The 189,384-nt window shown below is 68.2% G+C and carries 163 protein-coding genes, 6 tRNA genes, 2 pseudogenes and 2 riboswitches (1 of these 173 running past the window's edge); of the genes and pseudogenes, 87 read left to right on the forward strand and 84 right to left on the reverse strand.

Features of this window, described 5'->3' with window-relative positions; translation table 11 throughout:
* On the forward strand, positions 1-642 hold the end of the coding sequence (locus NMI01S_RS23945) for a LuxR C-terminal-related transcriptional regulator (protein ID WP_063001051.1). 1,641 nt of this gene lie to the left of the window's left edge; the window shows 642 of its 2,283 coding nt (coding positions 1,642-2,283); its start codon lies off the left edge, out of view; it ends in the stop codon at positions 640-642.
* A gap of 268 nt (positions 643-910) precedes the next feature.
* Here the strand turns inward: NMI01S_RS23945 and hsaA are convergent, their stop codons facing one another.
* Positions 911-2,074 carry a 3-hydroxy-9,10-secoandrosta-1,3,5(10)-triene-9,17-dione monooxygenase oxygenase subunit gene (gene hsaA / locus NMI01S_RS23950; protein WP_063000626.1) on the reverse strand — a complete coding sequence of 388 codons (1,164 nt, stop codon included), beginning with the start codon at positions 2,072-2,074 and terminating at the stop codon, positions 911-913.
* Positions 2,075-2,346: 272 nt separating this feature from the next.
* Between hsaA and NMI01S_RS36040 the strand changes: the two genes are divergently transcribed.
* The 3 genes from NMI01S_RS36040 (at position 2,347) to NMI01S_RS23965 (ending at position 7,334) form a co-directional block, all read left to right on the forward strand.
* Positions 2,347-4,761: a PEP-utilizing enzyme gene (locus tag NMI01S_RS36040; RefSeq protein ID WP_157126330.1), complete on the forward strand. Its 2,415-nt coding sequence runs from the start codon at positions 2,347-2,349 to the stop codon at positions 4,759-4,761.
* Between the two features lie 91 nt (positions 4,762-4,852).
* Positions 4,853-5,785: a tyrosine-protein phosphatase gene (locus tag NMI01S_RS23960; RefSeq protein ID WP_245716991.1), complete on the forward strand. Its 933-nt coding sequence runs from the start codon at positions 4,853-4,855 to the stop codon at positions 5,783-5,785.
* Positions 5,786-5,858: 73 nt separating this feature from the next.
* Positions 5,859-7,334 carry an FAD-dependent oxidoreductase gene (locus NMI01S_RS23965; RefSeq protein WP_063000630.1) on the forward strand — a complete coding sequence of 492 codons (1,476 nt, stop codon included), beginning with the start codon at positions 5,859-5,861 and terminating at the stop codon, positions 7,332-7,334.
* 33 nt (positions 7,335-7,367) lie between these two features.
* Here the strand turns inward: NMI01S_RS23965 and NMI01S_RS23970 are convergent, their stop codons facing one another.
* On the reverse strand, positions 7,368-8,390 hold the full coding sequence (locus NMI01S_RS23970) for a GlxA family transcriptional regulator (protein ID WP_063000632.1): 1,023 nt from the start codon (positions 8,388-8,390) through the stop codon (positions 7,368-7,370).
* A 71-nt stretch (positions 8,391-8,461) separates the two neighbouring features.
* Between NMI01S_RS23970 and NMI01S_RS23975 the strand changes: the two genes are divergently transcribed.
* From NMI01S_RS23975 to NMI01S_RS23985, 3 genes are all read left to right on the forward strand, one after another.
* Positions 8,462-9,850 (forward strand): MFS transporter, encoded by a 1,389-nt coding sequence (locus NMI01S_RS23975; protein WP_157126331.1) that lies wholly within the window; start codon positions 8,462-8,464, stop codon positions 9,848-9,850.
* A gap of 60 nt (positions 9,851-9,910) precedes the next feature.
* Positions 9,911-10,894 (forward strand): GlxA family transcriptional regulator, encoded by a 984-nt coding sequence (locus NMI01S_RS23980; protein WP_063000634.1) that lies wholly within the window; start codon positions 9,911-9,913, stop codon positions 10,892-10,894.
* Between the two features lie 90 nt (positions 10,895-10,984).
* Entirely contained in the window at positions 10,985-11,590 is a 606-nt protein-coding gene (locus NMI01S_RS23985) for an isochorismatase family protein (RefSeq protein ID WP_063000636.1), read from the forward strand.
* Between the two features lie 168 nt (positions 11,591-11,758).
* On the opposite strand, the gene NMI01S_RS23990 is transcribed toward NMI01S_RS23985, so the two are convergent.
* Positions 11,759-12,208 (reverse strand): thioredoxin family protein, encoded by a 450-nt coding sequence (locus tag NMI01S_RS23990; protein ID WP_063000638.1) that lies wholly within the window; start codon positions 12,206-12,208, stop codon positions 11,759-11,761.
* Between the two features lie 128 nt (positions 12,209-12,336).
* Between NMI01S_RS23990 and NMI01S_RS23995 the strand changes: the two genes are divergently transcribed.
* A complete protein-coding gene (locus NMI01S_RS23995; protein WP_036499560.1) occupies positions 12,337-12,522 on the forward strand; it encodes a hypothetical protein in 186 nt (61 codons plus the stop codon).
* A 9-nt stretch (positions 12,523-12,531) separates the two neighbouring features.
* Here the strand turns inward: NMI01S_RS23995 and NMI01S_RS24000 are convergent, their stop codons facing one another.
* Positions 12,532-13,314 (reverse strand): tyrosine-protein phosphatase, encoded by a 783-nt coding sequence (locus NMI01S_RS24000; RefSeq protein ID WP_063000640.1) that lies wholly within the window; start codon positions 13,312-13,314, stop codon positions 12,532-12,534.
* Complete coding sequence (locus tag NMI01S_RS35395) at positions 13,304-15,433, reverse strand: pyruvate, phosphate dikinase (protein ID WP_063920831.1); 2,130 nt, start codon at positions 15,431-15,433, stop codon at positions 13,304-13,306. Before NMI01S_RS35395 ends, NMI01S_RS24000 begins: the two co-directional genes overlap by 11 nt.
* A 276-nt stretch (positions 15,434-15,709) precedes the next feature.
* Here NMI01S_RS35395 and NMI01S_RS24010 point away from each other — a divergent pair, with 276 nt between their 5' ends.
* On the forward strand, positions 15,710-17,407 hold the full coding sequence (locus tag NMI01S_RS24010; protein WP_063920847.1) for an AMP-binding protein: 1,698 nt from the start codon (positions 15,710-15,712) through the stop codon (positions 17,405-17,407).
* Positions 17,408-17,550: 143 nt separating this feature from the next.
* Here the strand turns inward: NMI01S_RS24010 and NMI01S_RS24015 are convergent, their stop codons facing one another.
* The 3 genes from NMI01S_RS24015 to kstD are packed head-to-tail and all read right to left on the reverse strand — an operon-like array spanning position 17,551 to position 20,869.
* Positions 17,551-18,372, reverse strand: a complete 822-nt coding sequence (locus NMI01S_RS24015) for an SDR family NAD(P)-dependent oxidoreductase (RefSeq protein ID WP_063000644.1) — start codon at positions 18,370-18,372, stop codon at positions 17,551-17,553.
* 17 nt (positions 18,373-18,389) lie between these two features.
* Complete coding sequence (locus tag NMI01S_RS24020) at positions 18,390-19,121, reverse strand: glucose 1-dehydrogenase (protein ID WP_063000646.1); 732 nt, start codon at positions 19,119-19,121, stop codon at positions 18,390-18,392.
* 2 nt (positions 19,122-19,123) lie between these two features.
* Positions 19,124-20,869 (reverse strand): 3-oxosteroid 1-dehydrogenase, encoded by a 1,746-nt coding sequence (gene kstD, locus NMI01S_RS24025; RefSeq protein WP_063000648.1) that lies wholly within the window; start codon positions 20,867-20,869, stop codon positions 19,124-19,126.
* A 154-nt stretch (positions 20,870-21,023) separates the two neighbouring features.
* On the opposite strand from kstD, the gene NMI01S_RS24030 reads away from it, so the two are divergent.
* The 5 genes from NMI01S_RS24030 to NMI01S_RS24050 all read left to right on the forward strand — a co-directional run bounded on the left by NMI01S_RS24030 (position 21,024) and on the right by NMI01S_RS24050 (position 25,945).
* Complete coding sequence (locus tag NMI01S_RS24030) at positions 21,024-22,151, forward strand: LLM class flavin-dependent oxidoreductase (protein ID WP_063000650.1); 1,128 nt, start codon at positions 21,024-21,026, stop codon at positions 22,149-22,151.
* Between the two features lie 135 nt (positions 22,152-22,286).
* Entirely contained in the window at positions 22,287-23,048 is a 762-nt protein-coding gene (locus NMI01S_RS24035; protein ID WP_063000652.1) for a glucose 1-dehydrogenase, read from the forward strand.
* A 157-nt stretch (positions 23,049-23,205) separates the two neighbouring features.
* The gene (gene lipP1 / locus NMI01S_RS24040; protein ID WP_063000654.1) at positions 23,206-24,159 is read left to right on the forward strand and encodes a LipP1 family hormone-sensitive lipase; all 954 of its coding nucleotides are present in this window, start codon (positions 23,206-23,208) and stop codon (positions 24,157-24,159) included.
* Positions 24,147-24,497, forward strand: coding sequence for a VOC family protein (locus NMI01S_RS24045; RefSeq protein ID WP_063000656.1), 351 nt, complete (start codon positions 24,147-24,149; stop codon positions 24,495-24,497). The genes lipP1 and NMI01S_RS24045 overlap by 13 nt, the downstream gene beginning before the upstream one ends.
* Before the next feature lie 224 nt (positions 24,498-24,721).
* Positions 24,722-25,945 carry an RtcB family protein gene (locus NMI01S_RS24050; RefSeq protein WP_063000659.1) on the forward strand — a complete coding sequence of 408 codons (1,224 nt, stop codon included), beginning with the start codon at positions 24,722-24,724 and terminating at the stop codon, positions 25,943-25,945.
* A 51-nt stretch (positions 25,946-25,996) separates the two neighbouring features.
* On the opposite strand, the gene NMI01S_RS24055 is transcribed toward NMI01S_RS24050, so the two are convergent.
* Positions 25,997-26,476, reverse strand: a complete 480-nt coding sequence (locus NMI01S_RS24055) for a hypothetical protein (protein ID WP_062962951.1) — start codon at positions 26,474-26,476, stop codon at positions 25,997-25,999.
* Between the two features lie 149 nt (positions 26,477-26,625).
* Here NMI01S_RS24055 and NMI01S_RS24060 point away from each other — a divergent pair, with 149 nt between their 5' ends.
* The 4 genes from NMI01S_RS24060 (at position 26,626) to NMI01S_RS24075 (ending at position 31,706) form a co-directional block, all read left to right on the forward strand.
* On the forward strand, positions 26,626-27,513 hold the full coding sequence (locus NMI01S_RS24060) for an alpha/beta fold hydrolase (RefSeq protein ID WP_063000661.1): 888 nt from the start codon (positions 26,626-26,628) through the stop codon (positions 27,511-27,513).
* A 114-nt stretch (positions 27,514-27,627) separates the two neighbouring features.
* A complete protein-coding gene (locus tag NMI01S_RS24065; protein WP_063000663.1) occupies positions 27,628-29,751 on the forward strand; it encodes a RecQ family ATP-dependent DNA helicase in 2,124 nt (707 codons plus the stop codon).
* 57 nt (positions 29,752-29,808) lie between these two features.
* Positions 29,809-30,780: a non-homologous end-joining DNA ligase gene (gene ligD, locus NMI01S_RS24070; RefSeq protein ID WP_063000665.1), complete on the forward strand. Its 972-nt coding sequence runs from the start codon at positions 29,809-29,811 to the stop codon at positions 30,778-30,780.
* Positions 30,777-31,706 (forward strand): D-isomer specific 2-hydroxyacid dehydrogenase family protein, encoded by a 930-nt coding sequence (locus NMI01S_RS24075; protein WP_063000667.1) that lies wholly within the window; start codon positions 30,777-30,779, stop codon positions 31,704-31,706. Before ligD ends, NMI01S_RS24075 begins: the two co-directional genes overlap by 4 nt.
* 19 nt (positions 31,707-31,725) lie before the next feature.
* Here NMI01S_RS24075 and NMI01S_RS24080 read toward each other — a convergent pair whose 3' ends face one another.
* Positions 31,726-32,187, reverse strand: a complete 462-nt coding sequence (locus NMI01S_RS24080) for a nuclear transport factor 2 family protein (protein WP_063000669.1) — start codon at positions 32,185-32,187, stop codon at positions 31,726-31,728.
* A 91-nt stretch (positions 32,188-32,278) separates the two neighbouring features.
* Between NMI01S_RS24080 and NMI01S_RS24085 the strand changes: the two genes are divergently transcribed.
* Complete coding sequence (locus NMI01S_RS24085) at positions 32,279-32,875, forward strand: TetR/AcrR family transcriptional regulator (protein WP_063000671.1); 597 nt, start codon at positions 32,279-32,281, stop codon at positions 32,873-32,875.
* A 90-nt stretch (positions 32,876-32,965) separates the two neighbouring features.
* On the opposite strand, the gene NMI01S_RS24090 is transcribed toward NMI01S_RS24085, so the two are convergent.
* Complete coding sequence (locus NMI01S_RS24090) at positions 32,966-34,240, reverse strand: alpha/beta hydrolase family protein (RefSeq protein WP_063000673.1); 1,275 nt, start codon at positions 34,238-34,240, stop codon at positions 32,966-32,968.
* Between the two features lie 81 nt (positions 34,241-34,321).
* Here NMI01S_RS24090 and NMI01S_RS24095 point away from each other — a divergent pair, with 81 nt between their 5' ends.
* Together NMI01S_RS24095 and NMI01S_RS24100 are read left to right on the forward strand one after the other, a co-directional pair.
* On the forward strand, positions 34,322-34,888 hold the full coding sequence (locus NMI01S_RS24095) for a helix-turn-helix domain-containing protein (protein ID WP_063000675.1): 567 nt from the start codon (positions 34,322-34,324) through the stop codon (positions 34,886-34,888).
* 148 nt (positions 34,889-35,036) lie between these two features.
* The gene (locus NMI01S_RS24100) at positions 35,037-36,131 is read left to right on the forward strand and encodes a methyltransferase (protein ID WP_063000677.1); all 1,095 of its coding nucleotides are present in this window, start codon (positions 35,037-35,039) and stop codon (positions 36,129-36,131) included.
* Positions 36,132-36,142: 11 nt separating this feature from the next.
* Here NMI01S_RS24100 and NMI01S_RS24105 read toward each other — a convergent pair whose 3' ends face one another.
* From NMI01S_RS24105 to NMI01S_RS24140, 8 genes are all read right to left on the reverse strand, one after another.
* Complete coding sequence (locus tag NMI01S_RS24105; RefSeq protein WP_063000678.1) at positions 36,143-36,703, reverse strand: hypothetical protein; 561 nt, start codon at positions 36,701-36,703, stop codon at positions 36,143-36,145.
* A 235-nt stretch (positions 36,704-36,938) separates the two neighbouring features.
* Positions 36,939-37,997, reverse strand: coding sequence for a UbiA prenyltransferase family protein (locus tag NMI01S_RS24110; protein WP_063920832.1), 1,059 nt, complete (start codon positions 37,995-37,997; stop codon positions 36,939-36,941).
* Complete coding sequence (locus NMI01S_RS24115) at positions 37,991-38,950, reverse strand: ScbA/BarX family gamma-butyrolactone biosynthesis protein (protein WP_063000680.1); 960 nt, start codon at positions 38,948-38,950, stop codon at positions 37,991-37,993. The genes NMI01S_RS24110 and NMI01S_RS24115 overlap by 7 nt, the downstream gene beginning before the upstream one ends.
* The gene (locus tag NMI01S_RS24120) at positions 38,947-39,849 is read right to left on the reverse strand and encodes a nucleoside-diphosphate kinase (RefSeq protein WP_063000682.1); all 903 of its coding nucleotides are present in this window, start codon (positions 39,847-39,849) and stop codon (positions 38,947-38,949) included. The genes NMI01S_RS24115 and NMI01S_RS24120 overlap by 4 nt, the downstream gene beginning before the upstream one ends.
* Complete coding sequence (locus tag NMI01S_RS24125; protein WP_063000684.1) at positions 39,846-40,940, reverse strand: SDR family oxidoreductase; 1,095 nt, start codon at positions 40,938-40,940, stop codon at positions 39,846-39,848. Before NMI01S_RS24125 ends, NMI01S_RS24120 begins: the two co-directional genes overlap by 4 nt.
* Positions 40,937-41,188, reverse strand: coding sequence for an acyl carrier protein (locus NMI01S_RS24130; RefSeq protein ID WP_039777059.1), 252 nt, complete (start codon positions 41,186-41,188; stop codon positions 40,937-40,939). The genes NMI01S_RS24125 and NMI01S_RS24130 overlap by 4 nt, the downstream gene beginning before the upstream one ends.
* Positions 41,188-44,544, reverse strand: a complete 3,357-nt coding sequence (locus NMI01S_RS24135) for an AMP-binding protein (RefSeq protein WP_063000686.1) — start codon at positions 44,542-44,544, stop codon at positions 41,188-41,190. The genes NMI01S_RS24130 and NMI01S_RS24135 overlap by 1 nt, the downstream gene beginning before the upstream one ends.
* The gene (locus NMI01S_RS24140) at positions 44,534-47,215 is read right to left on the reverse strand and encodes a phosphoenolpyruvate synthase (RefSeq protein WP_245716993.1); all 2,682 of its coding nucleotides are present in this window, start codon (positions 47,213-47,215) and stop codon (positions 44,534-44,536) included. The genes NMI01S_RS24135 and NMI01S_RS24140 overlap by 11 nt, the downstream gene beginning before the upstream one ends.
* Positions 47,216-47,486: 271 nt before the next feature.
* Here NMI01S_RS24140 and NMI01S_RS24145 point away from each other — a divergent pair, with 271 nt between their 5' ends.
* From NMI01S_RS24145 to NMI01S_RS24155, 3 genes are all read left to right on the forward strand, one after another.
* Positions 47,487-48,191, forward strand: a complete 705-nt coding sequence (locus NMI01S_RS24145; protein ID WP_063000690.1) for an ESX secretion-associated protein EspG — start codon at positions 47,487-47,489, stop codon at positions 48,189-48,191.
* Between the two features lie 368 nt (positions 48,192-48,559).
* Complete coding sequence (locus NMI01S_RS24150) at positions 48,560-48,934, forward strand: soluble NSF attachment family protein (protein WP_063000691.1); 375 nt, start codon at positions 48,560-48,562, stop codon at positions 48,932-48,934.
* Positions 48,931-50,214, forward strand: coding sequence for a superantigen-like protein SSL4 (locus NMI01S_RS24155; protein ID WP_063000693.1), 1,284 nt, complete (start codon positions 48,931-48,933; stop codon positions 50,212-50,214). The genes NMI01S_RS24150 and NMI01S_RS24155 overlap by 4 nt, the downstream gene beginning before the upstream one ends.
* 58 nt (positions 50,215-50,272) lie before the next feature.
* On the opposite strand, the gene proB is transcribed toward NMI01S_RS24155, so the two are convergent.
* The 12 genes from proB to NMI01S_RS24210 form a co-directional block, all read right to left on the reverse strand.
* On the reverse strand, positions 50,273-51,391 hold the full coding sequence (gene proB / locus NMI01S_RS24160) for a glutamate 5-kinase (RefSeq protein WP_063001058.1): 1,119 nt from the start codon (positions 51,389-51,391) through the stop codon (positions 50,273-50,275).
* A 106-nt stretch (positions 51,392-51,497) separates the two neighbouring features.
* Positions 51,498-52,958 carry a GTPase ObgE gene (obgE, locus tag NMI01S_RS24165; RefSeq protein ID WP_063000695.1) on the reverse strand — a complete coding sequence of 487 codons (1,461 nt, stop codon included), beginning with the start codon at positions 52,956-52,958 and terminating at the stop codon, positions 51,498-51,500.
* 126 nt (positions 52,959-53,084) lie between these two features.
* Complete coding sequence (gene rpmA / locus NMI01S_RS24170; protein WP_025352062.1) at positions 53,085-53,351, reverse strand: 50S ribosomal protein L27; 267 nt, start codon at positions 53,349-53,351, stop codon at positions 53,085-53,087.
* Between the two features lie 48 nt (positions 53,352-53,399).
* Entirely contained in the window at positions 53,400-53,711 is a 312-nt protein-coding gene (rplU, locus tag NMI01S_RS24175) for a 50S ribosomal protein L21 (protein ID WP_030512746.1), read from the reverse strand.
* Between the two features lie 339 nt (positions 53,712-54,050).
* A complete protein-coding gene (locus tag NMI01S_RS24180; RefSeq protein ID WP_063920833.1) occupies positions 54,051-57,464 on the reverse strand; it encodes a translation initiation factor IF-2 N-terminal domain-containing protein in 3,414 nt (1,137 codons plus the stop codon).
* 127 nt (positions 57,465-57,591) lie between these two features.
* Positions 57,592-57,789: a hypothetical protein gene (locus NMI01S_RS35025; RefSeq protein ID WP_143859875.1), complete on the reverse strand. Its 198-nt coding sequence runs from the start codon at positions 57,787-57,789 to the stop codon at positions 57,592-57,594.
* A gap of 314 nt (positions 57,790-58,103) precedes the next feature.
* The gene (ndk, locus tag NMI01S_RS24185; protein WP_039777040.1) at positions 58,104-58,505 is read right to left on the reverse strand and encodes a nucleoside-diphosphate kinase; all 402 of its coding nucleotides are present in this window, start codon (positions 58,503-58,505) and stop codon (positions 58,104-58,106) included.
* A gap of 45 nt (positions 58,506-58,550) precedes the next feature.
* Positions 58,551-58,892, reverse strand: a complete 342-nt coding sequence (locus tag NMI01S_RS24190; protein ID WP_082857361.1) for a DUF4233 domain-containing protein — start codon at positions 58,890-58,892, stop codon at positions 58,551-58,553.
* 158 nt (positions 58,893-59,050) lie between these two features.
* On the reverse strand, positions 59,051-60,475 hold the full coding sequence (gene folC, locus NMI01S_RS24195; protein WP_439956298.1) for a bifunctional tetrahydrofolate synthase/dihydrofolate synthase: 1,425 nt from the start codon (positions 60,473-60,475) through the stop codon (positions 59,051-59,053).
* A 50-nt stretch (positions 60,476-60,525) separates the two neighbouring features.
* Positions 60,526-63,228 (reverse strand): valine--tRNA ligase, encoded by a 2,703-nt coding sequence (locus tag NMI01S_RS24200; protein WP_063000699.1) that lies wholly within the window; start codon positions 63,226-63,228, stop codon positions 60,526-60,528.
* Between the two features lie 353 nt (positions 63,229-63,581).
* Positions 63,582-64,553 carry a diacylglycerol kinase family protein gene (locus tag NMI01S_RS24205; RefSeq protein ID WP_084513199.1) on the reverse strand — a complete coding sequence of 324 codons (972 nt, stop codon included), beginning with the start codon at positions 64,551-64,553 and terminating at the stop codon, positions 63,582-63,584.
* The gene (locus NMI01S_RS24210) at positions 64,550-66,127 is read right to left on the reverse strand and encodes an FAD-binding oxidoreductase (protein WP_063001064.1); all 1,578 of its coding nucleotides are present in this window, start codon (positions 66,125-66,127) and stop codon (positions 64,550-64,552) included. Before NMI01S_RS24210 ends, NMI01S_RS24205 begins: the two co-directional genes overlap by 4 nt.
* 158 nt (positions 66,128-66,285) lie before the next feature.
* On the opposite strand from NMI01S_RS24210, the gene NMI01S_RS24215 reads away from it, so the two are divergent.
* The gene (locus NMI01S_RS24215; RefSeq protein WP_063000701.1) at positions 66,286-66,891 is read left to right on the forward strand and encodes a TetR/AcrR family transcriptional regulator; all 606 of its coding nucleotides are present in this window, start codon (positions 66,286-66,288) and stop codon (positions 66,889-66,891) included.
* 26 nt (positions 66,892-66,917) lie between these two features.
* The gene (locus NMI01S_RS24220) at positions 66,918-68,498 is read left to right on the forward strand and encodes a glycerol-3-phosphate dehydrogenase/oxidase (protein WP_063000702.1); all 1,581 of its coding nucleotides are present in this window, start codon (positions 66,918-66,920) and stop codon (positions 68,496-68,498) included.
* 52 nt (positions 68,499-68,550) lie between these two features.
* On the opposite strand, the gene NMI01S_RS24225 is transcribed toward NMI01S_RS24220, so the two are convergent.
* Positions 68,551-69,393, reverse strand: coding sequence for a patatin-like phospholipase family protein (locus NMI01S_RS24225; RefSeq protein WP_063000704.1), 843 nt, complete (start codon positions 69,391-69,393; stop codon positions 68,551-68,553).
* Between the two features lie 97 nt (positions 69,394-69,490).
* Positions 69,491-70,285 (reverse strand): VOC family protein, encoded by a 795-nt coding sequence (locus NMI01S_RS24230; protein WP_063000706.1) that lies wholly within the window; start codon positions 70,283-70,285, stop codon positions 69,491-69,493.
* A gap of 154 nt (positions 70,286-70,439) precedes the next feature.
* On the opposite strand from NMI01S_RS24230, the gene NMI01S_RS24235 reads away from it, so the two are divergent.
* Positions 70,440-72,683, forward strand: coding sequence for a molybdopterin-dependent oxidoreductase (locus tag NMI01S_RS24235; RefSeq protein WP_063000708.1), 2,244 nt, complete (start codon positions 70,440-70,442; stop codon positions 72,681-72,683).
* The gene (locus NMI01S_RS24240; RefSeq protein ID WP_063000710.1) at positions 72,680-73,177 is read left to right on the forward strand and encodes a winged helix-turn-helix transcriptional regulator; all 498 of its coding nucleotides are present in this window, start codon (positions 72,680-72,682) and stop codon (positions 73,175-73,177) included. Before NMI01S_RS24235 ends, NMI01S_RS24240 begins: the two co-directional genes overlap by 4 nt.
* Before the next feature lie 20 nt (positions 73,178-73,197).
* On the opposite strand, the gene NMI01S_RS24245 is transcribed toward NMI01S_RS24240, so the two are convergent.
* Positions 73,198-73,635, reverse strand: a complete 438-nt coding sequence (locus tag NMI01S_RS24245; RefSeq protein WP_063000712.1) for a MarR family winged helix-turn-helix transcriptional regulator — start codon at positions 73,633-73,635, stop codon at positions 73,198-73,200.
* Between the two features lie 99 nt (positions 73,636-73,734).
* Here NMI01S_RS24245 and NMI01S_RS24250 point away from each other — a divergent pair, with 99 nt between their 5' ends.
* Positions 73,735-75,213 (forward strand): MFS transporter, encoded by a 1,479-nt coding sequence (locus NMI01S_RS24250; RefSeq protein ID WP_245716994.1) that lies wholly within the window; start codon positions 73,735-73,737, stop codon positions 75,211-75,213.
* Between the two features lie 110 nt (positions 75,214-75,323).
* Here the strand turns inward: NMI01S_RS24250 and NMI01S_RS24255 are convergent, their stop codons facing one another.
* The gene (locus tag NMI01S_RS24255) at positions 75,324-75,680 is read right to left on the reverse strand and encodes a hypothetical protein (protein WP_063000716.1); all 357 of its coding nucleotides are present in this window, start codon (positions 75,678-75,680) and stop codon (positions 75,324-75,326) included.
* 62 nt (positions 75,681-75,742) lie between these two features.
* On the opposite strand from NMI01S_RS24255, the gene NMI01S_RS24260 reads away from it, so the two are divergent.
* Positions 75,743-76,210: a MarR family winged helix-turn-helix transcriptional regulator gene (locus NMI01S_RS24260; RefSeq protein WP_063000718.1), complete on the forward strand. Its 468-nt coding sequence runs from the start codon at positions 75,743-75,745 to the stop codon at positions 76,208-76,210.
* 3 nt (positions 76,211-76,213) lie between these two features.
* Here NMI01S_RS24260 and NMI01S_RS24265 read toward each other — a convergent pair whose 3' ends face one another.
* Positions 76,214-76,660: a hypothetical protein gene (locus NMI01S_RS24265; RefSeq protein WP_157126332.1), complete on the reverse strand. Its 447-nt coding sequence runs from the start codon at positions 76,658-76,660 to the stop codon at positions 76,214-76,216.
* 193 nt (positions 76,661-76,853) lie between these two features.
* On the opposite strand from NMI01S_RS24265, the gene NMI01S_RS24270 reads away from it, so the two are divergent.
* The 4 genes from NMI01S_RS24270 to NMI01S_RS24285 all read left to right on the forward strand — a co-directional run bounded on the left by NMI01S_RS24270 (position 76,854) and on the right by NMI01S_RS24285 (position 81,121).
* Complete coding sequence (locus tag NMI01S_RS24270) at positions 76,854-79,157, forward strand: FdhF/YdeP family oxidoreductase (RefSeq protein WP_063000722.1); 2,304 nt, start codon at positions 76,854-76,856, stop codon at positions 79,155-79,157.
* A 45-nt stretch (positions 79,158-79,202) separates the two neighbouring features.
* Positions 79,203-80,039 (forward strand): formate dehydrogenase accessory sulfurtransferase FdhD, encoded by an 837-nt coding sequence (gene fdhD / locus NMI01S_RS24275; protein ID WP_063000724.1) that lies wholly within the window; start codon positions 79,203-79,205, stop codon positions 80,037-80,039.
* Positions 80,040-80,116: 77 nt separating this feature from the next.
* Positions 80,117-80,491, forward strand: coding sequence for a nuclear transport factor 2 family protein (locus NMI01S_RS24280; protein WP_030512726.1), 375 nt, complete (start codon positions 80,117-80,119; stop codon positions 80,489-80,491).
* A 96-nt stretch (positions 80,492-80,587) separates the two neighbouring features.
* Complete coding sequence (locus NMI01S_RS24285) at positions 80,588-81,121, forward strand: hypothetical protein (RefSeq protein ID WP_063000726.1); 534 nt, start codon at positions 80,588-80,590, stop codon at positions 81,119-81,121.
* A 197-nt stretch (positions 81,122-81,318) separates the two neighbouring features.
* Here the strand turns inward: NMI01S_RS24285 and NMI01S_RS24290 are convergent, their stop codons facing one another.
* Positions 81,319-81,777, reverse strand: coding sequence for a MarR family winged helix-turn-helix transcriptional regulator (locus NMI01S_RS24290; RefSeq protein ID WP_063000727.1), 459 nt, complete (start codon positions 81,775-81,777; stop codon positions 81,319-81,321).
* A 109-nt stretch (positions 81,778-81,886) separates the two neighbouring features.
* The gene (locus NMI01S_RS24295; protein WP_063000728.1) at positions 81,887-82,486 is read right to left on the reverse strand and encodes a TIGR03086 family metal-binding protein; all 600 of its coding nucleotides are present in this window, start codon (positions 82,484-82,486) and stop codon (positions 81,887-81,889) included.
* A gap of 163 nt (positions 82,487-82,649) precedes the next feature.
* On the opposite strand from NMI01S_RS24295, the gene NMI01S_RS24300 reads away from it, so the two are divergent.
* Positions 82,650-83,225, forward strand: coding sequence for a carboxymuconolactone decarboxylase family protein (locus tag NMI01S_RS24300; RefSeq protein ID WP_063000729.1), 576 nt, complete (start codon positions 82,650-82,652; stop codon positions 83,223-83,225).
* A 91-nt stretch (positions 83,226-83,316) separates the two neighbouring features.
* On the opposite strand, the gene clpX is transcribed toward NMI01S_RS24300, so the two are convergent.
* From clpX to NMI01S_RS24325, 5 genes are all read right to left on the reverse strand, one after another.
* Positions 83,317-84,597, reverse strand: coding sequence for an ATP-dependent Clp protease ATP-binding subunit ClpX (gene clpX / locus NMI01S_RS24305; protein ID WP_063001068.1), 1,281 nt, complete (start codon positions 84,595-84,597; stop codon positions 83,317-83,319).
* 373 nt (positions 84,598-84,970) lie between these two features.
* Complete coding sequence (locus NMI01S_RS24310) at positions 84,971-85,639, reverse strand: ATP-dependent Clp protease proteolytic subunit (RefSeq protein WP_063000730.1); 669 nt, start codon at positions 85,637-85,639, stop codon at positions 84,971-84,973.
* Positions 85,640-85,679: 40 nt separating this feature from the next.
* Positions 85,680-86,267, reverse strand: a complete 588-nt coding sequence (locus NMI01S_RS24315) for an ATP-dependent Clp protease proteolytic subunit (protein ID WP_063000731.1) — start codon at positions 86,265-86,267, stop codon at positions 85,680-85,682.
* A gap of 264 nt (positions 86,268-86,531) precedes the next feature.
* Entirely contained in the window at positions 86,532-87,911 is a 1,380-nt protein-coding gene (gene tig / locus NMI01S_RS24320) for a trigger factor (protein ID WP_063001070.1), read from the reverse strand.
* Positions 87,912-88,116: 205 nt separating this feature from the next.
* Entirely contained in the window at positions 88,117-88,698 is a 582-nt protein-coding gene (locus NMI01S_RS24325; protein WP_063000732.1) for an FKBP-type peptidyl-prolyl cis-trans isomerase, read from the reverse strand.
* Positions 88,699-89,007: 309 nt separating this feature from the next.
* Between NMI01S_RS24325 and NMI01S_RS24335 the strand changes: the two genes are divergently transcribed.
* Together NMI01S_RS24335 and NMI01S_RS24340 are read left to right on the forward strand one after the other, a co-directional pair.
* Positions 89,008-91,404 (forward strand): phosphoketolase family protein, encoded by a 2,397-nt coding sequence (locus tag NMI01S_RS24335; protein WP_084513231.1) that lies wholly within the window; start codon positions 89,008-89,010, stop codon positions 91,402-91,404.
* An 81-nt stretch (positions 91,405-91,485) separates the two neighbouring features.
* Positions 91,486-92,076 (forward strand): condensation domain-containing protein, encoded by a 591-nt coding sequence (locus tag NMI01S_RS24340; protein ID WP_063000736.1) that lies wholly within the window; start codon positions 91,486-91,488, stop codon positions 92,074-92,076.
* Positions 92,077-92,079: 3 nt separating this feature from the next.
* Here the strand turns inward: NMI01S_RS24340 and NMI01S_RS24345 are convergent, their stop codons facing one another.
* The gene (locus tag NMI01S_RS24345; protein ID WP_063000738.1) at positions 92,080-92,571 is read right to left on the reverse strand and encodes an NUDIX hydrolase; all 492 of its coding nucleotides are present in this window, start codon (positions 92,569-92,571) and stop codon (positions 92,080-92,082) included.
* A gap of 63 nt (positions 92,572-92,634) precedes the next feature.
* Positions 92,635-94,689 (reverse strand): ArnT family glycosyltransferase, encoded by a 2,055-nt coding sequence (locus NMI01S_RS24350; protein WP_084513201.1) that lies wholly within the window; start codon positions 94,687-94,689, stop codon positions 92,635-92,637.
* A 343-nt stretch (positions 94,690-95,032) separates the two neighbouring features.
* Here NMI01S_RS24350 and NMI01S_RS24355 point away from each other — a divergent pair, with 343 nt between their 5' ends.
* Positions 95,033-96,748, forward strand: a complete 1,716-nt coding sequence (locus tag NMI01S_RS24355) for a DEAD/DEAH box helicase (protein WP_084513202.1) — start codon at positions 95,033-95,035, stop codon at positions 96,746-96,748.
* Between the two features lie 211 nt (positions 96,749-96,959).
* On the opposite strand, the gene NMI01S_RS24360 is transcribed toward NMI01S_RS24355, so the two are convergent.
* The 3 genes from NMI01S_RS24360 to NMI01S_RS24370 all read right to left on the reverse strand — a co-directional run bounded on the left by NMI01S_RS24360 (position 96,960) and on the right by NMI01S_RS24370 (position 97,629).
* Entirely contained in the window at positions 96,960-97,274 is a 315-nt protein-coding gene (locus NMI01S_RS24360) for a DMT family transporter (protein WP_063001076.1), read from the reverse strand.
* Positions 97,275-97,291: 17 nt separating this feature from the next.
* Positions 97,292-97,359, reverse strand: a riboswitch (guanidine-III (ykkC-III) riboswitch).
* A 43-nt stretch (positions 97,360-97,402) separates the two neighbouring features.
* Positions 97,403-97,479 (reverse strand) — tRNA-Pro (locus tag NMI01S_RS24365).
* A 79-nt stretch (positions 97,480-97,558) separates the two neighbouring features.
* Positions 97,559-97,629, reverse strand: a tRNA-Gly gene (locus NMI01S_RS24370).
* 777 nt (positions 97,630-98,406) lie between these two features.
* On the opposite strand from NMI01S_RS24370, the gene NMI01S_RS24375 reads away from it, so the two are divergent.
* The 4 genes from NMI01S_RS24375 (at position 98,407) to NMI01S_RS24390 (ending at position 103,039) form a co-directional block, all read left to right on the forward strand.
* Positions 98,407-99,411, forward strand: coding sequence for a GGDEF domain-containing protein (locus NMI01S_RS24375; protein ID WP_063000740.1), 1,005 nt, complete (start codon positions 98,407-98,409; stop codon positions 99,409-99,411).
* 93 nt (positions 99,412-99,504) lie between these two features.
* Positions 99,505-100,362: a GA module-containing protein gene (locus tag NMI01S_RS24380; RefSeq protein WP_063001078.1), complete on the forward strand. Its 858-nt coding sequence runs from the start codon at positions 99,505-99,507 to the stop codon at positions 100,360-100,362.
* Positions 100,363-100,415: 53 nt separating this feature from the next.
* Positions 100,416-101,744, forward strand: a complete 1,329-nt coding sequence (locus NMI01S_RS24385) for a phosphatase PAP2 family protein (protein WP_084513203.1) — start codon at positions 100,416-100,418, stop codon at positions 101,742-101,744.
* The gene (locus NMI01S_RS24390) at positions 101,741-103,039 is read left to right on the forward strand and encodes a glycosyltransferase family 87 protein (RefSeq protein WP_084513204.1); all 1,299 of its coding nucleotides are present in this window, start codon (positions 101,741-101,743) and stop codon (positions 103,037-103,039) included. Before NMI01S_RS24385 ends, NMI01S_RS24390 begins: the two co-directional genes overlap by 4 nt.
* Here the strand turns inward: NMI01S_RS24390 and NMI01S_RS24395 are convergent.
* Both NMI01S_RS24395 and NMI01S_RS24400 read right to left on the reverse strand, forming a co-directional pair.
* Positions 103,027-103,842 (reverse strand): Fpg/Nei family DNA glycosylase, encoded by an 816-nt coding sequence (locus NMI01S_RS24395; RefSeq protein WP_063000744.1) that lies wholly within the window; start codon positions 103,840-103,842, stop codon positions 103,027-103,029. The two genes, NMI01S_RS24390 and NMI01S_RS24395, sit on opposite strands and share 13 nt — an antisense overlap.
* 80 nt (positions 103,843-103,922) lie before the next feature.
* A complete protein-coding gene (locus NMI01S_RS24400) occupies positions 103,923-104,393 on the reverse strand; it encodes a ribose-5-phosphate isomerase (protein WP_062962784.1) in 471 nt (156 codons plus the stop codon).
* Between the two features lie 73 nt (positions 104,394-104,466).
* Between NMI01S_RS24400 and NMI01S_RS24405 the strand changes: the two genes are divergently transcribed.
* Entirely contained in the window at positions 104,467-105,576 is a 1,110-nt protein-coding gene (locus NMI01S_RS24405) for a M48 family metallopeptidase (protein WP_084513205.1), read from the forward strand.
* A 49-nt stretch (positions 105,577-105,625) separates the two neighbouring features.
* Here the strand turns inward: NMI01S_RS24405 and NMI01S_RS24410 are convergent, their stop codons facing one another.
* The gene (locus NMI01S_RS24410; RefSeq protein ID WP_063000748.1) at positions 105,626-106,282 is read right to left on the reverse strand and encodes a mycothiol-dependent nitroreductase Rv2466c family protein; all 657 of its coding nucleotides are present in this window, start codon (positions 106,280-106,282) and stop codon (positions 105,626-105,628) included.
* Between the two features lie 157 nt (positions 106,283-106,439).
* On the opposite strand from NMI01S_RS24410, the gene NMI01S_RS24415 reads away from it, so the two are divergent.
* The 3 genes from NMI01S_RS24415 to NMI01S_RS24425 all read left to right on the forward strand — a co-directional run bounded on the left by NMI01S_RS24415 (position 106,440) and on the right by NMI01S_RS24425 (position 109,457).
* Positions 106,440-107,660: an NAD(P)/FAD-dependent oxidoreductase gene (locus NMI01S_RS24415; protein WP_063000750.1), complete on the forward strand. Its 1,221-nt coding sequence runs from the start codon at positions 106,440-106,442 to the stop codon at positions 107,658-107,660.
* Positions 107,661-107,757: 97 nt separating this feature from the next.
* Positions 107,758-108,159 carry a YciI family protein gene (locus NMI01S_RS24420; RefSeq protein WP_174554566.1) on the forward strand — a complete coding sequence of 134 codons (402 nt, stop codon included), beginning with the start codon at positions 107,758-107,760 and terminating at the stop codon, positions 108,157-108,159.
* A gap of 11 nt (positions 108,160-108,170) precedes the next feature.
* A complete protein-coding gene (locus tag NMI01S_RS24425; protein ID WP_084513207.1) occupies positions 108,171-109,457 on the forward strand; it encodes an RNA polymerase sigma factor in 1,287 nt (428 codons plus the stop codon).
* Positions 109,458-109,523: 66 nt separating this feature from the next.
* On the opposite strand, the gene NMI01S_RS24430 is transcribed toward NMI01S_RS24425, so the two are convergent.
* Positions 109,524-110,348, reverse strand: coding sequence for a phosphoribosylaminoimidazolesuccinocarboxamide synthase (locus tag NMI01S_RS24430; protein ID WP_063000752.1), 825 nt, complete (start codon positions 110,346-110,348; stop codon positions 109,524-109,526).
* Between the two features lie 222 nt (positions 110,349-110,570).
* Between NMI01S_RS24430 and pepN the strand changes: the two genes are divergently transcribed.
* From pepN to NMI01S_RS24445, 3 genes are all read left to right on the forward strand, one after another.
* Positions 110,571-113,165 (forward strand): aminopeptidase N, encoded by a 2,595-nt coding sequence (pepN, locus tag NMI01S_RS24435; RefSeq protein WP_063001086.1) that lies wholly within the window; start codon positions 110,571-110,573, stop codon positions 113,163-113,165.
* A 385-nt stretch (positions 113,166-113,550) separates the two neighbouring features.
* Positions 113,551-114,168, forward strand: a complete 618-nt coding sequence (locus tag NMI01S_RS24440; RefSeq protein ID WP_063000754.1) for a ClpP family protease — start codon at positions 113,551-113,553, stop codon at positions 114,166-114,168.
* 9 nt (positions 114,169-114,177) lie between these two features.
* Positions 114,178-114,768 carry a ClpP family protease gene (locus tag NMI01S_RS24445; protein ID WP_063000756.1) on the forward strand — a complete coding sequence of 197 codons (591 nt, stop codon included), beginning with the start codon at positions 114,178-114,180 and terminating at the stop codon, positions 114,766-114,768.
* 50 nt (positions 114,769-114,818) lie between these two features.
* Here NMI01S_RS24445 and NMI01S_RS24450 read toward each other — a convergent pair whose 3' ends face one another.
* From NMI01S_RS24450 to NMI01S_RS24470, 5 genes are all read right to left on the reverse strand, one after another.
* Positions 114,819-115,304: a helix-turn-helix domain-containing protein gene (locus tag NMI01S_RS24450; RefSeq protein ID WP_084513208.1), complete on the reverse strand. Its 486-nt coding sequence runs from the start codon at positions 115,302-115,304 to the stop codon at positions 114,819-114,821.
* Between the two features lie 160 nt (positions 115,305-115,464).
* Positions 115,465-115,935, reverse strand: a complete 471-nt coding sequence (locus NMI01S_RS24455; RefSeq protein ID WP_063000757.1) for a DUF5130 family protein — start codon at positions 115,933-115,935, stop codon at positions 115,465-115,467.
* Entirely contained in the window at positions 115,922-116,200 is a 279-nt protein-coding gene (gene ctaJ / locus NMI01S_RS24460) for an aa3-type cytochrome oxidase subunit CtaJ (protein WP_063000759.1), read from the reverse strand. Before ctaJ ends, NMI01S_RS24455 begins: the two co-directional genes overlap by 14 nt.
* A gap of 51 nt (positions 116,201-116,251) precedes the next feature.
* Positions 116,252-117,928, reverse strand: a complete 1,677-nt coding sequence (locus NMI01S_RS24465) for a glycoside hydrolase family 13 protein (protein WP_063000761.1) — start codon at positions 117,926-117,928, stop codon at positions 116,252-116,254.
* A 63-nt stretch (positions 117,929-117,991) separates the two neighbouring features.
* On the reverse strand, positions 117,992-118,396 hold the full coding sequence (locus tag NMI01S_RS24470) for a globin (RefSeq protein WP_063000763.1): 405 nt from the start codon (positions 118,394-118,396) through the stop codon (positions 117,992-117,994).
* Between the two features lie 343 nt (positions 118,397-118,739).
* On the opposite strand from NMI01S_RS24470, the gene NMI01S_RS24475 reads away from it, so the two are divergent.
* Both NMI01S_RS24475 and NMI01S_RS24480 read left to right on the forward strand, forming a co-directional pair.
* Positions 118,740-119,459 (forward strand): HNH endonuclease, encoded by a 720-nt coding sequence (locus NMI01S_RS24475; protein WP_174554567.1) that lies wholly within the window; start codon positions 118,740-118,742, stop codon positions 119,457-119,459.
* A gap of 116 nt (positions 119,460-119,575) precedes the next feature.
* Entirely contained in the window at positions 119,576-120,517 is a 942-nt protein-coding gene (locus NMI01S_RS24480; protein ID WP_063000765.1) for an NAD-dependent epimerase/dehydratase family protein, read from the forward strand.
* A 15-nt stretch (positions 120,518-120,532) separates the two neighbouring features.
* Here the strand turns inward: NMI01S_RS24480 and NMI01S_RS24485 are convergent, their stop codons facing one another.
* The 7 genes from NMI01S_RS24485 to NMI01S_RS24515 all read right to left on the reverse strand — a co-directional run bounded on the left by NMI01S_RS24485 (position 120,533) and on the right by NMI01S_RS24515 (position 132,390).
* Positions 120,533-121,186: a DUF8185 domain-containing protein gene (locus NMI01S_RS24485; RefSeq protein WP_063000767.1), complete on the reverse strand. Its 654-nt coding sequence runs from the start codon at positions 121,184-121,186 to the stop codon at positions 120,533-120,535.
* Between the two features lie 32 nt (positions 121,187-121,218).
* A complete protein-coding gene (locus NMI01S_RS24490) occupies positions 121,219-121,638 on the reverse strand; it encodes an acyl-CoA thioesterase (protein WP_039776988.1) in 420 nt (139 codons plus the stop codon).
* 198 nt (positions 121,639-121,836) lie between these two features.
* Entirely contained in the window at positions 121,837-126,738 is a 4,902-nt protein-coding gene (locus tag NMI01S_RS24495; RefSeq protein ID WP_063000769.1) for an NAD-glutamate dehydrogenase, read from the reverse strand.
* Positions 126,739-126,984: 246 nt separating this feature from the next.
* Positions 126,985-128,661, reverse strand: a complete 1,677-nt coding sequence (gene ettA, locus NMI01S_RS24500) for an energy-dependent translational throttle protein EttA (RefSeq protein WP_063000771.1) — start codon at positions 128,659-128,661, stop codon at positions 126,985-126,987.
* 75 nt (positions 128,662-128,736) lie between these two features.
* Positions 128,737-129,246 carry a single-stranded DNA-binding protein gene (locus NMI01S_RS24505; protein ID WP_084513209.1) on the reverse strand — a complete coding sequence of 170 codons (510 nt, stop codon included), beginning with the start codon at positions 129,244-129,246 and terminating at the stop codon, positions 128,737-128,739.
* A gap of 160 nt (positions 129,247-129,406) precedes the next feature.
* Positions 129,407-130,357: a threonine/serine dehydratase gene (locus NMI01S_RS24510; protein WP_036499322.1), complete on the reverse strand. Its 951-nt coding sequence runs from the start codon at positions 130,355-130,357 to the stop codon at positions 129,407-129,409.
* A complete protein-coding gene (locus tag NMI01S_RS24515) occupies positions 130,354-132,390 on the reverse strand; it encodes a bifunctional copper resistance protein CopD/cytochrome c oxidase assembly protein (RefSeq protein WP_063000773.1) in 2,037 nt (678 codons plus the stop codon). Before NMI01S_RS24515 ends, NMI01S_RS24510 begins: the two co-directional genes overlap by 4 nt.
* A 181-nt stretch (positions 132,391-132,571) precedes the next feature.
* Between NMI01S_RS24515 and NMI01S_RS24520 the strand changes: the two genes are divergently transcribed.
* From NMI01S_RS24520 to NMI01S_RS24535, 4 genes are all read left to right on the forward strand, one after another.
* A tRNA-Arg gene (locus NMI01S_RS24520) sits at positions 132,572-132,645 on the forward strand.
* A gap of 306 nt (positions 132,646-132,951) precedes the next feature.
* Complete coding sequence (locus tag NMI01S_RS24525) at positions 132,952-134,775, forward strand: glycoside hydrolase family 15 protein (RefSeq protein WP_063000775.1); 1,824 nt, start codon at positions 132,952-132,954, stop codon at positions 134,773-134,775.
* Positions 134,772-136,166, forward strand: a complete 1,395-nt coding sequence (locus NMI01S_RS24530; protein WP_063000777.1) for a glucose-6-phosphate dehydrogenase — start codon at positions 134,772-134,774, stop codon at positions 136,164-136,166. The genes NMI01S_RS24525 and NMI01S_RS24530 overlap by 4 nt, the downstream gene beginning before the upstream one ends.
* A gap of 301 nt (positions 136,167-136,467) precedes the next feature.
* Positions 136,468-136,743: a Clp protease/crotonase-like domain-containing protein gene (locus NMI01S_RS24535; RefSeq protein ID WP_281186752.1), complete on the forward strand. Its 276-nt coding sequence runs from the start codon at positions 136,468-136,470 to the stop codon at positions 136,741-136,743.
* Here NMI01S_RS24535 and NMI01S_RS24540 read toward each other — a convergent pair.
* Both NMI01S_RS24540 and NMI01S_RS24545 read right to left on the reverse strand, forming a co-directional pair.
* Positions 136,725-137,144 carry a PPOX class F420-dependent oxidoreductase gene (locus NMI01S_RS24540; RefSeq protein ID WP_063000779.1) on the reverse strand — a complete coding sequence of 140 codons (420 nt, stop codon included), beginning with the start codon at positions 137,142-137,144 and terminating at the stop codon, positions 136,725-136,727. The genes NMI01S_RS24535 and NMI01S_RS24540 overlap by 19 nt on opposite strands.
* Before the next feature lie 49 nt (positions 137,145-137,193).
* On the reverse strand, positions 137,194-137,754 hold the full coding sequence (locus NMI01S_RS24545; protein ID WP_063000781.1) for a DUF2165 domain-containing protein: 561 nt from the start codon (positions 137,752-137,754) through the stop codon (positions 137,194-137,196).
* A 239-nt stretch (positions 137,755-137,993) separates the two neighbouring features.
* Between NMI01S_RS24545 and NMI01S_RS24550 the strand changes: the two genes are divergently transcribed.
* The 6 genes from NMI01S_RS24550 to NMI01S_RS24575 all read left to right on the forward strand — a co-directional run bounded on the left by NMI01S_RS24550 (position 137,994) and on the right by NMI01S_RS24575 (position 142,924).
* The gene (locus NMI01S_RS24550; protein WP_063000783.1) at positions 137,994-139,379 is read left to right on the forward strand and encodes a dihydrolipoyl dehydrogenase family protein; all 1,386 of its coding nucleotides are present in this window, start codon (positions 137,994-137,996) and stop codon (positions 139,377-139,379) included.
* Between the two features lie 59 nt (positions 139,380-139,438).
* Positions 139,439-139,780, forward strand: a complete 342-nt coding sequence (locus tag NMI01S_RS24555) for an MmcQ/YjbR family DNA-binding protein (RefSeq protein ID WP_063000784.1) — start codon at positions 139,439-139,441, stop codon at positions 139,778-139,780.
* A gap of 37 nt (positions 139,781-139,817) precedes the next feature.
* On the forward strand, positions 139,818-140,261 hold the full coding sequence (locus tag NMI01S_RS24560; RefSeq protein WP_063000786.1) for a nuclear transport factor 2 family protein: 444 nt from the start codon (positions 139,818-139,820) through the stop codon (positions 140,259-140,261).
* Between the two features lie 111 nt (positions 140,262-140,372).
* A complete protein-coding gene (locus NMI01S_RS24565; RefSeq protein ID WP_063920834.1) occupies positions 140,373-141,587 on the forward strand; it encodes a DUF445 domain-containing protein in 1,215 nt (404 codons plus the stop codon).
* An 89-nt stretch (positions 141,588-141,676) separates the two neighbouring features.
* Positions 141,677-141,752 (forward strand) — tRNA-Gly (locus NMI01S_RS24570).
* Between the two features lie 266 nt (positions 141,753-142,018).
* Complete coding sequence (locus NMI01S_RS24575) at positions 142,019-142,924, forward strand: aromatic prenyltransferase (protein ID WP_063920851.1); 906 nt, start codon at positions 142,019-142,021, stop codon at positions 142,922-142,924.
* A 118-nt stretch (positions 142,925-143,042) separates the two neighbouring features.
* Here the strand turns inward: NMI01S_RS24575 and ectB are convergent, their stop codons facing one another.
* Positions 143,043-144,299 carry a diaminobutyrate--2-oxoglutarate transaminase gene (gene ectB / locus NMI01S_RS24580; RefSeq protein ID WP_063000790.1) on the reverse strand — a complete coding sequence of 419 codons (1,257 nt, stop codon included), beginning with the start codon at positions 144,297-144,299 and terminating at the stop codon, positions 143,043-143,045.
* Between the two features lie 289 nt (positions 144,300-144,588).
* Here ectB and NMI01S_RS24585 point away from each other — a divergent pair, with 289 nt between their 5' ends.
* From NMI01S_RS24585 to NMI01S_RS24595, 3 genes are read left to right on the forward strand one after another with little or no spacing between them, the layout of a single operon-like run.
* Entirely contained in the window at positions 144,589-145,395 is an 807-nt protein-coding gene (locus NMI01S_RS24585) for an ABC transporter permease (RefSeq protein WP_063000792.1), read from the forward strand.
* Entirely contained in the window at positions 145,388-146,209 is an 822-nt protein-coding gene (locus NMI01S_RS24590) for an ABC transporter permease (protein WP_063000795.1), read from the forward strand. The genes NMI01S_RS24585 and NMI01S_RS24590 overlap by 8 nt, the downstream gene beginning before the upstream one ends.
* The gene (locus NMI01S_RS24595; RefSeq protein WP_245716996.1) at positions 146,206-147,372 is read left to right on the forward strand and encodes an ABC transporter ATP-binding protein; all 1,167 of its coding nucleotides are present in this window, start codon (positions 146,206-146,208) and stop codon (positions 147,370-147,372) included. The genes NMI01S_RS24590 and NMI01S_RS24595 overlap by 4 nt, the downstream gene beginning before the upstream one ends.
* A gap of 157 nt (positions 147,373-147,529) precedes the next feature.
* On the opposite strand, the gene NMI01S_RS24600 is transcribed toward NMI01S_RS24595, so the two are convergent.
* Positions 147,530-147,862 carry a hypothetical protein gene (locus NMI01S_RS24600; RefSeq protein WP_063000797.1) on the reverse strand — a complete coding sequence of 111 codons (333 nt, stop codon included), beginning with the start codon at positions 147,860-147,862 and terminating at the stop codon, positions 147,530-147,532.
* A 357-nt stretch (positions 147,863-148,219) separates the two neighbouring features.
* On the opposite strand from NMI01S_RS24600, the gene NMI01S_RS24605 reads away from it, so the two are divergent.
* Positions 148,220-148,762, forward strand: coding sequence for a DUF4254 domain-containing protein (locus NMI01S_RS24605; protein ID WP_063000799.1), 543 nt, complete (start codon positions 148,220-148,222; stop codon positions 148,760-148,762).
* Positions 148,763-148,906: 144 nt separating this feature from the next.
* Here the strand turns inward: NMI01S_RS24605 and NMI01S_RS36575 are convergent.
* The 3 genes and pseudogenes from NMI01S_RS36575 to NMI01S_RS24620 all read right to left on the reverse strand — a co-directional run.
* Positions 148,907-149,089 (reverse strand): annotated as a pseudogene (locus tag NMI01S_RS36575) (hypothetical protein); the annotation flags it as partial.
* The gene (locus tag NMI01S_RS24615; protein ID WP_063000803.1) at positions 149,090-150,244 is read right to left on the reverse strand and encodes a fatty acid desaturase family protein; all 1,155 of its coding nucleotides are present in this window, start codon (positions 150,242-150,244) and stop codon (positions 149,090-149,092) included.
* Positions 150,245-150,276: 32 nt separating this feature from the next.
* Positions 150,277-151,386 (reverse strand): ferredoxin reductase, encoded by a 1,110-nt coding sequence (locus tag NMI01S_RS24620; protein ID WP_063000805.1) that lies wholly within the window; start codon positions 151,384-151,386, stop codon positions 150,277-150,279.
* Positions 151,387-151,554: 168 nt separating this feature from the next.
* Here NMI01S_RS24620 and NMI01S_RS24625 point away from each other — a divergent pair, with 168 nt between their 5' ends.
* The 6 genes from NMI01S_RS24625 to lysA all read left to right on the forward strand — a co-directional run bounded on the left by NMI01S_RS24625 (position 151,555) and on the right by lysA (position 157,924).
* Entirely contained in the window at positions 151,555-152,172 is a 618-nt protein-coding gene (locus NMI01S_RS24625; RefSeq protein WP_084513236.1) for a TetR family transcriptional regulator, read from the forward strand.
* Between the two features lie 199 nt (positions 152,173-152,371).
* Positions 152,372-152,974 (forward strand): PadR family transcriptional regulator, encoded by a 603-nt coding sequence (locus NMI01S_RS24630; protein WP_063000808.1) that lies wholly within the window; start codon positions 152,372-152,374, stop codon positions 152,972-152,974.
* Between the two features lie 4 nt (positions 152,975-152,978).
* Positions 152,979-155,030 carry an NADPH-dependent 2,4-dienoyl-CoA reductase gene (locus tag NMI01S_RS24635; protein ID WP_063000811.1) on the forward strand — a complete coding sequence of 684 codons (2,052 nt, stop codon included), beginning with the start codon at positions 152,979-152,981 and terminating at the stop codon, positions 155,028-155,030.
* Positions 155,030-155,632, forward strand: coding sequence for a VOC family protein (locus tag NMI01S_RS24640; protein ID WP_063000813.1), 603 nt, complete (start codon positions 155,030-155,032; stop codon positions 155,630-155,632). Before NMI01S_RS24635 ends, NMI01S_RS24640 begins: the two co-directional genes overlap by 1 nt.
* 11 nt (positions 155,633-155,643) lie before the next feature.
* Positions 155,644-156,435 carry a mycolate reductase gene (gene cmrA / locus NMI01S_RS24645; protein ID WP_063000815.1) on the forward strand — a complete coding sequence of 264 codons (792 nt, stop codon included), beginning with the start codon at positions 155,644-155,646 and terminating at the stop codon, positions 156,433-156,435.
* A gap of 145 nt (positions 156,436-156,580) precedes the next feature.
* On the forward strand, positions 156,581-157,924 hold the full coding sequence (gene lysA / locus NMI01S_RS24650; RefSeq protein ID WP_063000817.1) for a diaminopimelate decarboxylase: 1,344 nt from the start codon (positions 156,581-156,583) through the stop codon (positions 157,922-157,924).
* Positions 157,925-157,975: 51 nt separating this feature from the next.
* On the opposite strand, the gene NMI01S_RS24655 is transcribed toward lysA, so the two are convergent.
* Positions 157,976-159,700, reverse strand: a complete 1,725-nt coding sequence (locus NMI01S_RS24655; protein WP_084513210.1) for a helicase HerA-like domain-containing protein — start codon at positions 159,698-159,700, stop codon at positions 157,976-157,978.
* A 170-nt stretch (positions 159,701-159,870) separates the two neighbouring features.
* Here NMI01S_RS24655 and orn point away from each other — a divergent pair, with 170 nt between their 5' ends.
* Both orn and NMI01S_RS24665 read left to right on the forward strand, forming a co-directional pair.
* The gene (gene orn, locus NMI01S_RS24660) at positions 159,871-160,509 is read left to right on the forward strand and encodes an oligoribonuclease (protein ID WP_036499070.1); all 639 of its coding nucleotides are present in this window, start codon (positions 159,871-159,873) and stop codon (positions 160,507-160,509) included.
* Between the two features lie 54 nt (positions 160,510-160,563).
* A tRNA-His gene (locus NMI01S_RS24665) sits at positions 160,564-160,636 on the forward strand.
* Between the two features lie 90 nt (positions 160,637-160,726).
* Here the strand turns inward: NMI01S_RS24665 and NMI01S_RS24670 are convergent.
* Both NMI01S_RS24670 and NMI01S_RS24675 read right to left on the reverse strand, forming a co-directional pair.
* Positions 160,727-162,283 carry an alpha/beta fold hydrolase gene (locus tag NMI01S_RS24670; protein ID WP_084513237.1) on the reverse strand — a complete coding sequence of 519 codons (1,557 nt, stop codon included), beginning with the start codon at positions 162,281-162,283 and terminating at the stop codon, positions 160,727-160,729.
* Positions 162,284-162,535: 252 nt separating this feature from the next.
* Complete coding sequence (locus tag NMI01S_RS24675) at positions 162,536-163,720, reverse strand: L,D-transpeptidase (RefSeq protein WP_063000823.1); 1,185 nt, start codon at positions 163,718-163,720, stop codon at positions 162,536-162,538.
* 349 nt (positions 163,721-164,069) lie between these two features.
* Between NMI01S_RS24675 and NMI01S_RS24680 the strand changes: the two genes are divergently transcribed.
* Positions 164,070-164,142 (forward strand) — tRNA-Lys (locus NMI01S_RS24680).
* Positions 164,143-164,801: 659 nt separating this feature from the next.
* Here NMI01S_RS24680 and NMI01S_RS24685 read toward each other — a convergent pair.
* From NMI01S_RS24685 to NMI01S_RS24700, 4 genes are read right to left on the reverse strand one after another with little or no spacing between them, the layout of a single operon-like run.
* Positions 164,802-165,614, reverse strand: coding sequence for an enoyl-CoA hydratase/isomerase family protein (locus NMI01S_RS24685; RefSeq protein WP_063000825.1), 813 nt, complete (start codon positions 165,612-165,614; stop codon positions 164,802-164,804).
* Entirely contained in the window at positions 165,611-166,624 is a 1,014-nt protein-coding gene (locus NMI01S_RS24690; protein ID WP_063000827.1) for a TIGR03617 family F420-dependent LLM class oxidoreductase, read from the reverse strand. Before NMI01S_RS24690 ends, NMI01S_RS24685 begins: the two co-directional genes overlap by 4 nt.
* A complete protein-coding gene (locus tag NMI01S_RS24695; RefSeq protein WP_063000829.1) occupies positions 166,621-167,652 on the reverse strand; it encodes a phosphotransferase family protein in 1,032 nt (343 codons plus the stop codon). Before NMI01S_RS24695 ends, NMI01S_RS24690 begins: the two co-directional genes overlap by 4 nt.
* Complete coding sequence (locus NMI01S_RS24700) at positions 167,652-168,767, reverse strand: Rv3169 family protein (RefSeq protein WP_063000831.1); 1,116 nt, start codon at positions 168,765-168,767, stop codon at positions 167,652-167,654. Before NMI01S_RS24700 ends, NMI01S_RS24695 begins: the two co-directional genes overlap by 1 nt.
* A 124-nt stretch (positions 168,768-168,891) precedes the next feature.
* Between NMI01S_RS24700 and NMI01S_RS24705 the strand changes: the two genes are divergently transcribed.
* The 3 genes from NMI01S_RS24705 to NMI01S_RS24715 are packed head-to-tail and all read left to right on the forward strand — an operon-like array spanning position 168,892 to position 171,679.
* Positions 168,892-169,500 (forward strand): TetR/AcrR family transcriptional regulator, encoded by a 609-nt coding sequence (locus NMI01S_RS24705; RefSeq protein ID WP_063000833.1) that lies wholly within the window; start codon positions 168,892-168,894, stop codon positions 169,498-169,500.
* Positions 169,497-171,047 (forward strand): LVIVD repeat-containing protein, encoded by a 1,551-nt coding sequence (locus NMI01S_RS24710; protein WP_063000835.1) that lies wholly within the window; start codon positions 169,497-169,499, stop codon positions 171,045-171,047. Before NMI01S_RS24705 ends, NMI01S_RS24710 begins: the two co-directional genes overlap by 4 nt.
* On the forward strand, positions 171,044-171,679 hold the full coding sequence (locus NMI01S_RS24715; protein WP_063000838.1) for a DUF305 domain-containing protein: 636 nt from the start codon (positions 171,044-171,046) through the stop codon (positions 171,677-171,679). The genes NMI01S_RS24710 and NMI01S_RS24715 overlap by 4 nt, the downstream gene beginning before the upstream one ends.
* Positions 171,680-171,689: 10 nt before the next feature.
* Here the strand turns inward: NMI01S_RS24715 and NMI01S_RS24720 are convergent, their stop codons facing one another.
* Positions 171,690-172,934, reverse strand: coding sequence for a helix-turn-helix domain-containing protein (locus NMI01S_RS24720; protein WP_063000841.1), 1,245 nt, complete (start codon positions 172,932-172,934; stop codon positions 171,690-171,692).
* 145 nt (positions 172,935-173,079) lie between these two features.
* Here NMI01S_RS24720 and NMI01S_RS24725 point away from each other — a divergent pair, with 145 nt between their 5' ends.
* From NMI01S_RS24725 to NMI01S_RS24735, 3 genes are read left to right on the forward strand one after another with little or no spacing between them, the layout of a single operon-like run.
* Positions 173,080-174,090 (forward strand): poly(ethylene terephthalate) hydrolase family protein, encoded by a 1,011-nt coding sequence (locus tag NMI01S_RS24725; protein ID WP_063000843.1) that lies wholly within the window; start codon positions 173,080-173,082, stop codon positions 174,088-174,090.
* 22 nt (positions 174,091-174,112) lie between these two features.
* On the forward strand, positions 174,113-176,497 hold the full coding sequence (locus NMI01S_RS24730) for a beta-glucosidase (protein WP_063000845.1): 2,385 nt from the start codon (positions 174,113-174,115) through the stop codon (positions 176,495-176,497).
* A 51-nt stretch (positions 176,498-176,548) separates the two neighbouring features.
* Positions 176,549-178,150: an MFS transporter gene (locus tag NMI01S_RS24735; RefSeq protein WP_063000847.1), complete on the forward strand. Its 1,602-nt coding sequence runs from the start codon at positions 176,549-176,551 to the stop codon at positions 178,148-178,150.
* A 555-nt stretch (positions 178,151-178,705) separates the two neighbouring features.
* Here the strand turns inward: NMI01S_RS24735 and NMI01S_RS24740 are convergent.
* Positions 178,706-179,887, reverse strand: a complete 1,182-nt coding sequence (locus NMI01S_RS24740) for a PP2C family protein-serine/threonine phosphatase (RefSeq protein WP_063000856.1) — start codon at positions 179,885-179,887, stop codon at positions 178,706-178,708.
* Between the two features lie 139 nt (positions 179,888-180,026).
* Here NMI01S_RS24740 and NMI01S_RS24745 point away from each other — a divergent pair, with 139 nt between their 5' ends.
* From NMI01S_RS24745 to NMI01S_RS24760, 4 genes are all read left to right on the forward strand, one after another.
* On the forward strand, positions 180,027-180,506 hold the full coding sequence (locus NMI01S_RS24745) for a MarR family winged helix-turn-helix transcriptional regulator (protein WP_063000859.1): 480 nt from the start codon (positions 180,027-180,029) through the stop codon (positions 180,504-180,506).
* Positions 180,507-180,797: 291 nt separating this feature from the next.
* Positions 180,798-181,148, forward strand: coding sequence for an STAS domain-containing protein (locus NMI01S_RS24750; protein ID WP_157126334.1), 351 nt, complete (start codon positions 180,798-180,800; stop codon positions 181,146-181,148).
* 135 nt (positions 181,149-181,283) lie between these two features.
* Positions 181,284-181,730, forward strand: a complete 447-nt coding sequence (locus NMI01S_RS24755; RefSeq protein ID WP_063000862.1) for a response regulator — start codon at positions 181,284-181,286, stop codon at positions 181,728-181,730.
* A 218-nt stretch (positions 181,731-181,948) separates the two neighbouring features.
* Positions 181,949-182,383 carry a hypothetical protein gene (locus tag NMI01S_RS24760; RefSeq protein ID WP_063000864.1) on the forward strand — a complete coding sequence of 145 codons (435 nt, stop codon included), beginning with the start codon at positions 181,949-181,951 and terminating at the stop codon, positions 182,381-182,383.
* 741 nt (positions 182,384-183,124) lie between these two features.
* On the opposite strand, the gene NMI01S_RS24765 is transcribed toward NMI01S_RS24760, so the two are convergent.
* Entirely contained in the window at positions 183,125-183,352 is a 228-nt protein-coding gene (locus tag NMI01S_RS24765) for a hypothetical protein (protein WP_063000866.1), read from the reverse strand.
* A 95-nt stretch (positions 183,353-183,447) separates the two neighbouring features.
* Here NMI01S_RS24765 and NMI01S_RS35030 point away from each other — a divergent pair, with 95 nt between their 5' ends.
* Positions 183,448-183,597: a hypothetical protein gene (locus tag NMI01S_RS35030; protein WP_157126335.1), complete on the forward strand. Its 150-nt coding sequence runs from the start codon at positions 183,448-183,450 to the stop codon at positions 183,595-183,597.
* A 311-nt stretch (positions 183,598-183,908) separates the two neighbouring features.
* Here NMI01S_RS35030 and NMI01S_RS36580 read toward each other — a convergent pair.
* The 3 genes and pseudogenes from NMI01S_RS36580 to NMI01S_RS35035 form a co-directional block, all read right to left on the reverse strand.
* Positions 183,909-184,171, reverse strand: a pseudogene (locus NMI01S_RS36580) (IS701 family transposase); the annotation flags it as partial.
* 239 nt (positions 184,172-184,410) lie between these two features.
* Entirely contained in the window at positions 184,411-185,541 is a 1,131-nt protein-coding gene (gene nicT, locus NMI01S_RS24770; RefSeq protein WP_063000868.1) for a Nickel transporter NicT, read from the reverse strand.
* A gap of 372 nt (positions 185,542-185,913) precedes the next feature.
* Positions 185,914-186,315 carry a hypothetical protein gene (locus NMI01S_RS35035; RefSeq protein ID WP_157126336.1) on the reverse strand — a complete coding sequence of 134 codons (402 nt, stop codon included), beginning with the start codon at positions 186,313-186,315 and terminating at the stop codon, positions 185,914-185,916.
* A 10-nt stretch (positions 186,316-186,325) separates the two neighbouring features.
* A riboswitch (M-box (ykoK) riboswitch) is annotated at positions 186,326-186,497 on the forward strand.
* Between the two features lie 293 nt (positions 186,498-186,790).
* Here NMI01S_RS35035 and NMI01S_RS35400 point away from each other — a divergent pair.
* Positions 186,791-186,940, forward strand: coding sequence for a hypothetical protein (locus NMI01S_RS35400; RefSeq protein WP_167669929.1), 150 nt, complete (start codon positions 186,791-186,793; stop codon positions 186,938-186,940).
* A gap of 154 nt (positions 186,941-187,094) precedes the next feature.
* Positions 187,095-188,825: an NRAMP family divalent metal transporter gene (locus NMI01S_RS24780; RefSeq protein ID WP_063000871.1), complete on the forward strand. Its 1,731-nt coding sequence runs from the start codon at positions 187,095-187,097 to the stop codon at positions 188,823-188,825.
* The last annotated feature ends 559 nt before the right edge of the window (positions 188,826-189,384 follow it).

Below are 189,384 nucleotides of genomic sequence, written 5' to 3' on the forward strand. Positions count from 1 at the left end.
CCACACATGCTGGGTGGGCTGGCGCTGTGGACGCTCGGTATCGATCAGTGGCGGCTGGGTGATCAGGATGCCGCCGACGACTACCTCGGGCGCGCGATCGAGGAGTTCGCGCTGTTCGATCGATGTGTGTGGCTGGCTTCGGGATTCGACGGTATGGCGTGGTCGGCCGCCGCCCGCGGTGATATGGAGCGGTCGGCCCGGCTGATGGGTGCGGCCGAGACGCTGCAGCGCAGTACGGTGCGGTTGGCCCACACGATTACCAGCGCGGTGGGCGAAAAGGTGCGCGACGAGGTCCGGAACGCGCTGGGCGACAGCGGTTTCCGCGCCGCATACGACACCGGTGCCGCGATGACGCTCCCGGCGGCGATCGATTTCGCGCTGGGCCGCGGGCCCGCCCCCGAGGAACCGGCCGCCGCGCCCGCACGCGCCACGCCCGTCGACACCGCGGCGCTGTCGCTGCTCACCCGCCGGGAGAAGGATGTGGCCCGGCTGGTCGCCGCCGGGCACAGCAACAAACGCATCGCGGCCGATCTGGTGATCTCGGTGCGCACCGCCGAGACCCATGTCGAGCACATCCTGACCAAACTCGGCTTCACCTCGCGTACCCAGATCGCGGGCTGGGCGCGCGACCACGGACTGTAACGGGCAGGGGCTTCAGCAGACGCAGGATTTCGCGGCACGGGCGGGAAACGGCGATGGCCGCCGCACCCTCGTGAGGTGCGGCGGCCACTGCGGCGTCAGCGCGAAAAGATCAGCGCGCGTTCACCATCCGCTGTGCGGGACGTCGATCACGGCGCGTTCGAACGCGTCCTCGCGCTCGACCTGAACCCCGGTGCCCGCAGCGGGAGAAGATCCGCAGATCGGCGCGGGCAGCCGGCGGGCGGGCAGCAGTGCGCCGTCCGCCGGTCCCTCAGACCATCCGTTCTGTGACCTCGACGCCCATCTCACCCTGACCGTACATCGCCAGCGCGCGCTCGACGTCGTTGATCACGTGCGCGTTGCCGGCGTGGGCGTCGCGCCAGTTGCGTTCGATCACATTGGGTTTGCGGATCGAGTGGCCGCCGGAGTTCTCGAACAGCAGATCGATCGCGTAGATCGCGCGTTCGGTGCCACGCACCTGGTCGCGGCGGGTCCGCAAGCGCAGCTCGTAGGGAATCTCCTCGCCCGCTTCGGCGTAGCGCAGCTGCTCGCTGATATTGCGTTCTTGCTGCAGGATGGCGGCGTCGATCTCCGAGGCGGCACGCGCGATCCGCACCTGCGCGAACGGATCGTCGGCCACCTTCTGCCCGCCGTAGGACAGCCGGACGCGCTCGCGCTGGCGCTGCAGATGCGATTCGTAGGCGCCTTGCGCGGCGCCGATGATCGGCGCGGTGATGGTGTTGGAGAACACGCTGGCGAACGAGATCCGGTACAGCGCGGCGGTGTTCACCTCCTGGCCGGGGCCCACCAGCGCGGACTGATCGGCGGCGCTGTACGCGCGATAGGCGGGGATGAACGCCTTCTCGACGATGATGTCGTTACTTCCGGTGCCCGACAGGCCCGACACGTGCCAGACATCCTCGATCCGGTAGTCGGCGCGCGGAACCAGTACTGTCAGGTAGTCGGCTCCCCCCTTGTCGTTCGGCACCACCGCGCCGAGGAACGCCCAGTCGGCGTGGTCGCACCCGGAGGAGAAGCTCCACCGCCCACTCATCTCGAAGCCGCCGTCGACGGGGGTCAGCTTGCCGGTGGGCGCATACGACGAGGAGACCAGGGTGTCGGGATTCTCGCCCCACACATCCTGCTGAGCCCGCGGATCGAACAACGCCAGCTGCCACGGATGCGCACCCAGCACGGACGACACCCACGCCGTCGACGGGCAGACGGTCGCGATCGCGCGAATCACCTCGTAGAAGGCGACCGGTGACTCCTCCGCACCACCGAAGCGGCTCGGCTGCAACATCCGGAACACGCCCGCCTCGGTCAGCTCGCGGATCGTCTCGGCGGGCACCCGCCGCTCCTGCTCGGCCGTCACCGCCCGTTCCCCGATCGCCGGGAGCAGGTCCCGTACCCGATCGAGCACCTTGTTAGTCATTGCCGGCGTTCCTCCCTGCCTCTGCGCTGCCACGCACTGGGTCGATGCCTCGACGGTAGGGGCGGGCGGGAGTGACGGGCCCGAGCAGTCCCGATCATCGGAATACAGGGCCCGAGACCCCGCCGGAGCGAAGCGCGGGCCGCACCACAACCTCACTCAGCGAAACGGCGCGCCCGCTGACCGGGACTTCGCGCGGGCGCCCCGCAATCCACTCGTCATGGTGTGTGAACGGCGTCACGTTCGTGGGTGGCGCACGCGAGGAGGAAAAGTCGATGCGGGTCCTGATCACCGGAGTCACCACACCCACCGGTCGCGCGGTGGCGCGCATGCTGGCGGCCGCCGGGCACGACGTCGTCGGAGCCGACCGGGTTCGGCACCGGTATGTGGATCCGCGGATCGAGGTGCATATCGCCGATCCGGGCAGTGCCGGCGCCTACCGCGGCATCGTCGACGGTTGCGACGTGGTGCTGGACGTTTCGGACGGTCCGGTCGCGGCGGTGGCCGCCGCGGCGCAGGAGGCCGGCGCCCGGCTGATCGTGCTCGCCTCGCCCGACCGGGAAAACCTGGCCCGCACGGCCGTCGCGGCCGCCGGCGCGCCGGCGTTGCTGGTTCGTCCCGCCTGGGTGGCCGGCCGGCGCACCGAGGGCAGTCGCCCGGTCGTCCGGACCCTGCTGAATGCGGGCGGCTCGCAGCGGATTCCGCTCGTGCACACCGACGACGTGGAACGCTTCCTGGTGCTCGCCGCGACCTCCGACCGCACCGGCGTGGTGGATCTCGTTGCGCCCGAGCTCGTTTCCGGCTCGCAGGCGAGGGCGATGCTGCGGAAGGCCGGTCTGCGGATTCCGCCTCGCGTCCCGGGCACCGGCGGCGTTCGCCTTCGCGATCTCGACCCCGCCGCGGCACAGGGTGGCTGGGATTTCCGCTACGGCTGGACCGGCCCCGAAGTGGTCGAGGACATCGTGCGCGGTCTGATCGGCCGCCGCCCGCACGGTACCGGCTTCCGCGCCCGCCGCGGCGCGATCCCGTTGACCGACTATGTGATTCCCGCGCGCGCGAAGACGTCCGACGGGCATCCGCTGGAGGTGGCCGCCCCCGAAGGGCTGGAGGGCGAATTCGACGACCGCGTCGATCCGCGCATCCCGGTGCACACCGCCACCAATACCTCCGAGGCGCTGCCCGGCCCGATGAGCCCGCTCACCATCGACCTGCAGGCGGGGGCGATCCGGCTCGCCAACGCCGCGATGGGCCATATGATCGCCCTGGACGGCATCGCCCTGGAGCATTGGACCAGCCGCGTCACCTCGGTGCTCGGCCACCACATCTTCATCAACGCCTCGATCGGCGTCCTCGCCGCGGACAACATGCCGGGCTGGGACGAGGACAGCATCCGCCGCGACGTGTACGGCGCCATCCCGCCCGAGGTCCCGTTGCAGCCTCAGGGCCGTCCGCCGATGCCGACCGGACTGGGCAGCACGTGGGGTACGGCCAAGGCCACCGGCCGGGTGCTGGCGACGGCACTGCGCTTCGGCGCCACCACCGAAACCATCAACGCCGCCTCACATCGAGAGGCGCTGTCCCGCACCGACATCGAGAAGCTGACCGACGCGCAACTGCACGCCCGGGCACTGTTGTGGCGAGATCGGCTCAATCAGTCGTGGGCGGCGGCCTCGATCGGCGTCATGCTGGTCGGCGCCGCGACGGCCATGCACGCACGGGGCAAGGACGACCCGGACGTGCCGATCGACGTGAACCGCCTCGAATCGGCGCGACCGATGCTGGCGGTGGAACGGCTGGCCGCGGTCTGCCGCGACGAGCCCGCGGTCCACGAGGCCGCCCGGGCCGGCGATGTCGCCCTGGCCCGCAGTCGCTCGGCCCGCTTCGCGCAGGCCCTCGATGCCGAGCTGGCGGTGGTGGGCCACCGCGGCCCCGGAGAATGCGAATTCCTCAACCCGACCTTCGGCGACCGCCCCGAACTGCTGGTCACCGCCGCCGCCCGGGCCGCCGAACTCCCGGCGCCGAAGCGCGACGCGGTCCCCGAGCCGACCGCGCGCACCGCGCGGATGGCCGTCGGCGCCACGGTCTCGCGGGAACGCGTCCGCGATGCGGTGGTGCGATACACGAACTGCCTGCGCATGGCAGCCCGCGAGCTGGCAGCGCGACTGGTCGATCGGCACGAACTCAACAATGTCGACGATGCCTGGTTCCTCACGCTCGACGAATTGCTGTGGGCCCCGGCGGATCTGAAGGACCGCGTAGCCCGCCGGCGCGAGGAGCGGGTGCGGCTGCAGGCGGTGCGGATGCCGGATCTGGTGGTCGGCCGCTGGGAACCGCAGCCGATCTCGGGGGCGCTCGCCGTCGGCGAGAGCCTCACCGGGACCGGGGTCAGCGCCGGGGTCGTGGAGGGCACCGTGAAGTTGGTGCTGAGCTCCGACGACGATATCGAGCCCGGCGACATCCTGGTCGCCTCGGTCACCGACACCGGCCATACCGCGATGTTCGCCTACGCCGCCGCGGTGGTCACCGATATCGGCGGCTCGGCCTCGCATGCGGCGATCGTGGCCCGCGAGTTCGGCATTCCGTGCGTGGTGGACACCAAAACCGCCAGCACAGGACTGTCCGACGGCCAGCGGGTGCGGGTCGACGGCGCCGCCGGAACCGTCACGCTGCTGGCCGACGCCGAGGCCTGAGGCTCGCCGATTCGACGCCGCGCGAACGTATCCGCGGCTCAGACGTGGTCCGTCGTCGATCCGGCGGACCTCGAGGAAAGGAACACCACCCGTGCCGATTTCGCATGTCCTGCGGGGGTCGGTGGCCGGTCTGGCCGCCGCGCTCATCGCCGTCCTGCCCGCCGCGACCACCCCGGCATTCGCCGCACCGCCACTGGTCCATACCGCGCCGGCCACGTCGGATCAGCAACAGTCCCTGGGTATTTCCGCGCCCAACGCCCGCGATATCGGTGGCTATCCGACGCAGCACGGGGGCGGGAAGATCCGGTTCGGCCTGGTCTACCGCTCCGACGCGCTCAACCGGTTGACGCCCGCCGATCAGCAGAAGCTGGCCTCGCTGCAGATCGGCAAGGCCATCGACTTCCGGAGCCCGAACGAGATGAAGGCCGCCCCGGATCAGCTGCCGTCGTCGATTCCCTACAGCGCGCAGTCGATCTGGGATCCGAACAACGACTTCTATCTCATGGTGTCGAGCACCATCGCCGGCGGACCGCAGGTGCAGCAGGACAAGCTCGGGGACGGGAAGGCCGCGCAGATCATGCGCGACTACTACCGCTGGCTGGTCACCGACGGTGCGGCGCGGGCCCAGTTCTCCGCGGCGCTGAAGGAGATCGCGAGTTCCCCGAATGCGGTGCTCTATCACTGCACCTCGGGTAAGGACCGCACCGGCTGGATGACGGCGATCCTGATGTCGGCCCTGGATGTGCCCAAGGGACAGATCTACAAGGATTATCTGGCGTCCAACGACTATCTGGCCGCGAGCAACAAGGCGCAGATGGATGCGCTGGTGCAGCGCGGACTGGTCACCGATCCGTCGCTGTTCGCGCCGATCCTGGGCGTGCAGGCCGATTATCTGGACGCCTCCTTCGACCAGGTCCGCCAGGCGTACGGATCCTTCGATCGGTTCCTGTCGGACAGCCTGGGTGTGGACTCCGCGACGGTCGACGCCCTGAAGGCCAAGCTGCTGGACAAGCCGGGCCGCTGAGCCCACCCGCATTCGACCACCGGCACGCCGCGCTCATCGTCGGGCGCGGCGTGCCGCCGAGGAGAGGCAGACCATGTCGGTTCATTCGGTGACGCCGCGCTCGTCGACCGAGATCACCCGCTACGACCTGGATACCGATGTACTGGTCGTCGGCTACGGATGTGCCGGGGCCGCAGCGGCGTTCGAGGCCGCGTGCACGGGCGCCCGGGTGCTGGTGCTCGACCGCGCGGGCGGTCCGGGCGGCTCGTCGGCGATGTCGGGCGGTGAGATCTACCTCGGCGGCGGCACTCCGATCCAAACCGCGTGCGGATTCGACGACACCCCCGACGATATGGCCGCCTACCTGACCGCCGCCCTCGGCCCCGGCGCCGACACCGCGAAGATCACCGACTACTGCGAGCACAGCGTCGGGCATTTCCACTGGCTGGTCGACCGCGGCGTACCGTTCAAGCCGTCGCTGTGGGACGCCCCGGCCTGGGTGCCGCCCACCGACGACGGCCTGATGTGGCTCGGCGAGAACAGCTGGCCCTTCACCGAGATCGCCCGCCCCGCCCCGCGCGGACATCGGCCCACCGCCAACGACTTCGGTGGTCGGCTGCTGATGCAATGTCTCACCGCCGCGACCGAATCGGCCGGGGTGACAACCCTGTTCGACACCGCCGCCACCGCGCTGATTCTCGCCGGCGACGGCGCCGTCACCGGCGTGGTCGCCCGGCAGTACGGCCGGGAGGTGACGATTCGAGTACGGCGCGGCTGTGTCCTCACCACGGGCGGATTCGTCGACAACGACGAGATGCTCGCCGCGCACGCCCCGCTGCTGCTCGGCCATACCAAGGTCAGCGCCGGGACCGACGACGGCAGCGGCATCCGGATGGCGCAGGCGGCGGGTGCGGCGGTGCGGCACATGGCGACGGGGCAAGTGGGGATTTCCCTGATTCCCGGATTGGCCGCGCGCGGAATTCTGGTGAACGACAGCGGACAGCGCTTCGTCAACGAGGACACCTACCCGGGCCGCATCGGGCAGGCGGCGCTGTTCACGCAGGGCATGCGGGTATGGGTGGTGGTCGACGAGGAAGCGTTCGAGGCCGTGCCGGAAGAACAGCGCTGGGGTGTGCAGCCGACCCATATGGCCGAAACGGCCGACGAACTCGGCGCCGCGATGGGGCTGCCGCCGGGCGCGCTGGAAGCGACACTGCACCGCTACAACGAATTCGCCGCTGCCGGAACGGATCCCGACCGGAACAAGGCGGCGCGGTGGTTACGGCCGCTGCGCACCCCGCTGGCGGCCATCGATGTGCGGGCCGGGATTCGACCGCCCGCCGAAGCCGGCGACCGCCGCGGCACCGGTGCGTCGGTGTTCACCCTCGGCGGCCTGCACACCGACGCGCACGGCCGCGTCCTGAATATCGATGGCGCCGTCATGCCCGGACTGTTCGCCGCCGGTCGCGCGGCGGTCAATCTGCACGGGCAGGGCTATATCAGCGGGACGTCGCTCGGCGACGGAACGTTCTTCGGCCGGCGAGCGGGAATCGCTGCGGCACAGGGGTAGTCGTCAGCGACGGACCAGTGTCGCGGTATCGGTCTACGCGTGTTCCGCCGCGACGATCACCTCGTGCCGATTGCTCCGGTGCGAGCGACGGTATTCGCTCGGTGACACACCCACCTCGCGGCCGAAGTGGGTGCGCAGATTCGCCGCACTGCCCAGGCCACAGCGTTCGGCCACCACGTCGACGGCGAAGTCGGTGGTTTCCAGCAACTCTCGGGCCCGGATGATGCGCTGGGTGAGCAGCCAGCGCAGCGGTGTCGTCCCCAGTTCGGCATGGAATCGGCGGGCCAGGGTCCGCTCGCTGAGTCCGCTGTGCCGGGCCAGGTCGCCCACGGTCAGCACGGTGTCGAGCCGGGTCAGCGCCCACTGGAGGGTGGCGGCCACGCCCGGATCGGCGGCGTCGAGCGGCACCGGATTCCGCAGATACTGTGCCTGCCCGCCCGAGCGGTGCGGCGGCACCACCAGCCCGCGCGCCGCGGCATTGGCGACGTGGGAGCCGAGGTCCTTGCGGATCAGGTGGATACACAGATCCATCCCGGCCATGGTTCCCGCACTGGTGAGAATCTGCCCGTCGTCGATGTAGAGCACACTCGCGTCGACATCGAGGTGTGGATACCGTTCCAGCAGCGCCGGGACATGCTTCCAATGGGTGGTCATGCGGCGCCCGTCGAGCAGGCCGGCCGCCGCGAGAACGAAGGCGCCCGAACACAATGCGGCGATGCGCGCTCCCGCCTCGTAAGCCGCGCGCACCGCCGCCACCAGTTCGGCGGGCGGATCCTCGCGCACATTCGGGGTCGCGGGTACGACGACGGTGTCGGCGGCGATCAGATCGTCGTAGTCGTAATCGGTCAGCGTGACGAACGGATCGCGCAGCGTCGCGTGCCGGGTGCCGCGAGGGCCGCACAGCCGCAGCCGATACCAGTGCTCGGCATCGATGCCGGGCGGCGGTTCGAAGAACACCTGGTACGGGATCGCGACCTCGAACACCGGCTGGCCCGGCGCCACCGCGACCGCCACCGTTCCGGGTTGTCCGGATTCGCACACCGTGTCCGCAGTCATGTCAGAAATCTAGCGCATATTGGCTACTCTGCCACTCGATCCCGCGATCCAGCGGCTGAATAGTTGCATGCATGACAATTACGGCCAATGCTCGCGCGGATGCGCCGCTCACCGAATCGCCGCGGCGGTGGCGGATTCTGGCGGTCGCGAGCGTCGCGCAATTCCTCGCGATCCTCGACCTCTTCGCGGTCACCGTCGCCTTCCCGACCCTGCAGACCTCGTTCACCGGCGCCTCCCCGAACACGGTGTCCTGGGTGCTCAACGCCTACACGATCGTGATGGCCGCACTGCTGGTCCCCGCGGGCCGTCTCGCCGACGACACCGGCCGCCGGCGTGGATTCCTCATCGGCATCACACTTTTCGGCGTGGCGTCGATCGGCTGCGCGGTCGCGCCGACACTGATCGTGTTGATCGCCGCGCGGGTCGTGCAGGCAGCGGCGGCGGCGCTGCTGGTTCCGACCGGCCTCGGACTGGTGCTGCCCTCCTTCGACGTGCGAGAACATCCGACGGTGATGGGCATCTGGACGGCGATCGCCGCGGCGGGCGCCAGCAGCGGCCCGGTGGTCGGCGGCCTGCTGCTCGAATGGAGCTGGCGATGGATCTTCTGGCTGAACGTGCCGATCACGCTGGCGGCGCTCGCTGTGGGATCGCGGGTGTTGCCCGATATCCGGGCGCGCGTGCGGCGCCGGCTCGATCTGCTCGGCGCCGCACTGATTCTCGGCGCCACCGCGGCGCTGACCACCGTCTTCGTCCAGGGCGCGGCGTGGGGGTACGGGTCGGCGGCCACGCTGGGCACACTGGCCGGAGCGATCGCGCTCGCGGCGGCGTTCACCTACCACGTGCGGCACCACCCCGATCCGGTGGTGAGTCCGGCGGTGCTGCGGCACAGCATGTTTCGCATCGCCACCCTCGGCGTGTTCTGCTACTACCTGGCCTTCGCCGCGCTCTTGCTCTCGGGCACTCTGTACCTCACCGCGCAATGGCATTACTCCGAGCTGCGGGCCAGCCTCGGTATCGCACCGATTCCGATCAGCTGCCTGCTGGTGTCACCACTGTCCGGCCGCGTCGTCGCTCGCATCGGCGCCCGTGCCTCGGCCGCGCTGGGTGGGCTCGCCATCGCGGCGGGCGCGGGGTGGTGGATCGCGCTGAGCGGGTGCGGCGCATCGTATCCGCTGGTCTTCCTCCCGGGAGCCGTTCTCGCGGGCGTCAGTACGGCCCTGCTGCAACCGCCGCTGTTCGGCGCCTCGTCGCTGCTGCCGCCGGATCAGTTGTCCCTGGGCTCGGGCACGCTGATGATGGCGCGCCAGACCGCGTCGGCACTCGGCGTCGCCGTGCTGACCGCGATCCTCAGCCGCACCGCGGGCTACGAGCTCGCCGATTTCCGCGCCGGCTGGCTCTATATGGCAGCCATGGGATTGCTGGCGTCGGGAGCCGGGTGGGCGTTCCGTCCGCGTACATGACCGGATCCGACAGTGATCCGTCGTTGCGATCGCTACCGGGCAACCCAGAGGATGGGAGGCATGTCATCGAAGCATCGTGTGGTTATCGCGGCCTTTCCGGACGTGGATCTGCTCGACGTCACCGGGCCGGCGGAGGTGTTCGCACTAGCCAATCGGGAAAGCGGCGGTAGCGCCGACTACGAGGTGTTACTAGCCGGACCGGATCGAGGTGTGGTGCGCACCTCGGCCGGTATCCGGGTACTCACCGATCTGGCCTTCGACGACATCGACACGGGCATCGACACTCTCATCGTGCCGGGCGCGGTGGACCCGACCCCGTCCGGCCCGGTCGCGCGGGTCGACGAGGATGTGGTGCGCTGGCTGCGCGAGGTCGCGCCACGTACCGGACGGATCGCGTCGGTGTGTGTGGGTGCGCATCTGCTAGCCGCCGCCGGACTGCTGGACGGGAGGACGGCCACCACCCATTGGTCGACGGCCGGACAGCTGGCCGCGGACCATCCACGGGTCGTGGTGGATCCCGATCCGATCTTCGTGCGTTCGGGCCGGGTGTGGACCGGCGCGGGAATCAGCGCCTGCCTGGATCTCGCCATGGCACTGGTCGCCGACGACCACGGTGAGGACCTGGCGTTGTCGGTCGCCCGGCAACTCGTCGTCTATCTGCGCCGCCAGGGCGGCCAGAGTCAGTTCAGTGTGCCGCTGAGCCGTCCGGCACCGGCCCGCCGCGATATCGAACAACTACGCACCTACATCGCGGAAAATCTCGACGCCGATCTGTCCGCCGCCGCCCTGGCGAACCGAATGTGCCTGAGCGAAAGGCATTTCGCGCGCGTGTTCCGGCAGGAGATGGGGCTCACCGTGGCCGCCTACGTCGAAGCCGCCCGCGTCGAGTCGGCGCGACGGTTGCTGGAAACCAGCGACTTCCCGCTCTCGCGCGTCGCCCGGTCCGCCGGATTGGGCTCGGTGGAGACCCTGCACCGGGCGTTCCTGCGGCGGCTGGGCACCAACCCCGGCGCCTACCGCCGGCGGTTCCGCACCTCCGCCTGATCGCATCCACGACGACCGGACCGGGCGCCTGCCCGGCCCGGCGCTCACCCCTGCCCGAAACACCCTGTCCTCCTGGGAAAGAAGGTAACCATGTCCGCCGTCGCCACTCCTCTGCGCCGGGTCGTCGGCCTCGACGACGAGCTGCCCCGCCTGGCCGATGCCACCGTCGTCATGATCGATTTCCAGAACACCTACCGCGAGGGAGTGATGCGGCTTCCCGAGGCCGATGCGGCACTCGCGGCCGGTGCCCGGCTGCTGGCCGCGGCCCGCGCACTGCACCGCCCCGTCGTGCACATCGTCAACGACGGCGGCCCCGGCACCCCCTACGATGTCGGCTCCGATATCGGTGCCATCATCGCCGAGGTCGCCCCCGCGGCGGGAGAACCGGTGGTGGTCAAGAACTTTCCCGACGCCTTCCACGAGACGGACCTGCACGACATGCTGCGGCGTACGGCTGCCGGGCCGGATCTGGTCCTGGCCGGATTCATGACCCACATGTGCGTCGCGTTCACCGCGCAGGGAGCGTTCAATCGCGGCTACCATCCCACCGTCGTCGCGGAGGCCTGCGCCACCCGCTCCCTGGCCGCCCCGGATGGAACACCCTTGTCGGCGGATGCGGTGCACGCGGCAGCGCTGACCACGATCAGCGACTTGTTCGGTCGCGTCGCCCCGACCGTCGCGAGCCTGATCGACTGACATCATGGACCGAGGGCGATCGGAACGGTGAAATTCTTCCGGCCGGAGAAGGGCTGGGGCGCGATAGACGCGGCGGAACTCCCGGACGGCTGCGACGCACAGTTCTCGATACCGCGCCACCCGGGTGCGCCGCCTCGACCGGGCCGATCACCACAGGTCGGCCGGGACCTAGCCAGGGCTCAGACCCGGCCAGCCGTAGTTCGGGCGGCCGGTGGCGGCTCCCGCGCGGGCCATCGGCGGGGCGGGCGCGGTGACGGCCGCGGTCTGCACGCCGAGTTCGCGGCGCATCTCGTCCATGTCGAGCCAGCGGATCTGCTGGATGACCTCTTCCAATTGCGCGGCGGTCCGGAAGCCCGGATCGGAGTAGACGAGCAGGCCCTCGCGGAAGGCGACGAGGGTCGGCAGGCTGCTGATCCGGGCGGCGGCGGTGAGAGCCTGCTCCGCCTCGGTGTCGACGGTGGCGTGCACGATTTCCGGGTGCGCGGCCGCGGAGTCGGCGAAGATCGGGGCGAAGCGGGTGCACCAACCGCACCAGGAGGCCCAGAAGTCGACGAGCACGATCGGATGAGTCGCGATCACCCGCTCGAAGTTCTGCTGGGTCAACGGTTGGGTGGGCATGGATTCCTCCCGGCGTCGGCCATCGTCGATTCCGGATTCTCCCACGGATCGCCGGTCACAGCAGGGCTCGACGGGACGGCGGCCGCCGAGCGCTGTCGGACGGCCGCCCGGCTGGGTATCGTGGAGTCATGGGTATGGGCGACCACCCGCAACGAACACCGCTCTACGGCGTGGTGCTGCTGTTGGGCGTTCTGATCCTGGGTATCTGGGTGCACGAGCTGCCGTATGTCGGCCTGCAGGTCCTGGCCTACATTCTGCTCGTCATGATTGCCGCACCCGCCTTCGTGATGACCTTCCGCGATTATTCGCGGTGAGGGTATCCACTACCCGGTGACCAGGGCGTACCGCAACATCGTCAGCTCCTCGGCCGTCAGCCCGTGCTCGCGTAGCCAGCGGGCGGCACCGCCGTGGTCGCGGCGCAGGTCGTCGAGGAACCGCAGCATCACCGCCGCTTCGACGGCCAGAATTCCGGTACTCGTCGGCGGCAGCCCGGAATACGAGTTCAGCGCGTCGAGCCGGTTGCGTACCCGCGTCATTCGCTCGTTGGTGAGGGCGTAGTCCGCCGCGATCACCTCCGGCGCCACCCCCACCGCGTCGAGCAGTACCGCGGCCAGCACCCCGGTGCGATCCTTACCTGCCGCGCAATGGAATACGACCGCCTGCCGGTCGGCATCGGCGACCAGCCGCGCCGCGGTGACGATCTCCTCCGGGCTGCCGGCGAGCAGCTGGCCGTACAGCTGTGCCAGATCCACGCGCGTCTTGTCCGGCACCAGATCCCGTGCGGCGAGGGAGGATTGCGCCGATTTGCGGACCGGCAGATTCACCTTCTCGATGGCCGTGGCGGCCAGCAGGCCGTACCCTTCCCGTTCCACCTCGTCGGGCAGCCGCAGGTCGATCAGGGTACGCATCCCGACCGAGCCCAGCAGCAGCGCGACATCCGCCTCGGTCGCCTGCTGCAGGGTGCTCGACCGCAGCGCCACGCCGAATCGGGTCGTACCGCCGCCGCCGACCGGCAGTCCGCCCAGATCGCGGACGTTGTCGATTTCCTCGAAGTCGACCCAGCGCCGGGTCGCGTCGAATTCCTGGGCGATCGGATTACTCGGCACGGCCGGCCGCCGCTTCGTCGGCCCGGCTGAGCCCGCACAGCCCGATCAGATCTTCGTGCAGTTCGAACCACACGGTGTGATAGCTGTCCATGATCGGCCGCGCCACCCAGGCGTGGTCACCGCCGGCGATCCGCTCGACGGCCGTCTCCAGCCGCTCGCGGTACCGGGCCAGCCGCGGTGCGATCGATCCCAGCCGCTCGGCCAGGGGGCGCACCCGGGTGTGCAGTTCGGTGAGCCGGTCCAGCACTGCCGCATCGTATTCGGCGTCGCCGTGGTCGTTGGGGGTGGACGCGTCCTTCATCTGCCACGCGGTCACGATTTCCTTCAGCTCGGCGTTGACCACGCAGAAGTCCTCGTAGGCGGCGGCCATGGCGGCGGTGTCGACCTCGCCGCGCTCGGCGGACAGCAACTCGCCCAGACGATTTCGCCCTTCGGGAGTCAACCGCACACCCGCGGGGGTGTCGGCGCACAATCCGCCGGCCACCAGGTCCGCACAGCGCGCGCTCACCGCGTCCGCCTCGCCGCCCAGGCTGGCGGCCACGGCGTCACCGCGCACCCGGCCCTTCACCCCGATCAGGCGCAGCAGTTCCAGCTCGCTTACGGTTCGCGTAACCGACTGTGCCACAACGACTTCCGCATCGTCGGCGAGGGCTCCCGCGAGATCGTCGGGCGCCACTCCCGCCCATTCGGCGAGTCTGCGCACATCGTCGAGGACCGCGCCGTCCACATCTCCACCGGCGACCTCGCCCGCCCACACCACACCGGCGCCGCCGTCGACCGTGACACTGCGTCCCGCGAGCGCGTCCACGACACCCGGTCCGCATCCGACGACACACGGCCGCCCGAGTTCCCGGCTCACCAGGGCCGCATGCGAGGTGGTGCCACCCAATTCGGTGACGACGGCGCGGGCCGCGATCATGCCGGGCAGATCATCGGGACTGGTCGTCGGCCGGACCAGGACGACGTTCTCCCCCGCCGCCGCGCGCACCTCCGCCTCATCGGGATCGGTGACCACGACACCGAAAGCCAGACCCGGGCACGCGGATTCGCCCCGGGCCAGCGCTTCGCCCGCATCCGCCGCCGTGGTCGCGGGCTGCAGGACGGCGCGAATCTGGTCGGCCCCGACCCGCTGCAGCGCCTCCGCCGCCGTGATCAGGCCTTCCTCCGCCATCGCGACCGCGGCTCGCACCGCCGCCCGCGCCGAACGTTTCGCCGGACGCGACTGCAGCATCCACAACGTGCCGGATTCGACGGTGAATTCGATGTCCTGGATATCGCGTCCGTCGCGTTCGAGCAGTTCCGCGGCGGCGATCAGCCGATCGTGCACCTGGGGCTGGGTGGCGGCGAGGTCGCTCAGCGGCCGCGGCGTGGTGCGACCCGACACCACGTCCTCGCCCTGCCCGCCGACCAGCCATTCGCCGTAGGCCGGCCCGTCACCGGTATTCGGGTTGCGGCTGAACAGCACGCCCGTCCCGGACGCGTCGTCGAGGTTGCCGAACACCATCGCCTGCACGGTGACGGCGGTGCCGAGATCGTCGGAGACGCCGCGGTTGCGCCGATACGCTTTGGCGCGCACCGAATCCCACGACCGGAATACCGCGGTGATCGCCGCGCGCAGCTGTTCCCACGGGTCCGCCGGCACCACGCCGTCGGGTGACTGCAGCACCGTCTCGCGATACTGCGCCCGGAAACGCCGATGCGTATCGGCGGCATAGTCGGCGCCGGCGGTCGCCGCGGCGAGCGCCTGTTCGACGCCGTCGTTGATGCCGAGGTTGAGAACGGTGTCCATCATGCCGGGCATACTGACCGCCGCGCCCGAGCGCACGGAGACCAGCAGCGGCCGGCGGATCGAGCCGAACGTGCGGCCGGTGCCGTGCTCGAGCATGGCGACGCCGTCGCAGACCGCCTGCCAGATGTCGTCGGCGATCGCGCCGCGCTCGGTGAAATCACGCCACGCGTCGGTGGTGAGCACGAATGCCGGCGGCACCGGCAGCCCGAGCCCGCGCATGTGGTTGATACTCCAGGCCTTGCCACCGATCCGGTCCCGCGACAACGGGCAATTGCCGTCCAGTCCGACGACGGTTTCCGATCGTTGGGCCAGCTCCGCACCCGCGGTCATGTCACTCCTTCGGTCCATCCATCGAGGCATCGAACCCCCTGCCGCCCCGGTCATCCTTCGAGAGTGCCGCCCGACCGTCCTCGTCCAGTAGCGATGGTCCCGCTGAGCGGATGCGGGAACCACCGGCGCTCCCGTGATACCACTGACCGGGACTGGCGGTGTGCGAACGGCCTGCGCGGCACCAGCCTGCGGCACCATGGGCCGTGGACCGCCCGACCGGCGGCCGGCGAGGTGTGTTCGACAGTGTGTATCCGGACGGCGATGGTGTGCGAAGAGATGACGGCGGAGCCCGCGACGATTCCGGCTCTGGTTTCCGCACAGGCACGCCGGAACGGGTCGACCGTCGCGATCGTCGAGGGCCGCACCCGCCTCACCTACGCCGAACTCCACGCCGAGGCGCTACGGGTGACCCGCGCCGCGATGGCCCGCGGGCTGGCCGCCGGGGACCGGGTCGCGATCTGGGCGCCCAACAGCGCCCGCTGGATCGTGACGGCCGTCGGCCTGCTCGGCGCCGGCGCCACCCTGGTGCCGATCGGCACCCGGCTGCGCGGACGGGAGGCCGCGGCGATTCTGCGCCGCACCCGATGCCGCGGATTGTTCACGGTGCGCGGATTCCTGGGCATCGACTACCCGAGCCTGCTCGCGGACCAAGGCCCCTTGCCGGACCTCGGATTCACGGTCCTGCTCTCCGACACGCACGCAGCGGGCGACACTCCCACATCGACGTCCGGCGACGAGGCGGACCCGCCGACCGGCGCCATCGAGCCGGCCACCGGTTCGCAGCTGCGGCGGCGCGACCGGCGCGAGCCCGGTGGATGCGCTCCCCGCCAGCCCGGTCGGTGCGAGAGCGCACCGGCCGGCTGGCGAAACTTCATCGCCGGCGCCGCTCGAATCCGGTCCTCGGATGCCGAATCGCGAATGGCCGCACTACCTTCCGACGCGATCAGCGACATCCTCTTCACCTCCGGCACGACGGGCTCCCCCAAAGGGGTACTCACCACCCACCGGCAAACCCTGACCGTGCTGGACCGGTGGGCGAGCGCGGTCACCCTGCGGCACGGCGACCGCTGCCTGCTGCCGAATCCGTTCTCGCACACCTTCGGATACAAGGCGGGCGTCGTGGCTTGCCTGTCGCGGGCGGCCACCATGTTTCCGGTGCCGGTATTCGATCCGCGATCCGCGGCGGATCTCATGGCGGCCGAGCGGATCACCGTCCTCGCCGGCCCGCCGACGATTTTCCTCGATCTGCTCGCGACAGGGCGGTCGTTTCCGGCGCTGCGGCTGGCCGGCACGGGCGGGACGGCGATTCCGGCGGAGCTGATCGCCCGGATGCGTGCCGACCTCGGAGCCGATCGGGTGTTCACCGCCTACGGTCTCACCGAATCGGTCGGCGTGGTCGCGGTCTGCCCGCCCGGTACGGATATCGAGCGCACCGCGCATACCGTAGGTAAAGCATTGCCGGGCAGCGAGATTCGAATTCTGGACGCCGACGGCCGCGACGTGCCGGCCGGTACGTCCGGCCGGATCGTGGTGCGCGGCCCGAACGTGATGTGCGGATATCTCGACGACCCCGCCGCCACCGCCACCGCCGTCGACCCGGACGGCTGGCTGCGTACGGGCGATATCGGCGCCCTCGATTCCGGCGGTTGGCTGCGGGTCACCGACCGGCTCGAGGATATGTTCATCGTCGGCGGGTTCAACGTCCATCCGGCCGAGGTCGAACAGACGCTGCGCCGCTATCCGGGGATCGCCGAGGTGGCGGTCGTCGGCGTGCCCGACGAGCGTCTCGGAGAGGTCGGCGCCGCCTTCGTCGTTCCCTCCGGAACGGCGCCGTTCGACGCGGACGGCCTGCTCGCGTGGTGTCGCACCCGCTTGGCCGGATACAAGATTCCCCGCACGGTGCGGATCCTCCCCCGCTTGCCGCGTACGACCGCGGGCAAAGTGAACAAGCGCCGATTACGGTACGCGCCTTGATAAAAGGATGCCGCTGTCGGTAGCGAAGCGCGGGCCGGGACGACCTCGACCGTCGCTGCCGGCTCACGCACCTCAGCTTCCGGACCGGAACCACCGCGGCCGGGCCGGCGATTCACGCGATCACCGACCCGGCCGCGAGTGGCCTACTTGCTGACCTCGTTGCGCATCTGCGCGGTGAGGATCTTCTGATATCCGGAGCCGAAGATCCGCGGCAGCAGGTCGATCATCCGGGCGTCGTTGCCGATCAGCACCTTCGCCTTGTCCTTGCGGATGCCGTCGACGATCGCCTTGGCGGCCTGTTCCGGACTGGTCTTGGCGAGCCGGTCGAAGTTGGCGGCCAGCGCGTCGCGATCTCGGGTGGCGCCCGCGCGCGCCTTCCACGCGATCTCGGTCTGGATCATGCCGGGGTGGACGCAGCTCACCGCGACGTTGTGCCCGGCGATCTTCATCTCCTGGCGCAGCGCGTCGGTGAAACCCCGGATCGCGAACTTCGTCGCGTTGTAGGCACCCTGGGTCGGGCAGGCGGCCAGGCCGAACATGCTCGACACATTGACGATCGCGCCGTCACCGGAGGCGATCACCAGCGGCAGAAAGGCTTTCGTCCCGTGGGCCACGCCCCAGAAGTTGATGTTGACGATCCATTCGAAATCGTCCCAGCTGACCTCTTCGGTGCTGGCGGTCAGTGACACACCCGCGTTGTTGACCACGATGTTCACCCCGCCGAAATCGCCCGCCACCTGGTCGGCATGGGCGTACACCGCGTCGCGGTCGGTGACGTCGAGACGGTAGGCGCGGGCGTGGGCGCCCTTCTTCTCGCACAGTGCGGCGGTCTCGGCGACATTGTCGATATTGCGGCCGGACAGTGCCAGGCGAGCGCCGTGGCCGGCCAGCTCCAGGGCCAGCGCCCGGCCGATACCGGCGCCGGCGCCGGTGATCACGGCGGTCTTACCTGCGAAATTCTTCACCGCGGAAATCCTTTGTGTCAGTGGGAGGTGAATCCGCCGTCGGCGACGAATTCCGAACCGGTGCTGTAACCGGACTCGTCGGAGATGAGGAACAGCACCAGATTCGCCAATTCCTCGGGGGTGCCGGGACGGGCCAGCGGCTGATCGTGGAACATCGAATTCGACCGCGCCGAATCGCTGGTCATTTCGGTCATCACCACACCGGGATGCACCGAGTTGACGCGAATTCCCATGGGCCCGAACTCTTGTGCCGCGGTTTTGGTCATCCCGCGCACCGCCCATTTGGAGGCGGTGTAGCCGAGGATGTTGGAGAAACCGATGATGCCGCCGACCGAGGAGATGTTCACGATCGACCCGCCACCGGCACGTCGCATCGATGCGACCACGGCCTTCATACCCAGGAAGACACCCACCTGGTTGACGTCGATCACCTTGCGGTAGTCCGCTTCGGCGAGCGTTTCGATCGGATCCACGTGCACGATTCCGGCGTTGTTTACCAGGCCCGAGACGGGCCCGAACGCCGATTCCGCCTGCGCGACGACATCGTTCCACGCGGATTCGTCGGTCACGTCGTGAGGGACGAACAGCGCCGCGTCACCCAGCCGCGCGGCGGTCCGCTCACCTTCCTCCGCCAGCACATCGGTGATCACGACCGAGGCGCCCTCGGAAACGAGCCGCTGCGCGAACGCCGCACCCATTCCCCGGGCAGCACCGGTGACGACGACCGTTTTACCGTCGATCCTGCCCATGGTCACTCCTGTCCCGTGCGTGCGGGCGCCGTGCGGCCGTTGATCGCCCGCTTCGACACCGATGCGGCGACCGCTTCCCGCGGTTCGCGTTCGTCGGCGAGGTGGTTGGCCGCGATGTACCCGAAGACCATGGCGGGGCCGATCGTCGCTCCGGCGCCCGCGTAGTCGTTACCCATGACCGACGCCGAATTGTTGCCCGCCGCATACAGTCCCGCGATCGGCGCATTCTGTTCGTCGAGCACGCGGGCATATTCGTCGGTGCACAGCCCGCCCTTGGTGCCCAGGTCGCCGGGCACCATTTCCACCGCGTAGAACGGTCCTCTTTCCAGCGGCGCCAGACACGGATTCGGCTGCACGGTGGGATCGCCGTAATACCGGTCGTAGGCGCAATCGCCGCGTCCGTAATCCTCGTCGCGCCCGCTGCGGGCGAAGCCGTTGAAGCGCTGCACCGTGGCGGCCAGCGTCGCGGCGGGAACACCGATCTTGTTCGCCAGCTGCTCGAGCGTATCGGCCTGGGTGATGATTCCGGCGTCGAGATATTTCTGGGGAATCGGGCGCTTCGGGAAGTTGCCCAGGAACAGATATCTGTCGCGGAAGGTCTGGTCCATGATGAAGTAGGCCGGAATATGGTCGACCCCGGCGGCCTGCTGCTCGTACATGGTGTGCACGACGTTCACATACGGGGCCGATTCGTTGACGAACCGCTCCCCCGCGTGATTGACCATGATGCCGCCGGGTTGCGCGCGTTCGGCCAGGCAGAAGAACGGCGGGCCCTCGGGGTTGCGCACCGACGGTCCCCACCAGGCGTCGTCCATGAGATCCACCGCACCGCCGGCCTTCTGGCCCGCGACGATCCCTTCGCCGACGTTCTCGGTGGCACCGACCGTCCAGTCGGTGGATTGCGGCCCGGAGATGTACTGCTTGCGCATCTCCAGGTTGTGCTCGAAACCGCCGGCCGCCAGCACCACGCCGCGGCGTGCCTTGATCAGCACCGGAACGCCCTGGTGTTCGGCGCGCACACCGACCACGGCCCCGGCTTCGGTGACCAGTTCGGTCAGCGGGGTGTTCAACCACACGGGCACGCCGGCGTCGCGCAGCGACAGCCACAGTCGTGCGGCCAGGGCCTTGCCCAGGCTCAGCGGCAGCCGGCCGCGCAGCTTGTTCGCCACCGCCTGGGCCCCCACCTTCATCGCGGTGCGCTTACCGGCCCAGGTGCGGGCGATCATGTTCAGATCGTGGAAGTCGCTGACGGTGAACGCGATTCCCTTCGGCCCCGACATGGTCGGCTGGTTGATCTTGTGCAGATCACCACCGAGCAGACGGCCGTCGATCGGAGCCGGTTCGATGCTGCGGCCCTGCGCGAGCCCGCCCGGGAATTCCGGATGGTAGTCGGAGTAGCCGCGGTCGTAGACGAACTGCCAGTACTTGCTGCGCGCACCGATGTAGCGCATCATCTCCGGCCCGTGATCGAGGAAGGCGCGCTGCTTTTCCTCCGGGACACGATCGCCCACAACAGCTTTCAGATATGTCCGAGCCAGTTCCGGGCTGTCCGGCACACCCGCGGCCTGCAGCACCGGGTTGTTCGGGATCCAGATTCCGCCGCCGGAGCGCGCGGTGGATCCGCCGAAGCTGCGGCTCTTCTCGATCATCGTCACCGACAGCCCGCGATAGGCGGCGGTCAATGCCGCGGTCATACCGGCCGCGCCCGAGCCGACGACCACCACGTCGAATTCGAATTCCTGTGTCATCCGTCCTTCTTCCCCATCGTTGCATCCGACGCTATGGCCGCTCGGCCGCGGCGACACGGCACGGTCCCGGCCAGCGGGACTTACGGCTGACCAGTACGGGTCCGGGAAGGACTATTTCGATTAGGCATACACCGCTACGACAGGGAGCACGCGGATGAAGTTCTCGATGATCTTCGAGGCCCAGATGACCGATCCGACCGCCGAGCACGAGGCGCGGGTGCTGCGCGACTGTGTGGAGCAAGCCGTGCTGGCCGACGAGATGGGCTTCGATACCGTCTGGGCCGTCGAGCACCACGGTCTCAAGTGGTACGCGCATATGAGCGCCCCCGAAATCTTCCTGACCTGGGTGGCGGCCAAGACCCAGCGCATCCGGATCGGCCACGGCGTGGTGTGTATGCCCTTCAACTTCAACCACCCGGTGCGCGCGGCCGAGCGCGCGGCGATGCTGGACGTGCTCTCCGGCGGGCGGCTGAACCTGGGCGCCGGGCGCGGTGCGACACCGGTCGAGACCTCCATGTGCGGAGTGGACCCGGAACGCACCTACGCCGAGGTCGAGGAGTCGCTGCGGATGATCGGCCGGGCCTGGCAGGATCCCGAGGGCGAATTCGAATATCACGGCGAACTGCTCGACATCGACCCGCATTCGCTGCTGCCGCGGCCGGTGCAGCGTCCGCATCCCCCGCTGTTCATGGCATGCACGAAGAAGGACACCCTGAAGTTGGCCGCCGACTACGGAATCGGCGCTCTGGTACTGGGTTTCGCGGGAGTGGAGGAGATCGCGGAACTGCGCCGCACCTACGACGAGGCGATCGCGGCCCGCACCGGTGAGCGTTTCGTCTCGACGGTGACCAACGACCACTTCGCCGCCCTGTGTCCCACCATCGTGCTCGACGACCGGGAGCGGGCACAGCAGATCGGCGCGCGCGGCCAGCGGTTCTTCGCGCAATCGATCAAGCACTACTACGGCGCCGGCCCGGTGCCCGACGAGGCCGTGGATCCGACCGTGGACGAGGTGGCGCGAATCAAGGAGGCCGCCGACGAGCACGTCGCCTACCTGCACGAGGCCAAGATTCCGGTGAAGGCGGGGTCGACCTCGGTGTTCAACGCCGACCACGCCTACGGCAGCCCGGAGGACGCCATCGCCTACGTCGAGCGACTGCGCGACGCGGGCGCCGACGAGATCCTGTGCCTGATCCAGATGGGCACCGTGCCGCAGGAGGCCTGCCTCGAGACGATCCGGCACTGGGGCGAGAAGGTCATTCCGCACTTCCGGAATCAGTGATCGGACGGCACCGATCCGCCACGGCGAACAGGACGCCGGACAACCACGCGCCGGTCTCGCTCATCGAGACTGCCGCGAGCCGAGGACGCCGGATGCGGCGCAGGATCTCGGCATATTTTCAGGAGGAGAAGTCGAATGGTCGATCTCACAGGCAAAGTCGCAGTGATCACCGGCGCGGCGCGCGGACAGGGCGCGGCGGAGGCACGCCTGTTCGTCGAACGCGGTGCGCGGGTCGTTCTCACCGACGTACTCGACGCCGACGGAAAGCAGTTGGCCGACGAACTCGGCGAGGCGGCGCGCTTCGTCCGCCACGACGTCACCTCCGCCGACGACTGGAATGCCGCTGTCGCGGTGGCCCTTTCGGAATTCGGCGGGCTCGACGTGCTGGTGAACAACGCCGCGATCTATACCGCGAAACCTCTCACGGACACCACGCCGGAAGAACTGGAGAAGATTCTGCAGGTCAACCTGGTGGGCGCGTTCCGGGGCATCCGGTCGGTGGTGGGGCCGATGTCCGAGACGGGCGGGTCGATCGTGAACATCTCGTCGCAGGCCGGGCTCGAGGGCCTGATGGGACACTCCGCCTACGGCAGCTCCAAATGGGGCCTGCGCGGGCTCACCAAGACCGCGGCACTCGAATTGGGCCCCAAGGGCATTCGCGTCAACTCCGTGCACCCGGGTCCGATCGCGACCCCGATGGTCCCGTATCTGACCACCGGTCCGGGCAGCTTCCCGACCCTGCCGCTGCAGCGCACCGGTGTGCCGGAAGAGGTCGCCGAGCTGGTCGCCTTCCTCGCCTCGGACGCGTCGTCATATGTCACCGGCGCGGAGGTCACCGTCGACGGCGGACTCGCCGCGGGCAAGTTCATGCCGCCGGAGCCGCAGGACGCGCAGTGAGCAGGCGATACGCGCCAGGCCGGAGGTGCAGTGCCGGCGGGCCGGAGACCCGAGGTGGCGTGGCCGGTGGCCCGCGCGCGGGCCACCGGCCACCAGCGGGTGAGAGCTCGGCCCCGCGGGCCGCCGCACCCGGGAGTGCGGGCTCGGGCGGTGCCTCATGGCGATGACGCCGCGAACCCGGGCGGTCGTCAACGCCGCGACCGCCGCGTTTCCGAAGCTGGGAACCGACGTACTCGACGCCGCCGAGGCGAGACGGCAGCTCGCGGCGCGGACCCCGGCGGCCGTCGAGCCGATTCCGATTGCGGCCGTGCGCGATTCGACAGTCACCGGCGCCGACGGCGCCGACATTCCGGTGCGCATCTACACGCCGCGCGCCGGCGGCGAGCCGCTGCCGGTCGTCATGTTCTGCCACGGCGGCGGTTTCGTGATCTGCAGTCTCGACAGCCACGATCAGTTCTGCCGGACGCTGGCGAACGAGACCGGCGCACTGGTGGTGTCGGTGGATTATCGCCAGGCGCCGGAACATCGGTTCCCGGCCGCCGCGCAGGACGCGTACGCCGTGCTGCGCTGGATCGGCGCGGCCATAGCCCAGCACGGCGGCGACCCCGCCCGGATCGCCGTGGCCGGTGACAGTGCGGGCGGCAATCTGGCGGCGGTCACGGCGCTGATGGCCCGCGATCTGGGCGGCCCGGCGGTGGCCGCGCAGTTGCTCATGTACCCGATGCTGGATCCGGCTCGCGCGAGCGCGTCGTACCGGGACAACGCGCAGGGCTATTTCGTCACCGACGACCATCTGCGCTGGTACTGGGAGCAGTACCTCGGCGACGCCGACGGCACCGATCCGTATGCGGCGCCTCTGCTGGCAGACCCCGCCGGTCTGCCACCGGCGCATATCGCCACCGCCGAGTACGACCCGCTGCGCGACGAGGGCGAGGCCTACGGGGCGCACCTGGCCGGGGCCGGCGTCCCCGTCGAGGTGCACCGCTACGAGGGTATGTTCCACGGGTTCATGACCATGGGCGATGTGCTGCCGGAAACCGGCGTCGCGAATGAACGCGCTTTCGCGGCACTGCGCCGGGCGTTCGCTGTGCCCCAGGAGTGCGCGCGGTGACCGTCCAGCGTGCCGGGGCCGCGTTTCCGTCCGAAAATCTTTCCGCCACAGTGGAATTGCTCTCCGCACTGGTGGGCGTGCCGACCGTGCACGACGGCGACCGCTGGGCGCAGTTCGATATCGGCGGCACCCGCGTCATGCTGGCCGGGACCGATCGCGACGAGCAGACCCCCTTCCTCGCGATCAAGGTCGACAACCTCGACGAAACGCTCGACATGCTGCGCACGAAGGGCTTCGCGGTCGCCGACCCGCACACCGGCCCGCACGAGCGCCGCGCGGTGATCCGCCCTGCCGGCGAAACATCCTGGCACATAGCGGTTTACGAGCCGCTCGCCTGATCCGCGGATCGCGCGCGGGACCGGCGCGCATTCCGACTTCGGCGCACTGCCGCCGGCGCGGCCGGCCCGGCGCCGCGTCCACAGCAGGCGGCGGCCCGGATGGCACGTGGATATCCGGGCCGATGGGCGGTGAGCCACTCGCCGTCGACGGAATATCGGGGTGCGCCGGGGGCCCGTGATCCCTACCGTGAACAGGGAGAGTTGTTCACGAAAGGATCGAGATCATGTTTCCCGTCGAGCTGCGCGGCACCAAGGCGCAGACGCTCATGTGGGCCCACGAGCACGAGGTCGAGCCGGCCGCGCTGCAGCAGCTGCGCACCCTCGCCCAACTGGAATGGGTCTACGGCGTCCGCGTGATGCCCGACGTGCACCTCGGCAAGGGAGCCACGGTCGGGTCCGTCATCGCCATGAAGGACGCGGTCGCCCCGGCCGCCGTGGGCGTCGATATCGGCTGTGGAATGGAAGCGGTCCGGACCTCGCTGACCGCCTCCGATCTGCCGGACGATCTGCATTCGCTGCGCTCGCGCATCGAGGCCGCCGTGCCGGTCGGATTCAACGCGCACAAGGAGCCGGTGAAGGTCACCCGCCTGCCGATGGATGTGCACGGCCGCCGGGCGGCCGGCGCCACGGTGCGCGCCGGGTGGTCCGCGTTCTGGAGCCGGTTCGGCGATCTCGATCCGGCGGTGCGGCAGCGAGAGTCCAAGGCGCACAAGCAGATGGGCACGCTCGGCGGCGGCAACCACTTCATCGAGGTCTGCCTCGACACCGACCAGCACGTGTGGATTCTGCTGCACTCCGGAAGCCGCAATATCGGCAAGGAACTGGCGGAGCGGCATATCGCCGTGGCGCGCACCCTGCCGCAGAACCGGGACCTGCCGGATCGCGATTTGGCCGTATTTCTTTCCGGCACACCGGAAATGGACGCCTACCGTCGCGATCTCAGCTGGGCGCAGGAGTACGCGGCCCGCAACCGGGCGGTGATGCTCGACCTGGTGTGCGCAGCCGTGCGTGACGAATTCGATGCGCTGGCAGTGCGTTTCGACGAGCCGATCTCCTGCCACCACAACTACGTATCGGAGGAGATCGTCGACGGCATGCCGATGCTGGTGACCCGCAAGGGCGCGGTCCGGGCCGGCGCCGGTGACCTCGCCCTGATCCCCGGATCCATGGGCACCCGCTCGTATGTGGTGCGAGGCAAGGGAAATCCCGCGTCGTTCCAGTCGGCCTCGCACGGTGCGGGCCGGCGCATGAGCCGTAATGCGGCCAAGCGGCAGTTCACCGTCGCGGATCTGATCGCGCAGACCGACGGTGTGGAGTCCCGCAAGGACGCCGGGGTGATCGACGAGATCCCCGCGGCCTACAAGGACATCGACGCCGTCATCGCGGCCCAGAGCGATCTGGTCGAGGTGGTCGCGACACTGCGTCAGGTGCTGTGCGTGAAGGGCTGAAAGCGGATTCGTTCCGGCATGCCGGCGCTCGGCGTGCCGGAACGGCCGCATCTACTTGCGCAGGACACCCACCAGGCCCGCGCCCAGCAGCATCATGCCCGAGATCAGGGCGAAACCGTAGGTCACCCAGGAGTGCAACGCCACCTGCATCGTGGCGTCGGTGAAGGGCAGGTCGCCGATCAGGCGGAAGGTGTCGTCCGGGTACAGCAGATGCAGCACGCCGGGAAAGATCCCCCACACCAGGCTGGCCACGATCGTGCCCACCGGCGAGAACGCGGCCATCGCCGCGACGAACAACAGCAGCAGGGAGCCGCCGAAGATCTCCAGCGCCGCGGTCCAGCGGTCGGTCACCGCACCCACGATGACCCAGTACCGGATATCGGCTCCGCCCTTGGCGGCGAACGCGATTCCGATGGGCGTCACGATCAGCCCGAACAACACACCCGAGAGGGTCCGGCTGGTGACCCCGCGACTTTGGAACTGCGCGCCCGGAGGAGCCCAATCCGCAGGTGATTCGAACTTCTTGGCCATCGCCCGTTCCTCCCGCATTGCCGCGCATGCCAGTGGACCTCGCAGTCCGATCGCCCTCATTGTCCTGCCTCGCGGCCGAAAATGCCCGACGCCGGGCGGAAAACGTTCGTGGCGTGGCGGTCCCGGGTTGCCGGTGGTTAGCATCGGCTATGCCCTCGACATCAGGATCTGCCCGACCGCCCGAGATTCCCGGAGTGCGCCGCAGTTTCATCGAGGCCCGCGGCGTGCGATTCCACGTCACCGAAGCGGGGGTGCCCGACGGCCGGCCGGTGCTGTTGCTGCACGGATGGCCGCAGCACCACTACGCCTACCGGCATCTGCTCGCCGATCCTCCCGCCGGGCTGCGCCTCATCGCCCCGGACCTGCCGGGATACGGCTGGTCCGGTCCGCCGCCGCATCGCTGGGCCAAGGAGGACGTCGCCTCGGATCTGCTGGCGCTGGTCGACGAGCTGGAACTGCCGCGGCTGTTGCTCGCCGGTCACGACTGGGGCGGGTTCGTCGGATTCCTGATGGTGCTGCGGGAGCCGGAGCGGTTCGAGGGTTATCTGCCACTCAATATCGCGCACCCGTGGATCACCGCCCGGACCTTCGCCCCGCACGCCTGGCGTTTCCTGATGTATCAGCCGCTGGTGGCCACCTTCGGCGTGCCGCTGCAGCGGTACACGCCGTTCGTCGATCGCCTGTTGCGGCTCAACGCCGACGCACGGCGCACCTTCTCCCCGGAACTCGCCGGGATCTACGGCGACCGCTTCCACGATCCGGTGGTGGCCCGCGCGGCCACCGACACCTACCGCACCTTCTGGTTGCGGGAGATTCCCGCCGCCCGCCATCCGGAACGCCGCCGCGCCACGATCCCGATCCGTGCGCTGTTCGGCACCGGCGATGCGGCCATCCACCCGTCGCTGGCGGCCGCGGAGACCGCACGGGCCGACGACTATACCGTCGAATACGTGCACGGCTGCGGGCATTTCATTCCGGAGGAGCGACCGGACCTGGTGCGGGATCGGCTGCTGGCGCTGGCCGCCGAAACCGGTTAGACCGCGCCTCGACCGCTCTTCCCATCATCTGCGGGCCCGTGTCGGAACCACGTTTCCGGGCGCGGGGTGCGGCTGTAGCCGGATGGTGGCCAGGTGTCGGAGGGGTCGGGCACGATGGAGCGCGTGACTACCACCGAGCTGCGCGAATCCGCCGAATCCCTGTTGCGCGAGCTGGCCGGGCCGGGGGCGCGCCTGCGCGAGGATCAGTGGACGGCCATCGAGGCGCTGGTCGTCCAGCGGCGGCGGGCGCTGGTCGTCCAGCGCACCGGCTGGGGCAAATCGGCGGTGTACTTCATCGCCGCGCGGTTGCTGCGGTCCCAGGGGCGCGGGCCGACGGTGATCGTGTCGCCGCTGCTGGCCTTGATGCGCAACCAGGTCGCGGCCGCGCGCCGGGCGGGAGTGGTCGCGGAGACCATCAACTCCGGCAACGTCACCGAATGGGACGAGATTCACCAGCGCGTCGCCGCCGGTGCGGTCGATGTGCTGCTCGTCAGCCCGGAACGACTGAACAACCCCGATTTCCGCGATTCGGTGCTTCCCAAGCTGGCCGCCGACGCCGGCCTGGTGGTGGTGGACGAGGCGCACTGCATTTCCGACTGGGGTCACGATTTCCGTCCCGACTACCGCCGCATCCGCACTTTGATCGCCGACCTCGGCGAGGACATTCCGGTGCTGGCGACCACCGCCACCGCCAACAACCGAGTGGTCACCGATGTCGCCACCCAGATCGGCACCGACACCCTGGTGCTGCGCGGCACCCTGGACCGGGAATCACTGCATCTGTCCGTGGTGCGGATCGACGATGCCGTCCAGCGGACCACCTGGCTCAGCCGGCAACTGGGGGAACTGCCCGGTTCCGGAATCATCTACACACTCACCGTCGCGGCCGCCCACGACCTCGCCGACGTTCTCACCGACCACGGGTACCCCGTCGCGGCCTACACCGGTCGCACCGAACCCGGGGAACGCGAAACCCTCGAACAGGCACTGCTGGACAACGACGTGAAGGCGCTGGTCGCCACGTCGGCGCTCGGCATGGGCTTCGACAAACCCGACCTCGGCTTCGTGGTCCACGTCGGCGCACCCTCCTCCCCCATCGCCTACTACCAACAGGTCGGCCGCGCCGGACGCGGACTGGTGCCGGACGCCTCGTGCCCGCCCGGCGGGGCGGCCCGCGCGGAGGTCATCCTGTTGCCGGGGCCCGAGGACCGGCGGATCTGGAATTACTTTGCGTCCGTGGCCTTTCCGCGAGAGCTGGTGGTGCGGTCGGTGCTGTCCGCCCTGGACTACGAACGCCCGATGTCCACGGTGGCTCTCGAACCCCTGGTGGAACTGAGCCGGTCGCGGTTGGAGATGGTGCTGAAGGTGCTGGATGTGGACGGCGCGGTGCGGCGGGTGCGCGGCGGCTGGCTCGCCACCGGTGAACCGTGGACCTACGACACCGAACGCTACGAGCGCCTCGACCGGGCGCGAGAAGCGGAACAGCAGGCCATGCTCGAGTATCAGAGCACCACCGAGTGCCGGATGAACTTCCTGCGCCGCCAACTCGACGATCCGGGCCTCGACCCGGACGCGCCCGGCTGCGGTCGCTGCGACAACTGCACCGGCCGCCGTTTCGACACCTCGGTCGACGCCGGCGAGGTGGCCACCATCAGGGCCCGGCTGGACCGGCCCGGAATCGATCTGCTCCCTCGCAAGCAATGGCCGACCGGACTGTCGAAGTTGGGAGTTCCGTTGTCCGGCAAGATATCCGACGGCCCCGAGGTCGGCCGGGTGCTGGGCCGGCTCAGCGATCTCGGGTGGGGTCAGCGCCTGCGAACCCTGCTCGACGCGCCCGACGGCCCGGCGCCCGACCATATCGTCGACGCCTGTATCGCCGTGCTGCGGGAATGGAAGTGGACGCAACGTCCCGGGGCGGTGATGGCCCTGCAATCGGCGACGCATCCGGCACTGGCCGCCGACCTGGCCGCCCGCCTGGCCCGCATCGGCCGTCTCACCGATCTCGGAGTCCTGCACACCCGCCCCGACCGGCCACCGGTCTCGGCGGCCAACTCCGCCCACCGCGTGGCGGCTCTGTTCGACTCGTGGGAGGCCCCCGACCTCACCGGCCTCGACACTCCCGTCCTGCTGGTCGACACCCACACCGACACCGGCTGGACCCTCACCCTCGCCGCCCGGACCCTCCGCCACGCCGGCGCCCCCGCGGTCCTTCCCTTCGCCCTGGCGACTCCGACGTGAGGTACGGACGCGGCGCGTGGAGTGCTCGGCGTTCGATCACCCACTATCGTCGATCCGGTGACCAGTAAGTCGACGCCGGCCGTGGAGTTGACGGTCGGCGAGCATACGGTGCGGGTGTCGAATCCGGATCGGGTGTACTTCCCGGAGCTCGGGGCGACCAAACTCGATCTGGTGCAGTACTACCTGAGCGTCGGCGACGGAATCGTCAACGCCCTGCGCGACCGGCCGTGCATGCTGCATCGTTTCCCGAAGGGATTGCCGGGCGGGAAAGTGCATCAGAAGCGGCTCCCGGCGGGGGCGCCGGACTGGATTCCGACTGTGCGCGTGCACTTTCCGCGCTACAACCGGCACGCGGACGAACTGTGCGTACAAGAACTGGCGGACGTAATCTGGGCGGTGCAGATGTCGACGGTGGAGTTCCATCCGTGGAACTCGCGCCGATTCGACACCGAGAAGCCCGACGAATGGCGCATCGATCTGGATCCGATGCCGGATTGCCCGTGGTCGCGGGTCCAGCGTGTCGCGGAGGTCGCGCACGAGGTCCTCGACGAGCTGGGCGCGGTCGGCTGGCCCAAGACCTCCGGCGGCCACGGCCTGCACATCTACGTGCGCATCGCCCCCGAGCACGGCTTCCAGCAGGTGCGCCGCGCCGCGCTGGCCTTCGCGCAGGAGGTCGAGCGCCGCGCCCCCGACGATGTGACCACCACCTGGTGGCGTCGCGATCGCGATCCGGCACTGCTGTTCGTCGACTACAACCAGAACGCCCGCGATCACACGATCGCCGCCGCCTACTCGGTACGCGGCAATGCCGCCGCGACCGTCTCGACTCCGGTGCGGTGGAACGAGATTGCCGACATCGAACCGAATGACTTCACCATCAACACCGTCCCCGCCCGCTATGCCGAACTCGGCGATCTGCACGCGGGCATCGACGACGCGGTCTTCGACCTGGATACGCTGCTGGAATGGGCCGACCGTGACCGGGTAGAGGTGGACCTCGACGAAGACGAAGGAGTACACGACGCATGACCGGCGCAGCCCGCATCGCTCTGGCACCGCTCAGCAGTGACCTTCTGGAACAGGCGATCACCGGCGCGGGAGCGCGGCTTTCGGAGTTGAGCGACGCGCGGGCGCTGGTGTGGGACGGCGGTCCGAACGGATTCCCCGATCTGCCCGAGTCGATCGAATGGGTGCAGTTGTACTCGGCCGGGGTCGAGGAGTTCTTCGACGCCGGCATCTTCGATCGCCATCCGAATGTGGTATTCACCTCGGCGGCAGGCGCTTTCGCCAAGAGCGTTGCCGAGGCGACGATGGCGCTGCTGCTCGCGGGCGTGCGCTACCTGCCGGAGCACATCCGCGCCCACAGCTGGCGGCAGACCGAGTTCTTTCCGCACGTCGGCACCTTGCGCGGGGCGACCGTCGCGGTGGTCGGCGCGGGCGGTATCGGCCGTGAGGTCATCGCCATGCTGGAGCCGTTCGGAGCCCGGGTGATCGCCGTCAACCGCTCCGGCCGCCCGGTCGACGCCCCCAATGTGATGGAAACGATTCCCGCGGAACGGATTTCGGAGATCTGGGCTCGCACCGATCACGTGGTCGTCGCCGCGCCCGCGACCGACGGCACCCGCCACCTGATCGGCAAAGACGAACTGACTCAACTGAAACCGCATTCGTGGGTGATCAACGTCGCCCGCGGGTCGCTCATCGACACCGAAGCCCTGGTCGCCGCACTGCGGGAGGGCATCGTCGGCGGGGCGGGCCTGGACGTCACCGATCCCGAACCGCTCCCCGACGGCCATCCACTCTGGGACCTCCCGAATGTGATCATCACCCCGCACGATTCCAATCCGCCGCAGCTGCGTACGGCCGCGTTCGCCGACCACGTCGCCGCGAATGTCGCCCGCTTCGTGCGGGGACGGGAGCTCGTCGCACGGATCGATCCGGAGGCCGGCTACTGATCACCGCCCGTGCCGGTGACTACCGCAGGGGGATGTCCACCCCGTGCTCCCCGGCCGGACGCGGGCCGAATATCCGGCGTTCCGCCTCGCTGATCGGCACGTCGTTGATGCTCGCCTCCCGGCGCGCCATCAACCCTTCGTCGGTGAATTCCCACAGCTCGTTGCCATAGCTGCGCCACCATTGACCGGTACGGTCGTGCCATTCGTACTGGAATCGGACGGCCATGCGGTTTCCGCGGAATCCCCACAGGCTCTTGCGGAGCGCGTAGTCGAGTTCGCGTTCCCACTTCGCGGTCAGGAATTCGACGATCTGCGCCCGGCCGGTGATGAATTCGTCCCGGTTCCGCCAGGTCGAGTCGGGGGTGTAGGCGAGCGCGACCTGGTGCGGATCCCGGGTGTTCCACGCATCCTCGGCCGCCTGCACCTTCTGCGCGGCGGTTTCCGGGGTGAACGGCGGATAGGGCGGTCGAGCTTCGGACATCGGATTCCTGCCTCTCCGCGGAGAACGTTCGTTCTCCACCGATGCGTTACGGTAGGGAACGTACGTTCTCGATGTCAAGGGAGTCCCGGCCATGCCCGCCACGCTCAGCGCCGAACGGAATGCGTCCGACCGCGCGGCGCTGCTCGACGCCGCCGAGGAGTTGATGTACGCGCACGGCGTCCAGGCCGTCGGAATGGATCGGATCCGCGACGCGTCCGGCTTGTCGCTGAAGCGGATCTATGCCCTCTATCCGACCAAGGAAGACCTCGTCGTGGCGATGCTGCGCCGCCGCGACGAACGGTGGCGACACGCGCTGGCCCGGTACGTCGAACGAGTCGACGATCCGGTCCGGCGTGTCGAGGCGGTATTCCACTGGCTACGAGACTGGTTCGGCGAGCAAGGTTTTCGCGGCTGCGCGTGGATCAACATGCACGGCGAGCTCGGCGCCGAGTCACCGGCGGTCCGCGCGGAAGTGCGCGCACACAAGGCCGCCTTCCGCGACATGATCGCCGGCTGGGTCGCCGCCACCGGATCCGACGCCGCCGACGCGATCTACCTGCTCGCCGAGGGAGCCATCGTCACCGCCGGTATCACCGGCGAGACAGCGGTCGCCTCGACCGCCGAAGCCGCTGCCGCGCAGATACTTTCGGCTCCCGGCGGTGACCGGAGAGATCAGCTCGGATCGTAGGGAGGCAGCGGGCCGGATCGTGGCCCGATCGCGAACGCATGACAGCGCGGACCGCCTCCGGCCGACTCTCGTCCCGACCCGACGGGAGCCCTACGATCGTCCGCCGACCGCCTCGGCGTCCGGCTCCGCCTCAGTGACCGCCGTCATCCAGACCGCGATATCGGCGACGACAGCCCCATCGACATGTTGTGGCGCTGCATAGTCCGACGGCCGCGAGGTTCCGCTACCCGTGAAGAACATGTGGTCATCGGATTCGTACACGCGAATATCCACGTCGTCCCGGTCACCGAGTCCCCGGTCCCATCCGGCCAGGTCGTCGACGACGGTGACCTGATAATCGCGTCCGCCCTGGGCGATGAACATGGGCTTGCGCACCGTGATCGCGGTGGCGACCGGGTCGTATTCGCGAAGGTCCAGCCAGGTACCGGCCGCGAGCCCCAGGGGCAGCTCACCGGCCGGAGTGGATTCGGACAGATCGGCGCGTTCCACTCGTTCGGCCTGGGCGAGAAGTTCCTCGGGATCCGGCAGCATTGCTCGCGCGGACTCCGGCGCGACCGTCATCAGATACCGCGCGACGCGCACCGCCGCGCGCTGCATCGGCTGTGTATCGGCGGACAGCAGGATCAAACCGGCGATCGTCGGTTCGGCCACCGCGACGCGCGGCGCGTATCTGCCGCCCATGCTGTGGCCGAGGACGAATATCCGGCGCGGATCGACGTCGGCACGCGCCCGGAGCGCCCGGACCGCCGCGACCGCCGGCGGCACGTAATCGGCGGTCGGAGGGATTTCCGCCCAGTTCCCGCCGCGCGCCGCTTCGAGATGGCTCGGCTTGTCGAAGCGCAGCACGATCACCCCGCCGGTGGCCAGACCCCAAGCGATGTCCTTCATCGTCTTGTTCGCACCGGCCGTCCCGTCGCGATCGAAAGGCCCACCGCCGCCGAGCAATACGACCGCGGGACGCGGCGTGGCGCCACGACGCGGAACGCTCACCGTGCCCGGGACCGGACCGGCCGCGGTCGCGAGGTCGATCTCCTCCTCGTCGAACGCCGCCGCGTCGGCGTAGTGCGGCGGCTGCCACAGCGCCACATCGTGCACGATGCGCAGGCCGCCCAGTTTCCCGCGCACGACCGACAGCAGGACCGTCGCCTCCCGGTCCGGGACCGGTACCGCCACTACGCCGTCGCGGACCTCCGCCGCACCGGGCGTCGCCTCCGGCCCGATCTCGCGATGCCAAGCGGCGGTGAGGTTCTCCAGCGACAGCAGTGCGCGCAGCGATGTCCCGAAATGCTCGTAGGCCTCGCCGAATCGGCCCGCGCACAGCATGCGGACCACGGCCTCACCCAGTGCGGCGTCGTTGCGGTTCATCGGACCCTCCCTTACACCGCGCATCTCGGCGGATATCGTTCTCAACTTTGAGAAAGGTAGCAAGGATGAGAAGATTTGCCAATGGGACCGATGGAACTGCTGGCACATCCGGTGCGCCTGCGCATCGTGCACGCGATGTCCGGCGGCCATACGCTGACCACCGCGCAATTGTGCGCGCGACTTCCCGACGTCTCGAAAGCCACGATCTATCGCCACGTGGATCTACTGACCAGCGGCGGGATTCTCGAGGTGACCGAGGAGCGGCGGGTGCGCGGGGCGGTGGAGCGGCATTATCGGCTGCGCCGCGAGCGCGCCGTCATCGACACCGACGCGGTAGCCGCCGCGAGCCGTGACGATCATCGCGCCGTCTTCACCACCGCGATGACCATCCTGCTCGCGGAGTTCAACACCTATCTCGATCGCGAGAACGCCGATCCCGCAACCGACTCCGTCGGATACCGCCAGCATGCGCTGTGGCTCGACCCAGCCGAGCTGGCGGACCTCATCGCCGATATGCGTGCCGCGATCCTCCCGCACCTGAACAACGAGCCGGCCGACGGCCGGAGACACTATCTGTTGAGTCCCATACTCTTTCCGATCGGGGACATGCACGCCGAGAGCCAGGACGGAGCCGACGCCACGGAGTGAGACACCCGCGGCACGACACGGCGGGCAATCCGCCACTCTTGTCGGCAAACGACAGGGGGACCTGACCGAGCAGCGGTTCCGCACCGGCGAGGGCGGTGACGCCGTAGGCTGCGAGCGCGACCCTGTCCGCCGATCGGAGGAGTTGTGCATGGTGTTCGGGTTACCGAAACTGCCGCCGCTACCGCTGGTGCGGGCCGTCGGGACCGTTCGCTACGCGCTGGGCGAAGCCTATCGGCGGTTGGCGCCGGCGCCGCTGTCGTTGATGGAATTGCTGGCAGCGGGGTGGTTGGCGCAGGCGATTCACGCGGCGGCGGCACTGGGGATCGCCGATGAGCTGGCGCGGGGACCGCTCACCGGCGCGGAGCTGGCGCGGCGGGTGGGTGCGGACGAGGACGCGCTGCGCCGGTTGTTACGACTGCTGATCAGCCACGGCATCTTCGCGCAGCGCCGCGACGGGCGCTACGCGCTGACCCCGGCCGCCCGCGCCCTGTGCCGCGACTCCCCGGAGTCGCTGCGCGATGCGGCCCTGTTCTTCGGGTCGGCCACCCATCGAGCGCATTGGACGCATGTGGTCGATGCGGTACGCACGGGCAATCCGGTGGGACCGCAGGTGGACGGCGCTCCCTTCTTCGAATACATCCGCACCGACCGGCAATTCGGCGACCTGTTCGACCGCGCGATGACCAGCATCGGATCGCTCACCACGGAATCGCTGTTCGCCGCTTACGATTTCGGCCGCTTCTCGACAATCGTCGACGTGGGCGGCGGACGCGGCGCGATGCTCACCGAAATCCTCTCGCGCGCACCCGAAACCCGGGGCGTCCTGTTCGACCTGCCCGATGTGGTGGCCGGTGCGGCGGAGCGCTTCGCCGCCAGGGGATTCGACGGGCGGGCCGAGGTGGCGCCGGGGTCATTCTTCGAATCGGTTCCGGCGGGCGCGGAAGCGTACCTGCTCAAACATGTGATTCACGATTGGCCGGATGCGCGAGCCGAACAGATCCTGCGGACCGTGCGCGCCGCGATGACGTCGCCCGCCCGGTTGATCATCGTGGAAATCGTTCTGCCTGAGGACAATCGCCCGCATCCGGGCAAGTACACCGACCTGGAGATGCTGATCAACAGTGGCGGCCGCGAGCGCACCGCTGGTGACTACCGCGACCTGCTCGCGCGCTGCGGTTTCGCGCTGACCCGCATCACCGAGACGGTGTCACCGGAATCCGTGATCGAGGCACGGCCGGTGTAGGACCGCCCGCGCTATCGCGCACCGCGCGGACGCCGGCGCGGGCGAGCGATGCCGACGTGCTGCTCGACCAGTTCGCCCCACCAGTTGGCCAGTGAGCCGACCAGAAACCATGCGGCCCTGACTCGTTCGTCGTCGACCGTCTCGGCGTCGCGCAGCAGGACGGTGGCGCGCACCTGGGCGGCGGCGAGTCCGTCGACGGCCGCACCGAGGGAACGCGCATGGGCCGCGGCGGCAGTGCGGTCGCTGACCCAGCGGTCGATGTGGACGACGATTTCCCTTCTGCGGCAGTCGATCTCCGCCGCGCGAACCGGCGAGCGACGGCGGGCGAGATGAAGTTCGGCCAGTTGGCGAGCGGCCCGGGTGACCGGATGGTCGTCGGCCTGGTCGCCGAGATGGCCACAGCAGGCGGCGAGAAGTTCGTGCCCGCCGGGTATCTCGTGATGGAGTCCGGCGGCCGTGCCCGGGGCGCCCGTCCCCACGGCGCCCCGGTCCACCGCAGCGGCGCACCGGCCGCGCAGCCCACCCGGGCCGGTCCGCGCGGCGCGGCCGGACGGCTGCGAGGCGGCGGACATCGGATACCTCCGGAAGGGTCGTGGTTGCACCCGACGCCACGAACGAGACACCGGACCGCGAGCCCGACGCGGCAAGGGCAAACCGCGCCGGATCCGGTGTGCCGCACGATGCGAAGGGGGCAATCCTGCGGCGCCGGGTGCTACTTCCAAGCGTGCGCGCTCGCGGCGGCCCGGTCACTGCCCTTTCAGTGGCCTTCCGATGCCCCTGGGCCTGAGCCCCTGCCCGCCATGGGAACTATCGCCAGGTCACGGCCGTGGCGATGAGAATCAGATACGACACCAGTACGAATACCACAGCCGGAACGACGGGATACGCGCGGGTGGCCGAATCCGACTGGCCCGCATCGGGTGACGCCGGTCCGTCTCGCGCGGGCTCGGACGGCGGAACCGGTGGCCGCATCGGCGCCGGCGCGCGAGTCAGGAACGATCCGGCCGCGAGGACCGGAAGGAGCAACAGTCCCACCGGCGCCCACGCCAGCAACGCCCACGGCAGCGGACGGTCCCACGGCCGGCTCAGCGCGACCGCCGCACCGACCGCGAGGGCCGCGCAGCCCACGATCGCGACGACACTCCCCCGCACCCCCAGGACATTCGAGTAGTACCCCTGCCCCGGGCGTGGGTCCGCGGCTGTCTTGCGCGCGAATTCGAAGTGGAGGAAGGCGCCCGCGAAGATCAGCGCGACCCAGGCTGTCCGCCACCCGGAGTCGACCTGACCGGTGTCGATCGCCGAACGCACGAGGTACGCGATGATCCACAACTGCACCGGGTAGGTCACGGCCAGATTCAGCAGCAGGATGCCGCGCATCCGCGCCGATGCGCTCTCCAGCCCCCACAGCGCGAGGCCGTACCCCATCGCCGCGACGACGAGCACCGCCGACCACCACGACAGCAGCGACGACACCACCGTCAGCGTCACCGCGATCGCCCCGATCGCACCCCACAATTCGCCGACGCGCACTGCTCCCGTGACCAGCGGCCGGTCCGGGTTGTGCACTCGGTCGTAGTCGAGGTCCTTGATCTCGTCCACCATGCGCAGATACAGCAGCAGCACCGCGACGACGACGATTCGCACCGCCGTAGCCCATCCCGGACGCCATGCGAGGTCCGGATGTGACACTACCGCCGCGGTGCCCTCCACCGCCGCGACGAACATGATCGCGTAGAGCAGATGATGTGTTTCGTACCGCGCGCCGGTGAAGCGCGCGATGCGCCCGAGGGCCGATCCGGCGGCGCGACGGCGCCCCGGGGTCGCTGTCTGCTCGGACCGCCCGGTGGGCGCGGAACCGCTCAGCATTCCGCCTCGTCGGTGTCGTAGCGCAACCCGATGCGGGCGGCCACCGCACCGCACTGGTGGATTTCGCAATCGATCTGTCCCGGAACGGCATCCGAGGCGCGGGCCACACATTCGGCGCGGTGGTCCAGTTCCACGAACCGCTCGAAGGAACTGGAGACCCCGATCAGCCGGCTCGGCTCGGACACCGACATCGCGGTAACGGTCTGACGTGCCGCCTCGAGCAGCACACTGCCGGGCACGTGATCCACGGCGTGGTCGAACAGGATCGGATGCCCGGTGTCGATCGCCAACTCGGCGACCGCGGCCGCGCCGACGCGCCGCATCGGGCCGATCACCACATTGCGCCCGTTCGCCCGGCCCACGTCGACCGCCGCGGCCGACTGCCCGGGCGACAGCGCCGCGCCGATGTCGCCGAGGCCCAGCCCGGTGCGCAACCCGCCGCGCAGCGCCTCCCACCGCGACGGCGACACCCAGGTGAAGGATCCGTCCACGATCATCAACGGTTCACCGCCGCATTCGATGTCGAGCACCATATCCACCCCCCGCAGTACCTCCCCGCGCCGATAACGGCGTGAAATCTGCACCGACATCACCAGATCCGCGGGCGCCGGCCCGATCACCCAGCTGTCGCTCTCCGCGACCGCACCGTTGAAGGTGCGCACCACGAACCCGAAATCCTGTGGTACACCGAAGTATTCGTGCGTGAGAGCGATCGCCGCCTGCCGGGCGGCCTCCATCACCAGCATGGGATCGTAGGTGGCGTCCCACGGCGCCAGACGGTCGCCGTAGAAGGCATGCATGCGAGGTAGCTGGGCGCCGGCCACGAATTCGTCGGACCGCGCGGCATGTAGCGAGGTGACGAAGACCTCCGAAACCGCACAGCGGTGGGCGAGATGGCGGGAGATGGTGTGCACGTGGCTCGCGGTCGGGATGGTCGCGGTGTCGATCGTCATGGTCGTGCCTCCAACCAGTCGTGTGCGGATACCGGGGGCAGGGTCTGGCGCCGCCCGCCGTTGCGCATGGGCAGTACGTGGGAACCGAGGACGATGGCCGACCAGGGATCGATCGCGCGGCCGGTGGCCCAGGCGCGGCGCAGCAGCAGCGCACAGTCCTCGTCGCGGTCCGGATCGAAGTCCGCCGGAACATCACCGGCGTCGGCGAGCAGACGCGCGACGGCGGCCGAACGCCCGAAATCCCGTGCGGGAGTGCGGGAGTACAGCTCCGCGGCGCAGGCGGCGGCGTCGATCCCGCGGTCTGTCGCGGACTCGATCTCCCGCAGCACCCCCGCACGGGTGTCGGTGTCGAAATAGATCGCGAACTCGCGCAGCACGTCGGCCGGATCGTCGGGCGAATGCACCAGATTCAGCAGGTAGCTGTATCTGCCCAGCAGATACCGCAGTTCACCGGGGCGCCGCTTGCCCGGATCGGTGGGGCCCTTGGCCGCCGTGAGCCGCACCGAGGTCGGCAGTGCGGTGGGTTCGCCGGAGACGACGAGGACCAGCGCATCGGAGATCTCGGTCAGCAGATCGGCGAGCCGCCGCCGCTCCGGCGAAGCGATATTCCACGCGAAGTACCACAGCGCGCGCACCAGATGCCGGTCCACCGCACAGGTACGCGCCGCGACGACACAAAAATCGTTGTCCCGCAACCACCGCAGGGTCGGCTCGACCGCCCGGGCCACGATCGCATCCGGTTTCAGCAGCAGCAGCGAGTATCGGCGAGAGAAATCGGCCGCATCGAGTCCAGCCGCACCGAGCTCGTCGACCGTCTCCTGAACGTAGGTGTCCTCGGCATAGGCGGCCGCCTTGTCCGGCAGCGGGGTCGACGCCGCCAGCAGTTGCGCCAGAGTCATCGGCTGCCTCCCACTGTCGCGTCCGGGCCGAAGCGCGCCAGTACCTCCGACACCGACGGCAGTGGATCGCCGAGGTAACCGCTCTCCAGGCAGTGGTCCAGGAGCAGGCGCAGATACGGCTTGCCGCTCGGCGGGCAATCCCGTCCGAGCAGGGCGCGTGTCGCGGTGGTGTCGAACAGCGGGCGGCGGGCGAAGTAACTGGTGTAGAGCGCGCCGATGCGCTGGAAGTATTCGCGCTCCAGCGGTTCCAGATCCTCCACCGCGAACGAGGCCTCGGGCACGAAGGTCGCGACCTGGAAGGACGGATATTCGGCGAGGACGTCCGAGATGTCGCGCAGCGAGAGCGCATCGGCGCCGACGGCGTGAAACGTCTGCCCCGCAGCCGACTCGAAGTCGGTCGCGGCCGCAGTGATCACGTCGGCGACGAAGTCGACCGGTGCGGGCGCGATCGTGGCGTCGTAGCGGCCGGGCAGTGAGCGCAACTTGCCCTCGACGATCAGCTTCACCACGGTGTAGAGGTTCTTGTAATCGCGGATCACGCCCGTGCCGGTGGCGCCGGTGACGACGCCGGGGCGAACGACCGCCCAGCGCAGGCCCGGGGTGCAGCGCACCTGGCGTTCGGCCCGGAACTTACTGTCCTCGTAGCCGTTTCCGAAGGCCTGCCCGACATCGAGTTCCGCCTCGGCGACCACACCCGCCCGCATCCCGCACACGTAGGCGGTACTCACGTACACCAGCGGCACGTCCCAGCGCAGCGCCAGTTCGATCGCGTGCGCGGTGCCGCGCACGTTCAGTTCCTCGTAGTCGCCGGCGGTGGCGTCGAAGGCCGTGGTCGCGGCCGAGTGCACGATCATGCCGACGCGGGAACCGAGTTCGGCGGCGTCGTGCCGGGAGAGGCCGAAACCCAGCCGCCGGATGTCGCCGCGCACCGTCTCGATGGCGTCCAGCTCGGAACCGTCGTTGCGGATGATCCGCGCAGTGCTGTGCACCAACCCGACAACGGGCCGGCCCGCCGCGCCGAGGCGCGCCACCACCTCCGCACCGACCAAGCCGCCCGCGCCGGTCACCAGGACGGCGCCGTGTCCGGTCACAATCGCACCTCCTCGATCAGGGTCACCACATCCCCGATGCGGCGCACACCGGCAAGCTGTTCGGGCCGGTAACGCGGTAGTCCGAAGGCCTGTTCGAGGACCAGGGTCAGCTCCATCAAACGGAGTGAGTCGAATCCGAGATCCTCGATCAGCCGCAACCGGTCACCCGGTTCGGCGGGCGGAGCCGGGGCCATCGCGACGACGAGCCGGCGCACCCGTTCCGCCACTGGGCCGTCCACATTCGTCATCACTGTCCTCCGTCGCGCTGGTGGGGTTGCCGCCCGCCCGAGCCGAGCAGGTCGCGGGCCTCGTCGAGCGGCAGTTCGGCATCGAGATAGGCGGCCGGGCGCAGCCAGTCGTAGCTGATGTCGAGCGTGCGCCGCCATTGCTCCCGCGAATCGAACGACGCCGGAAACTGTGTGCCCCCGGCGATCTCACGCACGGCGGCCGCGAGTTCGTCCAGCACGGCCAGTTCGTCCAGGCCGCTCGCGCCCGATCCGAGGACCTCGGAGAAGCGCAGGGCCGACGCGCGGTCGACCAGCTCGCGTAGCGGTCCGGCATCCGGCACCATCGCGGCCAACGTCGGGCCGGGCGCGACATCCGGGGGCAGCGGGTGAATACCGTAGGTGGACAGCGCCATTCGCACGCACATCGCGATCACCCGATGCGCCGCGATATCGGCGACGGCACCCTGTCCCGCTTTCACCGCCCCCATCAGGTCCTCGCGGGCGTTCTCCAGCACCACGTTCGACCAGACCACCTCCATCGCGCAGGCGACGAATCGCTGGGCCGGAAGCGGTGACAGGGTCGCGATATCGCGGTCCGCGTCGCCACCGGCGAGCCCGAGCGCGGGCCTCCGCGTGGATGGAATCGGCGTGACCGGGCGTACCGGCTTGCACATGGCGAGCGCGGGACGCAGCGTCTCGCCGCCGCGCAGGGACAATCCGATGAAGCCCAGGCGGACGAACTCCGCGAGTTCGGTGCCGATCGGCGACCGGCGCAGTATGTCGGCGACCGACTTCCGGGCGACCACGCCGCGCCAGGCCGCGGCGCCGCGGTCGGAGAGTGCGAAGACGTCCCGATCGTCGCGGAGCACATGGATCCGGTCGCCGATGGGCCACGTGGTCACGCCGTCGACCCGGGCCAGCAGAATCCGATCGGGATCATCGGTGACGTCGTCGACGCCGAATCGCCGGGCCAGGGTGAGCGTCTCGCCGAGAGTGGCGGCGGCCGGGAGCGCGCGGTACGCGTCGACCTGCTCCGCGATATCGGGATCGGCCGCCACGATCCGATCGAGTTGTCGCGGAACCCATTTCGTCTCGACATAGGTCTCACCGCGCGTCGCGGCCCACGATTTGACCGCCTGGAGCAGGCCGTCGCGCGCCCACCCGCCGGCTTCCGCGTCGGCGCCCATGGCGCGCAGGGCGACCGCGAACCACAGCGCGTGGCGGCTGCGCCGCGCCCACCAGCCGGACACGGTCCCGGCGAAGCCGTCGGCGGGCAGCAGCGCCAGCAACCCGTCCAGATCCACGGCCGCGCTCGACCGCACCACCGTCGCATTCCGGAACCGCTGGCAGCGGTTCAGCACGTCCTCGTCGAGATCGCCGCCGGCACCGGTCACGCGCTCGAGTTGCGCGCGCAGTTGCGCCTCGGACCGCGTGCGGATCTCGATGCGGCGGCCGTCGGCGAACACCACGGTCGGTAGCGTCGGCATCTGGTCGTCACCGGGCGCCACGATCAGGAAGTCGATATCGGAACCCTCGTTGCCGAACCCCTCCGCCAGCGACCCCTCGAACAGGGCGGCGGAATTCGGTGGGATCGAGACCGTTTCCAGTGCCGCGGCCAGCAGCCGCTCGGCACGATCGAGCGACAGCGCCGGCGCGGTGGAGACACTCGTCGCGGTGGTGTCGGCGCCGGGGTGTTCGGTGGCGCCCGCCAATCGTCCTTCCGTGTAGAGCCGCCACATGTGGCGTCGACGTGGTTTGCCGCTCGAGGTGCGGCGGATGAAGCCGCGCGGTCCGGTGACGACGCCGACGGTGCCCGCGGGCCCCAGTTCGCCGCGCACCACGGTCCGGGTCCGGGTGATCCACTCCCCGGGCGCGGTTTCGGCGAAGAGCACGATGCCGGGTGCGGCGCCGCCGGTCAGGGAGACCGCCGCGAGCTTTCCCTTGGTGATCCCGGTTTCGCGCGCCACCCGGGACTCGATGTCCTCCATGAACACCGACCGGCCCCGCACCTTCAGGCTCGTGCCCATCCGGCCCAGCACGAAAACCTCGTCACGGTAACGGAATCCGGCGTCGCCGGTATAGAGCCGGCCGTCGGTGATGCGGGTCGCGCCACCGGCACCGTCGGTATACCCGAGTGCGACCGAATCGCCGATCACCACCATTTCGCCGAGCACTCCGTCGGGCAGTTCGCGACCGTCCTCGTCCACCACCACGACGGTGGATTCGGGAGTGGAGTAGCCGAGGCCGGTGATCCAGCCGGGGCCGCTCACCCAGCGGTCGTCGGCGAGTGCGACCTCGGCGACGATACGCACCGGCTCACCGGGGCGCAGGGTCGCGGTATCGACCCGCAGGGCCGTGAGCGGCCGATCGCGCGCCGAGGAGGTGACCATCAGCGTGGCCTCGGCCAGACCGTAGGCGAGGGTGTAGGCCCGAGCGGAGAACCCGCGCGCGCCGGTGAGTTCGGCGAAGGACCGCAGATCCTCGACTTCGACCGGTTCGGAGCCGACCGCCAGGGTCCGCCATCCCGACAGGTCCAGATCCGCGATGTCGTCCGGCGAAACACGGTGTGCGACATAGCCGAGCGCGAACGACGGCGAGGGCGAGTGCTGGGCGTGTGCCATCGCCCGCAGCCAGCGCGCGGGATCGCGCACGAACTGATCGGGCCGCATCAGATACAGGTCCCCCTGATTGGCGACGGTGGTGAGAAATGCGCCGACCAGGCCCATATCGTGGTAGAGCGGCAGCCACGAGACCATCGCCTCGCCGGGTCGCCAGTCGATCAGCCGGCTGATCATCCGGATGTTGTTGGCCAGGTTGTGCCACGACACCCGCACGCCGCGTGGCGTTCCGGTCGACCCGGAGGTGAACTGCAGCAGTGCCGTTTCCGCGGCGGGTGCGAGCGTCCGGTCGGCGGGCGATCCGGTGTCGCCGACGACGACCGGTTCGTCGGCACGCCCGGCCGCCGTCATCGCCTCACGGACCAGCGCTTCGAGTTCCACGGAGGTCACGACCACGCGGGGCGCGGCCTGGTCGAGGATCGCCGCGACATGCGCGATGTACTGGGCCATATCGGCGAACATGGGCGGGGCGATGGGCGTGAACACTCCGCCACACGCCCACACCGCGTAAAAGGCCGCGACACAGGGGAATCCGGTCGGCATGACGACGCATACCCCGGCCTCGTCACCGCCCCCCAAACCCCGTTCGCGGAGCCGGCCCGCGACCGACCAGGTCAGCTCGGCGAGTTCCGCATAGCTGCGGAACTGCCAGCCGTTCTCTTCGTCGGCGAGGTGGATTCCGGTGGCGGTGGCGGGATGCACCAGCCAGCCGCGCACCAATGCCTGGTCGTCGTCGGTGTTCCGCAGGTCACTGGGCATCGGCTGCCTCCCCTTCTTCGAGCACGGTGACGGTTCCGCTGCTGCCGTCGACCCGCAACGGCATACCGGTCCGGACGGATCTGGTGACACCCGGAATCTGCACCACCGTCGGCACACCGAGTTCGCGCGCGACGATGGCGACATGGGTGAGCGGGCTGCCCCGCTCGACGACGAGAGCCGTCGCCGAAGGCAGCACCGCCACCCACCCCGGATCGGTTCGATAGGTGACGAGCACACCTCCCGCCACGTCGCGCGGCTCGTCGACAACCACCGCCGGGCCCGTGCCGATCCCACCACCCGACGGCGTCCCGGTGAACACCGAACCCGCTGTCGCGGCCGGGGTGTCGGTGATCGGCACCCAGCCGGCCGCCGCCAGTTCGGCCGGGCCGAAACCGCCACCGTGGGTGACGAAGCGGGCCGGTGCGACCAGGCGCGCGTCGGCGGCGCGCTGCTGTTTGCGGGCGGCGACCACCGCCCGCAGACCGGCCGTCTCGCCGCCCTCGTAGCAGCTGCGCAATTGCGGCAGCGTCAGGTAGAACACGTCGGAGAATTCGTCGATGATATTGCGCCGCACCAGGTCTCGTCCCATGATTCGAAGGGTTCGCTTGACCATGCCGAAGGCGCGGGTGCGGCAGAAGCGCAGACTTTCCCGATGCCCCGCGCAGCGAGACACCTTGCGCCGCAAGCGTTCGTAGATCGCGCGGCGCCAACCGCGCAGATGGGTATCCAGATATCGTTGCGCGTCGTCGGCGGCGCGGTCCTGTTGTTCCGGCAGCGCGGCCAGCACCATGACGAACAGGCCCGACGGATCCTCCCGCAGATCCGGAGTCTCGAGCTTCAGTTCGTCGAGGCTGCGGTAGCCGTAGCGGTCGATGTACTCGTCCACCCGCGCCCGGAATTCGTCGTGACCAGCGGTGACCAGCGCGTCGTACATGCCCTCCGGGGCTGTACTCTCCATCAGCTTGCGCAGATCCGCGTTCTCCCGCACGCTCGCCGCGAGCGCCGACATGGCACGCGCCGGCTCGGCGGATTCGACGTCGGCCCCGGGCCCGGCGACGGCGTAGAGGAACCACTCCGGCGCCTTCGGCAGAAAGATCCGGGTGAGGACGTACAGCAGGCCGGTGAGGGTCAGCAGCATCGCGTCCAGAACCATCATCGGAGCCCAGCGGTGCACCAGTTCCCGATCGAGTTCGCGATAGCGGGCGTAGGCCTGCGCCCCGGTGTCGGCGCTGTCGTCGTGGGATTCGAAATCGTCGTAGACGCGGTAGAACTCGTCGAGGAACCGCCGCATCATCGCGTCGATCCCGGCGATGCGGCGCAGATAGATCGCGGTGGTACGAGCCCGGGACACCACCCGTCGCAGCGGATTGCCGAAGGTGAACGGGCGCAACGTCTTCGCGATATCATCCGGCAGTGGTTCGGCCACGCCGAGCGCGGCCTCGAGTACACGGCGGTTGAGCGCATAACCCGGCGCGATGCCGACCATTCGATACCAGTGCAGCAGGTTGTAGTAGACGCGGCCGTGAAAGTAGCCGAGCAGCACCGGAGTCCAGTTGTCGGTCTGCGCGACCTGAGGCCGGGGCACCCCCAGGGATTCGGCATATCCGCGATACACCCGGCCGTAGATATCGGCCGCGGTGGTGAAGGTGAGCGGTGAGGTGATGCCGCTGAAACTCTCGATGATGTTGGAGTTGTCCCAGATTCGCAGATCGCCGTCGGGCACCGCTTCACCGGCGCCGCGCAACGGGTCCCCCACCGCCGTGGTCACCGGTCGCGCCTGCAGCACCCAGAGCCGGCCCTCCGCGTCGAAGGCCCACTCGACGTCCTGCGGGGCGTTCGTCGCGGTCTCGATCCGGCGACCGACCTCGATCAGCCGGGTCACCTGCTCCGGAGTGAGCGCCGGGCGTGCGCGCAGCGCGGGATCGACGTCCACCGCGATACAGCCCTGGTCGCCGTCGGGACGGTAGCGAGTCGCCTTCTCACCCAGGATCGTATCGATCGTCGTGCCCGAAAGCTTGTCCACGACAATGGTATCGGCGTCCACTGCGCCGGAGACCAGCCCTTCGCCCAGACCGTAGACGGCGCTGATCAGCATTCGGTCCGTGGCGCCGGTGCTCGGGTCGCAGGTGAACAGCACACCGCTGGTTTCCGCCGCGATCAGGCGCTGCACGACGACCGCCGGCATCTCCGGGAGCGCCAGTCCGTGCGCGAAGCAGTAGTTGATCACCCGCGGTGACAACGCCGACGCCCAGCAGGCGGTCACCACCGAGGCGATCGCTTCGGCCCCCGACACGTTCAGGAACGAATCGAACTGCCCGGCAAACGAATACGTGGTGCCGTCCTCTACCGCCGCCGAGGACCGGACTGCCACCGGGGCACGGCCCAGGCGCTGCCACACCTCGTCCATCGCCGCGACGAGGGCATCCGGGGGCGTGGCGGTCATGATGCTCGCACGTAACCGGGCGCCGCGAGCCAGCGCCTCGTCGAGATCGCTCGCGCGAACGAATTCCGCTGCCGCCGAGATGATCTCGGCAGGCATGTGCTCGAACATCTCCGGCTCGACGACCAGCCAATCCGGCACCGGCAACGACGCATCGCGCAACCGACGCAGACCGGCCGCTTTCCCGCCGGCATCCGCCGCTTCGGCAAGGCCCGCTTCGGATTCGTGCACCAGGTCTCCTGTCATCGCGGACCGTGCGCCTGCCCAGCGGTCGCTCCGCAGAGTTCGTAACGGTATATATGAAATGTTTGCGTTTCGGAATACCGGTGATCGGACATCCGACAGGCCGCGGTGCGCAGGCGGTCACCGGGGCGTTGTCTCGATATACCGGCCGCCCTCGCCGGTGTTAACCGAAATCCGAACAAGATCGGCTAGCCGCCCGCCGGGAGCGCGGCTACGCTACGTTCAGGCTCGTGACGATCGGTGGAGGGTGTAATTCGGCGTGAGTTGGTCATTCACACCGGACGAGTTCGCGCACATCTGGCGCGAAACGGACCTCGATCGCCATCCCTTCCCCCTTCGCATCCTCGAAACCCCACGCACCGAGGACGAGGCGGCGACCTTGCGCAAGACCCTCGAGGCACGGCTGCCGCTCGGCGCGGACCCCGACCTTTCCGCATGTCTGCGCATCCTGGCCGCGCCGCACACCCGCGTGGTCGCGATCGGCGGCGCACACAGCCCGGGGACCGAGATCCGGGCAGTGGCCGCGGCGATCTACGACCACGCCGTGCTCGCGATCCAGGAACCGGGACGCACACCCGGATTCGGCGGGTCCATCCGATTGTCGATCGGGCATACCACCAAACTGGGCGCCCGCATCGCCGCGCTGCTGCCCGACTGCCCGGCCGGAGGTGAACCCGCCCGCTCGGCACCGACCGAGGCGGTGCGCGACGACGACTGCCCGCGGCCCGCCTCACCGCCGGCGCCGCGCATCCGCCGCCTGCTGCTGAAACCGCATACCGCCGAAGGACATATCCGCATCGAGGCCGGCCTGGACCGGCCCACACCGCCCGCGCCGCTGTACTACACGTGGATCGACGTCGCCGAGGACGGGCGCTATCTCATCAAGGCGGGCGACGAAGTCCATATCGTCCCCGCGAGCCGGCAGCAGATCGGCACTCACCTGCAAAAACGCATTCCGCGATGATCGTGACTGGCACGGATTCGGGCAACTCGGGCTGACCGGACATCCCCGGAACCAGTAAGCTGGGTCGACCTGCAGCCTCACCGGGCAGCCGCCTCCGGGCGTTCCCCGTCAGGCTGTGTGATTGCAGCCCGATGGGGAGCCCTACGTGGTAACGCTCCGCTGCCGCCTCCGGGCTTTCCCCATTAGGCTGTGCGATTTGCAGCCCAATGGGGAGCCCTACGTGGTAACGCTCCGCTGCCGCCTCCGGGCTTTCCCCATTAGGCTGTGCGATTTGCAGCCCAATGGGGAGCCCTACGTGGTAACGCTCCGCTGCCGCCTCCGGGCTTTCCCCATTAGGCTGGTCGGACCGACCGATCTCAGGGGTGCGCATGACGATCGAGACCAGCCAGGCCGATATCACCCGTTTCTTGCAGGCCGCGCGCGGGGGAACCGTCACCTTCGATCCGGCGGCCGCGCGTGGGTGCGCGGAGATCTACCAGCAGCAGGCCGACCGGCTTCGGGAACTACAGCAGCGCCTCGATTCGGTGGCGCAGCTCAGCGGATTCGGGGGCTTCTTCTCCGCACAGCAGTTGCAGGCCGGTTTCGGCCGCAAGGCGCGCGATGCGGCCGAACTACTCGACCAGTACATCGCCGCCGCCTACCGCATGAAAGAGGCTTTCCTGACCAGCGCCGGGCTCTACGAGGAGGCCGATTCCGCGCATGCGGCCGCGCTGCGGGCGACCTCGTCCGGACTGGCACGATGAGCGCCGAATTCCGTTACGGGCCGGCCGCGTCGCACACCGACCCCCAATACGTCAGCGCCATGGAACATTTCGAGTCCATGACGCACGAACAGATCCATACCGGGACCGAGAAGATCGAGGCCGGTGAGATTCTGCAGGCCTCCCTGATCTGGCTGGAGGCGGCCGCCACGCTGACCGGCTCCATGCCGGCCACCCGCTCACAGGCCGAGCGAATCATGGACCACGCCGGCTGGCAGGGCCCGGCCGCCGAGGCCGCTGCCGCCAGCGCGCACAGTTTCGCCGCCTCCGTCGACGAATTGGCCGCCGTCTTCGGCGAGGTCGGTGCGCGGCTCGGTGCGGTCGCCGGAGCAGCGGAAGCAGTCAAATTGGCGGTACCTCCCCCAGGCGATTCCGGGCCGGTGGGCGCCATCGCCCGAGTGCTGGAGGCCGCGCACGTGATCGATGCGCGCATCGCCCAGGAGGTCATGCGTCAGGAGGCGATTCTGGCGATGAACATGATCTACAAACCGGCCTACTCCGCGGCGGGCACCGCGGTCCCGGCGCTGCCCGAACCCCCGGCACAAGCCGACCCGGCCGGACCGCGGCCCAGCGCTCCCGCCCGACCGAACGGCGACCAGCCGCAATCGCTCGACAGCCCTACGGCCCCACCGTCGTCCGAGCCGGAACCCTCGACACCGGAGCAGGCTCCCGACTCGGCCACTGTGCCCGGCACACCCGCGTCGCCGCAGCCACCGCCCGCACCCGCACCCGCACCCGCACCCGCACCCGCACCCGCACCCGCACCCGCACCCGAGAGCCCGGCACCTGCGCCTCCGCAGACGCAACCCACACCCGGCGATCCGGCACCGAGTTCGTCGGCCCCGGCACCCGCCGCGCCGACGCACGATCCGGGCCCAGCGCCGACCCCCGCGCCGCCGTCCTCTTCCGCCCCCACCTCGCCGGACCCGGCGCAGCCGCCCGCACCGTCCGGACCGGGCAGTCCGGTGCCGCCGCCGGGTCCCCCGACGCCCGATCCGCATGCCGCACCGCCCATCACCCCCGCCCCCACCACACCGGCCCCGGCGCCATCCGACACCCCCGCACCACAGTCGCCCGACCCGTCGGCATCCGCTCCACCGCCGCAACCCCCCACGCCCGCACCACCTCCCGCACCGGGCGCTCCCGATCCGTCGGCGCCTCCGCTCACCGACCAGGAAGGTCAGCCGGGTATCACCGGTCCCATCCCCGACACCGATACGCCGACGACTCCCGACCAGCCCGGGGTCTCTCCGCCGGGCTGATCAGTATTCGGACACCGAGATTTCGGCGGTCCGGCGGCGCCCGGGAGCACCGAGATCCCTACACCTTCACCAGATCGTCGGCGTGAATGACGGGACGCTGCATACCTTCCGGCAGTTCGGAGGTGGAATGGCCTGCCATGGCCTGCAGTTCCGTGCTGTCGTATTCCACGACGCCCCGCGCCACCGTGCGGCCGTCGGGGGCGAGCAGGTCGACCACGTCGCCGCCGTAGAAGCGGCCCCTGACGCCGGTGATACCGGCGGCGAGGAGTGAGCGGCGCGAATGCGCGACGGCTCTGACGGCGCCGGCGTCGAGGTGGATGGCGCCGCGGCTGTCGGCGGCATGGCGAACCCAGAACTTGCGGGCCGACAACCGGACCGGACGCGCGGCGAAGGCCGTGCCCACCGAGGCGTCGCGCAGGGCCAGCGCCGCATCGGAGGCGGCTGCCAGCAGGACGGGCACGCCGGCGTCGGCGGCGAGGCGGGCGGCCGAGAGCTTCGACGCCATACCGCCGGTGCCGAGAGCGCCACCGCTACCGGCGATCACACCGTCGAGGTCGGCGCTGCTGCGCACCTCGGGAATGAATGTGGCGGCGCCCTTGCGGGGGTCGCCGTCGTAAAGACCGTCCACGTCCGACAGCAGGACCAGCGCGTCCGCACCGACCAGATGCGCCACCAGCGCGGCCAGCCGGTCGTTGTCGCCGAAGCGAATCTCCTCGGTGGCGATGGTGTCGTTCTCGTTGACCACCGCGACCGCGTGCAGGGCGCGCAACCGGTCGAGGGTGCGCTGCGCGTTGCGGTGGTGTTCGCGGCGGGCGAAGTCACCCGCCGTCAGCAGCACCTGGCCCACCACGCGGTCGAATCGGGCGAACGAGGTGCCCCAGGCGTGGGCCAAGGCCAATTGGCCGACGCTTGCCGCGGCCTGTTTCGTCGCGAGATCCCTTGGGCGGGCGGCCAATCCGAGCGGGGCGATGCCGGCGCCGATCGCACCGGACGACACCACCACCACATCCGAGCCGGCGCGCATCCGCGCCTCGATCGCGTCGGCGAGCTTGTCCAGGCGCGCGGTGTCGAGTCCGCCCTCGAGGCTGGTCAGCGCCGATGAGCCGATCTTGACCACCACGCTGCGCGCGGTCCGGATCGACTGCCGAGTAGTTACCGCTCCCTTGTCAGAATCCACCTGTGTCACAACAACACTCACTCACTTGTCACGCCACTACGGTGGCGCACGACGACAACCGGACCGAGACGCCCGCGCACACCGGAGATACCGGCGTGGCGGGCGATCACGGTTGGTCCTCGTCCTCCGAGACCAGGCCGCGGCGTACCCGGGAGGCATGTTTGCGCTCGGCGGCGGAGATGCGGTCGGTCTGGTCCAGGCGGGGGTCGGTCCCGCGCCCGGTCATCACCATATCGACACCGGCCGAAATCTGCGGCTCCCATTCGAAGCTCACATCGCCGATGGTGACCTCGGCACCGGGCACCGCTCCCTGGCGGACCAGCTCGTCCTCGACGCCGAGACGTGCGAGCCGGTCGGCGAGGTAGCCGACGGCCTCGTCGTTGTCGAACTGCGTTTGGCGCACCCACCTTTCGGGGCGCTCGCCGCGGACGATGAATCCGCCCTCGACCTCCGGATCGGGTTCGACGGTGAAGCCGGTCTCCCCGGCCACGACGGGCCGGATCACCGGACGCTTCGGCGCCGCCTTCGGATGCGCCTCGCGATATTCGCGGACCATATCGGCCAGCGCGAAGGTCAACGGGCGCAAACCTTCCCGGCTCACCGCGGAAATCGTGAACACCGGCCAGCCGCGTTCGGTGAACTCGGGCGTCACCATCTCGGCCAATTCGGCGGCGTCGGGGATATCGGCCTTGTTGAGGATGACCACGCGGGGCCGGTCGGCCAGATCGCCCAATCCGGCGTCGGCCTGCAGGGCCGGGCGGTAGGCGGCCAGTTCGGCCTCGAGCGCGTCGACATCGGAGATCGGGTCGCGGCCGGGTTCCAGTGTCGCGCAATCGACTACGTGGGCCAGCACCGCGCACCGCTCGAGATGCCGCAGGAAGTCCAGGCCCAGGCCGCGCCCGTCGCTGGCGCCGGGAATCAGGCCCGGCACATCGGCGACGGTGAAGGTGGTGTCACCGCTGGAGACCACGCCGAGGTTCGGCACCAGCGTGGTGAACGGGTAATCGGCGATCTTGGGCTTGGCCGCCGAGAGCACCGAGACGAGTGAGGACTTTCCGGCCGACGGGAAACCGACCAGGCCGACATCGGCCACGGATTTGAGTTCGAGAACGAGGTCGCGCTCCTCGCCCTCCTCACCCAGCAGGGCGAAGCCGGGGGCCTTGCGGGCGCGCGACACCAGCGCCGCGTTGCCGAGGCCGCCGCGGCCACCGCGCGCCGCCACGAACCGGGTGCCCGCGCCGATCAGATCGGCGACCACCTCACCGTCGTCGTCGATGACGACCGTGCCGTCGGGAACCTTCAGCAGTAGTTCCCCGCCCTGTTTGCCGTCGCGATTGCCACCCTCGCCGGGTTTGCCGTTACCGGCCTTGGCGTGCGGGTGGAAGTGGAAGTCCAGCAGCGTGTGCACATTCGGGTCGACTTCGAGGATCACATCCCCGCCGTTGCCGCCGTTACCACCGTCGGGTCCGCCGAGCGGCTTGTACTTCTCCCGATGCACCGAGGCACAGCCATGACCGCCCTTACCGGCGCGGACGTGCAGTACCACACGATCGATGAATTTGGACATGCCAGCTGGACCTCTGTGTTTCGGTGGACGGTGGTGGTGAGCCTCCCGGAACGGCGAACGGGCCAGGGTTTATCTGCTAAACCCTGGCCCGCTTCGAAGAGTGTGTGGAGAAGGCTCCGGCGCGGCTCAGGCCTGCGCCGGCTCCGGTACCACGATGTTGACGGTCTTGCGGCCACGCTTGGTGCCGAACTGGACCGCGCCCGCCTCGAGGGCGAACAGTGTGTCGTCACCGCCACGACCGACGTTGACGCCGGGGTGGAAGTGGGTTCCGCGCTGGCGAACCAGGATCTCACCGGCCTTGACGGCCTGGCCGCCGAAGCGCTTCACGCCGAGCCGCTGAGCATTGGAATCGCGACCGTTGCGAGAGCTGGACGCACCCTTCTTATGTGCCATGGCTGAAAACTCCTCGATTCGAAACCGGGTGGTTTCGCTAGGTCGAAATTACTTGATGCCGGTGACCTTCAGGACCGTCAGCTTCTGACGGTGGCCCTGACGCTTGTGGTAGCCGGTCTTGTTCTTGAACTTGTGGATCCGGATCTTCGGGCCCTTGGTCTGCTCGACCACTTCGGCGGACACCGAAACCTTGGCCAGCTTGTCGGCATCGGTAGTCAGCTCGGCGCCGTCAACCACCAGCACCGGCGACAGCGATACGGCCGTGCCCGGTTCACCCTCGATCTTCTCGACCTTCACCAGGTCACCGACCGCGACCTTGTACTGCTTTCCGCCGGTCTTGACGATCGCGTACGTTGCCATCGGTCGGCTGCCCTCTTTCCTCAACTAGTGCTCGGCACTCTGCTCCTACGGCCGCCTGCCGGTGGACACCGGAAACCGCCGTACGACTGGTCTGATAGTCACCGCCGCCTCGGTACTTCTTCCGCACCGGAGGGCTCGTTTCGAGCCGGATCTCATGACAGCGCAGCGTTTTCTCAACACAACACGGTGCTGTCACCGGGCAGCGACTGTCCAAGATTACAGGACTGCCACCCCCCGCACCAAACCGGGTCGCCGCCACCGCGAACGCGGTCCGCCGCGGCGCCCCGCCCGTCGTGCGGGCGGGGCCTGTGCTGCGAGTTCTCCGGTCCGGCGACCGGATCAGTTCGGCGATTCCGGCGCGCCCGCGGCTCGCCCGGCGGCCCGGCGACGGGTCCGCTGCCGCGGGGCCACCTCGGCCGGAGCCAGCTCGTCGAGCGAGAACTTCGGCGCGCTGTCCTGGTCGGCGTCGGTCAGCACGAAGACCGCGCCCCGGCTGTCGGTCGACGGAGCCGACGCGGTGCGCGCCACCCGGCGACGGCCACGACGGGCACCCGTTTCCGGAGCCTGCTCGGCGGGCTTCGTGTCGGCCGGTGCGGGAGTGACCGCGGACTCGGCCGACGCCGCCTGTGCTCCGGCCCGGGCGGCCACCGCGGGCCGCTCGGGCTCCGGGACCGGCTCGGCAGCGGGTTCGGCCGCCACCGGCTCGGTGCCGACTCGTTCGGCGACCACCTGTTCGGCGACCACCGGCTCGGCCGCTTCCACCTCGACGGACTCGGCTTCGGCGACCTCGGCCGCCGCGGCCCGTCCGCGTCCCCGGCGCGAAACCCGTGAATCCTTGGCCTGCGGCCGCGATTGCGTCTTCGCCTCGACCGGCGCACCGGCCTCGGCCGGCTCGTCGTCGGAGTGATGCGCGGCCATCGCGAGCGCGACCGGATGAGCGCGCTTGGCGGCCGCATCCTCCTCGGGATGCGCATCCGCGGTGTCCGGCGCGGCGGTGCTCGCCTGCTTGACGTCCTTGTCGCGGTCCTTGTCCTTGCGGCGGCGACGGCCTTCGCGGCGGCCGGACCCCTCCTCGGCGGGTGCGGTCTCGACCGGATAGTTGTGCACGATGATGCCGCGGCCGTGGCAGTGCTCACAGGTGGTGGAGAACGCCTCGACCAGACCGGTGCCCAGCTTCTTGCGGGTCATCTGGACCAGGCCGAGCGAGGTGACCTCCGACACCTGATGGCGGGTGCGGTCGCGCCCGAGCGCCTCGGTCAGGCGGCGCAGCACCAGATCCCGGTTGGATTCCAGCACCATATCGATGAAGTCGACGACGATCATGCCGCCGATATCGCGCAACCGCATCTGGCGCACGATCTCCTCGGCGGCCTCCAGATTGTTGCGGGTGACCGTTTCTTCCAGGTTGCTGCCACCGGATCCGGTGAATTTGCCGGTGTTGACGTCGATCACGGTCATCGCCTCGGTGCGGTCGATGACCAGGGTGCCACCGGAGGGCAGCCACACCTTGCGATCGAGCGCCTTCGCCAGCTGCTCGTCGATGCGCAGGTTTCCGAAGACGTCCACGCCGTTGTTGTCGTAGCGCTCGACCCGGGCCAGCATGTCCGGAGCGACGGTGCGGACGTAGTTCTCGACCGTCGTCCACGCCCGGTCGCCCTCGATGACCAGCTTGGAGAAGTCCTCGTTGAACAGGTCCCGGACGACCTTCACCAGCAGGTCCGGCTCTTCGTACAGGGTCTTCGGCGCGCCCGACCCGTTCTCGGCCTGCTTCTCGATGGTCTTCCAGGTGGCCTGCAGCCGCTCGACATCGCGGGCCAGCTCGGTCTCGCTCACACCCTCGGACGCGGTACGGATGATCACTCCGGCGTCCTGCGGGACGATGTCGCGCAGGATCTCCTTGAGCCGCTTGCGCTCGGTGTCGGGCAGTTTGCGGCTGATACCGGTCGAGGTCCCGCCCGGGACATAGACCAGGAAGCGACCAGCCAGGCTGATCTGCGTGGTCAGCCGAGCGCCCTTGTGCCCGACCGGATCCTTGCTGACCTGCACCAGGACGGTGTCGCCGGGTTTGAGGGCCTGCTCGATCTTGCGTTCCTTGCCGCCGAGCCCGGCGGCCTCCCAGTTCACCTCACCGGCGTAGAGCACGCCGTTGCGGCCGCGGCCGATGTCGACGAACGCCGCCTCCATGCTGGGCAGCACGTTTTGCACCTTGCCCAGGTAGACGTTGCCGACCATCGACGCCGTGCCGGTGTTGGTGACGAAGTGCTCGACCAGGATGTTGTCCTCGAGCACCGCCACCTGGGTGGTCGCACCGACATGCGAATGCTCGCCGGCCGGGAACGACTTCTCGCGCACCACCATGACCCGGTCGACCGCCTCGCGGCGGGCCAGGAATTCCGATTCGGTGAGGATCGGCGGGCGACGGCGACCGGCCTCGCGACCGTCGCGACGGCGCTGCCGCTTGGCCTCCAGCCGGGTCGACCCGCTGATGCCCTGCACCTCGTCGACCGTGCGGCGCTTGTTACGCGGTTCCCGCTCGTGCACGACCGTGTTCGGCGGATCGTCGTCGGCGGGCTCGGATTCGTTGTCCTCACCGGCCTTGCGGCGACGGCGACGACGGCGACGGCGGGTGGAACCCTCCGGCGTCGAACCCGAGTCGTCGTCGTTCTCCTCGCCGGTCTGCTCGGCGGCGGTCTCCTCGGCGGATTCGTCGGACTCGGCGTGCGCCTCGGCGTCCTCGTCGTCGGATTCGTCGTCCGACTCGTGATCGGCGTGCTGTTCGCCCCGGCCCCGGCCGCGACCGCGGCGGCCCCGGCGGCGGCGACGCGAACGACCACCGTCCTCCTGCTCGTCGCGCGACTGCTCGTCGTCCCAGTCGCCGGATTCGGTCTCGGTCTCTGCTGCCGCGACGGTCTCGGGCTCGGCGGGGGCTTTCTCCGGCGCGGGTTCGGCGGCCTTTTCGGTGGCCTTCTCACCGGCTTTCTCAGCGGCCTTTTCGGCGGCCTTTTCGGCGGCTTCGGCCTCGCGCTCGGCACGCCGGCGGCGGCGCATCTCCTCGGCGGCGGCGGCATCCGGCGGCAGGAACAGCGGCGCGGCCGCGATACTCGCCGGCTCGAAGACGACCGGCTCCTCGCGCTGCGCGGCAGGCTGCTGGAACGGGCTGGTGAACAGCGATGTGTGCGGCACCGATTCGGCCTCGGCCGATGCCGCGGGCGACTCTGCCGCTACCGGCGATTCCGATGTCACCGCGGGGTTCGCGGTGCCAGGGGTCTCGCCGACGTCCGCGGCCCGCACGGTGTCGGCGACCTCGGGTTCGGCGACCGCGGTGGATGCGCCGGACTCGCTCGGCTCGGGCTCGCCGGACGTATCCGGCGCGGTGACGGTCTGCGCGGTATCGGCCGCGGCGGTGGATGTGGTCGCCGGAGACGCACTCTCGGCGCGTGCCGGAGCAGGCGTCTCGGCCTGTCCGGTGGCGAGCTCGGTCACCGGTTGCCCGGTGCCGGCCTGTGGGGGAACGAGCGCGTCGCGCACGGATTCGGCGACGGTCCGGTCCAGGCTGGATTGGGCGCTGCGAGCTTCGGCACCCAGTTCGGTCAGATGGGCAAGGATGCGTTTGCTGGTGGTACCCAGAAGTTTCGCCAGCGCGTGCACCCGGATACGTTCGGGCAACTGCGCTGCCTCCCCTACCCCGGCCACCTCGGTAGAGGTGGAATCACCATTGCTCTGCGACGTTCCTTGCGGCTCTTGATCGGCCACGAAATCTCCTCGGGCCCCCGGGCGCGTCCCACTCGTACGAGAGTGACGCGGCCGACGCGGGGGCGCTGTCCGTTCGCCTCACGCCTGTGGCGCAAGGTCTGATGGTCTCGCCCCGCGTGCCCCGTTATCACCTGTCGTACGTCGTTCGGGCTAACTGGTCACGCGGCGCCTGGCTGTTGGCTTTCACACCTGAGCTCGAGCGCTCATCCAGCGTGCCGCCGAACAGCCGAGTCTTGGAACCGTCCGGGGCAGCGATGATCGGCGTCGAGCCGCGGTGCCATTCGGTTGCGTTCGCCACCTGCCCCGATAGGCGGGCGTCGATCACATCCGCTTCCAGTATCCCACACAGCGACCCACTGGTATGTCATCGGAGCGTGCCCGGCCCGTTTCCGGGGCCCGACCGGGGAGACTTTCCTACACCTGAGTAGGTCTTTTCCGCCGGATGCGGAGCACCCGCTGGAGTGTCGCCGCGACCAACGGGCAAATGATCACGGAGGGCCCGGGAAACCCCACCGACCACAGCGAGATCACCCACCCGGTCGTGAACCGAAACTGGGACGCAACCGAATCGCGCCCCGCACGGAGCGAGTCTTACGAGCGACCGTTCGCGGGAGCGAAGCGGAGGCCGAACGACACAGCCTAGAACCAGAGCGCGATCTCGCGCTTCGCGGATTCGGGGGAATCGGAGCCGTGCACGAGGTTGAACTGGGTTTCCAGGGCGTAGTCGCCGCGGATGCTGCCGGGGACGGCCTTCTCGACGGGGTCGGTGCCACCGGCGAGCTGGCGGAAGGCGGCGATGGCGCGCGGACCCTCGAGGATGGCCGCGACGACCGGGCCGGAGGTGATGAATTCGATCAGCGAGCCGTAGAACGGCTTGTCGGCGTGTTCGGCGTAGTGGGCGGCGGCACGTTCCTCGGAAACCTGCTCGAGCTTGAGGGCCGCGATCTTCAGGCCTTTGCGTTCGATGCGGGTGATGATCTCACCAACCAGGCCTCGGGCCACGCCGTCCGGCTTGATGAGTACCAACGTCTGCTCAGTCACGGCGACACTCTAACCGGCGCTGCCACCGGATTCCGAACCGAGCCGTCAGGACGAGCCCTGCATCCGCTGGCTGGGCAGCAGACCCTGGTCCATGCGGCGTTTGACGTCGGAGCGCAGCACCAGAATGAAAGCCCACACCGCCGCGAACACGACGCCGATGATGCCGATCGACAGATGAATGAACCCACCGGCCAGCACCAGCACCTGCAGGCCGAGATTGAACGGCACGGCCCAGGAGCGACGCTGCATTCCGGAGCCGACGAACATCAGGACGGCCAGGCCGACCAGGTAGGTCACCGACCACCAGCTGAGTCCGCCGCCGACGGCCCCGACCACCGGCAGCGCCAGCAGCACGGTGATGGCCTCGAGTACCAGCGCGCCGGCCATCACACCGCGAAAACCCTTCCACGGGTCGGTCGCGGGCGCGGGTACACCCTGCTTCGGCGCCTCGCCGCGCACATCGTCCTCGCTACCCACGTCGCCTCCTCCGCGCCCGCTCGCCGATGCCCTCGACACCAGCTTCCCACCGTCTGCGGCCCGCTGCTTCACGCGGGGTCCTTCCCGAACAGCGAGCGCGCCGTGCCCGCGGTGACCACCGAGCCGGTGACCACGATGCCCGCGCCGGATACCGGTTCGCCGGCGTCTCCCGCTTCCTCGGCGATGGCGATGGCGGTTTCGACCGCATCGGCGAGGCTGTTCGCGGTGACGACTCGCTCGTCGCCGAAGCGCTGGACGGCCAGGTCTGCGAGTTCGTCGACGCCGAGCGCCCGCGGTGAGCCGTTGGTGGTGACGACGATCTCGTCCAGCACTGGCTCCAGCGCGGCGAGGATGCCCGCCGCGTCCTTGTCGGAGAGCACCGCGACCACACCCACCAACTTGCGGAAGTCGAATTCCTCGGTGAGCGTCGCGGCGAGCGCCCGCGCACCGGCGGGGTTGTGTGCGGCGTCGATGAAGATGGTGGGCGCGCTGCGCATCCGCTCCATCCGGCCGGGGCTCACCGCCGCGGCGAATCCGGCCCGCACCGCGTCGATGTCGAGCTGCTTCTGCGAGCCGGCACCGAAGAACGCCTCCACCGCGGCCAGCGCCAGCGCCGCGTTGTGCGCCTGGTGTTCGCCGTGCAGCGGCAGGAAGATCTCGTCGTAGACCCCGCCGAGCCCCTGGATCTCGAGCACCTGACCGCCGATCGCGACCCGACGCGACAGCACCCGGAACTCGGAACCGGCACGAGCGACCGCGGCATCTGCCTCCACCGCGCGCCGCAGCAGCACCTCCATCGCCTCGGGTTCCTGCTCGGCGATGATGGCGACGGTGTCGCGCGGAATCAGCAGATCCTGCGGCGACTTCTTGATGATCCCGGCCTTCTCTCCGGCGATCGACGCCAGATCCGGGCCCAGATAGTCGGTGTGGTCCAGCCCGATCGGTGTGATCACCGCGACCTGCCCGTCGATGACGTTGGTCGCGTCCCAGGTGCCGCCCATCCCGGTCTCGACGACCGCGACATCGACCGGCGCCTCGGCGAACGCGGCGTACGCCATCGCCACGAGGACCTCGAATTTGCTCATCCGTGGTCCCGGCCCGTCGCCGAGGGCGCCGTCGGTCGAGCGCGCGTCGATCATCTCGACGTAGGGCAGCAGTTCCCGGTAGATCTCGACGTAGCGGGCCGGCGTGATCGGCGCGTTGTCGACGGCGATGCGTTCGGTCGCCAGTTGCAGATGCGGGCTGGTGAACCGGCCGGTGCGCCGGTGCAGTGCCGTGAGCAGCGCGTCGACCATCCGGGTGACCGAGGTCTTGCCGTTGGTACCGGCGATGTGGATGGCGGGATAGCTCTGCTGCGGGGAACCGAGCAGATCCATCAGGGTCGCGATCCGGGTCAGCGACGGCTCGATCTTGGTTTCGCCCCAGCGCTGGTCGAGTTCGGCCTCGACCAGCGCCATTTCGGCGAGGTCGACCGGCGAGGGACCGGTGCGCAGCCGGTCCGCACCGCCCGCGAGCGGTTCGTGGTCGAAACCTTCACCGCCGCTCACTTGTTCGCCACCGACTCCGTGATCTGCGCCAGCCGCGCCCCGATCCGGGTCACCTCGGATTCGGCGACCTCGCGGCGGGTGCGGATCTTGGCGACCACCTCGTCGGGCGCCTTGGCCAGGAAGGCCTCGTTGCCGAGTTTGGCGGTGGTGGCGGCGAGGTCCTTCTGCGCGGCCGCGAGGTCCTTCTCCAGCCGGCGGCGTTCGGCGTCGAGGTCGACCGTGCCGGAGGTGTCCAGTTCGACGGTGACGGTGGCGCCGGACAGCCGCACCTCCACCGCGGCGGTGGCGGAGAACCCGGCATCCGGTTCGGTGAGCCGGGCCAGGCTGGCGATTTCGGCGTGCAGCCCGGTGAGGTCGGCGGTATCGATGCCGATCAGTTTCGCGGCGACCTTCTGCTTGTCGGTCAGGCCCTGATCGCTGCGGAATCGGCGGATCTCGGTGACGAGCTTCTGCAGGTCCGCGATGCGCTGTGCCGCAACGGTATCGGCGGCGATCCCCGAGGACTGCGGCCACGCGGCGATCACCAGGGAGTCGTCCGCACCGGCCTCGGTGAGGGCCTGCCACAGCGTTTCGGTGACGAACGGGATGGCCGGGTGCAGCAGGCGCAGCACCGAATCCAGCACGTTGCCGAGGACGATGCGCGTGCTCGCGGCCCGCTCCTCCGATTCGGCGAACTGCACCTTCGCCAATTCGAGGTACCAGTCGCACAGTTCGTCCCAGGCGAAGTGGTACAGCGCCTCACAGGCCTTGCCGAATTCGTAACGGTCGAAGGCCCCGTCCACCTCGGCCCGCACCTCGTCGAGCCGGTCGAGGATCCAGCGGTCGGTGTCGGTGAGGGTGGCGCGGTCGGGCAGGTCGCCCGGCGCGGCACCGTTCATGAGCGCGAACTTGCTGGCGTTGAACAGCTTCGTGATGAAGTTGCGCGAGGCCTGCACGTGCGGCGGGCCCACCGACAGGTCGCTGCCCGGCTGCGCGCCCCGGGCGAGGGTGAAACGTGTTGCGTCCGCGCCGTATTCGTCGATCCACAGCAGCGGGTCCACGCCGATGCCCTTGGACTTGGAGTATTTGCGGCCGAATTCGTCGCGGATGAGGCCGTGCAGGAAGACGTCGTCGAACGGGACCTGCTGCCGCCCGGGGTCCTTACCGGCGGCGATGACCGGGTCGCCGGAGACGAACATGCCGAACATCATCATCCGGGCCACCCAGAAGAACAGGATGTCGTAGCCGGTCACCAGCACGCTGGTCGGATAGAACTTCGACAGTTCGGGGGTGTCGTCCGGCCAGCCCATGGTGGAGAAGGGCCACAGGCCGGAGGAGAACCAGGTGTCGAGGACGTCCGGGTCCTGCACCCAGCCCTCGGGCGCCTGCTCGTCGGGGCCGACGCACGCGATCTCGCCCTCGGGGCCGTACCAGATCGGAATGCGGTGACCCCACCACAGCTGCCGCGAGATGCACCAGTCGTGCATGTTGTCGACCCATTCGAACCAGCGCGGTTCCTGGCTGGCCGGGTAGATCGTCACCGCACCGTTGCGCACGGCGTCACCGGCGGCCTTGGCCAGCGATTCGACCTTCACCCACCACTGCATCGACAGCCGCGGTTCGATCGGTTCGCCGGAGCGTTCGGAGTGGCCGACGCTGTGCACGTACGGGCGCTTCTCGGCGACGATGCGCCCCTCGTCGGCCAGCCGCTCGCGGATCTTGACACGCGCCTCGAACCGGTCCATGCCATCGAATTCGGTTCCGGTGTCGGCGATCTTGCCGGTCTTGTCCATGATGGTCGGCATCGGCAGGTTGTGCCGCAGGCCGATCTCGAAGTCGTTGGGGTCGTGCGCCGGGGTGATCTTCACTGCGCCGGAACCGAATTCGGGGTCGACGTAGTCGTCGGCGACGATCGGAATCTGGCGGCCGGTGATCGGGTGGTAGACCGTGGTGCCGATCAGCGCCCGGTACCGCTCGTCCTCGGGGTGCACCGCCACCGCGGTATCGCCGAGCATGGTCTCCACGCGGGTGGTGGCCACGATGACGTGCGGTTCGTCGTCGTTCAGCGAGCCGTAGCGCAGCGAGACGAGCTCACCCTCGACGTCCTCGTATTTCACCTCGACGTCGGAGATCGCGGTCTCGAGCGAGGGCGACCAGTTCACCAGGCGCTCGGCCCGGTAGATCAGCCCGGCGTCGTAGAGGCGTTTGAAGATGGTCTGCACCGCGCGGGAGAGGCCGTCGTCCATGGTGAAGCGGTCGCGGCTCCAGTCGACGCCGTCGCCGAGGCGGCGCATCTGGCCCTGGATGGCGCCGCCGGATTCGCGCTTCCAGTCCCAGACCTTGTCGACGAACAGTTCGCGGCCGAAGTCTTCCTTGGTCTTGCCGTCGACGGCGAGTTGCTTCTCGACCACGGTCTGGGTGGCGATGCCGGCGTGGTCCATACCGGGTAGCCACAGCACCTCGTAGCCCTGCATCCGCTTGCGGCGGGTGAGCAGGTCCATCAGGGTGTGGTCGAAGGCGTGGCCCATGTGCAGGTTGCCGGTGACGTTCGGCGGCGGCAGCACGATCGAATAGGGCGGCTTGTCGCTGGCCGGGTCGGCGGTGAAGTAACCGGCCGCTACCCAGCGCTCGTACAGGTCGGCCTCTACATCGCTGGGGTTCCAGCTCTTGGGGAGGGCGTCGGCACGATTTCGCGAGTTATCAGGGGCTGCGCTGGTCACCGTGCGATTCTACGGAGTTGAGCAGGAGGACTCGACACGGCCCTGCACACGGCACCGTCACACCCCTGAGACCCGCCACTCGGGCGCCGGACGTGTGTGCCGGGTGGCGTCGCGCCGCGCAAGAAGCGGGTCGGCCGGAGAAAGATGTAGGGCGGGGTTTTCGGCGGATGAGGGACACCGAAAACCCCGCCCACGTCTTCGAGACTACCGCCCGGATCGGCGCAATACACCAATCCATATGCAATTCTCAGCTTTTGCCCGAATCCGTTGTGCAGGTGTGGGTTTGCCACTCAGCATGCTCGCAGATTCGCCACCGGGATGCGGAGGCCGCGCCCCGCCTGTGGACGGCGGGGTCACGGCACGAGGATCGCCAGCGCTGCGGGTTCGGCGCGGAAGGTCGCCGGGAGCAGTCCCGCCGGGTCGCCGTCGGCGGTCGCCGGTACCGCGGCGGTGAGGGTGATGGCGCGGGCCCGGTAGTGCCCGACCGCGGGATGGTCGATGCGCTTGCCGGCGGCCAGGGCCGGGAGCAGGCGGACCATCTCCAGCCGTGACATCGCGCCGACCACGGTCAGGTCGAGCAGGCCGTCGTCGACGATGGCGTCGGGGCAGATGAGCATGCCGCCGCCATAGGTCCGGGTGTTGCCGACCGCCACCATCACGGCCTCGGTCTCGACGACGCGATCATCGGCTGCGCCCGGCTCGCCGGACAATTCGATGCGGTAGGGCACGCCGAGCTGACCGAGCAGTTCCGGCACCGCGGCGAAGGAGTACCGCAGCGAGCCCTTCGGCCGGCGCATACGGTTGGCGCGCAGGGTTACTCGCGCGTCGAAGCCGGTGCCGGCGACGGTGGCGAATCGCATGGGACGATGGGCGACGGCGGGTTCGATTCCGGCCGCCCAGTCCTGGGCGTGCTCGGGATCGGGCGTGGATTCGATCGCGCCGAGATCGATGGTGCGCACGGAACCGCCGAGCACGATATCGGCCGCGGCCCGCGGGTCGTCGTCGGGCACTCCCAGTTCCCGGGCCAGGTCGTTACCGGTCCCGCCGGGCAGCAGCCCCAGCGGCACCCCGGTCGAGGCGAGGGCCTGCAGCGTGACGCAGACCAGTCCGTCACCGCCCGCGCAGACGACCGCGTCGGGACGCTCCGGCCCTCGCACCGAATCCCGGACCAGGCGAACGGTTTCCGCCGCGTCGGCACCGCGGATCTCGCGTACCCGTACGCCGCGCTCGGCGAAGCGGGTGGCGGCCGCGGCGGCGGCCGCGAGTCCCCGGCCGTGGCCGGAGTGCGGGTTGGTCACCAGCGCGACCGATCGGATGGCGGTCACGGAATCAGCTTGCCCGGGTTGAGGATTCCCGCCGGGTCGACGGCATCCTTGACCGCACGCAGGATGCGCGCGCCCGGCTCGCCGATCTCGGCGGTCATCCACGGCCGGTGGTCGGCGCCGACGGCATGGTGATGGGTGATGGTTCCCCCGTGTCCGGCGATGGCGTCACCGACGGCGCGTTTGGTCCGCGCCCACTGGGACAGCGCATCGTCGGCCTGCTTGGCGACGACGGTGAAGTACAGCGAGGCGCCGGTCGGGTAGGTATGCGAGATATGGCACATCACCAGCGCGGGAGTGCCCTGCGTCCCGAGCGATTCGGTGAGCGCGGTGGTGACCGCCGCTTTAAGCCGCTCGACATTCGACCAGGTGGTCGCCGTTTCGAGGGTTTCGCACAGTACGCCGATATCCAGCAGCGCATCACGCAGATACGGCGCGGCGAAGCGGCCGTGCTCCCATTCCCGCGCCGGCTGTTCACCGAGGGCGGTGCCGCCCGCGGCGGCGAGCAGGGCCGAGGCCTCGGCGCTGCGCGCGGTCACATGCGCTTCGGTGCCCTCGAACGTGGTGACGGCCAGGCAGCCGCTGACCGGTGCGCCGCCGATATCACCGGAACGGGCCAGGTTGAGTCCGGTCTCGGCTTCGTCGGACAACCGCAGCACCGTCGGCGCCGCGCCGTTCTGCACGACGGTGCGCAGCGCGGCGGCGCCGGTGGCGAAGTCCGGGAACGACCACGCCTGATACGCGGTTGTCTCCGGAATCGGGTGCACCCGCAGCGTCACCTCGGTGATGACGCCGAGCGTGCCCTCGGATCCGGCGAACAGCTCGCGCAGATCCGGGCCGGCGGCCGAGGCGGGGGCGCGGCCGAGATCGACCGTGCCCGTGGGCGTTGCGACCTTCAGGCGCATGATCATGTCGTCGAAGCGGCCGTAGCCGGCCGAGGCCTGACCCGAGGATCGGGTGGCCGCGAAGCCGCCGATGCTGGCGTATTCGAAACTCTGCGGGAAATGCCCCAGCGAAAGTCCATGGGCGGCAAGCAGTTTCTCCGCCTGCGGCCCGGTCAGTCCGGCGCCCAGCGTCGCGGTGCCGCTCACCGGGTCGATATCGGACAGTCCGTCGAGCCGCCGCAGATCCAGGGCGATCACGGTGTCGAAGCGGCCGCGCGCGGGATCCACCCCGCCCACCACGCTGGTGCCGCCACCGAAGGGCACGACCGCGATCGACTGTTCGCCACAGTAGGTGAGCACGGCCAGGACCTGGTCGTGATCGGCCGGGAAGACGACGGCGTCGGGCGCGTCCTGCGGCGCTTGGGCACGACGGCGCAGCAGGTCGGGCGTACTCTTGCCACCCGCGTGCAGCAGCCGGTCACGGTGGTCGGCCGACACCTGATCCGCGCCGACCACCGCCGACAGCCCCGCGCGATGCGCGGCCGTCAAGCCGGATTCCCGCAGCGGCACGTCGCCCTCATCACGACGGGCCACCGGTTCCCCGGACACTCCGAACACCTGCGCCACCAGCGTCCGGATCCGGTCCGAGAGCGGCGCGTGGGCCGAGGCGACGCCCCAGGCGTCCCACACCATACTCGGCCGATCGGACGACTCGCCCGGTGTCGAGTTTTCCGATTCTGCTGCGGATGTGTCCTGTCGCGTATCGACCATGCGTTACAGTCTGACATAGAGTGTCAAGCAGTAACGAATACGAATCGCAGTAACGAACACGGACCGATGGTGAGTTGTTGATGGATCCGAACGAATCCCCCGGCCCCGACGGCGAGCTGTCGGCTATCGACCTGGCGATCCTGGCGGCGGGACGTGCCTGTGTCGAGGAGTTCGGCGTACGCCGGACCACGCTCAGCGAAGTCGCCCGGCGCGCCGGCGTCAGTCGCCCCACGGTGTACCGGCGCTGGCCCGATACCCGGTCGCTGATCGCCGAGTTGCTGGTCCGGGAACTGAGCGAGATCGTGGCGACGAGTATCCCCACCCAGGGCCCGGCGCGGGCGCGCCTGGTGGAGGGCATCGTCTCGGGCGCGGCCGAGATCCGGTCGAACCCGTTGTTCGCCAAGATCTTCCGCATCGACACCGACCTGATGCTGACCTATGTGTTCGGCCGGCTCGGCCGCAATCAACGGCAATTGATCCAGGTGTTCTCCAGCGCCGTCCGCGAGGGACAGCGCGACGGTTCCATCCGCGCCGGCGATCCCGATCACCTGGCCACCATGCTGCTGCTGATCGGCCAGTCCACCGTGCAGTCGGCCGGCACGGTCAGCCATCTGCTCGATGATGCCGGACTCGACGTCGAGCTCGCTCGCGTCGTCGACCGGTACCTGCGCCCCGATACCGACTAGTCCCGAAACAGAGAGCGAGACAGCGCATGCTCGACGAGAGCACACCGACCGCGGGCCACGGGCTCGGCGATACCACGGGAGATTCGGCGCTCAACGCCGCCCGCCGCGGCCGCGAACTGCGGGCGCTCGGCGATGCGGACCGCATCGACGTTCTGGTCATCGGCGGCGGTGTCACCGGCGCGGGCGTGGCGTTGGACGCGGCGGCGCGTGGATTGCGGACCGTCCTGGTGGAGGCGCACGATCTGGCCTTCGGAACCAGCCGGTGGAGTTCGAAACTCGTCCACGGCGGATTGCGGTATCTGGCATCCGGCGGGGTCGGCATCGCCCACGAGAGCGCGGTCGAACGCGACATCCTGCTCACCACCACCGCACCACATCTGACTCGTTCGATTCCCCAGCTCGTCCCGGCGTTCTCCGGCGGATCCCTGCCGCAGCGGCTCTTGGTCCGCGCGGGTTTCCTCGCCGGAGACGCACTGCGGCGCAGCGCCGGAACCTCATCGGCGGTGTTGCCGCGATCGCGCCGGGTCGCCGCGGCCGAAGCGCTGCGACTCGCGCCGACACTGCGCCGCGCCGGGCTGCGCGGCGGGATGACGGCCTGGGACGGTCAGCTCGTCGACGACGCCCGGCTGGTGGTGACGATCGCGCGCACCGCCGCGGCGCACGGGGCGACCGTGCTCACCCGCGTCCGCGCCGAGCAGGTGAGCGGCGACGCCGCGGTGCTGCACGACGTGCTGACCGGTGAAACCCTGTCCGTACGAGCGCGTTCGGTGATCAACGCGTCCGGCGTGTGGGCCGACCGGGTCGATCCGAGTATCGAGTTGCGGCCCAGCCGCGGCACCCACCTGGTCTTCGACGCCGCGGCCTTCGGCGGCCTCACCGCCTCGCTGACCGTGCCGATTCCGGGCAGCACCAGCCGTTTCGTCTTCGCCTTCCCGGCCGCGCACGGCCGCGTGTATCTGGGGCTCACCGACGAGGACGCACCCGGCCCGGTCCCGGACGAGCCGAAGCCCACCGACTCCGAGATCGACTTCCTGCTCGACACCGTGAACACTGTGCTCCGAGAGCCGTTGCGGCGCAGCGATATCCGCGGATCCTTCGCCGGTCTGCGACCACTGTTGCGCACCGCCGACGACTCCACCGCCGACATCTCTCGCGAACACGCGGTCCTGCACTCCCCCGGCGGCCCGATCACCGTCGTCGGCGGCAAGCTGACCACCTACCGGCAGATGGCCGAGGACGCGGTCGACGCCGCCGTGGCCGCCGCCGGGCTGACCGCGGCGCCCTGTCGCACCAAGCGAATCCCGTTGGTGGGAGCGGTGTCCGGGCGGGCGCGCGACCGGATCGCGGCGCCGCCGGTGCTGGTCGAGCGTTACGGAGATCAGGCCGCACAGATTCTCGCCGCGGCGCGGCGCGATCCGCGCCTCGCCGAACCGGTCGCCCCCGGCATCGACGTGCTGCGTGCCGAATTCGCCTTCGCGGCAACCCATGAGGGCGCACTCGACGAAGACGACCTGCTGGACCGCCGGACCCGGATCGGACTGGTCGCCGGCGACCGAGCCGCCGCTCTCGCGGCCGCGCGGGAAACGCTCGCATCCAACCGAGCCTGAGTGACCTCGCCCCGTCGTGACCTCATGCCGGAACGGATGTGCGATCCGCCGCCTAGCTCCAGAGCTCGGCGATCCGCTCCGCCGCCGACTTGCCCTGCACCCGACCGGCATGCGCCGACGGCACGCGGGAGGCGGTATCGAGCGGATTCGCCCCGAAAGCGGCGATCGCGGCCTCGTCGGGGGCGATCGATTCCACCCGCGCACCCCGTTCGGTCAGTCCCGCGATCTCGCCGTCCAGCGCCGGATCGGGCAGCGGCGCGATGATGAGTACCCGCCCGAATCCGGCCGCCAGGTCGGCATTGACACTGGTCCGCACGCCACCGTCGGTATAGCGCACGCCGTCGACGGTGTGCGGCGGCCAGACCAGCGGCACCGCCGAACTGGCGGTCACCGCGTCGACCAGCGCGACCCCGGAGGCGCGATCGAAAACGCGCGGTTCACCCGTGCCGGCGTCGACGGCGGTGATCAGCAGCCGCTGCCGAGGCCATTCGTGCACCGGCAACCGCGATTCGATCACCGCGCGCCGGGCGGATTCCGGCACCGTCTCGGTCTCCAGGGCGAGGTTGCCGAGTCGCCGCCGCGCCACGGCCATATCCCCGCCGCTCTCGGTGATGATCCGGTTGATCGTCTCCCACACGCCGTCGAGCGGGTTGCCCTCCGGCACGATCTCGGCGCTCTGCATCGCGGGGTCGATCTGGCGGCGGAACAGCTCCTCCGCGGTCAGCCCGCTGGTCAGTTGTGCCGCCACATTGGCGCCCGCCGACGTGCCGATGTACAGATCGGCGGCGGTGAGATCGATTCCCGCGTCGGCCAATCCGGCGATCACGCCGTTCGCCCAGGCGATTCCCGCCACCCCACCGCCGCCGATCACCAGCGCCCGTTCGTCCGCCATCATCGCTCCCACATTTCGCTCCGCGTTCCCGACCGCTCGGGACAACCTCGACGGTAGCGATGACCATTCCCCAGCGCGATTACCGGCGGGGTAATGAATGTCAGGACGCGTTACCGCCGATGCTGAACGCCACACCGCTCGGATCGCGCAACGCCGCCAACCGGCCGTACGGCGAGTTCTGGGGCTCGACTTCGACCGACCCACCCAGGCTCACCGCCTGCTTCACCGTCGCATCGACGTCTTCGGCGCCGATGTAGATCCGCCACCAGCCGGGCGATCCCGGGGGCAGGTGCGCCGCCGAATCCATCACGCCACCGAGCATCGGCGTGGCGGAATGGATGGACGTGTACCGAAATTCGGGTGAATCACCGATCGTGAAGGGATCGCGCCAGCCGAACACCTCGCGGTAGAACTTCAACGCCTCCGCATAGGCCGGCGTATGCAGTTCGAACCACGACGGGTACCCGACGTGCCCGCTCCAATTTCCGCCGCCGGCGACGCCGAAGGAACCGAAGCCGCGATGGACGCCGGGCTGCCACGCACCGACAGCCGCACCGGACGGATCGGCGAGGACGGCCATGCTGCCGAGCTCACCGACGGCCATCGGCTCCACCACGACCCGGCCGCCGTGGTCGGCGGCGGAGGCGGCGGTGGCGTGGACGTCGACACTGGTCAAGTACACGGTCCATTGATCGGGTGCGCCGTCCGAGCCGTCGTTGCGCATCCCGCCGGCGACGGCATTGCCGTCCTTGCGGAAGGTGATGTAACCGCCGTACTGCTCATCGCTTTCGGCGGTCCAGCCGAACAACTCGCCGTAGAAATCGACGGCTCGATCGGTGTCGGCGGTGAACAGTTCGATCCAGCACGGGTCTCCGGGTTCGAAGGTGTAGGACATGCTCGCTCCTCTGGATGGGGATTGCGTTCTCTCACCGGTACGACGGCGCCGAACGGACAAACTCATCGGCCCCTGCCCAAGCCTGGCACGAGGCGGGGACCATCGGCCCGATTTGCTAGTAGCGTTTGTGAACTAACTCCCCTACGCTGCCGTTATGACCGAATGGCATCCGACGGCATGCATCCTGTGCGAGTGCAACTGCGGCATCCAGGTGCTGCTGGGCGCCGACGGCCGCAGCTTCGACAAGATTCGCGGCGACAAGCTGCACCCCTCCTCGGCCGGCTATACCTGCAACAAGGCCCTGCAGCTGGACCGGTACCAGAACGGGCGCACCGGTCGCCTGACCGCGCCGCTGCGCCGCAACCCCGACGGCTCGTTCACCGAAATCGATTGGGATACCGCCATTTCGGAGATCTCCGCGCGCATGCGCGAGATCGGCGCCGCATACGGCGGCGAATCGATCTTCTACTACGGTGGCGGCGGCCAGGGCAATCATCTCGGCGGCGCCTACGCTCCGGCCACCATGGCCGCCTACGGCATGCGCTATCGATCCAGTGCGCTGGCCCAGGAGAAGACCGGCGATTTCTGGGTCGGCGCGCGAATGACCGGCCATCCGGTCCGCTCGGATGTCGAACATGCCGAGGTGGCGTTGTTCATCGGCAAGAACCCGTATCAATCCCACGGCTTCCCGCGCGCCCGCTCGGTGTTGAAGGAGATCGCGCGCGATCCGCGGCGGTCGATCATCGTGCTCGATCCGGTCCGCACCGAAACCGCCGAACTGGCGGACTTCCATCTGCAACTGCGGCCCGGGACCGATGTCTATCTACTGGCCGCGATGGCGGCGATCCTGATCCGCGACGACCTGGTCGACCACGACTGGCTGGCCGCGCACACCGAAGGTTTCGACGAGGTGGCGGCGGTACTGCGCGCGGTGCCGATCGAGGAGTACTGCACCCTGGCCGATGTCGAGATCGACCTGGTCACCGCCGCGACACGCCGCCTGGCAGCGGCGGATTCGGTGGCCGCGCTCGAGGACCTCGGCGTGCAGATGAACCGCCACTCGACCCTGGTCAGCTACGTCGAGAAACTGCTCTGGCTGCTCACCGGAAACCTCGGCAAATCCGGTACGCAGTACGCCTTCTCCGGAATGGCGGCGATCGGGCACGATCGTGGCCATCCCGCCGACTCCGGTCCGCGCAGCCCGGTCGTGGGCGCGCGCATCATCAGCGGGCTGGTGCCGTGCAATGTGATCACCGAGGAGATCCTGACCGACCATCCCGCCCGCTATCGGGCGATGATCATCGAGAGCGCCAATCCCGTTCATTCACTGGCGGATTCGGCTCGGATGCGGGCCGCGCTGGCGGCGCTGGAGCTGGTGGTCGTCATCGACGTGGCGATGACCGAAACCGCCCGCGCGGCCGACTACGTGCTGCCGGCGCCGACTCAGTTCGAGAAGTACGAGGCGACCTTCTTCAATTTCGAATTCCCCCGCAACGTCTTCCATCTGCGGCATCCGGTACTCCCGGCTCCTGCGGGTGTACTCGCCGAACCCGAGATCCACGCCCGGCTGGTCGAGGCGGCCGGCGTCCTGACCGAGGACGATTACCGGCCGCTGCGCGCGGCACTCGATCAGGGCCGCGAGGCCTTCGCCATGGCGTTTCTCGCCGTCCTAGCCGATCCCGCGAAGGCGAAGCTGGCTCCGATCCTGCTCTACCGCACGCTCGGCCCGACGCTGCCCGACGGCGCCGCTGCCGCCGCGGTGCTGTGGGGCGCCGCGTACACCTGCGCCCGGAAGAACCCGTCCGGCGTCGAGCGGGCCGGCTACGGCACCGGTCTCGCGGCCGGCGAGCGGCTGTTCGAGGCGATCCTGACCGGCGAGCACGGCGTGGTGATCACCGACGACGAGGTCGACGAGACCTGGAACCGGCTGCGCGGCGGCATCGTCCGCCTCGCCGTCCCGGAACTGCTGTCGGCGCTGGCCACACTCCCGCAACCGCACGAGGACCGCGACTGGCCGTTCGTCCTGGCCGCCGGGGAACGGCGCTCCTTCACCGCCAACACCATCATGCGCGATCCGGCCTGGCGCAAACGCGATCCCGGCGGCGCGCTGCGCATCAGCACCGCCGATGCTCTGCGGCTGGGCCTGTCCTCCGGAGATCGGGTGCGCCTGTCCACCCGCACCGGCAGTGCGCAGGTGACCGTCGAGCCGACCGATCGCATGCGCAGCGGACATCTGTCGCTACCCAACGGCCTGGGCCTGTCCGTCGTCGAGGCGGACGAGGTCCTCACCAGCGGGGCGGCGCCCAATGAGCTGACCGCCTTCGACGAACGTGACGAGTGGGTCGGCACCCCGTGGCACAAGTACGTCCCCGCCCGGATCGATACGGTGGGTACATGAAGCGCACCACCTTCGCCACCTGGCCCTGTTCGGTCGCCCGCACGGTCGATCTGATCGGTGATTGGTGGACGCCGCTGGTGTTGCGCGAAGCCTTCTACGGCACAACGCGTTTCGATGATTTCGAACGCACGCTGGGCCTGAGCCGCAACGTCCTCACCCAGCGCCTCACCCGGCTGGTCGACGAGGGGATGCTGGAGAAGGTCCCCTACCGGGACCGCCCGGTCCGCTACGAGTACCGGCTCACCGACAAGGGACGCGATTTCTTTCCGGTACTCACGGCCATGATGCGCTGGGGTGACCGCTGGCTCGCCCCGGAGGCCGGACCGCCGGTGGTCGTCCATCACGACACGTGCGGGAACGACACGCACGCCGAAGTGGTGTGCGCACAATGCGGAGAACCGCTGCGGCACGCCGACGTCTCGGCGCGGCTGGGGCCGGGCTTTCCGCCGCAGCACCGCGAAAGCGCTTTGCGCAGCGGACGATTCGCCTCCTGAAAGACAGCGCCGCCGCGGCGCTACTCCGCGTTCTCGAGTTTCGGGACCAGCCGTTCCAGTAACTCCCGCAGCACCTCTTCGTCCTCCGGCGCCAATTCGGCCAGCGCCTTGTACGCGCGGACCTGTGAGCCGCGGATCTGCGCGGCCAGCTCACGGCCGGCATCGGTGGACACGAGGTATTTGACGCGCCGGTCGGCGGGATTCACCGTGCGCCGGACCAGGCCGCGCGCTTCCATGCGATCGGCGACACCGGTCAGATTCGACGGATCGCACGCCATCCGGTCGGCCAGGACCCGCATGGGCAGCTCGGCGGGCGGTTCGTTGAGCGCCAGCAGCAGTTTGGCCTGGGTCAGGGTGAGCCCGTGCCCCTCGGCCGCGGTCAGGAAATCCTGCAGGTAGGCCGAGACGAAGCGCGCGATCAGCAATGCCAGCGGGCTCTGCGCTGTGTCCGGTGACATAGCTGCGATGCTACCGAAACGATTGACAACGGCTATCGTCGACTCCTTAAATACTTGAGGTCTTCAAACATATAGGTCTTCAATTTTCTGGAGGTGGCTGTGGAGCGCAGAGGTTCGCTGCTGACCGGCATATTGGCCTTCGCGGCGATGATCGTGACGGTCATGCAGACCCAGGCCGTGCCGATTCTGGGCCTGATCGCGACGAAGCTGCAGGTCTCGACCACATCGGTCAGCTGGGTGACCACTGCGACGCTGCTGTCGGCCGCGGTCTTCACACCGCTGCTGGGCCGCATCGGCGACCTCTACGGCAAGAAGCCGACCCTGCTGGGCGTCCTCGCGGTGGCCACGGCCGGTTCCATCGTCTCGGCGCTGGCGAATTCGCTGGGCGTGCTACTGGTCGGCCGGGTGCTGCAGGGGGTGGCGACCGCGATCTTCCCGCTGGCCCTGGCCGTGCTGCGGGAGGAGATTCCGGCGCGCCGGCTGCATCACGCGATGGCGATCGTCAGCGGCACACTCGGCTTCGGCGGCGGCCTCGGCCTGGTGTCGACCGGACTGCTGACCAAGGGGGCCGACCCGGACTATCACATCGTGTTCTGGTTCACCGCGGTGCTGTCGGTGGCGGCACTGGCCGCGGCGGCGGTGGCGGTGCCGGCCACGGGTAAGCGGCATCCGGGCAGCGTCGATCTGCCCGGCGCGCTCACGCTCGGCGGCTTCCTGGTCCTGCTGCTACTGCCCATTTCCCAAGGGCACGAATGGGGTTGGACCTCCGCGACCACGATCGCCTGCTTCGCCGGCGCGGTCGCGATGGCGGTGGCCTGGGTGGTGACCGAGCGGCGGGTGCGCACTCCGCTGGTCGATCTGCGGATGTTCACCCACCGGCCGGTGCTGTTCACCAATCTGTCCGGCATGTTCATCGGATTCGCGATGTTCATGCAGTTCATGGGCGTGTCGTATCTGGCCCAGATGCCCTCGCGGGTAGCCGGTTACGGATTCGGCGCCTCGATTCTGCGCGCCTCGGTCGAGTACCTGCTGCCCGCGACGCTGTCGTCGATGGTGGCCGCGCCCGCGGGCGGAATTCTGGTCGGCCGGCTGGGCGGGCGTCGTGTGCTGGCACTGTCGGGAGCGATCGGCGCGGCCGGATTCGGCTGGCTGGCACTGGCACACGATGCGACCGGCTCGGTGATCGCGGCGAGCGTGGTGATCGGCGTCGCGATCAGCTTCGCCTACGCGGCGATGCCGGCACTGATCGCGGCGAGCGTCCCCCATCACCAGAGCGGAATCGCCAACGGCATCAATTCGATCTCCCGCACCGTCGGCAGCTCGCTCGCCAGCGCCATCATCACCACTTTGCTGACCGCGAAACTGCTGCCTCATCTGCCGTTGCCGCAGGAGAGTCAGTTCACCGTCGCGTTCTGGGTCGGCGCCGCGGCGTGTGCGGCGACCGTGCTGGCGGCACTGCTCGGCTTGCGACCGGAAGGCCGCGACGCCGGAACCGACGGCGCCGAGCTCGGCGCGGCCGAAACGGGAAGTGGCACAGAATCGTTCGCGCGGCCGGAGCTTCCGAGCAGGGTCGGCTGAGATCGCCGGGCGGATCCGACCCGACCGGCCGAGCATTGCGCCCGAGGGCAGCGCGCGCTCCCCCGCGTGCACGGCACTCGGATCCGCCCGCCGGCATGGCCGCTCACCCCTCACCGCGCGAACAGCCATGCCGCCGTGCCCAGGTGCACCGCCGCCAACCCGACGCAGGTGATCGCCATCGGCGTATTCCGTTGGCGCACACCGATTATCGCATCGCCGATCTGAGCCAGTCCCGCGACGACCAGCACGGGCAGCGCGGCCGCTTCGTTCCCCGCGACCAGGACGGCCACGGTCACCACACTCAGCGGCAGGGCGCGCGCGGCATAGGCACCGAGAAAGAACGTCGCCGCGGAGGTGAGGGCTTCCCCCTCCGCCAGGGCCAGACGCGGTCGCGCCAGGCCGATCAGGCACGACACACCGGAGATCACGGCCACCACCGAATTGGCGACCACGGGCAGCATCAGCATAATCATTCCCCTTGCAAATCATTCACGACCTGAATCGTTCAGGCAAAGATATACTCGGGGGCGTGACGCACGTCAAGACCGCGGTTCCCGCGACGATCGCCTTCCGCCTCGGCACCCTGGGCGCGATCGTGACCGATCGTTTCGCCGCGGCGATCGAGGAGTTGGATCTCAAGCCGAAACATGTCGGCGTGCTGGTCGCACTCGATCACGGCGTCGCCGCCTCCCAGCAGGATCTGGCGGCCCGGCTGGGCGTCGCTCCCAGCCTGGTCGTGGCATTGGCCGATCATCTCGAACGACTGGGGGCACTGCGCCGCGACCGGGATCCGGACGACCGCCGGCGTCAGATCCTAACCCTCACCGACCACGGGCACGAACTGCTCGCCGCGACCGAGGAGCGGGCGCGTCGGCTCGACCGCGAATTCACCGGCTCCTTGACGGCTGCACAGCGCACCGCCCTGCAGTCGGCACTGGCCGTCCTCGCCGCCGACACGGGGCTACCGGGCGAGGGAGAAGTTCACCCGCCGCGGTGAGTCCTAACCGCCGGTGACCAGGCAGGCATACCCCAGGTGGATGCCGGTGCCGACCGGAAGATCGAGGGTCGCCGCGGGCATCTGCGCGGGCTGCCCGGCTTGCACCGCACTGAGCGTGTGCCGCCCCGGGACCGCCGGAACCCAGGTGATGAGCGCATATGCACCGCCGGGCGGCGCCACGCCGATCGGAGCTCCGTTGTCGTAGAAGGTGACCGGCGCGACCGGATCGGTGACGTTCGCCTGCAGGGTGTAACTGCATCCGCTGCCGTAATTGGTGGCGATACCGAAGTTCATGTCGGGGGTGGCGCCGAGTCTGGTCGCCGCGGCATTCGCCGCCTGCGGGATCGCGAGCGCGAACACCGCGGCGGCGCCGAGGATGCCGCCCGCCACTACCGTGCCGGCCCGACGGCGCACCCGCCGCCGGGGCGGCCCGCTGATCGTCTCGTGCATGATGCCGTCCTCGTCGTAGGCGCCGCAGCGCGAACCGAGACCGTCTGTCGTGCGCGAACATCCCCGACGGCGCCGCACGGTCTGTCGGCACGATACCTCGTAGGCTCGGCGTCGCGGCCCGGTTCGCGGTCTCGATGTCGCGCGATCGGCGGGCCGGAGGCGGCGCCCGCGCACACAGGAGGACGATGGTGCTATGCACCGCACACCGCCGACTCGCGATATCGACGAAGCCCAGCTGGCGGTGACCCCGCCGAAGGAGCAGGCCGCCGGCGTCACGGCCGTCGCGGTCGCCCTCGACCGGGCCGTCGAGGAGATGGGCATCGTTCGCACGGCCCGCACCCTCACCCGGGTCAATCAGCGCCACGGTTTCGACTGCCCCGGCTGCGCGTGGCCCGAACCGACGGGCCACCGCCGCCCGGCCGAATTCTGCGAGAACGGGGCCAAGGCCGTCGCCGAAGAGGCGACGCTGCGCACGGTCACGCCGGAATTCTTCGCCACCCACTCGGTGGACGACCTCGCCGGCAAGACCGGGTACTGGCTGGGACAGCAGGGACGCCTGACCCATCCGATGGTGTTGCGGCCCGGCGACACCCACTACTCCCCCATCGCGTGGGAGAACGCCTACCGGCTGATCGCGGACACCCTGCGCGCGCTGCCTTCTCCGGACGAGGCCGTGTTCTACACCTCCGGGCGCACCGCCAACGAGACGGCCTTTCTCTATCAGTTGCTGGTGCGCAGCTTCGGCACGAACAATCTGCCCGACTGTTCGAATATGTGCCACGAATCCTCCGGTGCGGCGCTCACCCGGTCGATCGGTATCGGCAAGGGGTCGGTGTCGATCGACGATTTCGCCGCGGCCGATCTGATCATCGTGGCCGGGCAGAACCCCGGAACCAACCATCCGCGCATGCTCTCGGCGCTGAGCACCGCGAAAGCGCACGGCGCGACGGTGATCGCGGTGAATCCGCTGCCGGAGACCGGACTGATCGGCTTCCGGGATCCGCAGACGGTGAAGGGTCTCACCACCGGCGTCACCATCGCCGACGACTTCCTGCAGATTCGCCTCGGCGGGGATATGGCCTTGTTCCAGGGCCTGGCGAAACTGCTGTTCGACGCCGAGGATCTCGCCCCCGGCACCGTGGTGGACCGGATCTTCGTCGACGCGCACACCGCGGGATTCGCCGAATACGAAAAGCATATGCGCGCAGTGGATCTCGACGAGGTCGTCGAGGCGACGGGCCTGACCCGCCAGCAGCTCGACCGTACCGCCGAGCTGCTGGCCCGTTCGAAGTCCACCATCATCTGCTGGGCCATGGGCCTGACGCAGCAGCGCCACGGCGTCGCCACCATCGAGGAGGCGACGAATCTGCTGTTGTTGCGCGGCATGATCGGCAAGCCGGGTGCGGGCGTATGCCCGGTGCGCGGACATTCCAATGTGCAGGGCGACCGGACGATGGGCATCTGGGAGAAGATGCCCGACAGTTTTCTCGACGCGTTGGATTCCGAATTCGGCATTACCGCACCGCGCGAACACGGCTGGGACACGGTCGATTCCATTCGCGCCATGCGCGACGGGCGTGCCACGGTGTTCGTCGGCATGGGCGGCAACTTCGTCTCGGCGACCCCGGATACCGAGGTCACCGAGGCCGCTCTGCGCGCCTGCGAACTGACCGTGCAGATTTCGACCAAACTCAACCGCAGCCACGTCGTGCACGGCCGGACCGCGCTGATTCTGCCCACCCTCGGCCGCACCGACCTCGATCTGCAGGACGGGACGAAACAGCAGGTGTCGGTGGAGGATTCGATGTCGATGGTGCATCTGTCCACCGGACGCCTGCAGCCGGTGAGCGATGATCTGCGCAGCGAGGTCGCGATCGTCTGCGAGCTGGCACTCGCGTTGTTCGGCCCCGGGCATCCCGTGCCGTGGGAGCGGTTCCGCCGCGACTACGACCACATCCGCGACGCCATCGCCCGGGTGGTGCCCGGCTGCGCCGACTACAACCGGAAGGTGCGCAGTCGCAACGGTTTCCAACTGCCGCATCCACCCCGCGACAACCGGGAGTTCCGCACCGCCTCCGGGAAGGCCAACTTCGCGGTCAACGACCTGCACTGGCCGCGGATCCCGCAGGGGCGGCTGTTGCTGCAGACACTGCGCAGCCACGACCAGTACAACACGACGATCTACGGCCTCGACGACCGTTATCGGGGCATCCACAACGGGCGACGCGTGGTACTGGTGCATCCGGACGATATCGCCGAATTCGGTTACACCGACGGCGATCTCGTGGATCTGATCTCCGAATTCAGCGACGGCGTCGAGCGCCGGGTCACCGGTTTCCGGATCGTCGGCTACGCGACGCCACGCGGCAACGCCGCGGCCTACTACCCCGAAACCAACCCTCTGGTCCCGCTCGACCACGTCGCCGAGCGCTCCAACACCCCGGTCTCCAAGGCGGTCGTGATCCGGCTGGAACCGCACCGCCACACCACCGCCTGACCGCCCCGCCGTGCGGCGGCACCGATCAGAACTGCGAGGAAGCTTGTGAGCAGAGTAACCGCGCGCAGACCCACCCGGCGCATCACGCCCGCGGGCATCGTCTCCCGGCCCGATACCCTCGCCGTGGAGGAGCCGCTGGAACTGCGCGTCGACGGGACGGCGCTGACCGTCACCATGCGCACCCCCGGCAACGACATCGACCTGCTGCACGGATTCCTGTTCAGCGAGAACATCATCGAGTCGGCGGACGACATCGTGTCGGCGAGGTACTGTGCGGGCACCGACGACGAAGGTCGCAACACCTACAACGTGCTCGATATCCAGCTGCGCCGTGCGGTTCCCATCCAGCCCCGCGGATTCGTGACCAACAGTTCGTGCGGGTTGTGCGGAACCACCGCGCTCGATCAGGTGCGCACGCGCAGCCGCTTCCGGCTGCCGACCGGGTCACCGCGCGTCGATCCGGCACTGCTGGCCGCCCTGCCCGGCGAGTTGCGTTCGCGCCAAACGGTGTTCGACGCCACCGGCGGGCTGCACGCGGCCGGGCTGTTCACCCCCGACGGCACCGTCCTGGCCGTGCGCGAGGACATCGGCCGGCACAACGCGGTGGACAAGGTGATCGGCTGGGCGCTGCGCGAGGGGCGCGTACCGGCTCACGACACCGTTCTGATCGTCAGTGGCCGGGCCTCGTTCGAACTCGTCCAGAAGGCGGTCATGGCGGGGATTCCGGTGCTCGGCGCGGTCTCGGCGCCCAGTTCGCTGGCTGTCGACCTGGCCGCCGACAACGGCCTCACCCTGGCCGGCTTCCTGCGTGGCGACACGATGAACATCTACAGCGGCGTCGACCGGCTCGAGACCGCACCCGCGGCAGCCACCGGCACCTGACCCGCGAACCGGCGCCCCGATCCGTGGAACCCTGCTACCCTGCCAATTAGAACACGTTTCAATTCTTGGGAGTTCACATGGCAGCGCAGCAGATCCGCGAGACGGCCGAACGCTACGTGCAGTTGGTGGCCACCGGTCCGACCTCGGAAATCCTGTCGCTCTACGCACCCGACGCCGTCGTCGAGGATCCGATCGGCAGCGACCCGCGCCACGGGCACGAGGCCATCGGCCAGCTCTACCAGGCGCTGGAGTCCATGGAGCGCAAGACCGAGCTGCACGCCGCCCGGATCGTCGGCAACCACGCCGCCGTCTCGTTCACTCTCGTCGGCGAGGCCGGCGGCCACCGCATGACCCTCTCGGCCATCGACGCCATGGAATTCGACGAGCAGGGCCGGATCACGAGCATGCGGGCCTACTGGGGACCCGACGACCTGATCAGCGAACAGATCTGAGTCCCGCGACGGCATCGCCGTGAGTGTCGCACCTCTTGTCCCGCCGTTTTGCCCGGCTTACCGTAAGGCGACAACCGGCGGACGGGAGGGCGCGCGATGCGGATTTCGGTACACGGCACGGGTGAGGGGGTCCAGGTGCGCATGCGCCTGGACGTCAACCGCCGCCGCTGGCTGATCACCAGAATCTCGTTGTGGCTGTTGGCGATCAACGGGATCGTGGTCGGGGTCTGGGCGGTGCTGCTGCCCGAACCGTGGTTTCGCGGCTTCCCCGGCTTCGGACTGAACTGGGTCGCGATGGACGGCCCGTACAACCACCACCTGGCCACCGACGTCGGGGCGTTCTTCCTCGGCTTCGGCGCGCTCAGCCTGGCGGCGCTGTACTACCGCGACAGCATGGTGGCCCGAGTCGCCGGCATCGGCTGGCTGGTCTTCGGGATTCCGCACCTGATCTACCACGCCGCGCACAGGCCGGAACAGATGAGCGGCGGGAATTTCGCGCTCAGTCTGATCGCCGCCGTGCTGCTGCCCGCGCTGGCGGCCGCCGTCGTCGTGGCCGCCCCGCGGGAGCGCGCGCAACTGCGCGACCCGGCGCCGATGAATATCCGGTTCCCGCGCCGTCGTAATAGGTGAAGCTACGCTCAGCCGCCGGGAAAGGCCCCTAACAGCAGTAACGGGCTCGCTCTCGCCGACGATGAGCAAGCATCGGAGAAAAGGTTCAACGGCGAACCACGGAAGATCAACGGCGATCTTCGGCAACGGGCGCGACAGGGCTACCGGTCGTCACCGCCTCCGACCAGCTCCACTCGCTACCGCCACAACTCGATCTTCTACTGCGAATCCGCGCCGGCATCGACGATGTCGGCGCGCGGAACCACCGCAAGCGCCATCAGGGCGTTGAGGAATCCGGACCGGTCCGCCGCATCCAGGCGGTCGAGCAGCGCTTCTTCTTTGGCCTGAATATCGGCCTGTGCCGCCCGCACCAGGACCCGCCCCGCCTCGGTCACGGCCAGCAAGCGAGCCCGCCGGTCGGCAGGATCCGGATAACGTTCGATCAGGCCGCGCTCCTGCAGGTCGTCGAGAACGGCGATGATGCGCGTCTTGTCGGCTCCGATCTCCTCCGCCAGCACGCCCTGCCCACGCGCGGGCCCCCGCCCCAGTGCGAGCAGCACCGAATACGCCCACATCGTCAGCCCGTGCGCTTCGAGTACCGGCCGCTCGGCCGCCATCAGGGCACGTCCGAGCGGCACGATCATCGCCGCCAGATCGGGTCGCTGCGCATTCGCCATGCCGAACAAGATACGTGCTCGCCGGTCCGCTTCCGCCGCCGTCCGGCCGACTTCGCCGACGCCGCCGCGAGGTCGAGCGCCGGGATGCGCAATTCCATTGTGCGGGCGCCTATTTCACTCCTACCGGCCAGGACGGCGGCCGCCCCAGCAGGCTGAGGATCCGGGCGAGCGGATCGGAGGGGGCGGTATTAGGCACCGCGGGCGCGAACGCCGACCCCGGCCGCAACCGGAAGTCCCCGTCGGGCACCGCCTCCGCGATCCGCAGGGCCGGCTCCGCCAGTTCCGAATCCAGGTCGTAGGGCAGATCGATCGCCCGGGCCACATCCCATCCGTGCACGACGTAGTCGATGAGATGGAAGCCGATCGCCTGATCGCCCGGAGCGGTGAACCCGGACCCGAATTCGGGAAGGGCGAAATCCCGTTGCAGCACACCGGCTTCGGAGAAGGCGGCCGTCACGTCGGCCGCCGCCTCGCGGTAGGCCGCCACCGGATCCGCCGGGGGATCCATCCGCCACACGGTCACATCGTCGCCGTGCCCGCGTGCGGCCGCCGCGAAACCGCGGTGCTGCACGGCCATATGGGTGAGCAACTGGGCGAGATCCCATTCGTCACAGGGTGTGGGCCGGTGCAGATCGGCACGGGACACCTTCGACACGATCGTCACGCTGTAGTCGACCGCCTTGCGATCGAGTCCGGCAATATTGGTCATAGACTTATCGTATGCTGTAGCACATCATATGTCTACGCTTATTATTTGTTCGTCCCAGGCGACTACGCTGAGGAGTGAGTGAGACCGGCATCACATCCGCGGCCCGTCACGCCGCGAGACGGTGTCTCGTCCAAGGGGTGAACCGTCCTCCGAAGGGAGAATCATGAGTGCCACCCGCATCCCCCCGGTGCCGCCGCAACAGGCGGGCCCGCTGACCCGGATCATGTACCGCGTCAGCAAGCGCAGGTTCGGCGAGGTGCCTGAGCCGATCGCCGTGCTCGCCAATCACCCGAAGATGCTCACGGCCTACGCGGCACACGAATCCCTGGTCGGCCGCGCCACCTCCGTCGTACCCGACGATGTTCTCGAGATCGCGGTCTACCGGGTGGCCTGGACGATCGGCTGTTCCTGGTGCGTCGATTTCGGCACGATGCTCATGCGGCTGAGCCACCTCGATATCGACAAGCTGAAGCAGATCGCGGAATACGAGACCTCGGCGGCCTACAGCGCGGACGAGCGCGCCGCGATCGCCTACGCCGACGCCATGACCGCCACTCCCACCACGGTCACCGATGAGCAGATCGCGGATTTGCGGGCTCGCTTCGGCGACGCGGGCGTCGTGGAGCTGAGTTATCAGATCGCGCTGGAGAATTCCCGTGCCCGGACGTATTCGGCGCTCGGCATCACCGCACAGGGCTTCAGCACCGATTCCTGTCGAGTGCCCTGGGCACAGGACTGAGCGAATCGCGAGCCCGGATCGCGGGCACGAAAAAGGGGCGGGAGGTTTCGACCTCCCGCCCCTTTCGCAGCTTTCGGAAATGCTCTGGCGATCAGGCCGACTTCTCGCGACGCTCGGCCGCCTGACGCTTGCGCGGCACGATGGTCGGCAGCACATTGTCGTTGACCGTCTCGGCGTTGATGACCACCTTGGCCACATCGTCGCGACTGGGGATGTCGTACATCACCGGCAGCAGCACTTCTTCCATGATGGCGCGCAGACCGCGAGCGCCGGTGCCGCGCAGGATGGCCTGATCCGCCACCGCCTCCAGGGCGTCCTTGGTGAACTCCAGGTCCACACCGTCCATCTCGAACAGGCGCACGTACTGCTTCACCAGTGCGTTCTTCGGCTCGGACAGGATGCGGACCAGCGAATCCTTGTCGAGGTTGGTCACCGAGGCGACCATCGGCAGGCGGCCGATGAATTCGGGGATCAGGCCGAACTTGATCAGATCCTCGGGCATGACCTCGGCGAAGTGGTCGGCGGTGTCGATCTCGGCCTTGGACCGGACCTCGGCGCCGAAACCGATGCCGCGCTTGCCGACCCGGTCCTGCACGATCTTCTCCAGCCCGGCGAAGGCACCGGCCACGATGAACAACACGTTCGTCGTGTCGATCTGGATGAATTCCTGATGCGGATGCTTGCGCCCGCCCTGCGGCGGCACACTCGCCTGGGTGCCCTCGAGGATCTTCAGCAGCGCCTGCTGCACGCCCTCACCGGAGACGTCGCGCGTGATCGACGGGTTCTCGCTCTTGCGGGCGATCTTGTCGACCTCGTCGATGTAGATGATGCCGGTCTCGGCGCGCTTGACGTCGTAATCGGCGGCCTGGATCAGCTTGAGCAGAATGTTCTCGACATCCTCACCGACATAGCCGGCCTCGGTCAGCGCGGTGGCGTCCGCGATGGCGAACGGGACGTTGAGCATCTTGGCCAGCGTCTGCGCGAGGTAGGTCTTACCGCAGCCGGTGGGGCCGAGCATGAGAATGTTCGACTTCATCAGCTCGACCGGCTCGCCGCGGCTGTCGCGGCCCTTGTCACCGGCCTGGATGCGCTTGTAATGGTTGTAGACGGCCACGGCCAGCGTCCGCTTGGCCGAATCCTGGCCGATCACGTACTGCTCGAGGAATTCCCGGATCTCGGCCGGCTTGGGCAGCTCGTCGAGTTTGACCTCACTCGACTCGGCCAGCTCCTCTTCGATGATCTCGTTGCAGAGGTCGATGCACTCGTCGCAGATGTACACCCCTGGTCCCGCAATGAGCTTCTTGACCTGCTTCTGACTCTTTCCGCAGAACGAGCATTTCAGCAGATCGCCGCCATCACCGATGCGCGCCATCTCGTGGGTCCCTACTTCCTTGTCCGCGTGCAACCGTCTGTCCCGGATGCCGACAAGCCGCCTTCGAACAACGCTACCCGCCGTGCATCCGATCAGTGTCGCGCGTCGATCGGATTCTCGCACTTCGGCGTATGTCGTCCGGGTCGGTCGATTATGCCGACACCCCATGAGCCAAGGTCCCTAGACCGACCGTACCCGGTCGACGCGACGGAGGTCGACAACTCGAGGATGTTTCTCGCGCAGAGAGTGTCGGAAAGCTCACCCGACGCACTCTCCCCGCGGCCATCCCGGCTGCCGATCCGGGCGGTGCCGACCTCGCTCCGCCGCCCGGACCAGCGCCCGCGGAGCCCGCTCTGCGGGCCCCGCGGCCGGATTACTTCTTCTGGGCGCTCAGCTTGCGGTAGTCGAACACCGTGTCGATGATTCCGTAATCCTTGGCCTCGTCGGCGGTCAGGATCTTGTCGCGATCGGTGTCCTTGCGGATGGTGTCGGCGTCCTTACCGGTGTGGCGGGCCAGCGTGGTCTCCATCAACCGGCGCATGCGCTCGATCTCGGCGGCCTGGATCTCCAGATCGGAGACCTGGCCCTGGATGCCACCCTCCAGCGACGGCTGGTGGATCAGCACGCGGGCGTTGGGCAGGCAGGCCCGCTTACCCGGGGTACCCGCCGCCAGCAGCACCGCCGCCGCGGAGGCCGCCTGGCCCAGGCAGACCGTCGCGACATCGGCACGCACGTACTGCATGGTGTCGTAGATGGCCATCAGCGAGGTGAAGGAACCACCGGGCGAGTTGATGTACATGGTGATGTCGCGGTCGGGATCGAGCGACTCCAGCACCAGCAGCTGCGCCATGATGTCGTTGGCCGAGGCGTCGTCCACCTGCACGCCGAGGAAGATGATGCGCTCCTCGAACAGCTTGTTGTAGGGGTTGGACTCCTTGACGCCGAAGCTCGAGTGCTCGATGAACGACGGCAGAATGTAGCGGGCCTGCGGGCTCGCCGGTGCGGTACCGGACAGGCCGGCACGCGGGTCGATCAGGGTCATCTTCGTCTCCAAAGTCGATGGGGGATGAGCGGTTTCGCGCTCAGTTACCGGCGCCGTTCGCCTGGCGGGCATTGGTGATCACGCGGTCGATGAAGCCGTACTCCAGCGCCTGGTCCGCGGTGAACCAGCGGTCGCGGTCGGCATCGGCGGTCACCTGTTCGATGGACTGACCGGTGTGCTGCGCTTGCAGCTCGTTCAGCTCTCGTTTGGTGTGAGCGAGCTGCTCGGCGTAGATCGAGATGTCGGCCGCGCTACCGCCGATACCGGCGGAGGGCTGGTGCATCATGATCCGGGTGTGCGGCAATGCGAAGCGCTTGCCCTTGCTGCCCGCGGTGAGCAGGAACTGGCCCATCGAGGCCGCCAGGCCGAACGCGATGGTCGCGATATCGCATTCGGCGTACTGCATGGTGTCGTAGATGGCCATACCCGCGGTGACCGACCCACCGGGGGAGTTGATGTAGAGCGAGATGTCGCGGTTCGGGTCCTCGGCCGTGAGCAGCAGGATCTGCGCGCACAGCTTGTTGGCGATGTCGTCGTCGACCTGGGTGCCCAGGAAGATGATGCGGTCGCGGAGCAAACGCTCGTACACCGAATCACTGAGGTTGAGCCCAGCAGTCGCGGATGTCATGACCGGCCCCGACTTCAAAGGTGCCACAGCCTGATTGATTGTCACGGATACCTGCCCTCTCTCGCCGGCACGATGCCTGCCGGCACAGCCTCTGTCCAATATGCGGTCTTCCGGGGCCCTTCGTGGTTACGCAAGCTACCGCCTCCGTCCCCGACGTCCGACCGCGGCCTGATTCGGTTGACACAAACCCTAACGAAACAAGGCGGCACCGAACTCCCGGTACCGCCTTGCTTCGCTTACAGCTGACTCATATGTCGCCGATGGCTACTCGGCGGCGTTCTCGGCCGACTCCGAGGCGCCCTCGGAATCCGGCACCGTCTCGGCCGGCTCACCGAACATCTCGGCGGTGTCGACCGTGTTGCCGTCGGTGTCGGTGACCTTGGCCTTGATCACCACGCCGGCCAGCGCCTTACCGCGGCGCACGTCGGCGAAGATCGCGCCGAGCTGACCGGCCTGCTGGATCTGCTGGATGAACTGTTCCGGCGCCATGCCGTAGCGCTGCGACTGGAACAGGATCCGCTCGGTCAGCTCCTGCTGGCCGACCTGAGTGTTCTCCGATTCGGCGACCGCGTCCAGCAGCAGCTGGGTCTTCACCGACTTCTCGGCGGCCTCCTTGGAGTCCTTGTCGAACTCCTCGCGGGTGCTGCCCTGGGCCTCGAGCGCCTCGGCGAACTTCGCCTCGTCGTGGTCGAACCCGTGCACCGCGTCGTGCAGCACGGCGTCGACCTCGGCCTGCACCGCGGCCTCGGGCAGCGGCACCTCGGTCTTGTCCAGCAGCGCCTCGAGCACCTTGTCGCGGATCTCGCCGGCCTGCTGCACCTTCTTGCTCTGCTCGACCCGCTTGCGCAGATCTTCCTTCAGCTCGTCGATGGTGTCGAATTCGCTTGCCATCTGGGCGAATTCGTCGTCGGCCTCGGGCAGCTCGCGCTCCTTGACCGAGTTCACCTTCACGGTGATCACGGCTTCCTTACCGGCGTGCTCGCCGGCCACCAGGGTGGAGGTGAAATCCTTCGACTCCTCCGCCTTGAGGCCGACGAGGGTGTCGTCCAGGCCCTCGATCAGCTGGCCGGAGCCGACCTCGTGCGACAGACCGGAGGTGGTCGCCTCGGAGACCTCTTCGCCGTCCACGGTGGCCGACAGGTCGATGGAGACGAAGTCGCCCTCCTGCACGGCGCGCTCGACGGTCTTCAGGGTTCCGAAGCGCTGACGCAGCGACTGCAGCTGCTGCTCGATGTCCTCGTCGCCGATGCTCAGCGGATCGACGGTGACCTCGATGCTCTCGTAGTCGGGCAGCGCGATCTCGGGACGGACGTCGACCTCGGCGGTGAACGCCAGCTCGTCGCCGTCCTCGATCTTGGTGATCTCGATCTCGGGCTGGCCGAGCACCTTCACCTCGGAGGCGGTGACGGCCTCGCTGTAGCGCGCCGGCAGCGCGTCGTTGACGACCTGCTCCAGGATGGCGCCGCGACCGAGGCGGGCCTCGAGCAGCTTGGCCGGGGCCTTGCCCGGACGGAAGCCGGGAATGCGAACCTGCTGGGCCAGCGCCCGGTACGCCTTATCGAAGTCCGGCTTCAGCTCCTCGAAGGGCACCTCGACATTGATGCGGACCCGGGTCGGGCTCAGCTGCTCGACGGTGCTCTTCACGGACATGCTCCTTGTTCGTTGTTCACTGGTCTGTGTGGCCGCCGGACGGAGGTGTGATCCGCCGGCGACGATGTTCGGGTGCCGCCGTACAACGGCGCTGTCTCCCCCCGAAATCGCATCCGATCAAGGGTAGTCGACAGCAGTATTCGGGCCGCAATCGGCTGGCCCGCCTCGTTCGGCGGCAGCTGTGCCGGCAAGGCGTCGATCAACCGACCTTCACGGCATCGGTGACGAAGACGAGGGTTTCGTTGGGCTTCACACCCTGGCCGCCCTGGCCGTAGCCGAGGTCCGGCGGAATGATCAGCAGGCGGCGGCCGCCCTGTTTGATGCCGATCAGGCCCTGGTCCCAGCCCTGGATGACCTCACCGGTGCCGAGGGTGAGCGGGAAGGTCTGGCCACGGCCGAAGGAGCTGTCCAGCTTCTTCTTGTCCGACCAGGTGACCAGCGTGTAGTTCATCTCCACCGGCTGGCCGGTCGCCGCCGCCGGGCCGGTGCCCTCGACGAGATCCTTGGTGACCAGTTGCTTCGGCGGATCGCAGTTGTCGGGAATGGTGATGGTCGGCGCCTGGCCGAAGCCGCCGGTGACACCGATGTCGTCGGCGGTGCATTCGCGGCCGTGGCTCGCCGTGGGAGCCGCGGCGGCCGAGGTGCCCGCGGTCGGCTGGGTGCCTGCGACGGTGCTCGAGGTCGTCGCCGAGCCGTTGTCGTCGTTGCCGCCGCAGGCGGTGAGGGCGACCGCCGCGACCGCGACGGCGGCCGTGCCGATGATCCTGGCCAAAGTCTGCATGCGCCGCACCCTAATCGGTGCGGGGAACGATCCGGCTGTGGGCCCCGTCACCGCCGTTCGATTCGGCGGGCGCGGGAGGTTTTCCGGCGGCGGGTGCGGATATCCGGGCTGCGGGTGCGGATCGGCCCGGGAACGTCGCGGCCCGGTAGCCTGGCGTCGAGTCTCCATCCGAAGCGGTTACCCGAACACCCCACTGCGAGGAGCACGATCGTGACCGACTTGGCGAGTTCGGAAGGTCCGGTGCCGGCCACCGACCCGACCGGCGCGGATACGGCGGCCGACAACATCGGCGGTAGCGGCGGCGCCACGATCGCGCCCGAACCGTATCGGCTGGCCGAGGTCCCCGGCCCGCTGTCCCCGGACGAACTCGCCGATCTCGACGCGTGGTGGCGCGCGGCGAACTATCTGGCGGTGGGCCAGATCTATCTGACGGCCAATCCCCTGCTGCGCACCCCGCTGGCGGCCGAGCACATCAAACCGCGTCTGCTCGGGCACTTCGGGACCGTGCCGGGACTGAATTTGGTCTGGGCCCATGCCAATCGGGCGATCCGGGCCCGCGATCTGAACGCGGTCTTCGTCGCCGGACCGGGACACGGTGGCCCGGGACCGAATGCGTGTGCCTGGCTGGAAGGCACGTATTCCGAGCTGTACAGCAACATTTCGCGCGACGGGACCGGGATGGGCGCGCTGTTCGCGCAGTTCTCCTACCCCGGCGGCGTGCCCAGCCATTGCGCACCCGAGACACCGGGTTCCTTCCACGAGGGCGGCGAACTCGGCTACTCCCTGCTGCACGCCTACGGCGCCGCGCTCGACCATCCCGACCTGACCGTGTTCTGCGTGATCGGCGACGGCGAGGCCGAGACCGGGCCGCTGGCGACCAGCTGGCACGCGAACAAATTCCTCAATCCGGCGCGCGACGGCGCGGTGCTGCCCATCCTGGCGCTCAACCAGTACAAGATCGCGAATCCGACCCTGCTGGCCCGCATTCCGGAAGCCGAACTGCTGTCGCTGCTGCACGGTTACGGCTACGACCCGATCATCGTCGCCGGGAACGACCCCGCGGCCGTACACCAGGCGATGGCCACCGCGCTGGACCGCAGCCTGGACCGCATCGCCGAATTCCAGCGCGCCGCGCGCGAGAGTGCCGACGGGACACGGCCCCGCTGGCCGATGATCGTGCTGCGCACGCCCAAGGGCTGGACGTGCCCGCCGGTGGTCGACGGCGACCAGGTGGAGGGCACCTTCCGCGCCCATCAGGTGCCGCTCCCGGCCGCGCGTTCCGACGACGGTCACCGCCGGGTGCTCGAGCAGTGGCTGCGGTCGTATCGTCCCGCGGAATTGTTCGACGAGGACGGCCGCCCGTATCCGCAGTTGCTGCGCCAGGTCCCGGCGGGGCCGCGGCGGATGAGCGCCAATCCGGTGGCCAACGGCGGCGCCACGATGCAGGATCTGCGACTGCCCGATTGGCGGCGCTACGGCGTGGAGGTCACCGCGCCGGGTGCCACCTCGCACGAGGCCACCCAGGTGCTGGGCACGTGGCTGCGCGATGTCACCGATGCCAACCGCGACAATTTCCTGATCTTCGCGCCCGACGAATTGGCCAGTAACCGGCTCCAGGACGTACTCACCGTCACCGGCCGCAACTGGCAGGCCGACATCGGCGAATTCGACGTGAAATTGGACCGCCGCGGCCGCGTGATCGAGGTGCTGTCGGAGCATATGTGCCAGGGCCTGCTGGAGGGCTACCTGCTCACCGGGCGGCACGGTGTGTTCACCTGTTACGAGGCATTCATCCACATCGTCGACGCGATGTTCAACCAGCACGCGAAATGGCTGGACGCCAGCGGCGCGGTGCCGTGGCGCCGGCCCGTTCCGAGCCTGAATTATCTGCTGACCTCTCATGTGTGGCGGCAGGATCACAACGGATTCACCCATCAGGACCCGGGTTTCCTCGATGTGGTGATGAACAAGCAGCCTTCGATCGTGCGCGTCTATCTGCCGCCGGACGCCAATACGCTGCTGTCGACCTACGACCACTGCCTGCGTTCCCGCCATTACGTGAACGTGGTGGTGGCCGGCAAACAGCCGCAGGCGGATTGGCTGTCGGTCGACGAGGCGCGTCTGCACTGTGCCCGCGGGGCCGGTATCTGGGAATGGGCCGGCCACAACGACAAGGCGGGCACGACCCCCGATGTCGTGCTGGCCTGCGCCGGCGACGTGCCGACCCTGGAGACGCTGGCGGCCGCCGCCATTCTGCGGGAACGGCTGCCGCAGTTGAGCATTCGCGTGGTGAACGTGGTCGATCTGATGCGACTGCTGCCGGCGGACGAACATCCGCACGGCCTGCCCGATCGCGAATTCGACACGTTGTTCACCCGGGATCGGCCGATCATCTTCGCCTTCCACGGCTATCCCTGGCTGATTCACCGGCTCACCTATCGGCGCACCAACCACGACGGGCTGCACGTGCGCGGATACAAGGAGAAAGGCACCACCACGACCCCGTTCGACATGGTGATGCTCAACGACCTCGACCGCTATCACCTGGTGATGGATGTGATCGACCGCGTTCCCGGACTGGGCACCCAGGCGGCCGGACTGCGGCAGGAAATGGCCGACGCCCGTCTGGCCGCGCGTATCTGGACGCGCGAGCACGGCGCCGATATTCCGGAGGTGGCCGACTGGCGCTGGCCGTACGGCCGATAACCCTCGCCCGTACCCGTGTTCGGAGTTAGGCTCCGCGTGTGCCGCCGGGACTGGGGTACGAACGAGGAACGGATATGCCGCATGGAACTGCCCTCTACCGCCGCGGTGGTCCGCGCCGTGCCGCTTGTCGATCCGACGCCCGCCGGGACGGCTTCGTTCACCCTGCATTTCACGGGATATCTCTATGCCGTCGGACTGCGCGACGCCTTCGCCGATCTGATCGCCCGGCACGAACAACTCCGCACCGTGTACCCGATGCCCGGTTCGAGTGCCGCGCCGCGCGTTTTGTCCGCGACCACCGCAGTCATGCCACGGCTGGTGCCGACGCCGGTGGACGCGGCCGAACTGCCGGACGCGATCACCGAATTCATGGACGCGGAAACGGCTGCGCCGCTGTCGGTTCCGGTGCGGGCGAGGACCTTCCGGCCGCTCGGCGATCCCGAGGACGTTCCACACCATCTGCTGGTGGTGATTCTGCGGCGGGCCGCGGTCGACCGCGTAACGCCGGCCCGGCTGGCGCGCGATCTCATGACCGCCTACGCCGCGCGTCGCCGTAACCTCGTCCCGACGTGGGATGCTGCGCGCCCCGCCCATCGGCTGACCGTGCACGAACTCCAGGGCGTCCGGCTCGTCGAATCCGCTGGCGAGGAGATCGCCGACGCCTACCGCTGAACCTCAGCCCTCCGCGAGCACCTCGGCGAGCCGGTCCAGGAACGGACGCTGACCAGCGACGATCTTCTCGCGGGCGAGCTCCGGTTCGAGCCACTCGACCCGATCGATCTCCGGGAACGTCTGCATGCGGCCGGATCTCGGCGGCCACTGCATCTCGAAGGTGCCTGGGACCACTCGGTCCGGATCCAGGTCGCCGGGCACGGCCCACACGGTGACCTGCTTGCGGGAGCGACCGCTGCCGTACTGCGACTCCCCCAGCGCGATCCACTCGCCGTCGGGCACGGGCAGGCCCAGTTCCTCGGTGAACTCACGCGCCGCGGCCGTCCGGGCATCCTCGGAATCCGGTGCGTACTCGCCCTTGGGGACCGACCAGGCACCGGCATCCTTGCGCGCCCAGTACGGACCGCCCATATGTCCGAGCAACACCTGCAGTCGCGGGGCATGCCGGAACAGCAGAACTCCCGCACTGTATTTCGACGCCGTGGCTCCGGTCATGGTCGCAGTCTGCCGCACCGAACCGAAGCGGTGGCGACACAGGGCCGCCTCGCGCCGCGCGGGTTACCGGGCGGCCGTCGGCACCGTCAGGTCGTAGACCTTGGTGCCGCCGACATCGGTCGCCGCGTACGTGCTCTCGACCCACTGGGCGATCCGGCCGGCCGCCGAGGTCTCCCCCGATCCGGGGCCGCGTCGCTCGGACCCGATGAAATAGTGCATGCGCCCCTGTGCGACATCGGCGCGGAACCGATCGAGGGTCGGGGACGGATCGCCGCCACCGAATCCGCCGATCGGCATGACCGCGTAACCCGAATCGAGCTGCAGGTCCGCGGCCCCCATCGAGCTGATCGCCGCGGCCGCCCACGTGTAGCCGGCGCCGGTGTTCTTCAACAGATCGATCAACTGCCGATTCGTCCGCTCACCCATACCGGGACCGGACGGACGGTCGGTGGATGTGCGCTGCCCTGCGCCGGATCCGGCCGCGACGCATCGATTTTCCGCCCCAGCAGGCGGTGCGCCTGGTACCTCGGGGCCCGGGCGAGTCCCGTTCGCGCCCGGCATGCCCGGCGCGGCGGGCCCGCACGCGCCACCAGGGCCGCCCGGTCCGAAGCCGAAGCCGAACCCGCCGCTGGTCTTCGGTCCGGCGAGGACGATGCCGCCGTTGTGGGCGGAGGCGATGGTCTGGATCGAGTAGGCCACCGGCCCGGCGATCGCGACAGCCACCGCGAGGGCGGCCGTCCAGGCGGCCGTCCGGCGCGGTTGCGGTATCCCCAGCGCGACGGTCGCGACCGCGCCGGCGACCCCGATGAGCCACCGCAACCACGGCACGAAATCCGGGGTGCGATCGAGCAGTATCACCGCGGTGACCGTCGTCAGCCCGATGGCGGCGGCCAGAACGAGCCGGACGCCGAGCCGATCACGCTGCCGCCACAGCACCACCGCCCCGATCGCGGCCGCACCGGCGACGCCGGGCGCCAGGGCAACGGTGTAGTACTGATGGAAGATTCCCTTCATGAAGCTGAACACCAGCGCGGTGACCACCGCCCAGCCACCCCACAGCAGCAGCGCGGCCCGCCGGGTGTCGGTGCGGGGCGCCCTGCCGCACAGCACGACAGCCGCGACACACAGGATCAGCGCCGCCGGGATCAACCAGGCGATCTGACCGCCGACGGTCTCGCTGAACAATCGCGTGATCCCGGCCTCCGAACCGAACGACGGCCCGTGGCCGCGACCACCGGGTCCGGGTGGACCGCCGAATCCGCCGCCGGAATCGACGCCGAGCCGCTGCAGTCCGTTGTAGCCGAGCGTCAGCTCGATGATCGAATCGTGTTTCGAACCACCGAAATACGGCCGCGAATCGGCGGGCCACAGTTGCGCGACCAACACCCACCACCCGGCGCCGACCACCAGCGCGGTTCCGGCGGCGAGCAGTTGCAGCAGCCGCTTACCCAGCCGGGGCGGCCCGGCGAACAGATAGGTCAGCGCCAGCGCGGGCACGACCAGCAGCACCTGCAACTGCTTGGCCAGGAATCCGAGTCCGACGAAGCCGCCGCACAGCAGCAGCCAGCGCCACCGGCCGTCCTCGAGAGCACGTGTCATCGCCCACACCGCGGCGATCATCAGCAGCACCAGCAGCGCGTCCGGGTTGTTGTAGCGGAACATGAGCGTGGCCACCGGCGTGACCGCCAGCGCGAGCCCGCCGAGCAGCCCGGCCCCGGGGCCGAAGGTCCGGCGCAGCGTCGACCGGAGCAGGGCGACCGCGGCGACCGCGATCAGCACCTGCGGGATCAGCATGCTCCAGCTGTTCATCCCGAACAGGCGAGCCGAGATCTCCATCGGCCACAGCGACGCGGGCGTCTTGTCGACGGTGATCGAATTGCCCCAGTCCGAGGAACCGAAGAAGAACGCCTTCCACGATTTCGCACCCGACTGCACCGCGGCGGCGTAGAAGGAATTGGCCCAGCCGTTCGCGCTCAGATTCCACAGATAGGCGATCGCGGTGCCGCCCAGCAACGCGGCGAGGCCCAGGTACTCCCACGGCAGGCTCCGGGTGCGGCCCCGACCGGGCGTCGTCACGCCGTCCGCCGGGCGGCCCGGCGCGATTGCAGTTTCGGTCATGGCTGCCATGATGGTCGGCCGCGCCGCCGACCGGCTGGGACGGCGCTGGGAGAAACCTGTGAACCCCCCAGCGGTCCACCCGGCCCGGTGATCCACCTCGCCCGGTGAGGAGAGGACCGTCACTGTCCCGCGATGCCGGGGAAACCGCCGGGACGAGATAGGCTGAGCGAGGAGTACCGGTTACTCGTACTCCCTCCGTCGTGGATGTCTACTCTTCGCGTCGGCCACCAGCGGTCGGTCTCCGCGCGGGCTACGAACCCCAGCGCGGCGGCAGCACGACACCGCTGCAACCCCAGCGCCGCTGCGGTTCACCTCTGCTGCTCGAAAGGCACCACGACTACTCATGACGACTCGTTCATCGAGCCCTGCCACCACTTTCGAAGCCCTCGGCGTCGGCGCTCCGCTGGTGCGCGCGCTGGCCGCGCAGGGTTTCACGGCGCCGCTGCCGATCCAGGCCGCGACGCTTCCGGACACGCTGGCCGGCCGCGATGTGCTCGCTCGCGGGCGCACCGGCAGCGGTAAGACGCTCGCCTTCTCGATTCCCATGGTCGACCGGCTGCACCGCCTCGGTCATCGGCGCGTCCCGGGCCGGCCCGCGGGTCTGGTGCTCGCGCCCACCCGCGAACTGGCTACTCAGATCGCGGCGACCCTGCAGCCGCTGACCGATGCCTGTGAGCTGCGAGTGGTGACGGTGTTCGGCGGGGTGCCGCAGGCTCGCCAGGTCCGCGACCTGCGGTCGGGGGCGGATATCGTCGTCGCCTGCCCGGGCCGGCTGGAGGACCTGATCAAACAGGGCCTGGTCGCCCTGGACGAGGTGCGGATCACCGTGCTGGACGAGGCCGACCACATGGCCGATCTGGGCTTTCTGCCCGGCGTCACCCGAATCCTGGCCGCGACCCCGGCCGATGGTCAGCGGATGCTGTTCTCCGCCACGCTGGACAACGGCGTGAACAAACTGGTGCAGCGCTTCCTGCGAAACCCGTTGTCGCACTCGGTCGACGAGGCCCACTCACCGGTGCCCGCGATGACACATCACGTCTTCGAGATCGGTGACAGCGAGGCCAAGCGCGCGCTGGTCCACACCCTCGCCTCCGGAACCGGGCGGCGAATCCTGTTCATGCGCACCAAACATCATGCGCGACGGCTGGCCAAGCAGCTCACCACCGCCGGAATTCCGGCCGCCGATCTGCACGGCAATCTGTCGCAGGTCGCGCGCGACCGCAATCTGGCCGCCTTCGCCGACGGCACCACGCGCGTCCTGGTCGCGACCGATATCGCGGCCCGCGGCGTCCACGTCGACGATGTCGAACTCGTCGTGCATGTCGACCCGCCCGCCGAACACAAGGCCTACCTGCACCGGTCGGGGCGCACCGCCCGCGCCGGCAGCACCGGTGACGTCGTGACGATCATGCTGCCGGAACAGCGTAAGGACGTCGCGGTACTGCTGCGCAAGGCCGGGCTCGACGTCCGCCCGCAACAGGTGAGCCCGGATTCGGCCCAGGTCACCGCATTGGTCGGCACCGTCGCGGCACCGGTTGCACCCGCCGCGAAACCCGAACGCGCCGAGCAGAATTCCCGCCGTCCCGCCCGAGGCGACAGCGCGGCCCGCAAGCCTCGGCGACGGGGCCCGGCGACGAGGAGTGAACGCGGCGACTCGGTGAACAACGGCCGCACCACCAGCGCCACCGACCGCACCGCGCCGCCACGCGGCCGGTTCGGGCACGACCGCGACCGAGCGGCCGCCGCGCCCACGGACACCGACGGCCGTGCCCCGTCGCGGCGCCGCCGCACCGTGGACAACGACCGTGCCGCCGGATCGGACAACCGCCGGAGCGGAGCGGGGCGGCCCGGTCGCGAACTGCGCGGCACCGCCGACGGCCCTGCCCGCACGGGCGGCAAGCAGTCGGCGCGCGAGCGCGGCGCGGCCGGAACGGGCCGGACCGAGCGCGGTTCGTCGGGCCGCTCGCCGGGTGCTGCCCGCTCGGCCGCTGGAACGAAACGCGTTCACGCGCAATCGCATTCGGCGGGCTCCGCCCGGCCGGCGCGTAACGGCCGATAACGCGCACATCGGCGGTCCATCGGTGCCGACACAGTGGGCCGCGGAATGCCCGCCGGAGTTGAGCGTGTTCGGCGCGGCGGCAGGTGGTGTGCCGGTCGATCCGGTACACCACCTGCCCTACGTCAGCGGCAGTGCGCAGTGGGCGGACGTGATTCCACTACCCCGGAACCCGTTGGCCCACGCCGATCCCGGCCCCCTGATCCCCGACCGGCTAACCGGCCACCTTCAGGCCCACCACGCCGGCGACGATCAGCAACAGCAACACGATCTTCACCAGCGAGGCCTGTTCGGTCCCGGTCGTCATCGCGTACAGCACGGTGAGCGCGGCCCCGATGCCCACCCACACCGCGTACGAGGTGCCCACGGGCAGCGTGCGCATTGCATAGGCCAGACCCGACATCGAGGCCACGAGCGCGGCCGCGAAGACCAGCGACGGCACGATGCGGGTGAAGCCGTGTGATTTCCCCAAGGCGGTGGCCCAGACGGCTTCGAAGACTCCGGACAGCACCAGCACGATCCACGCCATGGTCGGCATTCCTTTCGGAAATACCGTCTTGTCGGGGCCCGGGTACGGTTGCGATCGTCCGGTCGGCCGCAGAACGCGACCCTCATTCGTTCAGCGCCCACAACCGAGCGAAAATTCCCGGTCATCTGTGGTCGGGATGACAGGATTTGAACCTGCGACCCTCCGCTCCCAAAGCGGATGCGCTACCAAGCTGCGCTACATCCCGTTTCCGTCCAGCGGCTGTGCTGGCGCCTCCCGATGGACGAGATCCGGCGGCCGGGAATTGCCGACAATCCCCACATCGGAGCGGGTGACGGGAATCGAACCCGCACCATCAGCTTGGAAGGCTGAGGTTCTACCATTGAACTACACCCGCAAGCATACGACACCAATGGGATCGCCACGATGTCGTCTGCGTGTAGGACTGTACCGAACTTCACTTCCGGAATGCCAATCGCGCACCCGGTTTTCGCGCGGCGCGTCTGCGAGGCTTCTCATCGGCGCACCGAACCCCCAGTTGGGCAGCGCCCGTAGCGATTGAACAGCAAACCTCGTCGGCGATCTTCGGGCGTTTCCGGCCCGACGGTCACCGCCGACCAGGATTCGGTCACATCGACCGCCAACTCGCACACTCACCGCAAACCGGGCGCCGCCTTCCCACCCCTGGGCGCAGCGCACCGACGCCCGAGCACCTCCTCGCGCCCGCGAGATATCGGAGCGCTCGCCCCGCAACCGCACCCTCTCGCCCCGCTGTGATACTCATCACCGGCTACTCGCCGCCGCCGCGCGGGGCGGATCCAGCGTCAAGGCCCCTGGCCTGCGATAAGAACGATTCACGAAGTCCTGCACACTCACTGGTGAACATCCCCCGCAACACGCCGCGAGCGACACGCTGGGGCAAGGTGTAACGCCGCAGGCCCGACGTCGATCACACTGCCGATCGCCATTCGTGACTTATCGGAACAGGTTGTAAAACAGCGTTTTTCGGTGCCGAGTGGCTTGCTAGGATCCTTTTTGCCGGACGGGGGTATCTGGAAAGGGGGCGGTGAGCGTGCGCCGAAGGTGTACTCGACCGCGAAGCAGTGAGCGCGTTCCGGAGGGCGTGACCGGCCGGAGCGCCGGCGTCGACGACGTCTGCGCGAGGTGATCGGCGATGCCTGCCGAGCTCGACACGCAGACCGCCGCGAACCTCGCGGCGACGACACGGGACTGGGTTCGTGCCGTCTATGCCGGCAGCGGGCTCACAGTCGAGCCCGAACACCTCGAGCGGGTGTTCGCGGCCATCATCGACGAATTGTTGAATCTTGCACAGTCCGAACCGTTTCCGGTACCGGCCGCCCGCGCGATCGGGCGACGGCTGGCCGAGGCGCCCTTCGACCGCACCCGCATGCTCGCCCCCGCCACCAGAGCCCTGCTGGGTTTCGCGCCGGGTGAACCCGGCTCCCTGGTGGCGACCCGATGGCCGTTCGTGGCCAGCCATGCCATCGACAGCTACGCCGAGGCCCTGCAGCAGCGCGCCCTGGCCCAGCAGGAGCGCAATCTGACGGCAGCGGTCTCGGTGCGCGTGCAGGAGATCGCGGCGCTGCAGAACCGGCTGCGGCACGAGGCGACCCACGACGCGCTCACCGACCTCGCCAACCGCTCCCTGTTGCAGGAACGCGTGCGCCTGATGGCCACCGACCACACCCGCGGCGTCGGCCTGCTGCTGATCGATCTGGACGACTTCAAGCAGATCAACGACGGCTACGGCCATTCCGTCGGCGACGAGGTGCTGGTGGAGATCTCACGGCGGCTGCGCGCGGCCTGCCCGGACGAAACGGTCGTATGCCGCTACGGCGGAGACGAATTCGTCCTCGCCCTGCCCGCCCGCCGCAATACCCTCGCCGAGGTGGCGATGCGCGTGCTGACCGCCCTGCACGATCCGGTGCCGACCGACGCCGGACCGGTGCCGGTGTCGGCCAGCGTCGGCACCGCCTTCTCCCCACCCGGGCGTCCGTGCGACTTCTCCGATCTGCTGCGCAGTGCGGACCGCGCGATGTACTCGGCCAAGACGGCCGGAAAGCGGCAGTTCGCACTCTCCGAGCTCGGCGATTCCGACGGCGAGCCGGGCGCTTACAACGCCGCCCGACTCGCCTACGACGCGGCCGTCGCGGGCTGAGAGCAAGCCTCGGGCAAACCGTCGACGCGTACTCTGGTCGATGTGTGGCTGCTGCTGATTCTTCTGGTCGTCGTGCTGATCGCGTGCGTCGCGATGGCGGTGGCGGGGCGCTCGAACCAACGCACCCGGGACAACAACCAACTCGCCGACGCGAAGGCCGACGCCCGCCGGTTGATCGAACGCCTCGGTGGCCAGGTCTACAACCTCACGGGGACCGACCAGGCATCCAAACAGGCGCTGGCGGATGCGGGTGAACGGCTCAACGCCGCCGGATCGCAGATCGATCAGGCCACGACCGTCACTCAGGCCCGGTTGGCCAAGGAAACCGCGATCGAGGGCCTGTACTACGTGCGCGCGGCTCGCACCGCGATGAATCTCGATCCGGGCCCGCCGGTCCCCGAACTGGACGGACAGCGGTCCGCCGGACGCGTCACCGAGGACCGCACCGTCGACTTCGACGGTCGCAGCATCGAGGCATCGCCGACGCCTTCTCCGCAAACTCCGAACTACTACCCGGGCGGCCGGGTCGCCGGGCGTCCGGTCCCGGCGGGCTGGTATTCCGAGCCGTGGTGGAAGACCGCACTGGTGGCCGGCGCCTGGGGCGTGGGCTCGGTACTGCTGTTCGACGCGCTGTTCGGTGGCATGCACGGCGTCGGCTACGGCGCGGCCGGTTTCGAAAACGGTTACGGCGCAGGCTATGACGCCGGATTCGACGCGGGGCAGGATGCCGGACCGGACGCCGGGCAGGGCTTCGACGGCGGTGACCAGGGCGGATACGACACCGCGGGATACGACGGCGGCGGATACGACCAGGGTGGCGGATACGACGGCGGCGGATACGACGGCGGCGGATACGACGGCGGCGGCGGCTTCGATGGGGGCGGCTTCTTCGACGGCGGTGGGGGTGGTTTCGACGGGGGCGACTTCGGCGGATTCGACGGAGGTTTTTAGCTTTCCGGTAACCGGAAGTTGCGCCTCCGTTTACGTTGTGTTATCGATCTTCAGTGTTGATCGACCACGAGGCGAGGGTAGTTCCCTCGTCGTCGTTATCCGGGGGTGGGAAAAAGCCCCGAGCAGGAGCCACGGCCGCAGTCGCCGGCGCTGTGGTCCTGCTCACCATCGCCCAGGTGTGGGCATCCGCGCACGGCGCCCTCGGGCCCTTTCGTAGTCTCCTCGCCGATTACGCGGCCGACCCGCAGTCGGCGTTCGTCTCGTGGGCGGGCCTGGGCCTCGCGTGCGTCGGCGTGCCCGCGCGCGTGCGCGTCATCAGCCTCGCGTCGGCGGCGGTGCTGGACCTGCTGGTGCTCGGCCTGCAGGCGCTGTGCGGCTGGCACCTCTCCATCGGCACCGGCCCCACGCTGGTCGTGACCGCGCTCGTGCTGACCGTCGCCCGGTGGCGTGGCCGGCGGCGACGGATCGCCCTGCGTGCCATCGCATTCGGTGTGTTGCTGATCATGGCGTCGAAGCTCGCCGACACCTGGCTGCTGGTGAGCATCTCCGCCGGTCCGCGCGTACTGGATCAGTACCTGCGCTATGCCGATCGCGCGCTGGGAGATCCGGCGTGGGTCGTCGGCGGTCTCCTGGACGCGGCCGGACCGATCCCCTCGGCCGTGTTGCACGCGGTGTACATCCAATTGCCGGCGGCCGCCGTGGTGGTGGCGGTGTGGCAGCTGCGCAATGTGACGACGAAGCCGTGGCCACGGCACAACCTGTTGCGCACCTTCCTGGTACTGGGCATCGTCGGGCCGCTCTTCTACGTGCTGTTTCCCGTGGTCGGCCCGGTCTTCGCCTACGGCCCGCTGGGCCACGGCCTGCAGATCGGCGACTGGCCGCACACGGTGCCCGCGATCACCGGCACGCCGGCGCCGATGCTCTTCGATGCCGGCACCGCCCGCAACTGCATGCCGTCGATGCACACCGCTTGGGCCACAGCACTGTTCGTGCATTCGCGCACCGGTCCGCGATGGCTGCGCTGGGGCGGTGCGGTGTGGCTGGTGTGCACGCTGCTGGCGACACTCGGCTTCGGCTACCACTACGGCTGCGATCTGGTGGCGGGTGCGGTCCTGTGCCTCACGGTGGAATCGGCTCTGCGCGAACCCGATCGCGGCTGGGACAGCAAGCGAATTCACATGGTGACCCTCGGCGCCGGGGTTTTCGCGGGGCTGCTGCTGTCCTATCGTTTCCTCGCAGAGACCATGGCCGCCCATCCGTTGCCGTCCGGACTCGCGGTCCTGGCCGCACTGGCGGCCGTGATCTCCCTGTTCTACACGACGTGGTTCGCCGCGCCCGAGCGCCGAACGGCGAACATCGAAAGGTCGGTCTCAGCTTCATGATCACGGTGCGGGCGGAGCGGCGTCAGCTGCTGCGCCAACAGCATTCGGACGACACGAGATATTTCCCCCGCATCCCGATCGTGATCGGACTTCTGCTCTCGGTGTCGGCTGCTCTGCTCATCTCGGCGTTGCACGGTTTTCTCGATCTGCAGGTGTATCGGGTCGACACCCTGGCCTGGTTGCACCACGGCGCACTGTACGGGCCGCCGCTACCGGTCGCCGGCCACACCGATCTACCGTTCACCTATCCCCCGTCGGCGGCGCTGCTGATGACTCCGCTGGCCGTGATGCCGCTCTGGCTGGCCGAGATCGCGGTGACGGCCACTTCGCTGGCCTGTCTGTGGGTGACGATCTGGCTGGTGCTCTCCCGGATCCGGCCCGAGCTGAACCCGCGGTCGAAAGCGACCCTGATCACCCCCGTCGTCATCGCGATGGCGGCGCTCGAACCTGTGCATACGACACTGTGGTTCGGGCAGATCAACATCATTCTGATGGCCGCGGTCGCACTGGACTGCTTGACGGAGAAGCCGCGCTGGCCCCGAGGCGTGCTGATCGGCATCGCCGCCGTCACCAAACTGACCCCGGCGGCCTTCGTGCTGTATCTGCTGATCCGCCGGGACTGGAAAGCGGCGGGAACGGCGGTGGCGACCGCCGCGGGGGTGGTGCTCGCCGGATTCGTGCTGTTCCCCCGGACCTCCACGCAGTACTGGCTGCACGCGATCGTCGACACCGGTCGCATCGGGGCGCCCTACTACGCCGGCAACCAGTCCCTCAAAGGCATGATCTACCGGCTCGGCCTGCCCGAATCCGCGGCCGCGGCGGTATGGCTCGGTCTCGGCCTCGCCGTCGCCGCCGCCGGCGCGGTCGCGATGTACCTGCTCTTGCGCGCCGAGCGCACCGCGGGCGCCGGCCCGATCGCATCCGGGAACGCCCCCGCGATCACGAAACTCTCGGTCGCCGCGCTGCTCGTGAATGCCGCTGTGCTGCTGCTGGTTTCGCCGGTGTCGTGGACGCATCACTGGGTGTGGGTGGCGCCCGCGCTGGTGGCCGCCGCCTGGTGGTCGGCCAGCAGATCCGCCGCGGTGGTGGCCGGCGCGATCGCCGCGGTCACCACACCGTTCCTGATCGGGCAGGTGCTCGTGCCGGGCGGTGGCGACCGGGAGCTCACCTGGAACTGGTGGCAGCACCTACTGGGCAACACCTACGTCCTGGTCGCCGTCGCGCTGCTCGCACTCGCGCTCACGCGATTGCTCCGGCGGCGCGCCCCGGCGATACCGGCGGCTCAGGCCGGCTGACAGGTGGGGCACCAGAACAGGTTTCGCCCCTCGAGCACGGCATGCGCGACGGTGGTTCCACAGATCCGGCAGGGCTCACCGGCACGGCGATAGACATAGGTGCGCGGTTTGCCGACCGCATACGACGGCGCGCCGCAGTCGTGTTCGGGGCGCACCACCACGATCGCGCCCTTGCGCACACCGACCTTCATCAACGCGACCAGATCCGCCCACAGCGCATCCCACTCCGCGGCCGTGACGGCGCGGCCTGGGCGTTGCGGTGAAATGCCTTGCCGGAAGAGCACTTCCGCGCGATAGACGTTGCCCACACCCGCCACCACCGACTGGTCCATCACGAGCGCCGCGATGGACCGGTTCGAACGGCGGATCCGTTGCGCCGCCCGATCGGAATCAGCGTCGCGCCGCAGCGGATCAGGGCCGAGCCGGGCGGTGAGCGCGTCGACCTCCGGTGCGTGCAGAACCTCGCACGCGGTCGGACCGCGCAGATCGGTCCCGTACAGCGTGGCCGCGGACCTCCCGGCGCCGATCATCCGCATCCGCACCTGCCCGACCGGATCGCTCAGCGGCGCGGGCGATTCGGTGAAGGTGCCGTAGAGACCGAGATGCACATGGACGACAAGACCCGAATCGTAGTGGTGCAGAAGATGTTTACCCCACGCCTCGGCCTTGGTCAGGGTGGCTCCGTCGACCAGGGCGGCACCGTCGGCGAAGCGACCCTGCGGGCTGGAAACCCGCACGGCACCGCCGGCGAAGCGCTGCTGATGCAGCTTCGCCAGGCGATGCAGCGTATGTCCCTCAGGCATCGACCGAATTCCGTTCCGCTCACACCGGCCCGCACCCGGCCGGACGGGCCGGGCGTGTACCCCGGCCCGCTCGATGCCTGCTAGCTCTGCACCGCCGGCGGCTGACCGGTCTTCTCGTATTCGGCGATGATGTCGATGCGCCGCTGATGCCGCGCCTCGTCCGACCACGGCGTCGCCAGGAACGCATCGATGATGGCGAAGGCCTCCTCGGTGCTGTGCATCCGGCCGCCGATACCCATGAGCTGCGCATTGTTGTGCTCACGAGCCAGTTTCGCGGTCTCCACACTCCAGGCCAGCGCACAGCGTGCGCCGGGAACCTTGTTCGCGGCGATCTGCTCGCCGTTACCGCTGCCACCGAACACGATGCCGAGGCTGCCCGGGTCGGCGACGACACGGCGGGCGGCGTCGATGCAGAAGGCCGGGTAGTCGTCGACGGCGTCGTACTCGTGGGCTCCGCAGTCGACCACGTCGTGACCGGCCTGCGTCAGATGATCCTTCACTTGGTTCTTCAATTCGAAGCCGGCATGGTCGGCACCCAGGTATACGCGCATGGCTGAGATTCTGTCAGGTGGGCGGTTGCGCTCCACATGGGGTCGTTCCCCGATCCTCTATAGAGTTCAGCCCATGCAGTCCGAAGATCAGTGGGCCGATCAGTCACCACAGCAGGGGCGCGGACCGGGGTGGAATCCGGTGACCGGTACGGCGGGGTGGGATCCTCGGCTGGGACCGCCGGGATGGGGTCCGCAGCAACCGTTTTCGCCGCCGCACGTCCCGCCGTTCCAACCGACGCGCGGACTGTCCCCCTGGGGCATGCCGGCCCGGCACAGCTGGGAGATTCCCCTGCTGATCGTGGTGATTCTGGCCACCGTCACCGGATATCTGATCGCGCTGCTGTCCCTGCTCGTCGGTGCGCTGAACTACTACGTCCTGCTGCTGATCCTCGCGCCGCTGCTGCTGTGGTTCGGCCGCGGCACCAACTATTCGATGCAGCGGCTCAATGCCGTGAAGATGTCGCCCACCCAGTTCCCGGAGGGATACCGGATGGTGGTCGAGGCGGCCGCGCGCTTCGGCATGGCGACCGTCCCGGATGCCTACGTGCTGCTGGGCAACGGGCAGATCAACGCCTTCGCCTCGGGGCACGGGTTCCGCCGCTACGTGGTCGTCTACAGCGATCTGTTCGAGATCGGCGGACAGGCCCGTGACCCCGACGCGCTGGCCTTCATCATCGGCCACGAGGTCGGCCATATCGCGGCCGGCCATGTGTCGTACTGGCGCCAGCTGGGCATGTTCCTCGTGCCGTTCCTGCCGATCATCGGCAATTCGCTGATTCGCGCACAGGAGTACACCGCCGACAATCACGGCTTCTGCAACCGGCATCTCGGCGCACCCGGAGCGATGAAAACCCTTGCGGGCGGCAAATATCTGAATTCGCTGGTCGATTTCGACGAGATGGCCGACCGCGCGCCGCAGGACAAGGGCTTCTTCGTCTGGGTGGTCAACGCCATGTCCTCGCATCCGGTGCTCACGTGGCGGATGTGGGCGCTGCGCGACCGTAGCCGGCACGGCCGGATGTTCCTGCGGCCGAGCGGTCCGCCGCCACCACGGATGCCGGCGACCCCTCCGCCGTATCCGCCACCGGCCGTCCCGCCGCAGCCGATGCCGCCGGCCGGACCGCCCGCCCAGACGGGCGACTACCCCGGATACGGCGAAATTCCGGGCCTGCCGCCGCGGTAGCCGCACGCCCGGCACGGGGCATGCCATCATGCCCCGTGCCGTCGATCCACTAGTCGAACTGCGGGTCCTCGGTGCGGGTCCGCTTGAGCTCGAAGAAGTGCGGATAGGACGCCAGCGCGACCGCCCCGTCCCACACCTTCCCCGCGTCCTCGCCACGGGGAATCCGCGACAGCACCGGGCCGAAGAAGGCGGTGTCGTTGATGTGGATGGTCGGCGTGCCGACGTCCGGCCCGACCTTGTCCATTCCGGCGTGGTGGCTCTTGCGCAGCGCCTCGTCGTAGGCGGTGCTCGTGGCGGCCTCGGCCAGTTCGGCGGGCAGCCCCACCTCGGCGAGAGCGTCGGCGACGACCGCGGCCAGGCTGTCGGCCTGGTTCTCGCGCTCGTACTCCTCCCGGCGATTGTGGATGCGGGTACCCATCGCGGTGTACAGCGGCGAGAGCACCTTCTCACCGTGCTGCTCGGCCGCGGCGATGGCCACCCGTACCGGGCCCCACGCCGATTTCATCATTTCGACGTAGCGCTCGGGAAGGTCCTCACGACCCTCGTTGAGCACGGCCAGGCTCATCACATGGAAGTGCGTGTCGATATCGCGGACCTTCTCGACCTCCAGAATCCAGCGCGAGGTGATCCAGCACCACGGGCACAGCGGATCGAACCAGAAATCGACGCGGTCCCTGGAACCGGCGGTGGTCGTCTGATCGCTCACATCTCGTCCCTTCGAAGAAGCAATGGGGAGGCCGCACACGCCACCCGCCCTCAGCATGAGTCAACGCCGCGAAGTTGGCGATATTTCCCGATCGCCGCGGGATCGCACAGTAGGGTCGGATGCGACCCTGGTTGCCCGCTGCCCGGAGGTTTTCCCCATGCCCACAGATTCCAGGTTCGTCATCGTCGGCGGCGGTCTGGCCGCCGCGAAGCTGGCGGAGTCGTTGCGCGACAACGAGTTCGACGGCGCGGTCACGTTGATCGGTGAGGAGGCGCAGCTGCCCTACGAGCGGCCGCCACTGTCCAAGGAACATTTGCTCGGCAAGAAGTCGCTCGCCGATTTCACCGTGCGTCCTGAGCAGTGGTATCGCGACCACGATGTCGACCTGCTGCTCGGCACCGCCGTCGCGGCCGTCGACCGCTCGTCGAAAACCGTTGCGCTGCCGGACGGTTCGACCCGTCCGTACGACAAACTCGCCCTGGCCACCGGATCGCGCTCGCGCCGGCTGCCGATTCCCGGCGCCGATGCCGAGGGCGTGTACATGTTGCGCACCATCGGGCAGTCCGATGCGCTGATCTCACTGTTCGGCACGGCGCGGCGGCTGGTCGTGATCGGCGCGGGCTGGATCGGCCTGGAGGTGACGGCGGCCGCGCGCACCGCCGGTCTGGAGGTGACCATCCTGGAGGTCGGCCCGGTGCCGCTGCAGGCCGCTCTCGGCGACGAGATGGGCGCGGTCTTCGGCGAGCTGCACCGCGCGCACGGCGTCGATCTGCGCTGTGGTGTGAAGGCCGCCGAGATCGTCACCGCCGACGGAAAGGCCACCGGAGTCCGGCTCTCCGACGACACGGTCGTGGACGCCGACGCGGTGCTGATCGCGGTCGGCGCCCGGCCGAATATCGAACTGGCCGCCGACGCGGGGCTCGCGGTCGAGGGCGGCGTGCTCGTGGACGAAAGCCTGGCCAGCAGCGATCCCGATATCGTCGCGGTGGGCGATATCGCCGACCAGCAGCATCCGGTGCTCGGGCAGCGAGTGCGGGTCGAACACTGGGCCACGGCGCTCAACCAACCGGCCGTGGCCGCGCTGACAATGCTCGACCGGCCTGCCACCTACGACCGGCTGCCCTACTTCTTCACCGACCAGTACGACCTCGGCATGGAGTACACCGGCTTCGTCGCACCGGGCGCGACGACGTCCGTGGTGGTTCGCGGCGACACCGCGAGCCGCGAATTCGTCGCATTCTGGCTGGATCAGGGCAATCGGGTGCTGGCGGGGATGAACGTCAACGTCTGGGACGTCACCGATCGGATCAAGGAACTGATCCTCGGCGGCGAACCGGTGAATCCGGACGCGCTGGCCGACACCGGCACCGATTTGTGATCACGATCACAGCCAAGATAGGTCGAGGAGCTGCGACCGGCACCGACCCGATCGTGAGCGCGCCGCGGTGGCGCGCCGGCGAGCCGAGGAGATCATCGTGAAGTACATGCTGCTCAAGACCTACCGCCCTGCCGCGCATTGCGACACTCCGATCACCGAGTGGCCGCCGGAGGACATCGCGGCCCATATCGAATTCCAGCGCGCGCTCGGTTCGGCACTGCGCGAATCGGGTGAGCTCGTCGATGCCCAGGGGCTGGCCTTCCCGGATCAAGCCCGCATCGTCAGCGCCGACGGGCGCTCGGCCCCGGTGGTCACCGACGGCCCGTTCCCGGAGACGAAGGAATTCCTCGCCGGCTACTGGATCGTCGATGTGGACAGCGCCGACCGGGCGCTGGAGATCGCCGCGCAGGCATCGGCCGCCCCGGGCCCGGGCGGCGCCCCGATCGGTGAATACATCGAGGTGCGCGCGGTGATGGACCCCCCGGCGGCCGGGGCCTGATCCGCCGCGCCATGCCCGGACCACAGGTACCGGCCGTCCCGGTCGGGCAGCCGTCGAAGCGCGACGAGCGGCGCGACGACTCCGCGCGGGAAGTCGCGCTGCTCCTGCGTGAGGTCGCGCCGGTCGTGCTGGGAGTTCTGGTGCGCCGCTACGGCGATTTCGACGCGGCCGAGGACGCGGTGCAGGAGGCGATGCTCGCCGCGATCACCCAGTGGCCGGACAAGGGCTATCCGGACCATCCGCGGGCCTGGCTGCTTCAGGTCGCACAGCGGCGATTGATCGACTCGGTGCGTTCGGAGATCGCGCGCCGCTCTCGCGAGACGACGGCTGCCCTGCGGGACGTGCCGCCCGCCGATACCGATTCGGACGCCGACGACACGTTGACGTTGTTGCTGCTGTGCTGCCATCCCGCGTTGTCGCCCGCCAGTGCGATCGCGGTGACGCTGCGGGCGGTGGGCGGACTCACCACCGAGGAGATCGCCAGAGCCTTCCTGCTGCCGGAAACAACCATGGCGCAGCGCATTTCGCGGGCGAAGAAACGGCTCGCCGCACTGCCACGCCCGTTCGCCGAGTCCGCCGTCGCCCCGGAACACTGGGGCCCGCGGCTCGGACCTGTACTGCACGTGCTCTACGTCATGTTCACCGAGGGACACACCGCCACCGGCGGCTCCCGGTTGTACCGCACCGATCTGGCGGCGGAGGCGATTCGCCTGACCCGCAAGGTCCACCGGCTGCTCCCGGACGACCCGGAGGTCACGGGCCTACTCGCGCTGATGCTGCTCACCGACGCCCGTCGCGCGGCACGACTGGGACCCAGCGGCGAATTGATTCCGCTGGCCGAACAGGATCGCACCCGATGGGACCGTGAACGCGCCCGGGAGGGAATGGGTCTGGCGACGGCGGCGATCGAGGCCGGACTCGGTGGCCCCTACCGCGTCCAGGCCGCGATCGCCGCACTGCATACCCGGGCGCCGAGCGCCGAGGAGACGGACTGGGAGCGCATTCTCCTGCTGTACGACGTCTTCGAGCGGCTGTCGGACAATCCGATGGTGAGTCTGAATCGCGCCGTGGCGGTGGCCATGGTGCACGGGCCCGCCGCGGGGCTGGATTCGGCGAACGCGCTGGTGGATCGTCTGCGCGGCAACCATCGACTCGACGCGGTCCGGGGACACCTGTACGAGATGGCGGGCGAGCGCGCGGCGGCGATCGAGTCCTATACGGCGGCGGCGCACCTCACCACGAGTACGCCCGAGCGCGACTACCTCATGCTGCGCGCGGCGAAGCTGCGCGCCTCGTAGCCGAGCGGCACGGGGCGGCGGACATCGAAACCTCCTGCGGCGCAAGGACTTCGGCCGCAACCGCGCTCACGGCCAGGTGTTGCCCGTGATGCGCTGATAGGCATCCCGATACTTTTCGCGGGTGACGGCCACGACCTCGGCGGGAATTTCCGGGCCGGGCGGCTCCTTGTCCCAGCCGGTGGAGGTCGCCCAGTCGCGGACGAACTGCTTGTCGAACGAGCGCTGCGCCCGGCCCGGCTCCCATTCGTCGGCCGGCCAGAACCGCGACGAGTCGGAGGTCAAGACCTCGTCACCGAGAGTGAGAACGTCGCCGTCCCAGCCGAATTCGACCTTGGTGTCGGCGATGATCACTCCGCGTCCCGCGGCGTGCTCGGCGCCGCGGGTGTAGATCTGCAGGGTCAGGTCGCGCAACTTCTCGGCGACCTCGCGCCCCTCCTGATTCACCACATCGTCGAAGGTGATCGGCTCGTCGTGCCCCGCGGACGCCTTGGTGGTGGGGGTGAAGATCGGCTCGGGAAGTTCGTCTCCCTCCCGCAGGCCGGCGGGCAGCCTCACCCCCGAGACCGCGCCGGTCCGCCGGTACTCCTGCAGTCCCGAGCCGACCAGATAGCCGCGGGCGATGCATTCCACCTGGACCATCTTCAGCGGCCGCACGCGCACCGCGCGCCCGGCGAATTCGTCCGGGACGTCGGTGGTCGAGAGCACGTGGTTGGGCACATCGGAGAAGTAGTCGAACCACCAGTTCGACAACTGCGTGAGCAGCGCGCCCTTGTCCGGAATCGGCGTCGGCAGCACCACGTCGTAGACCGAGACCCGATCGGAGGCGACCAGAATCAGCGATTCCCCGTCCTCGTAGAGATCGCGCACCTTACCGGCGTGGATGTGCTTCACCGGCCCTCCTCGCTTCGCTGTCCGCCGCACACGAACGCCCAGCCTACCGAGCGCCCCGGCTGCACCGGACGCTCGGTGGCGCGGCGCGCGGCGTTTCGTCTCGCACGGGGTGCGGATGCACGGTCGGCCCAGCCGTGCGGGCGCGAACGTGGCATTCTGGGCACCGTCAGCGACTGCATCCGCAGCGTGGTCCACACGACCGGTCCGAGCGAAGGAGTCTCCTTGTCTGCACCGAACCTCACCCGCGAACAAGCCATCGCGCGGGCCGCGACGATCAGTGTGGAGAACTATCGCGTCGAACTCGACCTCACCGGGCAGCCGACCGGTCCCGCGGCCACCGCCGGCGAGACGTTCTTCTCGCGTTCCACCGTCACGTTCACCGCCTCTGCGGGCGCGCAGACCTTCATCGATATCGTCGCCGCCGGTGTGCGTTCGGCCGTTCTCAACGGCACCGAACTCGACATTTCGGGCTACGACGAGTCCCAGGGGCTCACCCTGACCGAGCTGGCCGAGAACAACGTCCTGGTGGTCGAGGCCGACTGCGTGTACTCGCACACGGGCGAGGGCCTGCACCGCTTCGTCGATCCGACCGACGACAAGGTCTATCTGTACTCGCAGTTCGAAACCGCCGACGCCAAGCGGATGTTCGCCTGCTTCGACCAGCCCGACCTCAAGGCGACCTACGACATGACGGTCACCGCGCCCGCCGACTGGGAGGTGATCTCCAACGGCGCCGCGACCGCCACCCGCACGGTCGGCGAGGTGGTCGAGCACACCTTCGCCACGACGCCGCGGATGAGCACCTACCTGGTCGCGCTGATCGCCGGGCCGTACGCCAAGTGGATCGATGTGTACACCGACGATCAGTCCACGATCCCGCTCGGCATCTACTGCCGCGCCTCGCTCGCCGAATTCATGGACGCGGAAAGGCTTTTCACCGAAACCAAACAGGGTTTCGCGTTCTACCATCGCAACTTCGGCGTCCCGTACGTCTTCGGGAAGTACGACCAGCTGTTCGTTCCCGAGTTCAATGCCGGCGCCATGGAGAACGCCGGCGCGGTGACATTCCTCGAGGACTACGTCTTCCGGTCCAAGGTCACCCGGGCCTCCTACGAGCGGCGCGCCGAGACCGTCCTGCACGAGATGGCGCACATGTGGTTCGGCGATCTCGTCACCATGAAGTGGTGGGACGATCTGTGGCTGAACGAATCCTTCGCCACCTTCGCCTCGGTCCTGTGCCAGGCCGAGGCCACCGAATACACCGGCGCCTGGACGACTTTCGCCAATGTGGAGAAGTCGTGGGCGTACCGGCAGGATCAACTGCCCTCCACCCATCCCATCGCCGCCGACATCCCCGATCTCGCGGCCGTGGAGGTCAACTTCGACGGCATCACCTACGCCAAGGGCGCCTCGGTACTCAAGCAGCTGGTGGCCTACGTCGGACTGGAGCCGTTCCTGGCCGGGCTGCGGGACTACTTCGCCGCGCACGCCTTCGGCAACGCCACCTTCGACGATCTGGTGGGAGCGCTCGAAAAGTCCTCCGGGCGTGACCTTTCCGGCTGGGGCGCGCAGTGGCTCAAGACCACCGGCCTGAATACGCTGCGCCCCGACTTCGAGGTCGACGCCGACGGGAAATTCACCCGATTCGCGGTCGTGCAGGGCGGCGCCGAACCCGGTGCCGGCGAGTACCGCGTCCATCGCCTCGCCATCGGTGTCTACGCCGACCAGGACGGAAAACTGGTGCGCACCAAGCGCGTCGAGCTCGATCTCGACGCCGCCGAGCGCACCGAGGTCGCCGAGCTGGTGGGTGTCGAGCGCGGTCAGCTGGTGCTGGTGAACGACGACGACCTGACCTACTGCTCGCTGCGCCTGGATCCGCAGTCGCTGGACACCGTGGTCGCGCGGATCGCCGATATCGCCGAATCCCTGCCTCGCACGCTGTGCTGGTCGGCGGCATGGGAGATGACGCGACAGGCGGAGATGCGGGCCCGGGATTTCGTGGCGCTGGTGCAGCGCGGAATCGGGGCCGAAACCGAAATCGGTGTCGTGCAACGGCTTCTGATGCAGGCGCAGACCGCCTTGGCGAGCTACGCCGACCCCGAATGGGCCGATCAGACCGGATGGCCGGCCTTCGCCGATCGTCTCCTCGAACTGGCCCGGGCGGCCGAGCCGGGTTCGGACCATCAGCTGGCCTTCGTCAACGCCCTCACCGCCGCGCGCCTGTCGCCGTGGCACAGCGAGGTGCTGGGCACCTTGCTGCTGGATTCCGACCCGGCAGCGGCCGGGCTGCCCGGCCTGGCGGTGGACACCGATCTGCGCTGGCGGATCGTGGGCGCACTGGCGGCGGCCGGTCAGCTCGACGCCGAGAGCACCGACACCCCGGTCATCGACGCGGAACTCGAGCGCGATCCCACCGCAGCCGGCCGACGCCAGGCGGCCGCGGCCGCCACCGCCCGCCCGCAGGCCGAGGTCAAGGAAAAGGCCTGGCACACCGTGATGGACGACGACTCCGTCCCGAACATCACCGCCCGCGCGATCGTCGGCGGCTTCGCGCCGATCGGACAGGGCGAGTTGCTCGCACCGTACGTGCAGCGCTACTTCGACGAGATCGCCTCGGTATGGGAGCGCCGCTCCAGCGAGGTCGCGCAGACCGTGGTCGTCGGCCTCTACCCGCACTGGGCCATCAGCGAGGAGGCCGTGGCCGTGGCCGACAAGTTCCTCGCCGATGAACATCCGCCGGCCCTGCGCCGCTTGGTGATCGAGGGTAAGGCGGGGATCGAACGCTCGCTGCGCGCCCGCGCCGCCGACATCGCCTGAGCCGAGTCGGCTGTGGTGGCGCACGCCACCACAGCCCGGGGCGTCCTCTGCAGACCGCGGGCGTGCCCTGTCACTCGCAGCGTCGGTGCGGCGGATCGGTCACGTTGTGTACTGCACCGGACCGCACCGCGGCCGGCCTCGCACCGGGATGGCCGCCCGCAACGGCGTACCACCGGCGGCGGACGCCTGCTGTGCATGCTCCGGTGGACCCAGCGGTCGCGAGGAGTGGTCGGCGCGCCCGGGCCCGGTGCCGACGGTGCGCGGATCCGCCTCGCCCAGCACGACCGGCGAGCCTCGTCCCGCACCCGGATCGCGCTGCTGTGAGCAGATCTGCCGACAGCAGCATGACGGGCCCGTGCCGGATCCGGTGGGGCACGGTAGGCGTATGGCTCACGACGACAACAAGATTCCGTTGTTCAGTTGGCGGTCGCGGGAGCAACTGCTCAGCCGCCGCATCCTCGTCCTCGACGGCGGGCTCGACGACGACAACGGCACCCTGCTCGCAACCCAGATGCTCACCCTCGCCGCCGAGGATCCCGAGGCCGACATCTCGCTGTGGATTCACTCGCCGGGCGGGTCGGTCCCGTCGATGCTCGCGATTCGCGACGTGATGCGGCTGGTGCCGTGCCGGGTGTCGACACTGGCGCTCGGGTTGGCCTGCAGCGCAGGGCAATTCCTGCTCTCGGCCGGAACTCGCGGCCGGCGCTACGCCTTGCCGCACGCCCGCATCCTCATGCATCAGGGGTCGGCGGGCATCGGCGGTAGCGCGGGCGAGGTGGAGGTGCAGGCCGACGATCTGCGCCACACGGTGAACACCGTGCTCGGGCTCATCGCCGAGGACACCGGGCAGCCGTTCGACCGCATCTACGAGGACTCGCTGCACGACCGCTGGTTCACCGCGACCGAGGCCCGGGAGTACGGCTTCATCGACCACATCGTCGACTCCTTCGACCAGGTCATCCCGCAACGCCAGCGCATCGGAATGTCGGCCGGGAAAGCATAGGGGCACATCATGACCAGCTACACCATTCCCAATGTCATCGCGCAGCACCCGCGTGGCGAGCGGATCATGGACGTCTATTCGCACCTGCTCACCGAGCGGATCGTCTACCTCGGCACCCCGATCGATTCCGGAGTGGCGAATGCGTTGATCGCGCAGATGCTGCATCTGGACGCCGAGAGCGCGGGCCAGGAGATCAACCTCTACATCAACTGCGAGGGCGGCGATCTGTCGGCGATGCTGGCGATCTACGACACCATGCAGCACATCTCGTCGCCGGTGGCGACCACCTGTGTCGGCCAGGCCATCGCGGTCGGTGCGGTGCTGCTGGCCGGCGGCGCCGCGGGCCGGCGTGCGATGCTGCCGCATGCGCGCGCCGTCCTGCACCAGCCGGCGACGCGTGGACAGGGCGCGATCCCCGATCTCATCATCCAGGCCGACGAACTCGTCCGCATGCGCGCCGAAATCGAGACGATCCTGTCCCGCCACACCGGTCAGGAAGTCGCGACCCTACGGCACGACACCGATCGCGATCGGGTGTTCACCGCGCAGGCAGCGGTGGAATACGGATTGGCCGACACCATCCTCGGCGCCCGCGGCTGAGGGAAACCCTCGGCTGCCGCCGGTGAAGTCCTCGGCTGCCGCCGGCGCGCTCAGGCGGCGCGGGCGAACATGGTCGGCCCGGCGGGTGGGCGGACGGCCAGCGGGCGTACCGGCGCGAGGCGCGTGGCACGCAGCAGGTCGGTCGCGATCTCCGCGGTCAGTTCGCCCAAGCTGGTGCCGAGCGCCCCGGCCAGGGCGGCGATCATCTCGCTCGAGGGCTCCTTGCGCCCCCGTTCGATCTCCGACAGGTACTGCGGCGAAATCCCGGCTCGGCCCGCCGTTTCGGTCAGCGTCTCACCGTGGTCGCGGCGCAGTTCACGCAACCGTCGGCCGAGTACCTCACGCCACAGCGGTTCCCGGGCGGCGCGGGATTCGCGAGGGCGATCGGGGCGCGAGGGCACCGACCGCAGTACATCTCGCTGCGATCGAGGAGCGGGTTCGGCCGCGGGCTCTGCCGCGCTGTCCGCATCGGTCGAGGACGCTGACTCGAGGTCGCGTCCGCCGGGGATCGAATGCAGTTGCGGATACTCGGCCATGCGGTGAGCCTACGGCCACCGCCGCGCCGGGCGAGCCCGCTTACGCTCACAGCGTATTTCGGGTCGTCCGTATACAGCCGCACCCCCTCCCGGCTGTTCCGGGAAGGGGTGCGTGGCCCTGATGCGAACCGGCGCGAGCGTGCCGATCAGTGCGGACGAATCAGCTCGGGCGGCCGATCGCGGATGCCATCACGCGGACGGCGGAGACGAGCCCGTCGATGAGCTGTCCCTGCCGCAGCGACGCGAGTGCCGCGGTGACACCGAGCTGGCAGACCCGGTCGTTCACGCGGTCGGCGACGTCGCGACCGGAACGAACCTCGACCGCCTTGTCGTTGGGCGAGACGGCGATGAGCACCGAACGTGCCGCCTCGGGAGTCGACGGGAACACCGCGTCGGCGCCGGCGGCGGCATCCGCGCCCAGATCGCCGATGTAGATGTTGAACCGGACCTTGGTGCTGCGAGTCGCCTCGGTGAGGGTGTTGTCCATCAGCAGCCGCTCATGGTCGTTGAACGGCGCTTCCTTGAACACGTCACCGGCTTCGTGCACGCCGGATACCCGCCCGCTGGGGGTGATGGCGTACCCGTGCGGCAGGGTGGACGGGTCCACCGCAGGCCAATTAGAACTTGCCACTTGCCCGGCCTCCGATCAGATCTGCCCCGGCGGATTCGATGGCCGCATGGTGTCCATGCGACGACTCGGCGACACCGTGACCGAATGCGGTCACCTCATCGGTCGCGCTCCACAGCACCGGCTCCGCGGTCCACTTCTTCCCGAGGTCGTAGTGGACCGGCTTCTCACCGGGCAGCGGTTTGCCGAGGAACGACAATCCGGCGATCACCGCGTAGATCACCAGCGGGATGCCGAGAAAGATCAGCACTGTTTCGAGAATGCTCACAGATCAACGGTAGACGATCGTGGTTTGCCGGTCCGCGCCGAGCCGCCCGTGTCACACCAACCAGGCCGTCGACTCCGGTGCGAGCAGGGCACCGTGCACCGGCGCGCTCGCCAGCAGCACTGTGCCCGGAGGCAGCGCGATCGGGGCGGCGGAGGCGTTGAGCACACAGATCAATCCGCCCGGCCGGCGGAAGGCGAGACAGTCCTCCGGCGCGTCGAGCCATTCGACGGTGTCGCCGTCGAATTCGGCTCGGGTACCGCGCAATTCGAGGGCGGCCCGATACAGCGACAGCGTCGAGTCGGGCGATTCGCGTTGCGCCGCCACGGTCCGATCGGCCCATTCCGCCGGAATGGGCAGCCAGGAACCGGGACCGCCGGTGAATCCGAAGGGCGGATTCGTCCCCTCCCACGGGATCGGCACCCGGCAGCCGTCCCGCCCGCGTTCGGTGTGGCCGGAGCGTTCCCAGACCGGGTCCTGCAGCACCTCCTCGGGCAGGTCGTCGACATTGGGCAGCCCCAATTCGGCGCCGTTGTAGATGAAAGCCGCGCCCGGCAGCGCGAGTTCGAGCATGATCATCGCCCGCGCACGGGCGATGCCGGACGCGCCGCCACCGTAGCGGGTCACCTCCCGCTCGATGTCGTGATTGGACAGCGTCCACGTCGGGACGGCGCCGACGCGCGCCACCGATTCCAGCGAATTCTCCACTGCCGCACGAATTTTCACCGCATCGAACGATGTCTCGGCGAGCCGGAAGTTGAAGGCGAGGTGAAGTTCGTCCGGACGCACGTACTCGCCGAAGCGGATGTTGTCCTCGACCCACACCTCGCCGATGGACACCGCGTCCAGGTACTCGTCGACCACCTTGCGCAGCCGCCGGTGGATGTCGTGGACCCCCGGATTGTTGAAGCGCGGATCGCTGTCGTCGTGCACCAGCAGTTTCGCGTCGGCGTCCGAGGGATGGGTTGCCGACGGGCCGGCTGTATGGGTCGCCGACGGGTCGGCGGAAAGTCCCAACGCCGCCACCACGACCGGATCCATATCGGGCAGGCCGGGCGGTTTGGCCATGCCGTGGGCCACATCGATGCGGAAGCCGTCGACGCCGCGATCGAGCCAGAACCGCATGGTCTGCTCGAAATCGGCGACGACCTCCGAATTGTCCCAGTTCAGATCCGGTTGTTCCGGTGCGAACAGATGCAGATACCACTGCCCCGGCGTCCCATCGGGCTCGGTGATGCGCGTCCACGCCGGACCGCCGAAGATGCTGGGCCAGTTGTTGGGCGGTCGCGAGCCGTCGGGCTCGCGACCGTCGCGGAATATGTAGCGGGCCCGCTCGGCGCTGCCGCGGGCGGCCGCCACCGCGGCCGCGAACCACGGATGGCGGTCGCTGGTGTGGTTGGGCACCAGATCCATCGTCACCCGGATGCCGCGCTCGTGGGCTGCGGCGATCAGCTCGTCCATGGTCGCGAGGTCGCCGAACAGTGGGTCGATATCGCGCGGATCGCTGACGTCGTATCCGCCGTCGGCCATCGGGGAGCGCATCACCGGACAGATCCACAGCGCGTCGACGCCCAGCAGGTCCAGATAGCCGAGCCGGTCGCGCACGCCGGCGAGATCACCGACGCCGTCGCCGGAAGCATCGGCGAACGAGCGCGGATAGATCTGATAGAACACCGCCGACCGCCACCACGGTGGCGCCGGCTCCTCCGTATGCCCGGCGGCGGCCCCCACTGCCGTGAGCTCAGCCTGTCCCCCGGCCGATGACCCTGTCACAGTCGAATTCCCAGGCCTGGCTCACATGGGGGAATTCATCAGCGAATTCGCGGCCATCTCCAGGTAGTCGAGCAGCGCACGCCGATGTTCGTCGTCGAGAACATCCGGCTCGATCTCGGCAATCGCGATGTGCATGCAGCGCAACCACGCATCACGCTGGAGCGGTCCGATACTGAACGGCATATGCCGCATGCGCAGCCGGGGATGTCCGCGTTCATCGGAATAGGTGCGCGGGCCGCCCCAGTACTGTTCGAGGAACATGCGCAGCCGGCGCTCGGCCGGGCCGAGGTCCTGCTCCGGATACAACGGCCGCAGGATCTCGTCGGCGGCCACCTCCCGATAGAACGCCGCGACGATCCGCCGGAACGTTTCCGCCCCGCCGACCGCCTCGTAGAACGATGTCGCCGTCTGTTCGCCGGAAGTCATCGACCCTCTCGATCTGTTCGCCTGCCCGTATCCGCCCACCATTGTGCCCGCACCGCCCGCGGACGGCCCACCAGCGCCGCGGCTGCCCGACCGTCACCGGCGGATCACACGGCGTTCAGACGACGGTCGCCGCGGGGACGGCAACACGGCAGATAATCGCCTCCGACACCGGTATCCGGGCACCGGATACCGAGCCGCACCGCGTCGACCACCGGCGATCCGCGCCCCGGCCCGAATTTCGGCACCGAAATCACTGTGCACACGGGCACGTTCCGTGGTCAACTTGGTGACAGTGTCTGCCGATCAGCACACGAACCGACCTAGCAGAATTCGGGGTCCATCCATGAAGCAGCGGCACGGCGCCCGGTCACACGAGGCGAGAACGCACCGACAACTCCAGCCCGCCGATGTCCACAATCGTGGGTCGGGGGCTACTCCGCTGCATATCCTCTCCGCATATTCCTCTCCGGGACATCCGTCCGCGTCACCGGGACATTCGTCCCCGGGTGCGATCACGCACCGAAACATCGAATCCGCAGCTGCCGCCTGGTCCAAGAGCCGGGTACTGCTTCTGAATGCCACCTACGAGCCACTGACCGCACTGCCCGCCCGGCGGGCCATCGTGCTACTGGTCTGCGACAAGGCCGATACCGTTCATCACAATCCCGAGGGCCCGGTCGTTCACTCTGCCGGCGCCTCGGTCGCGCTTCCGTCGGTGATCCGGCTGCGCAACTACGTGCGAGTGCCCTACCGCGCCCGGGTCCCGATGACCCGTGCGGCACTCATGCACCGGGATCGTTATCGCTGCGCGTACTGCGGCGGAAAGGCCGAGACCATCGACCATGTCATTCCACGCAGTCGCGGGGGCGCGCATTCCTGGGAGAACTGCGTAGCCTCCTGTGCTCCCTGCAATCACCGCAAGGCCGACAAACTCCTGAGCGAGTTGGGCTGGACGCTCATGCACCCGCTGGTCTCGCCGACCGGGCCGCATTGGCGATTGCTGTCGACCACCTCGGATCTGGATCCGGTGTGGCTGCAGTATCTGGGCGAGGGCGCTGCCTGACCCGATGCAGAGCGCCGATCACAATCGTGAGCGCTGCTCTTGAAATATTCATGAATGTGAGGCACACTCATCTGTGAGCACAAGAGCAGTGCTCTCGAAAGTGATTGGAGCCCACCATGTCGGATCTGCATGTCGTCACCGGAGCCGGACCCGTCGGTACCACGATCGCCGAACAGCTCGCCGCCACCGGCGCGACTGTCCGCATCCTGACCCGGTCGGGCAGCGGTCCGGACCATCCGCTCGTCGAGCGACGCTCGGTGGACGTCAACGATCGCCACCAGCTCGCCGCAGCGGTCGACGGTGCCGCCGCGATCTACCACTGCATCCACGCGTCGCAATACTCCGCGCGGACCTGGCGGGCGGAACTGCCCGCCGCCGAGCAGACGATCCTGGACGTCGCGGGGCGCACCGGGGCAGTCGTCGTGTTTCCGGAGAGCCTGTACTCCTACGGCCCGGTCGACCGGCCGATGACCGAAAATATGCCGCGCACCGCCGATTTCGGAAAACCGGCGATCCGGGTGCACCTCCTGCGCGCTCGCGAGGCATCGCCGACGCCGACGGTCAGCGTGGCCGCCTCCGATTTCATCGGGCCGCATGTGCGCACCTCGCACGCCGGTGACCGGATGGTGCCGAATATTCTGGCGGGCAAGACCGTTCAGATTTTCGGCAAAGCCGATCTGCCGCATTCGTTCACGTATATGCCCGATCTCGCCGGGGCCATGATCCGGGCAGCGGCGGACAGTACCCTCTGGAACTCCTTCCTGCACGCGCCGACCGCCCCGGCGGTCACGATGCGCGAACTCGTGGCCGCGCTGGCCGACGCCGCTCGGATGCCGATGCCGAAAGTTGTTGCGCTGCCGGGCTGGACACTGCGCACCGCCGGCGTCGTGAGCTCGATGATGCGGGAGCTGGCAGAGATGAACTACCAGTTCGAGCGGCCCTTCCGACTCGATTCCACCCACAGCGAGAGACTGCTCGGCCTGGCGCCGACACCGCTGCCGGAGGTTGCGGCAGGAACGGTCGCGTGGTGGAAAACCGCTGTGGCGGAGGGGAAGTGAACTACCGGTCGCCGATCACCCCGCCAGCAGTGGCCCACTGCGGCGACGGGCGACCGAGCCGTACCGGGCGTCCAGCCGCAACCAACTGCGGGTGGCCCGCACCCGCACGGTCTCCTCGGGCGCGATGCGGCGAGAGTCGGCTTCCCCGCCGGCGTGCGGAATGAAATCCATTGCGGTGAGCGCGAAGACGACGCGCATGGGGACCTCGACCCGCTCGTCGCCGCCGGTGACGGTCAGCACCGTCTGCTCCAGCAGCGAGGCCGGCGGACCGTGCCCGCCACTGTGTTCGGCGGCCACCCGCGCACCGCGTTCGGCGAGTTCGACCAGGCTGCGGGCCGGAACATCATCGATATGGGCGAAACCCACAGCCGGTGGCAAGGCGGTACGCCAGGCCGAATCCATCGAATACCCCACCTCGATGCGCCCGTCGGCGCCGGGCCGTTCGAGTCCGGACAACACGGCATCGCCGGCGACGGTGACGTCCACGACGTCCAGTTCGCCGACCACCGTGCGAGCGGCCAGTACCTCGAATCCGGTGGCCGTCCACGCGGTGACATAGCGATCGCCGCGGCGATGCAACCGCACGACGGCAGCCGGATCCAGCCGGATCGCGTGGGTGAGGAAGGTCGCGAGGTTCTCCCGCTCGGCGGGATCGGATATGCGCAGCATCGAACCGATGTCGTCCGTAGGAGTCGTCGCCGCTATTCGGCCCGCCACAGGCTCAGATATTCGCGCTCCTCGTCGGTGAGCCGGCGCAGCCGCTGGGTGTCGATATCGAAGGCCGCGATCTGGGTGCTGGCGACCACGGCCGGCGGCGAGTCCAGTGCCACGCCGTTCGCGCGGACCTCGTAGCCGATGGTGAAGTCCACCGCGCGCAGTTGTTCGATCCACATCGCCACATCCAGCGGCGTGTCCTCGTGCCGGAGTTGGCCGCGGTAGCGGACATGCAGATCGGCCAGGACACAGCCGGTCCGCAGCCCCGCGGTGGGCCGCTCCCCCTCGAACAGCCACGGAATACGCGCCTCCTCGAGCAACGTCACCATGCGCGCATGGTTGATGTGCTGGAAGACGTCCATATCCGACCACCGGACGTCGACCTTCGCGTGAAAACGCTTGGGCAGGACGACGGTGCCACCTGCCTTCAGGGCCCCGTTCACCGAGCCGACACTGGTCACGCTGTTCACCTCCGATCGGAATTCCGCCCGCGCACATCGTGCGGCGTGCCTGCGCGGGCGGACGAGCAAGCCGAAGCGGCGTGCGACTCCGGTGTCGGGACCGCTTCGGCTAACCAGTATGCAGGTTCGGAACTCGACCGCCGTTCAGCGAGGCACCTCCGACTGCGCTCCCACACCGCTGACCATGCTGCGGACCTGCCGCGCCGCGACCGACAGCGTCGCCAGATCGTGTGCTCCGGAGGCGAACAGTTCCGACAGCGCCGCCCGCGCGCGGCCGAGCCGGGACTGGTTCTTCGACTCCCAGTACGCGATCTTCTCCTCCGCGGTCTCCTCCGGATCACCGGCGGACAGCACATCGAGGGTCAGCGATCGCAGTGACCCGTACATATCGTCGCGCAGGGCGAGCCGGGCCAGGGCGTGCCAGCGATCGCCGCGCTCCAGATGGCTCACGGCCTGCAGCAGCCAATCGATCTTGAGGTGCTCGTTGAGCGCGTAGTAGAGCGCACCGACCTCTTCGCCACTGCGGTCGGTGATATCCGCGATATCGACGACGTCGAGCAGCGGGAACAGGTTGAGCAGACCGAAGACCTCGGTGGCCAGATCCTCCGGTACACCACGCGAGACGATCTTGGCCGAGGCTTCGGACAACGTGTCGAGGTGGTGGCCGCGCAACCATCCCGGGACCTTCGGCGCCAGTTCGCGGACCGGACCGCTGTAGCGGTGGATTTCGGCGCCGACCGCGACCGGCTGCGGTCGGTTGCTCAGCAACCAGCGCGACGCGCGGTCCAGGGTCCGCTTGGTTTCCAGCTCCAATTCGTCCTTCACCGCCGTCGGGACGTCGGCGGCGCGAATGCGCTGCCACAGCGAATGCAGGTCGAAGATCTGGCTGGTGGCCGCGAAGGCGCGCACCACATCGGTTGCGCTGGCGCCGATTTCCTCGTTGAGCCGGTGCGCATAGGTGATGCCACCGAGGTCGACCATCTCGTTCACCACCATCGTGGTGACGATCTCGCGTCGCAGCCGGTGACGTTTGATGGCTCCGCCGAATCGCTGGCGCAACGCCGCCGGGAAGTATTTCGGCAGCCGCGCGGCGAAGTACGCGCTGTCGGGCAGATCGCTGTCGAGGAGATCGGCCTTCAGCGACAACTTCACATGGGCGAGGAGATTCGCCAGTTCCGGCGAGGTGAGACCGGTCCCGGCCTCCGCGCGGCGAGCGAGTTCCTTCGTCGAGGGCAGGGCTTCCAGTTCCCGATCCAGACCCCGCCGCTGTTCCAGGTCCTCGATCACTCGCATGTGCACGTTGAGCATGCGCGGCGCCTCGGTGCGCGACATCCCCATCAGGTAGTTCTGGGAGACGTTGTCCCGCAACACCATGTCCGAAACGTCGTCGGTCATCGAGGACAGCAGCGGGTTGCGGTCGCCGACCGGCAGTTCACCGGCGGAGACGACCCCGTCCAGCAGCACCTTGATATTGACCTCGTGGTCCGAGCAGTCGACGCCGGCGGAATTGTCGAGGGCGTCGGTATTACATTTGCCCCCGAGTTTGCAGAATTCGATTCGTCCCAATGCGGTGACGCCGAGGTTGCCACCCTCGCCGATGACGCGCACGCGCAGATCACTCGCATTCACGCGCACCGCGTCATTGGACTTGTCGCCGACATCGCCGTTCGACTCCGTACCGGCCTTGATATAGGTACCGATCCCGCCGTTCCACAGCAATTGCACCGGTGCCCGCAGAATGGCCCGGATCATGTCCGGCGGAGACAGCGAGACGACATCCTCGTCGAGGCCGAGGGCGCTCCTGACCTGCGGGCTCACCGGAACGGCCTTCACGGTGCGATCCCAGACACCGCCGCCCTCGCTGATCAGTGAGGTGTCGTAATCCGCCCACGACGACCGCGCCAACCCGAACAACCGCTTCCGCTCCGCGAACGACGACCCCGCCACCGGATCCGGATCGATGAAAATATGCCGATGATCGAACGCCGCCACCAACCGAATGTGCTCCGACAACAACATCCCGTTACCGAACACATCCCCCGACATATCCCCGACACCCACCACCGTGAACTCCTCACGCTGGGTATCGACATTCATCTCCGCGAAATGCCGCTTGACACTCTCCCACGCACCCTTCGCGGTAATCCCCATCGCCTTGTGGTCGTACCCCGCCGAACCACCCGACGCGAACGCATCACCCAACCAGAAACCGTATTGCTTGGCGACGTCGTTGGCGATATCGGAAAACGTGGCCGTGCCCTTGTCCGCCGCGACCACGAGATAGGTGTCGTCACCGTCGCGCCGCACCACCCGCGCCGGCGGAATCACCTCACCACTGGCGTGGTCGACATTGTCTGTCACATCCAGCAGACCGCTGATGAAGGTGCGATAGCACTCCACCCCTTCGCCCTGCAGCGCCTGGCGATCGGTCGCCGGATCGCCACTGGGCGCCGGCGGACGCTTCACCACGAATCCGCCCTTCGCGCCCACGGGCACGATCACCGCGTTCTTCACCGCCTGCGCCTTCACCAGCCCCAGAATCTCGGTCCGGAAATCCTCCAGGCGATCCGACCAGCGCAGACCACCGCGCGCCACCGGACCGAAACGCAGATGGACGCCCTCGACCCGCGGCGAGTACACGAAGATCTCGAACTGTGGCCGCGGACGCGGTAGCTCCGAAATCGCGTGCGGCTCAACCTTCATCGACAGATACTCACGCGGCCGGCCATCGGCGTCGACCACGTAGTAGTTGGTGCGCAGCGTGGCGGTGACGACACCGAGAATGGCTCGCAGAATACGGTCGGCATCCAGGCTCACCACCTCGTTGATCCGTTTGCGCACCGCGGCACGCAGCTCGTCCGCACGGTCCGAGGAGGCCGAATCGGGATCGAACATCGCCTCGAACAGTCCGACGAACAGCTGCGCGATATCCGGTGAGGCGAGCAGAACGCGAGCGATATTGGCCTGACTGTACGGAAAGTCCGCCTGCTGCAAGTACTTCGAGTAGGCGCGCAGAACCGATACCGACCGCCATTGCAGTCCGGCACGCAACACCAACTCGTTGAGCGGATCGCTTTCCGCCCGGCCGTGCCACAGGGCGTCGAACGCCTCGGTGAAGCGCTCACGCAACCCGCGTTCCTGTGCATGGAGGACATCGAGCCGGTCGGCGGTTTCCACCAATTCGGCATCCATGTTGCGGTCCAACGACATTCGCAGCAGGTCGGGTCGCGCCTGCAAGCCGAAATCGTAGATCCACGCCATCCTGCCGTCGCCGAACTCGACCTCGTAGGGCCGTTCGTCGACCACCTCCACACCCAGGCTCTGCAGCAGCGGCAGCACCTGGCTCAGCGAGATACCGCCGCCCACGTACAGGGTGAATCGCCAGGACCCGGGCTCGGCACCCGGCCTGCGATACAGATGCTGATCGATGGCCTCGCCGCCGAGGCGCTCCAGCCGAACGATGTCGGCCAGCGCCCGGGAGGGCTCGAAATCCTCCTTGTACCCGTCCGGCAGCGCGGCCGCATAGCGTTGCACGACAGCCGGATCCAGCACCGTGGACCGGGCCACCTCGTCGCGCAGGTGATCGTCCCAGGTGCGGCTGGCCTCGGCGAGCAGATTCTGAATCCGCAACCTGTTGGTCTCGGACGTGTCCACCCGCGTTCCCGGTTCGGGGAGATGCACGGTGAAATACACACTGGCGAGCTCGTTTTCGGACACTCGCGCCGAATAGTCGATCGATTCACCACCCAGTTCGCGCACCAGGATGTCCTGGATCTCGAGCCGGACCCGGGTGGTGTAGCGGTCACGCGGCAGATACACCATGGCGGCCACGAAGCGACCGTAGGAGTCCTGGCGGAGGAACAACCGCACCTGTCGGCGAATCCCCACGCTCAGCACGGCGCTGGCGGTGCGGCGCATCGTGTCGATGTCGGAGGAGAACAGTTCGGTGCGGGGGAAGGACTGGATCACCTCGAGCATCGCCTGGCCCGAGAACGATTCCAGATCGAATCCGCACTGTTCGATCACGGTGCGCACCCGCCGCGCGATCACCGGGATGTCGAGAACGTTCTCGTGCAGGGCGGCGACGGTGAACACGCCGATGAACAGATGTTCGCCGACGACCGCGCCCGAGGCGTCGGATTCCGCGACGCCGACGAAATACGGGTAGACCGAGCGGTGCACCGTCGCCGGGACCAGCCCCTGGGTGAGCATCAGCAGGGGGCGGCGGCCGCCGTTGCCCGGAACCTGGAAGTCGGTACCGACGTTGGGTCGCAGCACACCGAGGCAACTGTCCGGCACGACAACGGATTTCGTGTCCGCTCCGGCCGTGGGGCGACGCTGGTAGCGGGCGTAGCCGAGGAGGGTGAAATGCCCGTCGGCCAGCCACTCCAGCAGATGCGCGCAGTCGATCAGGTCGACGACCGGGTACGGCGAGGTCCCCGCGTCCGCCGTGCGGATCAGCTCGTGGGCGAGGCGATCCTGCACCGCGCGCATCGCTTCGGTATCGCCGATGACCTGCCGCACGTCGGTGAGCACATCGGGCACCTCGGACTCGATGCGTTCGAGAACGTCCCGGCTCGTGGATGGGTGTAGCTGGACGTGAATCCACGATTCCCGCAAGCCGGTGACGCCGTTGCCGTCGACCTCGTGCGGCGCCGCGGAGTGCAACCGCCCCTCGTCGTCGCGCATCACCTCGAAGATCGGGTGGATCACTTCACTGACGGTGACACCGATCCGGGTCAGGGCGGAGGCCACCGACTCGACGAGCAGACGCATATCGTCGGTGACCAGTTGCACCGCCGCCCCGATGCCACTGCCGTCGTCCGGGTGGTAGACCCGCACGCGCGCCGTGCCCGCAGGACGTTGCAAGCCCAGTTCGAGATGCCTTCGGAAGACCAGCGCCGAACTTCCGGTGATCGCACAGTCCACATCGCCGGCATCCACGTGACGGAAGTACGCCGACTCGAGCGTTGCGAGTTCTCCCCGCAGCGGCTCCGGCAGACTCTCCGCCCACGCGTTACTGGACAATTCGGACGAGACCGTCATTTTTTCGCCAACTCCCTCGGATTCGGTTCCGCAACAAAGTGACGCCGGAATCGAGCGTAGCTGCGCAGCCGAGGCCCCGGGGTGGATTCCTTCTAAACCCTCGGCGACGCTCAGCTACCTCGAACGGGCCGGTTGGTACGCCCGCGCTCGTGGCCTACACCGAGACCGGGGTAGGCCACGATGACGTTGCGCCCCAGAATGATTGACGCATGTCCGGGTTGTCGGCCGACTGCGCGAGCCGGAAGATCAGTCGCGAGTCAGCTTACGGTGGGTAACCCGATGCGGACGGGCCGCCTCCGGGCCCAGGCGCTCGACCTTGTTGGCCTCATAGGCCTCGAAGTTGCCCTCGAACCAGAACCACTGGGCCGGATTCGAGTCGTCGCCTTCCCACGCCAGGATGTGGGTGCAGGTGCGGTCGAGGAACCACCGGTCGTGGGAAATGACCACGGCGCAACCCGGGAAGTTCTCCAGCGCGTTCTCCAGCGAGCCGAGGGTCTCCACATCGAGGTCGTTGGTGGGCTCGTCGAGCAGGATCAGGTTGCCGCCCTGCTTGAGGGTCAGCGCCAGATTCAAGCGGTTGCGCTCACCACCGGACAGCACTCCGGCCGGCTTCTGCTGGTCGGGGCCCTTGAAACCGAAGGCGGAAACGTATGCGCGCGAAGGCATTTCCTGATTGCCGACCTCGATGTAGTCGAGCCCGTCGGACACCACCTGCCAGACCGTCTTCTTCGGATCGATACCCGCGCGGTTCTGGTCCACATAGCTCAGCTTCACGGTGTCGCCGACCTTGACCTCGCCGCTGTCGGGCTGCTCGAGTCCGACGATGGTCTTGAACAGCGTCGACTTACCGACACCGTTCGGGCCGATTACGCCGACGATGCCGTTGCGCGGCAGGGTGAACGACAGATCCTTGATCAGCTGCCGGTCGCCGAAGCCCTTGTCCAGGTGCTCGACCTCGACGACCACGTTGCCCAGGCGCGGACCGTGCGGAATCTGGATCTCCTCGAAGTCCAGCTTGCGCATCTTCTCCGCTTCGGCGGCCATCTCCTCGTAGCGACCGAGACGGGCCTTGTTCTTGGCCTGGCGGGCCTTGGCGCCCGAACGCACCCAGGCCAGTTCCTCCTTGAGCCGCTTCTGCAGCTTCTGGTCCTTCTTGCCCTGCACCTCGAGCCGTTCGGCCTTCTTCTCCAGATAGGTGGAGTAGTTGCCCTCGTAGGGGTAGGCCCGGCCGCGGTCGAGCTCGAGGATCCAGCCGGCGACGTTGTCCAGGAAGTACCGGTCGTGCGTGACGGCGAGGACAGCGCCCTGGTACTGGGCCAGATGCTGTTCGAGCCAGTTGACGCTCTCGGCGTCGAGGTGGTTGGTGGGTTCGTCGAGCAGCAGCAGATCCGGCTTGCTCAGCAACAGCTTGCACAGCGCCACCCGGCGGCGCTCACCACCGGAGAGGTTGCCGACCGGCTCGTCCGGCGGCGGGCAGCGCAGCGCGTCCATGGCCTGCTCGAGCTGGGAGTCGATATCCCATGCGTCGGCGTGGTCCAGATCCTCCTGCAGCTTGCCCATTTCGTCCATGAGCTCGTCGGAGTAATCGGTGGCCATGAGTTCGGCGATCTCGTTGAAGCGGTCCAGCTTCACCTTGATCTCGCCGAGGCCCTCCTCCACGTTGCCGCGAACGGTCTTCTCCTCGTTCAGCGGCGGCTCCTGCTGCAGGATGCCGACCGTCGCTCCGGGCGCCAGGAACGCGTCACCGTTGTTGGGCTGGTCCAGTCCGGCCATGATCTTCAGCACGCTCGATTTACCGGCGCCGTTCGGACCGACGACGCCGATTTTGGCGCCCGGAAGGAAGTTCAAGGTCACATCGTCGAGGACGACCTTGTCGCCATGCGCCTTGCGAACTTTCTTCATCTGGTAAATGAACTCAGCCATGTAGGAAAGCCTATCGGTGTCGGAACCAGTGGGTCGAAACGGAGGACCGCGCGAGCGGAGCAGAGGTAACGGTAGTCATCCGGCGTCGGCGGCCGCCGCGGAGACCGGATCGACGGTAGTCGATCCCGCGCCCGCCGCAGGGCCGGACTCGCCCGGCGGCACCTCGGGCGCCGCGTCGTCCCCTCCGGGGACAACGTGTAGGTCCGGGCCGAAGTTCCGGGCGCCGCCCCGCCGCATCACCGGCGCCGTACAACGGCCCAGGTCTGGACCCAGCGCGGCGGCTCGCATCTCGAGGTCGTGGCGTTGCACACCTTCCCTGGTCCGGTACTCGTTGGTGCGCAGCTGACCGTAGGCGATGATCGGATCGCCGCGACGGATGGAGGCGTCGACCCCCTCCACCAGTCGCCGCCAGCAGGTCACCGTCAGGAACAAGGTGCCGCCGTCCACCCAGCCGCCGGTATCGCGATCGAAGCGGCGGGCATTGCTGGCCATCCGGAAACTGACCACCTGCTCCCCGCCGGGCAGACTCCGCCGTACCGGATGTGTGACGACGGTGCCGATGACGGCGGTATTCGCCTCGTACATGATTGTCCCCCTTCACATTTCGACTGTCCCCGTCCGTGGCGCCGCGGCTGCCGTGACTTGTTCAGCGTCGCCGATTCCGCGGTTCGTCACCAGTGCCGAATGCGGAATTGTGGACAACTCGCACAGGTGTGAACAGACGTCGTTTCCGAAGTTCGCGTCGCTAGAGGTTGCTCACATCGGTATTGGCGCCGCACAGCACGATCACCGGCCGCTCGCCGGGTTCGGGAACATAGGCCCCGCTCTGCACGGCGGCCAGTGCCACCGCGCCCGCCGGTTCCACGACCAGACGGAATTCCCGCCACAAATATTCGCGGGCCATCGCGATCGCATCGTCGCCCACCAGGACCGAGCCGACGCCGTAGCGGATCGCGGTGTCGAGTGCGATGTCACCGATCCTGGTGGCACCCAGCGCATCCGCCGCGATGCTGTCGACCGGCACATCGACCGGGCGTCCCGCCGACAGCGCCGCGTACAGCGTCGGCGCGCCCTTGGGTTCGACGCCGATCACCCGCGACCGCGGACCGAGCGCGATGGCGATACCGGCCATCAGTCCCCCGCCGCCGACCGCCATCAGCACCGGCGGCCGCCCACGCACCTGGCGTTCGATTTCGAGTCCGACCACACCGGCTCCGGCGACCACGGCGGGCAGATCGTAGGCGTGCAGTTGCAGCGCGTTGCGCTCCGCGGTCACCGCGTCGGCGTGGCGCTTGGATTCGGCATAGGTCGTTCCATGCCACAGCACCTCCGCGCCGTACCCCCACATCGCCGCGACCTTGGTGTGCGGTGCGGTTTCCGGGACGACGACGGTACAGGGGCGCCCGCGCAGCGCACAGGCCAGTGCCGCGGCGATACCGGCGTTGCCACCCGAGGCGATCACCACCGGACGGCCGTCGTCCGCCGACTGCAGCAACGCGTTCAGGCTGCCCCGCACCTTGAACGTGCCGCCGTGCTGCAGATGTTCGAGCTTCAGAGTGACCTTGACCGGCCCCTCGGGACCGGCCACCTCGGTGTGGAACACGGGCGTGACCCGCACGTCGTTACCCAGCCGCTCGCGGGCGGCCCGGATATCGGCGCGAAAAAGGCGCGGAATCCGCGCGGGCGCCTCGGTCACGGTTTCACCTCGCGGTCGCGTTTCGCCAGTTCCGCGAACATGGCGTTGTGCGCGGCGAGGGCGGCGTCGTGGTCGCGCTCGGCGGCCCGGTCGAAGCGTTTGGCGGTGCGGTTGTCGCTGCGCGACCACTGCACCAGCAGGGCCAGCATCACCAGGACCAGTGGAATCTCACCGCTGGCCCAGGCCAGACCGCCGCCGGTGCGCTGATCGCCGAGCAGATCCGTATTCCAGCTCAATCCGAGTCCGCGATAGAACCACTCGCCCATCACCGTGGTCATGCTCATCAGGGCGACCCCGAAGAAGGCGTGGAACGGGAGCGATCCGAACACCATGCCGACCTTCGTGAGCGGCTGCACCTGGCGTGGTTTGGGGTCGATACCGAGAACGACCCAGTAGAACAGGTAGCCCGAGATCAGGAAGTGCAGATTCATCGCCAGGTGGGCGCCGTGCTCGCCGACCACCGCGTCGAAGATACCGCCCAGATACAGCGCGTAGAAGCCGAGGATGAACAGCGCCGCGGCGACGGCCGGCTGAGTCAGGAAACGGGAGACCGGATTGTGTACCGCGGCCAGGACCCATTCCCTCGGCCCGGGCGGTGCGTCGCGACCGGCGGCGGGCAGGGCGCGAAGGGCCAGCAGCACCGGACCGCCGAGCGCGAACAGCACCGGCGCCAGCATGGACAGCAGCATGTGCTGGGCCATGTGCACGCTGAACATGGCCGGGGCGTAGCGACCCACACCGGAACTGGTGGCGATCAGCAGCACCGCACATCCACAGAGCCACGCCACGGTCCGCCCGACCGGCCAGGCGTCGCCGCGTGCGCGCAATCGCCGCACGCCCACCAGATACAGCACCGCCAGCACAATGGCGAGCGTGCCGAACATGAGGTCGAACCGCCAGTCGAACAGGATGCGGGCCGCGGTCGGCGGCCCGGCGAGGTTGTACCCGAGTTCGACCTCCGCGGGCGAGGGCACCCGTCTCAGATCCGGCGGCGGGGTGCGGCCCAGCCCGACCGCCAGTCCGATCGTGGCGGCGAAGATCAGCACCTCGACTCCGGCGTAACTGATCAGGGCCGAGCGGTCACGGGGATTGTCGGCCAGCGCGGGAAGGGCGCGGCGGCGCTGCAGGAATCCGGCGACACCGAGCAGGCAGAGTGCGACCGTCTTCGCGATCACCAGCCGGCCGTAGGTGGTGGTGAACAGTTCGTCCCACGGCACCCGCACCCAGGCATTGAGCACGCCCGAGACCGCGACGACCGCGAACGCACACGTCGCGACCAACGAGAATCGCCGTGCGGCGAGACCGGTGTATTTTCCGCCTCGCATGGCGTAGGCGAGCACCGCGAACAGGCCGCCGACCCAGACCGCCATGCCGACCAGATGCAGAATCAGGCTGTTCGTCGCGACGTCGTGGGCGCCACCCGACGACGAATGTCCGGTCAGCGCAACCGGAATCAGGCACAGCAGCGACCAGGCGAACAACACCGGCGTCCAGCCCCAGCGCAACGCCAGCCGGCATCCGATGGCGAGCAGGATCGCCATGATCGCCGTGGCGCGCCAGGACCCCGCGACATCGACCTTGCCGATGGCATGCCAGATCTGATCGGGCCGCAACACCGAGCGCACGGGCTGGCCGGTGGTGTCCGACAGCGTCAACGGCACCAGCAGCGCCGAGGTCACCGCCCAGGCCAGCGCCGCGATACCGGCACGACGAAGAGCCCGGTAACCGCCGACATCCAGCAGTCCGTCGCGCTGCGGCGGGCACAGGAACGCCGCGAAGAGCAGCGATCCGACCGCGATCGCAGCCGAGAAATCGGCCAGCGCCCGCACCGCGGGCAGGCCGTAGGTGGTCAGCGGTCCGGGGTCGGGAATGCCGAGCAGAGTGAGCGCCTGCGCCGCGGACAGACTGACCACGATCGGCGCGACCAGGGCGGTCAGACCGACCGCTACCACCGCCAGCACCGGGAACGCCGTCGCCTCCGGCCGCGCGGCCTGGGGGTCGGAATCGGCGGGCGGGTCCTGCGGTGACGACATACTATTCAGCGTAGTTGGCGGCCCACCTCACAGCCTTTCGGCCCCGAATCGGCCCGCTCGCTGTGACGAGGCCGACAGTAGCGCACGGCGCTGTCGACGACCAGCACGAATCTGGACGCTCGCTATAATCAACTCGCTGGACACGCTGCCTCAAACCGGGCATGGTGTTTGGTACTGCCATGCCTCCGTAGCTCAGTTGGATAGAGCAAGGGCCTTCTAATCCCTAGGTCGCAGGTTCGATTCCTGCCGGGGGCGCTGTGTCGGTCCAACCTGCGTACATTTCGGGTTGGGCTGTGGTTACCCAAACGGTTCAACGCTCAAACACACAGAAATTTCGTGCCCGCTCCGGCACCCCGGCCGCCCCGAGCCGTTCGGGGCCGTCGACACCCGGTTTCCGATTCCCGCCGCCTGTGCCCCTGGCGATCTTGCGTTAGCCAGTCCGATTGACCACTCGGCATTTCGAGCAGGTATCGGCCGCTCAGTTCCACTTTCCGTGCGGATGCCAGCTGATAGCCTTCCCTCTAGTTGTCGCCGGGCGTTCCATTCGTGGAAGGGGATGGCGTGCACGATCCCGATCCACCGTTCCGGCCGATCCACCGGAACGACGGGTACCTCCGGCTGGAGGACTACGGTCTGATCGGAGACGGTACGACGGCCGCGCTGGTCGGGGTGGACGGTTCGATCCCGTGGCTGTGCCTGCCGCGCTTCGATGCCCAACCGCTGTTCTGCGGGCTGCTCGACCACGCCCGCGGCGGCCATTTCACCGTCGCGCCGACCGATCCGCTGGAAGGCCGCCAGCGCTATCAGCCGGACACCGGCGTGCTGGAGACCGAATTGCGCAGCGCCACCGGCGTTCTCCGAGTGACCGACGCCATGGTGGTGCGCCCCGGCTCGGACCTCGGCGACGACGCGCCCGCCGATCGCTCGGAATTGGTTCGCTCCGCGATCGTCGTGAGCGGGCATGTCCGGGTGTCGGTCGAGATCGCCCCACAGGGCGGTGCGCAGTTGCGGCCGGTGCTCAGCGGGCTGGAGATCCGGGTCGCCTCCCAGCCGAACCTGCGGCTGCATCTGCGCGCCGACCGGCCGCTGGACGGTGTGCACACCATCGTCGACCTGGTACAGGGTGAGCGACTGGAGCTGGTGCTGTCGTGGGGACGCTTCCACCGCCACCATCGTTTCGACGCCGAGGCGATGCTGCGCCACACCGCCGACGCATGGCGCTCCTGGATGCGCACGTGCACCTACGACGGTCCCGAGCAGGCACTGGTCCGACGCTCCGCGATCACCCTCAAACTCTGCGATCACTGGGTGAGCGGATCGGTCGTCGCGGCACCCACCTCGTCGCTGCCGGCGCCGATCGGCGGGGTCCGCAACTGGGACTACCGCTACGTGTGGATCCGCGACGCCTCTTATGCCGTCTACGCCTTGCGCCGCATCGGTTTCCGCAACGAGGCCGACGCCTTTCTCGGCTGGGTGCTCGACGCGTTCGAGCGCAGCGGCGAGCCGCGCATCATGTACGACATCGACGGTGATCCGGTCCCGGACGAGATGGTCGACACCGGCTTGGAAGGCTACCGCGCCAGCGGCCCGGTGCGCTGGGGCAACGGCGCCACCGACCAGCGCCAGCACGACGTCTACGGCGAGATCCTCGACTGCGCCGACCAATGGCTGCGCACCGGCGGTGAACTGCAGCCGGTGCTGTGGTCGAACCTGTCCGATCTGGCCGAAGCAGCGGGGCGATCGTGGCAGGAACCGGATCAGGGAATCTGGGAAGTGCGCAGCCCGGGACGGATATTCACCTATTCCGCGGCGCTGTGCCAGGTGGCCCTGCATCGCGCCGCGTCGATCGGGGAACGATTCGACCTGCCCGGCCCCGTCGCGATGTGGCGCAGCACCGCGAACGAGATCCGTGAGGCGATCCTGAAGAACTCGTGGGACGAACGGGCCCGGACGCTCAGCGCCCATCTCGACGGTGGCGGCGAACTGGATGCGAGCCTGCTGGCGCTGCCGTTGCGCCGCGTCGTTCCCGCCGATCATCCCCGTATGACGGCGACGACCGCGGCGGTGGCGGATCGGCTGGGCGCCGGCGACGGTCTGCTGTATCGCTATCTGCACGACGAATCACCCGACGGGCTGGCCGGAAACGAGGGCGCGTTCCTGCTGTGCAGTTTCTGGCTGGTCGACAACCTCACCGCCCAGGGACGGCTCGAGGACGCCGAGCGGCTCTACACCTCCCTGTGCGCCCGTGCGAGCACCGTGGGTCTGCTCGCCGAGCAGATCGACCCGGCGACCGGCGCGTTCATGGGTAACTTTCCGCAGGCGTTCAGTCATATCGGCATCATTTCCAGCGGGGTGAAACTCGCACGAGCTAAGGCGGGTTCATGATCACGCGCCTGGTCGTCTTCGGCGGCACCGGCGATCTCGCCGGGCGATACCTGTTGCCGGCCTTGGCCGCGCTGTTCCGAGCCGGACATCTGGACAGCCGCTTCGATGCGGTGTGCGCCGATCGGAAGGGCCGCGGCGACGAACAGTTCCACGAGTGGGTGGTGTCTCAGTTGGAGCAGCATGCCGCGGAGGCGCCGCCCGAGGCGAGAAAGGCGGTCGCGGCCGCGACGCGGTACCGCCGCGCAGACATCCGGAATGCGGAGGAGGTGGCGGCGGCGATCGCCGGCGACGGTCCGGTGGCGGTCTACCTCGCCCTTCCCCCTGCGGTGTTCCCCGCCGCGATCACGACCCTGCACGAAGTGGGACTGCCCGCGGGCAGCCGCATCGTCCTCGAGAAACCGTTCGGCGAAGATCTCGAGAGTGCCGAGAACCTCAACCGGCTGCTGGCCGATCTGGTGCCCGAACGAGCTGTTTTCCGGGTGGACCACTTCCTCGCCATGACCACGGTGCAGAACCTGCTCGGCAGCCGGCTGGCCAATCGCGTCCTCGAATCCATCTGGAACAGTGCGCACATCGCCAAGGTGGAGATCGTCTGGGACGAAACCCTCACCCTCGAGGGAAGGGCCGGATATTACGACCATGTCGGCGCCCTCAAGGACATGGTGCAGAACCACCTGCTCCAGCTGTTGTGCCTGATCGCCATGGAACCTCCGATCACGCTGTCCGAACGTGACCTGCGCGACCGGAAGGTCGACGTTCTGCGCTCGGTGCGCCCGCTGACCGATGCCGATGTCGCCGCCCGCACGCGCCGCGGGCGATATCTCGCGGGGCGAATCGGCGATCGCGACGTGCCGTCCTACGTCGACGAGGACGGCGTCGACCCGGGTCGCCGGACCGAAACCTTCGCCGAGGTCGAGCTGACACTGGATAGTTGGCGGTGGTCGGGCACGACCTTCGTACTCCGCAGCGGGAAGGCGCTGGGGGCCGATCGCAACGAGGTCGCCGTCCACTTCCGCCCGGTGCCTCATATGCCTTTCGGTCATCGGGGGACGCCGGAGCCCAATGTGCTGCGGTTCGGGCTCGCTCCCGAAAGCCTGTCGCTCGGTCTCACAGCTGTCGGCGCCACCGCCGGAACCCTGGTACCACTCACCCTGACCGCGCAGGTCCAGCCGCCGGAGTTACCGGCCTACGGCAGGCTCCTGCTCGATGTACTGAACGGTGACCCCGCCCTCTCGATTCGCGCGGACGAGGCCGAACAGGCCTGGCGGGTCGTGACTCCGATCCTGTCGGCGTGGTCGCGTGATGTGGTGCCGCTCGAGGAGTACCCGGCCGGGTCGGATGATGTCCCACGGCGGCACCCCCGGAACGCCTGCGGCCCACCACATCCGTGATGTGGTGGGCCGGGGTGTGTCGTGATGGGTGGTCAGGCCGCGCTACCGCTGGCCCCCAGCGCAGCCAACATGTCCACGAGCACAGTGAGAAAGTCCATTCGGGTTCGTACCTTTCGATTCAGCGGAGGGTGCCAGCATGCATGTCGAATGTTGCCGCAAGGTTATGCGCCGGTGAAGTCGAATCGGCCCCGGCGAGAACCGCATCTCCGAATAGCGAGATTGTTATTCTTCCAAAATGAGCGACGATCTCGGGGCAGCGGGGCTGCGATTCGATGCCGCCGAGGCGCAGTGACTCGGCGTCATCAGCCGGGTGGTGGCACACGAACGGCTGCGCGCGGCGGCCGTCGCAGCGGTCACCGAGATCCTGCAGACCGCACCGCAGGCCCGCGCCCAGGTCAAGCGCATGCCGAACGAGCGCTACGGCAACATCGACTACCAGACCATGTTCCTGGCCCTGGAAACCTCGCCGGAACCGCGTGAGGGAATGCGCGCCTTCATGGAAAAGCGCGCACCGCAATGGATTCCCGAGGCACTACCCACTCCTGGGGAACGCCGTCCTCAGGGCAGCATGCCGTAGGCGCGGGTGGGACGCAGGCGCGCGATCACCCGGCGGTCGGCGACCATCGCGCGGCGGTAGTCCTCCCAGTCCGGGTGCTCGCCGCTGAGCGCGCGGTAGTAGGCGATCAACTCCTCCACGGTGGCGTCGTCGGTGCTCGCGGCCACCGGGGTCAGTTCGACATCGGCCTCCAGGACGGCATAGGCCCAGAAGTCGTCGCGCGTGACGTGCAGGGCCGCCCACGGCTCCCGGCGCAGATTGGCGTACTTGGCCCGGTCCGCCGTGATGGAGATCCGGATGACGCCGTCGGGTGCGACCCAGTGCGTGACATTGGACAGCTGCGGGCGGCCGTTGCGGCGCACGGTCGTCAGGACAGACCGCGAGGTCGTACGAGCGAAGTCGAGCGCGCTGTCGAGTTCCATACGGGCTGCAACCCGGGGCGGCCGGGCCCTGTTCCCGAACGGCCGCAGTTCATTCCGAGCGCGAAGCCGCCTGCGGCGCCGAGTCGGGCAGATGGACCAGCACCAGTCCGATCCCGGCGATCAGGAAGTTCTGCAACGCCGCCGACGACGCGTTGACCTCCTTGTTCGCCCACATCCGGAACCACTCCCCGCCGACGGTCAGGAACGCCCCCGCGAACAGCAGCACCGCCATCGTCCAGCCGATACTGGACAACTTCGCCGCCGTGCCCGGCCGCATCGGCACCCGGCGTGGCCGACCGCTCAGCTCCCGCAGCCAGCAGGCCGCGGCGACCAGCAGCACGAGGGCGATGGAGAATTCCCAGATCACCACGAGGATGTAGACCACCAGCGCGATGTTGCCGTTGGTGATCGCACGCCAGTCGGTACCCGGATTGTGGATGGTGGACCGCATGGACAACACGGCGACCACGCCCCGGCGATTGGTGACGGTATCGGTGCAGTTGGTGATCGCGACGAACAAGTAGTAGAAGCCGGTGATCGTCGCCAGCGCCGCCACCGCCGTCCGGCGGCTACCGAGCACGTCGAGAATTCCCGCACCGCCGATTCGCATGCTGCTCACCTAAACGGTTCGGCGAAACCGCGTCAACCGCACCGGCTTCCCACCGACGACCATGTGCGAGCGGCCTTTTCGCGGCGGACGAAGCTTCGTGCGATCTCCTCCGACGGCGCCCGCGCAACGGAATGCCACGATCGGCACCTGTCGATCCCCCACCGGCGGCGTCCCAGCTGTCACCATGGTCTGCGGGACCCCGCCGTCCCCACCGAGTCGAATCAGAGGAGCGTGATCACATGCCCGCCGAAACCCCGGCGACCGAATCCGTGGATGCCGTCGTCATCGGCATGGGGCCCGGCGGCGAGGCCGTGGCGACCGACTTGGCGCAGGCCGGGCTCGCGGTGGTCGGCGTCGAAGGCCGGCTGCTGGGCGGCGAATGCCCCTACTACGCCTGCGTGCCTACCAAGATGATGGTGCGCGCCGCCGAGACTCTCGCCGAGGCCCGGCGCGTGGGCACACTCGCGGGAAGCGCCCAGGTGCAGGCGGATTGGGCGCCGGTGGCGAAGCGGATCCGCGACGAGGCGACCGACAACTGGGACGACAAGGTCGCGGTCGAACGTTTCGAATCCGCCGGCGGTACCTTCGTGCGGGGCTGGGGGCGCATCACCGGTCCGGGTCAGGTCCGCGTGGACACCGCCGACGGACCGCGCGAGTTCCGCGCCCAGCGCGCGATCGTGCTGAATCCCGGCACCGCCCCGTCCGTACCGCCGATCGAGGGCTTGGCCGGCACCCCGTACTGGACCAACCGGGAGGCGGTGACCACCACCGAGGCGCCGGAATCCCTGATCGTGCTCGGCGGCGGACCGGTCGGCGCGGAATTCGCGCAGATCTTCTCCCGGTTCGGAGCCGAGGTGACGATTGTCGTACGCAGCCGGCTGCTCCCGCGCGCCGAGCCCGAGGCCGCCGAAATCCTGGCGAAAACCTTTGCCGAGGAGGGGATTTCGGTTCGCACCGGCGTCGAGGCCATCCGAATCGACCACGACGGCAGCTATTTCACGGTCCGGCTGAGCAACGGCGATCCGATCCGCGCCCAGCATCTGCTGGTCGCCGCCGGCCGCTACACCGACCTGTCCGCACTGGGCGTCGGCGCCATCGGCCTGGACGAGCGTGCGCACGGCATCCGGGTCGACGACCGGCTGCGCGCCGCCGAGGGAGTCTGGGCGATCGGGGACGTCACCGGGCACGGCGCCTTCACCCATATGTCGATGTATCAGGCGCGCATCGCCGCCGCGGATATCCTCGGCTCCCCCGGCGAACCCGCGCAGTATCACGCGGTTCCCAATGTCACCTTCACCGAACCGGAGGTGGGCGCGGTCGGGATGACGGAGTCGCAGGCCCGCGAGGCCGGACTGAGCGTCTGGACCGGCCGGGCCGAAGTCCCGGATTCGACCCGAGGCTGGATCCACGGCCCCGGCAACGCCGGATTCGTCAAGCTGGTCGCCGACGCCGATCGCGGCATTCTGGTCGGCGCCACCTCGGTCGGCCCGGTCGGCGGCGAGGTGCTGAGCGCCTTGGCCGTCGCGGTGCACGCCCGGGTTCCGGTCACCACGCTGCGGGAGATGATCTACGCCTACCCCACCTTCCACCGTGTGATCGAGTCCGCCCTCGGCGATCTCGGCTGAGTCCGGCCCATCTCACCGATCCGCCCGCGAGGGCACGGATTCGGCCCCATAATCGGCCCATGGCCGATGCCGACGACGTCCGGCGGATTGCGCTGGGACTACCCGAGTCCACCGAGGCGCCGCATTTCGACATGCCGTCGTTCCGCGTCCGCAAGGCGATCTTCGCGACGCTGCCCGATCCCGGCCACGCCCATGTGATGGCGAGCGCAGCCGATATCCGGGAGGCGGTCGCGGAATATCCGGACTGCTGCGCGGAGAAGTGGTGGGGTCAGCGCCTGTCGGCGGTCCGCGTCGACCTCGGCGCCGCCGACACCGGCCTACTGAGCGAGTTGCTCACCGACGCCTGGCGACACAAGGCGCCGCGCACGCTGGTGCGCGCCTTCGGCGCGGCTTCCGAATAGCCCGCATCGTCGCCGAGCCGCTACCACTGGAGGAAAAATGCTGTCGCTGCAAGAGATTTCGGATCGGATCGAGATCGAGGATCTGATGGTCCGATACTCCCATGCCGTGGACACCCAGCAGTGGGATCTGCTCGACGACATCTTCACCGCGGACGCGCACATCGACTATTCGGCCATGGGCGGCGCCAGCGGTGGACTGCCCGAGATCAAGAAGTTCCTCGCCACGGTGATGCCGAACTTCCCCGCCTTCCAGCATCTGATCAGCAACTCCTCGATCACTGTCGACGGGGACACCGCCACCGGCCGCACCATGTGCCACAACCCGATGCTCCTCGGCGGAGCCGAGGGTCAGCAGAACCTCATGCTGTGCGGCCTGTGGTACCTGGACACCTTCACGCGCGTGGACGGCGCGTGGCGGATCGCGCGGCGGGTCGAGGAGAAGAGCTACATGTTCCTGGCGGCCACCCCCGGCTCCCAGTAAGCGCCCCTATAGAACCTGTTACAGTTCGCGCGTGCGGCTCCACATTTCTCCATCGCTGCGGCGCTGTTCGCCGAATCACCGCTGTGCACCGCTCCCCCACCGGGCGGACGCGTGATCGCCGATTTCACCGAGCACTGGTTGCTCTACTGCTCGATTCCGGTGATCGCCGCGTTCATCGGCTGGACCACCAAACTCGTCGCCGTCGAAATGCTGTGCCGCCCGCTGGAATTCCGCGGCATCCCGCCCTGGTTCGGCTGGCAGGGCGTGATCCCGAAGGCGGCGCCGCGGATGGCGACGATCGCGGTGGATCTGATGTTCTCGCGGCTGATCGATCCGCAGGAGATCCTCGGCCGCATCGACGTCGCCGAGCTCACCACCACCCTGCGCGAACCGCTCGACGACGCCGTCGCGCACACCGTCGACGAGCTGATGATGCGCTACGAACCGCGGCTGTGGGTGACGATGCCGCAGTTCGCCCGCGAGGCGATGATCCGCCGCGTCCAGCGCGATGTCCCCGACCTCATCGACGAGATCGTCACCGACCTGCGGACCAACCTCGACCAGATCATGGATCTGCGGTCCATCGCCATCGACACCCTCGTCAACGACAAGGCGCTGCTCGTGGAGATGGTGCGCCGGGTGGGCCATCACGAGTTGCGCTTCATCGTGCGCTCCGGCCTGTTGTTCGGCACTCTGCTGGGATTCGTGCAGATGGTCACCTGGGCCTTCACCCACTCCTCCTGGCTGATGCCGCTGTTCGGCGGATTCACCGGCCTGGTCACCGACTGGCTGGCGCTGCAGATGATCTTCCGGCCCGTCCGGCCGTGGCGGATCTTCGGCCGCATCGGCTGGCAGGGACTGTTCCACAAGCGCCGCGAACAGGTCTGCGTCGACTACGGCGATCTGATCGCCACCGAAATCCTCACCCCGGCCAAGATGCTCGAGGCGGTCCTCAACGGAGAGCGTTCGGACCGGCTGGCGTCGATCCTGGCGCGGCGCATGGACGAATTCATCGATATCCAGTCCGCACCCGCGCGACCGCTGGTGATGCTCGTCGCCGGCGACTCCATCACTCGGGTCAAACGCGAGATCGTCCCCGAGATGCTGGCCTATATCCGCAGTGCCGCCGCCGGTTTCGAAGACCACGCGATGCGCACGCTGGATCTGCGCAATCTGGTGATCGAGAAGACCCGCCAGCTCACCGACGACGAATACGAAGGGCTGCTGCGCCCGGCATTCAAACAGGACGAGTGGAAACTGGTCGCCATCGGCGGTGTACTCGGCTTCCTGGTGGGTGAATTGCAGGTCCACCTCCTGCTCAGCTGAGGCCCCCATACGCAGCGCGCTCACCTGCGGATTCGCGGTTGCGCGCCGCTATCGGCTATTGTTTTTCTCGCACCGCCGCGAGGCGGGATGCGGATGTAGCGCAGTTGGTAGCGCATCACCTTGCCAAGGTGAGGGTCGCGGGTTCGAATCCCGTCATCCGCTCCACGAAAGTATCGGGCCGGTAGCGTCACTCCTTCTCGCTCGAGCGCACCCGATATCCGCATCCCCCCAGCGCTCCTCCTTCCTCGTTCGGCACGTTCCGATCCGGCAGGCTCCCAGCAGCGGGCAGTCGATCGAAATCTCTCGGTGCCATTTCTCCGTAAAATACTGTGCGCGTTCCGCATTCGACTCCGCCGGGGCACGACGTACTGCCCGGCCGTCGTCTCGCCGAGACCGCGCTGTTGTTCGTAGCACCCTCTCAGGAAGGACGCATGTCCACCACTACCGAATCCGCGCTGGACGATCTGTATGTGGCCATCGAGAAATCCGCGCGGCTGGCGAACGTCCCGTGCACCCGAGACGCGGTATGGCCGGTCCTGACCGCATTCGGCACGATGCTCACGCAGTCGGTGATCTCTTTCCGAGTCGTCACCGAGGCCCGTCGCGCGGGAGACCTCGACTATCGCTTCCTCACGCTGCCCACCGACATCGACCCCTACGACATCGCGCGCTCGAACGGACTGATCCCGGCGACCGATCATCCGATCGGATCCCTGCTGGACCAGGTCCGGAAACAATGCCCCGTCGACAGTTACGGCATCGATATCGGCGTCGCCGGCGGCTTCAAGAAGATCTGGCCGTTCTTTCCCGCGGACGACGTCCGGAACGTATCGGAACTCGCTTCGCTCCCGTCCATGCCGGCCGCCCTCGCCGACCACGTCGACATGTTCGCCAGGCACGGCTTGGCGGACAAGGTCGGCCTGCTCGGCATCGACTACCACGACAAGACGATGAACGTGTACTTTCCGGGACTGCCCGCCGAGCACTTCGCACCCGAGGCTGTCGCCGCACTGCATCGGGACGCCGGATTTCCGGAACCGAGCGCGCAATTCCTCGCCCTCACCGCGAAGGCATTCGACATATACGCCACGTTCGGCTGGGAATCCTCCCGGATCGAGCGACTGTGCTTCCCGGTGATCACCCCGGATCCGGCCACACTTCCGATTCCGATCGAGCCGCGGTTCCAGGAACTCGCCGACAAGGCCCCGTTCGCCACGAACGATCGCCGATTCACCTTCGCCGCCACGTCGTCGCCCGCCGGAGAATCCTACAAATTCAGCTGGTTCTACCAGTGGCAGCCCAGGATCCTCGACAAGATGAAAACATCCGATTCGTAGCCGCCGGTTTTCGTAGCCGTCCGCGGCGCACCCGAAGGTGCGGGACCGGGCCCCGCAGCGGAACCCGGCCCCGCGGTCGGCTGCCGGGTGTGGGTCGGCAGCCGACGGTCCGATCCCCCTACCCGCGCCTGCCGCAGACGATATCGACCGCGCGCGCGAGGATGTCGAGTCCGTGGTCCAGCTCGGAATCCGAAATGATCAGCGGCGGAAGCAGTTTCACCACCTCGTCACAGGCCCCGGAGGTCTCCACCAGCAGCCCCTCCTCGAAGGCCACCCGGCTGACTTTGCCCGCCTCGGAGGCATCGTCGAAGACGAGGCCGTGTACCAAACCCCGTCCCCGCGTGGACAATCCGCCGACCGAGTCGGCGATGCCGGTCAGCGCCCGCCGCACCCGTTCACCGCGGGCGAGGGTGGCCAGTTCGAGCCGGTCGTCGCTCCAGTAGCGGGTCAACGCCGCCCGTGCCGTGACGAAGGCGGGATTGTTGCCGCGGAACGTCCCGTTGTGCTCACCGGGCGCCCACTGGTCGAGTTCCCGCTTCATCAGCACCAGTGCCATCGGCAGGCCGTAGCCACCGATCGACTTCGACAACACCACGATGTCGGGAACGATGCCGGCGGTCTCGAAGGAGAAGAACGGGCCGGTGCGCCCACAGCCCATCTGCACGTCGTCGACGATCAGCAGGATGCCGCGCGCCGCCACCAGATCCGACAACCGGCGCAGCCACTGCACGCCCGCGACGTTGACCCCGCCCTCTCCCTGAACGGTCTCCACGATCACCGCGGCGGGTCTGTCGACCCCGGAGGACGTGTCGTCGAGAATGCGCTCCGCCCAGACCCATTCATCGATCCCACCACCGAGGTACCCGTCGTAGGGCAGCGGCTGCGCATGGGTCAGCGGCACCCCCGCACCGGCGCGTTTGGCGGCGTTGCCGGTCACCGCCAGGGCGCCCAGGGTCATCCCGTGAAAGGCGTTGGTGAAGTTCAGCACGGTGGTGCGACCGGTGACCTTGCGCGCCAGCTTGAGCGCCGCCTCCACCGCGTTCGCCCCGGTCGGCCCCGGGAATTGCACCTTGTAGTCGAGACCACGGGGAGCCAGGATCAGATCGCGCAGCGTCTCGAGCAGATCGCGTTTGGCCGCCGTAGCCATGTCCAGGCCATGCGTCAGGCCGTCCCGCGCGATGTAGTCGATGAGCGCCGCTTTGAGCAGCGGATTGTTGTGCCCGTAGTTGAGCGCGCCCGCGCCGGCGAAGAAATCGAGGTATTCACGCCCCTGCTCGTCGCGGAGCCAGGCGCCGCGGGCGGTGTCGAAGACCGTCGGCCAGACCCGGCAGTATCCGCGCACATCCGATTCCAGCGTTTCGAAAACGGTGGTCATAGGCGGTCCTCAGGGGCGGGAGCCACCGCGGCGACCCCAGTGTGAAACATGACTGTTTCTAACACTGCGATGGAGGTCGCGGCAAGGTTTTGCGCAAATCCATATCGGCCCCGGCAACGCCCGGGACATCGCCCCACCGCGCCCCGACAGGCGGGTCCGGCAACCGTCGAGCATCCGAGCCGGCCCGGCCATCGGGTGCGACGACCATACCGACCGCTCGGACTTCCCCACTTCGATTCTTCGAAATTCGCTCGCCGAGTGAGCGACCGCGTCGTATTCTGGACGACTTGTGCGCGCACTCTCGGGGGTTTATTCACGTCTGTTCGGCGCCGGCTTCCGACGCCAATGGAATTACCGGTCGGCCGTCTTCGCGGGCCTGGCCGCCAATGTCGTCTTCGGCCTCATTCGCGCCGCGGTGATGATCGCGGCGGCGCGCTCCACGCCGGGCTTCGGCGGCTACACCGGTGCGTCGATCGGCGCCTACGTATGGTTGTCGCAGGCCATGCTGGGTGCCCTGCGGGTGATGGGGCCGCCGCACGATATCGCGGAGCGGGTGCGCACCGGCGATGTGGCGGTCGATCTGCAACGCCCCATCGATATCCAATTCTTCTATCTGGCAACCGATCTCGGCGGCTCGTCGTGCACGCTGGCGCTGCGCGGCCTGCCGTCGGTCGCCACCGGTCTCATCACGGCGCAACTGGTGTTGCCCGGCGCCTTCGCGCCGTATCTACTCGGCGCCGTCAGTGTCGTTGCGGCCGTGACCCTTTCGTTGTTGCTGCTGTTCGCGGTGAGCCTGCTGGGCTTCTGGCTGATCGAGACGCGCGGAATCCGGATGCTCTACCAGATCCTGTCCACGTTCTTCGCCGGCCTCTACGTACCCGTCCACCTGTTTCCGGCACCGCTGGCCGCCGCCGCACGGCTGACCCCGTTTCCCTGGCTGCTGCAGGGGCCGGTCGACGTGTTGTCGGGTCGGGTGACGGGTTCGGCGGCGTGGTCGGTCATCGGCATGCAGGTGTTGTGGATCGCCATCGCGATCGGCATCGGCCGGACGCTCATCGCGGCGGGCCGGCGCAAACTGGAGGTGCAGGGTGGCTGAGCTCGCACCGTACGGGAGCAGGCTCACACCCTATGTGGCCGTACTGCGTTCGCGGATGCGCTCACAGCGCGCCTATCCGCTCTCCTTCGCCACCGACCTGTTGTCCTCCCTGCTGATCGGCGTGGTCGAATTCGCGGAGATGTGGCTGATCTACCACAACGTCACGGCGCTGGGCGGCCTGAACTCGACCCAGATGCTGCTGCTGTTCGGTCTGTCCAACCTGAGTTTCGCGCTCGCGCAGATCGCCGTCGGCCACACCGACACCCTCGCGACCTACATTCGGATGGGCACCCTCGACGCCTTTCACCTGCGACCCCAGCCCCTGCTGCTCCAGTTGATCACCAGCGATGTGTCGCTGCGGCGTCTGTCGCGGGCCACCGTCGCTGCGGTGGTCCTGATCGCCGGCCTGATCGGCAACGATATCGATTGGAGCCCAACGCATATCGCGCTGGCGGTGAGCAGCACACTGGGCGGGATCGCCATTTTCGCCGGACTGTTCGTCTGCGCCGCGGGCCTGCAATTCCACCTGGTGGACGGATCGGAACTCACCAACAGCTTCACCTACGGCGGATCCTTCGCCTCCCAGCAGCCGAGTTCGGTGTTCTCCGGCCCACTGCGGGCATTGTTCGGGTTCGCGATACCGGTGTCGTTCGTCGCCTATCTGCCCACGATCGCCCTCCTCGGCCTTCCCGGACCGCCGTGGCTGCCCGCCGGTCTGGCCTGGTTCGGACCGCTTGCGGCGCTGTGGGTTTGGATAATGGCGTTGACGCTCTGGCGCATCGGGGTACGCCACTACCAGGGAGGGGGCGGATGAACACCGTCGAAGTATCGGAGCTGACCAGGCAATTCGTGCTCCGGCGCAGCCGCCGGGGCCGCGGGCACGTGCGCGAGGTGCTCACCGCAGTCGACTCGATGAGCTTTCACATCGAATCCGGTTCGGCTGTCGGCTATATCGGCGCCAACGGGGCCGGGAAATCCACCACGATCAAGATGCTCACCGGCATCCTCGTGCCGACCTCCGGCACAGTGCGCACCTGCGGGCTCGACCCGGTGCGCCGGCGGCGCGAACTGGCCGGGCGGATCGGCGTGGTGTTCGGACAGCGGTCACAACTGTGGTGGGATCTGCCGCTGCGCGAATCGTTCACCATTCTGGCCGCCATCCATCGCCTGGAACCGGCCGCGGCGCGTCGTCGCACGGACGAACTCGTCGAACAGCTCGAGATGGGACACACCCTCGACACCCCGGTGCGTCAGCTCTCCCTCGGCCAGCGGATGCGCGCCGAAATCGCCGCGGCACTCCTGCATCGTCCGGAGCTGCTGATTCTCGATGAGCCGACCATCGGCCTCGACGTGCTGTCCAAACAGCGCCTGCGGGAATTCCTGCGCCGGGAACGGGCGGAAAGCGGCACCACACTGCTGCTCACCACCCACGATATGGGCGATATCGAACGCCTCTGCGAACGGGTACTGGTGGTCGACCACGGCCGCCTCGCCTACGACGGCACACTGCCGGGCCTGGCGCGCACCGTCGGCGCGCGGCGCGTCCTGGTGGTGGATCTGGCCCGGCCCAGCGACGATCTCACCGGCCTCGCGGGGGCCACGCTGCTGGCGGCCGAGGCCGACGGCATGCGGCAGCGGCTGGCTTTCGATCCCGAAATCACCACCGCCGCACAGCTTCTCGCCGCCATCTCGAATCGGGTCGAGGTGCGCGACCTGTCCATCGAGGAACCCGATATCGAGGACGTCGTTCGCCGCATCTACTCCGCCGGAGACGGCACCGCTCCGGCGCCCTCGGGTGCCGGAGCGGTGGCCCGGGACACGAGCCCCGGGGGCGGGCCGGAGTCAGCCGCCGAACGACCCGGTGAACAGGGTGTTCAGCACGCCGCTGAGGGCGGCGCTGCCGGTGTCGAGGATGCCGCTCAGCGCGGCGCTACCGGTGTCGATGATGACCGGAATCATGCTTCTACCTCTCTGTAGGGGGCACAGGCCGTCGACGCCCGTGTCGGGCGATCGACCAGAACCCACCCTGCTGGCCGGAACTTAATCGCCGCTGGCCGGTAGCTGAGAGAGATGTAAGAGCCGCTGTGTGGAGTGTCTCCGTAACGGAAACCTCTGTGTTGCCGATGGGAAATCGTCACTGTCGCTTGTCGTCTGGGTGATTGCTGTCCGCCGAGTACAAGCTGACCTCCCCGCCCTCGCCCAGGAATGCGTTGACCAGCATGATCCGCTCGGCCTGCATGGCGTCGGCGTCCGGTGCGGCGGTGGTGATCGAAATCTGCGGAATGGCAGCCCAGTTCACGACATAACGTTCCGGCGGACCGGCCGCGCCGGAGACGTGCGCCAGACGGAAGACCGAGACCGTGCGACGCTCCATCAGATTTCGCACCACCTCGGCGATTCGCTCGGGATCTTCCAGAGCGAACAGGAAGCCGAAGGTCAGCTCCGGCGAAGAGATATAGGCGGGCACAAATTCTCAGGCTAGCCATCCGCGACCGGTCGCGCAGGCGCCGCGCCGCCGATGGTGGATCTTCGCGATCATGTGATCCCCGCGTGATGCGTATAACGATTGTCCGCCACCTTGGGTGTTCGGCGCGTCAACCGTTGCGTGCCAAGTCAGGACACGCTTTCCTGAATATGTCCCCGCATTCGGACACGTCTATCGCATCGTCGCGGATATCCCGGTTCGTACCCCCGTGAGCAGTGCGACCGAACAGCCGGCGTTCGATTCCGCGGGACTACGCCGGAGCCGAGGGGAGCCCCTCCCGAAAACCTCCTCGGCCCTGGCGTAACCAGATTCCGACCGCTGAGACGAGGGTGGGAGACGATGGCGACCGCATACGTCGGGGACAACGACGCGACCGGCGCACTTCCGTCGGTATCCGCGCTGCTGCGCGCATTCCGGTCCACGACACCGCCACCCGGCGACCATCCGGTGCTCGAGGTGGCCCGGGAGCTGGTCCGCTGCCACGAGCTGCGCCGGCACGCCTATCAGGAGGCGCAGGCGCCGAAGGCCTCGAGCGCCCGCGTGGCCGGCGCCAGCCGATTGGTCGACAACATCGATCGTGACCGCACCCGGCTGATCGAATGTATCGACGTCTGGGTAGCCGACAACATCGCGCACCGGGACGGCGCCTCGCTGCACACCGAAACCCTCGGCGCGGTCATCGACCGCATGGCCGGCAAATGGGTCGCCGCCCATCATGCGCTCGGTCTGCCCGCCTCGAACTATCCCGCGGACGAGCTCCCCGCCTCCACACCGGACGGCGAGGCACACCTGCACTGGGTGCGCCTCGCCGAACTGGCCGACGGCTACAAGGACCTGATCACCGATATCGCCGAGCACCGGCGCCGGCTGCCGGTGTTCTGATCCCGCTCAGCGTTTCGGATCGACGATTTCCACATCGGCATCGATGATGGGCTGGGCCGCATTCACATTCGGCACCGGCTCGGGCTCGTCGACCAGAACATCGGGATGGTCGCGCCCGGTGTTCACGTCGGCCGCCGCCTCCCGATCACGGTGCGCCGCGGCCGCGGCCTCCCGCATCTCGATGGCGTCGGTGATCCAGTCACCGATTTCGCGCGTCACTTCCGACACCGTGCCGGTAATGATCGTTGCGATATTGCCGACGTGTCGTGCCCCGGAGGATGTCAGCTCCTGGATCAGATCCTTGTTGCTCTCGAATTTTCCGATCATCTACCCGCCCACCTCGCTCGGCTCGACCTGCCGCTCTCGCATCACGATAACACCAGGCTGCGAGCCTTTCCCGACGATGGCCGGGGGAAGGGCGAGCTTGCAGATCTTGAGCCACACCGAGCCGACCTGCTTGCTGAACCGGCCGGTGTTGTAGGGCAGGCCGTACTTCTCGCACAGCGCGCGGACCTCGGGCGCGATCTCCGGATACCGGTTGGCCGGCAGATCCGGGAACAGGTGGTGTTCGATCTGGTGGGACAGATTGCCCGAGAGGATGTGGAACAGTTTGCTGCCGCTGATATTGGCCGAGCCGAGCATCTGCCGCACGTACCACTCGCCGCGCGTCTCGTTCTCGGTCTCCTCTTCGGTGAACGTCTGTACGCCCGATGGGAAGTGCCCACAGAAGATGATCGAGTACGCCCAGACGTTGCGCACCAGGTTGGCGGTCACGTTGCCGGCCAGGGTGGAGACGAACAGCGGGCCGCTCAGCAGCGGGAAGACGACGTAGTCCTTGAGCACCTGACGGCCGGCCTTGCGGATCTGCCCCTTGGCCAGGCGCTTGACATCCGCCCACTTCCGCTTGCCCTTGACGATGTTGTCGGCCTCGAGGTCGTGCAGCATCACGCCCCATTCGAACAGCAGCATCAGCGCCAGCGCGTACACCGGGTTGCCCAGGTAGTACGGATTCCACTGCTGGCCCTCGTCGATGCGCAGCACCCCGTAGCCGATGTCGCGGTCGCGACCGTGGATGTTGGTGTAGGTGTGGTGCATGTAGTTGTGCGAATGCTTCCACTGATCGGCCGGGCACACCGTATCCCATTCGAACACACGGGAATTCAGGCCCGGTTCACGCATCCAGTCCCACTGCCCGTGCATGACGTTGTGGCCGATCTCCATATTGTCCAGAATCTTGGACAGGCTCAGCGCCGCCACCCCGGCCAGCCAGAACGGCGGCAGGAAGCCCAGGTACATCAGGCCGCGCCCGGCGATCTCGAAACCGCGCTGCGCCTTGATGATCGAGTAGATGTATTCGCGGTCGCGCTCCCCCAGGTCGGCGGTGATGCGGTCGCGCAGTGCGTCCAGCTCCCGGCCGATCTCGGCGACCTGTTCCGGCGACAGGACCAAGGGTCCGTTCTCGGTTTCGGTGAGTATGGTCATAGCTGTTCTCCCCTTTCGAATTTCGGTGCGACTCAGATTTCGATGTCGACGTCGCCGACCGCCGCGCTGACGCACAGCTGGATCGGCTGGTCGGGGTCGCTGTCCAGTTCGCCACTGCGCAGGTTGCGGGTGCAGCCGGATCGCTTGACGGCCGTGCAGGAGAAGCAGATGCCCATCCGGCACCCGAATTCCGGCGTCAAACCCGCCGATTCGGCCTGCTCGAGCAGGCTCGCCCCGGTGTTCTCCGACTGCGTGCCGCTCACCGAGAACGTGGTGACGCCCTCGACGTCGGTGGTGTCGGCCGGCGCGGCGGTGAGGACGAACTCCTCGCTGTGCAGGCGGTCGTCGAGATCCTCGGCCTGGTAGATGCGACGCACGGACTCCATCAGCGGCGGCGGACCGCAGACGTAGGTCTGCGCCGTCGCGAAGAACGGCGCGATGCGCGACAGCTCGTCGTAGTCGAGGAACTTCGCACCGGGCACGACCGCACAGTTCCACGGTGCGCCGTCCAGCCGCTCCGACCGGCCCAGTTCGGGATAACCCAGCACGACGTCGACGTTGTCGTGGCGACGGGCGATATCCGCGAGCAGTTCCCGATGCGGCACCTCCTCGGGCGAGCGGGCGTAGTGCAGGAACACCACGTCGCCGCGATACCCCTCGGCCACGAGCGTGGCCAACATCGACAGCACCGGCGTGATACCGCTGCCACCGCTGATCAGCACCACCTTGTCCGGTCGCTGGTCCGGCAGCCGGAACACCCCGGAGGCGGGCGCGAGGTCCACGACCATCCCCCGCTTCGCGTGCCGGTGCAGATATTGCGACACCAGCCCCTCCGGATGCGCCTTCACGGTCAACGTGAGGGTGCGGCGCGGTCCGGCCTCGGCATCGATGGGCGAATAGCAGCGGGTGTGTTTCACGCCGTTGATCAGTACGCCGACCTGCACGAACTGACCGGCTTCGTGACCGGCCCACTGCCGGGTCGGACGGAGTGTGAGGGTCACCGAACCGGGCACCGACCTATCCACGCCGATGATCTCGGCCCGCATATCGCGCAGCGTCAGTGTCGGCCGCACCAACTCCAGATACCGGTCGAGCGGGTGCGGCGAGGTCAGTGTCTGGACCAGATCGAGCAGTCCCACCATGCGGTTCTCCCCAGCCTTCGTCGTTTGTTCGCGTGCACCTTTTCGGTGCACATCTGTACACTGAACTAGTGTGCCTGGCGGTACCGCAATAGTTCAACCTGCATCTGGTGTGACCGATGCAACATCTCTTCGAATGGACCAGTCGTGAACGGATGTATGCTCAGCGAGATGAGCGAGCAGGCCGAAACCCGAGTCGAGCGCAAGGAGCGCACGCGCCGAGCGCTGCTGGACGGCACGCTGGCGCTGGCGGCCGAGCGCGGATTCGCGGCACTGAGCCTGCGTGAGATCGCCCGCTCGGCGGGGATCGTGCCCACTGCCTTCTATCGCCATTTCGATTCCCTCGACGAACTGGGGAACACCCTGGTCGACGAGGGCGTGAGGCAGCTGCGCCTGGCGCTGCGGCACTTGCGCCGCACCCCGGACGCGCGCCTGGCCGAAACGGTGCGATTCGTCTTCGCGCAGATCGCCGGCCGCGAGGACCTCTACGGCTTCCTCATCCGCGAACGCCACGGCGGCGCACTGACACTACGCACCGCGATAGCCTCCGAAATGCAGTTGATCACAAGGGAATTGGTGGTCGACATGTCGCGAATTCCCGCACTCGACGCCTGGCCGACCGATGATCTGGAACTGGCCGCCGACCTGATCGTCTCCACCGTCGCCGACCACATCGCCGACTTCGTCGCCGCGCCGCTGCGCGACCGCCCCCTCGTCGTCGACCGCACCGTCGGCCAGGTCCGAATGATCGCCCTCGGCATGGCCGCCTGGAAACCTCACACCGCCTGAGCGCCCCTCATACAGAAGGACGCCCCGCGGGCCTCGCGGCCGTGCGAGGCGCCCTTCCCGTATCCGAGATAGTGCAGAGCACCGCGGGTGATGATACAGAAAACGGCACGTGCTCACAGGTTTCTCGCAGTTCCGGCTCCCCTGGCCGGGAATATGCACCACGTTGCATAGTACAGCGGGTATCGGTTAACCTCACGGCATGGCCCTCGAACACGCACTGCTGGTATCGCTGAGCGAGCGAGCCGGTTCGGGGTACGAACTGGCGCGCCGATTCGACAAATCGATCGGATTCTTCTGGAGCGCAACGCATCAGCAGATCTACCGGGTGCTCAAGCGCATGGAGGAACGCGGCTGGGTCACCGGCGAGGCGATCGCTCAGGACGGGCGGCCGGACAAGAAGGTCTACACCGTCAGCGATGCCGGGCACGCCGAACTGGCGCGCTGGATTGCGGAGCCGACCGACGATATCGGCCCGCTGCGTAGCGAATTGGGCGTCAAGATCCGCGCCGCCGCGCACGGCGATCTCCGAGCACTGCGCGCCGAGGTCGAACGCCATCGCGACCAGCACGCCCAGCGGCTGGAGTTGTACCGCCTCATCGAGAAGAAGGATTTCCCCGCTCCGGACCGGCTCACCGGCACCGCTCTCTACCAGTATCTGGTGTTGCGGGGCGGGATCCGCGTCGAGGTCGGCTTCGTCGAATGGTGCGACGAGGTACTGGCCGGGCTGCGGGGTGCGCTGCGTTCGTCGTCACTCGATCCGGAAGCCTCAGCCCCGCAACCGGATTCCGTTTCCGAAAGGTGATCCCATGACCGCGAATTCCGATTCGCCGCATTCGTATCCCCACCTGTTCGAGCCGCTCGACCTGGGCCACACCACGCTGCGCAACCGCGTGGTCATGGGTTCGATGCATACCGGGCTGGAAGATCGCGCCTGGGATACCAACCGTCTCGCCGCCTATTTCGCCGAGCGCGCCCGCGGCGGCGTAGGCCTGATCATCACCGGCGGCTACGCACCCAACCGCGAGGGCTGGCTGCTGCCGCTGGGCGCCAAACTCACCAACAAGACCGAGGCGTACCGGCACCGCGCGATCACGAGGGCGGTGCACGCCGAGGGCGGCAAGATCGCCCTGCAGATCCTGCACGCCGGGCGCTATGCCTATGTGCCGTTCAGTGTTTCGGCCTCCTCGATCAAGGCGCCGATCAACCCGTTCCGCCCCCGCAAACTCTCCGACAAGGGCGTCGAGCGCACCATCGAGGACTACGTGCGCTGTGCGCGGCTGGCGAAGTTCGCCGGATACGACGGTGTCGAGATCATGGGTGGCGAGGGTTACCTGATCAACCAGTTCCTCGCACCGCGCACCAACAAGCGCACCGACCGCTGGGGCGGGTCGGCGGAGAACCGGCGGCGTTTCCCGCTGGAGATCGTGCGCCGGATCCGGGCCGCGGTCGGCACGGACTTCGTCATCGTCTTCCGGCTGTCGATGGCCGAATTCGTCGAGCACGGTCAGGCCGAGCCCGAAATCATCGCCCTGGCAACCGAATTGGAGGCCGCGGGCGTCAGCATCATCAATACCGATATCGGCTGGCACGAGGCGCGGGTGCCGACGATCGTCACCTCGGTGCCGCGCGCCGCCTTCGTCGAGTTCACCGCGAAAATCACCGCGCGCGTGAACATTCCGGTCTGCGCCTCGAACCGGATCAACATGCCCGAGACCGCCGAGGAGATCCTCACCCGCGGCGACGCCGATCTGGTGTCGCTGGCGCGGCCGCTGCTGGCCGACCCGGAGTGGGCCGCCAAGGCACGCGCCGCGCGCGACGACGAGATCAACACCTGCATCGCCTGCAACCAGGCCTGCCTGGACCACGCCTTCGTCCACAAAACCGTGTCCTGCCTGCTGAATCCGCGGGCCGGCCACGAAACCGAACTCCGGCTGCTGCCCACCCGCCGTATGCAGCGCATCGCGGTCGTGGGCGCGGGACCGGCAGGACTGTCGGCGGCGGTGAACCTGGCCGAGCGCGGCCACAAGGTGGATCTGTTCGAGGCCGACGACAAGATCGGCGGCCAGTTCGATATCGCGCGCCGGATTCCGGGCAAGGAGGAGTTCAACGAGACGATCCGGTATTTCACCCGCAAACTGGAACTCGCCGGGGTGCGGGTGTTCCTCAACCGCCGGGTGAGCGCCGGCGAACTGATCGAAGGCAGTTACGACCACGTCGTGGTCGCCACCGGCGTACGCCCGCGTATTCCGAACATCCCGGGTATCGATCATCCGAAGGTGCTCACTTACGCCGAACTGGTGCGCGAGGAGAAGCCGGTCGGCAAGAAGGTCGCGGTGATCGGGGCGGGCGGAATCGGTTACGACGTCAGCGAATTCCTCACCGTCGAAGGACATCCGGCGCTGAAGCTCGACGAGTGGAAGCAGGAGTGGGGGGTCACCGCCGACGATCCGGAGGCGCCGGGCCAGCTGACCGCCGCGCGTCCCTCGCCCGCTCCCCGCGATGTCGTCCTGCTGCAACGGAAGTCGACACCCTTCGGCAAGGGCCTGGGTAAGACCACCGGCTGGGTGCATCGCGCGGCGGTCAAGGCGAAGGGGGTGGAACAGATCGGCGGCGTCAACTATGAACGCATCGATGATCGCGGACTGCACATCAGCTTCGGCGACAAGCGCGACCGGCCCACCGTCATCGACTGCGACACCGTGATCCTGTGTGCCGGCCAGGAATCGGTGCGCGATCTGGTCGAGCCGCTCCAGCAGGCGGGGGTGCGCATTCATCTGATCGGCGGCGCCGACGTGGCCGCCGAACTCGATGCCAAGCGGGCCATCGATCAGGGCACCCGCCTGGCGGCGGCGCTGTAATGGCGACCCTCACCCGGCTCGGTTTGCCCGGCGACGAGAAGGCCTGGGCCGCATTGGGTTTCGCGGCCGAGGACGGCTCGATGCGAATCGGGCGGATCTCCTGCACGCTCGGAGTCGGCACCGGCTGGGGGTTCGAGGGCATCGAGGCCGACGCGGCCACACTGGGTGTGCCGGAAATCCTGCACGATGTGGAGAGCGAGTCGGCCCATCCCAACGGGGTGACGTTCGTCGATCACGTCGTCTACTGGGTGCCGGATCTGGACGAATCCGTCGCCGCGCTGAACGCCGTACTGGGCATCGGCCCGCGGCGGCGCTTCCACCCGCGCGGCCCGGAAGGCCCGGAAATGGCCTTCTACCGGGTCGGCGAGGCGTTCCTGGAGGTCGTTTCCGCCCCCACGAAGCGGCCCGCGCTGGTCGGTGTCGCCTTCGGCACTCCGGATCTCGATGCCACGGTGGCCGTGGTCCGTGCGGCCGGCGGCCCAGTCGGGGATCCGAAGCCGGCGGTGCAGGGCGGACGAATCGCCGGGGTGTGGCACGGGCATATCGACTGGGGTGTCGCCTTCCTCGAGCCCAAGCCCCGCGGCGAGGCGAAGTCCGGCTAGGCTCGGCGACCGTGAGCTTGCCTGCACCCACCGCCGACAACCGTGCCGTCGTCACCGGAGCGTCCTCCGGAATCGGAACCGCTCTGGCCGAGGAGCTCGCCAAACGCGGCTATTCGGTCATCCTGGTCGCCCGGCGCGGCGATCTGCTCGCCGAGCTGGCGCAGCGGCTGACCGACACCTACGGCGTGACCGCTGAGGTTCGCGCGGTGGACCTGTCCGATCGGGAACAGCGCGCGCCGCTGGTGGCCGAATTGGCCGGTCGCGAGATCGCCATCCTGTGCAACAACGCCGGTGTCGCCACCTTCGGCGCCGTCGCCGACCTGGACGCCGACGTCGAACGTTCGGTGATGGAACTGAACGCGGTCGCGGTCCACGATCTGACCCTGGCGGTGCTGCCGGGCATGCTCGCCCGCGGCGGTGGCATCCTGATCACCGGTTCGGCGGCCGGGAACATGGCCATCCCCAACAACGCCACCTATGCCGCGACCAAGGCCTTCACCAACACCTTCTCCGAATCGCTGCGCGGCGAGCTGACCGGCAGCGGCGTGCACGTCACGCTGCTGGCACCGGGCCCGGTACGCACTGACAACCCCGATCAGGACGAGGTCGGCAGCAAGATTCCGGACTTCATCTGGGTGTCGGCCGCCTACACGGCGAAAATCTCCATCGACGCCTTGTCGCGCAACAAGATGCGCGTGGTTCCCGGCCTGATCAGCAAGGGTATGAGCGTCGCAGGCCAGTACGCGCCGCGGGCGCTCACCGCGCCGATCGTCGGCTCGTTCTACAAGAAGCTGGCGGGCTGATCAGCAGGGTGTCAGGGCGGCGTCAAGATCGCGGCGCCGCTGGTCAAGACGGCGTATCGAGACGGTTCCGGCGCCTGTCACCGGCGTAGTCCTGACAGTGACCCCCGCAGTCGAGGAGAAAGCGGGGCACCACAGGAGACACGCCGTGACGTTGCTCGAGATCTTCCCGTCCCTCCGTTCGGGGATGGCGTCCCCGCGACTGGACACCACCGTATGGCCGTGCCGGACGCACTACGACGAACTGGGCCGCATCACCGTCGACGGGGTCGCCCTCGACGATGTCGCCGACCGCTACGGCACACCGACCTACGTGATCGGCGAGACCGAGATCCACACCCGCTGCCGGTCGTACCGCGCACACTTCCCGGATGCCGAAATCGTCTACGCCGCAAAGGCTCTGCTGACCCGCACGATCGCCGGGCTGGTCGCCGGCGAGGGCCTCGGCATCGATGTGTGCTCGGCCGGCGAATTGGCGATCGCCCTGTCGGCCGGAGTGGATCCGCGGCGAATCATCCTGCACGGCAGCGGGAAACCTTTCGCCGAACTGGAGTACGCGGTCGGCGCCGGTGTGGGGCGGATCGTGATCGACTCGCTCACCGAGGTGAGTTTGCTGGGCGCGGTCGTCGAGCGGCCGCAGCAAGTGCTGTTGCGCCTGACTCCCGATATCGACGTGCACGGACATCCGGCCGTGCGCACGGGGGTCAGCGATCAGAAATTCGGCTTCGCCCCGCACGACGAGACCACCGAGGAGGCGATCCGGACGATCATCGACCATCCCCTGCTGGATCTGCGCGGCTTCCACTGCCACCTCGGCTCGCAGATCCACGACCCCGCCCATTACGGAGAAGCGGTGCGGCGGCTCGTCGCGCGGATGGCGGAGGTCCGGCACGACTACGGCGTCTTGCTGACCCAGCTCGATCTGGGCGGCGGCCATGCGGTGGCCTACCGCGCCGGCGACGCGGAATTGAATCTGTCCGAACTGGCCGACATCATCGACGACGCCCTGGACGCGGCGTGCGCGCGAAATCGCTTCCCCCGTCCGGTGATCGCGATGGAACCGGGTCGCGGCATCGTCGCCCGCGCCGGCGTGACGATCTATCGGGTGACGGCGATCAAGCACGTTCCGGGCGGACGGACGTTCGTGATCGTGGACGGCGGGATGAACGACAATCCGCGGGTCGCCCTCTACGGGGCTCGCTACGACGCGGTGGTGGCGGGCCGGCATCCCACCGGGCCGACCGTCACCGCCACCGTGGCGGGACGCTACTGCGAGGCCGGTGACATCCTCGCCACCGATATCCGTTTACCCGCCGATCTGCGTGTCGGTGAGTTGCTGGCCGTGCCGTGCACCGGCGCCTACCACCACAGCCTGGCCTCGGCCTACAACGGTGTGGGGCGGCCGCCGATCGTCGCGGTCCGTGAGGGCCGGATGCGGGAGCTGGTGCGGCGCGAGACCGTGGAGGATCTGCTGCTTCGCGATCGGGGCTGAGCGGCAACGAGTCTCGGCGCGGGTCGAGTACCGTCCGATGTCCGGGGCTGCTCAGCGTTTGCGGGTGCCGAAGAGGCTGCGGCTGATCTCCCGGTCCGCGGCCGAGGCCGCCGAACGCAGGAAACTCTTCACCGCCGGATTGCTCATGATCCGTTCCGCCGCCGAGACGTCCGGCTCCGGCCCCCGCCCGCCGGAGCCCTGCGGCACCGGCTGCGGTTCGGGTTCGGCCGCGACGACTTTCGCCGCGAGCATCTCGTAGGCGGATTCCCGGTCGACGGTGCGGCCGTACTTCTCGAACAGTGGGCTCGACTGCGCGCGCGAGCGGATGCCGTCGTCGCCGATGGTGTTCATCAGCGACCGCGGTGGCCGCAACCGGGTCCAGGCCACCGGCGTCGGCGCACCCTGTTCGGACAGCACCGTGACGATCGCCTCACCGATACCCAATGCGGTGAGCGCGTTTTCGAGATCGTAGGCGGCGGTCTTCGGGTAGGTGCGCACCGTTCTCGACAGCGCCTTCTGATCGTCCGGGGTGAACGCGCGCAGTGCGTGCTGAATCCGCGCACCCAATTGCGACAGCACCGCATTGGGCACATCGGTGGGCAATTGTGTGCAGAAGAACACGCCCACGCCCTTGGAGCGGATCAGTTTCACCGTCTGCTCGACCTGCTCCAGGAACGCCTTGGACGCGTCGGCGAACAGCAGATGCGCCTCGTCGAAGATGAACACCAGCTTGGGTTTGTCGACATCGCCGACTTCCGGCAGGGTCTGGAAGAGATCGGCCAGCACCCACATCAGGAAGGTGGAGAACAGCACCGGCCGCGCCGCCTGCGATCCGAGTTCGAACAGCGTGATCACGCCCTGTCCGCCGGCGGTCCGCAACAGATCGGCGGGGTCGAGTTCCGGCTCACCGAAGAAGGTGTCGCCGCCGTCGGCCTCCAGATTCACCAGGGCACGCAGGATCACCCCGGCCGTCGCGGCCGAGACCCCGCCGATCCCCTTCAGATCCTCCTTCCCCTCCGGACTGGTCAGGTGCTGGATCACCGAACGCAGGTCCTTCAGATCCAGCAGTGCCAGCCCGCGTGTGTCGGCCCAGCGGAAGATCAGCCCGAGGGTGGATTCCTGAGTGTCGTTGAGCCCCAGCACTTTAGCGAGCAGAACGGGACCGAACGAGGTGATGGTCGCGCGAATCGGCACGCCGATCCCCTCGGTGCCGAGAGAGACGAATTCGGTCGGGAATCCGTGCGGCGCCCAGTCGGCGTCACCGGTCTGCGCGGCCCGGGCGGCGAGCTTGTCGTTCGATTCGCCCTGCTGCGCCAGCCCCGACAGATCGCCCTTCACATCGGCGAGCACCACCGGGACGCCTGCCGCGGACAACTGTTCGGCGATGCCCTGCAGGGTCTTGGTCTTACCGGTTCCGGTGGCGCCGGCGACGAGACCGTGGCGGTTCAGCGTGCGCATCGGAATCCGAACCCGCGCGGCCGGATCGATGTCCCCGCCGACGACGACCGCGCCCAGTTCCAGCGCCGCCCCCTCGAAGGCGTAACCGGCCGCGATCTGTTGTGCGATCGAATCAGCCTCGCCGGCACCCGGTTTCGCGCCGGCAGTCGGTGCTGCCGTCTCGGACTCGGCCGGTTTCGCATCGGTGGCCGGTTCGGCGGCGGCTTCGGCCTCGGCCGCCTCCGCCGCGGCCGCCGCCTCCGCCGCGACCCGGGCCGCTTCCTCGGCCGCCTTGCGCGCGGCCGCCGCCTTCGCCGCTTTGTCCTCGGAACTGGTCATCGCCGATCCTCCGTCGCCCTGCCCACCGCTGCCGACACCACTGGAAGCACGCATACACCTGGGCAAAACTGTAGCGGGAGGTTTGCCGGAAGGCGGCCGCAACGGGCCGGACGGCGCGCATCCGGTGCGGTCGGTCCGATTCGCACCGTCCGCGCACTAAGGTTGCCGGGGTGTCCGACAAATTGATGGTGTGGATGGATTGCGAGATGACCGGCCTGCGCCTGGACAGCGACAAGCTGATCGAGGTGGCCGCGCTCGTAACCGATAGCGATCTCAATATCCTCGGCGACGGCGTCGATATCGTCATCCACGCCGACGACGACGCGTTGGCGGCGATGCCGCCGGTGGTACAGGAAATGCACGCCAAATCCGGCCTCACCGAGGAGGTGCGCCGCTCCACCGTCACGATGGAGCAGGCGCAGCAGCAGGTCCTCGACTACGTGCGCGAGTGGGTTCCCACCCCCGGCACCGTGCCGCTCGCCGGCAATTCCATCGCTACCGACCGCGGCTTCATCGCCCGCGACATGCCCGAACTCGACGCCCACCTGCACTACCGGATGATCGATGTGAGCTCCATCAAAGAACTGTGCCGGCGCTGGTATCCGCGCATCTACTTCGGCCAGCCGGAGAAGGGCCTGGCCCACCGCGCCCTCGCCGATATCGAGGAGTCGATCCGCGAGCTCCGGTACTACCGGCGGACCGCGTTCGTTGCCGCCCCCGGACCCTCGACCGCCGAGATCGCCGAGATCGCCGCGCAGGTCAGCGCCGGTTCCACCGGCACCCAGCCACCCGCCACACCCGCCGATTAGGTTTCCCGGCGGTCTTCGCGCTACCATCTACCGCGCCGGTTGTTACCGGCAATGGTGACCGTAGTTCAGTTGGTAGAGCACCAGGTTGTGATCCTGGCTGTCGCGGGTTCGAGTCCCGTCGGTCACCCTGCAAGGGGCAGGTACGGAAGAGATTCCGGACCTGCCCCTTCGTCATTGATCCGAGTGTTCGACCTTCCGTCCGGCCCGATCGGGCGACTCATTCGATGAGCATTGTGGGTTCGCACGTGCGGTCCTGTTGCGGGAAGTCCCCGTCCCGGAAGTAGTCGTTGGTCGTGTCGAGAATGCAGGTGCTCAGACCGGGACGCAGCACCATGTGGATCCTGGTGTCGGCCAAGGTGATCAATCGAGATCCCGACATCTGCCGATGCAGTGCCACAGAGTGCGCATGAGGCGTCCGGTTGTCGCCGGTGGCGGACAGGATCAACGCGGGCACGGCATTGTCGACCACGGTCGGCGGTTCCACCGGCGGCGGCCAGAACGCACAGGGCTGGACGTTGCCGGCCAGTGCGGCGAAGATCGGCTGACTCGGGCGGGCCGCTTGAATCGCATTCCAATACCAGGCGGGATCGGCGGGCATCGGCGCGTCCGCACACCAGATCTGCACCATGACCGAGTCTTCGTCGTGCTCGTAGTACTCGATCTGCTGGTGCAACTGCGGGGGCACCTCGGGTGCGCGTCCCTCCGCCGCGTCGGCAACGGCCCGCACCGACGCCGCCAGGGCGTCGTTCAATCGCGCGTCCCGCAACATCGTCCACAGCAGATTCGGCAGCAGATGGTCGTCGAAGCCGAAGCCCTCGATCACGATCGGCGACAGCGACGCCCGGTCGATCAGGGCCTCGACTCTCCGGCGCACCTCGGGTACGGAGTCGCCGAGGTGATACTGCCGATCACGAACCGCCACCCAGCCGGCCCAGTCGTCGAAGGCCGCTTCCACCGCCGGCCCCCAGTCCTGTTGCAACCCGAGCCAATAGCGCTGCGGATCGATGGCACTGTCGAGCACCATGCGATCGGAGCGGCCGGGGAACAACTGCGAGTAGACCGCGCCGAGATACGTTCCGTAGGACACGCCGTAGTAGCTGATGCGGTCCTCACCCAGTGCCGCACGGATCACGTCCATATCGCGGGCGGTGTTGCGCGTGCTGAGCTGCCGCATCCAGTTCCGATCACCTCCGACCAGACACTCGGCGGCCAGTTGTGCCTGCAGGGCCGTTTCGGTGACGAATCCGGGTAATCCGACCCCTGCCGAGCGGATCGGGGTCGCGACCGGCCAGCCGCAGCGCTGGTGCCGCCCGGAGCGGGCGACGCCACGCGGGTCGAATCCGATCAGGTCGTAACGGCTCAGCACCTCCGGTTCGAGCACATCACCGACGAGGTCGAACGCATCGAGCCCCGGCGTACCCGGCCCGCCCGAATTGGTCAGCAGCACACCGCGACGGTGTGCGGTGTCGCTCGCCGGAATTCGCGAAACCGCGATGGGGATGCTCGGCCCGCCCGGGTCGGCGTAGTCGAGTGGCACCTCGACATCCGTGCAGACCGCGCCCTCCGCCACCAGGGCCGCGTCCTCGCACGGACGCCAGTCGAGATGTTGCCGCAGGAAGCGCGCCGGCGGATCCGCCGGTCCGGCGACCGCCATACCGGCCCCAGAGGCCATCGTCACCGCGAGTACCGCAACGATCACCGACGCGACAACCCCGCCGACATCGCGAGGACGACGCTCGGGGGACGTCACCGCGTACCGATCTCCAACACCCATGAGGACCTGACCCTTCAGCAAGTCGAGACCGAATCGCACCGGGAGCCACAGCCGACCACCCGGCGGAGCGGAGAACACTCCGGAAGAGCCAGGAACACAAGCGATTTCGGGACGCCACGGTGTTGCGCAGCTCGGCCCCGGATATCGCGGGAGTGGATCGGCGCAAGCAAGTGTAGCGTCGGATCACCGCGTGAGACCCGAACGACGAGCGGGCCTTCCGGATATCCGGAAGGCCCGCGTCGTCACCAGCGGTCAGCGGTTGGTGTCGGCGTTGCCGGCCTTCCACTCCGCCCACGAGATGTTCCAGTCGCCGAGTCCGTCGACACCGGACAGGGTGTCACCGACGGTGTTCTTGACGATCGCGATATCGCCGCGCTTGGCGTTCTCGTAGACCCAGCGGGCATCTTCCGGGCTCAGGTTCAGACAGCCGTGGCTGGTATTCGAATAGCCCTGCTGGCCGACCGACCACGGTGCCGAATGCATGAAGATGCCGCTGTAGGACATGCGTGTCGCCCAGTCGACCGGGGTGCGATACCCGTTGGGGCCGGTGGCGGCGACACCGTAGGTCGACGAGTCCATGATCATGTGGTCGAACTGGTCGCCGATGATGTAGATGCCGTTCTGGGTGGGCGTGGAGTCCTTGCCCATCGAGGTCGGCATGGTTCGAATCACCTGGCCGTTGCGTTCGACGGTGACCATCTTGGTGTTGTCGTCGGCGGTGAAGACCATCGGATCACCGATGGTGAAGCTGGAATGGATATCGGAGTCACCGATCAGGCCGCCGCCCAGATCGCGGCCGTAGGTGTTCACGTCCACCGTGACCTTGGTTCCCGGAGCCCAGAAATGTTCGGGGCGCCAACGCACTTCGCGATTGTTCACCCAGTAGAACGCGCCTTCCACCGCCGGTGTCGTAGTGATCTTGATCGCATCCTGCGCGACGCGGCGATCCGGAATGTTCTCGTCGAACTGGATCGCGACCGGTTGCCCGATTCCCACGACCTCGTTCTCCCCGGGCAGCAACCACGGATGCGTCTTGTTGCGCGGCGCGAGGGTTGTGAAACTGATGGCCGTCGAGGTGGTGCCACCGATCCCCACCGCCTCGGCCTGCAGGCGATACGTGCGGTTGAAGCCGAGTTGTTCGGTCAGTTGCCACGAGGTCCCGTCGGGCGCGATCTGCCCGGCCACCGGAGTGCCGTCCGGTGTGAGCAACGTGACAGCGGTCAATTTCCCGTTGTCCACCTTCACCGGAATCGGATCGGCCGGCGAAACCCCGACGGCGCCGTCGGCGATCGGCGTCAGCACCTTCGGTGTGACCAGGTCGACGGCCGAATTCGCCTCGATCACCGATCCACTTCCCGTTGCCCCGGAATCACTGCATCCGGTCACCGCGAGGGCGAGCATCGACACCACGCCCAACCACCCCGCCACCACTTTCATCCGCCGCGAGCCTCGACGTCCGCCCATGTGCAACCCCGTTTCATGCCTCGTGCGCAACCGGGAAGCCCAGCCACGCTGCTCAACCCACCACGCATGCGGGGATCGGTCGAGACCACGCCCACCCATTCTGCCAGGTGGAAGGATCGCAACCGGGTAAACACGACGAGCCGGCCCCGCACACTCTTGCCCGATTCATCCCTTCCGGCCCGTCAACCGTTACCGCATTCACGCAAGATCACGATCCCCCCTCGAACAGCCTTTGAACAGCCGATTTCACTTTCCGCCTACCCAACTGTTATGGTTTCTCCCGCACCGGAACGGAGCCTGCAGGCCCGATCCGGAGGTCCAAGCGCCATTAGCTCAATTGGCAGAGCAGCTGACTCTTAATCAGCGGGTTCGGGGTTCGAGTCCCTGATGGCGCACTTACTTCCCAGGTCAGACCATCGATTCGGGACCTGCATCTCTGCACCGGCGTAGATTCACCAAAAATACGCCAAGAACTCAGCACCACAACCAGCAGCGGTGCCCCCTACCCTGCCTTCGGCGCCGCCGCCAATCCGGCGCGCCGGTCCTGCGACAGGACTTCGTGCCGCTGATTCGAAGACGGCAGCAGCGATCGAATTTCTTCTTCTTGGCTGTCCAGTTCCGGAGGCCACCCTCCTGGTCACTTATGTGCGTCGGGCGCGAGCATTCACTCGACCACCCGTATGTGTCTTCCGTGACCCGTTCGGGCGATCGGAGCACCTCCCAGAACCTGGCGCACTGCGCGATACCGGACTTCGCCAACGCTTGCTGATCCGCAACAACCCGCTCGGGCCCGGCGACATCGTCGAGAGAAGCAAAGCCGTGGGACACCCGAAAGATCAAGCGTCACTTGACAACACAGTCAAGCGAATCCCGAGTTCCGACAGTGACACCTGACCCCCACACGGCCGACGTGTCCGGCGACACGATGCATCGCTGTTCTGTGGTGCCCTCACCAGAATGCGCCAGCCGTTTCGCGGCGGTGGTGGAGTTTGGCGCGATCAGGAGGCACATATTGGCACGTACGTCGCTCGCCTTCGCGAGTCCGGCCGGGGGCTCAGAACTTCGGCAAGTCCTTCCACTCCCTCGACAGCCGGGCGGACCACTCCGGTGTGCGGCGGCCGATCCGGGCGCGTATCCCTTCCGCGGCGTCGGGGGTGCCCATGACTCTCAGGTGCAGTTCGGTTTCGAGATCGGCGACCAGCGCGGGAGCGTAGCCGTGGATCGCGGTGTCCCACAGCAACCTTTTGCTCAAAGCCGCGGACATCGGTGCGACGTGGGCGGCCATGTCGGCGGCCATCGCGAGGGCGGCGGGCAGCACATCGGCGGGCGGCAGGCAGCGGGTGGCGAGGCCGAGGCGCACCGCCTCGGGTCCGTCGAACGTCCGTCCCGACAACAAGAGGTCGGCCGCGACCGACATGCCCGCGACCTTGGCCACGGTCCAGTGCGCCATCGCGTCGGGCACTACGCCGAGGCGCACCTGGGGAATGGCGTAGCGGGCGTTGTCTGCGACCACCCGGATATCGGCCTGCATCGCCAGAGTCAGCCCGATGCCGATCGCGTGCCCGTTCACCGCGGCGATCACCGGTTTTCGCAGGGCAAAGGCGGGCGGGTCGACCGGTGACGCGGAAAATGCCGTGCTGTCGGGCTTGTCGAACGTCGACGTGCCGTCGCTCAAATCCGCTCCGGCGCAGAAGGCCGGAGCGGCGCCGGTCAGCACGATGACCCGGACCGCGTCATCGGCATCCAGTTCGCGGTATGCCCGGCCGAGCGCACGGCCCATCGCGGCGGTGAACGCATTGCGGTGCGCGGGCCGGTCCAATGTCACCACCGCGACGCCGGCGGCGATATCGATCCGCACGTCGCTCATGCGACCTGCAATTCGGCGACCAGATCCCGGATGTGCGCGTCGGCGACGTCGTAACCCGGGAAATAGCAGCAGATACGGTCGGCGACCGCACCGAAGCGGGCAATGATCTCGGCGGCGCACTCTTCGGGCGTGCCGTAAACAGCGAGTGTCTCCAGCATCCGCTGATCGATCAGGCCGGTCATCGCGGCGGCCCGGCCGAGCTTGGACAGCGCGTTCAGTTCGGGCTGCAGCTCGTCCCACCCCTCGACGTCGAGGACCGGACGGTAGGCGGGCGTCGATCCGTAGAAGGCGAGCAACCGGCGGACACCGAAGCCGGCGGCCTCGAGTTCGGCGGCGGTCCGGCCCATCGCGACGATCACCTGCGGGTAGATCACCAGGTCCGCGGCATCGCGACCGGCACGGGCCAGGCCCTCGGCGATGGCCGGTTGGGTGCGTTCGGCGAAATGGCGGGCACTGTTGAATGGCATGACCAGTAGCCCGTCGGCCACCTCGGCCGCAGTTGTGGTCATGATCGGGCCGAGCGCGCCGAGGCAGACCTGCGGTATCCCACAGGGATTGGGTCCGGGATCGAAGGTGGGCGGCATCAGGGTGTGCCGGGTGAATTCGCCCTCGAAGCGCAGCGGCGTGCCGTACTGCCAGGAGCCCAGGATGGCCTTGACCGCCAGCACCGTTTCCCGCATCCGTGCCGCCGGCCGCGACCACTGGCCGCCGTACCGCTTGTCGATGTGCGCGCGGGTCTGCGACCCCAAGCCCAGCCGGAACCGGCCGTGGCTGAGCAGGTGCAGGTCATAGGCCGCATGCGCCAGATGCATGGGGCTGCGTGGGAGGGCGATGGCGACATTGGTCATCAGGTCGACCGGTTCGGCACCTATCGCCGCCAGCGTCAGCGGCAGGAAGACATCGTGGGCGCCCTCGAAAGTGAACAGTCCATCGGCACCGCACGCGATCAATTCGGCTGCCCGCGCGGCGGCTTCGTCGGGACGACCGTTCAGCTGGAGATCGACCTTCATTGTTCCGCCGCGAGCAATTGCTCGATCCGTGCGACGCAGAACGCGGTCACATCGACCTCCGGCGGCAGCTGCAGCCGGTGCGCCATCCGCAGCAGCGGGATACTGAGCAGGACAGCCGCCAGTATCTCGTTATAGCGCAGGTTGCGCACCGCCATCCCACTGCGTTCCTCGTAGCGTGCGATCGTCTCCTCCCGGGTCGGCGTTCCCGGAAGTCGTTCCGTATTCTCGAATTCCGAGCACGCCCAATCCAGGAACAGCATCCAGGCGAGGTCGGCCTCGTGGTCGCCGATGTAGGCGATCTCCCAGTCCAGGACACCGGTGACCCGGAAATCGCTGTCGTAGAGGATGTTCGACATGCGGGCGTCGCCCCAGCACAGCGTGACATGCTCGGGTTCGTACAGATTGGCGCGCAGCCAGTCCACGGCCCGGCGCAGCGCGGGCGGCGGGGTGGTCGAGGCCCAGTCGAGCGCGGCGTCGACATAACCGATCATCTGCTCGAGCGGCGCGGTACCGAATTGCGGAAACGACAGGAAGTCCAGATTCAGTGCGCGCCAGTCGAGGCGGTGGATCTCGGCGATGGTGTCGACACAGCCCCACCACATCGTCGCCCGCTGGGCCGGCCCGGCATCGAAGTACAACCCGGCGCAGTGGTAGGACGGCAGGTCACCGGGCGCGCTGCCCTCGATCCGGTCCATCACGAAGTACGGACTGCCGAGGGCTTCGGTGCCACGATCCAGCCACCGTACGGTGGGAACCGGGAGGGCAGTGTCGGTGAGCCGACGCATGACCAGAACCTGTCGCAGCAGGTCGTAGTCGGGAAACAACGCCACCTCGGGCGGGCGGCGCAGCACCAGCGACACCGGTTCGGCGTCGTCGCATTCGACGTCGAACAGGAAGGTTTCGGTCGCCAGCCCGCGCGGGCTGGCCGACCAGTTCGCCACCCGGACGGAATCCGCGCCGGGAAATCCGGCGCGCAGCGCGGGGACGACAGCGGTCGGCAGATCGGCTGCCGTGGGTCGGGCGATCATCAGTAACCCTCGTATCCGTAGCGGTCGTTGCGACCCATGAACACCATCTCGACCAGCCCGTAGCCGATCTTGCCGTCGCTGCTCTCGATCCTGCAGAAGGTTTCGGTGAGCATGCTTACCTGACGTAGCTCGTCGGTGTCGTTCAGATCGACGGTGAAGCCGTCACTGTAGGAGGGGCCCTTCCAGATCCCCGACGCGTATCCGCGATACATGTCGTAGCCCGCCAGTCCCGGCCAGAAGTCCTGTAGCGCGGTGACCGTGAAGGTGCGGGTACTGCCGTCGGCGGCGTTCGTGGTGAACGACCCCTCGGACACGATCCGGAAGTCGTTCCGGAACCGCAGGTCGTGGGTCACGCTGACGATCGGCACAGTCGGCGCCTGCGCCTCGAAGGGTTGCTGGATGGAGCCCTCGAAATGCCAGCGCTGCCCGTCGGCGGTCTCGCGCTGCGCGAAATGCACCAGCTCGTCGTCGAACTGGAAGATGCCCATGAAGTACAGGACGCCATCCGGGATCTCCGGAGGCTGCAGGCCCGCGCCCTCGCCGAGGCTGCCGCCGCCGCCACCGTGGCGGGTGCCCCAGGAATGGTCGCGGCCGAACCACCAGGTGTCGGGGTCGATGTCGATGCGCTCACCGTCGACCTCGAGCCAGCCCGAGATCCGGCCGTTCTGGTAGTAGCGACGCGCATCCTCGCGGACCCGGCCCCTGGTGCGGAAGAATGCGGGCTCCTGCTCGTAGGCGGGGAACCGGCCGTGGAAGTTCAGCTCGAGACGCAGGCCGTGATCGTTGTCGGCGAGGGTGGCGCGCACACCGCGCAGCGGTTCGGTGATCTCGTAGCGGTAGGGCCCGATCTGCCAGGCGCCGAGATCGTCGTAGTTGCCGCCGATCTCGCGCGACAGCCGCGCCACGTGCGCTTTACCGTCCACGGTCACCATGGCGTAGGCGTCCATGACGTTGCGGTTGGGGTAGCGCGCCATGCCGGTCATGACGCTGACCCGCCCGGTGGTGTCGAAACCGTAGAGCACGATTCGCTCGGTCCAGCGCAGATCGCTCTGCGCGACGTGGTCGAAGGTCGTGGGCAGTTGATGGCAGAGCAGTTCGTCCTGGGGAGTCAGCACGGCATGTCCTTCGGGTGCGGGAGTGGAACGGGTTTCAATTTAACTAATTTGAATACGCGATGAAGCGTTTTTCAAAAACTCCCAGTTCGGCTATGCTCTGCGCTCATCGAAGGAGGTGTGATCGGTGACCGAACACAGCGAGGCCAGGCAGGGCCCCGGCCGCCCGCGCGACCGGCAACTGGACGAGCAGGTGCTGCGCGCCACTCAGGAACTGTTGGTGGAACAGGGTTTTCAGGCCACGACGATCCAGGGTGTGGCACGCCGGGCCGGGGTGGTCGCCACCTCGATCTACCGTCGGTGGCCGAACAAGATTCACCTCGTCGAGGACGCCATTTTCGCGCTCGACACGGGGGTGGTGCCGCAGCCCACCGGCGATATCGGCGCCGACCTGCTCGCGTGGACCCGGCTGTTCTTCGCCGCCGCAACCCACCCGGCGGCTCGCTCCGGCATCCCGGGTCTGCTCTCGGCTTACCACGACGACGAGCAGAGCTACCGGCGGCTGCGCGAACGCGGCGAGGGCCTGGCACGAGTGGCCCTGCGCGCCACCGTCGACGCGGCGATCGAATCCGGTGCAGTACCCCCCGGCTGCGATCCCGGTCTGATCTTCGAATTCCTGCGCGGCGCAACGCTACTGCGCGCCCTCACCCGCGGCGACGAGGACGGCGACCAATTCTGCCGCCAGACCGCCGCGGCACTGGTCACCCTCGCCGTCCACCACGAAAGTACGACATGAGAACGTTCTCTCGCCGGCTGCTCGCCGCTACGGCGGCCGTGCTGCTGGTGCCCACAGCCAGCGGCATCGCGCAGACCGACTCCCCAGGGGTCGTGCTGGAAAACCGCGATATCGCCGAGACCGCCGTCCCCCGCGCCACTTGCGGGGGCGACGCACTACCCGAACCAGGCTTGCAAGGCGACGTGCCCGCCGCCGAACGCGACAGTCACGCCAGCATGCACGGTTACCGGTGCAACATCACCCGCATCGGCGGCTATGCGGGCCGCGGCGCCGGGATCACCTCGACACAGTTCGAGCACTGCGTCTACCTGGGCAGCTTCTTCCCCGGCAACCTGCTCGGTCCAGCGCAGGGCGTGCAGGTGGTCAACGTCGCCGACCCGGCGCATCCGGTGCTCACCGCCACACTCACCGAACCGGCCATGCTGGCGGGAACCTGGGAGAGCCTCAAGGTCAACGCCGCGCGAAAGTTGCTGGTGGGCACCGGAGTTCCCGCATTCACCGGTGCCGGGCTCATCTCGGTCTACGACATCTCCGATTGTGCGCATCCGCGCCTGCTCAACCCGGGACCCGGCACCGATCTGAGACTTCCGGTACCGATCACGGCACACGAAGGCGGATTCTCCCCAGACGGCCGCACCTATTGGGCCTCCGGCGTCATCCCCGGGATCGTCAGCGCAGTCGACCTGACCGATCCGGGCAACCCTCGTGTGATCTGGCAGGGCATGCCGGGCCAGTCCATGCACGGCATGGGCCTGAGCGCCGACGGCAACCGCGTGTACCTGGCCAACAATATGGGCGGGCTGACCATTCTGGACACCTCCGCGGTGCAGCGACGCGATCCCGATCCGCAGGTGCCGATCATTTCCCAGCTGACCTGGACCGACGGCTGGGCGACTCAGCAGAACGTCCCCGTCACCTATCACGGCGTCCCCTACCTGTTCAGCGCCGACGAGGCCGGATCCGGCGGCGTCAAACTCATCGACATCTCCGACGACACCCATCCGCGGGTGGTGAACACCATCAAGCTGGAGATCAATCTGCCCAAGCACCGCGACAGTGCCATGGCATCCAGCATGGGCGGCTCGCTGTTCGCCTACGACGCCCACTATTGCTCCGCCGACCGCCTGGTGAACCCCACCGCACTCGCCTGTGGCTGGATCTCTTCCGGCATCCGGGTATTCGACGTGCGCGACCCGTTCCACGTGCGCGAGATCGCCTACTACAACCCGCCCGCGCGCACCGGCCAGAACACCGAGCTGTGGAACTCCCCGCACGCGTTGGCCTCGATCATCGGTGTTCCGCTGCTCAGCGCACCCTCGGTGATGCAGGCCATCCAGTCGGGCGCCTTCGATCCCCAGCAGGCCCAGAGTTCGCGCACCGGCGATGTAGCCTTCGGCGACCTCTCCACCGACTGGTGCTTCTCCGCCCCCGAGTGGCGCGGCAATCAGCTGTGGGCCGCCTGCGCCGACAACGGCCTGCTCACCCTCGAATTGTCCCCCCAGGTGTACACCCCGCCCGCGGACCAGCATTCGACGGTCGGCTCATGAGCAGGCGAATAGTGCTCAGCGCAGCGGTCGCCGCGTCGATCCTGTTCCTGATGGTCCTCGGCGCGGCCCTGCGACCACTCATGGTCTCCGAGACCGCCACTGCCCCACCGGTACTGACTGCCACGGAGATCGGCTTCGTGCAGGACATGACCGCCCACCATCAGCAGGCACTGATCCTGGTCGAGCGCCTGGCCCCCGATGTCGATCCCACTGTCCGGCGACTGGCCGGCCAAATCGCCGATGCCCAGCGCCTGGAGATCGGCATGATGCTCGGCTGGCTCCGGTTGGCCCGGGCGACCCAGACCAACCCGCATCCGATGTCGTGGATGCCCACCGGTCACCATACCGCCGCGCCGCCGATGACCATGCCCGGCATGACCATGCCCGGCATGGCTACCCGCGCGGACCTCGATGCCCTCGCCCGGGCACGCGGCGGCGAAGCCGAAACGCTGTTTCTTCGCCTGATGTATCGCCACCATCAGGGCGGCGTCGCCATGGCGCAGATGTTCGATGAGTTGTCCACCGGGGGCCCGGTCGAACAGGCAGCCCGCGACATGATCAGCACCCAGAGCCAGGAATCCGGGATCATGGGTTTGCTGCTGGCCCAGCGCGGCGCGGCCGCCACCGGCTGAGGACCCGAACTCAAGCGGGCGCGACCAGCTCGCGGATGGTGGTACGAACCTCGCGGACTGCCGGTACCGCGGCGAATTCGACCGATTCGTGCCAGAAATCCGACAGCCGCGCGGCCGCGCGACCGGCCGGGCGGCCTTCCGCCGACAGCGCCAGATTGGCCTGCTCGGCCGCGTGGTCGGGCTCGCCGAGCATCAACTGCAGGCGAGCGGAGGAGATCGCGGCCATCGTTGGTGACACGAACTCCTCCGACAGGGGCGGGCGCACATCACCGAAGGCGATCCGTGCCAGGTCGGGACGGGTCGCGATGAGCTGACGGTAACTTCTGCCGAGCAGCCGCCACTGCTGGCCCGGCCCCGGCCAGTCCCGGCGCGGTCCGAGGAACATGCCGATGGTGGCCGCGGTGAGGCTGCGGTCGGCGGCGCGATCATCGGCCACCGCCTCGGCGGCTTCGCCACGGCATTCCGCGGCCACCACGATCGCGCGCTGAAACGCGGCCTGATCGCCGAGAATGCCGTGCGCGTACGCCTCCACCTCGGCCAGAGCCACCCGCAACAGTGGTGTCGCGGTACGGCGCGCCAGATACTGGGCGAGCTGCGCAACCTCCCGCGCCTCCGCCGGCCTGCCACTGTCGAGGAGCTGCCAGGTCGACTCGGTGAGGATCGCCGCGGTCAGCACCGAGTCCCCCGCGGCGTGGGCCAGCCGCGCGGCGGCGACCGAATACCGCCGCGCACCGGCGATGTCCTCCACGTCCCAGCACATGGCAGCGGCAATATCGGCCAGCTCCGCACCGACCACCAGAGCGCATCCATACCTGTTCGAGGCCGAAAGCTGCTGCAATCGGGGAAGACTCGCGTCCAGCCACGCCGTGACCGCGTGGCGCGGCGCGTGCCCGTCGCACCATTGCCTGGCACGCGCCCAGGTCGCGAGCTGCTCGGCGGCCGCCAGCTCCGTCGCGGCGAAGTTGGAGGGCCGGCCGCGCGTGTGCGCGCGTGGCGGCAACAGCAGCGACGCCAGTTGACTGGGCAAATCGTCGAACTCGTTCATCGATTCGACGGTCAGCCGGTCGCGCACGTGATCCAGCGGCAGATTCAGCGCCGACTCGTAGGCGGCCACGTGTTCAGCACGCACCGCGCGGGCCCCGGTCTCGAGCTGCCCCAGGTACGGCTTGGAATAGTTCGTGCGCGCGGCCATGCCCTGCAAGCTGATCCCCGCAGCATTCCGGGCGACACGCAGCGCCGAGCCGACCTCACTCATGCGAGGTCCGCGACAGTGCGGGCCGAGTCGTTCATCGCTTCGAGAATACGACGCCGTACTTCCCCCGCGGGAGTGTCTGCAAAGAGTCTGCAAGACCGCGCGGTCCGCATTGCCTGGACCATCGGCCTACCTATCGTCCGACAGCGTGAGCAACAACATTGTTTCCTCCGATCGGCGCTCGCGCACCGGCGCGCGGCTTGCGCTGATCTTCCTCGCGCTGATCTCCCTCGCTGCGACGGGGATGACACCGGCAGCGGCGACGCCGACCTACCAGCCCTCCGGCCGAGTCGAGGCCACCTATTACGCGCCGGGCCCCTGGGCGGTGGCCGAGCGGACCGGTGTCGACTGCTGCGCGTCGACCGGCGAGAGCTATGACATCTGGTATCCGGCCGATCTCGCGGCGGGCGGTGTCCACCCGGTCATCACCTGGGGCGACGGCACCATGGCACACCCACGCGAATACGCGTACCTGCTCTCCCATCTCGCGTCGTGGGGATTCGTGGTCATCGCCGCCGACCGGACCGACACCGGTACCGGTATCCAGATGCTCGACGCGGTGCGGTATCTGGACCGCCAGAACCGCGATCCGAACAGCATCTTCAGCGGCAAGATCGACACTCGCGCGGCCGGAGCGGCGGGACATTCGCAAGGCGGCCTCGGCGCGTTGAACGCGCTCGCACGCGGCGGCGGCACCGTCAGCACCGCGGTGACCGTCGAGATGCCGCTGTCAGCGGTGTGTGCATCGCTGCCGTCCGTCGACGGCCAGAGTTCCTGCGTCGACCCGACCGCGGTGACCACGGGATCGGTGCTGTTGATCAACGGTTCGGCCGACGGCATCTCGCCCGCCACCCAGCCGGTCCCACCGGAGCTGATCGGTGCGCAATCGATGCAGGCGTACTACGACGCGCTGCCCGCCGGGCTGCCGAAAGCCCGCGCCGCAGTGGTGGGCGCCCAGCACAACGACATCCAGGGCCAGCCGGACTGCACCAACTACAGCTGCACCGAGGGCGTCTACCGCTACCTCGGCTATCTCACCGCCTGGTTCATGGACCGGCTGCGCGGGGATGCGGCCGCGCGCGGCGCGTTCTCGGCCGGCACCGGCGAACTCCTGCACAACCCGCACTGGTCCGACCAGGCCAGCACCATCACGCCCTGACCGACGAAAGGCTGCTCTCTCCATGCAAGACCACATCGACGAACTACTCGCCAAGCTGGATCTGGACGGCAAGCTGCGGCTGATCTCCGGCGCGAGCCTGTTCCGGATGGCCGGTGACCCCGCGATCGGACTCGCCGAGATGCCGGTGTCCGATGGCTCGTCCGGGGTGCGGGGCGAGAACTGGGACGAACGCGATCCGTCGGTGAGCCTGCCCTCGGGTACCGCCGTCGCCGCGACCTGGGACCCGGAGCTGCTCACCGATATCGGCGCGCTCATCGCCGCCGAAGCCCGCCGCAAAGACGTCTACGCGGTACTCGGCCCGACGATGAACCTGCACCGTTCCCCGCTGGGCGGTAGGCATTTCGAGTGCTTCTCCGAAGATCCGCTGCTCACCGCCGAGATGGCCGAGGCGTATGTGCGGTCGGTGCAGGCGCATGGAGTCAGCGCGTGCCCGAAGCACTACGTGGCCAACGATTCCGAGACCGATCGGTTCACCGTCGATGTCCGCATCGACGACCGGGCACTGCGTGAGCTGTACCTCTACCCGTTCGAGCGCACCGTCGAGGCGGGGGCATGGATGATCATGGACGCCTACAACTCCGTCAACGGCGCCACCATGACCGAGAACCCCCTACTCGACGAACCACTCAAGGGCACATGGGGATTCGACGGTGTGGTGGTCTCGGACTGGACCGCTGTCCGCACCACCGCGAGCGCAGCCGCGGGCACCGACCTGTGCATGCCGGGCCCGCCCCACCTCTGGGGTGAGCCGTTGGCCGCCGCCGTACGCGCCGGCGAGATCGCCGAGTCGGCCATCGACGACAAGGTGCGCCGCATCCTGCGTTTCGCCCAGCGAGTCGGAGCCCTGAACGCAACCCCGCGGCCCACACCGGCTTTCAGCGAGGAGCAAGCGCAGGCCCTGGTCCGCCGGGTCGCCGCGCAGGCGATGGTTCTGGTGCGCAACGACAGTGTCCTGCCGCTGTCACCGGACACGACCGTCGCCCTGCTCGGACCGTCGGCGGGCGAACCTCGCTTCCTCGGCGGTGGCAGCGCGACCGTGATCCCCAGCCACACCACCACCCCGCTGGATGGCCTGACCGGTCGACTGCCGGTGACCCACACCGCGGGCGTCCACCTGTCCGAAGACCTGATTCCCGCTCCGTTGGCGATCATGACCGATCCCGAAACCGGAGAACCGGGACTGTCCGCACGATTCCTGACAGGTGACACCGTGATCGGCACCCAGCACCGCTCCACGAGCCGCCTCGTACTACTCGGCGAACCGCTGGCCGCGAGATCGACCATGGTCGAGATGCGCACCCGGCTGCGTGCCGACCTAGCCGGCGACTGGCAGATCGGTTTCGGCGGTGTCGGCCACATCCGGCTCGACATCGACGGCGAGACCGTGCTGGACGAGAACGTGACCCTGGAATCCGGCGATCCGGCGGCGGCCCTGCTCAACCCGGCCCAGCGGCATGTGACTCGCACGCTCGCCGTCGGCGACGAGGTCGAGGTACTGCTCGTCACCAGCATCGAGGAAGCGATGCCCGGGCTCGGCATCATTCTCGGCGCAACCCTCGGTATCCGGCGTCCGCAGCGTGCTGACGACGAAGAGTTCGCGGCCGCGATCGAACTGGCGCGCGCGGCCGAGGTGGCCGTGGTCGTGGTCGGCACCACCGAGCAGATCGAGAGCGAGGGCGTCGACCGCACCTCTCTGCGACTGCCCGGCCGTCAGGACGACCTCGTCGCCGCCGTCGCGGCGGTCAACCCTCGCACGGTCGTGGTGGTGAATTCCGGTGCGCCGGTGGAGATGCCGTGGCGCGACGACGTGGCCGCAGTCCTGCTGTCCTGGTTCCCGGGCCAGGAGTTCGGCGCGGCGCTGGCCGACGTGCTCACCGGTACCACCGAACCCGGCGGGCGACTGCCGACCACCTGGCCGAAGACCATGGCCGACGTCCCGGTCCTGAACACCACACCCGCCGAGGGCGTCCTCGACTACACCGAAGGCATCCACGTCGGCTACCGCGCCTGGCTGCGGGCCGGGAAGGAACCCGCCTATCCGTTCGGCCACGGGCTCGGCTACACGACGTGGTGGACCGATGACCTCGCCATCGAGGGGCGCATCGTCTCGATCACGGTCACCAACACCGGCCGCCGCGAAGGCAAACACGTTGTCCAGGTCTACCTCTCGCGCCCGGACAGCGCGATCGACCGCCCGGTCCGATGGCTGGCCGGCTTCACCGCCGTCACCCTGGCCCCAGGCGATTCCCGGACCGTCTCGATCCCTCTGCCCGACCGCGCCTTCCAGCATTGGGGACCGGACGGCTGGGAGACCGAGCCCGGCGAGTTCACCGTCCAGGTAGGCACCTCGGTCGCCGATCTCCCCCACACCGCCCTCATTCACTGACCTCTCCGAACGACCAGCTCGAACGCAGTTCCCGAACAACGGAGCGTGGCCATGTCCACCAGTACTTCTCGACTCGACAACGACGACACCGGTCGCATCGACGGTGCTTCGCGCACAAGGATTTTCACAGTCCTGGCGGTGATCGTCCTGTTCTCCGAGATCGCCCCGATGCAGTACACGATCGTCGCGGCGGCACTACAGAAGATCGCGCCGAGCTTCCCCGGCGTCGGCGCCGACATCAACTGGGCCGTCATCGTTTTCGGGCTGGTCGGCGCGGCCGCGTCTCCGTTGATCGGCAAGATGAGTGACGTGTGGGGCAAGAAGCGGATGTTTCTCATCTGCGGTGTGCTGTTCGTCATCGGCTGCGTGCTCGACGCGACCACCTCGAACTGGGCCGTCTTCCTGTTCGGGCGCTGCCTGCAGGCCACTGCCATCGCGACCGCGGTGGTCGCCTACGGCCTCATCCGAGACCTGATGCCGCGCAGAATGATTCCCCTCGCACTCGGTTTCACGGCGACCGGTTTCGGTGTCGCCTCCATCGCGGGTCCGATCCTGGGCGGCTACCTGGTCGACAACCACAGCTGGCGTGCGATCTTCTGGGTACTCGCTTCGTTCAGCCTGGTGATGCTGCCGGTGGTGTGGCTGATCGTGCCCGAATCCACGCTGCGGGTCTCCGAGCGGATCGACATCATTGGCGCCGCACTGCTGTCCGGCGGCGCCGCGCTCACCCTCATCTACGTCGACAAGGGCCACGACTGGGGTTGGGCGAAGCCGGCCACGCTGGCCTGGCTGATCGCGGGAATCGCACTGCTCGTACTGTTCGTCGTTGTCGAAAAACGTGTCTCGACACCGATCATGGACATGAGGCTGCTTTTCCATCCGCGCGTCGCGCTGGTTCTCGCCGGTGCGCTCTTCGCGTCGCTGCAAATCGGCATCGTCTCCTACGCCATCGCCTACATGGCCCAGACCCCACCCGAGTCGACCGTCGTCGCCGGCGTCCGGCAGGGCGCACTGGCGAAAATCCAGGAAGTGACGAGTCAGGTGCTGCCGCCCGAGGCCGTGCACGTCGGCCTCGACCCCGGCTACACCTACGGCAGCGGGTACACCCTGCTCGAGTTCGCCCTCCGGATCGCGCTCCTCGGTTCGGTGATCACGATGATCTTCGGCGCAGTGGCCGGCCTGCTGGCCAAGCGGATCGGCGCCCGCTTACCTCTGGTCGTAGCTCTGTTCGTCTTCGTCGGCGCCGGGATAGCCTTCGCGGTCCTGCCGCTGACCTCCGCCAACTTCCTGATCGTGAACTCGATCTTCAGCATCGGATTCGGGATGTACTACGCCTGCATGCCGATCCTGCTGGTCGAAGCGGTTCCCCAGGAACAACAGGGCATCAGTCTCGGCATGCTCGGCGTCATGCAATCCATGGGCGTCGCAATCGGCCTGGCCGTCGTCACCGCGTTCCTCTACAACAACGGCATGAGCGCCCTGGTGAGCGTCGGCGGGCAACCCCAACCGGCTACCCCGGTCCCCAACCTCTTCGGCGACCACGGCTACCAACTGGGATTCCGGGTCTGCGCGGCCGCCTCGGCGCTCGCCCTCTTGCTCGCGCTGGTGATGAAACACGGCCGCACCCCAGCCACCGGCGGGGTCGCCCACTGACATCGTGGTGATAGTCGGCAACGGTCGATTCACCACAAAGTAGGGATTCCATCGAGGTTGAAAGCCGCACCCCCGTTTTGTGCTGCGGCGAGTCGATGGTTGAGATCGTGCCGCGCCCGCCGGTGCAACCGGCAGGGCTGGTGTCGTCGACATCGACACGCAATTGCGCCCTCTCACCGCGCAGCGCTGCCCCGCATCGCCGCACCGGCCGTTACGGGTCGTCGATGTTGCGGGCGAGTGCCAGCCGTCGTCTACACCGATCGCCCGCGGGTGTTCAGAACCTTGACCGGCAAGATCGTCACCATCCTGGTTGAGGACACTCATCCTCTGCTGCGACTGCGCGTCGCTCGGCACGTCCGCCTTCGGGGCAGTGGGTCCGATGCCCTCGGCGTCCGAGGCAGCATGCGAGCCGCACGTGACAGCGTCGATCCATGGGGCGACGAGTCCGAGTGCCTGTCGGTGTATACACACCTTCACTCGGCCCACTGCGCGGTCAGGGCTGGAGCATGTCGCAGGCAATGACCGGTCGAGCAGGTCGATCGGTCTCGGGTCGGCTCAGTTTCTACGAGGGGTGTTCCAGTCGATACAGACCACGACGGCATCATCGAGCAGATCGGTACCCTCGTGGTAGTCGAGCAACTCGGTGATGATGGCGCGCGCGGCTTCGGAGGCGGGTAGGTTGCTGGAGGCGTGGATCGCGAGATCGAGGTTGGTGGTGCCGTATTCGACGCCGGTGGGGGCCTGCGCGGCATGGACTCCGTCGCTGACGATGACGAGCCGGTCACCGGGTTCGATCTGGAAGGTTTGCTCATGATAGTCGGTGCCGTCGAACATCCCCAGCGGCAGTTGCGCCTCGAATTCGATCAGATCGACGACCCCGTCGCGCAGCCGCAGCGCGCGGGGCGAGCCGGCGTCGATCACGCCGACACGTCCGGTGGCGACCTCGAAGCGCAGCAGCAGAGTCGCGACATGCCGGCTGCCGCCGTACTGGGCATAAAGGGCCTGATCTGCTAGTGATGCCTGGTCGGTGATGTCCAGCCCAGCGCGGCGTGCGTTGCGCAGAGCGCTGATAGCCAAGTTGGTCAGCAGAGCCGCCTCGATGCCCTGGCCCATGCCGTTGGAGACGGTGACGGTTAGGTAGTCCGCTGAAGTGCTCCAGTCGAAGTTGTCCCCGCCGATGGTGTAGGCCGGTTCGAGCTGCCCTCCCAGGGAGTACTCCGCGCGGGAGCAGCCGCGTCCTGGCAGCAGTTGCCATTGCATCTCCGCGGCGAGGCTGAGGCGCTCGTGACGGCGCGCTTGCAGGTAGAGGTCGGTGTCGCGTTCGGCCACGATCAGTTCGTGCCCCAGCATGGTGGCCAGCCGGGCCAGTACAGCCTGCTCGTCGGCGGTGGGCGTGACCGGCAGTTGGACCCGCAGGATGCCCAGCCGGTCGCCGCGCACGGCCACCGGCAGATGGATCACAACTCCTTCGGCGGCCGGGCCCGGTTCCAGCAGCACCTGCTGGGCGGTGAATGCCCGGCCGGCGGTGGTGGTCCTGATAGGCAGCGGTGTCGTGGTGTGGGGCAGGTCGGTGACCGGCTGCAGCATCGACAATCGGTAGTCGGCCAGCAGCAGGTCCACCGAGTTCGCCGCGAAATCAGCCTGCAGCGTGGCCCGGATGACGTCGAGCAGGGCATGGGGGGCGCTGGCGCGAAGCGTGGTCTCGACGGGGCCGAGAAAGTCACCATGGCGGGTCATGTGGCGCCTCTGTGGGTCGATGAGCCCCCGGGGGCTACGTGGCTGCGGTCGATCGCGACGATTGTCGCGTGACATCGGTCCGACGACCGTACCGCGTGCAGGGGTGTCGTCATGACGGAAGAGATGTCACAGTGATGGCATGAGCAGTGCGCGGCGCGACCGATCCGGAAGCGATCTCGCCGCGGCCGTGGAACAGGCGGCGGCGCGGCTGGTCGTGCTGTGGGGTCAGGCCCAGCAGGCCGTGGGTACTCGGGTCTCACCCTCGCAACTGCAGGCACTCACGATCGTGCAACATCATGGGCAGATCAACCTCAACGGCTTGGCCGTCGAGATGGACGCGATGGCGTCCTCTGCCAGCCGATTGTGCGACCGGCTGCAGGCCGCGGGATTGCTCGCACGCACAGCCAGTCCGGCCAACCGCCGCGAAGTGATGCTCGCACTGACCCGCGACGGGCAGCGGCTGCTCACCGAAATCAGCGACATCCGGCGGCGAGAATTGGCCCGCGTGCTGCAGGGGATGAGTGCTGCGGGGCGGGAGGCGCTGTTGACGGGTCTGACCGAGTTCACCGCGAGTGCGGAACACGGCGCCGACGCCGCCACGCACAAACGTCACGCCTGATTCGCTTCATTGCCCACAATTTCCGAGCGGCGATCGCGGAGATACCGTCGGGACAGGAGCCCGCGCCGGCCGCGGTCGACCCCAAACTCACGCGGCGCAACCCGACGATCACAGTCTGCGGCTCGACCACCCCAGCCTGAACCGATAGCGGCTCCTACCCCGGCATACGCGCGCCTCTCGCATGCCGTCGCTCCACCGAATCCCCTACAGCGACTCGCTTCTCAACATTTGTCGTGCGACAATTGTTCAGTGGACTGCCGCCGAGGCGGCCCGACGGAGGCGAGGTCGATCGTGAGTTCATCCAGCGCCATCCCTGTGGTCGCCTCGACGGCGCGGCGATACCCGGACCTCCGGCCCGGCGAGGTGCGGTGTTTCCTCCACGAACGGCTCCCCCGAGTGGCGATGCGCGGTGAGATCGACATGACCACCGAACCCCAACTGACCAATGCATATCGAGAGCTTGCACAGCTGACACCCGCCGATGTCGTCCTCGACCTGACCGAGGTCACCTTCTTCGGGTGTGTGGCACTACAGCTGATGGCCCGGCTGACCGCCCGGCTCTCACCGACCGGGCACAAATTGGTCATTCCGTCACCGAGCCGGCCCGCGCAGCGCCTGCTCGAGCTCGCAGGCTTCTTGTAGAAGGCTTATGTGAGTGTGCGATGCTGTGGTCGTCCCCCACACAGCGGCGTCCCGCTCGGGTCGGGCGCGGGTTGTTTTGTTGTGAGCCCGTCGACGGTTGGTTCGCGGTGCCGATGCTGTTGAGAGAAGGTTCTCATGTCCGGTCGTGGCGCGCCGATCATCGTGTTGCTGGTCGAGGACGATCCTGCCGACGAGTTGATCACACGGGAAGCGTTCGAACACAACGGGATCGATAGCGATGTTCGGGTCGTTCGCGACGGGCGCGAGGCACTGGACTTCCTCTACCGCCGCGATATCCACCACAGTGCGCCGCGCCCGGATCTGATCCTGCTGGATGTGAATCTGCCACGCGAGCAAGGAAAGCAGGTGCTGGGCACCATCAAGGCCGACCCGGGGTTGGCGGTGATTCCGGTGGTGGCGCTGACCACCGGCACCGTCGAGGAGGAGATGCTGGACTGGTATCGCCACCGCGCCGACACCTGCGTCAGCAGATCAGCTCATCTGGACCAATTCGTGTCCGCGATCGGCCGTCTCGGCGAGTTCTACTTCGGCGCCGCCGGACCGCTTCGGCCGTCCCCGTAGACCCACCGGACCAGCAGTCGCGATCGATCCCTCTGACCGGACGGTCGACGGGAGTCCCGACCGCCTAATCCCGAGAACAGATGACGCCTGAGCATGCCCGACCAGTGAAATACCCGCGCCGAGGGCAGGTCGTTCAGATGAGCGGATGTCGAGCGGGAATGTTTTACCAGTCGGCGCTGGATGTAACCCTGGTGCCGTGTTGCAACGAATATAAAGATATGCGCGCCCGTGATGTGAAGATCGGGCACACCTACGTTGTCCTGGTCCCCCACCGCCTACCGGTCGCCCGCTATCCCGACCGCGAGCTACCGGGCACATCGATGTGGGTGGCGGGGCTTATGACCTGTGCCCGGTTCCGGCTCACCGTCACCAGCGTCGACAACGACACCGATCCGGTTATCGCCGAGGGACTACGACTGATCGAACGCGCCCACACCGACATCGAACTCACCCCCGCCCAAGCCACCGCCCTCGGCCTGGCACCGGGCCAGGGCTACCACCTTGTCGGAATGCTGATCGACCACCACGGCCATCCGGCCCGCGTGCCGTGTCTGGAAACAATCCGGGTACCGATCCGATGGCTGTATGCCGCCGACGACCCCCGCCTGCAACACCGCACCCACCGAGACGCCGACCTGTGGCCGTTCACCTAGACACCATCGCCAGAAGGAGCTCGACTCCAGGCAGGCCACCCGGCCCCGCTGTAGCGCGGCGTTCCCGCAGCTCCGACTCAGCCGCGCGCCCGACCGGCTTCGCTCACTATTCCCCGGCCTGCTCCCTGACCGGCACACCCTGCGCTCGATCCCGACACAGATCCGAAGAAGGCCGGGAAGACCTCTCTGCGACTGCCTCAGAAGACCTTGCGGCCGCAGATACTCGTGGCGACAACGCAGGCGCCGACACACCAAGAAGGGTTGTCGGCACCGTACACCGCGAAGAACGATCGTGGTCGTCAGCCATGCTGCCGTGCCGAACAAGGCAAGAGTCGCGTCGATCATCGACATCATCGGTTGGCCCTCGGCATAGGCGCGGACCAGGCCGGGATGGAGCGCACCGAGATCCACACCGAACTCGCCACGCCACGCCAACCACGACGCCACTGCGCCCATCGCCAACCGCCCGCCGCACACCGGTCCGAGTGACCGGGCCCGGCAAACCGGCAGCTGGCCCGGAATTCTCGGCCGTCACGTCCCGGTCATGGTGAGCTCGCGATCTAGACCGCGCCGCTCCGAGTCCAACGCGACTTTCGAGCCGGCCTCTAATGTGCGCCAACTGAAAGCCCATGGCGGCTCGAATATCGTTGTGCACCACTTGGATCGGCTCACCAGTGCGGCGATGAGCTCGCGATTGACTCGTCCGGGGAAGCAGAGTGGTGAGGCCCAGCGCGTTGGTGGTCAGGATTTCTTGCTCGGGATGATGATCACCACGATCAGTGTGAGAATGCTGAAAAACAATCCCAGCAGTCCCCATCCGAGAGGGTTGCGGCCCTTCGCGGCCGCGATCCCGGCACAGATGAATGCAGCCAGGATGCTTCCGATTGCGACGAAGATTCCTTTGATCCCGCGCAGTATGAATCCGGCCGCTTCCGGATGGGCCTGTGCCGCGAGAAGCATCGTGGTCATGCCGCGTCTCCCTCTATCGTCCCGCGGCCGGTGCGACGGGCGTGAGAGCAGCAGTACCCGCTGCTCTCACGGCGCAAACGGACAGTACGTACCCCATGCTGGCCGCCCCCGATTCCGCGCGCACTGCTCGCTTCGATCGTGGATCTGCAAAGTATCTCGAAGACGGCGCCGCACCAGACCAGATCGTCCTCACCATCAGCCACGCCTTCGGCACCTGGGCACTCGCTCCACTCCTGATCCGCTGACGAAGACTGAGATCTCCCACCCCAGGAGTCGGACGATTCGACCTCGGTAGTCAAGGTCGCGGTATCTCACTACTCCCTCCACATGCGGTCGATACGCAAATAGACTGGCTCAGTAACTAGTTCACCTCGTCCCGCTTCATTTCCACGAACAGCGAATCCGCACGCCAACGCGGTTTTCGATTGTTGGCGTCGTCGTCGCCGTGTCGACCAGGCCCAGATGTGGGTGTCGGGGTGGTCTTCGCGCAGGACCAGGCGGGCGAGCAGGCGGCGGATCTCAGGTAGCGTGAGGGCCGATCATGCCTTCGTCACCGTCAGTGATCCCCTTTTGCGGCAACGGTTTTGGAGACAGACAGTCCGGCGAGGGCGAGCATCGACAACGTGATGTGGGCCTACCAGGCACGCCAAGTGCGCACCTGGTAGTGGTCGCCTCCGACCTCGCCCTCGCCCCTGCTGAAACCGCCTCCTCCACCTGCCAGCGCGCCCCGGCGACCCTCACCAAGTCGACCAACCTCGGGCGGGCAGGGCCGTGGCTGATGTGGGATGCGATCTCGAGTTCGCCTCGGCTGTTGGGGGTGAAACCCGAGATCGCTCCCACGCAGAGCAATCCAATGTGGACCCGATGTTCCCGCCACGATCAGAAACTCCGCCACGCTGTCAACATCCGCGCTACGGTCAAATGGTCAGCTCGAATTCGTTACCGGCGCCAAGCCCGACAACGGGGGCACTGACTGTCGACGGTTTCCGACGGAACCGGTGCCCACGTCTGAGGCGCTGCCCGGAATGATGGGCGCGCATCGGTTCGGATTTCCAGTGCTAGTCGGCGGTGTTAGGGTGTGGGCGCGGTGCGGCGGTCCATTTTTCTTCGATTCGGCCGTAGCGCCAGGTGAGTAGCGCGATCGCCCAGGTGAGGACGAACAGGCCGACGATGAGGTAGCCGGCCAGGTTCAGGTCCAACCCGGCGATCCAGTCCCACACTCCGCCGTTCCAGCCGAATTGGTCGGCGACCAGCCCCAGCAGCTCGATGGTGCCGATGATGAGTGCGACCGCGACCGACAGGGCGGTGATGGTGATGTTGTAGTACACCTTGCGTACCGGTTGGGCGAAGGCCCAGCCGTAGGCGAAGTTCATGAAACTGCCGTCGATGGTGTCGAGCAGGCTCATCCCGGCGGCGAACAGGACCGGCAGGCACAAGATCGCGTACCAGGGCAGCCCGGCCGCTGCGCTGGTGCCGGCCAGCACCAGCAGCGCGACCTCGGTGGCAGTGTCGAAGCCGAGGCCGAACAACACGCCGATCGGATACATCTGCCACGGTTCGGTGATCGAACGCATGACCGGTGCGAGGATCCGGTTCATCAGTCCGCGGTGTGCGAGGTGGTGTTCGAGTTCGGCCTCGTCGTAGTCGCCGGCGCGCATACGGCGGAAAACCCGCAAGATGCCTATCAGCACAACCACATTGATGGCCGCGATCAGATACAGGAATGTGCCCGACACGGTCGTGCCGATCAGACCGGTGTAGTGGTGCAGCACCGAGGAGTCGTCTTCGACCGGCCCGACGATCGCCTTCACGCCCACGGATAGAAGCAATGCCAGTGCGAATACGACCGTGGAATGGCCGAGGGAGAAGAAGAACCCCACCGACAGCGGCCGTTGCCCGTCGTTCATCAGTTTGCGGGTGGTGTTGTCGATCGCTGCGATGTGGTCGGCGTCGAATGCGTGCCGCAACCCGAGGGTGTAGGCGGTCAATCCGACCCCGATCCCCAGGGTCTTGTCGCCGAGGCTGAAGTTTCGCGGTGCGACGAACGCGACGAGGGTGAACCAGCCCAGGACATGCAAAACGATGATCACACCCACGATCGCGGCCAGCCGCAACCATTCGGCACGGCTCAAACGTATCCGCTCGGCGAGCGCTCGGACGGGACCACGCAGGCGCACTGTCGATGCCACGTTCTGCCCTCTCCACCCGACCTGGACACCATGACGGTAACCCAAGCCGACCCCGGGCACCGGTCGATCGACCAGGGTTGCAAACACCGGGAACGAAACTAGATTCTGAGGCATGGCGATCTGCAGGGTTCACGCAGTGGCCCGGACAGCCACACGCGCACCGAAACCGCGCCGGAACCGGCCGAACCCGGGCCAGTTCCCGGCGCGGGGTGTTCTGCTCACGCGCCGCCCGAGGGGTGTTTCGCCCGGTAGGGCACTTCGCTGTGATGTCGATTGCCCACACGGCAGCACTCGGTAGGCGTGAGGGGATTCTGGACACATCCGAGTTCGCTGGAGCGCTCGCGAAAACACTCAGGATTCGCTGCCCAGCATTCAGCGGTCGAGGCTGACGGTCTCCTGACGCCCTCGCGGAGCGACGTCTTCGCGCCCGCTTTCGGGGTCGCCGTGCCGGTGGTGTTGCCGGTGTCGCGTTCGTCGTAGTACCGGTGGGTTTGCGCAGGTGTTGACGACCAATCCGGTGGCGTCCAGTGCGCTGGCGATGAGCCGTGCGCCAGCGAGAGCGCCGACGCCGACGTCGACGTGGTAAAGGTAGCGGGTCGGTACGACGATGCCGACCCCGCTGGCTTTGACATGGATGCCCGGGCCGGTAACCGCCAGCTCGGCGTGCAGGTGGGGCAGATTGATCGTTGCGGTGAGTCCGAGGCATGCGCAACAGCTTTGGCTGCGGATATGGCGTGGATCACCTCGGTTGACACCGATGCCCTGGGGACGCACAATTGCTCGGTCAGCACCTCGCTAGGCGAGGCTCCTGTATGAACACAGGCCACTGATCCGACGACGTCGAGAGACGCCCAGGATTAGGACAGATCTTTCCGGATTAAGGGATGATCCGAAGTGGCTTCTCCTGCAAGGGGATACGTCCTACAGTGCCGAAGCTCTGACGAGAGGGGTGCCCATCGCTCGCTGTCGCGACGATGTATCCCTGGCTGTTGTTCAGAAGTTGTGACGTGCGCGTGCGTCCTGGCAGCAAGGAGGTGAGGGACGAGATGCCACCCGGAGATAGTCCGTATCCGAGTTCGGTTCGAACCGTTGTTTCGTTCCCAGCTTGCTGCGGCGCCACCATCGCCTGAGCCCACCGCACCCGATCGTTTCGGGCACGGCAATCCGCCGTGCCCGAACAGCCTGTGCGTGGCTGGTGTGTGCCGGTTGCCGCTGTAGCTCGCTGGCTCTTCTTGTCAAGGAGCATGTCATGAGCTTCACCGCTTTCCTCACCGATTCGGCCCGTCGAGTCCGCGCCCGCTACCACCTCACCCCCGAAGAGCGGCACAACCTGCGACTCGCCCACACGCCCCCCGCCGTGGTCACCGCATCCCTGGGCGCGCATTCCTACCAACGGTAGCGGGCACGTCCGGTGGAACGACGAAACCTGTTCCGCCGCAACATTTCACCGGGCGCACGGGCGCTCTCCGCCGGTGCGTCCGCTCACCAGTTCGTCCACCCGCCCTGCGCTCGACAGCGTCGTGCGTCCACGATGTTCGAAACGAGGAACGGCGATGGCCTTCTTCCCTGGCGGCTCGACCCGCCGCACCCCCACTATCTCCACCGGTACCGCGGTCGCCGATAGTGCTCATGTCGGCGATATCGTCGGCGCGCTCGGCCGGATCGGGCAGCACGAGAGCGCCGACGGACGCACCCGCCGGCAGCGATTCACCATGCTGCTGGCCGTCCTCGGGCCCGGGTTGATCGTCATGGTCGGTGACAACGACGCCGGCGGTGTCGCGACCTACGCCCAGGCCGGGCAGAACTACGGCATGGCGCTGGTATGGACTCTCGCGCTGCTGATTCCGGTGTTGTATGTCAACCAGGAGATGGTCGTGCGCCTCGGCGCGGTCACCGGTGCCGGGCACGCCCGGCTCATCTTCTCCCGGTTCGGCAAGTTCTGGGGCGCCTTCAGCGTCGGCGACCTGTTCGTGGTGAACGCGTTGACGATCGTCACCGAATTCGTCGGCGTCACAATGGCTTTGAACTACTTCGGGATACCGCGCGTGATCTCGGTTCCGCTGGCCGCGGTGCTGCTGTTCGCGGTGGTCGCGGGCGGGTCGTTCCGGCGCTGGGAACGGTTCCTGTTCGCGCTCATCGCTGTCGACATCGTGATGTTCCCCCTGGCCTTCATGGTCCACCCGAGCGTGTCGACCACCGCGGCGGGAATCGTTCCGTCGTTCCCCGGCGGCCTGAATTCGACTCTGCTGCTGTTGATCGTGTCGATCGTCGGTACCACTGTCGCGCCGTGGCAGTTGTTCTTCCAGCAGTCCAACATCGTCGACAAGCGCATCACCCCCCGCTGGATCCGCTACGAACGCATCGACCTGTGGGTCGGCATCGTCGTCGTCATGGCCGGAGCGATCGCGATCATGGCCGCAGCCGCGTTCGGGCTCGCCCCCGAAGCCGCCGACAGCTTCACCGACGCCGGCGCGGTCGCCCGAGGCCTGCACGACCATGTCGGCCAGGGCGCCGGGGCGTTGTTCGCGATCCTGCTGCTCGACGCCTCACTGGTCGGCGCCAACGCGGTCGGCCTGGCCACCACCTACGCTCTCGGCGACACCCTGGGCCGGCGGCACTCGCTGCACTGGAAGATCAGCCAAGCTCCCCTGTTCTACGCCGGTTACGCGTTCCTTCTCGCCATCGCCGCGGCCGTGTCGTTCAGCCCCGACCACGTACTCGGGCTGCTCACCCAGGGGGTGCAGGCCCTGGCCGGAGTCCTGCTGCCGTCGGCCACCATGTTCCTGGTACTGCTGTGCAACGACAAGGCAGTACTCGGCCCGTGGGTCAACACCACCCGCCAAAACATCGCCGCCGCCGTCATCGTGTGGGCGCTGGTGCTGCTGTCGCTGGCACTGACCGCGGCGACATTGTTCCCCGACATCTCCACCGCCACCCTCGAATTCGGTTTCTGTTCCGGCGCGCTCGTCGGTGTTCTCGGCGGGGGCGCGCTCGCGCTCGGCAAACGCCGCGCCGATCGCGCCGCGGCCGAACGCACCGCCGCGGAACTCGGTGGTGTGGATCCCGACCAGATCGAAGAACTCGACGACATCGCCCTCACCCGCGCCGAACGCAACCAGATTCGCGACCACGACCGCGGCACATGGCGCACCCCCGCCCTCGACACCCTCCCGCGACCGGCGTTCTCCCCACTGCGCGCCGCGGGCATGATCGCCCTGCGCGGCTACCTGCTCATCGCCGTCGCAATCGTCGGAGTCAAGATCTTCCAGCAAATCACCGCCTGACCGATACAGTCCGGGGGGTGGGCGTTTCGACGTTCACCACCCCCGGCCACATCGACTCGCTGCGGGGACGTCCGGCCCGGCCGTTACGAGCGTCTGTACACACCGCGCCGGGGACGCTTTGCGGGGTGTGCACGCCGAATGATCCAGCCGATCGTCGCGAGCATCGCCACCACTATCAGCAGGACCACCCCGGTCCCGATCCATACCTGCATCGTGCTGTACACCGGAACATGGCCCGGCGCCGCCGTGAGCGCACCAGCCCACTGCGCCCCGGCCCCGCCCGCGAAATACCAAGCCATCCTCACCAACCGGGCCTTCCGCGCTCCGACAGCACACCGCCATCCGGTCACTCCCCGGCCGCCGCTCGCACGCGACCATCTCTCCCACCATCACAAGAATTCTCGTCACCGGCGGCGATAAGAACCGCGCAAAGGTCTCCGCCCACGCCCGTCGATTTCCGTCAATGGGTCTCCCGGCGGCTCGGCACCCGGCCGATACTCGGAAAACGAAACCCACCCATATCGACGATGAAGAGGTCGAGATGTCCGAGCGCGCATAT

This window comes from Nocardia mikamii NBRC 108933 (genome assembly GCF_001613505.1).
Taxonomy (GTDB): Bacteria; Actinomycetota; Actinomycetes; order Mycobacteriales; family Mycobacteriaceae; genus Nocardia; species Nocardia mikamii.

Bases quoted from the DNA above. Each gene is read 5' to 3' on its own strand.
- hsaA (WP_063000626.1), bottom strand. From the start codon at position 2,074: ATGACTAACAAGGTGCTCGATCGGGTACGGGACCTGCTCCCGGCGATC.
- NMI01S_RS36040 (WP_157126330.1), top strand. From the start codon at position 2,347: ATGCGGGTCCTGATCACCGGAGTCACCACACCCACCGGTCGCGCGGTG.
- NMI01S_RS23965 (WP_063000630.1), top strand. From the start codon at position 5,859: ATGTCGGTTCATTCGGTGACGCCGCGCTCGTCGACCGAGATCACCCGC.
- NMI01S_RS23970 (WP_063000632.1), bottom strand. From the start codon at position 8,390: ATGACTGCGGACACGGTGTGCGAATCCGGACAACCCGGAACGGTGGCG.
- NMI01S_RS23975 (WP_157126331.1), top strand. From the start codon at position 8,462: ATGACAATTACGGCCAATGCTCGCGCGGATGCGCCGCTCACCGAATCG.
- NMI01S_RS23980 (WP_063000634.1), top strand. From the start codon at position 9,911: ATGTCATCGAAGCATCGTGTGGTTATCGCGGCCTTTCCGGACGTGGAT.
- NMI01S_RS23985 (WP_063000636.1), top strand. From the start codon at position 10,985: ATGTCCGCCGTCGCCACTCCTCTGCGCCGGGTCGTCGGCCTCGACGAC.
- NMI01S_RS23990 (WP_063000638.1), bottom strand. From the start codon at position 12,208: ATGCCCACCCAACCGTTGACCCAGCAGAACTTCGAGCGGGTGATCGCG.
- NMI01S_RS23995 (WP_036499560.1), top strand. From the start codon at position 12,337: ATGGGTATGGGCGACCACCCGCAACGAACACCGCTCTACGGCGTGGTG.
- NMI01S_RS35395 (WP_063920831.1), bottom strand. From the start codon at position 15,433: ATGACCGCGGGTGCGGAGCTGGCCCAACGATCGGAAACCGTCGTCGGA.
- NMI01S_RS24010 (WP_063920847.1), top strand. From the start codon at position 15,710: ATGACGGCGGAGCCCGCGACGATTCCGGCTCTGGTTTCCGCACAGGCA.
- NMI01S_RS24020 (WP_063000646.1), bottom strand. From the start codon at position 19,121: ATGGGCAGGATCGACGGTAAAACGGTCGTCGTCACCGGTGCTGCCCGG.
- kstD (WP_063000648.1), bottom strand. From the start codon at position 20,869: ATGACACAGGAATTCGAATTCGACGTGGTGGTCGTCGGCTCGGGCGCG.
- NMI01S_RS24030 (WP_063000650.1), top strand. From the start codon at position 21,024: ATGAAGTTCTCGATGATCTTCGAGGCCCAGATGACCGATCCGACCGCC.
- NMI01S_RS24035 (WP_063000652.1), top strand. From the start codon at position 22,287: ATGGTCGATCTCACAGGCAAAGTCGCAGTGATCACCGGCGCGGCGCGC.
- lipP1 (WP_063000654.1), top strand. From the start codon at position 23,206: ATGGCGATGACGCCGCGAACCCGGGCGGTCGTCAACGCCGCGACCGCC.
- NMI01S_RS24050 (WP_063000659.1), top strand. From the start codon at position 24,722: ATGTTTCCCGTCGAGCTGCGCGGCACCAAGGCGCAGACGCTCATGTGG.
- NMI01S_RS24055 (WP_062962951.1), bottom strand. From the start codon at position 26,476: ATGGCCAAGAAGTTCGAATCACCTGCGGATTGGGCTCCTCCGGGCGCG.
- NMI01S_RS24060 (WP_063000661.1), top strand. From the start codon at position 26,626: ATGCCCTCGACATCAGGATCTGCCCGACCGCCCGAGATTCCCGGAGTG.
- NMI01S_RS24065 (WP_063000663.1), top strand. From the start codon at position 27,628: ATGGAGCGCGTGACTACCACCGAGCTGCGCGAATCCGCCGAATCCCTG.
- NMI01S_RS24075 (WP_063000667.1), top strand. From the start codon at position 30,777: ATGACCGGCGCAGCCCGCATCGCTCTGGCACCGCTCAGCAGTGACCTT.
- NMI01S_RS24080 (WP_063000669.1), bottom strand. From the start codon at position 32,187: ATGTCCGAAGCTCGACCGCCCTATCCGCCGTTCACCCCGGAAACCGCC.
- NMI01S_RS24085 (WP_063000671.1), top strand. From the start codon at position 32,279: ATGCCCGCCACGCTCAGCGCCGAACGGAATGCGTCCGACCGCGCGGCG.
- NMI01S_RS24090 (WP_063000673.1), bottom strand. From the start codon at position 34,240: ATGAACCGCAACGACGCCGCACTGGGTGAGGCCGTGGTCCGCATGCTG.
- NMI01S_RS24095 (WP_063000675.1), top strand. From the start codon at position 34,322: ATGGGACCGATGGAACTGCTGGCACATCCGGTGCGCCTGCGCATCGTG.
- NMI01S_RS24100 (WP_063000677.1), top strand. From the start codon at position 35,037: ATGGTGTTCGGGTTACCGAAACTGCCGCCGCTACCGCTGGTGCGGGCC.
- NMI01S_RS24105 (WP_063000678.1), bottom strand. From the start codon at position 36,703: ATGTCCGCCGCCTCGCAGCCGTCCGGCCGCGCCGCGCGGACCGGCCCG.
- NMI01S_RS24110 (WP_063920832.1), bottom strand. From the start codon at position 37,997: ATGCTGAGCGGTTCCGCGCCCACCGGGCGGTCCGAGCAGACAGCGACC.
- NMI01S_RS24115 (WP_063000680.1), bottom strand. From the start codon at position 38,950: ATGACGATCGACACCGCGACCATCCCGACCGCGAGCCACGTGCACACC.
- NMI01S_RS24120 (WP_063000682.1), bottom strand. From the start codon at position 39,849: ATGACTCTGGCGCAACTGCTGGCGGCGTCGACCCCGCTGCCGGACAAG.
- NMI01S_RS24130 (WP_039777059.1), bottom strand. From the start codon at position 41,188: ATGACGAATGTGGACGGCCCAGTGGCGGAACGGGTGCGCCGGCTCGTC.
- NMI01S_RS24135 (WP_063000686.1), bottom strand. From the start codon at position 44,544: ATGCCCAGTGACCTGCGGAACACCGACGACGACCAGGCATTGGTGCGC.
- NMI01S_RS24150 (WP_063000691.1), top strand. From the start codon at position 48,560: ATGACGATCGAGACCAGCCAGGCCGATATCACCCGTTTCTTGCAGGCC.
- NMI01S_RS24155 (WP_063000693.1), top strand. From the start codon at position 48,931: ATGAGCGCCGAATTCCGTTACGGGCCGGCCGCGTCGCACACCGACCCC.
- obgE (WP_063000695.1), bottom strand. From the start codon at position 52,958: ATGTCCAAATTCATCGATCGTGTGGTACTGCACGTCCGCGCCGGTAAG.
- rpmA (WP_025352062.1), bottom strand. From the start codon at position 53,351: ATGGCACATAAGAAGGGTGCGTCCAGCTCTCGCAACGGTCGCGATTCC.
- rplU (WP_030512746.1), bottom strand. From the start codon at position 53,711: ATGGCAACGTACGCGATCGTCAAGACCGGCGGAAAGCAGTACAAGGTC.
- NMI01S_RS24190 (WP_082857361.1), bottom strand. From the start codon at position 58,892: ATGGCCGGCGCGCTGGTACTCGAGGCCATCACCGTGCTGCTGGCGCTG.
- NMI01S_RS24210 (WP_063001064.1), bottom strand. From the start codon at position 66,127: ATGGTGTGGGACGCCTGGGGCGTCGCCTCGGCCCACGCGCCGCTCTCG.
- NMI01S_RS24215 (WP_063000701.1), top strand. From the start codon at position 66,286: ATGGATCCGAACGAATCCCCCGGCCCCGACGGCGAGCTGTCGGCTATC.
- NMI01S_RS24220 (WP_063000702.1), top strand. From the start codon at position 66,918: ATGCTCGACGAGAGCACACCGACCGCGGGCCACGGGCTCGGCGATACC.
- NMI01S_RS24225 (WP_063000704.1), bottom strand. From the start codon at position 69,393: ATGATGGCGGACGAACGGGCGCTGGTGATCGGCGGCGGTGGGGTGGCG.
- NMI01S_RS24230 (WP_063000706.1), bottom strand. From the start codon at position 70,285: ATGTCCTACACCTTCGAACCCGGAGACCCGTGCTGGATCGAACTGTTC.
- NMI01S_RS24235 (WP_063000708.1), top strand. From the start codon at position 70,440: ATGACCGAATGGCATCCGACGGCATGCATCCTGTGCGAGTGCAACTGC.
- NMI01S_RS24240 (WP_063000710.1), top strand. From the start codon at position 72,680: ATGAAGCGCACCACCTTCGCCACCTGGCCCTGTTCGGTCGCCCGCACG.
- NMI01S_RS24245 (WP_063000712.1), bottom strand. From the start codon at position 73,635: ATGTCACCGGACACAGCGCAGAGCCCGCTGGCATTGCTGATCGCGCGC.
- NMI01S_RS24255 (WP_063000716.1), bottom strand. From the start codon at position 75,680: ATGCTGATGCTGCCCGTGGTCGCCAATTCGGTGGTGGCCGTGATCTCC.
- NMI01S_RS24265 (WP_157126332.1), bottom strand. From the start codon at position 76,660: ATGCACGAGACGATCAGCGGGCCGCCCCGGCGGCGGGTGCGCCGTCGG.
- NMI01S_RS24270 (WP_063000722.1), top strand. From the start codon at position 76,854: ATGCACCGCACACCGCCGACTCGCGATATCGACGAAGCCCAGCTGGCG.
- NMI01S_RS24280 (WP_030512726.1), top strand. From the start codon at position 80,117: ATGGCAGCGCAGCAGATCCGCGAGACGGCCGAACGCTACGTGCAGTTG.
- NMI01S_RS24285 (WP_063000726.1), top strand. From the start codon at position 80,588: ATGCGGATTTCGGTACACGGCACGGGTGAGGGGGTCCAGGTGCGCATG.
- NMI01S_RS24290 (WP_063000727.1), bottom strand. From the start codon at position 81,777: ATGGCGAATGCGCAGCGACCCGATCTGGCGGCGATGATCGTGCCGCTC.
- NMI01S_RS24295 (WP_063000728.1), bottom strand. From the start codon at position 82,486: ATGACCAATATTGCCGGACTCGATCGCAAGGCGGTCGACTACAGCGTG.
- NMI01S_RS24300 (WP_063000729.1), top strand. From the start codon at position 82,650: ATGAGTGCCACCCGCATCCCCCCGGTGCCGCCGCAACAGGCGGGCCCG.
- clpX (WP_063001068.1), bottom strand. From the start codon at position 84,597: ATGGCGCGCATCGGTGATGGCGGCGATCTGCTGAAATGCTCGTTCTGC.
- NMI01S_RS24310 (WP_063000730.1), bottom strand. From the start codon at position 85,639: ATGACCCTGATCGACCCGCGTGCCGGCCTGTCCGGTACCGCACCGGCG.
- NMI01S_RS24315 (WP_063000731.1), bottom strand. From the start codon at position 86,267: ATGACATCCGCGACTGCTGGGCTCAACCTCAGTGATTCGGTGTACGAG.
- NMI01S_RS24325 (WP_063000732.1), bottom strand. From the start codon at position 88,698: ATGCAGACTTTGGCCAGGATCATCGGCACGGCCGCCGTCGCGGTCGCG.
- NMI01S_RS24340 (WP_063000736.1), top strand. From the start codon at position 91,486: ATGGAACTGCCCTCTACCGCCGCGGTGGTCCGCGCCGTGCCGCTTGTC.
- NMI01S_RS24345 (WP_063000738.1), bottom strand. From the start codon at position 92,571: ATGACCGGAGCCACGGCGTCGAAATACAGTGCGGGAGTTCTGCTGTTC.
- NMI01S_RS24350 (WP_084513201.1), bottom strand. From the start codon at position 94,689: ATGACCGAAACTGCAATCGCGCCGGGCCGCCCGGCGGACGGCGTGACG.
- NMI01S_RS24355 (WP_084513202.1), top strand. From the start codon at position 95,033: ATGACGACTCGTTCATCGAGCCCTGCCACCACTTTCGAAGCCCTCGGC.
- NMI01S_RS24360 (WP_063001076.1), bottom strand. From the start codon at position 97,274: ATGGCGTGGATCGTGCTGGTGCTGTCCGGAGTCTTCGAAGCCGTCTGG.
- NMI01S_RS24375 (WP_063000740.1), top strand. From the start codon at position 98,407: ATGCCTGCCGAGCTCGACACGCAGACCGCCGCGAACCTCGCGGCGACG.
- NMI01S_RS24380 (WP_063001078.1), top strand. From the start codon at position 99,505: ATGGCGGTGGCGGGGCGCTCGAACCAACGCACCCGGGACAACAACCAA.
- NMI01S_RS24390 (WP_084513204.1), top strand. From the start codon at position 101,741: ATGATCACGGTGCGGGCGGAGCGGCGTCAGCTGCTGCGCCAACAGCAT.
- NMI01S_RS24395 (WP_063000744.1), bottom strand. From the start codon at position 103,842: ATGCCTGAGGGACATACGCTGCATCGCCTGGCGAAGCTGCATCAGCAG.
- NMI01S_RS24400 (WP_062962784.1), bottom strand. From the start codon at position 104,393: ATGCGCGTATACCTGGGTGCCGACCATGCCGGCTTCGAATTGAAGAAC.
- NMI01S_RS24405 (WP_084513205.1), top strand. From the start codon at position 104,467: ATGCAGTCCGAAGATCAGTGGGCCGATCAGTCACCACAGCAGGGGCGC.
- NMI01S_RS24415 (WP_063000750.1), top strand. From the start codon at position 106,440: ATGCCCACAGATTCCAGGTTCGTCATCGTCGGCGGCGGTCTGGCCGCC.
- NMI01S_RS24425 (WP_084513207.1), top strand. From the start codon at position 108,171: ATGCCCGGACCACAGGTACCGGCCGTCCCGGTCGGGCAGCCGTCGAAG.
- NMI01S_RS24440 (WP_063000754.1), top strand. From the start codon at position 113,551: ATGGCTCACGACGACAACAAGATTCCGTTGTTCAGTTGGCGGTCGCGG.
- NMI01S_RS24445 (WP_063000756.1), top strand. From the start codon at position 114,178: ATGACCAGCTACACCATTCCCAATGTCATCGCGCAGCACCCGCGTGGC.
- NMI01S_RS24450 (WP_084513208.1), bottom strand. From the start codon at position 115,304: ATGGCCGAGTATCCGCAACTGCATTCGATCCCCGGCGGACGCGACCTC.
- NMI01S_RS24470 (WP_063000763.1), bottom strand. From the start codon at position 118,396: ATGACTTCCGGCGAACAGACGGCGACATCGTTCTACGAGGCGGTCGGC.
- NMI01S_RS24475 (WP_174554567.1), top strand. From the start codon at position 118,740: ATGAAGCAGCGGCACGGCGCCCGGTCACACGAGGCGAGAACGCACCGA.
- NMI01S_RS24480 (WP_063000765.1), top strand. From the start codon at position 119,576: ATGTCGGATCTGCATGTCGTCACCGGAGCCGGACCCGTCGGTACCACG.
- NMI01S_RS24485 (WP_063000767.1), bottom strand. From the start codon at position 121,186: ATGCTGCGCATATCCGATCCCGCCGAGCGGGAGAACCTCGCGACCTTC.
- NMI01S_RS24495 (WP_063000769.1), bottom strand. From the start codon at position 126,738: ATGACGGTCTCGTCCGAATTGTCCAGTAACGCGTGGGCGGAGAGTCTG.
- ettA (WP_063000771.1), bottom strand. From the start codon at position 128,661: ATGGCTGAGTTCATTTACCAGATGAAGAAAGTTCGCAAGGCGCATGGC.
- NMI01S_RS24505 (WP_084513209.1), bottom strand. From the start codon at position 129,246: ATGTACGAGGCGAATACCGCCGTCATCGGCACCGTCGTCACACATCCG.
- NMI01S_RS24515 (WP_063000773.1), bottom strand. From the start codon at position 132,390: ATGTCGTCACCGCAGGACCCGCCCGCCGATTCCGACCCCCAGGCCGCG.
- NMI01S_RS24530 (WP_063000777.1), top strand. From the start codon at position 134,772: ATGATCACGCGCCTGGTCGTCTTCGGCGGCACCGGCGATCTCGCCGGG.
- NMI01S_RS24540 (WP_063000779.1), bottom strand. From the start codon at position 137,144: ATGGAACTCGACAGCGCGCTCGACTTCGCTCGTACGACCTCGCGGTCT.
- NMI01S_RS24545 (WP_063000781.1), bottom strand. From the start codon at position 137,754: ATGCGAATCGGCGGTGCGGGAATTCTCGACGTGCTCGGTAGCCGCCGG.
- NMI01S_RS24550 (WP_063000783.1), top strand. From the start codon at position 137,994: ATGCCCGCCGAAACCCCGGCGACCGAATCCGTGGATGCCGTCGTCATC.
- NMI01S_RS24555 (WP_063000784.1), top strand. From the start codon at position 139,439: ATGGCCGATGCCGACGACGTCCGGCGGATTGCGCTGGGACTACCCGAG.
- NMI01S_RS24560 (WP_063000786.1), top strand. From the start codon at position 139,818: ATGCTGTCGCTGCAAGAGATTTCGGATCGGATCGAGATCGAGGATCTG.
- NMI01S_RS24575 (WP_063920851.1), top strand. From the start codon at position 142,019: ATGTCCACCACTACCGAATCCGCGCTGGACGATCTGTATGTGGCCATC.
- ectB (WP_063000790.1), bottom strand. From the start codon at position 144,299: ATGACCACCGTTTTCGAAACGCTGGAATCGGATGTGCGCGGATACTGC.
- NMI01S_RS24595 (WP_245716996.1), top strand. From the start codon at position 146,206: ATGAACACCGTCGAAGTATCGGAGCTGACCAGGCAATTCGTGCTCCGG.
- NMI01S_RS24605 (WP_063000799.1), top strand. From the start codon at position 148,220: ATGGCGACCGCATACGTCGGGGACAACGACGCGACCGGCGCACTTCCG.
- NMI01S_RS24615 (WP_063000803.1), bottom strand. From the start codon at position 150,244: ATGACCATACTCACCGAAACCGAGAACGGACCCTTGGTCCTGTCGCCG.
- NMI01S_RS24620 (WP_063000805.1), bottom strand. From the start codon at position 151,386: ATGGTGGGACTGCTCGATCTGGTCCAGACACTGACCTCGCCGCACCCG.
- NMI01S_RS24625 (WP_084513236.1), top strand. From the start codon at position 151,555: ATGAGCGAGCAGGCCGAAACCCGAGTCGAGCGCAAGGAGCGCACGCGC.
- NMI01S_RS24630 (WP_063000808.1), top strand. From the start codon at position 152,372: ATGGCCCTCGAACACGCACTGCTGGTATCGCTGAGCGAGCGAGCCGGT.
- NMI01S_RS24635 (WP_063000811.1), top strand. From the start codon at position 152,979: ATGACCGCGAATTCCGATTCGCCGCATTCGTATCCCCACCTGTTCGAG.
- NMI01S_RS24640 (WP_063000813.1), top strand. From the start codon at position 155,030: ATGGCGACCCTCACCCGGCTCGGTTTGCCCGGCGACGAGAAGGCCTGG.
- NMI01S_RS24655 (WP_084513210.1), bottom strand. From the start codon at position 159,700: ATGACCAGTTCCGAGGACAAAGCGGCGAAGGCGGCGGCCGCGCGCAAG.
- NMI01S_RS24670 (WP_084513237.1), bottom strand. From the start codon at position 162,283: ATGGGTGTTGGAGATCGGTACGCGGTGACGTCCCCCGAGCGTCGTCCT.
- NMI01S_RS24675 (WP_063000823.1), bottom strand. From the start codon at position 163,720: ATGAAAGTGGTGGCGGGGTGGTTGGGCGTGGTGTCGATGCTCGCCCTC.
- NMI01S_RS24685 (WP_063000825.1), bottom strand. From the start codon at position 165,614: ATGAGCGACGTGCGGATCGATATCGCCGCCGGCGTCGCGGTGGTGACA.
- NMI01S_RS24690 (WP_063000827.1), bottom strand. From the start codon at position 166,624: ATGAAGGTCGATCTCCAGCTGAACGGTCGTCCCGACGAAGCCGCCGCG.
- NMI01S_RS24695 (WP_063000829.1), bottom strand. From the start codon at position 167,652: ATGATCGCCCGACCCACGGCAGCCGATCTGCCGACCGCTGTCGTCCCC.
- NMI01S_RS24710 (WP_063000835.1), top strand. From the start codon at position 169,497: ATGAGAACGTTCTCTCGCCGGCTGCTCGCCGCTACGGCGGCCGTGCTG.
- NMI01S_RS24715 (WP_063000838.1), top strand. From the start codon at position 171,044: ATGAGCAGGCGAATAGTGCTCAGCGCAGCGGTCGCCGCGTCGATCCTG.
- NMI01S_RS24720 (WP_063000841.1), bottom strand. From the start codon at position 172,934: ATGAGTGAGGTCGGCTCGGCGCTGCGTGTCGCCCGGAATGCTGCGGGG.
- NMI01S_RS24730 (WP_063000845.1), top strand. From the start codon at position 174,113: ATGCAAGACCACATCGACGAACTACTCGCCAAGCTGGATCTGGACGGC.
- NMI01S_RS24735 (WP_063000847.1), top strand. From the start codon at position 176,549: ATGTCCACCAGTACTTCTCGACTCGACAACGACGACACCGGTCGCATC.
- NMI01S_RS24740 (WP_063000856.1), bottom strand. From the start codon at position 179,887: ATGACCCGCCATGGTGACTTTCTCGGCCCCGTCGAGACCACGCTTCGC.
- NMI01S_RS24745 (WP_063000859.1), top strand. From the start codon at position 180,027: ATGAGCAGTGCGCGGCGCGACCGATCCGGAAGCGATCTCGCCGCGGCC.
- NMI01S_RS24755 (WP_063000862.1), top strand. From the start codon at position 181,284: ATGTCCGGTCGTGGCGCGCCGATCATCGTGTTGCTGGTCGAGGACGAT.
- NMI01S_RS24760 (WP_063000864.1), top strand. From the start codon at position 181,949: ATGCGCGCCCGTGATGTGAAGATCGGGCACACCTACGTTGTCCTGGTC.
- NMI01S_RS24765 (WP_063000866.1), bottom strand. From the start codon at position 183,352: ATGACCACGATGCTTCTCGCGGCACAGGCCCATCCGGAAGCGGCCGGA.
- NMI01S_RS35030 (WP_157126335.1), top strand. From the start codon at position 183,448: ATGCTGGCCGCCCCCGATTCCGCGCGCACTGCTCGCTTCGATCGTGGA.
- NMI01S_RS35400 (WP_167669929.1), top strand. From the start codon at position 186,791: ATGAGCTTCACCGCTTTCCTCACCGATTCGGCCCGTCGAGTCCGCGCC.
- NMI01S_RS24780 (WP_063000871.1), top strand. From the start codon at position 187,095: ATGGCCTTCTTCCCTGGCGGCTCGACCCGCCGCACCCCCACTATCTCC.